The following is a 224,031-nucleotide window of genomic DNA, read 5'->3' on the forward strand; positions in this document are numbered from 1 at the left end:
GGCGGTGACGAGCAGCTCCTTCTTGCGGCCGGTGATCTTGAGGTAACCGTCCTCGTCGAGCTCGCCGATGTCGCCGGTGTGGAACCAGCCGTCGACGACCGCGCCCGACGTCGCCTCGGCGTTGTTGTGGTAGGCCGCGAAGACGTTGTTGCCCTGGATGAGGATCTCGCCGTCGTCGGCGATCCGGATGCCCACGCCGGGCAGCGGGGCGCCGACGGTGCCGATCTTGACCCGGTCCGGCACGTTGACCGTGGCGGGGGCGGTGGTCTCGGTGAGGCCGTAGCCCTCGAGGACGGTGACGCCGATGCCGCGGAAGAAGTGCCCCAGGCGGGTGCCGAGCGGCGCCCCGCCGGACACGGCATACATGACCTGTCCCCCCATGGCGGCGCGCAGCTTGGAGTAGACCAGCTTGTCGAAGATGCCGTGGCGCACCTTGAGACCCAGGCCGGCGCCTCCGGTGTCCTGCGCGGTCGACCAAGAGATCGCGGTGTCGGCGGCGGTCGCGAAGATCTTGCCCTTGCCCTCGGCGGTCGCCTTGGCCTCGGCGGAGTTGTAGATCTTCTCGAAGACCCGGGGGACCGACAGGATGAAGGTCGGCTTGAACTCCGCGAAGTCCGCGAGGAGGTTCTTGATGTCGGCGCTGTGCCCCATCTTGGCCTCGCCGGTGACGCAGAGGACCTGGATGAACCGGGCGAAGACGTGCGCGAGCGGCAGGAAGAGCAGCGTCGACGCGCCGTCGGCCTTGACGACCGACGTGAGCTTGGTGATGGCGTTCTCGGACAGCGCCAGGAAGTTGTCGTGGGTGAGCTGCACGCCCTTGGGCCGCCCGGTCGTGCCCGACGTGTAGATGATGGTCGCGAGGCTGGCGCGGTCGAGGCTGCCCTTGGCGGCCTCGAGATCGGCGTCGGACACCTCGGAGCCGGCGGCCTTGAGCTCGGCGATCGCCCCGGCGTCGACCTGCCAGGCGTGGGCCAGTCCGGGCACCTGGGTGCGGACCTCCTCGAGGGTTGCTGCGTGGGCCGCGGTCTCGAGCATGATGCCCTTGGCGCCCGAGTCGGTGAGGATCCAGCTGACCTGCTCCGCGGAGGAGGTCTCGTAGATCGGGACCGTGACCGCACCGGCTGCCCAGATCGCGAAGTCCGTGAGGGTCCACTCGTAGCGGGTCTTGCACATGATCGCCACGCGGTCGCCGGGGGAGATCCCCGAGGCGATCAGGCCCTTGGCGACCCCCCGGACATCCTCGTCGAACTCGGCCGCAGTCACGTCGATCCAGTGGGTGCCCTCCTTGCGCGAGAACGCGACCCGCGAGGGGTTCGATGCGGCGTTGCGACCCGGAAGATCGGCAAGACTCCCCTCGGTGGTCGGCGGCACGAGGGGCGGTGCGACGTGTTCCTGCACAGAGTCTCCTTTGACGACGGCATCACTGCCTCAGTGCTGCACAGACTACCCGTGGGTAGGTGCACCGGGGGAGGGCGTTCTTTGAAGGCTCCGTCACATCGCGGCGTGAGGTGCGAAAGACTGTCCGGGTGAGGGACCGCAGGATCGACATCGTCGACGAGACCTTCATCCGGGCTGCGCCCCAGGTCGTGCGTGCAAGCCTCGACGAGGAGGCCTGGACCGACCAGATCTGGCCACACGTGACCCGGGCCGTCCTCAGGGACCGCGGGCTGAAGGGCGTGCGCTGGAGCGTGACCGGACAGGTCGTCGGCGAGATGGAGGTCTGGCTCGAGCCGTTCCGCGACGGCGTGGTGGTGCACCACTACGTCAGAGGCACGCGCGGGCCCCGCGCGCCGCGCGATGTGGCCACCCGGCACACCCTGCGGTGGAAGCGCGCCGTGCACGAGCTCAAGGACCGCCTCGAGGGCGCCCCTCAGTGACCGTGTGGCCGTCGGGAACGACGGGTCGCCGTCAGGAGCCGCGGTCGTCGTCGAAAGGCTCGGCGCTGTAACCTTCCGCGCATGGCCGACCGCACCGAATCCAGCATCGACATCGACGCCAAGCCGGGTGAGGTCCTGGACGTCATCGCCGACTTCGAGAGCTATCCGCAGTGGGCGACCGAGGTCAAGAAGGTCACCATCCTCACCGAGGAGGGAGACGGGTGGGCCGACCAGGTGCAGTTCACCCTCGACGCAGGGGCGATCAAGGACACCTACACCCTCGACTACGAGTGGGACGTCGCCAAGAACGGCACCGGCGTCGTGTCCTGGAGCCTGGTCGAGGCGACCGTCCTCAAGGCCATGAACGGCTCGTACACGTTGGCTGCCAAGGGCAAGGACGCCACGACGGTGACCTACCGCCTGGCGGTCGACGTCAAGATCCCGATGCTCGGCATGCTCAAGCGCAAGGCCGAGAAGGTCATCATCGACACCGCGCTGAAGTCGTTGAAGAAGCGGGTGGAGGCTTGAGGCAGGCCGTCGCCCCAGGGCGCCGGTAGCCATGCGGGTCATCCTCTTCACCGGCAAGGGTGGTGTCGGCAAGACCACCACAGCTGCCGCCACTGCGGTCCGCGCGGCTCGCGCCGGCGTCAAGACGCTGGTCATGTCGACCGACGCGGCGCACTCGCTGGGTGACGCGCTGGGTGTCGACCTCGGCGTGGACCCCCGCTCGGGCCGCGACGGCGGCGGGGCGCCGGTGGACGTCGAACCCGGCCTCTCCGCCTTGCAGATCTCCCCACCGCACCTGCTCGGCGAGTCCTGGCGGGTGGTGCAGGACTACCTGCTCTCGGTCCTGGACACGGTCGGCATCGACGCGGTGGTCGCCGAGGAGCTGACCCGTCTGCCAGGTGCCGAGGAGATCGCGGCCCTGCTCGAGCTGCGCGCGCAGGTGGAGTCGGGTCCGTGGGACCTCGTTGTCGTCGACTGCGCGCCGACCGCTGAGACGTTGCGGCTGCTCGCGCTGCCTGAAGCCCTCGCCTGGCACCTCGAACGCCTGCTGCCCGCCCAGCGTGGGCTGATCCGGACGCTGCGCCCGGCCGCGGCGGCTGCCGCCGGGGTGCCCCTGCCCGACGTGGCGGTGGTCGAGGCGGTCACCGGGTGGCACCGCCAGATGCGCGCCGTGCACCGCATCCTGACGGGCGACCAGACCTCGGTGCGCCTGGTCCTCACTCCCGAGCGCGTCGTCATCGCCGAGTCCCGGCGGACCTGGACGTCGCTGTCCCTCTACGGGTTCGTCGTCGACGCGGTCGTGGTCAACCGGGTCTTCCCGGACGCCGCCGCCGAGGCGGGGCGCCACGCACCCGATGCCTGGCGCGCCTCCTGGAACGCGGCGCAGCAGGAGGGCCTGGTCGAGGTCCGTGAGTCCTTCGCCGGGCTGCCGGTCGTCGTGACTCCCTATCTGTCGTCCGAGCCGATCGGGGCCGATGCGCTCGCCGACCTCGCCGAGGCGCAGGAGGGCGCCACCGACGTCCTGTCGCCGGTCACCCATCGCGGCCTGACGGTCGATCGGACGCCGGAGGGTTTCGTGATGACGCTGCCGCTGCCGCTCGCGCACGCAGCCGACCTCGGCCTCCAGCGCCGCGACGACGAGCTGGTGGTGACGGTGGGCGAGCACCGCCGGGTGCTGACCCTCCCCGCGGCTCTGCAACGATGTGTGGTCGAAGGTGCCTCTGTGCGCGATGGTCTGCTGCGGGTGCGCTTCGTCCCCGACGAGGAGGTCTGGCCGCGTGGCTGACGACGAACGCCCTGCCGTGGGCACGGTGGCCCAGGAGGCAGCCCGTCTGCTGGACGCCCTCGGCGGGTGGGCGAGCACCACCCAGGCCGGGTATGCCGCGGCGGCGGGTCGTGGGCGGACGTCACCGGACGATGCCGGTCCTGACCGCGACCACGACGCCGGCGGCGGCCAGGCGCCTCGGTGTGACTCCTGCGGTGCCGCGAACGGCGTGGGGCAGGCCGTCACCTGTCAGCTGTGCCCGGTCTGCCAGGGCATCGGCTTGCTGCGCTCGGTGCGACCGGAGACCGTGGACCGGCTGGCCGACCTCGCGGGGGCGCTCGCAGCCACCCTGCGCGACATGGCGGGACAACGCCGTACGGACGACGCAACCGCGCAGGGCAGGGCCTCGGGAACGGCAGGCGGAAAGGCTGCGGGGAAGTCGTCCGGCGCGGCACGGGGCCGGGTGCAGGACATCGTCGTGGACGACGAGGACGAGCACCACACGGGGAGCGCCAGCTCATGAGCGTCACCATCGGGGTGGACATCGGGGGCACCAAGATCGCGGCCGGGGTCGTCTCCGCGACCGGGGAGATCCTGGCGCGCGCCCGCAGGGACACCCCCGCCCACGACCCGGACCAGATCGCCCACGACGTCGCTGCCGTCGTTGCCGAGCTGGGCGCGGACCGTACGGACGTCCGGGGCGTGGGTGTTGCCTGCGCCGGCTTCATCGACCGGACCGGCTCGACCGTGCTCTTCGCCCCCAACCTCGCGTGGCGCGACGAACCACTCAAGATGCGGCTCGAGGCCCTCGTCGACCAGCCCGTCACGATCGAGAACGATGCCAACGCCGCGGCGTGGGGGGAGTTCCGGTACGGGGCGGCCACCGAGGCCGACGACATGGTGCTCATCACCGTCGGCACCGGCATCGGTGGTGGCGTCGTGGTCGACTCGCGGTTGCTACGCGGCGCCTTCGGCATCGGTGGCGAGCTCGGGCACATGCGGGTCGTCCCCGACGGCATCCGTTGCGGCTGCGGCAACCGTGGCTGCTGGGAGGTCTACGCGTCGGGCAACGCCCTGGTCCGTGAGGCACGCGAGCTCGTGGCGTCGGGCGCCCTGAGCGCCGCGGCGTTGGCGCAGGCCTGTGAAGGCGACCCGAGCCTCCTCAGGGGGCACCACGTCACCAGCGCCGCGCAGGCAGGGGACTCGGCGTCCGTCGAGCTCCTCGCCGACCTGGGCCGCTGGGTGGGGGAGGGCGCCGCTTCGGTCTCCGCCATCCTCGACCCCGAGCTCATCGTCATCGGCGGCGGTGTCGTCGCCGCCGGCGACCTGTTGATCGGGCCTGCCCACGCGGCATACGCACGCAACCTGACGGGGCGCGGCCACCGGCCGGTCGCCGACATGGTGGCCGCTCGCCTCGGCAACGACGCCGGGCTGATCGGCGCGGCAGCGCTTGCCGCCGAGGGCGTCGGGTCGTGAGCTCGGGGCTGGCCGTCGGCATCGACATCGGCGGCACCAAGGTGGCCGGGGGAGTCGTCGACGCCGATGGCTCCGTCGTGGCCAGGGCGAGACGGGACACGCCTCACCGGTCCATGAGTCCGGGCGTGGTCGAGGACACCATCGTCGAGGTGGTCAGGGAGCTCATCGACGTCGCCGGGGACGACGTGGTCGCGGTCGGCATCGGAGCGGCCGGGTTCGTGGCCGCCGACCGGGCCACCGTGGTCTTCGCCCCCCACCTGTCCTGGCGCGACGAACCGCTCGAAGCCAACCTGCAGCGCCGCGTCCCGGTGCCGATCTCGGTCGACAACGACGCCAACGCTGCTGTCTGGGCGGAGTGGAGATTCGGTGCGGCACAAGGGGACTCACACGTCGTCATGGTGAACCTCGGCACCGGCATCGGTGGCGCGCTGATCATGGACGGCCAGATCATGCGCGGCCGTTTCGGGATCGCGGGGGAGTTCGGGCACATGCAGGTGGTGCCGGGCGGTCAGCGTTGCGAGTGCGGCAACAAGGGCTGTTGGGAGCAGTACGCCTCGGGCAACGCCCTCGTCCGTGAGGCCCGCTCCCTGATGACGGCGAACAGCCCCATGGCCAGTGACCTGCTCGCGCGCGCCGGTGGTGACGTCTCAGCGCTCACCGGGCCGATGATCACCGAGGCGGCACGCGAGGGTGACTCGACGGCGACCGAGCTGCTCGGTGAGATCGGGCAGTGGCTGGGCCTGGGCATCGCCAACCTCGCGGCGGCCTTCGATCCCGGCATCTTCGTCGTCGGCGGTGGGGTGAGCGCGGCCGGCGACCTGCTGCTGGAGCCGGCTCGCGCCGCGTTCCGGCGTCACCTCACCGGTCGGGGCTACCGCCCCGAAGCGCGGATCGTGGCCGCGGCCCTGGGCAACGAGGCCGGACTGATCGGCGCCGCGGACCTGGCCCGACGAGACGCCCTGGGACGCGCCGGCGCCGAGGGCGCATGAGCACGATGCGCGTGGCGTCCTACAACGTCAAGGACTTCACGCTCGACCGTCGCGCCGCCGCCCGGGTCGTCCGCGCGATCGATCCCGATGTGCTGTGTCTCCAGGAGGTCCCACGGCGGCTCTTCTCCACGTGGCGGGTCTCGGCCTTCGCCGCGGAGTGCGGGATGTTCTGGTCGGGGCGGCACCGCGGCAGCGGCGGCACGACCATCTTCACGTCATTGCGCGTGCAGGTGCCCGAGTCGCGCCACTACCGGCTGCGCGTCGCAGCCCTCCAACGCACCCGCGGGTATGCCGTGCTGCGCGTCGGGCCCGCCGGTCACCAGCCGCTCGTGGTGGCTTCGGTGCACCTGAGCCTCGATGCCGACGAACGTGAGCGGCACGCGGGACAGATCCTCAGGACGGTCTCCAGCGGCGGGCCGGTGCTGCTCGCAGGCGACCTCAACGAGGGAGAGACGGGCCGGGCCTGGCGGTTGTTCGCCTCCCCGCTGCGCCTGATCTCGCCGACCGCCCCGACCTACCCGGCCACGGCACCACGCAAGCTGCTCGACGTCATCTTCGCCTCGCCCGACCTGGGCGTCCTCCCGCACCAGGAGGTCCCTCTCGAGGTCGCCGACCTGGTGGCAGCCAGTGACCACCGCCCGACGTGGGTCGACGTCGACCTCGACCCTCAGGTGGTCCCGACGGCACAGACCGAGGCCGGACCACCGGTGGCCGAGTCCACGGTCGAGCAGGCGGAAGCGGGCAGCCCCTCCGGGTGACGCCCCGAGAAGGGGCACGGCACCCGCCTGGCCGCAGCTCTCAGACGCGGGCTCCGTTGTCGGGGTCGTCCTCGTCGCGGGCCTGCGGCTGCCGCATCACGAGCAGGACGAACCCCATGACCGTGAGTCCGAGGGCTCCGAGCGTCCACCAGCTGCTGACGTTCGGCCGGAACAGCACCAGCCACAGCAGGAGCAGCGGACCAGCCACGAGACCGACGATGATGCCCCAGAACTGAAGGTCCTCCTGGGGCGGCAGGGGCGCCGTCGGGCCGGGCTCGAAGTGCTCGTCGTCGTCGAGGTCGCGCTGGTCGCGCAGCTCGACCGGATCCGGGGCGTCCTCGGCGGCTCCCGGCTGCTCGGCTCCGCGCCACACGACGAACGGCCTGGTCGGGGGTGGGTTCACGGTCGGCCGCAGCGGCGGGTTGACCCCCGTTGCGGGCTGACCCGAAGCCGGGCCTGAGGCGCCCTCGGTCGACGGGTCGCTGGTGTCGCCATCCTGGGAGCCGGAGCCTCGGTCGGCGGAGTCGGCGGAGGTGGGGGACTCGGCGGAGGCGGGGCTGTCGGGGTTGTCGGGCAGGGACTGGACCTCGTCCCAGCGCGCGATGATGTCCGCGAACTCGGCGTCGACGTCGCGGTCGCTCATGGGATGCCCCTTGGTCTGGATCGAGCCGGATGGCTGGACGAACTCGGCCTAGCTCAGCCGCTCGATGAACTGCACCGACTCCTCAAAGATACGTGGCGCGTCGTTGTCGAGGGTAGCCACGTGGTAGCTGTCGTGGAGGAGGATCTCGGTGGAGTCTTCGCTGGAGATCCGGGCCAGGATCAGTTCCGAGCTCGACGCGGGCACGACGTGGTCCTGCGGCGAGTGCAGCAGGAGCACCGGCTGGGTCACCTCCGGCAGGTCGCGGATGACGTTCTTCCAGGCCGTGAACTGCGAGTGCGCCGCGTGCACCGGCGAGCGGTCGTAGGCCAGCTCGACCACCCCGGGCTTCTTGATGTCGCTGGCGATGGCAGCAGCGCTGGGCATGACGTGCTTGAGGAGTGGGACGAGCCGGATCCGCCAGTCCTCGAACTTCACCGCGGGGTTGACCAGGACCAGCCCCGAGACCCGCGGGCCGTGCTCTGCGGCCAGGGCGAGGGCCAGCGCCCCGCCCATCGACAGCCCGCCGACGAAGACGCGGCCACAGCGTTCGTGGAGCTCGCGGAACGTGGTGTCGACGACGGCATACCAGTCCTCCCACCTGGTGCGGTTCAGCTCCTGCCACGTCGTCCCGTGCCCGGGCAGCCGCGGAACCCGGACCGTGTAGCCGCGTTCGGCGAGGTACTCGCCCCAGGGACGCACGCCTTGTGGGGTCCCCGTGAAGCCGTGGACCAAGAGCACACCGGTGTCGGATCCATCGTGGGAGTAGGGCTCTGCGCCGGGAAGCAGGGACACGGTCACTCCTGGGGCAGGGGCAGAAACGGAGCTGGGGTGGCGCGCATTCTCGCACGGGCCGCGACGACGCCTTGAGTACCGTAGAGTTCACGGCGTCACTTCGGGAGGTGTGCTGGTGTTCTACTGGGTGCTCAAGACGGTCGTTCTTGGCCCGATCCTCAAGTTGCTCTTTCGCCCGTGGGTCGAGGGCGAGGAGAACATTCCCGACGACGGCCCAGCCATCTTCGCGAGCAACCACCTGTCGTTCTCGGACTCCATCTTCCTCCCGCTGGTCATCCCGCGCCGGATGACCTTCCTGGCCAAGTCCGACTACTTCACCGGACGAGGCCTCAAGGGCCGCCTGACCGCCGCGTTCTTCCGCGGCGTCGGTCAGCTGCCCGTGGATCGTTCCGGCGGTCGCGCGGGTGAGGCGGCCCTGCGCTCTGGCTTGAAGGTGCTGCGCCGCGACGAGCTGCTCGGCATCTATCCCGAGGGGACGCGCAGCCCCGACGGCCGGCTCTACCGTGGACGCACCGGTGTCGCCCGGATGGCCCTCGAGGGCAAGGTCAAGGTGCTCCCTGTCGCGATGATCGGCACCGACAAGGCCCAGCCGACCGGCACCAAGATCCCCAAGCTGATCCGCATCGGTGTGAAGATCGGAAAGCCGCTCGACTTCTCGCGCTACGAGGGCATGGAGGACGACCGCTTCGTCCTGCGCTCCATCACCGACGAGATCATGTACGAGCTGATGCTGCTGTCCGGCCAGGAGTACGTCGACATGTACGCCACGTCCATGAAGGACCGCATCCTCGCCGCTGCGAAGACCAAGGCGCGCGAGCTCCAGGAGGCAGCCCTGCCGGGCTCGGCCGCCAAGGAGCTCGAGGAGGCCCTCGACGCCGGGGACGACCAGACCTCGCGCAAGGGGCAGCGCCCGAGCGTCGACGACGCCGTCGGTGACATCGACGAGCGGACCGGCGCTGACGACGACCGCACCGAGGACGAGGCGGCCGCTGACCGCGACGATGTCCCGCGCGACGCCGAGTCGGTCTCGGACGAGGTGCCCCCCGGCGCCCGCGCGGCGAGCTGAGGACCCCTTCGCCGTGGCGCGGCACCTGAGCCTGTCCGCGCGCCGCGCCATCGCGGCCCCGGACTCCCAGCCCGAGGTCGTGTCTGCCTTCTGGAAGGGCATCGACGTCTTCCGGCCCATCGCCCTGGCGTATGCCGCGTACTCCCTGGCGGACCGGCCGCACGACCTCGCGCGGCCAGCCCTGGGCTGGACGGTCCTCGCGGTGCTCGGCCTCTGGACCGTCTTCCTCGTCCTCTACCGTCGCCGTCGGCTGTGGCTGGTCGTCGTCGAGTTGCTGCTCGGGGCTGCCGCGATCATGGCAACCCTGGTGGTCGACACCTCCGCGGCCATCGAGCAGGGCTCGCGCACCCTGCCGACGATCTGGCCTGCGGCCGGCGTCGTGTCGGCGGCCGTGCTGCTGGGCCGCAAGGGCGGCATACCGGCGGCGGTCTTCATCGGCATCGTCGACGTGGTCGAGGTGGGGAAACCCACGCCCAACACCGTCAACAACATCGTCCTGCTGCTCCTCATCGGCGCCCTCATCGGCTATGCCTGCGACCTCGCCCGAGAGGGGCACGCCAAGCTGCGCGAGGCGTTGGCCCTCGAGGCCCAGGTGCGCGAGCGGGAGCGGCTCGCCCGCACCGTGCACGACGGGGTCCTGCAGACCTTGGCCTTCATCAACCGACGCGGCACCCAGCTCGGCGGCGAGGCCGCGCAGCTGGGGGGCATGGCCGCCGACCAGGAACGCCTGCTGCGCGCCCTGGTGAGTGGGACCTCGTCGGCCGACACCGAAGCCACCGTGACCGGCGACCTGGACCTGCGCCAGCAGCTCGGACGGTTCGCTGGGGGACAGGTCCACCTCGTCGCGCCGGCCGACCCGGTGCTCGTGCCACCGCGCGTGGCCGGCGAGCTCGTCGCAGCCGTCGGAGCCGCTCTCGACAACGTGCGCGTGCACGCCGGGGACGGGGCCCAGGCCTGGGTCCTCGTCGAGGACGACGGCAGCGAGGTCGCCCTGACCGTGCGTGACAACGGCGTGGGTATGCCGGCTGGTCGCCTCGACGAGGCGGCCGCGGCGGGCCGGATGGGCGCTTCCTCGAGCATCCGCGGGCGGTTGACCGATCTGGGTGGGACGGCGGACTACACGGTGCGAGAGGGTGCCGGGGTGACCGTCCGGATGCGTGCCCCGAAGGATGGCGGACGCGATGCCGGACGCAGCGAGGGAATCAGCAAGCGAATCCGCAAGGGACGCGACAAGGGACGCGACAGCGGACGCGACAACCAAGGAGTGCGATGACCGACCAGCAACCCGAGCCCGCGGCGGCTGCGCCGGTGAGCGTGGTCGTCGCGGACGACCACCCGATGTGGCGGGACGCGGTCGCGCGCGACCTCGCCGAGGCGGGGATGACCGTGCTGGCCACGGCGGATGATGGACCCGCCGCGGTCAACCGGACCAAGGCGACTCGGCCCGACGTGCTCGTCCTCGACCTCAACCTGCCAGGCATGCGCGGGCACGAGGTGTGCGCGGCGCTGGGCTCGCTGGCCACCCGGGTGCTGGTGCTGTCGGCGTCCGGTGAGCAGCAGGACGTCCTCGAGGCGGTCAAGGCCGGGGCGACCGGCTATCTCGTGAAGTCCGCCTCGCGGGAGGAGATCGTGGCGGCCGTCCGGGCGACTGCCCGCGGCGAGGCCGTGTTCACGCCGGGGCTGGCCGGGTTGGTGCTGGGGGAGTTCCGCAGGATGTCGACCCAGCCGCAGGCCGATCCGTCGCGGCCGATCCCCGAGCTGACCGAACGCGAGACCGAGGTGCTCAAGCTGGTCGCGACGGGGATGTCCTACAAGGAGATCGCGTCCGACCTGTTCATCTCGCACCGCACCGTGCAGAACCACGTGCAGAACACGCTCGGGAAGCTGCAGCTGCACAACCGCATCGAACTGGTCCGGTTCGCCATCGCGAAGGGCCTGGACACCCTCGAGGCGTGAGCGTCCTCCGTCGCCCGGCTGCTGGAGCGCACCCGTGCGCCGTGGGGGTTTGTACGCCATTTGCGCGATGACGCATGTGGTTGTGCCGATGCACCCTCGGTAGCGAAGGGTAGGAGGCACTGAAGTGGGCGACATCAACCGGAAGTTCTTCTTCGACCACGTTCGGGTCGCACTGTTCGACGGACACCTCAGGCAGAGCCAGGTCGACGGGCTCGACGGCTTCCTCGACCGGTGGGAGAAGTTCCACAAGACCGACGACCTGCGCTGGCTGGCCTACATGCTGGGCACCACGCACCACGAGACCGACCACAAGATCCAACCCATCGAGGAGTACGGCAAGGGAAAGGGCCACGCCTACGGCAAGCCCGATCCGGTCACCCACCAGAGGTACTACGGTCGCGGGTTCGTCCAGATCACCCACAAGGGCAACTACCAGCGGATGGGCGACATCCTCCAGGTCGACCTGGTCCACCACCCCGAGCTCGCCCTCAACTTCGACGTCGCCCTGCGGATCATCTTCTTCGGGATGACCAACGGAACCTTCACGGGCAAGCAGCTGTCGGACTACTTCAACCCCCACAAGGCGGACTGGGTGAACGCCCGCAGGATCGTCAACGGCACCGACAAGGCCCAGTCCATCGCCACCCTGTCGCGCAGGTACTACGCAGCGATCTCCTTCACGACGCCCTGACCGTCCACACCCCTGACCGTCGACACCCCTGACCACATTGCCTGGACGCCGGGCTCACGAGGGTCAGGGCAGTCGCCGTCAGTCGTCCATCGCCTCGATCCCGAGCTCGGCCAGTTCGGCCATGCGCGCTCGCATGTGCTGGATCATCTCCGGCGCAGGACGCTCCCAGCCCGTGATCTCCTCGACCACCCGCAGGGGCTCGGTGGTCCGGTAGGACCGGGTCGGGTTTCCCGGGAAGCGCTTGTCGGTGACGTTCGGGTCGTCCTCGATCGTCCCGGTGGGCTCGACCCGGTAGACCCGGCCCGGCCCCGTGCCCCGCGCGAGCTCGGCCGCCAGTGGCGCGCCCTGGCGGGTGGCCGTCAGGTAGATGTGTCTGGACTGACGCCCCGAGCCGTAGTTCGAGCGCCAGCCGGGCGTGAGCAGCTCACCCGGGCGCAGGTCGGCTTTCGTCCCGTGGAAGAAGGGTCCGGGGTCGTCGACCACCCGCGGCGCCGGAGGGGGATCCCGCAGCAGGCTCTCGAGTCGCTTCATGAGTACCGCGACCCGGCTGCGCGCCCCAGGCACCCGCGGGTAGCGCGACAGGACGTCAAGGACGACCGGCGTGGCTCGCTTCGCGGCGGCCGTGACGGCGTACTCGGCGACCACCGGGTCATCGCCGCGTGCGAGCTCGGCCGCCCGGGCGGCGTGGGCGGCCGGCCCGAGGATGTGGCGCACCTGCCTCGCCTTCGCCAGCGGATGCAGGTATGCCGCGGCGGCGGCATCTCCTGCAGCGCTCGCCGCGTGCCGTGCGGCGTCCGTCGTCGCGTCCGCGGCTGCCCGATGGGCGTCGGCCGCGGCAGTCCGTTGGAGTCGTGACCGCGGCGCGCCCTCGGCGAAGACTCGCGCGGCCTGGACAGCTGCGGCCGGTCGGGGGTCGTCCGGACGGGACCTGAGGAAGATGACGAGTGCAGGTTCGGCGCACGCCGCGGCATACCCGGCCACCGCCCGCAGCTCGTCCATCGTCAGCTCGAAGTCGCCCGCCCCTGTCTGCATCTCCGGCCGCTTCGCAGGTCTCACCGTGTCTTGCGCGTGAACGTGAGGTGGGTAACGCCGCTGGGGGACGAGATCGCCTCGATGCCGTAGGTGTCCTCCAGGGAGTCGAGACCGTCCCAGAGACGGACGCCGCGACCGAGCACGATGGGGACCTGGACGACGTGCATGTGGTCGACGAGCCCGGCGGCGAGGAAGTCGCGGATGACGGTGGCGCCACCGCCGATCCGGACGTCCTGCCCGTCGGCTGCGTCGCGAGCACGTTCGAGCGCCTCGGCCGGGGCGACATCGAGGAAGTGGAAGGTGGTGCCGCCCTCCATCTCCATCGAGGGACGCGGCCGATGGGTGAGCACGAAGGTCGGTGTGTGGAACGGCGGGTTCGGACCCCACCAGCCCTTCCAGTCCGGGTCGTCGCGCCATCCGGGCGGGCCGAACTTGTTGGCGCCCATGATCTCGGCGCCGATGCCGGGGGTGTGGCGCTCGGCGAACGCGTTGTCGACGCCGGCGGCCCCGCTCGCGTCCCAGAACCGGGTGGCGAACATCCACTCGTGCAGGCGCTGGCCGGCGTGACCGAAGGGCGCCTCGGCGCTCTGCGGTTCGCCGGTGGCGAAGCCGTCGAGGGAGATGGAGAAGTTGTGGATCCGTGCGAGTGACATCGGCGCCTTTCCTCGGGGCGGTCAATCGGTGATGCGCTGACCCAACCAGATCGGTCGGGACGGGTCGCACGATTCGAGGGCGACCCAGACCCCGTCGCCAGGGGCAGGGACCTGGTGGGTTTCACCGAAGGGCAGGCAGGCCGCGGCCCACACACCGTCGTCTCCGCCGAGGTCCGGGACCCGGACGAACAGGCGCGCCTGCATGAGCGGGTCCGCGTTGTCGAGCACGGTCGCACGGTGGACCCCGCACGTGGCGACGGACGGTCGACGACGGGTGCCGAGATAGCTCTCGCCGGCGAGCTGCTCCGAGTGGAAGCTGAGCAGCTCCGCGACGAAGCCGAACAGCTCCAGCAGGGCCACGCCCGGATCATGGTCGGTCGTGTCCGTCCAGTCCCTCAGCCGAGTGCGCGCCCGCTCGACGAGATCCTCGAGCTGCGGCCGCTCATCGCGGCCACCATCCCCGCTCATGGGCTCAGGTGTCTGCTCATGGGCACCATTATTCGCACGTCGACCGCCACGGGCCATCACGTTGCGTTCTCCGCCAGGTCGGCGGGTCGGTTGCCGCCGCCCACCCCATTGAACGCTCACCACGGCATACCGTCGGGGTGTGGCACTTGCTCGCCCGCCGCGGGACGGTATCGGCGGGCGGTGTCGTATTCGTGGGTTGCCGTTCGTGGTGTGGGTGGAAGGTGGTCACCCGGACCACCGACAACGAAGGAGAACAGTCATGACGCACTACCTGCTGGCCGTGCACGGCCCGGCCGAGATGGACGAGTTCGGCAACTACGGCTCCAAGGAGGAGATGGAGGAGTCGTTCGCTGCGACCGGTGTCTTCAACGACAAGCTGCAGGCCGAGGGCTACTGGGTCTTCGCCGGCGGGCTCGAGCCGGTCTCGACGGCAACGGTCGTCGACGGCCAGGGAGACACACCGGTCCTGACCGACGGCCCCTACCTGGAGTCGAAGGAGGTCCTCGGTGGCTTCTGGGTGATCGACGCGCCGGACCTCGACGTGGCCCTGCGCCTTGCCGCCGAGGGGTCCAAGGCCTGCCGGGGCAAGGTCGAGGTGCGTCCGTTCGCCGGGCTCGCCTGAGCCGCTCGTTGCCGAGGCGGCACTCGCCGGATGGGTCAGGAATCGAGAAGCGTCGGATGCTCACCGACTCGTAGCCTCAACACATCGATGAGAGGCGGTCCGCAAAGGTGACCGTCCTGACCCGGAGGTGACGAAGATGAGTGCCACGATCCGCAGTCTGGTGATCCCGGTGTCCGATCTGGACGCCACCAAGGCCGTGTACACCGCGTTGCTCGGGGCACCGCACACCGACGAGCCCTACTACGTCGGGTACAACGTCGACGGCTTCGAGGTCGCCCTGAACCCGGCCGGCGCGGGTGGGGGACCGGTGGCCTTTGCCGATGTCGATGACCTCGACGCGACCCGCGCGACCCTGCTGGAGGCCGGAGCCACCGAGCGCGATGCGCCGCGTCAGGTCGCACCGGGTGCGAGGGTGTGCGTGCTCGTGGACGCGGACGGCAACCCGATCGGCCTGCGCGGGGCGTAGGAGTCGCACGGCGCGGTCACCACGCGGTCAGGCGGTCACCACCGTCCGCGGTGCACGACCTCGTCGAAGGGCCGCCGGTTGAGCTGGCGGATGACGGCCAACGGCTTGTCCGACGGATAGCCGACGGAGAGCAGGTAGGCCAGGAATCGTCCTTCGGGGAAGCCGAGGACGGACCTGGCCCGGTCCTGGTCGGAGGCGGCGGCATGGCCGGTGCCGACGCCCAGGTCGGCCGCGGCAACCGTCATCGCATACGTGGCCTGGCCGAGGTCGTACTGGAGCAGCTCGGACTGCCGGTCGTCCTGTGGTTCGGGCGCGACGATGGCGATCGCGGCCCCCGCTCCGGCGACGTGCCTGGCGCCCTGCCAGACCTTCGCCAGCTCGACCAGCTGTGCCCTGTCGGTGACGAGCACGAAGTCCCACGGCTGCCAGTTGCCCGCCGACGGGGCGCGTCGCCCAGCCTCGAGAATCCGGTCGAGCGCCTCGCCGGGTACCGGCTGATCGGTGAACTGCCGAACATTGCGGCGCGCCCGCATGGCGTCCCACGTCTCCACTGTCCCATCGTGCGCCTCGAAGGCGGGTTGTGGAAGGAAAGGGTGGGGCGTTGACCCGTCCACGACGTCCGGGGACCCGCGCCGCCGGGTCTGTGGCTCGTCCTCAGAGCGTATGGCGTGGGCCGGTGGCTCGGCGTAGCGTCGTTGTCCGAACACGTCACAGTCTGATGGGGTGGATGAGATGGCAGATCGGCAGGACGGCGTAATGCTCGTGCAGCTGGCCCAGTGGGGCTCGACCATGGGCCTCGAAGACGCCATGCAGGCCGTGTTGGCCGACGGTTTCGACCCCGAGACCGCCTCCATCGATGACGTCCTGGTGTCCCGTGTTCTCAACTGGGGCGAGACTATCGGCACGCTCACCAAGAACGGGCTGATCGACACTGACCTCGTGCTCGACTGGTGGTGGGCTGCGGGTGTCTGGACGCGCGTCGGCCCTGCTGCGCTCAGGGCGCGCGACAAGCACGGCGTTCCCCAGCTGTACGAGAACTTCGAGGCGCTGGCGGCGAAGCAGGGCAGCTGAGGTCGGCGTCACGCGAGTCCGAACCTCCGGACGACCGCGACACGCGGAAAGGGGGTGGGTCGATGGATCGGGAGACCGCTCAGGAGTGGCTCGACCGGTACGTCGACGCATGGCTGTCCTACGACCGGGACGCTGTCTCCGGGCTGTTCAGCGAGGACATCGTCTACCGCTACCACCCGTCTGACGAGCCGACGGTCGGTCGAGACCCTGTCGTCGCGTCCTGGCTCGGCGAGGGGGCCTCTGGTGGCGCCTCGACCCGCGACACGCCGGGCACCTACGAGGCGAAGTACTCTCCGGTCGCGGTGGACGGCGACATCGTGGTGGCCACCGGCACATCGTCGTACCGAGAGGTGCCGGGCGGGCCATTCGTCCGCATCTACGACAACTGCTTCGTCATCCGTTTCGACGGCGAAGGACGGTGCCGCGAGTTCACCGAGTACTACAACCGCCGTCCGTGACTGGCGCGGCCCCGAGGGCTCTGGACCGGTGGCCGGGTGGTCAGACGGGGGCCGCGGGACCCACGCCGGGCGCGGTGGGGCTCGAGGTGACCAGATCGGCTGGAGCGTTCTGGCGACGTGAGAGGAGGATCGCGGGCAACGCGAGGGCGGATATCGCGGAACCGACAACGTACGACGGTCCGTACCCCCACAGGTCGGCTGACTTGCCGAGAACCGGCTGGCCCCAGACCCCACCGCTGGAACCCATGAGGGAGTCGAACGACAGGATCGTGGCACGCTGCTTGGAGGGGATGAGGCCGTTCAGGTAGGTCTGGCGGATCGGCATCGACGCCGCAAAGAGCAGACCCCACACGCTCACCAGGGTGATGACGACCCAGAAGCTGTGCACCAGCCCCATCAGGGCGAGCGCCAGCGTCCCCAGGGCCGAGATCGCGGCCAGGGCGCTGGTCCGGCGGTGGACGAAGTGACGGAGCCGGGGGGCGAGCAGCCCTCCGAGGATCTGGGCCCCTGCGACGATCGCCGCTGCGAGACCGGCGATCTGGTACGCGTGGGGGTCGCCGTAGAGCTCCAGGAGGTACGGCTGCAGCGCGTAGAACGCGTAGATGGCGACGCCACCGGTGAAGAGCGACTCGACCATCAACCACTTGACGGCAGGCACCCGCCACCCGAGGTCCACCGAGGTCGCGACGATGTGTCGCATCTCGGCGAGGGGGCGGCCACGCGGGTCGGGTGTGAAGCCGATGTCGTGCATCACGACGGACGCGAACAGGAACATCGCGGCCAGGATCGCCGAGCGCAGGACGAACGGGACACCGACCGACGAATGCTGGGCGATGACACCCCCGCCGAGCGAGCCGACGAGCATCGCGGCTCCGCCCACCACCTGCCCGCGCCCGAACACCGACTCCACGGTGCCGGTGAAGTTGACCGCAGCCAGGGCGTCGATCAGCCAGGCCTCGACGGCGCCCGAGAAGAAGGTGAAGCCGAGTCCGAGTCCGATGGACACCAGGGCCCAGAGCCAGAACGCCGAGTGCCAGTGCCAGAGCCCCACGTAGGCCAGCGTGGCCACGCTGAGCGTGATCGTGCCGAGCAGGTAGGACGCGCGGCGACCGATCGTGTCGGCGACCACCCCGGTGGGCACCTCGAAGATCACCATGCCTGCGGTGAAGAAGGCGTTCGCCGCGAACGCCTCCAGGTTGGACAGGCCGGCGTCGAGCAGGAAGATCGTGTTGATGCCCCAGATGAGGGCCTGGGCAAGGGTGTTGCCGAGGAGCAGCATCAGGTAGGTCCGCACGACCCCGCGTGCCGTGGTGACCGGAGAGGCAGTCGACACGGAACTACCTAACCGCGTCAGGGGGTGGACGTCGATAGCCGTCGGCAGCCTCACCCGGGCAGTCGGCCTCCCGGGTGCATAGAGTGCCCGGTCATGAGCGAGCGAGCGTCGACCTCGGCGGCAGCCCTGAGCAGGGCGTTGGTCTTGGGTGGGGGCGGATCGGCAGGCAATGCGTGGCTCATCGGCGTCAGCGCCGGCCTGGTGGATGCCGGGTTGGATGTGACCGAGGCCGACCTGGTCATCGGGACGTCGGCCGGTGCGACGGCCGCGGCCCAGATCACCAGCGCGAGTCCGACCACCCTGCTTGCCGACATCGTCGGCCCTGCGGCCCCGCCGCGGACTGCTCCGGTGGCAACCAGTGGTCGACGCGTTCGCACCGGGCCGGTGGTCGACCACCTGGAGAGAACGAACCGAATCATCGCCGCCGCTGAGGACGCGGCCGACATGCGCCGCAGAATGGGTGCGGCGGCGCTCGACCTGGAGGCGGCGTCGGATGGGTCCGGGCACACGCGGTGGCGCGCCACCGTCGCCGCCCGGCTGCCCAGCCAGCAATGGCCGGAACGCAGGATGCTGATCACCGCGGTCGATGCCCACACGGGTGAACCGGTCGTGTTCGACCGCCACAGTGCGGTGCCGCTGGCGGACGCCGTCGCCGCCAGCACAGCGAGCGGCGTCGCCTACCGCATCGGCAGCGCTCGATACATCGACGGCGGTTACCGTCGCAACGAGAACGCCGATCTCGCGGCCGGCTACGGGCGGGTGCTGGTGCTTTCTCCACTCGGAGGCCGAACGCGGCACCCGCTGCTCTGGGGGATGCACCTTGCAGCGCAGGTCGACGAGCTGCGCGCGGGCGGCAGCAGGGTCGCGACGATCCTGCCGGATGGCAACTCCCTCAAGGCATTCGGCACGAATCTGATGGACCCGTCGACGCGTCCGCCCGCTGCTCGAGCCGGTTACGAGCAGGGCAGGTCCCTGGCCGAGCAGCTGATCGAGTTCCTAGACTTCGGCGGGTGAGCAGGACGCCCAGCCACCAGGGGAGATCGCTCCCCGCCCTCGCCCTCGCCCTTGCCGTTGCGGCGTTGTCGACGCTGCCAGCCGCCATCGGTTTCGGTTGGCAGGACACTCCGCTGGGCTTCGGCGAAGTGGCCTTCAGCATCGAGGACTTCGGCATCGCGGGAGCTGCCATGGGCGCCTTGGCGATGGCTGTGGCCGTGTCAGCGCTGCGCGCCAACCGGCGCGATCACGAGCCGGTGTGGGTGGCGGGATCGGCGATAGCCGTTTCCGTGGCAGCCATGGTGGCAGGCCTCGTGCTGCCCGTCAGCCTCCTGTGCTATTTCGAGAACACCGGTACCTGCTGATCCGCACCGCACGGTGACACAACGGACGTGACCCGTGCCACGAGCCATCAGCGCATCCATGGGGTATGCCGCGCTGCGCCGCCTCAGCGTGCGAGGTCGGCGCTGCCCCGAGGCACCCGGTGCCGTCCCTGCTCGGGGCGCGGTTGCGGCGGGGCCGTGCGTCCCGACGTGAGCGGCGAGGGCAGGAGGGCGCCGACGGTGAGCCCCGCGAGACCGGCCAGGTACTCGTCCACCTGCTGGCCACTGACGGACAGGTAGATCACCGCGCCCAGGCTCGAGAGGGCTGCTACCACCATCGCCAGGCTCGAGACCCGGGACGTGAATTCGTCACGCATGACGATCCTCCAACCTCGGCTGGGCAGGTTACCCAACCTCTTGTCCTCAAAGAGGGGTCAGGCGCGCTGTTGATACCGAAGCGACGGCGTTATGTGTGGGGCCGCGGGGCCAGGGACAGCTGACGTCATTCTCGTGCAATTGCCGGAGTTGGGTCGCGTCGAATGGTCCTATCGTTCGATTGCGTCACAGGTTCTGGCGGGCAGCCTCGCCCTGCGGTGGAGGGTTGGCCAAGGCGGAAGGAACGACACGATGCCGAGTCGGCAATGGACTTCTGGTGCGCTGACAGTGACCTACCCCGACTCGTACTCAGTCGGGACGGCCACGACCACGACCGGCAGCCCACCGAGTCCCGGTCGACGGCGCCGGAGCCCAACAGCCGGCCGGACCGCAGCCGGCCAGGAGAACGTGACCGGTGCTCTCCTGGACGCCCTCGCCGACCAAGACCTCGAGCTGGTCGAGCCCGTGGAGCTGGTGCCGCCCCGCCCGGCCCCGGGAAGGCGTGCCCCCAGCCGGGCGGCCACCGTCAGCCTGGACCTCGATGTCGCGCCAGAGGAGTCAGCCGTGATCCTGCTGGAGCAGGACGGCTTCTACTCCTGGCAGCTGCCCACCGACAACGGAACCCCGACCGTGAGGGCGCGACGCGGCCGCGGCCCGGCGCGGCGGCAGGTGCACTTCGAGCTCGACGTCCGTGCGTCCGAGCCGGCCACGGCGGCGCCGGCTCCGTCTCGGACGGTCCGGGGCCCCTTGGGCGACTTCGTCGTGGGCCGCGCCAAGGCCTACGTCCTCAAGTTCGTGGCAGGGCTGGTCCCCGGACCGCTCATGGGCTTCCTGGAGCGACACGTGACGCCCGGCCTTGTCATCATGCAGGGCAAGGACGTCAGCAAGTGGTCGCGGGTGAGCACGCTCGGGGACGTGAAGCTGCCCCAGGACCGGCCGGCCCGCATCCTGCTCTTCGTGCACGGGACCTTCTCCTCCACGGTGGGCAGCTACGGCGCACTGACCTCCACCGACCACGGCCGAGCGTTCCTGGATGCTGCGGGCACGGCATACGACGCCATCCTCGGATTCGACCACCCGACGCTGAGCAAGGACCCACTGGAGAACGCCACAGAGCTCCTGGCGCGACTCGAGAAGAACGCGCTGAAGGCGCCGCCGACCATCGACATCGTGTGCTACAGCCGCGGAGGTCTGGTTGCGCGGAGTCTCGTGGAGTACCTGCTGCCGTCCTCGCCCTGGCGCGCCACCGTGCAGCGGATGATCTTCGTGGGGGCCACCAATGCCGGGACGCGGCTGGCCGAGCCGGCGAACTGGAACACCTTCGTCGACCTGTACACGAACCTGGTCGCCGCCTCCGCGCGCGCGATCGGGCTCCTGACGGGCAGCGCCCCCGCGGCGGAGATCGTGCGCGGCGTGGTCAAGAGCGTCGGCGCGTTCGTGAAGTACCTCGTGGCGGCCGCGGTCACCGACCGGAAGGTGCCCGGCCTTGCCGCGATGGAGCCGGACGGGAAGTTCGTGAAGATGCTCAACGAGGTCCAGCCCGGTCAGCCCGGCGCCGGGACACCCTGGTATGCCGTGTCCTCCGACTTCGAGCCGAAGCTCTTCGCTCACGGGGCCGGGACGCCCGAGCTGCCGCGACGACTCCTGGATGCGCTGGCAGACGGTCTGGTGGACCAGTTGATGGGGGTCCAGAACGACCTCGTGGTCCACACGTCCTCCATGGCGGCGATCGACCTCGGATCCGGCGGTGGCTTCGTCATGGAGACGCTCGACTTCGGCGCCAACGGTGTGGTCTACCACCTCAACTACTTCATCCAGCCACAGGTCACCGCCGCCCTCGCCGCCTGGCTGGGGGTCGGGGGACCGGCGCAGCCGGCGGTGGCCCCCGGCTCGATGGTGGGGCCGAGCCTGCCGCACCGCGCGATCCGCAACATCCGGGTGGTCCCCGTCGACGCGACACCACGAGAGGGACGTGCGGCAGCCCGGGACGCCGACTTCGTCGTGGTCACCCGCGAGCACCAGGGGCAGACGCTGCACTACGCCATCGACCCTGCGACGCTCACCCGCGCACTGCGGGGGGCCAAGGCAGACACGGCCATCGGTGACGCGCTGGGTCTACAGGAGGTGATGCGCAGCCCCACCGTCGAGGTCGGGCGGGTGCCGGGCCCGCTGCCGCGCGAGACGGGACCCCAGGGTCGCCCCCTGCCGAGGACGCGGCGGACCCGCGTCGTCCTGGACCGTGGGGCTCCCGTCGGCGTCGTCGAGGAGGTCGCACCCACGGCCGGCGCCCGCCGTGGCACCAGGAGCCCCGAGTTCGAGTCCGCTGCCAAGCCGCCCCAGCCGACGTCCGGGGCACCCTCAAGACGAGCCCGAAGCCGCGATGTTTCGGTGTTCATGGCGGCCGACCTGCCGTCGGACCTCGTGGTCGGCCGCACGGTCAGCCTCAGCTGCCGCCTCTCACGGGAGGAGCTGAAGGCGGCGCCGACCGGCGCGAGTGGCGCGGGTGGTGGCAAGGTCGACTCGACCAGAGAGCTCATCGTGCAGGTCCTGCCGAAGCAGAACGTCGAGACGGTGGGGGATGACCGGGTCACGACCGAGGTCCCGGCCCCGGGTGAGGTCGCCGAGTTCCTCTTCGACGTGCAACCCACGCACGCGGGCGACGGCGAGGTCTGGGTCGTGCTGCGCCAGGGCCCGGCTGCCCTGGTGACCCTGCGGCTCACGGCGACGGTCTCGGGCACGTCGACAGTCGCCCGAGCGGGTCGTGTCTCTGCCGAGGCCCGGGTCCAGACGGATCCCGGGCTGGTCACGGGTGTTGACGGCGTCCAGTGGCTGCGGATCAACGAGCGTCAGAACGGCGGGGACACGTACTACGACTACGACGTCCAGTCGCAGGAGCTCGGGATCCTGCGGCAGTTCACGTCGCCACCCCTGCAGAACCGTGAGGCGTTCGTCAACGGCCTCTACACGAAGATCGAGGAACGCTGGCTGAGCAGCAAGGGCGACGAACAGACCTTCCAGCGGGAGCTGCGGGTCTTCGGGGGTCAGCTGTTCGACCAGCTGTTCCCTGCGGAGCTGCAGGACGTGTTGTGGGAGAACAGGAGTCGGCTGGGCCAGCTCATGGTGATGTCCCAGGAACCCTTCATCCCCTGGGAGCTCGTGCACCTCAAGGAACGCGGGAAGAAGCTCGGCACGGAGACCCTGTTCCTCGGGCAGTTCGGCATGGTCCGGTGGCTGTGGGGGACCTTCCCGCGGCCGGTGAGATTCCGCACCCGCAAGGGCAAGGTGCTTTCCCTGTGCCCGGCCTACGCCAACCCGGACTGGGTGCTCACCGAAGTGACCCAGGAGGAGGAGTTCCTCAAGCGGCGGCTCGGCGCCAAACCAGTCGCGGCGGAGCAGGGCGCAGTCCTCGACATCATCCAGAACGGTGGTTTCGACCTCCTGCACTTCGCCGGCCACGGCGCCGCCTCCAACACCGCTGCGTCCGACGCCAGGATCCTGCTGGCCGGTCGCGCGGAGAACGGCAGCTATGTCGAGGAGTCGCTGAGCGCGAGCGCTGTCGAGCAGCTGGCCGACCTCGCCGATGCCAAGGGCAATGGTCCGCTCGTCGTGCTCAACGCCTGTCAGGCGGGGCGGGTCGCCCGCCAGCTGTCGAGCCTCGGCGGCTTCGCGCAGGCCTTCCTGGGAGGTGGGGCGGGAGCCTTCATCAGCTCCTTGTGGTCGGTCGGCGACGAGCCGGCGCGCACCTTCGTCGAGACCCTCTACACCGAGCTCCTCGGGGGAGCCACCATGGCCAAGGCCGTGGTGACGGCGCGGGACAAGGCTCGTGCCGACGGTGATGCGACGTGGCTGGCCTACGTCGTGTACTCGCACCCCGGGGCGACCCTGCAGCCACCCGGCGGGTCGTGAGCGGAGTCTCTCGGCTCGGCTCCCTCACCACCGCACGTGACGCACGAGCTCGATGAGCGTGAGCAGATAGAGGGTGAACTTGAGGACCGCCACGACCGCCAGGATGCCTGTGCCCGGCGCCGAGCCACGTCGGGTCAAGAGACCGATGAGGAGGTTCTCCATCAGGTCCATCCCTGCGGCACCCAGTGGGAGCCCCCACCTCGCGTCGGCTGCGCGGAGGAGCAGGGTCGCCGAGAGCCCGAATGCCGCGATGAAGATCAGGTCGAGCCACAGACCGGCGCGCACGGACGACGCGCCTCCTGCCCGGTCGACAGCCGCCGCGAATCGTGGGGGAGTTCCCGCCAGGGCCACGCCCGGCTGCTTCGCGAAGCCGCGGTGCAGCAGGCCTGTTACCACCAGGAAGACGACAGCAGCGAGGAGAAGCACCAGCTCTGCCCACATGGCAGCCCCCATCCGTGGGTGTCCGAGGTCTTGGTGCCCGAGGGCTCCGCTGCCATAGTGCCATCGCGGCGGTGAGGCTGCAGCGTGTCAGTACTGGGCCAGGATCAGCTCGAGGACGGCGGCCTCGACCTCACGGTCGAGTTCGAGACCACGCAGGCGCGCAGCCGCGTCTGTGGGCCCGTCCGCCGACTCGACCAGGTCGAAGGCGGTGCTCTTCAGGTTGTAGTCGATCCGCGCCCGGTCGAGCACCTGGCCCACCGCCTCGACGGTCCGCGACCAGTCGAAGGGCCGGACGTCGCCGAGGGTGACCGTCAGGCCGCCCCCGATGGCGACGTCGCCGAGGGCGAACCGCGTGCCGCTGGTCGTGGGTTGGGGGGAGAGAGTCGTCTCGACCCCGCCCTGGCTGGTCATGCTGGCGCCGGCTTCGACGCCGAGGACGAGCAGCGTCCAGCTGCGTGAGGCAGGGAGGACGTCGACGGCTCCCGTCGGCGCCGCGATCACCAGGGTGCCGCTGGACTCGTCCCAGGTGGTCGTCGTGACCGCGGTGTGCGCCGCGGTGCTCCCGTCGTCCGGGCCCCTGCTCCCGTCGTCGGCACCGCTGCTCCCGTCGTCCTCGACGAGGTCGAACCGGCCGTCCGCCCCGACGGCCAGGACGAGCTCGATGTGCTCGGGGACTGCCGTACCCACGGCGGCGTCGTCCGAGCCAGCCAGCGGAAGGAGGCCGCCCGCGCGCACCAACACCGGGAGGGTCTCCAGCGGCCGGTGCAGTCGCACCTGCCTCCCGCCGCGGTACCGCGTGCCGGTGAACAGGTCGGTCCACACGCCGTCGGGCAGCCAGGCCTGCGCGCTGCCCAGCCCGATGACCTCCTGCTGTCGGCTGGTGATCGGGGCCACCACGAGCTCGGTCCCGAAGCGGAACTGGTTCGGCACGGCATACGCCTCGATGGCTCCTGGGTCGGCCCAGTACATCGGCTCGACGAGCGGCGCACCCTCGCGCGCGGCGCGGGCGTTCATGGTGTGCAGGTAGGGGACGAGCCGGTGCCGCAGCCGCAGGAAGGTGTCGATCGTGGTGCGGGCCTGGGCGGGGAAGGTCCACGGCTCCTTGCGGATGAAAGGGTGCAGCGTCGAGTGCAGGCGCATGATCGGTGAGAAGACACCGAGCTGCACCCAGCGGACGGTCAGGTCGTCGTCACGGCTGCCGTACCAGTGGCCACCGATGTCGTGGCTCCACCAGCCGTAGCCGATGTTGGACGAGCTCGCGGTGAAGTAGGGCTGGAAGGCGAGGGAGTCCCACGTGATGTGCGTGTCGCCCGAGAAGCCGACGGGATAGCGATGGCTGCCCGGACCGGCATACCGGGAGAAGGTGATGGGGAGCTGACCTCGTCTGGCTGAGTCGTTGAAGTGCTCGATGTTCAACAGCCACAACGGATCCACGCCGGGTGTGCGGCTGAACGAGCCCTGCTGCCAGTCCAGCCACCAGAAGTCGACGCCCTCGTCCTCGAGCGGGTGGTGGAGCCGCCGGAAGTAGGAGTCCATGAAGCGGGGGTCGGTCGGGTCGAAGGCCACTGAGCGCTCGCTGGCCGGGTCGACGCCCATGTCCTCGGCGACCTGTGGGTAGGCGTCCTCGAACGCGCGGACCCCGTCGGCGGGATGGACGTTGAGCGTCACGGCGAGGCCGCGGCGGTGCAGCTCGGCGAGGAAGGTGGGCGGATCGGGGAAGAGGTCACGGTTCCACGAGTAGCCGGTCCACCCGGTGCCGAACCGTGAGTCGATGTCGACCCAGTGCCAGTCCATGTCGAGGACCGCGACCGACAGCGGCACCCCCTCTGCCTCGAACCTGTCGAGCAGCTCGAGGTACTCGTCCCCGGAGTAGGGGTGGTAGCGGCTCCACCAGTTGCCGAGGGCCCAGCGGGGGAGCATAGGCACGGCCCCGGACACTGCGTAGAGGTCGGCGACGGCGGCGCGATAGTCGTGGCCGCGGACGAAAACGTAGAGGTCCCGGGTGCCCGGGCGACGCACGGCAGGGCGACCGTCCTCGATGAGGAACGAGTCGGAGTCGTCGATGACCGCGATGCCGGTCCGGGAGACCACACCCGGGCCGAGCGGGACGGCGCCGTCGACGTCATCGAGGGTGCGGGCCGTGCCGCCGAGCCCGTCGGCAGGCTGGCCGAAGCGCCACTCGCTGGTGTGGGCATCGGGCATCGCTGACGTCGCCGTGACGACCAGACCACTCGGGCTGAAGGGCTCGCCGTCGTAGTCGAGGTGCAGGCAGTCCGTCGACAGCTCGATCCGCTGACCCTGGCGGTGCACCTGCATGTCCGGCGCCGGCAGCGCGCGGTTGACCGCGAAGGTGCTGGCCCGGTCCTCGAACCCGCCCGACTCCGACCACTCGAGCCGCAGGAGCCCGGGGGTGAGGACGGTGATCCGCCAGCACTCGCCTGCAACCACCGCGTCGGGGTGCGCCACCGGGTTGCCGGGGACCGTCAGTCGAGAGGCCATGGGTACCCTCCTTCGCGTCGAAGGGTATCGGGATCTGGGCCATGGGACGGGGTGCGCGCGGTCCCGCCTATCCTTGAGCGGTGAGCACCACGCAGCACCACGACGCCCTCGCCAGCCTCGCGGCCGGCGCCCACCTCCCGGCTGCCCAGCAGCCGGAGTGGCCCGACGCCGCCCGCCTCTCCAGCGCCGTCGCCGAGCTCGCGTCGTATCCGCCACTGGTGTTCGCGGGGGAGTGCGACGTCCTGAAGTCCCGGATGGCCGCAGCGGCACGTGGCGACGCCTTCGTCCTGCAGGGCGGGGACTGCGCGGAGACGTTCGCGTCCGCGACCGCCGACAACATCCGCGACCGCGTGAAGACCATCCTGCAGATGGCCGCCGTCCTCACCTATGGCGCCTCCGTCCCGGTCGTCAAGGTCGGCCGGATGGCCGGCCAGTACGCCAAGCCGCGCAGCAGCGGCGCCGAGACGCGCGAGGGAGTCACCCTCCCGGCATACCGCGGCGACATGGTCAACGACTTCGACTTCACCCTCGAGTCACGCACGCCCAACCCGCAGCGACTGGTGCAGGCCTACCATGCGAGCACGGCCACCCTGAACCTCGTGCGGGCCTTCACCCAGGGTGGCTTCGCCGACCTGCGCCACGTTCATGACTGGAACCGTGGCTTCGTCGCCAACGCGGCCAACAACCGCTACGAGCGGCTGGCCAAGGACATCGACAAGGCAATGAAGTTCATGCAGGCCTGTGGCGCCGACTTCGACGCCATGCGCACCACAGAGTTCTTCTCGTCCCACGAGGCGCTGCTGCTCGACTACGAGCGACCGCTGACCCGCGTCGACAGCCGCACTGGCGAGCTCTACGACACCAGCGGTCACTTCATCTGGGTCGGCGAGCGCACCCGCGACATCGACGGCGCGCACATCGACTTCGTCTCCAAGGTGCTCAACCCGATCGGCATCAAGCTGTCGGCCAAGGCCGAGATCGACGACGTGCTGCGCCTGATCGACAAGGTCGACCCCGACCGTGAGCCGGGTCGCCTGACCTTCATCACCCGCATGGGGGCCAAGACCGTCCGTGACGCCCTCCCGACCCTGGTCGAGAAGATCACCGGTTCGGGCGCGCAGGTCACCTGGATCTGCGACCCGATGCACGGCAACACCTTCGAGTCGGCCAGCGGATACAAGACACGGGACTTCGAGGACGTCGTCGAGGAGGTGCGCGGCTTCTTCGAGGTGCACCAAGGGCTGGGCACGGTCCCCGGCGGCATCCACGTCGAGCTCACCGGCAACGACGTCACCGAGTGCATCGGCGGTGCGGAGAAGATCCTCGACGCCGACCTCAACAAGCGCTACGAGACGGTCTGCGACCCGCGGCTGAACCACCAGCAGAGCCTCGAGCTGGCCTTCCTCGTCGCCGAGATGCTGGCCAAGGACTGACGTCCGCGACGGGTCCGGCCCGGCCCGCCACCTGGCGAGCTTCGAGCAGGTATGCCGCCGGGTCGCCGGCCGTCCACGGTGGTCCACCTCCTAGGCTGGCTCGCATGCCTGCTGCGCCCCTGGTCGACCTGCTGTCCGACACCCTCACCCAGCCCACGGAGGCGATGCGCCGGGCGATGGCCGACGCCCCCGTCGGCGACGACGTCTTCGGCGAGGACCCGACGGTCCGACGGCTCGAGGAGCGGGTGGCCGAGCTGCTCGGGCACGAGGACGCGTTGTTCGCACCGACCGGCTCGATGGCCAACCAGCTGTGCCTGCGCCTGCACGTCGCCCACGGTGAGGAGCTCATCGCGGACTCGCTGGCCCACGTCCTGCGCGCGGAGATGGGTGCCGCCGCGGTGCTGTCCGGCATCTCGTCGCGGTCCTGGGTCGCCGACCACGGGCTGCTCGACGCCGCGCAGCCGCTCGCGCTGATGATCCCCGACGGCGGCACCTACCAGGTCAACACGCGCCTGGTCGTCGTCGAGAACACCCACAACTTCGGAGGTGGAACGGTCCAGCCGCTCGACCAGATCGAAGCCCTGCGCGCGGGCACGCGGTCGCGGAACGTGGCGATGCACCTCGACGGCGCCCGCCTGTGGAACGCCCACGTCGCCACCGGCGTCCCGCTCGCAACCTATGGCGCGTTGTTCGACACCGTGAGCGTGTGCCTGTCCAAGGGGCTCGGCGCCCCGGTGGGTTCGGTCCTCGTCGGGTCGCGGGACCTCATGGCGCAGGCGCGGATCTGGCGCAAGCGGTTCGGGGGCGGCATGCGACAGGTCGGGATCCTTGCCGCGGCCGGCCTGCATGCGCTCGACCACCACCTGTTGCGGCTCGCCGACGACCACGCGCGCGCCCGGCGTTTCGCCGAGGCAGCGGCAGCAGCGGTCCCCGCCTCGATCGACCCCCGGCGGGTGGAGACCAACATCGTCGTGCTCGACGTGGCGGGGGCGGGGTGGACCCCTGCGGCCTTCGTCGAGGAGGCGGGCAGACGCGGCATACGCCTCTATCCGGTGAGCGCCACGGCGGTGCGCCTCGTCTGGCACCTCGACGTCGACGACGCCGGCACCGAATGCGCCATCGCCGAGCTGGTGCCACTGCTGGAACAAGGCCCCGACGCCAACCCTCAGACCTCGTGATGCAGCAGCTCGGCGGGCCGGTCCTCCTCCGCCGAAGCGCCGGCGCTGCGACCGAGCAGCTCGACGACGTACATCGCGGTGAGCACCAGCGCGCCCCCGAGCAGCATGCGCAGCGTGAGTGACTCGCCCCCGAACAGCACCGCGAAGAACGCCGCGAAGACCGGTTCCATCGTCATCACGATGGCCGCTCGGGTGGCGGGAAGGTGCGACTGCGCCCACGTCTGGGCCCAGAGAGCGACGGCTCCGGCGACCAGGGCCATGTAGAGCAGCGAGGTCCACTGGCCGCCGGTGGAGGGCAGGGTCACGCCTCCGGGGAGCGCGCCGACCAGCGCCACCACCGTGATGACCCCGACCTGCACGGTCGCCAGGCCGGTGGCGGAAGCAGCGGTCGAGAACCGGCCGAGCCCGATGATGTGCAACGCGTAGAGCACCGCCGCGGCCAGCGTGAGGGCCTCGCCGTAGCCCACCGAGATGCCGCGCAGCGAGAGCACCGCGAGCCCGGCGGTGGCGAGCAGGACGGCCAACCACGTCGTCCCCGGGATCCGGTCGCGGAGCAGGATCGCGGCGAGCACCGGTGTCAGCACGATGTAGGTGCCGGTGACGAACCCGGACACCGATGCGTCGGTGTGCTCGAGCCCGACCGTCTGCAGCAGCTGGGCGAGGCCGTAGAGGATCCCGAGGACGACACCGATCAGGACCTCACGCCGGGTCAGGGCGAGCAGCTGGCGCCGGAACAGCACGGCCATGACGACCGCTGCGATGGCGAAGCGCACGGTCAGGAAATCGGCCGACGGCACGTGCTCGACGAGGTCACGGATGAGGAAGAACGTCGAGCCCCAGACCGCGGTGACCGACACGAGCAGCAGCGTCGCCAGCCGCGACGGGGACAGGGTCAGACGATCACCATCGTGACGACCGAGCCCTTGGGCGCCTCGGTGTTGGCCGCCGGGTTGGTGTGGTGGACAGTGCCGAAGATGCCACCCAAGGCGTTCTCACGCTTGACGTCGAAGCCGGCGGCTCGCAGGATCGCCTCGGCCTCGTCGGCCTGCTTGCCGGAGACGTCGGGCACCTTCACCAGGACCGGGCCCTTGGAGACGACCAGCTTGACCGTCTCGCCCTTGAACAGGGTGCCACCGGCCGGAGACTGCGAGATCACGTTGCCCTTGGCGATGGTGTCGCTGTTGGCCTGCTCGGTCGCGTCGACGGTGAGCCCGGCCTTGGACAGGGCGTCGACCGCCGCTGCGGCCGGCTTGTTGGTGAAGTCGGTGACCGGGATCGGCTGCCTGCCCTTGGACACGACGACGTTGACCTTGGTGCCGCGCTTGAGCGGGGTGCCGACCTTGGGGTCGACGCCCACCACGAGACCCGCGGCGACGGTCTCGTCGAAGGCCTCCTTGCTGGTCCCCACCGTCAGCTTGGCCGCCGTGATCTGGTCGCGCGCCTCGGCCGCGGACTTGTTGAGCACGTTGGGCACGGCATACCGCTCCGGTCCCTTGGAGACGGTGACCTTGACGTCGGTGCCGCGTCGCACCTCGGCGCCGGCGCCGGGGTCGGTGGACATGACCACGCCCTTGGGCACCGACTCGTCGAAGCTGTCGACCCGGTCGGCGCCGAGGTGGGCGACGTCCAGCTTGTCCTGGGCCTGGGCGAAGGTGAGGTTGGTGGTCGCCGGCACGACGGTGGGGGAGCCGGGACCCGCGAGGAACCACCAGGCGGCGATGCCCGCGACGAGGGCGACGCCGAGGGCGATCCAGATCCAGCGCCAGGGCCCTCCGCGACGGTCGTAGTCGTCGTCGCTGTCCATGGTGTCGACGCCCCGCCCGGGCAGCACGGGGGGACTCGTGGGGGTGCGGTCGATGGGCAGCGACAGCCGCGGCACGGGACGACCGGGGACGGCGGCATGGCGTGGTTCGTGACCGGCAGGCTCGTGACCGGTGGACGCCGGGAGCGCGCTGGTCCGCTCGACGGCCACGGTGCTCGCTCCACCGGCCAGGGCAGCGGGGCCCTCGGGTCGGCGGTCCAGCTCGGTCGGGGTCAGCATCGCCCGCGACTTGCGCACCTCGGTGAGGAAGTCCTCGGCGTCGTAGGGCCGGTGGTCGGGGTCGCGCGAAGTCGCCAGCGCCACGAGCGCGTCGAGCTCGGCAGGCACGGAGGTCACCCTCGACGACGGTGCCGGGATGGAACCGTGGACGTGCTGGTAGGCGATGTGGATCGGGGTGTCGCCGGTGAACGCCTTGGTGCCGGTGAGCATCTCGAACAGGATGAGCCCGGCGGCATAGACGTCACTGCGGGCGTCGGCGATGCCGCGCTCGACCTGCTCCGGGGAGAGGTAGGCAACCGTCCCGAGCAGGACACCGGTCTGGGAGGCGGTGGTCTGGGTCGAGACGGCTCGGGCGAGGCCGAAGTCGGCGACCTTCACGGTGCCGTCGTCCTCGCGCAGGATGATGTTCTCGGGCTTGACGTCGCGGTGGATGATGCCGCCGCGGTGGGCCGCGCCGAGTGCTTGCAGTACCGGACCCATGATGTCGAGGGCGGCGCGCGGGGTCAGCGGACCCTCGGCCTTCATCACCTCGCGCAGGGTCTGGCCCGGCACGTACTCCATCGCCAGGAACATGTGGCCGTCGTCCTCGCCCTGGTCGAAGACCGACACGACGTTGGGGTGGGACAGTCGCGCAGCCGAGCGCGCCTCACGCTTGAACCGGCTCACGAAGGCCTCGTCCTGCGCGAGGTCGTGGCGCATCACCTTCAGCGCGACGTCGCGGTCCAGCCGGGTGTCCAGGGCGAGGTAGACGGACGCCATTCCGCCGTCGGCAATGTGCGACAGGACGCGGTAGCGCCCGTCGAACACACGCCCGAGCAACGACTCGGTGACACCGGAAGACACCCGCAAAGTGTAGGAGGTCTCGCTGGTCATCTCGTGCAGGCGGGTCCGTGGGCGCTGTCCCGACCGCATTCGTCAGGCTGGCTCACATCCGGGTGCGGTGCGCCTTGATGGCGGCCACGTAGCCCTTGGTGTCGGCGTACATGCCGTTCTTCTGCACCGAGTAGAGACCTTGGTAGTAGCCGGCGATGGCCTGGTCGACCGTGCTGGCGGACCGCGTCAGTGAGCGCAGGATCACCACCCCCGCCGTGATGTTGTCCTGGGTGTTGAGCAGGTTGAGCTGTCGTCCGGCCATCTCGGAGGCCCACTGCCCGGACGAAGGGATGACCTGCATGACACCGATGGCGTTGGCCACCGACACCTGGCGCTGGTTCCAGCCCGACTCCTGCCAGCCGACGGCCAGGGCCAGCTTGGGGTCCACGCCGTGGCGTCGCGCCGTCGCGACGATCATCGCCTGGGTCTGGCTGCGGCTGGGAACGGCGTGCCGGGCCAGGGCGGCGCGGTTGCGGTTGGCCGCGTTGACGATCGAGCTGGGGTAGGTGCGGCCCGCGAACGAGTTGGCGCTCGCGGCAGACTTGGCCGGCTTGGCCGGCACCTTGAGCCGCTGGCCCGGGTAGATGACCGAGGCCGCGGACAGCCGGTTGGTCTTGAGCAGGGCGGCGAGGGTGACGCTGTGCTTCGTGGCGATACCGCTGAGCGTGTCGCCGACGCGCACCGCGTATGCCGCGGTGCCGGCGGGGCGGGTGGCCGCCGGCGTGGCCCCGTGGACCCTGAGGACCTGGCCGGGGTGGATGACGCTGCGGGCGTTCAGCCGGTTCAGCGAGTACACCGTCGGGAGGGCAGTCTTGGTGCGGGCGGCGACGACGCTGAGCGTGTCGCCGCTGCGCACCCGGTAGGTGGTGATGGACGGCGCTGCGTCCGCCGGGCGGCGGGCGCTCGCGGCTCCGGCGCCGGGGATGCGGACCTTCTGGCCGACCTGCAGCACCGAGCGGGGGGAGAGCCGATTGGCCTTGAGGAGGGCGGCGAGGGACACACCCTTGCGCGCGGCGATGTGGCTCAGCGTGTCACCGGAACGGACGACGTAGGTCGCGCGCTTGATCGCCGCAGCCCTCGCCGCGGCCGCGGCTCGTGCCCTGGCCGCCTCGGCGCGGGCCTGCGCGGCGGTCTTGGGCACCGACAGCCGCTGTCCGATGGACAGGTGGTTCCCCCCGTGACTCAGGTGGTTGCGTGTCGCCAGGGTCCCCGTCGTGGTCCCCGTGCGGGCGGCGATGTCGGCCAGGGTGTCTCCGGTCCGGACCGTGTAGGCCACCCAGCCATAGGGGGCAGGCTTGGCTTTCTGGACGACGGCGACGGCCGCCTGGAGGGTGGCCGAAGGGAGCGCTGCCGGAGCGATCACTGGGGACATCGGGGGCTGCCTTTCGGGCTGTGGTGGAGCACGTGGTGGAGAGCCTCAGGTGGAGCAGGTGGTGGAACAGGTGATGGAACGGGTGGCTGGAGTGAACAGTGGGGCAAGTGTGACGATTGTGAAAGGTACACCATCGAAGGCCCCCATATCGACTTACATCGATGTAATTCACTCCCGGAGGCACTCCGGGACGCAATTTGCTTTGCAAGCGTTCGCTGGCACTCTTGTCCCGTGACCGATCAGCCTGCGGACCCCGCGGAGACCCCCCTCGAAGACCTCGTCGGCTCCTGGCTGACCGTGCCCGACATCGCCGAGCGGCTGGGCATTCCACTGTCGTCGGTGCGCAAGCTGATCGAGGACCGCGAGCTGCTCAGCGCCAGGGTCGGTGAGCGCAACGTCGTCGCGGTACCGGCGCAGTTCCTCGAGGAGGACGTGTTCCGTCACCTGCGGGGCACCTTCACCGTGCTCGCCGACGGAGGCCTGAACGACGCGGAGATCCTCCGCTGGCTGTTCACCCGCGACGAGACGCTGCGCGTCGCCGGGACCCCGGTCGACAACCTGGCGGCCGGGTTCAAGACCGAGGTGCGGCGCCGCGCGATGGAGCAGGCCTTCTAGCGGCGACTGCCCAGAACGGGCGGCCTGAGCACGACTAGTGGGCCCGGGTCGTCGAGCTGTCGATCAGCTGGTCGAGCACCCCTGCCGCCTCGGGTGCGAGCTCACGCGTCGACTTGAGAGCCATCCGTGCCGAGCCGGCGAGGCGGGCGATGTCGGCCTCGACCGCGTCGACCGCACCTGCGGCTGTGATCGCCTCGCGCAGCCGGTGCACCGTCTGGTCGTCGAGCGCGGGGTCGCCCAGTCGAGCCTCGATGAGTTCGACCCCGGCCGGGTCGGCCCCGGCGAGGGCGTGCGCGATCAGCACGGTGCGCTTGCCCTCTCGCAGGTCGTCGCCCGCGGGCTTGCCCGTCGCGGCCGGGTCGCCGAACACGCCCAGCAGGTCGTCGCGCAGCTGGAACGCCTGGCCGAGGTCGAGGCCGTAGCGGGACAGGGCCGAGAGGTCCTCGTCGGACGCGCCACCGGCAGTGGCCCCGATGAGAAGAGGGTGCTCGACGGTGTACTTGGCGCTCTTGAACCGGATGACGTGCTCTGCCCGGTCGATCCGCTCCTGGGTGGACACGCCGTCCCACGACCGCGCGGACTCCACGACGTCGAGGAACTGGCCGCCCATGAGCTGGGTTCGCATCACGTCGAAGACGCCTCGCCCGCGCGAGAGGTGGTCGGGGTCGAGACCGGACGTCGCGTAGATCTCCTCGGTCCAGTTGAGGCACAGGTTGCCGGCGAGGATCGCGCCGGCCACCCCGAACCGGTCGGCGTCGCCGGACCACGACTCACGCTCGTGGCGAGCTGCGAGCGAACGGTGCGCAGCCGGCATACCCCGCCGGGTGTCACTGTCGTCCATGACGTCGTCGTGGATCAGCGCAGCCGCCTGGAAGAACTCCATGGCGGTGGCCACGCGGACGAGGGCGTCCGAGTCGGGCTGTCCGGTGGCGCGGTAGCCCCAGTAGAGGAAGGCGGCCCGCAGCCGCTTGCCGCCGGTGAGGAGGCGGGCGACGGCGCCGAGCAGCTCTTGGGCGTCGGGGCCCACCTCGGCGAGGACCCCGGCCTGGTGGGTGAGGACGTCGTCGACGGTGCGCTGTACGCGCTCACGAAGGGACGCGGCGTCGAGCGGGCTGGTCACCACGCGTTCCTCCCGGCGTCTGTCGATCCGCGGAATGTCTCATCCTGTGCTGGCACTGAGCCTACGGCGTGGGCCCTCGACTAGTCTCACCGCCATGGCTTTGGGGCACACCTCGGGAGTGGATCGACCGACGCAGCAGCCGTTGTCGATCCCCGGAATGCTGGCGGCGCCGCATCCCTCGATCAGCTTCGAGTTCTTCCCGCCCAAGGACGACGCCGGGGAGTCCATGCTCTGGGACGCCATCCGCCGCCTGGAGTCCGTGCGACCCGACTTCGTCTCGGTCACCTACGGCGCGGGCGGCTCCAACCAGGACCGCACGGTGCGCGTCACCGAGCGGATCGCCCGTGAGACGACGTTGACGCCGTTGGCGCACCTGACCTGTGTCGGCGCGTCCGTGGCCGCGCTGCGCCAGGTCGTGGGCCTGTATGCCGCGAGCGGCGTCCGCAACATCCTCGCCCTCCGGGGCGACCCGCCGGGCAACGTCGGCGGCGAGTGGGTGGCTCACCCCGAGGGCCTCAACCACGCGACCGACCTCGTGGCGCTGGTGCGGACCCTGGGCGACTTCACGATCGGGGTCGCGGCGTTCCCTGACGTGCACCCAGCGTCACCGAGCTTCGAGCACGACGTCGAGGTCATGGTCCGCAAGGCCGATGCCGGCGCGAGCTTCGCCATCACCCAGATGGTCTTCGACGCCGACAGCTACCTGCGGCTGCGCGACGCCGTGGCGGCTCGTCGCGACCTGCCGATCACCCCCGGACTGATGCCGGTGACGAACTTCAAGCAGGTGGCGAGGATGTCCGAGCTGATGGGCACCCCGTTGCCGCCGGCCGTCGTGGGCCGGCTCGAGGCGGTCTCGCACGACCCCGCCGCGACCCGTGAGGTGGGCGTGCAGATCGCCACCGAGCTCGCCGACCGGATGCTCCGTGAAGGCGCACCGGGGCTGCACTTCATCACGATGAACCGCTCGACGGCGACCCTCGAGGTCTACCGCAACCTCGACCTCACCACGCGCAGCGCCGCAGGCCTGGCCTGAGCGCTGTCCCCGTGGTCGGTTCGGTCAGTCCCGGGTGGTGAACGCCCTGGCCAGGGCGGCGGCTGCAGACAGCGCGACCACGGTCAGCCCGTAGACGGTTGCCGTCGTCTCGAGGCCGAACCGCGGGACCGCGAACCCGGCGGCGACCGCCGGCAGCCCGAAGGCGAGGTAGCTGACGACGAACACGCTGGAGAAGAGCTCGCCGCGCTGGGCCGGCCCGACGGTCGGGGTGATCGAGCGCATGATCCCGAGGAAGGACGTGCCGAAGCCCGACCCCGCGACCACCGCGGCCAGGAGGAAGGCGACGAGCGACCCCGCGTGCAGCGCGACCAGCGTCAGCACCGTGCCGACGGCGAGCATGGTCGTGCCGTAGAGCGTGATCCGGCGGGGTGTGCGCTGTCGGCCGAGGTAGGAGCTGAGGGCGCCGACCCCGGTGAGCACCGTGACGACCGCACCCTGTTCGACGTGGCTGCGACCCCCGAGCAGCTGGCCGACGATGGGCGCGCCCAGCGAGAGGTAGAGGCCACCGGTGGCCCAGCCGGCGAACAGGGCCGGTGCGCTGCGCCGGAACGCAGGTCGGGCAGCAGCAGGTATGCCGACCCGTGGACGCAGCGAGCGCAGCCACCCCTGGTGACGTGGCGAGGTCTCGGGAAGAGCGAGGACGCCCACCGCCAGTGCGAGGTAGGCCGCGGTGAGCGTCGCGAAGACGAGCGGGAGGGCGTGCGGGCTGGAGTCCAGCACGGCACCGGCCGCGAGCGCGCCTGCGGCGAGACCCAACAGCGGGGTGACGCTGTTGAGCGTCGCGGCGAGTCCTGGGCGGGTGCCTGGCTCGAGGTCCACGACGGCTGCCGACATGGTCGACATCAGCAGGCCTGCGGCGACACCTTGCACTGCGCGCGAGACCAGCAGGGTGCCGACGCCGTCGGCGTGCCAGAAGCCGACCATGCTCACCGCGAGGACCAGGAAGCCGACGGCCAGCACCGGTCGGCGTCCGATGTGGTCGGACAGGGAGCCGGTCACGAGCAGGGTGACCAGGAGCGTGACGGCATACACCCCGAAGATGGTGGTCATCGTCCCCGCCGAGAAGCCGATCTGGGTCTGGAGCACCGGGTAGAAGGGTGATGGTGCGCTCGCGCCGACCATCAGCGCCACGACCGACGCGAGGGCGAGCACGAAGGCGGGGCGACGGGGGAGCCGGCGTCCGCGTCCCTCACCGTCGGCGGTGGAGCTCTTGGTGGTCGAGCTGGTGGTGGTCGAGCTGGTCGTTCCGGTCGGGATGCTGCTGGTCGCACTCATGACGGGCCTCTCGGACGAAAACAACGGTTCGAAACTTATCGAACTGTCAATCTGCCCTGGACATTCCCGATCTTGCCAGATTGGTTCGAGTATTATCGAACCATGCTTGCAAACCAAGAGCTGCCACACCCGGCCATGGCGGACGTGGCGCTCACCGACGTGCTCTTCGCGCTGAGCGACCCGGCCCGGCTGCAGATCGTCCGGGACCTCGCCGCGGGCCCGCTCGAGATGGCCCAGTGCGGTGCGACGAACCCGGCACTGCCCAAGTCGACAAAGTCCCACCTGATGAAGGTGCTCCGCGAGGCGGGCGTCATCCGCAACGAGCCTCGTGGCCGTGAACGGCTGGTGTCGCTGCGCCGCGAGGAGCTCGACGTGGCCTTCCCGGGGCTGCTCGCCAGCGTGCTGGGCGACTCGCGCGGCTGACCCGGCCGGGCGGCATACCTCGGGGTCAGCCGCTCGAGTCGCTCGAGGCTCCTGTCAGCGGACGCAGCTCGGTGACGAGCGGCACGACGTCGGCGATCGAGTCGACGACGCGGGTCGGCTGGTAGGGAAAGCGTTGCACCTGCTCGCGCCTGGTCGACCCGGTCAGCACGAGGATGGTCCGCAGCCCCGCTTCCAGTCCGCTGATGACGTCGGTGTCCATCCGGTCGCCGATCATCACGGTCGACTCGGAGTGGGCGTCGATCCGGTTGAGCGCGCTGCGCATCATCAGGGGGTTGGGCTTGCCGACGAAGTAGGGCCGGTGGCTGGTGGCCGCGCTGATCAGGGCTGCGACGGAGCCGGTGGCCGGCAGCATGCCGTGCGGGCTGGGCCCGCTGACGTCGGGGTTGGTGGCGATGAAGCGGGCTCCGGCCTCGATGAGCCGGATCGCCTTGGTGATCGACTCGAACGAGTAGGTGCGGGTCTCGCCGAGCACGACGTAGTCGGGGTCGCGCTCGGTCATCGTGTAGCCCACCTCGTGGAGCGCCGTCGTCAGGCCTGCCTCGCCGACGACGAACGCGCTCCCGCCCGGCCGCTGGTCGGCGAGGAACTGCGCTGTGGCGAGGGCGGAGGTCCAGATCGACTCCTCCGGCACGTCGAGACCGCTGGCGAGCAGCCGGGCCCGCAGGTCGCGCGGGGTGAAGATCGAGTTGTTGGTCAGGACGAGGAACCGCCGCCCTGACTCCTGCAGTGTGGCAATGAAGTCGGCGGCTCCGGGGATCGCGCTCTCCTCGTGGACGAGGACGCCGTCCATGTCGGTGAGCCAGCACTCGACGGGCTTCGGTGTGGTCATGGGCCCATTGTGTCCGAGTTGCGTGCGGGGTCTGGGGGAGTGCCGGGTGGCGGACGTCGCGGAGGATGGAGTGCCTGAAGGAGGTGGCGCCCTGCCATTGGCCACGAGCGCAGTAGCGGCGCCTCAGGCGACCTCGATCGCGTGGCCTCCGGTGACGCGGAGCAACTCTTCGTAGGTCGTGCGGAAGACGGTGTGGCTGTGGCCGGCAGCCGCCCAGACGTGGCGGTAGCGGCTGAGTGAGACGTCGACGAGAGTGCGGACCTGGCTGCGGTGGCCGACTGGCGCCACGCCCCCGATGGTGAAACCGGTCGCCTCGAGGACGAAGTCGGCGTCTGCCCGGTCGAGGTGGTCGACGTCGTCGACGAGGTCGGCGACCTTGACCAGGTCAACCCTGTGTGCGCCCGAGGTGAGGATGAGCATCGGGCTGATCGTGCCGTCCGGTGCGTGGGCCCGGAAGACGAGCGAGTTGGCGATCTCGGCGGGGGTGATGCCCAGCGCGGCGGCCGCGGCGGCCGCGGTGCGCACGGCGTCCGGGAGGGTGACCACCTCGGGGACGACGTGGTGGATCGCAAGGTTCTCCAGGACCCTGCGGACGGCAGGGTGCCCGGTCAGGTCGGGGGCCGACGTCGGCACGTCGGACGCTGTCATGGCCGAAGACTAGGGCCGTGCGGTCACGCCTGTCACCAGTCGTCTGGAGGGGGTTGACGGACTGTCCGTGGCGGGGTGTACCGTTCTTCTTATCGAACACCTGTTCGAACTCGTGGTTCACGACGACGACCGATCCACCGGTCACGGCCCCACACCGTGGTGGGCGGTCATCCCGCGGACCACTGCGGCTCTGGCCCTGTGAGCAGGCGCCTCGACCCCGCCTCTCACAGGGCCCAGAGCGCATCACCCGGTGACGCGGCAGCGCTGTGTCTGGTGGCGCTGCGCCATGCCCGCAACCCGAAAACCAGATCCCCGAAGGAGCGCCCTGTGGTCCGCCGCTACGAAGAGCCCATCGAGGTCCGCGAGGGCGCTCGCGAGGACCTGACCCCTGGTCTGGGAGAGGTGGCGGGGCGCGGTCCGAACGCCTTCGTCTGGCGTGGCCGGCTCTATGTCGTCCGGGCCGTGCTCGACCGCTGGCAGGAGCGGCGGCCGTGGTGGCGCGACGCCCGCGAGCGCGAGGGCAGCGACGTGCTCACCGATGCGCGGGAACGACAGGTCTGGCGGGTCGAGGCGAGCGCCGGCCGACTCGCCGGGATCGGGGTCTACGACCTGTGCGCCGACCCCGCCAGTCACGCAGGCAGCCAGTGGCGGCTGCTGAGGGTGGCGGACTGATGGGCGCCCGAAGTGCACACGGGACTGCCCAGGGGGCGGCCAGCGGAGCTGCTGCCACGCTCGACCTGCTGGACCGGGCACGGCACTCGCTGCTCGAGGCCTGCCAGAGCGAGGAGGTCGCCCGACGCTATGACCAGGCCCAGCTCGGTGCCCTGCGCGCGGCTGCCGCCGTGGTCGCCACCCGCATCACGTCCACCCACCAGTCCGCGGGCCAGTCCGGTCCTCGCAGCCTGTGGGAGCTGCTGCCCACGGTCGCGCCCGAGCTCTCCGAGTGGGCCGGGTTCTTCGACGTCGTGGGAGCTCGCCGCCACCACGACCACAGTGCGCGCGAGGCCGACGACCTGCTGCGCCAGTCCGAGCTCTTCCTCGACCTCGTCTGCCGGACCCTGGGTCTGCCAGTGCCCAGGTCGCCGTACGACCACCTGCTGGTGCCCACCGCAGTGACCAGCACTCCGGGGGCCGGCCCGTGAGCACCGAGTTCGCCCACCTGCACGTCGCGTCGGGGTTCTCGATGCGCTACGGCACCGCGACGCCCCAGGCGCTGGTCGAACGCGCTGCCCAGCACCGTCAGCCGATCCTCGCGCTCACCGACCGTGATGGTCTCTACGGTGCGGTCCGCTTCGTCCAGGCCGCCACCGCGGCCGGCATCGCACCCGTTCTGGGAGTCGACCTCGCGGTGGGCCCAGATGCGATGGGTTCAGATGCGGTCGGTCCGGGTCCGGTGGGTCTGGATGCGGTCGGTCCAGCGGTGAGGGGGCGGACCCCTGTCCGGGGTGGCGCCGAGCGCGATGCCCGCCATCCACGGGTCACCGTGCTCGCGCGGGGACGAGCGGCTGGGGTGCCCGCAGGGGTGGGGTGGGCGGCACTGTGCCGGCTAGTCACCCAGACCCACCTGCGCGGTGAGCGGGGAGTGCCCGTGAGCTCCGCCGCCGTGGTCGCAGCAGCGTGCGGCGGCGCAGGTGAAGGGGAGCCCAGTCCGCTCGTGGTGCTGCTCGGCCCCGACTCCGACGTGGGACGGGCGCTGCTGGCCAAGCGCACCGACCGGGCCCGTGAGCTGCTGGATTCCTGGCGGCGCCGACTGCCACCTGACGCCGTCGTCATCGAGGTGGTCTGCCACGGGGGACCCGAGGGCACCCCGGCATCGCGCAGTCATGCCCGACGGCTGCTGGGGCTCGCCGACGAGCAGGGCGTCACCGCGGTGCTCACCGCGGCGGTGCGCCACGTCGATCCCGGGGAGTCGGCCGTCGTCGACGTGCTCGACGCCGCGCGGCGGCTGGTCGCCCTCGACACCCGGCACCTCGACCGGGTCACCGACGCCGCCCACCTGGCCACGACCGACACGATGCACGCCATCGCCCGTGAGATCACCGGTGGCGACCTCGGCCGGGCTGACGACCTGGTCGGGCGGACCCTGGCTCTGGGGCTCGGCTGCGCCCAGAGCGCCCGCCATGACCTCGGCATCGGGTCGGTCCACCTGCCCGAACCCGACCGGGTGGGGGTCGATCCCGGCATGAGTGCCCAGGTGGTGCTCGAGCAACGGTGCCGCGCGGCGGTGGCCGGGCGCTACCCCGGGGCCGGCGAGCGCGACCTGATGGCGGTGGAGAGCCGGCTCACCGACGAGCTCAAGGTCATCGCGGAGCTGGGCTACCCGACCTACTTCCTCACCGTCGCCGAGGTCGTCGACCTGATCCACGACATGGGGGTCAGAGTCGCGGCTCGCGGCTCGGGAGCCGGGTCGCTGGTCAACTACCTGCTCGGGATCAGCGGGGTCGACCCGATCCGCTACGGCCTGCTGATGGAGCGGTTCTGCTCGCCGCTGCGGGCCGAGCTGCCCGACATCGACATCGACGTGGAGTCGGCCCGCCGCACCGAGGTCTACGAGCGGGTCCTCGACCGGTTCGGCGGTGAGCGGGTCACCTGCGTGTCGATGATGGACACCTACAAGGTGCGGCACGCCATCCGGGACGTCGGGGCGGCGCTCGGGCTGCCGCCGGTGGAGATCGACGAGATCGCCAAGGCGTTCCCGCACATCCGGGCCCGGGACGCCCGCAACGCCATCGCCGAGCTGCCCGAGCTGCGTTCGCGAGGCCTGGACAGTCCTCGGCTGCGAGCCCTGTTCGACCTCGTCGAGCGGCTCGACGGGTTGCCCCGCCACATCGCGCTGCACCCGTGCGGCGTGATCCTGTCCGACGGCAGCCTGCTCGACCGGACGCCGGTGGAGGCGAGCTGGCTGGGTTTCCCGATGAGCCAGTTCGACAAGGACGACGTCGAGACGCTCGGGCTGCTCAAGCTCGACGTCCTCGGCATCCGGATGCAGTCGGCGATGGCCCACGCCGTGCAGGAGGTCCAGCGGGTCGACGGAGTGCAGGTCGACCTCGACGACCAGGCCCAGGTGCCGCTCGACGACGAGGCGACATTCCGCCTGATCCGCACCAGCCACACCCTCGGCTGCTTCCAGATCGAGAGCCCCGGACAGCGTGAGCTGATCGGCAAGTTCGGTCCGGAGCGGTTCGAGGACCTTGTCATCGACATCTCGCTGTTCCGGCCAGGCCCGGTGAAGTCCGACATGATCACGCCGTTCCTCGAGGCCCGGCACGGCTGGAAGGAGGTCAGCTACCTGCACCCCACGCTCATCGAGGCACTGCAGGAGACCGAGGGAGTCGTCGTCTTCCACGAGCAGGTGCTGATGATCGTCGCCGAGACGACCGGGGTGTCGCTCGCCCAGGCCGACGAGGTGCGCCGTGCCCTCGGCACCCCCAAGGGACAGCTCGAGATCGAGGCCTGGTGGCGACCGGCCGCCTCGGCCCGCGGCTATGCCCCCGCCGATGTCGACCGGATCTGGGAGGTGCTCAAGGCGTTCGCGTCGTTCGGGTTCTGCAAGGCCCACGCCGCGGCCTTCGCCCTGCCGACCTATCACTCCGCGTGGCTCAAGACCCACCACGCCGCAGCGTTCCTCGCCGGCGTGCTCACCCACGACCCGGGCATGTATCCCAAGCGGCTGATCCTCGACGACGCCCGGAGCCTGGGCATCGCGGTGCTCGGCCTCGACGTCAACGTCTCGACCGGCAGCTACCGCATCGAACGCCTGGACTGCGACGACCCGTCCGGGTTCGTCCCGCCGCACCCCGACCTGCCCGATGCCAGCGACTACGGCATCCGGCTGTCGCTGGCCGACGTCCGCGGCATCAACGACGCAGAGGTGGCCCGCATCGTCGCCGGGCAGCCCTACGCCGGGCTGGCCGACTTCTGGCACCGCGCCCACGTCTCGCGTCCGATCGCCGAACGCCTCGTCCTCGCGGGGGGTTTCGACAGTCTCTACGGCATGCGGGTGGCCTCCGCGGGCATCGACGCCGGGGGACTGGGTCGTCGGGGCCGGACCACCCGTCGTGACCTGCTGCTGCACGTCGCCGAGCTCGACCGCTACGGCCGGGCACTGGACCGTTCGGCGCGTCGGGCGGCGCCACGCCGGGCCAGGGGGAGCCGTGCCCTGCCGGTGTCGGACCAGCACCTCGAGGGTGGGCAGGTGCGGGCCCGGGCGGCAGCGCAGTCGCAGGCAGCGCTGCCGGTACGCGCAGCCGACCAGCAGGCGACCCAGCTCGCGCTCGACCTCGGTGACCGACCCGAGCTCACCAGTGGCACCGGCCTGCCCGAGCTGAGCGGTCCCGAACGCGTCCGCGCCGAGCTCGACATCCTCGGCCTCGACGCGAGTGCCCACGTGGTCGACTTCTACGCTCCGATGCTCGATGCGCTCGGAGTCACCCGCAGTCGCGACCTGTTGCGGGCGCGCAGCCGGTCCACCGTGTGGGCGTGCGGGGTCAAGGTCGCCACCCAGACGCCGCCGATCCGGTCAGGGCGACGGGTCGTCTTCCTCACCCTCGACGACTCCACCGGACCGATCGACGCGACCTTCTTCGAGGATGTCCAAGGTCCTTATGCCGCCACGGTCTTCCACTCGTGGATGCTGCTCGTCCGTGGTGTGGTGCGTCGCACCGGTCCGCGGGGCATCTCGCTGCGGGCGACGGGTGCGTGGGAGCTCACCCCGTTGTGGGACGCGTGGCGAGGTGGTGGCCTCGAGGCGGTGTATGCCGCGATGGATGCCAGCGAGCGCGCCGCCACCGAGCAGGCTGAGGCGTTGGAGGCTGCCCACCAGCAGCAGGTGGGCGCAGGACGGCGAGTCCTGGTGCATGCCTCGGGCTTCCGGCAGTCGCCCTATGCCGACACCCGGCCGCCGGGCGAGGACGTGCGGGGGTCCCACCGCCTCGGTCAAGGGGCGGCGGTGCCCGACGCGGGAGGGGCGGATCAGTTCACGCCGCCGCGCAAGCTCTGGCACTCGAGCCCTGGCAGCTCCGGTCACTGACCACAGTGGTGGGGGGGGGGGGGGGGGGGGGCGGGGCACCCTCATCGAGCGCCAGCAGGCCGAGCTGGGTCGCCCCCTGCGGGTCCTGGACCTCGGGGGCGGCACCGGCGGCCTCGCGGTGCCACTGGCCGAGCTCGGCCACGACGTCACCGTCGTCGACCCGAGTCCGGACGCCCTCGCCTCCCTGTCGAGGCGCAGCGCCGAGCGTGGCGTCGCCGACCGGGTGACCGCACTGCAGGGGGACGCCGACTCCCTGGCCGACTTCGTGGGCGACCAACCGGTCGACCTGGTCTGCTGCCACGGCACCCTCGAGGTCGTCGACGACCCCCAGGCCACCCTCGCGGCGCTGGCCGCAGTGCTGGCTCCCGGTGGTTACCTCAGCCTGGTGGCCGCGGGGCGGCTCGCCGTCGTCCTGGCCCGGGCGCTGGCCGGGCAGTTCGCCCAGGCCCACACCGCCCTGACCTCCGCAGACGGCCGTTGGGGCGGCGCCGATCCGCTGCCGCGCCGGTTCGACGCCGCCGCGCTGCAGGCCCTGGTCGAGCAGACCGGGCTCGTCGTCGAGGACGTCCACGGCGTGCGGTTGTTCAGCGACCTCGTGCCGTCGGCGCTGATCGACTCCGAGGCCGACCGCATGGCCCTGCTCGAGCTCGAACAGGTGGCCAGCCGCCACCCCGACTTCGGGTTCCTCGGACAGTTGGGCGCGGCCGTGCACGTCCTCGCCCGACGCTGAGGGCGAACCGGGGCCACCGATGAGCCGGCGCCAGTACGCGCTCCCGCAGCGCGGGGGGGAGCACCCACCCGATGACACGGGGTGCACCGTCCTGCACGTCGACATGGACGCGTTCTACGCCTCCGCGTCGCTGCTGAGCCGCCCCGAGCTCGTGGGCACTCCCGTCATCATCGGCGGCGGGGGCAACCGCGGCGTCGTCCTCTCGGCGACCTACGAAGCCCGCAAGTTCGGTGTGGCCTCGGCGATGCCGATGTCCCGCGCGCGACGGTTGTGTCCCACGGCGACCGTCGTCGCCCCCGACCACCGCCTCTACAGCCAGATCTCGGCCGCGGTCATGGCGACCTTCGAGACGATCACCCCGGTGGTCGAGCCGCTCTCGCTCGACGAGGCCTTCCTCGACGTGTCCGGCTCACTGCGCCGGCTGGGCAACCCCGCGAGGATCGGCCAGCTCATCCGCGACACCATCCACGACGAACAGGGGATCACCTGCTCGGTTGGAGTCGCCCCCACGAAGTTCGTCGCAAAGCTCGCCTCAGGACTGGCCAAGCCGGACGGCATGGTCGTCGTGCCGCGCGACGAGGTGGTCACCTTCGTCCAGCAGCTCCCGGTCGGGGCGCTCTGGGGAGTGGGGGACAGGACCGAGGAGACGCTGCTGCGCCTCGGCCTGCACACGGTCGCCGACATCGCCCACACCCCCGTCGACACGCTGCGACGGGCCCTGGGAGAGAGTGCCGGGCCGCACCTGCACGACCTGTCCTGGGGGCGCGACTCGCGCCAGGTCGAAACCCAGCGTCGCGAGCGCAGCATCGGCTCGGACGAGACGTTCGAGTTCGACGTCGACGACCCGGCATACATCCACCGTCAGCTGCTCAAGCTGAGCGACCGCACCGCGGCACGCGTTCGTTCGGCCGGGGTGCTCGGGCGCACGGTCTCGATCAAGGTGCGGTTCTCCGACTTCACGACCATCACCCGCAGCAAGACGCTGCGCGACCCCACCGACGTGAGCCGGGAGATCTTCGACACCGCCAAGGGCCTTTACGACGCCCTCGGGCTCCAGCGCGCCCGGATCCGGCTGGTCGGGGTGCGGATGGAGGGCTTGGTCGAGAGTGTCGGGGCTCCCATCCAGGGCACCCTGGACGAGCCCGACCACGGCTGGCGCGACGCCGACCGCGCCGTCGACCGGGCCAGCGCGCGGTTCGGTGCCGGAAGCGTCCGACCGGCCAGCCTGATCCCCGACGGGGATCGCGACAAGCCGCGCGACAGGCCGTGACCAGCATCGAGGTCAGCCCACACCGGGCTCGGAGAACGGGTAGTGCAACCACGCCGGGGGACATATCCTGAAGACGTCAGCGGACGGCCACTGACCGGCAACGATGCTCCCGGCGGGCAACGATTCTGTGGCCTGATGCGTTTAGTGGGTGCACGCCGAACGTCCAGGAGGTCACCGTGCCGCTCTCCGAGCACGAACAGCAGCTGCTTGAGCAGATGGAGCAGGCGCTGTATGCCGAGGACCCCAAGTTCGCCTCGCAGATGCAGGGCGCTGGGGCGCGAGCGTCGGCGCGTCGTCGGATGGCCGTTGGTGTGGTGGGTGTCGTCGCAGGGCTGGCCCTCGTGCTGGTCGGGGTGAACACCACCATGTGGATCGGCGCGATCGGATTCGCCCTGATGGTCGGGGCAGTCGCCTTCGCCGTCACACCGCCGCGGCGCAAGGCCGCCCTGGGCACCGTCCAGCCCGATGGCAGCGTGCGCCGGGCCACCCCCACCAAGTCGAAGGCACCGAGGTCCGGCGGCTCGTTCATGCACCGCATCGAGGAACGCTGGGACCGTCGCCGCGACGACGGCTACTGACCCCACAACCACTGACCCCCACGACCACTGAGACCAGACGGCTACTGGGCCAGGCCGGCGCTCAGCCCCTGCTGAAGAGCACCCCGACGACCCAGGTCGTGGCGATGGCGAGCGCAGCGAGCAGCTCGATCCCCATCGACAGGAACACCGCCTTCAGCGCGGACCTCGTCGAGGCCCAGGCGGCGGTCCTGTCCTGCGAGTGTCCGAGCTCCACGAGGTAGATCCCGAGCACGAACCCGATGGGCGCACCGACCACGGGGATGACGAAGAAACCGACGGCGGCCAGTAGCACCGCGATGACCAGGGTGGACCGGCGGACGCCGGCTTCGCGCAGCCGCCGCCCGGGCACGGCATACTGCAGCGCCACTCCCGCGAGGTAGAGCAGGGCACAGACCGCGAACACCGACCAGCCGAGCGTGCTCTGGGCGTCCAGGGCCCACACGAACACCGCGGCCAGGCACAGCAGCAGCCCGGGGATGACGGGAATGACGATCCCCACCATCCCGATCAGGATCAGGACGGCGGGGACCCAGAGGGTGGCCTCCACGGTGGGAGGTCCGGTGTGGCTTTCCTACCGCTCCTCGAGGGGAGCGACGGGAGGGGTCTCGTGGAGCCGCTCGGTCTCGTCCTGGATGTCGGCGTGCTCGCGCAGCTTGGGCAGGTGCTCGCGTCCGTGGTGAGCGCAGAACAGCAGCTCGCCACCAGCGTGAAGGCGAGCGCGCACGTAGGCCTGGGCGCCGCAGCGGTCGCAGCGGTCGGCCGCGTTCAATGAGGGTGCCAGTGCAGTGGTCACGTCAGCCTTCCTTTCGTTGCGCCCGGAGGCGCGTTGTCTCCTAGAGACGTCCTACCCCGGACTTTGGTTGCTCCACCGTGGGGATTACTTCCCTGGGTGGCCCATCCGGTGCCGTGGTCAACAGTCAAGCACGCCTGGTTCTTCCCTGCGGGTATTGGGTCTCCATGTGTGTCATCTCATGTCGCAATGGGTGATTCGTAGGTCGGGCGTCCGGTGGATGGGAATTGGGGCTTCGCGGGGCATGGAGGGCGGTATGCCGCGTGCCTGCGCTGGGGGCGTGGGTCACCGAGATAGCGTGGGGCCCACCTCCGTGAGCACGGGGGGCCATGACCCACCACAGGAGCACCAGACCGTTGGCCACCGCCACCACTGCCAAGAAGGCTGCGACCACCAAGTCGACGTCGGACTACAGCGCGCACCACCTTCAGGTCCTCGAGGGCCTCGAAGCGGTCCGCAAGCGACCTGGCATGTACATCGGCTCGACTGACGGCCGCGGACTCATGCACTGCCTCTGGGAGATCATCGACAACGCGGTGGACGAGGCGCTGGCGGGTGTCTGTGACCGGATCGAGGTGATCCTCTACCGCGATGGCTCGGTGGAGGTGCGCGACAACGGCCGCGGCATCCCCGTCGACATCGAGCCACGGACCGGCCTCACCGGTGTCGAGGTGGTCTTCACGAAGCTGCACGCAGGCGGCAAGTTCGGCGGTGGCTCCTACACCGCCTCCGGTGGCCTGCACGGCGTCGGCGCGTCGGTGGTCAACGCGGTCTCTGCGCGGCTCGACGTCGAGGTCGACCGCGGCGGCAACACCTACGCCATGAGCTTTCGGCGTGGTGAGCCCGGCTACTTCCCGGACGTCGCGACCGACGACAAGGCGCCTGACCACGAGTTCACCCCCTACGAGCGGACCAGCGAGCTGGCTGTCGTCGGCAGGACCAAGCGGGGTGTGACCGGCAGCCGGATCCGTTACTGGGCAGACGAGCAGATCTTCCTCAAGGACGCCGAGTTCGACTACGACGGGCTGATCGCGCGAGCGCGCCAGACGTCCTTCCTCATCCCCGGGCTGACGCTGGTCATCCGGGACGAGCGTCGACGCCCCGGCACAGCCGGGGAGTCGGCGACCCACGTCGAGACGCTCGTGCACGACGGCGGCATCTCCGAGTTCGTGGAGTTCCTGGCTCCGGACGCGGCGGTCACCGACGTGTGGCGGCTCCAGGGCAGCGGCACGTTCACCGAGACGGTGCCGGTCCTCGACTCCAAGGGCCACATGTCGCCCACGGAGGTCGAGCGTGAGTGCGGGGTGGACATCGCGGTGCGCTGGGGCACCGGCTACGACGCCAAGGTCAGCTCCTTCGTCAACATCATCTCCACACCCAAGGGCGGCACCCACCTGGCCGGCTTCGAGCAGTCCCTGCTCAAGGTCTTCCGCAAGCAGCTCGAGGTCAACAGTCGCCGGCTCAAGGTCGGCAGCGACAAGCCGGAGAAGGACGACGTGCTGGCCGGCCTGACGGCGGTCGTGACGGTGCGTCTGGCCGAGCCGCAGTTCGAGGGCCAGACCAAGGAGGTGCTCGGCACCAACGCGGTGCGCGCCATCGTTGCCAAGGTCGTCGAGCAGGAGCTCACCGCCCGGATCACCTCGACCAAGCGGGGTGAGAAGGCCCAGGCGGCGCTGCTGCTCGAGAAGGTCGTCTCGGAGATGAAGTCGCGGATCAGTGCGCGGCTGCACAAGGAGACCCAACGTCGCAAGAACGCCCTGGAGACCAGCAGCTTGCCCGCCAAGCTCGCCGACTGTCGCTCGACCGACGTCGAGAGGTCCGAGCTGTTCATCGTCGAGGGCGACAGCGCCCTGGGCACCGCCAAGCTGGCCCGCTCGAGTGACTACCAGGCGCTGCTGCCGATCCGCGGCAAGATCCTCAACGTCCAGAAGGCCTCGGTCTCGGACATGCTCAAGAACGCCGAGTGCGCCGCCATCATCCAGGTGATCGGTGCGGGTTCTGGCCGCTCGTTCGACCTCGACGTGGCCCGCTACGGCAAGGTCATCATCATGACCGACGCCGACGTCGACGGCGCCCACATCCGCACCCTCCTGCTCACCCTGTTCTTCCGCTACATGCGTCCCCTCGTGGAGGCGGGGAGGGTGTATGCCGCCGTACCCCCGTTGCACCGCATCGAGGTGGTCAACATGGGGTCCAAGAAGAACGAGCTGATCTACACCTACTCCGAGAAGGAGATGCGCACGACGGTGGCGTCCCTGGGCAAGCGGGGCAAGAACATCAAGCAGCCCCTGCAGCGTTACAAGGGACTCGGCGAGATGGATGCCGACCAGCTGGCCGAGACCACGATGGACCCGCGGCACCGCACCCTGCGCAAGGTGACCCTGCGTGACGCCGAGGCGGCCGAGCGGGTCTTCGAGCTGCTCATGGGCAACGACGTGGCGCCCCGCAAGGACTTCATCGTCGACTCTGCCGCGGGGCTGGACCGGGAGCGGATCGACGCCTGAGCCCGGCGGGCGACGCCACGCGGGTCGCCGAGTCGAGGTCAGGCCACTGCCGCACTCAGCCAGGCTGGGGGAGCGCAGCGGACTTGCGTGACAGCCGCTGTGAAGGGTGCCGTGACGGCTGGTGTGACGGTGCCGCGGTCGAGCCACGGACGACGAGCTCGACCTCGAGCACGTCGTCGATGATCGTGTCGCCTGCCCGCCCGTGCAGCGCGTCGAGCATCAGGCGTCCCGCTCGCCGCCCCTGGGACTCGACGTCCTGGCGCACTGTGGTGAGGTCGAAGATCTCGGCGTGGATGTGGTCGTCGATGCCGATGACGGACACGTCACCAGGCACGTCCAGACCATGGCGTCGGGCAGCGCTCAGGACCCCGAAAGCCATCTCGTCGGACGCGGCGATCACGCAGGTCGGCACGTGCGGGAGTGAGAACAGCTGGTCGGCGTGCGCCGCGGCCCCCGCGGCGGTCCAGTCGCATTCCAGGGTCCACTCCGGCGGACACACGAGGCCGTGGTCGGACATCACCTTGGCGAAGGCTTCTCGCCGGTCGAAGGGCGTCTGCAGATGGGTGATCGAGGAGGGGACGGTGCCGGCATAGCCGATCTCGCGGTGTCCGAGCTCGATCGCGTAGCGTGTCGCGAGGGCCATCGCGGCACGGTCGTCGATCCGCACCGAAGGCCATCCGGGCTGCCGGTTGCCCACCGTCACCACCGGCATACCCAGGCGGTCCAGCAGGGACCGTTCAGAGGGCACGGGTGGGACGTTGAGGATGATGGCGCCGTCGGCGCGTTTCCAGAGCATGTTCTGGGTGATGGGCAGCCGCGTGTTGAAGGTGTGCCCCTCGAGGTCGCAGAGCAGGACGTGGAAGCCGTCCTCACGCAGCGCCTTCTCGATGCCGCTGACCACGGTCGCGAAGAACCACCGGTTGAAATAGGGGGTGATGACGCCGACTCCGCGCGTCCGGCCGGAGACCAGGCTGGTCGCGGCGGGCGAGGCGACGTAGTGGAGCTCGGTGGCCGCCGCCAGGACCCGGTCTCGGGTGCGGGGGCTCACCCTGTCGACGCCGCGGAGGGCGCGGGACACAGTGGCCACCGACACGCCCGCCGCCTTGGCCACGTCGCCGATGGTGGTCATCTCGCACCTCCAGTCGAGGTCTAGACGCCGGTGTTGCGCCTCAGCCGCCAGACGAACCAGAGGGCCGCCAGGAGGACCGCGAGGAGCGCGGCGGATGCTGCCGCCGGCTCCCCGCGCACCTCGAGCAGGACAGTCTGGATCACAGCCATGAACGCGAAGAACCCGAGGATCCCGAGGAGCATGTCCAGCCGTTGGGCTCTCGCCCGCGCGCCGCCGGTGCCGCTCCCGGGGTTGAAGATTCCCATGGGTGGTGAGGGGTAGGCCTCGTGCCTAGCCCTTCACACCTCCCGCCGTCAGGCCGGACACGATGGCCCGCTGGAAGATCAGGACCATGATGATGAGCGGGACGGTGACGATGGTTCCCGCCGCCATGACCGCCGTGTAGGGCTCCTGGTGTGGTTGTGCACCAGTGAAGTTCGCGATGGCAACCGTGACCGTCTGGGTCGACTTGGTCGAGAACTGGGCTGCCAGCAGGAACTCGTTCCAGCTGGAGATGAAGGCCAGGATCGCCGTGGTGAACAGGCCCGGCGCCGCGAGGGGAAGCATGATCTTGCGGAAGGCCTGGCCGGGCGTGCAGCCGTCGATGCGGGCGGATTCCTCGAGCTCCCAAGGCATCTCGGCCAGGAATGCCGTCAAGGTGTAGATGGTGAGCGGCAAGGCGAACGAGATGTTCGGGATGATCAGCGCCTGGTAGTTGGCACCGGTCAGCCAGCCGAAGTTGGAGAACATCTGGAACAACGGCGACACCAGCGCCACGCCGGGGAACATCGACGCTCCGAGGATCACCCCGAGCACGGCGTACTTGAACGGGAAGTCGAGCCGGGCGAGTGCGTACGACGCGAACACCCCGACGAGCAGCGCCACTGCCGTCGTCAGGACCCCGATGATGACTGAGTGCACGAGCGCGGCGCCGAAGTGGTTGCCACGGTCCGTGGAGAACGCGGTCGCGAAGTTGTCCAGCGTCACGTGGGTCGGCCACGGCGTGGTGTCGAAGGTGTAGCCGACATCGCGGAACGCGGTGACGACCATCCAGTAGAAGGGGGCGAGGCCCCAGACGACGAGGGCGGCAAGACCGATGTACATCCGGATCTTGGCGGCGCGATCGCTCTTGAAGTGGATCTCCTGCGCCTCGGTACGTCCCGAGGTGGGGGGCGCGGCGGTCGTGGTGGTCATCTCAGGCTCCCGGGGTTGGTGCGTTGGCGGCGACCGGGTTGCCGACCGCGGCAGCCGGTTCCTTCTTCTTCTTTGGTGGCCGTTGCACGACGTCTGCGCCACCGAACTTGATGAAGAGGAAGGCGGTGAACGCGATGAGCAGGAAGACGATGGTCGAGAGGGCCGAGGCGCTGTGGAAGCCACCACGGATCTGTTTGATGACCAGCATCGACAGAGAGGTCGTGCCACCGCCGCCGTTGGTCAGGATCGCGGGCAGGTCGTAGATGCGCAGCACGTCAAGGGTGCGGAACAGGACGGCCACCATGAGCGGCACCTTGACCAGCGGCAGCGTGATCCGCGTGAACGTCTGCCACTTGGTGGCGCCGTCGATCTGGGCGGCCTCGTAGACGTCGCCGGGGACCAGCTGCAGGCCCGCGAGGATGAGCAGCGCCATGAAGGGCGTCGTCTTCCAGACATCGGCGATGACGATCGCGAACTTGGCGGCCCAGGGGTCGCTGACCCACAGCTGGGGCGCGATCCCTACCGTCTTGATCAACCTGTTGGCGATGCCGTCGTAGGCGAAGATGAAGAGCCACAGCTTGGCGGTGACTGCGGTCGGGATGGCCCACGGGACGAGGATGGCGGCGCGGACCAGACCGCGGCCCTTGAAGTCGCGGTTCATGATCATGGCGAACCACATGCCGAGGAGGATCTCGATGACGACACTGACGACGGTGAAGAACAGCGTCACCCACAGCGCGTCGTAGAACTGGGCGCCGAGGGTGCCGGGCGGGCAGTCGACCTCGCCACATTTCTGGAGCAGCCAGTGCGTGTAGTTGGACAGGCCCGCGCTGCCGCCCTCGACGAACAGTCCGGTGGCGGGGTCAAGCCCGGCGTCCTTCTGGAAGGACAGCTGGATGGCCTTCAACAGTGGGTAGATGATGATGACGGCCAGGAAGACCATGGTGGGGGCAACAAGCATCAGCCCCAAGCGTCCCTGTCCTGCGTTCAGCCCCTTCGACTTCTTCGGCTTCGTGCCGGTCGATCGGGGTGCTGTTGATGTGGCTGCGCTCATGCCTGCTCCTAGCCCGGGAGGTGCGTCTCAGGTGGGTCGAGATGGTTGGTCGAGTCGAGCGTCGACCAGGGGATGCGATAGGCAGGGGTCCTGCAGGTGTGGGGGGGACCCCTGGGGGTCACCCCCCCCCCCTGGGATGTTAAGAAGTTGTCCTGGATGGCCTGGGTGACCTGCGGGTAGAACGGCGTCACCGGACGGGACACCGCGTTGGAGATGGACTCCTTCAGCACCGGCAGGTACGGGTACTTCTTGACCAGTGCCTCGTCGGTGTAGATCGACTCGATGACCGGAGCCAGCGAACCCTTCTCCATGTTGGTCTTCTGCTCCTCAGGGCTGGTGAGGAACTTCAGGAAGTCCAGGGCCGTGGCCTTGTTCTTCGAGTAGGCGCTGATGGCAGCCATGTGGCCACCCAGCGTCGAGGTGCCGGGGCCGGTGACTCCCGGGAGGGGTGCGACCGCGAACTTTCCCTTGACCTTGGACGAGGCGTCCGTGCTGGCCAGGTTGTAGACGTAGGGCCAGTTGCGCAGGAACAGCAGCTTGCCGTCCTGGAACGCTGCTCGGCTCTGCTCCTCCTGGTAGGTGATCGCCTGCTTGGGGATGTCGCCGCTCTTGTAGTGGTCGGCGAGCTCCTTCAGACCCTTGGCCGCCTCGGGGGAGTCGACGGTCGGCTTGCCCGCGTCGTCGACGACCTTGGCGCCGTAGGCGTTCATCCACTCGGTGGCGTTACAGGTGCCACCCTCGTACTTGGCGAACTGGCCGGCGAAGCAGTCCATGCCGTTCTGCTTGGCGATGGAGCACATGCCCCACATCTCGTCGATGGTCTTCGGCGGGGTCTTCACCAGGTCGGACCGGTAGTACAGCATCGCGCCGTCCGAGGACGTCGGAGCGGCGAACAGCGTCTTGTTGTAGGTCGCCGCCTTGATGGTGGGCTCGAGGAAGCCGGTGGTCGGCAGGGCCAACGAGTCCTTGAGCGGGGTCAGCCAGCCCTTGGCCGCGAACTCGGCCGTCCAGACGACGTCGACGGAGACGACGTCGTAGCTGGGGTCCTTGGCCTGGAAGTGCTGGACCAGGTCGTCGTGCTGCTGGTCGGCCTGGTCGGACTGCTCTTTGACCGTGACCTTCTCGGTGGGGTGCTTGGCATTCCAGCGCTCCGCCTGAGGGGCGACCAGGTTGCTGTTGTCCTTGCCCTGGACATAGGTGATCGGGCCTCGCGTGGCAGCGCCGGCCGAGGAACCACCCGTGGTGCCGCCGCCGTCATCGCCGCCGCAGGCCGAGGCGACGAGCGCCACGGCTACAGCTCCGGTCATCACCGTGAGGGTGCGCCGCTTGAGCATTCGAAGGGCCATACGCCCGCCTCCCATATTTCTCGCGTAGCGCCGAGGCGGACTGCCTCTGCGCTGAGGTGAACCGGTCTCATGTAAACGTTTACGCTCCGTCGCCGCAATCCGAAGATGCACGGGTCGCGGTAACGATTGGGTAACTCGCAGGAGACCTTGGTGTGACGCGTCGGACTTGTCCCGATCCTCAGCCGAGCAACCGGCCCACCCAGTCCACGACGTGGACAGGGCCCTTTCCGCACGATTCGGGCAGATCGTCGTGGGGGCGGCGTTCGAGGGCGACCTGCCACGTGCGCCCGTCCCGGTGCCGCACGGCATACACGTCGGCACCCGGGTGCGCGCCGCCCGGCCGGGCGTCCACTCCGAGGTCCGCGGGGGCGGCGCGGGACACCGTGAGAGCGGTGAGGTCGGTGATGCCGGACTCGAGCCTGACGTGCGACTCAGCGGCCTGCTCCGCAGCGGTCAACGCACTGCGTCCCCGGTCGTGCCGGGGCCCCAGGACTCCCTCCGGCAGGTGGTCGGAGGCGGCCAGCTCGAGCAGCTGGCCGCTCAGGTCGCCGTCGAGTCGGGCCAGCGTCGCTCCGTGGGGGAGCAGGACGCCCGTGGGGGCGAATCGGTGGCCACCGGTGTGCGACGCCTCCCACACACGCCCCGGGTGGCCGTCTGCCGCCTCGAGGGCGACGGGGCGCCCTCGGACGGCGCAGCAGACGTCGCGACGTCCGTTGGTGCAGATCAGCAGGATCGGCTCGGCGGGCTCGGCCCCGGGCGCGGTGGCAAGGACGGCGTCACGGTCACCTCTCGCGAGGGCGTCGAGGTCCAGCTCGAGCAGCGCGACGGGGTCGGTGACCGTCACGCGCAACAGCCAGGGCATGCTGCCCGACCAAGCGAGGTATGCCGTGTGCGCGCCGCCGTGCGGGTCGTCGGCGTGCCGTCCGGGGCGCCGGATGAGGGACAGTCGACCACCCCGGTCGGCGCAGGCCTTGGACAGCGAACTGCCCACTCCTGCAGGCAGATGTGACTGTGTTGCGGCATCCCGACCCCAGGGTCCGGGCTGTTCCAGTGCGACGAAGAAGGTCGCCCGGGCTGCCGTGCCGTAGGCGCTGATGTCTGCCTGGTCGAAGCCGACCGAGCAGGCGTCCGGCGCGGGGGTGGCATGGGTGGGGTGGCTGGAGGTCACGACAGTGGCGGCCCGGCGATGCGGGCGATGGCTGTCGTCGCAGGGACGCCGGAGCCGTCTCGTCGACCCGTCGCGTCCGGCAGGTCCAGCGCCACGCCGTTGGCTGCTGCGGCCCGTGCGGGCAGGGCGCCCGCCCAGGCCAGGACGAGCGTGTCCTCACCCTTGAGGAAGCGGTGGCAGCGCACGCCACCGGTGGCGCGGCCCTTGGCCGGGTACTCGGTGTAGGGGGTCACCTTGATGGAACCGGGTTCGGTGCCGGGCAGCGCCCCGGACGAACCCGACGACGTGACCACGATGGCGTCGGTGCCCTCGGGGACGGCGCCGAAGAACGCGACGCGCTGACCGGCGGCGAGCTTGATGCCGGCCATGCCTCCAGCCGGACGCCCCTGGGGTCGCACGACGGCGGCACCGAACCTCAACAGCTGGGCGTCCGAGGTGATGAACACGAGATCCTCTGTCCCGGAGGACAGCTCGACTGCGCCGACGACCTCGTCACCGTCCTTGAGCGAGATCAACTCGAAGTCAGCCCGCGCCGGATAGTCCGTCGTCACCCGCTTGACGACGCCCTGAGCCGTGCCGAGGGCGATCCCGGCGGAGTCGGGCGACACCGAGACGAGGGCGAGGGGCTCCTCGCCTGCCGGGAGGTCGACGTAGGCAGCGAGTGGCGCGCCCCCTGACAGGCTGGGGGCGCCGTTGGTCGGCGGCAGGGTGGGCAGCTCCAGGGCCGAGAGTCGCACGAGCCGGCCACGGGAGGTGACCAGCCCGACCTCGCCGCGGGCCGTCGTGCGGACCGCACCGACGAGCGCGTCGTGCTTGCTGCGCGAGGCGTCGACGGGCAGGGGGTCGGCAGAGCCGGTGCGCGCCAACAGGCCGGTGGACGACAGCAGCACCCAACAGGGGTCGTCAGCGACCTCGAGGGGCGTGCTGGTGGCGGCCGGCACACCCGCCGACTCCAGCAGCACCGTGCGGCGCGGGGTCCCGTGCGTCTTCGCGACGTCCGCGAGCTCGTTCGACACCGTCTTGAGCAGGAGCTTCTCGTCGCCGAGGATCAGCTCGAGCTCCTCGATGAGCCGCTCGAGCTCGGTCTTCTCCTTGTCGAGCTCGAGGCGGCTGAACTTGGTGAGCCGGCGTAGCTGGAGCTCGAGGATGTAGTTGGCCTGGGCCTCCGACAGGTCGAAGACGTCCATCAGCCGGGCGCGCGCGGCCGCCGCGTCGTCCGACGTGCGGATCACCTGGATGACCTCGTCGATGTCGAGGATCGCGATGAGCAGCCCCTCGACGAGGTGCAGCCGGTCCTTGTACTTGTTCAGTCGGTACTCGGTCCGGCGGCGCACGACGTCGGTGCGGAAGTCGACGTAGACCCGCAGCAAGTCCTTGAGCCCCAACGTCTTTGGCTGCCCGTTGACCAGAGCGACGTTGTTGATGGAGAAGGAGTCCTCCATCGGAGTGAGCTTGTAGAGCTGCTCGAGGACCGCGTCGGGGTTGAAGCCGTTCTTGACCTCGATGACCAGCCGCAGGCCGTGCTTGCGGTCGGTGAGGTCCTTGACGTCCGAGATGCCCTGGAGCTTCTTGGACTGGACTGCGTCCTTGATCTTCTCGATGACCTTCTCGGGGCCGACGAGGTAGGGCAGCTCGGTGACGACGATGCCCATCCGGCGCGGCGAGGTCTTCTCGACCCGGGTCGTCGCGCGGGTGCGGAAGCTGCCGCGCCCGCCGAGGTAAGCGTCACGGATGCCGTCGAGCCCGATGATGCGGCCACCCTGCGGCAGGTCCGGACCGGGGACGAACCGCATCAGGTCGTCGAGGGAGCAGGTGGGGTTCGCGATGAGGTGGCGAGCCGCACCGATGACCTCGACGAGGTTGTGCGGCGCCATGTTGGTCGCCATGCCGACGGCGATTCCGCTGGCCCCGTTGACGAGCAGGTTGGGGAACGCGGCGGGGAGCACCTCGGGCTGGAGCAGCTGGTCGTCGTAGTTGGGGATGAACTCGACGGTCTCCTCGTCGAGGCCGGTGGACATCAGCATCGCGGCCGGCGCGAGCCGTGCCTCCGTGTAGCGCGACGCGGCCGGGCCGTCGTCGAGTGAGCCGAAGTTTCCGTGCCCGTCGACCAGCGGGAGGCGCATCGTGAACGGCTGGGCCATCCGGACGAGGGCGTCGTAGATCGCCGTGTCGCCGTGGGGGTGGTACTTGCCCATCACGTCGCCGACGACGCGAGAGGACTTCACGTGGCCGCGCTCGGGGCGCAGCCCCATCTCGGACATGGAGTAGAGGATGCGGCGCTGCACCGGCTTGAGGCCGTCGCGTGCATCGGGCAGGGCGCGGGAGTAGATGACCGAGTAGGCGTACTCGAGGAACGCCCCCTGCATCTCCTCCTCGACGTCGATGTCGACGATCCGCTCGACAAAGCTCTCGTCGGCGGGCGCTGGCGGGGTCTTGCGGGCCATGCGTGTGTGCATCTCCTTGCGATCGTCCCCGCACGGCGCGGGGAACCCCCCAATCTTGTCCCACGCCTAGACGGGGCCTGCCCCCGACTCGCCGCCGAAGTGCCCCCAGTGCACGACCTCGGCCACCTCGCGGCGCGGCCGGGTCCGGCTGGAGCCCTCGGTGCGGCGCAGCTCGTGGCCGAGGGCCACGACGCCCACCAGCCGCCGGTTCTCCGGTATGCCGTGGGCCCGCCGGACCGCTTCGTGCCGCGCCGGAGGGATGCCGAAGAACAGGGCCCCGAGGCCCTGGTCGACGGCGGCGAGCAACATGAGCATGGCCGCCATGCCCGTGTCGACATCCCAGTAGGGCACCGGCCACCTGGTCGGGTCCCGGTCGGTCCAGCCCTTGTCGGGCTCGGCATACCGGTCGAGGTAGGTGTCGGGGTCGGAGAGGCACAGCACGAGGATCGGAGCGGACGACACCCCTGCCAACCAGCCGTCCGGGGGCGCGCCGGGCGGCAGGTCCGGGTCACGGGTGGCGTCCCAGAACCGGCGCCGGTCCTGGTCCTCGGCGAGGACGACGAAGTCCCAGCCCTGGCTGAAACCGGCGCTGGGAGCCCGCTGCGCGGCATACAGGACCGCCTCCAGGGCGGTGGGCGTGACCGGTCGGTCCGGGTCGAACCGCCGGACCATGCGGCGCCGCCGGATCACCTCTGCGAACTCCATGGGCCCATCCTGTCGTGGGGATCCGCCGTGGCGGTCGGGGGACCCGCACAGGCGGCTGCAAGACTGGCCGACGAACCCACCGCCCGAGCACTGCCAACCCGGGGCCGTCCTGCGGCGTCCACGAGGCATGACGACCATGGCCGCGGTGGCACTCACGGGAGGGGTGGCAGTGCCGGCGCGAGACCGCGTGGACGTGGAAGCGTCCGTTCGTGAGATCTACGACGTGCACTACGCACGCCTCGCCGGGTGGACCGCCAAGCTGGTCGGCGACACCGACCTGGCCCACGACCTGGCGACCGAGGCCTTCCTCAAGCTGTTCCGTGAGTTCGACCGGGTGGACGACCCGAGGCCCTGGCTCTACACCGTCACTGCCAACCTGGTGCGCGACCACTGGCGCAAGCGGGGGCGCGAGGCCGTCGCCTACCAACGTCACGAGGCTGGTCGCGACGACTTCACGACCGACGCCGACCACGCCACCAGGCTGACCGTCCGGGATGCCGTCGAGGCACTGCCGGACCGGCTGCGGGTGGCCGTGATGCTGCACTACTTCGCCGACCTGCCCGTGGCCACCGTGGCCCGGCAGCTCGACAAGTCCGAGGGAACGATCAAGCGAGACCTGTTCGACGCGCGCCAGCGGATGGCGAAGATGCTGGGAGAGATTCGATGAGCCCCGACCTGTCCGACCTGCCCGGCGCCGGGGAGCAGCGCGACCCCGTCGCGGACTTCTTCGCACGGGAGCGCGCCGACATCCGGGAGCTGCCTGCGGGGACCGACCGCTGGGAGGCGATCGTCGTCGAGGCCTCCCGGCCCCGCCGTCGCCACCTGATGCCCTACCTCGCGGGTGCCGCCGCAGTCGTCCTGGTCGGTGGTGTCGTCTGGGGCACGGGACGAGGACCGGGCACCGACCAGGCAGCCGACACCGCCAGCAGCACCTCGCCCGTGTCGACCGTCACGGTCTCCGAGACCGTGCGGCCGTCGGTCGTGGTGCCGCCGCCGTCGCAGGGGTCGTCCGGCGCCCCCAGCACGCCGGTCGGCCCGACCTCCCAGCCTGCCCCGAAGTCGTTCGGCATCGTGTCGATGTCCAATGCCGGCGGCAAGCACCTCTACGCCCTGGGATCGGCGACCTGTCCCAAGGGTGAGTGCACCGCCGTCATCGCTTCCGACGACGACGGGGCCACGTGGACGACCCGGGCCTCCTTCGAGACGCTCACGACACCCGGTGCGCGGACCACCCCCGATCGCGCCAACCAGCTGGTCGGGATCCGGTTCGCCAACGACAGGGTGGGCTACGTCTACGGCAGCAAGACCCTGCGCACCGCTGACGGTGGCCGCAGCTGGACCGACGTCGACGTCCGCGGCCGCACTGTCCTCTCGCTGGAGACGGACGGCACGCAGGTCTGGATGGTCACCGCCCGATCCTGTCAGCACGGCGCCGTCACCGACCCGCGTGGCTGCGTGGGCCTCCAGCCGCGCACCGGGTCCATCGGGACGACCGGCACGGTGCCGGTGCAGTTCTCCGGGATGCCGGTGGCCGGGGAGAACGCATGGATCACGATGGACGGGTCCGACGCCTACTACAACGTCACCACGACCACCCCGACGGTGACCGGTCGGGCGATGCGTCTCACCGGGAACCTCGGAGTGCTGCCGTTGCCGAAGGGGTGTGCCGACGCCCAAGGACTGTGGGTCTTCGCAACGGCCAACACCCCGGGCACGCTCCTCGGCGTCTGCCCTTCGGCCATGAAGCCGGCGGAGGAGTATGCCCTCGCTGTCTCCGGCGACCACGGTGCCACCTGGAGCACCCGCCCGGCCCCCGGTCTGGGGCGACCGTCCATGGCCGGCATCTGGCTGACCGCGACCGATGCCACGCACCTCGTGGCGGTTCGCCAGGGACTGCCCTCCAGCGCCGGAGTGGCGGACGAGTCCACCTCCCTGCTCACCAGCGGAGACGGCGGCGTGACCTGGACTCCTGTCAGGCTCGGCACAGTGGGGTCACCCACGTGGGCCGGAGCGGCAGGTGGTGGCCTGGTCTACGCCATCACGGGCGGGCTGGAGTACTGGAAGAGCGGCAACTCGGGCGCGACCTTCGAGACCGTCTCCCTGCGCAGGTAACCGCGAGTTCGGTCCGCCCCGTCATGGCCCATCCACGGCATGACATGCTTTCGCCATGAGTGAGGCCTCGGCGCTTCCAGCCGGCTATCCGGCAGAGTGGGAGGCCGACGTCGTCCTGCGGGACGGGTCCGTGGCCCACCTGCGGCCGATCACCCCGAGCGACGTCGACGCCGTCCACCGGTTCCACGCCGGCCAGTCCGACGAGTCGATCTACATGCGCTTCTTCGCGCCGCTGCGCCAGCTCAGTGACCGCGACGTCACCCGGTTCACCAACGTCGACTACCACGACCGCGTGGCCCTGGTGGCCACCGTCCGTGGCGAGATCATCGGCATCGGCCGCTACGACCGGATCACCCCGACAAGCGCCGAGGTGGCCTTCAACATCTCCGATCTCTACCAGGGCAAGGGGATCGGCTCGGTGCTGCTCGAGCACCTCGCAGTCATCGCCTGGGAGGCAGGGGTTGAGGAGTTCACCGCCGAGGTGCTGCCGCAGAACCGCAAGATGATCTCGGTGTTCTCGGATGCCGGCTACGAGGTCAGCCGCCACTTCGCGGACGGTGTCGTCTCCCTGACCTTCAAGATCCAGCCCACCGAACGCTCCGAGGCCGTCCGGCTCTCGCGCGAGCACCGGGCCGAGTCGGTGAGCATGCGCTCGGCGCTGTTCCCCGACTCCATCGCCGTGGTCGGGGCCAGCCGCCGGTCCGACTCGATCGGTCACCACATCCTCACCAACCTGATGTCGGCCGGCTTCAACGGCGTCGTCCACGCCGTCAACCGCGAGGCGATGGAGGTCCTCGGGCTCCCCGCCCACGCGCGGGTGTCCGACATCCCGGACGAGGTCGACCTCGCGATCGTCGCCGTTCCTGCCGGGGAGGTGCTCGACGTCGTCGCCGACTGCGCCGAGGCGGGGGTCAAGACCCTGCTGGTCGTCAGTGCCGGGTTCGCCGAGTCCGGCCCGCAGGGGGAGGAGCTGCAGTCCCAGCTCCTGGCCGCTGCCCGGGAGTCGGGCATGCGGGTGCTGGGACCCAACTCGTTCGGCGTGATCAACAACGACCCGGCGGTCCGGCTCAACGCCTCGCTGGCTCCCGAGCTGCCGCCATCCGGTCGGTTGGGACTGTTCGCCCAGAGCGGTGCCCTCGGGATCGCGGTCCTCGCCTCCGCCGCCCGCCGAGGGCTCGGCATCTCGGTGTTCGCCTCCGCCGGCAACCGGGTCGACGTCTCGGGCAACGACTTCATGCAGTACTGGATCGACGACCAGAGCACGGACGTGGTGGGCCTGTACCTCGAGTCGATGGGCAACCCGCGCAAGTTCTCCCGCATCGCCCGGCGGCTGGCCTCGACCAAGCCGGTCATCGTGGTGAAGTCCGGCGTCTCGTCCTACGGCGTCCCGCCCGGGCATCGGGCCGGCTCGACGAGGGTCCGCCCCGAGGCCTTCGACGCGATGCTGCGCCAAGCGGGGGTGATCCGGGTGGAGAACGTCCACCAGATGTTCGACGTGGCCCAGCTCGTCGCCCACCAACCGCTGCCGCGAGGCAACCGGGTGGCCATCGTCGGCAACTCCGATGCCCTCGGGGCGCTGACCGCAGAGGCCTGCATCAGCTGGGGGCTCGACGTCGCCCACGGCCCGGTGTCGTTGCCGAGCGAGGCCCGTGGCGAGCAGTTCGCGGAGGCTCTCGCCGATGCGTTCGCCGACCCGGAGGTCGACAGCGTCCTCACCTGCTTCATCCCACCGCTGGTGACTCCCGACGAGGACGTTGCCACGGCGGTTCGCGACGCATCAATGAAGAACGAAAAGCCCTGTCTGGCAACGTTTCTCGGCATGCGCGGTGTTCTCGAGAGACTGTCCGGCAACGCCATTGACGGGCGGCCCACAGTCGTACCCGCCTACGCGATGCCCGAGGACGCCGTCCGCGCCCTCGCCGCCGCGACGAGGTATGCCGAGTGGCGGGCACGCGACCGCGGCGTAGCGGTCAGTCCGGCGGGTATCGACCGCGAGGCCGCAGAGCTCCTCGTCGAACGCATCCTCGAAGAGTCACCCGAAGGCCGACGGCTCACCCTCCAGGAGGTCACCGAGCTCCTGGCCGCCTACGGGATCGAGGTGTGGGGCAGCGTGCCCGCTCGCACGGTCGACGATGCCGTCGCCGCGGCGGGGTTGATCGGCTATCCGGTCGTCATCAAGTCGGTCGCACCGCTCATGCGCCACTCGCCGGGACTGAGCGGTATCCGGGTCGACCTTCGCACCGAGGCGCAGCTGCGCGAGGCCTTCGACGGGCTCAACGAGCGGCTGGCCCCGATGTCGGCCAACTCCTTCGTCGTGCAACGGATGGCCACGCCTGGCGTGTCGTGCGTGGTTCGGACCGACGAGGACCCGTTGTTCGGTCCGGTCGTCTCGTTCAGCATCGCCGGTCCGCCGACCGAGCTGCTAGGGGACATCGGTCATCGCATCCCGCCGCTGACCGACGTGGACGTGTCCGACCTGATCTCGTCGGTCAAGGCCTCACCGATGCTGCACGGCCACCGCGGTGCCGCCCCCGTGCACCGCGCCGCCCTGGCCGACCTCATCGCTCGCGTGTCGGTGCTCGCTGACAACCTGCCCGAGGTGTCCAGCCTCGTCCTGAACCCCGTCAATGCGCAGGTCGGGGGCGTCGACGTGCTCGACGCCGAGGTCACCGTGGCACCGACCCCGCGCCGCAAGGACCCGGGGCGTCGCACCCTCACCTAGACAGGCTGACTCGCGACCTGGCCGGAGCGCGGTGCGCCTCCCTAGGGCAAGATGGCACCCATGGGCTCCACCTCACCCCAGAATGCCGGCTCACAGAGCGCCGCCTCACCGGGTGCCGCTGCACAGGGCGCCGCCTCCAACGGCGCTTCCGTACCGCCGGCACCGCTACCCGTCGACCTCACGCGGGCGATCGAGCGGGCCGGCTACTACCCGGCCCTGGTGGCGGACGTCGTCCACGCTGCCCTGGGTGGCGAGGAGGTGGTGTCCCACCTGGTCCACCAGGAGACGACGTTCGACCACGACGTGGTTCGTCGCCACATCACCGTGCTCGCCCTCACCACCTCGAGGCTGGTGATCGCGCACGCAGACGACCACACCGACGAACGCCCGGGCCACGAGGACGTCGCCACGGCCACGACCGAGAGTGTCCCGTTGTCGGCCGTGCGCGGGGTGATGATCACCCACGTGGTGGCCCGCCCCCAGGAGTACCAGCCCGGATCCCTGGGCCGTGAGATCACGCTCACGCTGGGTTGGGGCGCCGTGAGCCGCATCGACCTGATGCCGGCCACCTGCGCCGACCCGGACTGCGAGGCCGACCACGGCTATGAGGGCAGCGTCGCCTCCGACGACATCTCGCTGCGGATCAGCGCCGACGCCGAGGGCGAGCCGGCCCTGCAGCAGGCCCTCAGCTTCGCCCGGGAGCTGTCGGCGAGCATCGGCAGCTGACGTGCCCCTCCCTCCCGAGGTCCGGCCCAAGGCGATGCCCTAGCCGATGCCACACGCGGGACTGCTCCCACCCCACTACGACGAGTCCGGGCTGGCCGGTGTGCTGCCCGCCGTTGCCGCGAGCCTCGGTGTCCGCAGGTATGCCGACCAGGCCCACCTCGCGCTGCCGGAGGCGCGTCGCGCAATCGTCGTCCTCGTCGACGGCCTCGGCTACGAGCTGATCAGGCGACGCGGCGGACACGCTCCCTTCCTGCGCTCGCTGCTGCCCGCGGCATACCGCATCACGGCCGGCTTCCCGGCCACGACGGCGACGTCGATGGGGACGTTCGGCACCGGCCTGCCCCCGGGGTCGCACGGGCTGCTCGGGTACGAAGTCCTGGTGCCCGGTGAGGACCGGCTGGTCAACGAGCTCTCCTGGGAGGACGGTCCCGACCCGCTCACGTGGCAGCCACAGGAGACCGTGTTCGAGGTCGCCGAGGCGGCCGGGGTGTCGGTCACCCGGGTCGGGCCGGGCTTCTTCGACGGTTCGGGCCTGACGCGAGCGGCGTTGCGCGGCGGGAGGTTTCGAGCGGCTGACACGCTCGCGGACCGTGTGGACGCCTCGCTCGAAGCCGTGCGCTCCAGCGCCCGTGGGCTGGTGTACCTCTACTGGGGCGAGCTCGACAAGGTCGGCCACGTGTTCGGCTGCCAGTCCTGGGAATGGGGTGACGAGCTGGAGGCCATCGACGCCGAGCTCGGTCGGCTGGTGCGATCGGTGCCCAGCGACACGGCCGTGTACATCACCGCGGACCACGGCATGGTGGACGCCCCCCACGCCCTCCGGATCGACCTGGCGCACGACGAAGAGCTGGCCGCCGGCATCCGGCACGTGGGTGGCGAGCCACGCGCCCTCCAGCTCTACTGCGAGGACGGGGCGGCCGCTGACGTCGCCCAGACCTGGGCGGCCCGGGTGGGGGAGCGCGCCTGGATCCGGACGCGCGAGGAGGCAACCCGAGAGGGCTGGTTCGGGCCGGTCAGCGACGTGAACCGGCCACGCATCGGCGACCTGGTCGTGGCGATGCGGGACAACTTCGCCATCGTCGACTCGCGTCGCGCCAGGCCACAGCTCCTGGCGCTGCTCGGGCTGCACGGCTCGCTGACGCCCGAGGAGTCCGCCGTGCCGTTGTTCCATGTCGCAGCGCGCGACAACGCCTAAGGTGTCCTCTCGTGGCTGAGCTCGTCTTCTTCTCCGGGACCATGGACTGCGGCAAGTCGACCCTTGCCCTCCAGATGGACCACAACCACCAGGCCCGCGGCAGGTCCGGCCTGATCTACACCAAGCTCGACCGCGCCGGGACGGACGTGCTGTCCTCGCGGCTCGGGCTGTCCACGGCCGCCCACGAGGTCAGTGACGACCTCGACTTCTGGGATGCGGTGGTCGAGCAGGCCACGAGCGGGCTGCGCGTCGACTACCTCATCTGCGACGAGGTGCAGTTCTACACCCCTGCGCAGGTCGAGCAGCTCGCGAAGCTCGTCGACGAGATGGGCATCGACGTGTTCGCCTTCGGCATCACGGCCGACTTCCGCACCCAGCTGTTCCCGGGGTCGCGCAGGATGATCGAGCTCGCCGACCAGGTCCAGGTGCTCCAGGTGCAGGCCCTGTGCTGGTGCGGCCGTCGTGCCACCCACAACGCCCGCGTGGTGGACGGCGTGATGGTGGTCGAGGGCGAGCAGGTCGTCGTCGGCGACACCAAGCCCGGCAGCGAGACCCTCGTCGAGTACGAGGTGCTCTGCCGCCGCCACTTCATGCGCCGGATGAACTCGGCCGCCGCCCGTGCGGCTGCGGCCTCACCCGACGTCCTGCCGTTCGACCTCGACGTCTGCCCGGTCCCGCAGGGCTGAGTGCCGCTCCCGCAGGGCTGAACGCTGTTCCCGGACCACGCCCTCAGTCGCGCGGCTTGGCCCCGAACATGACGTCGTCCCAGCTGGGGACGCTGCGGCGAGCGGGCCTCTTGGAGGCCCCGGCAGCCCCGGCGGCTGCCTTGCGGGGTGCCCGGTCCTCCCGCGCTTCGTCCTGGTCCTGGTCGTGGTCATGGTCATGGTGTGCCTCGGCGCGCTCACGCGGTGCCTCGACCTCGGGCTCGGCGTCGACGTCCAGGTCGCCGCGCGCGTTCGCTTCGGGCCCCTCGCCCAGCTCGGGCCCCCTGTCCGCCTCCGACGGGACGACAGCCGGCAGCACGTCGTCGCCGATCGCGCTGTCCGGGTCGTCGAGGGGGTGCGGACCCTTGGCTCCCGGCGGCGGCGGCATCGACTCCGGGTCGTAGGCGAGGTCCTCGAGGGGGAGGGCGTCGTGGCGGGGTGCATCGTCGACGGGGGTGTGGGTCGGGGGGTTCTTCCGTCGACGGGGCCGGCCACGGTGCGAGGCACGCTCACGCATGGCCGACATCAGGTCCAGCGGTTCGTCGGTGGAGGAGGACGACCCACCGCGGGGGGCCGGGTGGCGGGCCGACCCGACGCCGCCTTCGGCCTCGACGTCGTAGACGGTCGTCGTGCGGACCGGTGCGGACACGAGGTGGGGAGCCGGGAGCGGGGAGGTGGTCCCGGAGGCGTCCTCCTCGCTGAGCCAACGGGCCTCGTCGTCAACGGCCGCGACGGTACGCGCCGGCACGTCGAAGGACCAGCGGGCCTGCCGCTCGCGGCCACCGGCGGGAAAGGTGAGGATGACGGTCCAGTCGCCTTCGGTGCTGCGAGCCGCGTCCCACTCCGCCGCGCCGGGGTCGACCCCTCGTCCGGACAGCCGCTGGCTCACCCGGGCGGACAGGGTCGGTGCACTGGCACCGCTCGCGCTGCGCCCGCGCAGTCGCACGGCGCGGGCCAAGCCGGCGACGTACTCACGTTCGGCCAGGATCGGGCCCTCGTAGCGGCGCACCTTCTCGACCGGCCAGCCGGACCGTCCCGCGACCTCCTCGGCCGACAGGCCACCTCGGATCAGTGCCTGGACCTCGCGGGGACGCATGCCTCCGTCGATCTCGATCTGCAGCTGACCCAGCCGAGGCCGGTCGCGACGAGCAGCTGCGCGCAGTGGTTCGTCGAGCTGGACACGGAAGTGTTCCCCCTCGGAGTCGGACAGCAACAGGTGCTGGCCGTCATCCTGCACTCCGATCAGCCGCAAATCCCGCATTGCCATCGTCTCCAGTATCGGCGTGGTCTCCCGTATCGCCCTCGCTCGTGGATCGGGCACCGTGCTGCTGACTCTGCCATCCCCGAGGTCGAGGCGAAAGCGCCCACGCCGCAACGGTAGTTTTGACCTCGCGATGCTGACCTTCGACGCACACCTCCAACTGGCACTCGACCTCGTCGGGGTGTTCGCCTTCGCGCTGTCCGGCGGCCTGGTGGCGGTGAAGAAGCGCCTCGACCTCTTCGGCGTGCTCGTCCTGGCCGGTGCCGCAGCCCTCGGGGGCGGCGTCATGCGCGACATCCTCATCGGCGCGCTGCCGCCGGTGGGCATCTCTGACTGGCGACTCCTCACGTCCGCGCTGGTCGCCGGGCTCGTGACGTTCCTCTACCACCCGGGCGTGGAACGGATCTCGCGCTTCGTCCGGGTGCTCGACGCAGCCGGACTGGCGGTGTTCGCCATCGGCGGCTCGCTCAAGGCGCTGGGTGCGGGAATGGACCCGCTCACCTCCGTCTTCGTCGGAGGCATCACCGCGGTGGGCGGGGGCATCGTCCGCGACGTGCTGGCCGGCCAGGTGCCGGAGGTGCTGCGTCGCGAGATGTACGCGCTGCCGGCCCTGCTCGGCTCGGTCCTCATCGTCACGGCCCACCACTTCGACGCCATCAACCCGTTCGTCATCTGGGGGTGTGTCGCCCTCGTCTTCGGTATGCGGATGGTGGCGGTCGTCCTCGACGTCCACGCCCCCAAGCCCCTTCGCACTGGAGACCACACATGAACGGCTGCCTGACGTGACCACTGACCCAGGACCCCTCGAGCCCTACGACGGCATCCTCCTGCTGTCCTTCGGTGGACCGGAGAAGCCCGAGGACGTGCTGCCGTTCCTGCGAACGGTGACCGCAGGCAAGAACATCCCGGACGAGCGGCTCGAGGAGGTCGGGGAGCACTACTACGGCTTCGGCGGCCGCAGCCCCATCAACGACCAGAACCGAGCGCTGCTGGCCGCGTTGCGCGCCGAGCTGGACCGGCGCGAGATCGACACCCCGATCGTCTGGGGCAACCGCAACTTCACCCCCTTCACGGCAGAGGCACTGGCGCAGGCGCACGACCAGGGCCTGCGGCGCCTGGTCACCGTCGTCACCAGTGCCTACTCGTCCTACTCGTCCTGCCGGCAGTACCGCGAGGACCTGGCTGCCGCGCAGCAGACGGTGGCCGACCTAGGCATGACGATCGAGCTGGACAAGGTCCGCCCCTACTCCAACCACCCGGGCTTCGCCCGCGCGAACACCCGGCTGGTCACCGAGGCAGTGCGCGCTGTCCTGCGCGACGGAACGCCGGCTGCCGGGATCCGGTTGCTGTTCGTCACCCACTCGATCCCAACTGCGATGGACGACACCTCCGGACCAGGTGACTCCGAGGGCAACGCCTACAGCCGACAGCACCTCGCCCTCGGGGCCGCCATCGCCGACGAGGTCAACGCGACCCTCGACACCGACCTCACCGGGGAGCTCGTCTTCTGCTCCCGATCAGGCCCCCCGACGCAGCCCTGGCTCGAGCCGGACGTCAACGACCGCCTCGAGGAGCTGGCACAGGACGGGGCCACCGTGGTGGTGGTGGCGCCCATCGGCTTCGTCTCCGACCACATGGAGGTCGTCTACGACCTCGACACCGAGGCTGCCGCCACGGCGCAGCGGCTCGGGCTGCGCCTCGTGCGTGTGCCCACGGTGGGTGTCGATGCGGAGTTCGTGTCAGGACTGGTCGACCTCGTCCTGGAGAGAGCCGCCCAGGCGCGCGGCGAGGAGCCGGCGACACCCGTGTGGCCCGGTCGCGAGGCGATGCCGTCCACCTGTGCCCCGGGGTGCTGCCCCAACCTGCGCGACCCCAGGCCGGCCCTGTGCGGGCGGGACTGACCATGGGCCTCCACGCACCGGACGCCGCGATCCTCGAGGCCCTCGAGCGCCTTGCCGTCGAGGTGTGCCTGGAGGCGGGGCGACTCGTCGTCGACGAACGTCCCGCCAACCTCAGCGTCGCCAAGACCAAGAGCACAGCCACCGACGTCGTCACGATCATGGACCAGCGGGCTCAGGACCTGTTGCGCTCCCGGCTGCACGACGCCCGGCCCCAGGACGGTTTCCTCGGCGAGGAGGAGGGCGGCACCGATGGCCGCTCGGAGATCACCTGGGTGGTCGACCCCATCGACGGCACGGTCAACTACCTCTACGGCATTCCTTCGTATGCCGTGTCCGTGGCCGCCGTCGTCGGTGACCCGACCACGCCGGGGGCGTGGCGACCGGTGGCCGGGGCTGTCGTCAACCCGGTGACAAATGAGCTGTTCCACGCCCGGGTCGGCGCGGGGTCGTGGCTGCGCGTCGGGGACTCGACGGGGACCCGGCTGGAGATCGGGAACCCGCCCCAGCTCGGTCACGCCCTCGTCGGCACGGGTTTCGGCTACGACCCGTTGCGTCGCGACTGGCAGGCCCGCGTGCTGCTCGAGGTCCTGCCGCAGATCCGCGACATCCGCCGGATCGGGAGTGCCGCGCTCGACATCTGCTCGGTCGCCGCGGGGGGCCTGGACGGCTACTACGAGCGGGGGCTCAACCCGTGGGACATGGCCGCGGCGTGGCTGGTGCTCACCGAGGCCGGAGGCGTGTTCTCCGGCCTCGGCTCCGAACCACCCAGCGAGGGGATGGTGGTCGCGGCGGCGGCCACGCTGCATACCGAGCTGCACGAGGTGGTGCTGCGCGCGACCGAGCTGGCCGGCTCCGAGGTCACCGGCGGCTAGCCCCCGGAGTGCCCTGGAGGGCCTGACAGCTGGTCAGGCTGCGCTGTAGTTGGTGAGCTCGGGGATGCGCAGGCCGTGCTCGTCCGCGAGGCGGGCCAGGCTCTCGAGCTCGGCTTCACGGACGGTGGCGAGGTAGTCGTCGCCGGACTCCTGGGCTGTGCGCAGGGACTGTGCTGCGCGGGCGGCGCGCTGGGTGATCTCGGTGTGGAACTCGGTCATCGTGCACCCCTCTCTTCGTCATTTCACGAGTCGGGTCGGCCGGGCCGGAGGTGAGGACTCTACGGGTACACCCGGCATTCGTGGGAGTTGGGGCTGCCCGATCTAGGTGAATCTTGGGTGAACCCAGACCTGCGCTTGGCCGCGGCTTGGCACGTCCCGCAGGGGTCGCGAGAGGCACTGGAGGGCCGAATCTGGACCCGATGGTGACGTGGCGCCCCGGATAGGGCACAATCCCCGCCTGCGGTGGGCACAAAACCGCAGGCACCAGCGTTAACACCGGCGACTCGTCTTTCCGATGCACGGCGAGACACAGATCACCGACACAACAGGGAGAGCGACAGCGACCATGGCGACTGACTACGACGCGCCGCGCAAGACCGACGACGAGCTGTCCGAGGACTCGATCGAGGAGTTGAAGTCCCGCCGCGTCGACAAGAGCGCGTCCAGCGTGGACGTCGACGAGACCGAGCAGGCCGAGGGCTTCGAGCTGCCTGGTGCGGACCTGTCCGGTGAAGAGCTCTCGGTGCGGGTCATTCCGCGCCAGTACGACGAGTTCACCTGCTCACGGTGCTTCCTCGTGCACCACCGCAGCCAGCTCGCTTCCGAGTCCGGCGGCCAGATGGTGTGCCGGGAGTGCGCCGCGTAGGTGAGCGGTGACACCGTGAGCCGCCCCCCGGGTGACACGATCCGTGACACGGGGGCGATCGGTGCCGAGATAGGGTCAGTCCACGTGACTGGCCCTTCTCTCGTTCCCCCGTCGACGGTCCCGGTCGGCGTGCGCCGCCTCGACGCCGGGCTCCCACTTCCGTCCTACGCCCACCCCGGCGATGCAGGAGCGGACCTGTGCGCCGCCGCCGACCTCACCCTCGAGCCGGGGGAGCGCAGCCTGGTCCCCACCGGGGTGGCACTGGCGATCCCGGACGGCTGGGTCGGCCTCGTCCACCCCCGCTCCGGCCTGGCGGCCAAGCACGGGATCAGCATCGTGAACGCCCCGGGCACGGTCGATGCGGGCTACCGGGGCGAGATTCTCGTCAACCTGATCAACCTCGACCCGCGTGACGCCTTCACGGTCCGTCGTGGCGACCGCATCGCCCAGCTGGTGGTCCAGCAGGTCGCGCGGGTGGAGTTCCTCGAGGTTGATTCGCTCGAAGCCACCTCACGGGGCGACACTGGACACGGTGCCAGTGGCGGCTTCGGCGACCACACCCAGACAACGAAGGACTGACACACCAGTGGGCATTTTCCGACGAGGCAAGAACACCGACGCGGCTGACGTGGAGGACCTTGACCAGCCCGTCGACGAGACGGTGGAGGAACCGGTCGACGCGACCGTTGACGACTCCGTCGACACGGTCGAGCGGCCCGGGGCCCAGGGGCCGTTCGACTCCACGGAGGTCGACGTCGACGGCGACGGACGGCTGGACCTCGGTGCCCTGCGCATCCAGGGGGTCCCGGGCATGGAACTGCGGCTGGAGGTCGACGAGGCTGCCAACCAGGTGGTCGGCGCCACTGCCGTCATCGGTGACTCCGCGGTCCAGATCCAGGCCTTCGCCGCGCCCAAGACGTTGGGCATCTGGGACGACATCCGCGCCGAGATCGCCGAGTCGATCCTGGCCCAGGGCGGCACCGCAGACGAGGCCCGCGGTCCGTTCGGCACGGAGCTGCGCACGAGAATGCCCTCTGCCGGGCCTGACGGGCGCACCGTCTTCGCCCCCGCCCGTTTCGCCGGGGTGGATGGACCCCGATGGTTCCTGCGGGCGGTCTTCTCCGGCCGTGCCGCCATCGAGGACGAGGCGGCGGCGCCCCTGCTGGAGGTCGTGCGGAGCACCGTCGTCGTCCGTGGCGACGCCGCGATGGCGCCCCGCGAGATGCTGTTGCTCAAGCTTCCTGAGCAGATCGAGGTGCCTGAGGTCGACGGTGCCCAGGCCGGTGGTTCGCCGGCCGACGTCGACAGTGCCGACGCGCAGCGGGCATCCGGACACGTCGACGACCTCAAGCCCTTCGAACGGGGTCCCGAGATCACCGAGGTCAGGTAGGACACATCATGGCCACCAAGCAGCCCAGCACCGTCGCCCAGCATCCTGCGCACGGCCGCAAGTCGGCGTTGTCCCGGCTCGGGGAGCGGCTCACCAAGTCGGTCACCCAGATCGAGGCCGACGAGCTCAAGGAGGATGCCGCCCGGATGGGCTGCACCCCCATGTCCGACCTGTTGGACCGCCAGGAGGCGACCGTGTCGGGCACGGTACGTGCGGTGACCCTGCGCCCCCGCGTCAACGTCCCTGCGCTGGTGATCGACCTCTACGACGGCAGCCGCACCATCAACCTCATCTGGCTGGGGCGGCGGACCATCGGTGGCATCCAGCCGGGCACTTACCTGCGCGCCCACGGACGAGTGACCTACAGCCGCGGCATCCCCACGATCTTCAACCCCTCCTACGAGATCGTCCCGCTGCGTGCCCACTGAACTGAGCTCCGGCGCCACCGTCGAGGAGCTCATCCGCCATCGCCTGTCGACCGCCCTGGGTGGTTGGCGCGGCTCCGTGGAGACGGCCCTGCCCACCGTGGCCTTCGTCGTCCTGTGGGTGTGGCGCCAGGACCTGACGACGGCCATCGTCGCCTCGGTGGTGGTGACAGTGGTCCTTGCCGTGGTGCGGATCGTGCAGCGGCAGAGCCTCCAGTACGTCCTCTCGGCCGTGTTCCCCACGGCCATCGCGGCCTTCTTCGCCCTGCGCAGCGGTCGCGCCCAGGATGCCTTCCTGCCCGGCATCATCTGGAATGCCGTGATGCTCGCGGTGGCGACCGTGTCCGTCGCGGTCCGGTGGCCGCTGGTCGGCTTCATGGTCGGCGCCGGTGACCCGCGGATGGCCGACGACCCCGTCGGCTGGCACCGCGACCGCGGGCTGGTCCGGGTCTGTCAGCGGCTGACCCTGGTCCTGGTCGGCCTGTTCGTCCTGCGGTTGCTCATCATGGTGCCGCTCTACCTGGCGGAGCAGGTGGCCCTCCTGGGCGTCGCGAAGGTCGTCCTCGGGTGGCCCCTGTGGCTGGCAGGCGTCGGCGTGATGGGCCTGTTGCTGGTCAAGGGACACACGCCGCCAGAGCTCGACGACGGGACGATGGACGACTCCGAGACGCAGGAGCCCGTCGCGTCGGACGAGTCAGAGCTGCGAGCCTGAGCCGGCCGAGCACCCAGGCGACCGAGCGCGAGGGCTCAGGTCACTCCTCGCCGCTCACTCCTCGCCGCGCGGGACCCTCTGACCCGGGCTGAGCATCGCCTCGAGCTCGTCCTCGAACTCGGGCGTCGAGATGAACAGCAGCTCGTCGTGCGGCTCGAGCGAGTCGTCCCTGCTGGGGGCGATGGGATGGTCCTCGCGGATGATCCCGACCAGCACGGTCTCTCCCGGGAACGCCACGTCACCGACGCGCTTGCCCGCATATGGGCTCTCGGGGGGCAGGGTCAGCTCGACCATCGTGGCCTTGCCCTGCTGGAACTGGAAGATGCGGACGAGGTCACCGACACTGACGGCCTCCTCGACGAGCGCGGTCATGAGGCGTGGGGTGGACACCGCGACGTCGACCCCCCAGGCCTCGTCGAACATCCACTCGTTCTTGGGGTTGTTGACGCGGGCGACCGTACGCGGCACGCCGAACTCGGTCTTGGCCAGCAAGGAGACCACGAGGTTGACCTTGTCGTCACCGGTCGCCGCGACGACCACGTCGCACTCGGCCAGGCCGGCCTCGTGCAGGGCCGTGATCTCACAGGCGTCGGCGAGGAGCCAGTTGGCATCCGGGATCTTGCTTGCCTGGACGTCCTTGCGCTCCCGGTCCATGAGGAGCACCTGGTGGCCGTTGTGGAGGAGCTCGCGGGCGATCGAGCGGCCCACGCTGCCTGCCCCGGCGATGACGACGCGCATGCTTCTTCCTTACGGCTCGGTCTGGCTCAGTGCTCGGTCACAAGAGGCGGTGAGTCAAGGGTGCGCTCGACGGAGGCGAGCTCGCTCGCGAGGCTCGCGAGGTGGAGCAGGTCTCCCTCCTGGAAGACGCTGTCGGTCCCCGGCAGGATCGCGGCACCCAGCCGCGTCAGGTAGGCCGCTCGGCTGCCGGTGGCCTCCTCGAGCTCACTGATGCGGTGGCCCACCCAGGCGGGGTTGACCGTCACCTCTGCGATGACGACGTTGCCGGAGGGGTCGACGAGCTCGGGGACGTGTCCCTGGGGAAGCAGCCGGCGCAGCATCTGGTCGGCCGTCCACTTCACCGTGGCCACGGTGGGTATGCCGAGCCGCTGGTAGACCTCGGCGCGACCGGGGTCGTAGATGCGCGCAACCACGTGCTCGACACCGAAGGTCTCGCGGGCCACGCGGGCCGCGAGGATGTTGGAGTTGTCACCACTCGAGACAGCCGCGAACGCGTAGGCGTCAGCGATCCCGGCTTCGTGGAGGGTGTCCCGGTCGAACCCCACGCCGGTGACCCTGCGACCCTCGAAGGCGGACCCCAGCCGACGAAAGGCCGACTCCTCCTGGTCGATGATCGCGACGTCGTGGCCCTGGCTCTCGAGGCTGAGCGCGAGGGAGGAGCCCACTCGGCCGCAGCCCATGATGACGAAGTGCACGACGCCGACGCTACACCGCGGCCTCCGGCGTCCGCAGGGCGCCGCGCAGCCGTGGATGGCGCGCCCTAGAGTGTTGGCCGTGCCCACCTCTGGACGTGTCGTCAAGCGCGTGCTCGTCGGACGCGCGATGCGCAGTGACCGTCTGGGCGAGACGCTGCTCCCCAAGAGGCTCGCCCTCCCGATCTTCGCGAGCGACGCGCTGTCGTCGGTCGCCTATGCGCCGGACGAGATCTTCCTGACCCTGGGACTCGCAGGCGGCTTCCTCGCCCTGACCCACTCGTGGCAGATCGGGCTGTGCGTGGTCGGCGTCATGCTGGTCGTGGTCGCGTCCTACCGACAGAACGTCCACGCCTACCCCTCGGGTGGTGGCGACTACGAGGTGGCCACCACCAACCTCGGGCCGAAGGCTGGTCTGACCGTGGCCGCGGCGCTGCTGGTCGACTACGTGCTGACGGTGGCGGTGTCGATCTCCTCGGGCGTCCAGAACGCCGCGGCCGCGCTGCCGTTCATCCGCGGCCACGAGGTGATCGTGGCGGTCGGTCTGGTCGCGTTGCTGACGGCCATGAACCTGCGTGGGGTTCGCGAGTCGGGCAAGGCGTTCGCCATCCCCGTCTACGCCTTCATGGCGAGCGTCCTCGGAATGGGCGTCGTCGGGCTGGTCCGGGAGGTCGGCGGGACGCTGCCCCAGGCCGAGAGCGCCAGCCTGACCCTCGCCCCGGAGAAGGGCTTCGCGTCGCTGGGCAGCTTCGCCATGATGTTCCTGCTCCTGAGGGCCTTCTCCTCGGGCTGTGCGGCGCTCACGGGTGTCGAGGCGATCTCCAACGGCGTTCCGGCCTTCAAGAAGCCCAAGTCCCGGAACGCCGCGACCACGCTGCTGCTGATGGGGCTGGTCTCGATCACCATGTTGATGTCGATGCTCGTCCTGGCGAAGTGGACCGGCATCAAGTTCGCCGAGGACCCCCACACGCAGCTGCTGAAGCCGGACGGTCGGCCAGTCCCCGCCGACTACGTCCAGGACACGATCATGGGGCAGGTGTCCAAGGCGGTGTTCTCCGGCTTCCACCCCGGCGTGATCATCGTCTCGATCGTCGCGGGGCTGATCCTCATCCTGGCCGCCAACACGGCCTTCAACGGCTTCCCGGTGCTGGGCTCGATCCTCGCCAAGGACGGCTACCTGCCCCGCCAGCTGCACACCCGCGGCGACCGGCTGGCCTTCTCCAACGGCATCCTCATCCTGGCTGGTGCCGCCGCGCTGCTCATCGTCATCTACCACGCCGAGGTCACCAAGCTCATCCAGCTCTACATCGTCGGTGTCTTCGTGTCGTTCACCCTCAGCCAGACGGGCATGATCCGGCACTGGAACCGGCACCTGCGGCTGGAGCGCGACGGCGCGGAGCGGCGCAAGATGATGCGGAGCAGGGTGATCAACGCGATCGGCGCCACGATGTCCGGGGTGGTCCTCGTCGTGGTGCTGCTCACCAAGTTCGTCCACGGCGCGGGCTACGCCATCGCCGCGATGATCGTGATCTTCTTCATCATGCTGCGCATCCGCAAGCACTACGAGCGGGTTCGCGACGAGCTTCGCCTCAGCGAGGACGACCTCGACGCCCAGCTGCTGCCGAGCCGCGTGCACGCGATCGTCCTCGTCTCCAAGATCCACAAGCCCACCCTGCGCGCGCTCGCCTACGCCCGCGCCACCAGGCCGTCCAAGCTCGAGGCCATCACGGTCAACGTGGAGCCGGATGAGACCAAGGCGCTGCAGGAGGAGTGGGACCGCCGCGACATCCCTGTGCCACTCAAGGCACTGGACTCGCCCTATCGCGAGATCACCCGTCCTGTCGTCGAGTACGTCAAGTCCCTGCGGTCCGGCCATCCGCGGGACGTGGTCGTCGTCTACATCCCGGAGTACGTCCTGGGCAAGTGGTACGAGCAGGTGCTGCACAACCAGAGCGCCCTGCGGCTCAAGGGCCGGCTGCTCTTCACACCCGGTGTCATGGTGGCCAGCGTCCCGTGGCAGCTGGCCTCCTCCCAGGGGGCGGAGGAGCGGTTCGACGGCCCGACCGCGGGCTCGGTCCGACTCGGCCAGTGAGCGCTCCTCCGACCACACCAGCTGCCCTCGCCGTCGGCGACGTCGTGGTGCTCGACATCGGCCCTGTTGCCCATGGCGGCTTCTGCGTGGCCAGGCACGAGGGCCGGGTCGTGTTCGTCCGTCACGCGTTGCCGGGGGAGCGCGTCCACGCGCAGGTCACCGAGGCGCGCGAGGGTCAGCGCTTCGTGCGGGCCGACTGCGTCGAGGTGCTCGAGGCCAGCCCGCACCGGGTCGTCCCGCCCTGTCGGTATGCCGCGCCGGGACTGTGCGGCGGCTGCGACTTCCAGCACGCAGAGCTTTCCTACCAGCGCGAGCTCAAGACCGCTGTCGTCCGAGAGCAGTTTTCCCGGCTCGCCAAGCGAGACGTCGACGTGGCCGTCGATCCGCTGCCGGGCGACGATGCCGGACTCGGGTGGCGCACCCGGGTGGAGTTCGCCGTCGACGACGCCGGTCGGGCCGGGCTGAGGGGTAGCCGTTCCCACGATGTCATTCCCGTCGAGTCCTGCCTCATCGCGGACCCCCGCGTCCTGGCGACCGGCGTGCTGGCCAAGGACTGGTCCGGCGAGGTGGCCGTCGACGTCGCGGCACCGTCCGAGGGCGAGGCCGTCGTCGTCCCCGTCCCCTCCGGTGAGGCGGATGCTCCAGTCGTCACGGAGCGCGTTGCAGCACAAAGCTTCTCGGGCAGCTTCGAGGTGTCGGCTCGCGGTTTCTGGCAGGTCCACCCAGGGGCGGCAGCGACTTTCGTCGACACCGTGACCGACATGCTCGCCCCCCAGCCGGGTGAGACCGCACTCGACCTGTATGCCGGGGTGGGACTCTTCGCGGCGGCCCTGGCCGAGCGCGTGGGGGAGTCGGGCAAGGTCGTCGCCGTGGAGTCCGACACCGAAGCCGTGGCCTCGGCGGCGGGCAACCTCGCGGCATACCCGTCGGTGGTCGTGGTGCGGGCGCGAGTGGACGACGCGTTCGGTGTGCCACGGGCGCACCGGTCGGGCCCCGCGCGCAACCGCGCACAGCGTTCGCGCAAGCTGCGGCGGCACCCCTTGCTGCCTCTGCGCGCAGACCTCGTCGTGCTCGACCCGCCACGCACCGGAGCCGGCCGCGCCGTCGCCGCCCAGGTGGCGGCTCTGGGGCCCCGGGCGATCGCCTACGTCGCCTGCGACCCCTCGGCGCTGGCGCGGGACACGGCATTCCTCGCGGAGGAGGGGTACCGGCTGGGCGGGCTCCGGGCCTTCGACGCCTTCCCGATGACCCACCACGTCGAGTGCATCGCCCTGTTCGAGAGGACCGGTGCGTGATGCCGGGAAGCCGGCCGGCACGGGCTTGCACTTTCGCTGCGCTCGCCCGTGGAGCAGGATCAGGCACAGGCCTGACCGACGTGATATCTTGACGTCAAGATAAATCGGGTGCGCATCGAGCACGACCTGGTGCAGCCTCACAGCAACGATCCCAGAGCATCGAAGGAGCAGGCAGTGGCCAGCACGAACAGCTTCAACGCCCACGGTGAGCTGAAGGTCGGTGACAACTCCTACGAGGTCTACCGACTGAGCGCGGTCGAGGGCAGCGAGACCCTCCCGTACAGCCTGAAGGTGCTGCTGGAGAACCTCCTGCGCACCGAGGACGGTGCCAACATCACCGCGGACCACATCCGGGCCCTCGGCGCCTGGGACGAGAGCGCCGAACCCGACACCGAGATCCAGTTCACCCCCGCCCGCGTCCTCATGCAGGACTTCACGGGGGTGCCCTGCATCGTCGACCTGGCCACCATGCGCGAGGCAGTGGCCGACCTCGGCGGCGACCCGGCCAAGATCAACCCCCTGAGCCCGGCCGAGATGGTCATCGACCACTCGGTCATCATCGACGTCTTCGGCCGCGCCGACGCCTTCGAGCGCAACGTGGAGATCGAGTACCAGCGCAACGGCGAGCGGTACCAGTTCCTGCGCTGGGGCCAGACGGCGTTCGAGGACTTCAAGGTCGTGCCGCCCGGCACCGGCATCGTCCACCAGGTCAACATCGAGCACCTCGCGCGCACGGTGATGGTCCGCGACGGTGTGGCCTACCCCGACACCTGCGTCGGCACCGACTCGCACACCACCATGGTCAACGGGCTCGGGGTGCTCGGCTGGGGCGTCGGTGGGATCGAGGCCGAGGCGGCCATGCTCGGCCAGCCCGTCTCGATGCTCATCCCGCGCGTCGTCGGCTTCAAGCTGTCCGGGTCCATCCCCGCCGGTGCGACCGCGACCGACGTGGTCCTGACCATCACCGAGCAGCTGCGCGCGCACGGCGTCGTCGGCAAGTTCGTCGAGTTCTACGGCGAAGGCGTTTCGGCCGTGCCACTGGCCAACCGCGCCACGATCGGCAACATGAGCCCCGAGTTCGGCTCGACGTGTGCGATCTTCCCGATCGACGACGTGACCCTGGAGTACCTGCGCCTCACCGGCCGTTCCGACGAGTCGGTGGCGCTCGTGGAGGCCTACGCCAAGGAGCAGGGCATGTGGCTGCACGCCGGGCCCGACCAGCCCGAGGCGCGCTACTCCGAGCGGCTCGAGCTCGACCTCTCGACGGTGGTCCCCTCGATCGCCGGCCCGAAGCGCCCGCAGGACCGCATCGCGCTCACCGACGCCAAGGACGCCTTCCGCAAGGTGCTTCCCACCTACGTCGCGCACCACGAGGGCGACGCCGGTGCGGCCACCAGCTTCCCCGCGAGCGACCCCTCGCCGCAGGGCAGCACCGACGGCACCAACGGTGGCGACAAGCCGGCCTACGAAGGTGACGGCGCGGGTCGACCCACCAAGAGGGTGAGCGTCACCTCGGCAGAGGGAGCCACGTTCGAGATCGACCACGGCATCGTCTCGATCGCCTCGATCACGAGCTGCACCAACACCTCCAACCCGTCGGTCATGATGGCTGCGGCAATGCTCGCCAAGAACGCCGTGGACCGCGGGCTGACCGTGGCGCCGTGGGTCAAGACGTCGATGGCACCGGGCTCCAAGGTCGTCTCGGACTACTACGAGAAGGCCGGCATGTGGCCCTACCTCGAGAAGCTCGGCTTCCACCTCGTCGGCTACGGCTGCACCACCTGCATCGGAAACTCCGGGCCCCTCTCGGACGAGATCTCCGCGGCCATCAACGAGAACGACCTGGCCGTGGTCTCGGTGCTCTCGGGCAACCGCAACTTCGAGGGCCGGATCAACCCGGACGTGAAGATGAACTATCTCGCGTCGCCGCCGCTGGTCATCGCCTACGCCCTCGCCGGGACGATGGACTTCGACTTCGACGCCGAGCCGCTGGGCCAGGACACCGACGGCACCGATGTCTTCCTCAAGGACCTGTGGCCGACACCGGACGACGTGGAGCGGACCATCACCGAGAGCATCAACAAGGAGATGTTCACCAGCGACTACGCCGACGTGTTCGCCGGCGACGAGCGCTGGACGTCGCTGCCGACGCCCGAGGGCAAGACCTTCGACTGGGCCGACGACTCGACCTACGTGCGCAAGCCCCCGTACTTCGACGGCATGACCATGGAGACCACGCCGGTCTCGGACATCTCGGATGCACGGGTGCTGGCGAAGCTGGGCGACTCGGTCACGACCGACCACATCAGCCCGGCCGGTTCGATCAAGGCCGACAGTCCCGCCGGGACCTACCTCGCCGAGCACGGCGTCGACCGCAAGGACTTCAACTCCTACGGCTCACGACGCGGCAACCACGAGGTGATGATCCGCGGCACGTTCGCCAACATCCGGCTCAAGAACCTCCTGCTGGACGGCGTCGAGGGCGGCTTCACGAAGACCTTCGTCGACACTGCCTCCGCGAAGGCGGGCGAGCAGACGACGATCTACGACGCCTCGGCCGCCTACCAGGCAGCGGGTGTGCCGCTGGTCATCCTGTCGGGGAAGGAGTACGGCTCGGGCTCGTCACGGGACTGGGCTGCCAAGGGCACCCGCCTGCTGGGCGTGCGCGCTGTCATCGCCGAGTCCTACGAGCGCATCCACCGCTCCAACCTGATCGGCATGGGCGTGATCCCGCTGCAGTACCCGGCGGGGCAGTCCGCGGACTCGCTCGGCCTGGACGGCACGGAGACGATCTCGATCTCGGGCATCACCGAGCTCAACGAGGGCCGGACACCCAAGACCGTGAAGGTCTCCGCCGTCCGCGAAGGCGCCGACCCGGTGGAGTTCGACGCGGTCGTTCGCATCGACACCCCCGGTGAGGCCGACTACTACCGCAACGGTGGCATCCTGCAGTACGTCCTGCGGTCGCTCGTCAACAGCTGAGTCCCGCTGCGCTGCAACCGTTTTCGGTATGCCGCGTGAGCGCCGTCGAGGGACTCACGGATGATGTCTGCGTGGCCGGCATGCTGCGACGTCTCGGCCAGGATGTGCAGCACGGTCCGGCGAACCGACCAGGTCGCCCCCGGCTCGAACCACGGGGCCTTGGGCAGCTCGTGGACCGTGTCCAGGTCGAGCGTCAGGACGAGCTCGTCGGTGTGACGGGCAACCTCCTCGTACCGGGCGAGCTCACCGGCGAGCGTCTCACCGTCGAGCATTCGGTGGGAGTCCGCGAAGGCGGCCACCTCGGCCGGCGGGTTCGCCCAGTCGATCGACGCCCAGTCGATCTCCGGCGCCGAGCCGCTGCCCTCGACCATGAAGGTCGCCCACTGCGCCTCGACGTCGGCGACGTGCTTGACGAGCCCGCCCAGGGTGAGCTCGCTGACGGTCGTCCGGGTGCGCGCCTGGTCGTCGGTGAGCTCCTTGACGGCGAAGCGGAGGAAGCCACGATGCTTGCGCAGCGCCTCCAGCAGGTCGGCGCGTTCTCCCGAACCTGCGTTCGACGAGGGGGCGGTGGGAAGGGTCTCTGTTGTCTGGCTCATGAGTTCAGGCTAGGGCGGGATGCGGTCAGTTCCTGACCTCAATTCCGGCGTCACGAGGGTGCCCCTGGTTGCGGAGCCCGGTGAGCCATGATCCACTGAAATCAGGTAGACACCTTGAGCCGGGGAGCTTGGGGACGACTACATGCGGGGGACGGGGCGCATCAGCAGCCTGTTGAGGCTGTTCGTCTGCGCTGCCTTCTTGTGCCTCGCCTGGGTCCTGTTCTCCTCCGTGCGGGCCGACGCTGCTGAGCGTCCCGCACCCGCCTCGGCAGCTGCGCTCATCGCCTCGGTGGAGAAGCCGGTGAGCACGACCTCGGACAGGGTGGACGCCGCCGCACAGTCGCTGAAAGCCGTTGGCGCAGCCGTCCCGGCGCTCGAGGCACCTGTGGTGGTCGTCGCCGACGCTGTGGTGACGGTGTCGGACACGGTTCCCGTCGTGGGGCGAGATCCACTCGTGGACGTGCCACTGCCCGACCTGTCGAAGGCTCCGTTGCCCAAGAAGCTACCTGTGTTTCACGTCCCGGATCCAGAAGTGGCGATCCAGGCTGCGGATTCGCCTGCAACGCAAGGGAATCGACCGTCTCCCACCCGTCCCGCAACCGTTCCTCGCGGGCTGGCCCTGGCTTCGTTCGACTCGAAGACGACAGGCACGGGAGTGCGGTCCGCCATCGTGGCCATAGGCGCGACGCCACTGTCCACCGGTCCCGAACCATCTGGACCGCCCGGGCCATTCCCCGCACCGCAGTCTCCGATGCCCCCGACCAGCTCGGCACCCAACCCGGGCGGCGGAACCTCGTCGGAGCTTGCCTCGATCGACTCCGCCATCGTTCTTCCTGCGTTCACCCCGAGAGGATCCAGCGCGTCCGACTGGCGGGTCCCTCGGGGACTGTCGGCTCAGCCCGGCTCTCGACCTGATTGATGCTGCTCCGGCGCCTCCCAGCAGGCGCTCACGAGCCATGCCCGCCTCGCGGGCGACACAGCACGATCAGGAAGGAATGACCATGCATGCATATCTGCGTCGAGGGCTCGAAGTAGCCCTCGTGGTCGGGGGCGGCATCCTGTTCTTCGCAGGACAAGCCTCGGCCGATGACAGCACCACGGGCGCTGACAGCGCTCTGGGTGGCAACCAAGCGGCAACGTCCGTCGTCGCCCCCGTCACACCGACGGGCAACTCGATCTCGGTGGTCGGCGACTCGGCAAGCTCCGGTTCGGCGTCGTCAGCGACGTCGGCTCCTGCCGGCTCGGGATCTGACACCACGTCGGGTCAGGGCGCGACCGGTGGTGGTAACCAGATCACCGCTCCGGCGGCGGCTCCGGTATCCGCGAGTGGCAATGCCGTGTCGGTGCTGGGGGACTCCTCGTCCTCGGGCTCGACGGCGTCGGCTCCGGCCGGTTCGTGGGCCGGTTCGTCCGGTGGCACCGCGGCCGGTGACTCGACCTCGGGTCAGAGCGCGACCGGTGGTGGCAACCAGGTGACTGCTCCGGCGGCGGCTCCGGCGTCCGCGAGCGGCAATGCCGTGTCGGTGCTGGGGGACTCCTCGTCCTCGGGCTCGACGGCATCGGCTCCGGCCGGTTCGTCCGGTGGCACCGCGGCGGGTGACTCGACCTCGGGTCAGGGGGCGACCGGTGGTGGTAACCAGGTCACTGCTCCGGCGGCGGCTCCGGTATCCGCGAGTGGCAATGCCGTGTCGGTGCTGGGGGACTCCTCGTCCTCGGGGTCGGCGTCGGCTCCGGCCGGTTCGTCGGCCGGTTCATCCGGTGGCACCGCGGCGGGTGACTCGACCTCGGGTCAGGACGCGACCGGTGGTGGTAACCAGGTGACTGCTCCGGCGGCGGCTCCGGTATCCGCGAGCGGCAATGCCGTGTCGGTGCTGGGGGACTCCTCGTCCTCGGGCTCGACGGCGTCGGCTCCGGCCGGTTCGTCGGCCGGTTCCTCCGGTGGCACCGCGGCGGGTGACTCGACCTCGGGTCAGGACGCGACCGGTGGTGGTAACCAGGTCACCGCTCCGGCGGCGGCTCCGGTATCCGCGAGCGGCAATGCCGTGTCGGTGCTGGGTAACGCCAGCACGACCGGGAGCACCAGCACGAGCCCGGTGACTCCCGGTGGGTCGGGTCCCGGCGCCCCGGGCGACCCCGGCACCTCCACCGGTGGTGAGCTCCCGCCCGGTGGTGCCACCGGCGCCGGCGACAGCGGGGGCGCCGCCTCCGTAGACCCTCCGGCCGCGTCGGCGCTGCCCTCGCTGTTCTCGGCCGCGAAGGCGGCGCCCTCCCTGGCTATGACTGGTGGTGACAGCTGGGCACTGCTGTTGCTTGCCCTGCTGCTGCTCCTCGTCGGAACTGCCTCGCGGATCACCAGTCGGCGTCTCGTCGCCCTGACGTGACGTCGGCGGGAACGGACGGACCGCGCGCGCGTCGCGGTCCGTCCCTTCCCCCTGCCGGGGGTCGCGCTCCAGACTGGCGAGGTGATGCCTCAACGCCTGCGCGACCTGCCCAACCTCGGGCCGGCGAGTGAGGCGATGCTGCTCGCGGCGGGCATCGAGACGCCCGACGAGCTCGATCGGCTGGGTCCCGTCGAGGCCTACCTCAGGGCGGTCCACGCGGGCGCTCCGCGGCACACGATGCTGTTGTGGTCGTTGGACGCGGCCCTGCTCGGTGTCGACTGGCGTGATGTCCCGCTCGAGCGGCGCCGTGAGGTCAGCGCGCAGGCTGACCGTGCGTTCGCCGCCCCGCCTCGCGCCGAGCGCGGCTGAGCCGGACCGCGTTGCCAGGGCGGCCAACGGCGCACGTCCCGCGGCGCTGTTCGGTGAGATGCCTGTCTCTCGCCTCGGCCATCGCCTATACTCGAACACATGTTCGAATCATGTGCGGTCGTGGATGCCCACGTCAGCCCGCCGCGCTCCTGACCCGGGCCGCCGACTCAGCCCGGGTCCGCAGGTCCAGAAGGGGCCCAGTGCGGCGGTGCCGCCGGGTTGGCCCCCGCTGGTTCCGCCGCCGGAGTCGACTGGCTGGCAGGTGCCGGCGGTGTCGTGGCTGTTGGACTTCTGCCCGTCCGAATACCGCCTGTATGCCGGGTGGCGTCGTCAGCCCGTCGCCCTGGCCTGGGTGACGACCCGGCACATCGATGCGCAGCTGGTGGCGATGCGTCAGGCCTATCGGGAGGTGCGGGTCGAGCTCGGGGACCACCTGACGACCGATGGTCTGGCGCAGGTGCTGGCCGACCTCGAGGCGGAGGGCGTCCGCCTCCTCGCGGCTCGACGCAGCGCCGGACTGGTCTACGACGCCTTGCAGGGAAAGCGCTACGTGCCGCGGCTGTGAGGTGAGCCGAACGCGACGCCGGGACGCCGGCATACCCGTGCTGGTTCAGTCAGGCCGACTGGGCGCGCGGGACGGGGGTGCACGCGCGCCCAGCCGGGGTACTGGGGATTGGAGCCCGTCCGGGTCCGTGCGACTGGCTCCACTCGTGGGCCTCAGCCCTTGACGCCCCCCTCGTTCGCGCCACGCACGAAGTAGCGCTGCAAGGAGAAGAACAGGATAGCCACCGGGATGGTGGTGAGCAGGGCTGCCGCCAATTTCAGTGGGTACTGCGTCCCGGCCCCGAGCTGGCCGCTCGTGAGGCTGGCCAGGCCCGTGACCAGAGTCATGTGATCCGGTGTCCCACGGGTGACCACGAGGAAGTGCGAGAACTCGTTCCACGAGCCCTGGAACGACAGGATGGTCAGGGTGATCAGGGCCGGACGCGCCATGGGGAGCACCACCGACCAGAACGTCCGGAAGATGCTGGCGCCATCCATCCGGGCGGCCTCCTCGATCGAGATGGGGACCGAGTCGAAGAACTGCTTCATGATGAAGACGCCGGCGCCATCCACTATGAGGGGCAGGATCATGGCGGTGTAGGTGTCGTAGATGCCCAGGTAGTTCACCATGAGGAACTTGGGGATGAGCAGGGCCACGCCCGGAACCGCCATCACGGCCAGCAGCGCGGCGAAGACGAAGCCGCGACCGCGAAACTGCAGTCGTGACAGGGCATATCCGGCCAAGCTGTCGAGGAAGACGCGGGCGCCCGTCACCACGACCGCGATGAGGACCGAGTTCTTGATCCACGTGGTCGCGGGGACGTGTGCCGCGCCCTGGCCGAAGATGTTCTTCCAGGCATGCAGGTCGAACGGGTTGGGGATGAGGGACAACGGGTTGGCTGCCGCGTCGGGGTCGGACTTGAACGACGTCGCGATCTGGATGAAGAACGGGTAGATGAAGAACACCGCGAACAAGACCACGGCGGCGTACAGGAGCGCCTGCTTGGCGGGGCTGGTGCGGGAGCTCATCGACCGACCTTCTTCCGTCGCCCGAGGAGGGGTCTGCGCTCGTCCTTGTCGGTCAGTGCCCGGCGCTGCAGCGAGGTGAGGACGACGATGATCACGAAGACCACGAACGCCATCGCGGCACCCGAGCCGTACTTGAAGTTCTTGAAGCTCTGCTGGTAGCTCAGGAAGGCCGGCGTCAGGGTCGTGCCGTTGGGTGCGCCAGCGCCCATGACGTAGATCTGGTCGAACACCTGCCAGGTGCCGATGAGACCCAGGGTGAGCACCAGGAACAGTGCCGGCTTGATCATGGGGATGGTGACGTGCCTGAGCTTCTGCCAGCCCGTGGCGCCGTCGAGCGCCGCTGCCTCGTCGACCTCGACCGGCAGGTCTTGCAGGGCGGCGATGAACATCAGCATGAACGTCCCGGACGTGGTCCACACGACCAGGATGATGATCACGGTGAGGGCCACGGACGGCCCGGACACCCAGTCCCAGATGGAGCGGCCGAGGACCTCGTGCTGTCCCCAGCCGGGGTTGTCCACCCCGACCGTGTTGAACAGCAGGCGGACGAGGCCCCGGTCGTCGGTGAACCAGTTCGGCTGGCCCAGGCCCAGCGCGCCAAGGAGCGAGTTGACCGCGCCCGTGCTCGAGAACAGGAAGAGGAAGACCGTCGAGATCGCGATCGAGCTCGTGACTGACGGGAAGTAGAACGCGGTCCGGAAGAAGCTCCTGGCCTTGAGCAGCCGGTTGTTGACCAGCAGCGCCAGCCCGAGGGCGAGCACCGTCTGCAGCGGGACCACGAACAGGACGTACCAGAAGGTGTTGCCGATCGACTGCATGAAGTTGGACCGGGTCAGGCCGTCCTTGGCGATCAGGTCTGTGTAGTTCTTGGCGCCGACGAACTCGGCTCCGGGGCCGGTGTGGAACGGGTCCACCGAGCCGTTCCAGTTGGTGAGGCTGACCCAGAGCGCCATCACGATGGGGATCACCAGGAACAGCCCGAGGATGAGGATCATCGGGCTGACGAACAACCACCCGGCGATCCCCTCGCGTCCGCGCAGCCCGCTGCTGCCGCGGCGAGTGCGCTTCGGGGGCTTCGTGGTGACCGCAGCCGTCGGCGCGGCCAGGGCCTGCTGGCCGGCCGCAGCGCGTGGTTCGCCGATCAGGGACATGGGTCCTCCTTGTCCGTGGTGCATGGGGTGCGCGTGATGGGGGAGGGGGTGGCGTGCGAAGACGGGGCTTCGCACGCCACCCCTGGACGTGGGTGCTCAGCCTCCGAGCGCTGAGCTGCCGTTCTTCTGGAGGTCGCTCAGCCAGGCCTTCGGGTCGCCGGAGGTACCGGTCATGGTCCCCAGCTGGCTGTTGAACTTCGACATGACGTCATCGAGTCCAGCCAGGTTGACCGGGCCCTGACCGTATGCCGCGCCGTCGACGAACGCCTTGCTGTCCGGGTACTTCGTGGCGAACTGCTGCAGGCCCTGCGTCGTCGACGGCATGACGCCGAAGGCGTCCGCGAACTTCATCTGCTGGTCGGGCGTGATGAGACTCTTGACCAGGTCGACGGCGGCGGTCTGGTTGGGGGACTTGGCTGCGACGCCCCAGCAGTTGGTGAACGTCAGCGTGCCCTTGCCAGCCGGGCCCGCCGGCAGCTCGACGGTCGTGTACTTGATCTTCGGGTAGTCCTTCATGCCACCCGCGATCCAGTTGCCCTCCATCGTCATGGCAGCAAGGCCCTTGCCGAAGGCCTCCCCGCCCCAGCCGGCGGCGGGCTTGGTCTGCGTGTTGAACTTGAGGACGCCCGCCTTCATCATCTTCTGGACCTCTTGGAGGCCCTGGAGGTTGCCAGCCGCGTCGGCGCTCATCTTGCCGTCGGTCACGACCCAGCCCCCGGCCTGCTTCATGAAGGCGCCGGAGCGGTTGATGTCGTTGCCGATGACCAGACCGGTGACGTTGCCCTTGGTCAGCTTCGTGGCAACGGACTCCAGGCCCGCCCAGTCCTTGGGGTAGTCGGCGTCGGTGAGCCCAGCGGCCTTCCACATGTCGGTGTTGATCTCCAGCGCCAGGGTCGAGGAGTCCTTGGGGGCGCAGTAGAACTTGTTGTCGTAGGTGAATGACTTCACCAGCGAGTCGACGAAGCCGGCATCCTTGACCTGGTCGCCGTAGGGGAAGAGGTTGCCGGCCTTGGCGTAGGTGCCGATCTTGGACGCGTCGGTGTAGAAGACGTCGGGCGGACTCGAGCTGGCGAACGCCTGACCGAGCTGCTGGCCGAGGTCGGAGGCGGCGATGACCTCGACGGTGTTGCCGGACTTGGACGCCCACGCTGCTGTCGCCGCCTTGACCGCGGTCGTCTCGGCGTCACCGGAGCTGCCGATCATCACGGTCAGGTGCACCGGGCCCTTCTTGGTGTTCTGCGTGGCCGAGCCGCTGCTGAAGCCGCCGCCTCCGCCGCAGGCGCTCATCGCCAGCATGGTGGTGGCCGTCGCGGCGACGGCAAGAAATGGGGTGCGCCTCATTGCTGCTCCTCAGGGATACGTGTGCCGTCCACCCGGGTGGGGGACGGTGTGGGGGGKGGGAAACCGGTAGGGGTGGTGCTCGCCCGGACGGTGAGGGTCGGTGCGAGCAGCGCGGTCAGGGAGAGGTCGGTGCCCTTGGCCTGGACGATCCGCCACGCATGGGCGGCCGCGTCCTGCAGCGGCTGGCGCAGGCTGGTCAGCTGCAGGGCTTCGGCGACGTCGCTGTCGTCGAAGCCGACGACACCGATGTCGCGGCCCGGCTCGAGCCCGTGGTTGCGGACGGCGCGCAGCGCCCCGAGGGCGAGGAGGTCGGAGGCGCAGAGGATGGCGCCTCCCGAGGGCAGGCGGTCGAGGAGCCGCTCCGCTGCGACGGTCGCCGCGGTGAGCTCCTGCACGGCCTCCTCGGCGATGGCGCTGCCCGCGAGCCCGGCGTCGGCCAACCCGGAGAGCCACCCTCGGCGCCGGTCGTCGCCGACCGGGGACCCGTCGGGCCACCCCAGGTAGGCGATGGAGGTGTAGCCCTGGGCGACGAGGTGCTCGACCGCCAGCTCCATGCCGGCTCGGCCGTCGACGTCCACCCAGCGGCCCATCTCGGGGTCGTCCCAGATCCTGCCGAAGGTCACGAAGGGCACGTCGTTCGCGAGGAGCCAGGCCGGCCGTGGGTCACCGTGCCGGGTGTCACCGAGGACGAAGCCGTCGACGAGGCCGGTGGACAGGATCTGGTCGTAGCCGTCCAGGAGGTCCGACAGGTCGGGGGCGAAGGTCACGAGGTGGCTGCTGTGACCCGGCGCCGCGACGGTGAGCTCGACCAGGAAGCCGTCGAGGATGTGCCCCATTCGGCCGACACCCGAGGGGTTGACCTCGAAGCCGTAGGCAGACGCCTTGCGTCGGCGCAGCTGCTGGGCCGCAGCGTTGGGCGAGAACCCGAGTCGCTCGATCTCGCGGTGCACCCTGCGCAATGTGTCGGGGGCCACCCGGTCCGGGTTGTTGAGGGTGTTGCTGACGGTCTGGCGCGAGACCCCGGCGGCAGCGGCGACGTCGATGATCGTCGCTCGCTCGCGGGACTGCCCGGAACCACCTGCCACATCCGCTCCCTTGCGCGTGTTCGCTCTGCGCCACGTTGTGGTGAGGTGGCCCGATTTGAACGTTCAAACTAGTCTGAGAATGGCCCACGACGGGATCGTCGTCAAGGGACCCCGGCGAAAGGACCAGAGATCATGGCGGCATGATCGTGGCGACCCACGCACGGCTCGTCCGGAGAGTGAGGACCGCTTGAACACCGAGCAGACGCCACGCCAACCGTGGCTGCACGACGTGTCGATCATCGTCCACGGCAACGCGACGGCGCTGTCGGCGGCGGATGGCGACCTGCGTCCCGACTCGGGCCACGGCCTGTTCGTCGACGACGTCCGGGTGCTCTCGCGCCTCGAGCTGACCGTGTCCGGCGAAGCCCCCAGCGCGGTGGCCGCAGGGGCAGGCGGAGCCGTCGCTGAGTTCTTCGGCGCCGCCCGGGGGCTCGGCGACGTGGGCGCGGACCCCACCGTCGAGGTCCGCCGTGTGCGCACCCTCGCCGACGGCGCCATGCGTGAAGACATCACCGTCACTTCGCGTGCCGCCCAGACAGTCCGAGCGGCGCTGCGGCTCGAGCTCGGGTCCGACGGGGTTTCCATCGCCCAGGTGAAGTACGGCGCCGTCGACGCCCCCGCGGTCCGTCCCGTCGCGCCCCCGGGCGCGGGAAACGGTGTCGTCACCTTCACCACCCCGCGTCACCTCACGACGGTCGACTTCCACCCCGCGCCCGACTCACTCGAGCTCGCTCCCGACCGGGCTGTCGTCGAACACCAGGTCGTGGTGGAGCCGGGCGAGAGCCAGCTGTTCCGTGTCACCATCACCCCGAGCCGGACGGCCGCCTCGGAGTTCGACGCCGACCCCGGCAGTGATGGGGTGCACTGGGACGCCATCCGTGTCGTTGCCGACGACCCGCGCCTCGGCCCGCTCGTCACCCAGTCGGTCGACGACCTCAGGCACCTCCTGCTGCGGGACCCGCTCGACCCGACCGATGTCTTCGCTGCTGCCGGATCGCCCTGGTACCTCACGCTTTTCGGCCGCGACTCGATCTGGACCGCGCGGATGATGCTTCCGTTCGGCACCGAGCTCGCGGCCGGCACCTTGCGTGCCCTGGCCCGCCGTCAGGGGAAGGGCTACGACGCCGACTCCGCCGAGCAGCCCGGCAAGATCGCGCACGAGGTGCGGCGCACGGCATACGTGGGGTCACCGCGCAAGGGTGACCTGTCCCTCCCGCCCCTCTACTACGGCACCGTCGACGCGACCGCGCTCTGGGTGACCCTCCTCGTCGAGGCCTGGCGTTGGGGCCTGCCGGAGACGCAGGTGCGGGCGCTCCTGCCGAACCTCCGGGCAGCCCTGACCTGGCTGACCGGAGACGGACAGCCCGACGACGACGGCTTCCTCAAGTACCTCGACACCACGGGCCACGGCCTGGCCAACCAGGGGTGGAAGGACTCCGGCGACTCGATGCGGATGCGTGACGGTCGCGTGGCCGAGGCCCCGATCGCCCTCGTCGAGGCGCAGGCGTATGCCGTGGAGGCCCTCGTCGGCGCCGCCGACCTCCTCGACGCGCTGGCTGAGACGGGTGGCGACCGGGCCCGCGCCGAGGCACAGGCCCTGCGCGACCGGGTCCGGGCGGCCTTCTGGGTGGACGGCGACGCCGGGCGATACCTGGCCATGGCGCTGGACGGCTCGGGAAAACCCGTCGACGGGCTCGGCTCCAACATGGGCCACGCGCTGGGCACCGGTGCGCTCGACCGGGCCGAAGCCACCGCCGTGGGCGCGACCGTCACGGGCCCTGAGCTGCTCGACACCTTCGGGGTGCGCACCTTGGGCACCGGGAACGGCGGGTTCAACCCGATCGGCTACCACACGGGCTCGGTGTGGACCCACGACTCCGCGATCGTCGCGCTCGGACTGGCCCGCGAGGGCCTCCAAGCAGAGGCCGCTCGCGTCGTCCACGCACTCGTGGCCTCGGGCGAGGCCTTCGACTACCGCTGGCCCGAGCTCTACTCCGGGCTGCCCATGCTGGGCCGGCCGTCGCCCTACCCTGCTTCATGCCGTCCGCAGGCGTGGTCGGCGGCCTCGGCGGGCGCCGTCCTCACCGTGGCCCTGGGACTTCGCGCAGACCTGCCCGCCGGTGTCCTGCACGTCGACCCGATCCGGCCCACCGCGTTCGGCGCGCTGCACGTCGAGGGACTGCGGCTGGGCGGGGCCGGGTTCACGGTCACGGTGACGCGTGACGGCGAGGTCCAGGTGACCGGGGTGCCGCAGGAGGTCGAGATCAGGCAGGGCGCATAGACTCGGGCGGTTCCCCTGCAGACAGAGGACCCCCTGTGTCGACCGCAAACAGAAAGGACGGTGCGCGTGGGACTGCTCGAGACCATCAACGGCCCGGCCGATCTCAAGGCGTTGAAGCCTGCCCAGCTCCCCGGCCTCGCCCAGGAGATCCGGGACTTCCTGGTCGAGTCGGTCTCGAAGACCGGTGGCCACCTCGGTCCCAACCTCGGTGTCGTCGAGCTGACGATCGCACTGCACCGGGTCTTCGACAGCCCCCGGGACGCCATCGTCTTCGACACGGGCCACCAGTCCTACGTCCACAAGCTGCTCACGGGTCGTCATGACTTCAGCAAGCTCAAGAAGCAGGGCGGCCTGTCCGGCTACCCCAGTCGCGCCGAGTCCGAGCACGATGTCGTCGAGAACTCGCACGCCTCCACCGCACTGTCCTGGGCCGACGGCATCGCGAAGGCGAGACGGCTGCGCGGCGAGCACGGGCGGCATACCGTCGCGGTGATCGGCGACGGGGCGCTCACGGGAGGGATGGCCTGGGAGGCGATCAACAACATCGCCGCAGACAAGGACCTGCCACTCACCATCGTCGTCAACGACAACGAGCGGTCCTACGCTCCGACGATCGGCGGACTCGCCGACCACCTCGCCACCCTGCGCACGACCCGCGGCTACGAGCGCTTCCTCGACTGGGGCAAGAACACGCTGAGCCGCACGCCGGTCGTCGGGGGAGCGATGTACGAGACCCTCCACGGCGTGAAGAAGGGAATCAAGGACATCGTCGCCCCGCAGGGGATGTTCGAGGACCTCGGCCTCAAGTACCTCGGTCCCGTCGACGGCCACGACGAGCAGGCCGTCGAGTCCGCCCTGCGGAGGGCGCGGGCCTTCGGTGGCCCGGTGCTCGTCCACGTCATCACCGAGAAGGGCCGCGGCTACGACCCGGCGCGTCAGCACGAGGGCGACCAGTGGCACGCCATCGGCAAGTTCAACCCCGAGACGGGACTGCCGTTCGAGGTGAGCGGGAGGATCTGGACCGACGAGTTCAACGACGAGATGGTAGCCATCGGGAGCGAGCGCAAGGACGTCGTCGCGCTCACCGCCGCGATGCTCATCCCCGTCGGCCTCGACGGCTTCGCCGCCGCCTACCCCGATCGCGTCTTCGACGTCGGCATCGCCGAGCAGCACGCCGTCACCATGGCGAGCGGCCTCGCGTATGCCGGCCTGCATCCGGTTGTCGCGGTCTACGCCACCTTCCTCAACCGGGCCTTCGACCAGCTGCTCATGGACTGCGCCCTGCACCGGGCGGGCGTCACGTTCGTCCTCGACCGCGCCGGGATCACCGGCAGCGACGGCGCCTCCCACAACGGCATGTGGGACATGACCATCGCCTCGGTGGTCCCTGGCCTTCGACTGGCTGCTCCTCGTGACGGTGACCAGGTCAAGCGCCAGCTCCGCGAGGCGATCGACGTCACGGATGGTCCGACGGTGATCCGTTTCCCCAAGGGCGACGTGGGCCCCGCCGTGGCGGCCGTGCGTCAGGAAGGGGTGGTCGACGTGCTCCACGAGACCTCGGCCCAGGCGTGCGACCTCCTGCTCGTCGGTGTGGGTGCGTTTGCCGCCATGGCGGTCGAGATCGCGGGAAAGCTCGAGGCGCAGGGACATTCGGTCACCGCAGTGGACCCGCGTTGGGTGTTGCCCGTCAGTGACGACCTCGTGGCCATGGCTCGCCGGGCTGGAGCTGTCGCCGTCGTGGAGGACAACCTCGTCAGCGGTGGAGTGGGCGCTGCGGTGACGCTGGCGCTGCGTGACGCGGGCATCGACGTCCCGGTGCACGTGCACGGCATACCCAAGCGCTTCCTCGACCACGCCTCACGCGGGCAGCTGCTGGAAGAGGTCGGGCTCACCGCGGACGCGGTGGCTACGTCCTTGGCGTCGCGCCTGCGCTGAGCCGCATCAGGCGCAGTGCCAGCTGGAGCTCGAGTGCGTCGTCGGGGCGCTGCCAGTGCGGTCCGAGGAGCGCGGAGATGCGTTCCAGCCGCTGGCTGACGGTGTTGACGTGCACGTGCAGGTCGGTGGCTGCGTGTCGAGGGCTGCCGCCGGCGTCGAAGTAGGCCTGCAGGGTCTTCACGAGCTCGGACCCGCGACGGGCGTCGTAGTCGAGCAGCGGCCCCAGGTGCTGGCGGACGTAGCCGCCGATGTCCGGGGCCGAACCCACGACGAGTCCGGCGAAGCCCAGGTGGTCGGCACTGGCACCGGTGCCCGCGAGCCCGAGGGAGACCAGCGCCGAGACGGTGCGGACCGCCTCGCGCCAGATGGCCGGGACGTCCTCGGTCAGCGTCGTCGGTCCCGCTGCGCCGACGGTCACGGTCGCCAGGCGGCTGAGCCGGCGGGCGAGCTCGGCGGCGGACTGGTGCGGGTCGTCCGACGGGAGCAGCGCGACCACGTGTCCATCGTGCTCGCCGACCACTGATCCGTGCCCCGCCGCCGCGTGGGCGGCCAGCAGGAGAGTGCGACGGGAGGTGTCTGCGTCCGCGTGTGCCACCAGCACGGCGTGGGCGGCGTGCGGGTCGACTCCCTGGGCACGGGCGCGACTCGCCAGCGAGGTGGGATCGCCACGACCACTGAGTAGGTCGGCCACGAGGTCGGTGCGAACTCGTTGCTCGGCCTCGGCAGCGGTGCGCTCGAACAGCAGGACCAGCGCGCTGACGACCGAGGCCCGCTCGACCGTCCGCCGGTCTGCGTCGTCGAGCACCCCGACCCCGCCGAGGACGAGGATGCCCAACGGGGTCTGTGGAGCCTTGACGACGATCGCCCACTGGTCGCTGAGGGCGTCGTGCGCCAGCCGACCCGAGGCCTCCGTCTCACGGACGACCGACGAGCGCGCGAGCGCCGCGCCAGCACCGTCCTCGGGCAACGGGGCAGGGCCATGGCTGCTCAGGGTCTCGCCCTCGGAGTTGAGCAGCACCACCCAGCCGCCGAGCAGGTCGCCCAGCGCCTTCGTGATGTCGTCGACACCTCCTCCGGCCAGCACCAGCTCGGCGAACCGGTCGTGCGCCGCGGCGGCCCGCTCGACACCTGCGGTGTGCCGGCGGACTTCCTCGGCGCTACGGGTCTGCACGATCGAGACGGCGGCCAGAGCCGCCAAGGACCCGAGGAGGGCGACCTGGTCGGGCGAGAACGGGCGGGGCGAGCGGTTCGCGGCGAACAGCACGCCCACGAACTCGTCCTCCACCACCAGCGGTGTGCCACAGATCGACACCAGGCCCTCGTCGCCGACGGCGCTGTCGATGGTGCCCGTGTGCTGGAACCTGTGGTCGTGCAGGTAGTCCGCGCTCCAGTAGGGCTTGCGCGTCGAGGCGACGAGTCCGCCGAGGCCGTCGCCCAGCGACAGGCGGACCTCCTGGAACTCCGCGCTCACCGACCCGTCGGTCGCGCGCATGAAGGTGTCACCGGCCTCGGGGTCAAACAGCGTGAGGTACGCGACGTCGGTGCCCAGCAACGCACGTGCCCGGCGCACGATCGCCTCGAGGATGCCGCTGGGGTCGCGCAGGGCCGCGAGGTCGCGAGCGGTTTCCACGAGGCCGGTCAGCTCGGCCTCCCGACGACGGCGGGAGTCGAACGCGGCGCGCACTCGAAGGGCCAGCTCACGTGCCTCCCCCGACTCGCCTGACTCTCCGGCCTCGTCCGCGTCCTGGCCGAGGGCCTCGAGCTCCGACGCGGGCGCCCCCTCCGCGAGCAGGCGCAGCAGCCTCATCGCGGGGGAGTGGTCGTGGGCGTCCATCGTCACGGATCCTAGGCGCCGGACCCCCTCAGTGGGCGGTCCAGCCGCCGTCCATCGAGAACGACGAACCGGACACCGAGTCCGCGGCCGGGCCACAGAGGAAGGCGACGAGCTCGGCTACCTCGTCCGCCTCGACGAGCCGCTTGACGGCCACGGGCTCGAGCATCACCCTGCCGATCACGTCGTCTTCGGTGATGCCGTGCGAGCGAGCCTGGTCGGCGATCTGCTTCTCGACCAGCGGGGTCCGCACATAGGCCGGGTTCACGCAGTTGCTCGTGACTCCGTGCTCGGCGCCCTCGAGCGCCGTGACCTTGGACAGCCCCTCGAGCCCGTGCTTGGCACTCACGTAGGCCGCCTTGTAGGGGCTGGCGCGAAGCCCGTGCACGCTCGACACGTTGACGACCCGGCCCCAGCCCTGCGCGTACATGTGCGGGAGCACGCGCCGGGTCAGCCGGAACGGCGAGGTCAGCATCAGCCGGATGATCAGGTCCCACGTGTCGACGGGGAACTCCTGGATCGGAGCGACATGCTGGATGCCGGCGTTGTTGACGAGGATGTCGATCGTGCCGGGCAGCCCCTCGACCACATCGAGGTCGGCGAGGTCGACGGGAATGGTCTCCACAGCCCCGACACCGGCGAACCTCGTCAGGCCCTCGGCGTCGAGGTCCACGGCATACACGCTCGCCTTGGCGGCAACGAGCCGCTCCACGCAGGCCGCCCCGATACCGCTCGCGGCGCCGGTCACCAACGCAGTGCGTCCGGACAGGTCGAGCAGCGCTGGCGTCGTCGGCATCAGGCGAGACTAGGTCGGCCGTCAGCACGCGAGCATGTGGTGGCAGGCCACAGTTCCGCCTGATCCTGTGTGGGCGAGCACACAGGGACCTGCGCGTTCCACCACCGCCCGTGGTCGGGGACACGAGTGCGGAATGTGAAATGAGCCTGACGAAACCGTCAGGCTCATTTCACATTCCGGAGATCAACCCGCGAGGGTCGGCACGCTCGCAGCGCCCGGTGGCAGGAAGCGCTGGCCGGTCACCTTCTCCGACACGCCCTCACGGTCGAGCAGGGGAGTCAGGCCACCGTTCCAGAACTGGAACCCGGCGCCCGTGATCATGGCCAGGTCGAGGTCCATCGGAGCCGCGACGATGCCCTCGTCGAGCATGCGACGCGACTCGTCCGCGAGCACGCCGAGCACCCGCTCACGGACCTCCTCGGTGGACAGCACGACCGGGTCGGCCGGCTTGTCGAAGAGCGCCTCGACCTCGGGGTCGACGACCGGCTTGCCCTCGGGCCAGAGGTAGATGGCCGGCTTCTTGGCCGCCACGACCTTGCGCAGGTTCTCCGAGACGTAGAAGCGGTCAGGGAAGGCCTTGGCCAGGGTCTCGTTGTTGTGCAGGGCGATGGCCGGACCGACCAGGCCGAGCAGGATGAACGGCGGCATCGGGGCAAGCCCGGCGAAGGCTCGATCGGCGACCTCGATGGGGGTGCCCTCGTCGACGACCCTGGCCACCTCGCCCATGAAGCGACCGAGGAGGCGGTTGACGATGAAGGACGGGCTGTCCTTGACCAGGATGGTCGTCTTCCTGAGCGTCTTGCCGGTGGCGAACGCCGTCGCCAGGGTTGCGTCGTCGGTCTGCTCGCCCTTGATGATCTCGAGCAGGGGCATGACGGCGACCGGGTTGAAGAAGTGGAAGCCGACGACCCGCTCGGGGTGGGCCAGCTCCGCGGCCATCTCGGTGATCGAGAGCGACGACGTGTTGGTCGCCAGGACACACTCGGGGGTGACGATCGCCTCCACCTCGGCCCAGACGGTCTTCTTCACGGACATCTCCTCGAACACCGCCTCGATCACGAAGTCGGCGTCGGCGAAGCCGTCCTTGGAGGTCGCGCCGCTGACCAGGCCCTTGAGGCGGTTGGCCTTGTCGGGGCTGACCCGCCGCTTGCCCAGCAGCTTGTCGACCTCGGCGTGGACGTAACCGACTCCCTTGGCCACCCGCTCCTCGTCGAGGTCGGTCATCACGACCGGCACCTCGAGACGTTGGGCGAACAGCAGGGCCAGCTGGCTGGCCATGAGACCGGCGCCGACGATGCCCACCTTGGTGACCTTGCGGGCCAATGCCTTGTCAGGGGCGCCTGCGGGACGCTTGGCCCGCCGCTGCACCAGGTCGAAGGAGTAGAGCCCCGCGCGCAGCTCGTCACCCATGACGAGGTCGGCGAGCGCCTCGTCCTCGGCAGCGAAGGCCTCGTCGCGGGTGGCGGTGCGAGCTGCTTCGACGAGGGTCAGGGCGCGGTAGGGCGCCGGTGCCTTGCCGCCGGTCTTGAGGTCGACCAGGCCCTTGGCGGCCTTGATGGCGCCTGCCCACTCCGCCTCGTCGCGGGAGATCCCGTTGCCCTGCTTGGTCGTCCGCTCGACGACGGTGTCGCCCGTGAGGACCCCAGCCGCCCACAGCAGCGACTCCTCGAGGAAGTCGGCCGGTGCGAACATCGCGTCGGCGATTCCCAGCTCGAAGGCCTGCGGACCCTTGAGCATGCGGTTGGTGTTCATCGGGTTCTCGATGATGACCTTGAGGGCGTTGGCCGGACCGACCAGGTTGGGCAGCAGGTAGCAGCCGCCCCAGCCAGGGACGAGCCCGAGGAAGGTCTCCGGAAGCGCCAGCGCAGGCACCCCTGCGGAGATCGTGCGGTAGTCGGCCGACAGTGCGATCTCCACACCGCCACCCATGGCCGCACCGTTGACGAACGCGAAGGTCGGGACGGGCAGGTCCATGATCGCCGCGAAGGCCGCGTGACCGGCGCGGGCGACCTCGATCGCCTGCTCGCGGTCGCTCGCCTGCGACACGGCCTTGAGGTCCGCGCCGACGGCGAAGATGAACGGCTTGCCGGTGATCCCGACCGCCTGGATCTCACCGGCGTCGGCGCGGGCGCGCAGGGCGTCGATGGTGGCCTTCAGCCCGGCGATGGTCTGCGGGCCGAAGGTGTTCGGCTTGGTGTGGTCAAAGCCGTTGTCCAGCGTGACCAGCGCCAGGGTTCCCGCCTTGCCGGGGAGGACGACGTCGCGCACGGGGGTGTGGGTGACGACCTCCTCGAACCCGGGGGTCTGCGTCACTGTCTGCGTCCCTGTCTGCGTCGGTGTCTGCTCGCTCATGCCGCAACCTCCTGGCCGTACTCGGCGTGGTGGGGGTTCTCCCAGATGACGCTGGCGCCCATGCCGATCCCGATGCACATGGCTGTCAGCCCGTAGCGCACCTCCGGGTGCTCCTCGAACTGTCGGGCCAGCTGGGTCATCAGCCTCACCCCCGACGAGGCCAGCGGGTGACCGATCGCGATGGCGCCGCCGTACTGGTTGACACGCGGGTCGTCGTCGGCGATGTCGAAGTGCTCGAGGAACGCCAGCACCTGCACGGCGAAGGCCTCGTTGAGCTCGAACAGGCCGATGTCCTCGATCGACAAGCCCGCCTTGGCGAGAGCCTTCTCGGTCGCCGGGACCGGGCCGATGCCCATGACCTCGGGTTCGACCCCCACGAAGGCAAAGTCCACGAGGCGCATCTTCACGGGCAGGCCCAGCTCCTGGGCAGCCTGCTCCGAAGCGAGGATGCACGCGGTGGCACCGTCGTTGAGCCCGGCCGAGTTGCCGGCGCTGACATTGCCGTGCGGGCGGAACGGCGTCTTGAGCGAGGCCAGGTCCTCGACCGTGGTGCCTGGACGCGGCGGCTCGTCCCGGGTGGCCAGGCCGTAGCCCAGATCCTGGTGGCGCGTGGCGACCGGCACGAGGTCGGGCTGGATCTGCTCGTTCGCGTAGGCCTTGGCGAGCTTGTCCTGGGACCCGACGGCAAAGGCGTCGCTGCGGTCCTTGGTGATCGAGGGATACCGGTCGTGCAGGTTCTCGGCGGTCGAACCCATGACCAGGGCGGAGGGGTCGACGAGCTTCTCCGCGACGATCCGCGGGTTGGGGTCGACGCCCTCACCCATGGGGTGGCGGCCCATGTGTTCGACGCCCCCGGCGATGGCGATGTCGATGGAGCCGAACGCGATCGAGCTCGCCGCAGTCGTCACGGCCGTCATGGCACCGGCGCACATGCGGTCGATCGAGTAGCCGGGCGTGGTGTTGGGCAGGCCGGACAGGAGGGCAGCCATTCGCCCGAGCGTGAGGCCCTGGTCGCCGATCTGCGTGGTGGCGGCGATGGCGACCTCTTCCACGCGCTCCGGAGGGAGCTCGGGATGACGGCGCATCAGCTCGCGGATGCAGCGGATGACGAGGTCGTCGGCGCGCGTCTGGGCATACATGCCCTTGTCGCCGGCCTTGCCGAACGGCGTGCGAACTCCGTCGACGAACACGACCTCATGAAGGGTGCGGGGCACGGGTGGCCTCCCTTGATTGGAGTCTCGGGTGATTGAGTCTTGGGGTGCGGGATCGGTGCGATCCACCGGGTATGCCGGTGGGTACAGGACCGATGCTACTTCCCGGTAACAACGAGGTCACCAGAACCCGCGAGTGAGAGCCGTCACCCATGCAGGTTTGCCTCCCATTGGAACGAAACCTGCAGCGCGAGGAACCGGGTCAGGCGTCGGGGTTGGCCTCGAAGGCCGCCTCGATCATCGGCGCGACCACGCCGGCCTGCCAGTGCCTGGCTCCGAGAGCCGTGAGCGCGGCGGCGAACCCGGCGGCGGTCTGGTCGGCCGGGGGAGTCCAGATCACCCGGCGAAGGGGCTCCGGAGACAGGACGTTCTCGATCGGGATCACGTGTTCGGTGGCGAACGCGGTCAGCGCCTCGCGCGTGGCGCTCAGTCGGGCGGCCGCGATGGGGTTGCGTTCGGCCCAGGCACGCTGGGGCGGCGGGCCGTCCGAGCGCAGGGTCATCGGCGGCAGGTCGCCTTCGGGGATCGCGTTCGCCCGGGTGACGGCGTCGAGCCACTGGCGCTGGTAGCGCCGGACGGACCGGTGCCCACCGGGGAGCGTGCCGGGGTTGGTCGGTGACTCCATGGCCACCTCGACCAGCACCGCGTCCGGCAGCACCCGCCCGGGGGCGACATCCCGGTCCTGGGCTATCTGGTCGCGGGTCTCCCACAGCTCTCGCACGACCGCCGCGATCCTGCGGTGTCGGACGCGGTGCATGCCGCTCGTCCGCCGCCACGGGTCGACGCGCTGCGCCGGTCCCATGAAGTCGAGCAGTGCCTCGAACTCCTCGCGCGCCCAGCTGTCCTTGCCCTGCTTGGCGAGGTCGACGCCCATCAGGTTGCGCACGTCGACCAGCACCTCGACGTCGAGGGCGGCGTAGCGCAACCACGGCTCGGGCAGGGGCCTGGTGGACCAGTCGACCGCGGAGTGCTCCTTGGCCAGGGACAGGCCCAGGTAGTGCTCGACCACCGCGGCCAGCCCGACGCGGGGCAGGCCCAGAAGTCGCCCGGCGAGCTCGGTGTCGAACAGCTGCTGAGGCCGCAGTCCCACCTCCGCGAGACAGGCGAGGTCCTGGGTGGCCGCGTGCAGGATCCACTCGGCACTGCCGATGGCGTCGTTGACGGGCGACAGGTCGGGGCACGCGATCGGGTCGATCAACCAGGTGCCCGAGCCCTCGCGTCGCAGCTGCACGAGGTAGGCGCGCTGGCCGTAGCGGTAGCCGCTCGCCCGCTCGGCGTCGAGGGCGACCGGCCCCTCGCCGGCAGCGATGGCGCGGGCGGCCTCCATCAGTGCCCGCTCGGACTCGACGACCGGGGGCACGCCGTCGACAGGCATGTCGAGAGGGGTCAGCTCGACGGCTGGTTGCTGCTCGGGCTGCACCGCCTGAACGGCCTCCGTCTGCCCGGCCTCCGTCCGCCCGGCCTCGGCCTGGTCGGCCGTAGTCTGCTCGGCCTCGGTGTCGGTCACCGGATCAACCTACCCGGCCGATGCCACGGAACACGTCCCGGAAGTCAGCACTCCACTGTTAACGGCGTGGTCCAGGCAGGGCGATGACGCCCTCCGGCAGGGGCGGCAGACCCGCGATGGTGCACAACAGGTCGGACCACGCGACGAGGTGGGCGCCGACGTTGCCGGCCACGGGGGTCCACGAAGCGCGGACCTCCATCTCGACGCTGGCGGGCCGGTCGGACAGACCGGCGAAGCTCTCCGAGACCACTCTCGTGACCGTGCCGGCCTCTGCGGTGTAGCCCAGGTGGTGATGGGCCAGGGCGTCGGTCAGCCAGGACCACCCGACCGCACCCAGCATCGGGTCGTTGGCCAGCTCGGGCTCGAGCTCGGCCCGGGCGAACGTCACCGCACGCCAGGCCCCGTCCCACGGGTCCGGGACCGACGGGTCGTGCAGCAGCACGAAGCGTCCCGACGCCAACTCGTCCTCGTCGTTGGCGGCGCCCACCACCTCGGCGGTGAGGGCCACGGCATACGGCGCGATGCGCTGGGGAGCGGGCACCTCGGTGAGGCGGACCTCGGGGCGCAAGCGCGCTCCGCGCAGGTCACTGAGCGCCTGCGTGAACTCGGGGGATTGGTCGCCAGGGACCGTTCGGCTGCCCACCATCAGAGGGTATGCCGCGATCTCGGATATCACAGGGAGGTTGCCGTCCGCGTCGTGTCGCGCCACCGGTAGCGTGCGGCCATGCTCTCGCTGCTCGCGCTGGCGTCCAGCGCCAGCTGGGGGACCGCGGACTTCTTCGCCGGGCTGTACTCGCGGCGCCGCCCCGCCGTCGCCGTCGTGGGGTGGACGCAGTCACTGGCGTTCCTCGTCCTGTGCGTTGCCGTCGCCCTCCGCTGGGACAGCCTCACGTGGACGGGTTGGCCCCTGTGGTCGGTCGGTGCCGCCGTCTCCGGGGTGGCGGGACTGCTCTGCTTCTACACCGCCCTGGCGAGTGGCACGATCGGCGTCGTCGCCCCGATCGCAGCCCTGGGGGTGGCCGTTCCCGTGCTCCTCGGCGTGGCCACCGGCGACGAGCCGTCCTCCTGGACCTGGGTGGGGATCGTGGTCGCCATCGTCGGCGTGACCCTGGCGTCGGGGCCCGAGCTGAGTGGCGGGGTCTCTCCGAGGCCGGTGGTGCTGGCTGGGGTGGCGGCGGTCGGGTTCGGGTTCGCCCTGTTCTGCATCGACCGCGGCGCCCGGACATCGACCCTCATGACCCTGTGGGGGATGCGCGGGGTGTCCTTCGTCGTGTTCCTCACGCTGGCACTGGCGTTGCGGTCCAGGGGAGGGGTGCAGGCCCGCGAGCTGCCTGCCCTGCTGGCCATCGGCTGCGGTGACATGGGCGCCAACCTCCTGTTCGGGATCGCATCTTCGCGCGGACAGGTGAGCGTGGCGAGCGTGCTCGCCTCGCTCTACCCCGTCGTGACGATCGTGCTGGCACGCGTCCTGCTGCGGGAGCGGCTGCGCAGGATCCAGCAGGTGGGCGCGGTGCTGTCCCTGGCGGGCGCGGCGATCATCGCCCTCTGAGCGACCTAGAATCACCCGGTGACCTCCCCCCACGACTCCGCCCTGGTCCGTGCTGCCCGCCGTCAGCCGGTGAGCCACACGCCTGTCTGGTTCATGCGTCAGGCAGGGCGCTCGCTGCCGGAGTACCGCAAGGTCCGTGAAGGCGTCGGGATGCTCGAGTCGTGCCGTCGCCCCGACCTGGTCACCGAGATCACCCTCCAGCCGGTGCGCCGCCACGGCGTCGACGCCGCGATCTTCTTCTCCGACATCGTCGTGCCCCTGGCTGCCGTCGGCGTCGACCTCGACATCGTCCCCGGCGTCGGGCCGGTCGTCGCCAAGCCGATCCGCACCCGCGGCGACCTCGACCGCCTGCCCGAGCTGACGCCCGACCACGTCCCCTACATCACCGAAGCCGTCCGGCTCCTGACCGCGGAGCTGGGTGACACGCCCCTCATCGGCTTCGCGGGCGCACCGTTCACGCTGGCGAGCTACCTGGTCGAAGGCGGCCCGAGCAAGAACCACGAACACACCAAGGCACTGATGTACGGCGACCCGCAGCTGTGGCACGACCTGTGCGCCCGCCTGGCCCAGATCTCGGGCACCTTCCTCGACGTGCAGGCCGCCGCAGGGGCCTCCGCGGTCCAGCTCTTCGACTCGTGGGTGGGGGCCCTCCCACGAGCCGACTACGAGCGCTTCGTCGCCCCGCACTCGACCGCGGCGCTGGAAGCCGTGTCGGCACGCGGCATCCCGAAGATCCACTTCGGGGTCGGCACCGGTGAGCTGCTGCCGGCCATGGGCGCCGTGGGCGCCGACGTGGTCGGCGTCGACTACCGCGTGTCCCTCACCGATGCCCTCGCCCGTCTCGACGGTTCGTACGCAGTGCAGGGCAACCTCGACCCCGCCCTCCTCTTCGCGCCCTGGGAGGCGCTGGAGGCCAAGGTCCGTTCGATCGTGGAGGAGGGACGGGCCGCACCCGGTCACATCTTCAACCTGGGCCACGGCGTGCTGCCCGACACCGATCCCGATGTGCTGACCCGTGTGGTCGAGCTGGTGCACGAGGTCGGCCAGCGCTGAGTCGCCGACCGACCTCGCCCCTGCCGTAGTGGGGGCTACTGCGGCAGGACGGCGGGGGGCGGCGTCACCGGACGACGGCGTCGCACGTACCACCACACCGGCAGTCCCAGGAGGCCGAGCAGGACGAGGAACGGCAACATCGCTCCGACGACCGTGAGCAGCACGGTCGCGGACCCGGTGAAGGCGTCCCAGCCACCCTTGAGCCCGACGAGGAAGCCGGCCTGGTCGGGCTCCTCCACGATCGCGTTCGGCTCTGTGGTCAGGCTGATCTGGATGGGGGAGCGCGCGACGCTCCCCTTGAGGGAGGCGAGCTGCGCCTCGAGGGACTCGAGGTCGGACTGGCGCCGGGTCAGCTCGGCCTCCATGGCGACGATCTGGTTGAGGTCCTTGGCGTCCTTGAGGAAGGCCCGGACCCGCTCGACGCTGACCCGCATCGTCTCCAGCCGTGAGGCGGTGTCGACGATCTGTCCGCCGACGTTCTCGCTCGAGCTCGTCGAGCGGATCACCGTGCCGACCGACCCGAGCTCGGCGATGACCCGGTCGAGCTCTGCGGAGGGCACCGAGAGGGTGATCTCGGCGTACGTCGTGGCGGTCACCTTCGCGGAGTCCGTGAGGGGGGCGTCGCTGTTCGCCGTCCCGATGTTCTCCGACAGGACGATGCCCTCGGCGGTCGCCGTGGTGGCCCGCACCTTCGCCACTGCCTGGCCGATGTTCTTGACTTGGAGCGCGATGGTCGCGCGACGGGCGAGGGAGTCCTGGTTGGCCGCGAGGTTGGCTGCCGTGACTCCCTTGGGAGCGGTGCCTGATCCCGGCTTGGCCGAGTCACCTCCCGACGCGGAACTGTCGCCGGCGGACGGGGCCACGGCCCGGCCGGACGACTCGTTGGAGCTGCCTCCGGCCACCGAGGCGGCGCTGGAGGTGTCGGAGCCGCCGCCGCCGCAGGCAGCGAGGGCGAGCGTTGCGAGGAGAGCTGCGCCGACGACGGCGATGCTGCGGTGCGGACGAACGCTGAACATGGCGACCCCCTGGTCGAGTCGAGCTGGTCGTATCGGGCGGTGCGGAATACCGGTGCGACTCGCGTCGTGGGCTCGACGTTCCCACCCGGTGGTGTCGAAACAGTCACGATCTTGAAAGGGTGTGGGCATGGTCGGATCACGAATCCTCATCGTCGGGGGAGGTATCGCTGGACTTGCCTGCGCTTGGGAGCTGACGCGTGCGGTTCCTGACGCGACCATCACGATCCTCGACGCGGCAGACCGACCCGGCGGCAAGCTCCGACGCGAACCCGTGGCAGGGGTGGCGCTGGACGTGGGGGCCGAGTCGATGCTGGCCAGACGACCCGAGGCGCTGGACCTGATGTCCGAGCTGGGCCTCGATGGCGAGGTCGTCCACCCCGACACGACGTCGGCGTCCATCTGGTCGCGAGGTGACCTTCACCCCATGCCCAAGGGCACGCTGATGGGGATCCCTTCGCCGGCCGCCTCCGCGCTCGGCGTCCTGTCCCCTGACGAGGTCGCTCGAGCCGAGGGCGAAACACCATGGGACAGAGGCGATTTCGAGGACGTTTCGGTGGGCGACTACGTCGCGGCCCGCTTGGGCGACGCGGTCGTCGACCGTCTCGTCGAGCCGCTCCTCGGGGGCGTGTATGCCGGGCAGGCTCGGTCGTTGTCGCTGCGCGCCTGCCTGCCTTCCGTGTTCGCGGCGGCCCGGCGAGGCGAGTCCCTCACGCAGACAGCAGCTGCGGGCCAGGCCGGTGAGGCGGGCCGGGCGGGCCGGGCCGACCGCGCGGGCCAGGCGGGCCAGACCGACCAGCTGGCCGCGCCGGTCTTCGCCGGGCTGGTGGGTGGGGTGGGCCGGCTCGCCGAGTCGCTGACCGAGTCGCTGCGGGCTCGCGGCGTGACGATTCGCAGCAGCACCATCGTCCGTGAGCTGCACCGGGAGCCGGACACCGCGGGTGGCGGCTGGTCGGTGGTGGTCGGACCGCACCCGCGGCCCGAACGGCTGGTCGCGGAAGCGGTGGTTCTCGCCGTCCCCGCCGCCCCTGCGAGCCGGCTCCTGGCTCGACACCTGCCCGACGCGTCCCGGGCGCTGCGTGAGGTCGAGTACGCCTCGATGGCGATCATCACCCTGGCCGTCGGGGCCGAGGGCCCCGGCACCGTGCCGCTTCCCGGCTCCGGTTTCCTCGTGCCGGCGGTCGAGGGCAGGACCATCAAGGCCAGCACCTTCTCCTCGACCAAGTGGCGATGGACCGCCGAGGCTGCCGGGGACCTTTCCTTCCTGCGAGCCTCTGTGGGGCGGTTCGGCGAGACGACCGACCTGCAGCGCCCGGACGAGGAGCTCGTGGCGATCGCCGTCGCCGAGGTCAGCGAGGCCCTCGGCCACCAGCTGCCCCGGATCGTCGACACCCACGTCCAACGCTGGGGCGGTGCGCTGCCGCAGTACACCGTCGGGCACCTCGACCGGGTGGCCCGCATCCGGGCCGCAGCGGCGGCCGCGCCGGGGCTGGCCCTCGCCGGCGCGGCATACGAAGGTGTGGGGATCCCGGCGTGCATCGCGACTGGGCGGTCGGCGGCACTGGCGGTGACCACCCACCTGCGGACGCGAACGATCGGCGCGGGAGGATAGGGGCATGAGCGAGCCGCACCCCTCCAACCCGAACGCTGCCCGGATCCGCGAGATCAACGACTCGATCCGTTATGCCATGTGGTCGGTGTTCTCCGTCACCGGGCCCTTGGGCGACAACCGGGACGTGATGGCCAAGGAGGTCGAGGACCTCTTCGCGCAGCTCGAGGCAGAGGGTGTGGTGACCCGCGGCGTCTACGACATCGGGGGGCTGCGCGCCGACGCCGACTTCATGGTCTGGTGGCACGCCGAACGGATCGAGGACGTACAGCGGGCCTACCGCTCCCTGCTGCGCACCGAGCTGGGCCACCTGCTCGAGCCGACCTGGTCGGCGGCAGCGCTGCACCGACCGGCGGAGTTCAACAAGAGCCACATCCCGGCGTTCCTCGGCGACGAGCCGCCCAAGGACTTCATCTGCGTCTACCCGTTCGTCCGGTCCTACGAGTGGTACCTGCTGCCGGACGCCGAGCGCCGCGACATGCTGCGCGAGCACGGGCAGCAGGCACGTGACTACCCCGACGTGCGGGCCAACACGATCGCCTCGTTCGCGCTGAACGACTACGAGTGGGTGCTGGCCTTCGAGGCCGACGAGCTGCACCGCATCGTCGACCTGATGCGTGAGCTGCGCGCCTCGCGGGCCCGCATGCACGTCCGCGAGGAGCTGCCGTTCCACACCGGTCGCCGCGTCCAGGTCGACGAGCTCCTCGCCTCCCTGCGCTGACCCCGCCCCACCTTTATCGGGTCTAGGGACTTGGGTCGGCTGCACCCCGAAACCGTTCTCGGGTCATGCCGTCCTTGCCCGGGTGTGGCGACGGCCATCCACAAGCGACCTGTCCGCACCCAGCCCTCCACAGGTCCACGTCCGTGGGTCGATGGAGCGCCTCGACGGCGGACATCCTCGGGCCATGGACCCTGCGCTTCTCGACATCGCCAACTCGCAGGCCGGCGTGTTCATCACCCGTCAGGCGAGATTGCTCGGCCACAGCCGCGAGTCGCTGGCGGCACTGGTTCGCGACGGCGGCGTGGTGCGCCTGACGCGCGGTGTGTATGCCGTGGGCGCGCCGCCCGACGGCCCGACGGCTTCGGCGGAAAGGCATCGCCTGCTCGGCCGCGGCGCGCAGCTGCTCTATCCGGACGGCGCGCTCTCTGGGCACACGGCGCTGGTGGCACTCGGGCTCCCCGTCTGGGGTGCCTCCCTGCAGCGTGCGCACCTCGAGCGACCGATCCACCGTGAGGTGTTGACGCGAGACCTCGTGATCCGGCCGCCGTTCGCTGGGCTGGAAGCGCCCGGTGGTGTGGTTTCCACTCCGGTGGCCGTGGTCCAGCACTGCCTCGAGCACGGCGCCACCCCCGGAGTGGTGGCGGCCGACGCGGCGCTTCACGAGGGCATGATCTCGCGCGACGAGCTCGAGGCCGTCGCCGCGCGCGTGCACGGCTGGCCGCGGTCGAGCCGGGTCAGGACCATGCTGGCCTTCGTCGACCCGAAGTCCGAGTCGGTGGGGGAGTCGCGCCTTCGCGTCGGCCTCGCCGCGGTGGGGATCGAGGTCGAGGCGCAGGTCGCCATCCGCGACGAGCGAGGCAGAGTCGTGGCGAGGGTCGACTTCCTCGTCAAGGGCACCAACGTCGTGATCGAGTTCGACGGCCTCGTGAAGTATCGCGACGGTGGCTCGGAGGCGCTCATCGCTGAGAAACGCCGAGAGGACGAGCTGAGGCGGCTGGGATACCGGGTCGTCCGCGTCGTCTGGTCGGATCTCGAGCGCCTTGGACCGCTCATCGCGCGGCTGCGGGCGCTCGGTGTCCTCAGCCACGCGGCATACCCATCCAGCGCTGGGCTCAAGCCAGCCGCGCCCGACAAAGGTCGGCTTCACCCCGAAACCGTTCCGGGGTGAAGCCAACCTTTGTCCCATGACCCGATAAAGGCGGGGCAGTGGGGTCGATCAGGTGGCGTCGGGCTTGGGGCGCAGGGTCATGGAGAGCGAGTTGATGCAGTAGCGCTGGTCCGTGGGGGTGCCGTAGCCCTCGCCCTCGAAGACGTGGCCGAGGTGGCTGCCACAGTTGGCGCACCTGACCTCGACGCGCTTCATGCCCATGTCATAGTCCTCGAGGTACTCGACCGAGTCGCCGGCGAGGGGTGAGTAGAACGACGGCCACCCGCAGTGGCTGTCGAACTTGGTGTCGGAGGTGAACAGCTCGGCACCACAGGCTCGGCAGGCATAGACGCCCTCGTCCTTGGTGTCGGTGTACTCCCCGACGAACGGCCGCTCGGTGCCTGCCTGACGGAGCACCTGGTACTCCGCCGGGCTCAGCTCCTCACGCCACTGCTCGTCCGTCTTGGTGACGGCATAGGTGCGGTCGGTCTGGTCCATGCTCACGTTTCGGCTCCTTCGCCCGGTGATCCCACTTCGTCCAAACAGCTTCACGTCCATCACAACGCAATCAAGGCCCATTCTGGTCCCGCAGATCCTTACGGTCCGCTGACGGGCTCCCCAGATAGGCTCGCGCCATGGCGGCCAAAGCAACCGAGCTGGAAGTCCCCGGGGGACCTGAGGGATCGCGACGTGTTCGGATTTCGAGCCCCGAGCGCCTGATCTGGCCCGACGACGGGATCACCAAGCTCGACCTCGCGCAGTACGCCGTCGACGTCTCTGACGGCTTCATGCGCGCACTGGGCAACCGCCCGGTGACCCTGCAGCGGTTCCCCGAGGGCATCACGGGCGAGGAGTTCTGGACCAAGAACCCGCCCAAGGGCATGCCCGACTTCATCGACCCCGTCATGTGCACCTACCCCTCGGGTCGCAAGCACCTCCAGGTGGTCGTCGACGAGCCGGCAGCCGTGGTGTGGGCGATGCAGATGAACACGGTGACGTTCCACCCCTGGCCGGTGCGCACAAGCAACGTCGACAACCCCGACGAGCTGCGGATCGACCTCGACCCGCAGCCGGGCCGCGACTTCAAGGACTCCGTCGAAGCCGCCCTCGTGCTCCGCGAGCTGCTCACCGAGCTCGGGCTGACCGGCTGGGCCAAGACCTCCGGCAACCGAGGTGTCCACGTCTTCGTCCGGGTCGCGCCGACCCACGAGTTCCTCGACGTGCGGCACGGGGTGATCGGGATCGCGCGCGAGCTCGAGCGCCGCCTGCCCGACCTCGTGACGACCTCGTGGTGGAAGGAGGAGCGCGGCGAGCGCGTCTTCGTCGACTTCAACCAGGCGTGTCGCGACCGCACCATCGCTTCGGCCTACAGCCCGCGCCCGCTCCCCGGAGCGCCGGTGAGTATGCCGGTCAGCTGGGACACGCTGCCCGGCGTCAGTCCCGGCGACTTCACCGTGCTGACAGTGCCGGGGATCGTCGCCGCGGATGGTGACGCATGGGCGGGGATGGACGATGCTGTCGGTGACGTCTCCTCGGCAATTGCGTTGTGGGACAAGGACATCAGCGAGCGTGGCCTCGGCGAGCTGAACTTCCCGCCGGACTACCCCAAGATGCCGGGAGAGCCACCCAGGGTGCAGCCGAGCAAGCGCCGCAAGGACAAGTCCGACGAGGACTACATGCCCCCCAAGGCCGAACGCGATGCGGACCTGCGCTCCGTGTGGGGTCCGGTCGTGCCGCCCGTCGCCCCGATGCTGGCCAAGCCGGTCAAGGGGATCCCCACGGGCGACTACCTGTTCGAGCCCAAGTGGGACGGATTCCGCTCGATCATCTTCCGGTCGGGCGACCAGGTGGAGATCGGCAGCCGCAACGAGAAGCCGATGACTCGCTACTTCCCCGAGGTGGTCGAGGCCGTGCTGGCCAACTTCCCCGAGAAGTGCGTCGTGGACGGCGAGATCGTCCTCATCGGCGCGACCGGCGACCGGCTCGACTTCGACGCCCTGCAGCAGCGGATCCACCCCGCCGCCAGCCGGGTGAAGAAGCTCGCCGCCGAGACCCCCGCCAGCTTCGTCGCGTTCGACCTGCTCGCGATCGGCGAGGACGACCTCACCGGACACCCGTTCTCGGAGCGCCGTGTCCGGCTCGAGGAGGCCCTCGCAGCGGCGCAGCCGCCGATCCACCTCACGCGGGCCACCGACGACCCGAGTGTTGCGCAGGAGTGGTTCGAGCAGTTCGAGGGGGCCGGGCTCGACGGCGTCATCGCCAAGCCCCTCGACATCGGCTACGTGCCCGACAAGCGGCTGATGCTGAAGATCAAGCACGAGCGGACCGCTGACTGCGTGGTTGCGGGCTATCGCACCCACAAGAGCGGCGACGACCTGATCGGTTCACTGCTGCTGGGCCTGTACAACGACGAGGGGTCCCTGATGAGCGTGGGCGTGATCGGGGCGTTCCCGATGGCGCGACGCAAGGAGCTGTTCGACGAGCTGCAGCCGCTGGTCACCGACTTCGACGACCACCCGTGGTCCTGGGCCAAGGAGGAGATGGGCAACCGCACCCCGACGGGCGGGGCGACGTCGCGCTGGAACGCGGGCAAGGACCTGTCGTTCACGCCGCTTCGGCCCGACCGCGTGGTCGAGGTGAGGTACGACCACATGGAGGGCGCCCGGTTCCGCCACACAGCCCAGTTCGTCCGGTGGCGCGAGGACCGAACCCCGCAGTCGTGCACCTACGACCAGCTCGAGGAGCCGGTCAGCTTCGACCTCGCCGACGTGCTGGGGGAGAGGTAGTGGCCACCGGGGCGACCTCGACCCCGATGTCTGCCGGCCGCAAGGCGGCCATCGCGGGAGCAGTGACCGCAGGGTCGGTGCTGACCGCAGGTGCCCTGACCACCATGGGCGCCGCGACCTACTTCGCACGCCGGGTCCTCACCCCGGACCGCCAGCGACCGGATGACACCCAGATCCTTGCGGTCACGGACGACTCGGTGACCTTGGGGGTGAGCCCGGAGACAGTCTCGCCCGGGCGGTACGGCCTCTGGCTGGACGGCGAGAGCGGCCACGCGCGCGTCGGCGACGTCCTGGAGCTCGACCAGGGTTCGGGCCGCGTGCGTCGAGAGCTGCTGGGGGTCGACTTCGGGCACCTCACCGGCGGGTTCGGCCGGTGGAACCAGTACTACTTCGCCAGCCCCCCGGACCGCTCACTGGGACTGCGCACCGAGTACGTCGACGTGCTCACCGAGCTGGGCACCATGCCCGCCTGGGTGGTGCCGGCCGCCACGACGTCGCACCGGTGGGCAATCCTCGTCCACGGCCGTGGGGCCAGGCGCCATGAGGGGCTGAGGGCGGTGAAGCCGTTGCACGACAACGGGATCAACGTGATCATCCCCAGCTACCGCAACGACCTCGGAGCCCGCAGCGGACCGGACGGGCGCTACAACCTGGGCCTCTCGGAGTGGCGCGACATCGAGGACGCCGGCCTGCACGCGGTGCAGCGTGGGGCGCGGGAGCTGCTGCTCGTCGGGTGGTCGATGGGAGGCGCCATCGTCCTACAGACCCTCAGCCGCTCCTGGCTGGCCGACCACGTCACCCACGTGGTGCTCGACGCGCCGGTCATCGACTGGGGTGACGTGCTGGCCCACCACGCGCGGGCCAACGGCATCCCGGCCCCGATCGGCGGTCTCGGCCGGGCCCTGATGGGTCGCCGCTCGGCGCGCCGACTCGTCGGCGTGCACGACCCGGTGGACGTGGCCAAGACCAACTGGGTGGCACGTGCGGGCGAGCTGGCGCACCCGATCCTGCTCATCCACTCGGTCGACGACGAGTTCGTCCCCGTGGGCCCGTCCCAGGCGTTGGCGCAGGCGCGGCCAGACCTGGTGACGATGGAGCTGTGGGACACCGCGCGGCACACCAAGGAGTGGAACGTCGACCCCGCACGCTGGGAGCGGTCGGTCGCGGAGTTCGTGGCCACCTGAGCCATCGGCGCCCGGTGCTGCGCGGACCTGTCGGTCAGCGGTTGACGAACCAGCGTCCCAGGATGCTGCCGTCCTCCTCGAGCAGGACCGCGGGGGAGGCGGGGACGTTCAGCTCCGGTCCGTTGACGATCGCCGGATGCTGGCCGCCGACGATGACGGGCGACCAGGTGAGGTCGAGCTCGTCGACGACCCCGGCCTTCAACAGGCTGGCGAGCAGGGTGGGGCCGCCCTCACACAGGATCTGTCGGAAGCCCTTGTCCTCCAACATGTTTCTCATCCGCACCAAGTTCACCGAGTCGGTGCCGGACATGAGGACGAACTCCTCACCGATCAGCTCACGCGAGGCGTCCAGGGCGCGTGCGTCGGCTCCGCTGCGGGTGACGAGCAGGACGGATCCGGGAGGTCCGTCGGCCACGCTCACAGGCAGCTGTCCTGAGTGGCTGACGACCACGAGCGTCGGTGCCGCTGCGTTCTCGGCCTTCAGCGAGGGGTAACCCTCGGCCCTGACCGTGCCGGCCCCGACCACGACGACGTCCGTCATCCGGCGCAGCAGGTCGAAGACCACATGGTCGGCCTCGGTGTTGATGCTGCCCGACTTCTGGTCGGGACCATTGGCCGCGCCGTCCAGGGTCGCCACGAAGTTGGCGCGCAGCCAGCGACGGGCGGGCGGGGCGTACAGGTCCGCGAGGTCGGCGGCGTCGACGAGGTCACCGGGGGCATGGGTGCCGGAGGAGTCAAGCAGCAGGCGCATGCGCACAGTCTTGCATTTCCCTCGATCTTCGTTCACTAGGCTCGACATCGTGCCCGGCTCCCTTCTCGACCGCTCTCCTCGGCTGGACCGTGCGCGGTTGGTGCGGGAGCTCGTGCCCCCTCCCCGTTTCGACACCGAGCGGTTCACGACCTACCGGCCAGATCCGTCCGAACCCTCGCAGGCGGCCGCCGTGGAGCGACTCGAGCGGTATGCCGCGTCGCTGGGCCACCGCGCGAGTGGCCGATGGTTCGCGCGGCGAAAGGCCGCCGCAGGGGACGGCCGCGGGGTCTATCTCGACGGCGGCTTCGGAGTCGGCAAGACCCACCTGCTGGCGTCCTTGTGGCACGAAGCCACCGGGGCCAAGGCCTTTGGCACCTTCGTCGAGTACACGAATCTCGTCGGAGCGCTGGGCTTCCAACCCACCGTGGAGGCGCTCAGCGGTCACGAGCTGGTCTGCATCGACGAGTTCGAGCTCGACGACCCGGGCGACACCGTGTTGATGGCGACGCTGCTCGGGCGGCTGGCCACAGCAGGGGTCTCGCTGGCCGCCACGTCGAACACCCTGCCCGACGCGCTGGGGGCAGGGCGGTTCGCGGCCGAGGACTTCCTGCGCGAGATCCAGGCGCTGTCGGCACGGTTCGAGGTCCTGACCGTGAACGGCCCCGACTACCGGCACCGCGACAGCGTCGACAGCCCCCCGCCCTCCTCAGAGGACGAGGTGCGCGCCGGCGTGGATGTCGACGGTGGGGTGCTCGACCACTTCGTCGACGTGACGCGTCACCTCGCCACCGTGCACCCGAGCCGCTATCGCGCGATGCTCGACGGGGTCACCGCCGTCGGGTGGACCCACGTGCGCCCCGTGACGGACCAGGCCGTCGCCCTGCGGCTGGTCGTCCTCGCGGACCGGCTCTACGACGCCGACATCCCTGTGTTCGCCGGCGGGCTGCCGCTGGGCGACCTGTTCTCCCAGGAGATGCTGGCGGGCGGCTACCGCAAGAAGTACTTTCGCGCGATCTCGCGACTCACTTCCCTCGCGCGCCACGCCGACTGAGCAACTGCCCCATCTGCTGGGCTGTGGACAGCCATCCTCGACATGAGGACACTCGGGCTGAGGACATCGGAAGTGGCCGCCGCTGGGTGCGGCATGGAGGGAGCGACCATGTGGTGGATCTGGCTTCTGGTCGTTGTCGCGGTGATCGCTGCGCTCTTCCTCGTCCTCAGGCGGCGCGGCTCGACCGGCGACCCGAGCTATCGCCCGGACGACCCGCGGTCCGGGTCGGGTCTGGGTGGGCCTCCGGGACAGTGGGGGCCGGGCGACGGCGGGGGTGCCGGCTGACGCACGGGCACTTGCTCGGCTGGAATCCCTCGCGCGCCGTGCCCCGCGATGACAGGATGCGTCAATGGGCAAGGGGAAGAACGACGCAAAGGCCAGCAAGAAGTCCAAGGGCGACAAGAAGTCCAAGGGGGGGCCGAAGTCCAAGGTCGCAGGCCTGGACGCCACGGCGGCATCCGACAAGGGTGTCCCCGAGCCGACGGCCTTCGCCGACGCGTTGAGGGTCACGGATGGTTTCATCCTCGCCGAGTGCGACCCACGCTCCACCCCGGGCTTCGACGGTGACAAGGCAGCGGGCGAGGAAGCCCTCGCGGCACGCGCAGGGGAGATCAGCCAGCTCCAGGAGCGGCTCTATGCCGAGTCCAAGGGTGACGTGAAGCGCTCTCTCCTGTTGGTGGTGCAGGGCATGGACACCTCCGGCAAGGGGGGCATCATGCGTCACGTCGTCGGGCAGATGGACCCGCAGGGCGTCAAGTACACCGCCTTCAAGGCGCCCACCGCCGAGGAGCGCAAGCACCCCTTCCTCTGGCGCATCCGCAACGCCCTGCCTGGCCCCGGTCAGGTCGGTGTCTTCGACAGGTCGCAGTACGAGGACGTGCTCATCGTCCGCGTCCACGAGCTCGTGCCGCGGGCGACGTGGTCGCGGCGCTACGCCCAGATCAACGACTTCGAGGCCAAGGCCGTCGCTGACGGCACGACGATCGTCAAGGTGATGCTGAACATCTCGGTGGACGAGCAGAAGGCCCGCCTCACCGAGCGGCTCGAGCGCGAGGACAAGCACTGGAAGTACAACCCCGGGGACGTCGACGAGCGCCTGCGGTGGCCGCAGTACCAAGAGGCGTACCAGGCGGTGCTCGAGAAGACCTCGACCGAGGCAGCCCCGTGGTACGTCGTTCCCGCCGACCGCAAGTGGTACGCCCGGCTGGCTGTCCAGAACCTGGTGCTCGAGCACCTGGAGGCGATGGACCCCCAGTGGCCGGCCGCCGACTTCGACGTCGAGGCCGAGAAGCAGCGACTGGCGAAGTCCTGAGCCCGACCGTCCGACCGATGAGTTTGCCGGGCCGTCTGGGTCGGTACCGGTAGCCGACACTGGGTCGTCAACGGAAGGAATCAGCCATGCTCAAGGACTCCCAGGCGTTCAGCGGCTTCTCGGTGCCGGACACCGAAGCCGCCCGCAGGTTCTATGCCGAGACTCTGGGGCTGGAGGTGAGCGAGGCCAACGGCATCCTGCGCATCCAGCTCGGCGGGGGACACCACGCCATCGCCTACCCGAAGCCGAACCACGAGCCGGCAGGTTTCACGATCCTGAACTTCCCGGTGAGCGATATCGAGGCGACGGTTGACGAACTAACGGGTCGGGGAGTGGCCTTCGAGAGGTACGAGGGCACCCCGATGGAGACCGACGCCAAGGGCATCTTCCGCAAGGGCGGCCCGCTCATCGCCTGGTTCACCGACCCCGCAGGCAACGTCCTCTCCGTGATCCAGGACTAGCCGATCCAGAGCACCGGTGTGCTGATCGCCCCAGTGCCCCACAGGAGGAGCCAGACAGCGAGGAGGGCGCCCACGCACAGACACCCGATCCAGACCTGCCGGGCACCCTTGGAGGTGTGCGCCGCTCTGCCAGCCCCGGATCCGCGGGGACTTGCCACGACGACGGCGCCGACGATGGCGCTGAGGACGATGATCGGAACACCCATGACGAGCAGCGCGTCGCCAATCTCGTAGAAGTCGCCCTGGAGGGCCGCCGGGAGCAGGATCAGTGCGCCCGTGACGAGCATGCCGAGGGCGGCGCCGATCAAGAGCCCGCGCGCGCGACCGCCTCGCATCAGCCGGCGAACGCGCGGTCGATGATTGTGCGGGCATGCTGGGTCGACAGACCCGCGTCGAGGGTGCCGAAGGTGGCGCCGTGCTGCCCTCCGAGGCGGCTGGCAACGAACGCGTCGGCGACCACGGTCGGCGCGTAGCGGGCCAGCAGGGACGCCTGCAGGGTCACCGCGAGGCGTTCCACGGCGTGTCGGGCGCCCGCCTGCGCGCCGGGCTCCGCGGCATACGCGATCACGTCGTCGACGCGGGTGATGGCTTCGTCGAGGACGGTGCTGTGGCCGTTGGCGAGGGCGAGCTCCTTGCGGAACGCCTCGACGGACAGGGGCTCGCGGGTGATTGCGCGCAGGACGTCGAGGGCGTTGACGTTGCCCGAGCCCTCCCAGATCGAGTTGAGCGGTGCCTCCCTGTAGAGCCGGGCGAGGCCGTTCTCCTCGACGTAGCCGTTGCCGCCCAGGCACTCGAGCGCCTCCGCGACCATCGGTGAGGTGCGCTTGCAGACCCAGTACTTGCCGACGGCCACACCGAGTCGCGACAGCGCGGTGTCGCCTTCGTCGACCGCGTGCGCCAGACGCAGCGCGAGGGTGGTGGCGGCTTCGACCTCGAGGGCGAGGTCGGCCAGGACGTTCTGCATGAGCGGCTGGTCGACGAGCAGGGCACCGAACGCGGAGCGGTGTCGGGTGTGGTGGATCGCCCGCACGAGGGCGGCTCGCATCGTCGACGCCGAACCGAGGATGCAGTCGAGCCTGGTGGCCGCGACCATGTCGAGGATGGTGCGGATCCCGCGACCGTCATCGCCGACGCGCACGCCCCATGTGCCGTCGAGCTCGACCTCGGAAGAGGCGTTGGACCGGTTGCCCAGCTTGTCCTTGAGTCGTTGCAGCGCAAAGGGGTTGCGTGCGCCGTCGTCGAGCGCGCGCGGCACGAGGAAGCAACCGACGCCGGCATCGGTCTGCGCCAGGACGAGGAACGCATCACTCATCGGGGCCGAGCAGAACCACTTGTGGCCGGTCAGCCGGTAGGTCTCGCCGCCCTCGACCGGACCGTCCGGCGTCGCGACTGCACGCGTCGTGTTGGCACGGACGTCCGAACCGCCCTGCTTCTCGGTCATGCCCATCCCGACCAGCGCCCCGCGCTTGTCGGCCAGGGGCCTCAGCCCGAAGTCGTAGCTGCGCGAGGCGAGCTGGGGCAGCCAACGCGCCGCGAGAGGTGCGTTGGCCGCGAGGGCCGGCGCCGCGGCATACGTCATGGAGATGGGGCACAGGTGACCCTGCTCGTTCTCGGACCACGCGACGAAGCCCGCTGCCCGCCGCACGTGGGCGCCGCTCCCGGCGGGCTGGGTCCACGGCTCGGCTGTGAGCCCGGCGCCGACGGCGACGTCCATCAGGGAGTGCCAGGCTGGATGGAAGGCGACCTCGTCGATGCGCTCGCCGGTGGGGGAGTGGGTGCGCAGCACGGGCTCGTTCTCGTTGGCTTGGACGGCCCATTCGCGCGCCTCGGCACTGCCCGCACGGGCCCCCAGCGCACTGACTTCGTCGTATGCCGCGGAGCCGGCCCAGCGCCTCAGCCCCTCGTCCAGCGCCGGCTGGGACGTGACCGTGTTGTAGTCGGGCAGTGGGGGCACCTGGTTGGTGACGGCGTGGGTGGGCACGAGGGCACACTATGCCGGGATACCGTGACGGGGTGACACCTAAGGCCCGGGTACGCCGCGCGCTGCTACGCGTGCCCGGCGCCATGCCCGCGGCCAAGCTGACCGTGGAGACGATCCGGGTGTGCCTGCGGTACCGGGTGACCGGCCTGGCGTCGGAGGCAGGCTTCTTCATGCTGCTGTCTCTGCCGCCGTTGGTGCTGGGGCTGTTCGGTGGCGTGGGTTACATCAGCGGGTGGCTCGGCAAGGACATCGTCAACCAGCTGATCAAGGGGATCCAGAACTTCGCGTCCGACTTCCTGGTCGCCAACGTCGTCGAACAGATCATCCTGCCCACGGCGAACGACGTGCTGCAGAACGGTCGCGGAGACCTGATCTCGCTCGGCTTCCTGCTGTCGATCTGGTCGGGGTCGCGAGCGCTCAACGTCTTCGTCGACACGATCTCGATCATGTACGGACAGTCGGGCGAGCGGGGGATCGTCCGGACCCGTGCGCTGTCGTTGACCCTGTACTTCCTGTCTCTGGTCGTCGGGATCGTGGTCGTCCCGCTCGTCGTGATCGGCCCGACGTGGCTCAAGGATCTGTTGCCGCCGGGGGCAGAGTTCCTGGCGTACCTCTACTGGCCCGTGGTGACCATTGCCGCTGTGGCAAGCATCGCGACCCTGTTCCACATCTCCACGCCGCGTCGGTCGCCGTGGCTGAGGGACGTGCCCGGCGCAGTACTCACCTTGCTGATCTGGGTGCTTGCGTCCTTCGTCCTTCGCGGCACGATCACGGCCTCGGTCAGCGGTGGAACTTCGATCTACGGCCCGCTGTCCGCCCCGATCGTGCTGCTGATCTTCCTGTACGCGCTGGCCATCGCCGTCCTCATCGGTGCCGCCCTCAACGCAGCGATCCGCACGATGTGGCCGGTGGCGGATCGGCTTTCCCTGCGGGCACAGATGGTGAAGTGGGTGAAGGCCCGCGTGTCTGCGCGCAGGACTGGCTCGCTGCCCCTCAACGCGCCGGCCAGCGATGATCGGCTGCGTGTCGACGGGGCGCGCGAGGAGCTGACGTCCTCGGTCGAGGGACTGCGGGACGAGGCGCGAAAGCCGCTGACCCCCATGCCTCGTGGGTCGGAAAACGCCGCGGACGACACCCAATTTGGAGACGACGCTGATGATCGGATAATGTCTGCACGCACGCGCAGCGGGTGAAAAACCCCGTTCAACACCAATAGCGCGTGTATGCGGATGTAGCTCAGTTGGTAGAGCGCAACCTTGCCAAGGTTGAGGTCGCCGGTTCGAGCCCGGTCATCCGCTCGGAGGGTTTGACCGCCTTCACGGTGGAGTGGCCGAGAGGCGAGGCAGCGGCCTGCAAAGCCGCGTACACGGGTTCAAATCCCGTCTCCACCTCAGACGACTTGAACTCTGAGTCGAACCCAGCACCACCCAGCACGACCCACCACCCAGCAGGACCCGGGGCGATTGGCGCAGTGGTAGCGCGCTTCCTTGACACGGAAGAGGTCACTGGTTCAAACCCAGTATCGCCCACCAGTACGAAAAGGCCCCTGACCTGCGGCAACGCAGATCCGGGGCTTTTTTTGTGCCACAAACATGCCACAGTGAGGACAGACCCTGCCGCGCGCGGCCCAGTCCATGCCACACCTGTGCAACAGACTTCCCCCGCGCCTGTGGACAACGATTTGCACGGATGGGCAGCGGCGGGCAACCATGACCCTCATGACCCCGACGGCCTACATGGCCACCAGCGACAGGCAGCGTCTCACGGCGCTCGTGCTGGGTGATGTCGAGAGGCTTTCGCGGATGATGGATGTTCGTGATGAGCGCGAGGCCGCGGGAGAGCCTTGCGACGACCTAGATGCCGCGCTGGACGCCGCCCTCGGGCTGGAGCCTCTGCGGATTCGAGAGCAGTGGACGTCGATCCTCAGCGACTACATGGTGGCCCGTAGCCGCGGACCCTTCCTCTCCGCCCTCGCCATCGAGGCTGACATGCAGGCGCTCTCGGATCAGGTGTCGTGGCCCACGGGGTCTGCCCTGACGGCCGAGGATGACTGCGGGCAGCCGATGTCCGCCCAACCCTGCATGTCTGCAATCACCACCAACGCGCCGCCGGTCCTGTCGATCCATTCGGGGGCACCGGCGTAGTTCACAGCCGTGCTCCCGGTCTGACCGACCGACAGGAGCACGGAAGTGCGCAAGACCCGTAAGAAAGCTGCGTCCAGCGCAGCACCAAGGTTCATGTCGAAGCCCGCCATCTGGGTGAGCGTGAAGGATCTGGCCGAGGAACTTGGCCTCGACCGCAGCACCATCTACCGCTGGATCGACCGGGGCTGGCTGACCGCGTACCACGTGGGTGGCGGCCTTCGGATCGACCGCGAGGACCTCGACGGAGTGATCGCGCGCCGGGTGCAGCCCGGCGATCTGCCGGGGGTGCGCGGATGACCCCGGACATGGGGAGGGCCGCCCCGGACGAGCGGTCCCGACACCCAGATGACGTAGTGGTCGTTCGCGAGCCTACGGCGCCCCGGGGACAGCGGCCAGACGAAAACTACATCGCCGAGGTGGCTGGCCAACTGCGGCGGCGACGCGAGGCGTCGTGGCGGTGCGAACCTCTGGTGGATGGTCGCCGCGACCCGTACGACCGTGGGTCCCGTGACGGTCGGCGCACCTGATGGTCGACGCGAGGTTCCCCGAGAGGTGGCTGCTCGACCGCCGTCTTCGACGACTCCCCGACCGGGTGTACCGAACGTTCACCCAGACGTTGGTGTGGAGCGCGTCGAGCCGGACGGACGGCTTCCTCGACACCGACGACATCGAGTCCGTGCCTGGTGCCCAGATGAGCGATGCGTCGACGCTGGTGGAGGCGGGGCTGTGGGAGGTGGTGGTTCCGGGCACGTGGCACATCGTCGAGTTCGACGCGACCCAGACAACCCGTTCTGAGCATCAGGTTCTGGAGAACGCGCGGCGACGCGAGCGGGAGAAGAAGCAGCGGCAACGAGCGAGGACATCGTCCGGAGCTGCTGTCCCGGGGGATGTCCCCGATGGGGACGGTCCCGAGGGAATGCACAGGAAGGAAGGAAGGCAGGAAGGAAGGCAGGCTTTTGAGGAGCCGGGGTTCGCTCGCATGGGTGACTCGGTGTGGCAGGGGTACGAACGATGAGTGCCCAACGACTGCCGGCGATGACCGACCTCGACGTCTACCTCACCAAGTACGCGAGGTTCGCCCTGGTCGTGGTGGATCGCCCCTTTGGCTACGGCTGGCTACGGGCTCGGGGCTTCCCCGCCTTCTGGTGCCGCAAGCGTGGGGGCTTCCTCGCCCGGCCCGAGGCGGTGCCTGACCTCGTAGCCATGGCCCGCTACGAGCGAAGGCACGTGACCCAGTACAACGCCGCTGGCCCACGACAGGCCCGGCTCCGACGACTGCACGCAACCAACCCATCAAGGAGAACCGCATGACGACCGACGACAGCACGTGGACCGACTGGCTGCTCACGGATCGCAGGGTGCCGCTGCACCTGCGGGTGGTTGTCCTGGCCTACCGGGACGCGGACCACACCGACGTGCTCTACCTCGACCCGGGACAACTGGCACCACTGGTCGGGGCCACGGACAGGCGCGCCCTCGGCAAGGCTGTCGGCCGTGCCGTCGAACAGGGGTTCCTCACAGCCCCATCGGGGACGACGGCGCTCCGACTGGCCCCGATGGGTGACGACTGTGAGTGAGCGGCTGGAGCGCCCCGAGCGCGGCACCGAGTTCACCCTCATGGTGGCGTCCGGGCCGGTGGTGCCGGGTATGCCGGTGTCGGTGCTCGGGACGACGGTGACGGGCACCGACGTGGAGCAGTGGACCGGGTGCCTCGTGGTGCCCGTCGAGGACGAGGAGGAGACCCATGCCTGACCAGACAAACACCGAGGAGACCAGCGACAGTGCCGAGGCGGAATCGCAAGAAGCGCAAGCCATCCCGGACGAACCCGACGCAGCGCCCGATGCCGAGCCGACTGGCGATCAACTGGAGTCGGATCTAACCGATCGTCAGGCGCGGCGCTCTGCTCACTGGCGAGACCGGGCCACCAGTGCCGAGGCGCGGGCCGAGCGGCTGGCGCACCGGGAGGTGCTGCGGCTGTTGGGAGAACGCGTCAGCGACCCGGAGGCCGCGATGGTGCTCGACGGCGGCAACCTCGCGGACCTGCTGGACGAGGACGGGGACGTGGACCCTGAGGCCGTTGCCGAGCTGGCCGGCCGGGTTACTGATTCGAGGCCATACCTGCGAATTCCGGCCCACCACATGGATCTTGGTCCGAAACAGACGTCGCCGTCATGGGGACATGGGGCTGACTGGGCTTCCCTTCTCCGAGGTAGGTAGGTCATTCTCAGGGGCAGGTCCACTCGAGTCCCCTTACTCGTGGACCTGCCCCTCCCGACCGGGAGGTTCGACTCGCAGGCATCGCGCCGCGAGCGCTAGGAATCGCAGCGCTCGGAGCCTCCAATGCCTACCACCTCGACCAACCTGTTCTCCCTCGAAACGGTCAACACCCTTGTCGTTGACCCAACCTTCCGCCTTTCGGTCGCCCTGTCCTCCGGGCTGACGAGGATCAACACCAGCGCCACCCGCTACTACCTTCCCGTCGTCGCTGGCGGGTCTGCCTCATGGCCCGCCGCCGAACTCACGGAACTGACCGACGCCGGGGTGACCGCCGCCGAACTGGAGATCACCCCCAAGCGTCTGGCCACATTGCAGGTGGTCAGCAACCAAGCCGTCGAGGACGCTGATGCCTCGGCCATGCTGGGCCGGGCGCTGGTCTCGGCGCTGGCCGATGAGGTGGACCGCGCGTTCTTCGCCGGGGCCGGACCCTCCGGACCGCTCGGTCTGCCGGGTGTGGTCGGGGTCGAGACGGTGGACGCGGTGCCCTCAGCCGGGCTTGACGCGTTCGTGGACGCCGCCGCAGCTGTGGAGGAGAACGGCGGGCAGGTCGGCGCGATCTACGTCAGCCCCACCACCTGGGCGGCATTGTCGAAGATCAAGACGCAGAGCGGCAGCAACGCCCCCGTGCTGTCGCCGCAGGCTGGCCCGACGCAGCAGACCACGCGGAGTTTGTTCGGAATCCCGGTCTACACCAGCCGCCACATCGGCAACGCCGCCGCATGGGTCGTGGACATCTCCCGGCTCGCGGTCGTGGTCCGCAACGACGCCCGCGTGGACGTGGACAAGTCGGCCCGGTTCACCGCTGATGGCACCGCTGTCCGAGCGACCCTGCGGCTCGACTTTGCGGCCCCCTACCCCCAGACCATCGCGAAGGTTTCTTTGTCCGAATAGCGCGCCATGTGAGGCGCGGTGCGGCAGTATTTGCCCCATGGCTGAAGTGTCGTTCGGGGTGGGATGTTTCATGTTCGAGGTGCCCGACGCGGACCACCTGACGATGGACAACCGGGAGGGCACCTACCGGACAACAGACTGGGCCAAGGACGTGAAGGCGGCGCTGGAACGCATACCCAGCATTGACAACATAAAGATGCGTGAGCCCCACTCCACCGCCGGGAACACGACGGACGCGCTGCTCATTGAGATGGGACTCGACGAGATTCCGAGTCGGGAGGAAGGACACGACTACGGGACTTTCAGTCCACATCCGATAGACGGTGAACTTGAGTTTCGCGTCTCCATACCGAAGCACGTGCAGGACCGAGTGTCGTTCCGTCCAGTGCACCTCCATAGCACGGTCTTCACGGTCAATATCATGTTCGAAGGGGGCTTCCCCGTTGCATTCATAAAGCCCCACGATGCTGAGGAATATCCCTCCATGGCCGTCGTTGTGGTGCGCGAATTTCTTCGCGAAGAATTCCGCCAGCGTGAGGACAAGATGGGAGGCGTCCGGTTTGTCTGCATGGGCCCCAGCCCCATGTGGGTGGATGGATGCGTCATGGAGAGCGCTGAAGTAACAGGAAAGACCATCGGCGTTCATGTCGAGCCAAAGCGCGGCTACGACCGACTCACTTTCGTAGTGGCAAAGGGTGAATTGGAAGACAGTTACGAAGCCATGCGATTCGCGGTGGTCGAGGAACTGGGCCTCTTCTACGGGCTCGTCGCAGACCGAAACAGGCGAAATCTCTTACGTCGCTTCGTCGATGTTCGATTGGACGACATTCTGCGCGCCAACCGGCAGCGTGGGATGAAGGCTTGGTTCAAGCGCACCTTTAGAACGGGTCGAGACATCCTTGGCCTTCGTCTCGATATTCTCCATATCGAGCGCAATCTGGAAGAGGGGGCGAGAGGCTTCGCAAGCACCCTGACGGAACTTCGATCCAGGCAGACTGTGTCCGCGTTCGAACCGTGGATTCAACGCGAACTCGACGGCACGAAGTCGGACGACGCCCCTGGCGTTGCAGATATGGCGGCAATACTGGATGCGAGCAATGCCCGCCGGACCGAGTTTCTTGTCGTGGCTGCATCCTCGCTGGGTGGTGGCTTGGCCGGTGCTGCCATCACGGCTTTGGCCTCGGGTGGCGGCAGCTAGGCCGAACGAGAGCCCTGCGCAGTGACCTGCTTTCGGCTTCTTTCAGCACGTAGGCATCGAGCCCTGTAAACCAGCGCGCGCGGGAATTTCCTTGACCGAGGGTCTCTCAGGCGGGTTGTCCTGGCATGGGGTCCCCACCCCCGGCGGCCTCCAACCGTCGGATGCATTCGAGGGTGAGGGGCCCCCGCCTGCACAGGTCGCCCGACAAAAGCATCGCGAGTCCATGGCTGCTCAAGGTCTGGAGGATCGCATAGGCCAGTTCATCTGAGCCGGTGATGTCCAACAGTTCCGGGCGACGAACAAAGATGCCTTCATCCGGGCTGCCGGGCTGATCTGGCTGCAGGCGGAGCATGACGCGAAGATGTGCAGGTTCAATGTCGGAGAGGATGCGGATCCAGATTGCTTCTGGATCGACCAGTGCGGGGTCCGATGCCAGTGCCCCGAGGGATCGGCCCAGCGCTGCGACCTTGGTCTCCAGCCCCGTACGGCTTGCAGCGCTGAGGGCATTGGCAAGCAGGACCAGATTTTGGTCGTTAGCGGTGAGGCGCTGGATCAGCTCGTCCACCGTGACGCCGGCAGTTTCGGCAGCCACCTCGACGACGCGCATGTGACGTCGTGCCTGAAGCCCCTGAAGGTGCTGCACTGCAGCAACGAGGGCGGGTTCGGCGGCGGCGGCTGCGATTCCCCAGGTCGGGCTCGCCACCTGTATGGACGCAACGATGGCTGCGACACTGGCAGTGCCCAGAAGCGCTGCGGAATCTTCATCCTGCACGTGCCCATCCTCTGCCATTGAAACCTCTGTGCGGGGCTACTTCTGCTCCGGTGCGGCGACCCTGTGATTGCAGTGGGTGCAGACCATGAGAGTTCGCCCTCGGAGGTCGCGCTCGAGAGGCAGCATCTTGAAGTTCTGGCCCTTGCGGCAGATTGGGCAGCGGCGGTGGGTGTACTTGCCGGGCATGTGCCGAGGGTAGGGGAGCCCCATGGTCCTGCGGCGGCCTTACGCGGACACGCACCAAGCCAGTAGGAGGCGACAGGGGAGGAGCGGGCGATGGACGGTCCGCGCGCGGTCTACGCGGGTTTGGCCTCGCTGGTGGGCTTGCGCAGGGGCAGCACAGTCGCGCCGGTGTACAACTCGGACAGGGCATCGGCAATGACGCGGTCGCGGTCCTGTGCCGCATGCTGGTAGCGCATGGCAGCCTGTGGGGTGCTGTGGCCTAGGCGGGCCATGAGTTCGGCGAGGGTGGCACCTGTGGCAGCGGCCAGGACGGCACCTGTGTGGCGCAGGTCGTGGAAGCGAAGGTCATCGCGTCCGGCCTTCTCGCGGGCCGGGTAGAACACCTTGTAGAGGGTGCTCGGGGCCATGTGTCCGCCATGGCGCGCGGGGAACAACAGGTCGTCCTTGCCCGTGCCGGTGTGCTTCGAGAGGTGTTGTTCCACAATCGGGATGAGCGCGCTGGGGATGTTCACGTCCCGAGTGCCCTCGTCCGACTTGGGGGTGCCGACATGCAGCTTGCCATCGGCTCGCGTGACGCCGCGCCCGACATGGACGACACCGCGCGCGAGATCCACATCCTTGCGCCGCAGTTCGAACAGTTCGCCCTGCCGCAGCGCGCACCATGCCGCCAGCAGCACCATGGCCCGGTAGCGCTCGGGCATCGCCTGCGCGATGGCGGACAGTTCGGGAAGGGTCGCGGGCCTGACCTTCTTCACGCGCTTGGTGCTGCCCGCGCCACGGATGCGGCAGGGGTTGGCCGCGAGGATGTCCTCAGTCACGGCGGAGCCGAGGATGGTCCGCAGCAGCGCGTACGCGTGCGAGCGCATGGTCGGTCCCGTCTGCTTACCGAGGTCGCTGTGCCAGTCGCGCACGATGGTCGGGGTGATGTTCCGCAGCGGCATGCCCCCGAGCGCGGGGAGGACGTGGTGGTCGAGGATGCTCCGGTAGTCCGCGCTGGTGCGCGGTTTGAGGTCTCGGGCTCCTAGCCACTGGTCCGCATAGGTCCGCAGCCGAAGGGACTGAGTGCGCGGGTCGCGCCATGTCTGCCGGTCCATGTCGGCCTGCATCGCGGACAGGCACGCGGTCGCCTTGCCCTTGGTGTCGAAGGTCGTCTCGGCCGACCGCATGTTGCCGTCCGGGCCTCGGTAGCGGGCCTGCCAACGTCCTGAGGGGAGTTTTCGCACGGACCCAAATGCTCTGCGCTGGGTCATCTTGCCACCTGTCCAGTGTCGCCTCTGTGCCACTGTTGTGCCACAGTGGACACCTTACAGGGCCTATCGGTGCCTATCGACGCGACACGCTCAACAAGACATAACCGCAGGTCAGAGGGTGTTGCTGCAGGTCCAGCTCACACCATGAAACCATGGCGACACTGATTCAAACCCAGTATCGCCCACCCGTTCGGAACAGCCCCTGACAGGCGGAAACGCCAGTCAGGGGCTGCTCTCGTTCGATCGGGAAGGGGCTGATTCTGACCTCTTCCCTGCTGAGTGACTACCTGAGTGACCAAGTCGCCTCCGCTCAGTCAGGAGCCACCAGGCGATGCGTGATGGGCACGCCGGAGCCAAGACCCGGGATGCAGAGTGAAGTCCTCGCACCTAGCCTTGGGGGCAGCTTCGGCTGAGGCGGCTTGGGGTGTTGCGAAGAGGAGCCGTAAGACGCGCGTTCCCGACGCGGCCAGCCCAGCTCGCGAGACCTTTGTCAGTGGCGGGTGTCAAGATGTCAGGGTGGCTTCGGATAGTCGGATGGTCGCCCTGGGCTTCGGCAAGTTCGCGCGTGCAGACCGCATATACGCGCTTGAGCGAATCACTGGCGGGGAGCGCGGAGATGGCCGCCGAACCCGGGTCTGGATCGACGGAGTCGCCGATCCTTTGATCGCGTCCAGGGCCGAGGGCACCATCCTTCGAGACATGGGCCAAGAGGTCGCCGCTGCCGGACCTGAGATCGAAGAGGCGTTGGATCTGGCGGCTCGTCTGGCGGCCGCAGACGAGGCAGGCCGAGTTGATCTGCACGACCTAGGTCGTCGAGCCCGCAAAATTCTCGAATCGACGACGCGGCCTGCGCTTGATCAGGACGCGCGAGAACTCTCATCGGCACTTGCGCCGAAGGGGGAACCGTCTTGAGCCGTCCTCAGGACAGGTGTTCGGGCTCCGGGGTCTTCTTGTGGTCCCAGTCCGAACCCGTGGGGTTCTGGGCCGTGCCTCCGGTCTGCCCCGGCGTGGTGCCGTTCGCCGCGCCGGGGCCGGCGGCCAGCGTCAGCGACACCACCACGGACTTGGAGGTCGGGGTGTTGCTCCCGATGGCGGTCGAGTCCAGCGGCACCAGCGGGTTGGTCTCGGGGTAGTAGGCGGCGGCCGATCCGCGCGGGGTGTCATAGCTGACTACACGGAACCCGTGAACGCGGCGGACGAGGTCGTCGCCGGTCCATCGGGTTGTGATGTCGACGAGGTCGCCGTCCTTGAGCCCGAACGCCGTGATGTCGTCTGGGTGCACAAAGACCACCTTGCGGCCTCCTTCGATGCCGCGGTAGCGGTCGCTGAGGCCGTAGATCGTGGTGTTGTACTGGTCGTGGCTGCGCAGGGTCTGGAGCAGCACGTGACCCTCGGGGACGTGGACGATCTCGATGGGCGAGGCGACGAACTCAGCCTTGCCGGACTTGGTGTCGAAGGTCCGGGTGTCGCGCGGCGGGTGCGGCATGATCATGCCGCCAGGCTTGCGGACGTTGACCTCGTAGTCCTCGCACCCGGGGACGACCTTGGCGATGTGGTGACGGATGACGCGGTAGTCGTCCCGCATCGCCTTCCACTGCAGGCCGTACCGGTCTCCCAGCGTCGCCTCGGCGATGCCGGTGACGATGTCGACCTCGGATCTGAGCTGGGGGCTGGCCGGCTCCAGCGGGCCGCGGGAGGCGTGCACGGAGCACGTGGAGTCCTCGACGGAGATCCACTGGGCACCACTGGCCTGGATGTCCTTCTCGGTGCGGCCCTTGGTCGGCAGGATCAGCGCGGTCTCCCCGCAGACGAGGTGCGAGCGGTTGATCTTGGTGGACACCTGCACCGTCATGCGGACCTTGCGCATCGCCGGGATGGCTATGTCGGTGTCGGACACGGCCTGCACGAAGTTGCCACCGAGCCCCATGAAGAAGTGGACCTTCCCGTCACGCATGGCGCGCAGGGAGTCGACGACGTCCAGGCCGTGCTCACGCGGCGGGTCGAAGCCGAACTCCTTCTGGAGGGCATCGAGGAAGGCGGCGGGCGGTCGCTCCCAGATGCCCATGGTGCGGTCGCCCTGGACGTTCGAGTGACCGCGCACCGGCAGCAGGCCGGCGCCCTCGCGGCCGATGTTGCCCTGCGCCAGGGCGAGGTTGACGACCTCCTTGATGGTCGCGACCCCGTTGCGGTGCTGCGTCAGGCCCATCGCCCAGCAGTAGACGGTGCGCGTGGAGCCGCGCAGCATCTCGGCGGCCTGCGTGATCAGCTCGCGGGACAGCCCGGTCACCTCGACGACCTGTTCCCAGTCGACGGCGCGGACGTGGTCGCGCCACTGCTCGAAGCCCGTGGCGTGGGTGGCGATGAAGTCGTGGTCGAGTGCGTCCCACTCGACGAGGAGTGAGCCGATCGCCTGGAAGAGGGCGAGGTCGCCGTTGACCTTCACGGGGAGGTGCAGGTCGGCCATGGCTGTGCCGTGCCCGATGACGCCCTTGGGCTTCTGCGGGTTCTTGAACCTGACCAGCCCGGCCTCGCGGAGGGGGTTGATCGAGATGATCTTCGCGCCGTTCTGCTTGGCGATCTCGAGGGCCGAGAGCATGCGCGGGTGGTTGGTCCCGGGGTTCTGGCCGGCGATGACGATGACGGAGGCGGTGTGGACGTCATCGAGCGTGACGCTGGCCTTGCCGATGCCAATGGACTCCTGCAGGGCGATGCTCGTGGACTCGTGGCACATGTTCGAGCAGTCCGGCAGGTTGTTGGTGCCGAACGCACGGACGAACAGCTGGTAGGCGAACGCGGACTCGTTGGAGGCCCGCCCGGAGGTGTAGAAGGTCGCCTCGTCGGGGCTGGCCAGCGAGCGCAGCTCGGCGCCGATGAGCTCGAAGGCCTCCTCCCACTCGATCGGCTCGTAGTGCGTGCCGCCGGGCCGCTTGACCATGGGGTGGGTGATGCGGCCCTGCTGGCCGAGCCAGTGCTCCGTGTGGGCGTCGAGCGCGGCGATGCTGTGCTGAGCGAAGAACTCCGGCGTGGCACGGTCGCGGGTCGCCTCCTCCGCGACGGCCTTGGCGCCGTTCTCGCAGAACTCTGCAGTGTGGCGGTGGCCCGGGTCGGGGTCCGGCCATGCGCAGCTCATGCAGTCGAAGCCCTCGGCCTGGTTGAGCTTGAGGAGGGTCTGCGCGGTACGCCTCACACCCATGTGGTCGAGGGACCGCTTCATCGACACCGCGACCGCGGTGGGGCCGGCTGCGTGGTCCTCCTGGCCCTTGACCACCAGGTCGGCCTCGGAGTAGTCACCCTCGTCGTGCTTGGACATCCTGAGCCTCGTTCTGCCGGTGCGTGAGCAGCCCCTGGTGGGACGTGCGCAGGTCACCTCGAACCTACCCATCACGTCCGGGTACAAACCACTCGGAGGGCTGTCACGGGTGTCGATCCGTGGCGGCCCCGAGGGAGATCGGGGGAGGTGAGTCCCGTGGGTGTCGGGGAGAATCGGTCGGAGCGGCGGAAATTCGCTCGGGTCCAGCCTCAATAGGCTGGCTACGCTGACACGGTGCAGGACGTCATCCATCTGCCGCTGGTCGAACTGGCCAGCGAGTGGGCCGAGCGCGCGCAGACGACGACCGACGAAAATGGCCCGCAGGACACGCCAGCGGGCGTGCGGCCCCACAACGAAGAACGCTACGCCGCTCTCTCAGCAGAGATGCGCCGGAGAGACTTCCTCACCGGACCGGAAGGCACTACGCGACTGGAGCTTCCGTGCTTCCACCTTCGCGGAAAGCTGCCAGTCGTTCGCGTGCCTCTCTGTGGCGCGGGTGCTCTCGTCAGCCCGCTCGTCGGACTTGGTGCATTCGAGGACCCGTATACGGCGGGCTGGCTCGGCACCTCGCTGCTGGTCGTCAGCGTCGCGATCGCCGGCCTGTTGGGTTGGCTCGCAATCCGGCTCCCATTCTTGGGACTCCGAGTCGACCGCCGTGGAATTCTGTTGAGCAACACGTACTCTCGCACTCTGGTCGAGTGGGCAGACCTCCTCGGCATCTCGTACAAGCCGATCGTCGACGCCAACGACCCGGACGCCGTTCCTGGGTGGATCTATGTCTTCCTTACCTCCGACGGGGAGGTCCTGGCATCGCAGCCAGAAGCTAGTGACACGGGGGCACACAGCCCCATGGAGCGGCGACGCCTGCTGCTGTTGGCCCTTCGCGACGCCTATGCCGTCTGAGCGATCACCCGGGGGGAAAGATTTCGGCACGCAATGTCGGCCACCAGCGACTCAAACAGGTCGCGCGGCCGGAACAGCCCTCACCGGCGGAAACGCCAGTCGAAGCTGTTCCGTTGGGCCGTCCCGAGGGCCTAGCTGGCGTTTGAAGGCCGGCCCCATGGTCCGGTGATTGCCAGCGTGTAGCCCGGCGCCTGGATGTTCGCGAACAGCGTGCTGCCAGATGCGTTGAACACCGGGCCAGCGAACTCGCTCTCGTTCGCGAGGTTCAGGGCGAGCGGGTAGGCCTTGCCCTGTTCCGTCACGCCGACGAGGTGCGAGCGGCCCTCGCCGTCCTCGGCGAGGATCAGGCCGCCGTGTGGTGAGACGGTGATGTTGTCGGGCCCGTCAAAGCTGGAGTCGCCGGTGGCCGGGTCCGTGTTGACCCCGAAGATCGTCTTGAGCACGATCCGCGACTTCGCGGGGTCGTAAAACCAGACCTGGCCGTCGTGCTCGTTGGTCGAGCCGTCCGAGTGACGGGCGAAGCTGGCGACGAAGTAGGCGCCGCCGTCGCCCCACCACTGGCCCTCGAGCTTGCGCGACCGGGTGATCTGGTTGTTGGTGAACTGCTTGCGGACCGAGGTGCTCCGGGCGTCGCGATCCGGCACAGTCACCCATGTGACGGTGTAGACCGTGTTGACCGTGGTGGCGATCGACAGGTCGGGCACGTGGTTGCCGTCCTCGTCGAAGCACTTCATTGCCTCGAGCGTGCCGACCTCGACGGCGCCGTCTGCGGCGAGGGCGTGAAGGGCGCCCTTCCCTGGCGTGAAGCCGGTAGGTGGGGTCCAGCGGAAGTACAGTCCGTTCGGTCCGCCGGCATCCTCCGTGAGGTAGATGCTGCTTGTCGCTGGGTCGACCGCTGCTGCCTCGTGGGCGAACCTGCCGAGGAACTTCAGGGGGAGCGGGGACCTGTGGATGTTGGCGGCTTGGCTGGTCGGGTCGACTTCGAAGACGTAGCCGTGGTCCTTGGTGAGGGTGCCGCCGGTCCTGGCTTCCGTCTCCTCGCAGGTGAGCCAGGTGCCCCACGGTGTGACGCCGCCAGCACAGTTGTTCCAGGTGCCGGACACGGATGTGTACTGCTCGATCACGTTGTTGTCGGCGTCGAGCACGATCGTGGAGGTTCCACCGATGCCACCGTCGTCGTAGACGAGGCCGTCGACGTGTGGGACCGCGTGCCGGTCCGAGCCGGCCAGTTCGTGGTTCGACACGACTACCGAGCCGCCATCCGGGCGGGCGAAACAGCCCATGGCGTCAGGATCTCCGGGGTGGACGAACCCGCTGGCGCCGGCGACACCAGACTGCCCGATCACCTTGTAGGAGAAGCCCTTGGGGAGGGAGAGCAGGGGGCCTGCCGCGTACAGGGGGCCGTAGCCGGCGCTGGTTCGGGTGGCTGCCGCGGCCGAGCTGAGGAAGGGGTCGAGGCTGCCAGCGCCGGCAAATGCGAAGCCGAGCGTCGCGGCGGAACCGCCGAGGAAGGTACGCCTGGATAAGGAGTTGGGCACGGCTGCTCCTCAGGGAGGGATCCTGACGGGTAGATCCTTCCCATCAGACCGCCGGGGAAGGGTGTCCGCAACTGGAACACCGGTGAGTTGAGCCCCTTTCCGAGCCGCGTCGACCTGGGCGGTCATGCGCCGTGCCTGCAGCGCCTTCTCGCGACCGTGACGTAACCGACGGTCTGTCGGCTCGATATTTGAGCAGTAGCGAAGTCCTAGGGGGAAGGTTGGGGCCCATGGTTGAGCATGAGTCGCCAGTACGGCCGGGTGTGGCTGTGTGGAGCTGGGGCGGGGGATTCGCTGTCAAACACCCGTAAATGACGGCAACTGTCCGTTCTTTGGGCTCAACGCAGGTGGGACCGCATCTGGGACCCGGTCACGTTTCTGCCCTTTACCGCTTGGGTAGGTACCCGTGGTCGAGGCGCTGGGTCCAGCAGGGGGCCCCACGAGGCGTCGGCGACACCACGGCCCGGACGCAGGGGATGCACGACGCCCGGGTCGTGGTCCATCTCTGGGGCGGGGTTGAGGCTTGTGACGTCATCCCCCCTGCCCACGGGTGATCAGGAACAGGCCGGCGGAGATCAGGACAGCGAGGCCGACGCAGCGGAGCGCGAACTTCGCTTGCGCCTTCGAGGTCGGCGCGAGATCAGACACCTGCAGGGCAATCAGTGCCAAGCCGGAGGCCACTGCCGCCATGCCCACCGTGAGGGCGATCGCCAGTCCCAGGTGGTTGGTGAACAGCCACTCCGAGAATGCGGTGTGAACGTCCATGATGGCGACGGACCAGAACGCAATGGTGGCAACCGTGGCGATCGCGGCTATTGCCGCCGCCGATCGAGCGACACTCGGGCTGAGCGAGAATCCACTTCTGGTCATGAGCTGAACCAACCTCCGACTATCCCGGTGGGTGCGGGTGGTCGCTGGTCTGCGGGCCGGTTCTCCCGCTGTGAGTAGGACATGATGGATCCTTCTTCAGGGCCGCCGGGTGGTAACCGATATGTAGAGCTTCAGCTCCGCGAACTTGCCAGCGGGATAGGGGCCGTCGATGAAGCCGTAACCGAACGCCTCGTCGGGAAAGTCACTTCCGGCGTCGGCGTACACCAGGCGCCGTGAGGTGAAATCGCGAACTGTGATGGTGCTCTTGGCTGCTCGACCGCCCCAGGTGCCGGACGGATCGTGCCAGGAAGACACCTCGGCCTTCGCTGGTGCAGGGCCCCAGAGCCGCATGGTGACACTGATGTTGGCAGTACTCCGTGCAGCCCCGGCCTGCACGCTCCGCACGCAGGCGACGGTCTGCTGTGGCAGTGGCGGGTTGTCGACCTGAGCCATCGGCCCGGTCTGGCGCCACCGCGTGACCATGCCGCGAGGCCACAGCTCGCGGCTCAACAGGCGGTAGCCAGGAGGTGTTCGGGCAATCAGCGACTTCGTCTTCGGACGGTCGAGGTCAGACCCGAGAGGGCACACATGGACGATGCTGACGATGGCCCCGGCCGCCTGCGACACGGCGACCTGTGTGCGGACGACCGATCGGACCCGGACGGTGGTCGCGGCATCTGCTGGTGTGGCGCCGACGCCCATTGCGGCACTGAGCGTCAGCGCTGTGGCGAACGCGCCTTTCGCCGAACGCCGATGGATCCGACTGGGCACCTGCTTCATGGCATCTCCTTCGGGTCTTCAGGGCCCTGCAATGGTGTTGGCCTCTCACCATCTCGCCATCCCTCAGCAGGTGTCGTCAGCCTCAGGGCCCGTGGTCGTCGTGCGCTGGGCCACGGCTGTGGACTGGAGGACGACGTCGGCATCCGGGCCATCGCCGCCGCCATGGCCTTAGTTCAGGATGACCAGTCCGACGGCCAGAAGCGCGGTGGCGATGGTGACAAGGACCGACAGGAGAAACGCGACCGACGACATCGGAGAAGCGACGCTTCCGGTCGGGCGAGCATTCATGGCGGCGAGCGAAGAGCGCCAGGCGGCAATGGCCAGACCAAGTGTGACGCAGATCCCGAGCAGCATGAAGTCGCTGTCAAACATCCGGCGGGTCACAGGCGACTCGGGGACCAAGCCACGCTCTATGGCTGTTGCCAAGACATACGGAAAGATCGCCAGTGCAAGGAGGAGAGCTGCACGTCGGACGTGACGTGTGGAGTTTCTCGGCGGCGTACCGGTCATGTCACCTTTTCCCGTCCGGGCCGGCAGGTGCGAGTGCAGGAGCCATTCCATCGCCGATGGATCTTGTCCGGCGGCGGACGGGACGGGGCTGGCACCCGGCCCGGGTTCAGCATCGCCACGCCCAGCTAACGCTACGCGCGAGGAGGACCCCGCGCATGTCCCCGACCGACCCGGCAGGGATCATGAGCCAGGCGCCCTCACTTCGAAGTCGGCCCGGTGAATGCTCACCAGGGACGCACTTCCTTTGTCCGCTAGCGGGGTGGGATCGTCGCTGGTGTGAAACCTTTGCGGCCGCTCGTGGGTCGTTTGGTCATGAGAGGCATGATCCAGCGGGGGGTGAATGTCCCGGCACCTCACCGGGTCGTGGCGGCTGGGCTGATGGTGGTGGGGGCTTTGGCAGGGTGCGCGGGGGATGCCACTGACGGGGCCCCGCAGCCCGTGATTCCGACGTGGGCCAGCGACACCACGACGAGCGGCCGGTCCTCCGTTGCGCACCTGGCCATCGAGCCAGGCACCTACCGAATTCCGGCCTCGCCGTGGTCGGTTGCGGACTACACGGTGACGTTCCGGGACGGCTGGGCGGTGCAGTACGGCCACATCTTCAGCAAGCACGCCGACCAGGACAACGAGTTCGGGTTCTATGCCGTCGTGGTCGACGAGATCTTCACCGACCCGTGTCAGGGCGAAGGTGTGCCCCTGGCCGTCGGCTCCGGCGTAGGGGACCTCGTCACGGCGCTGATGGAGCAGCCCGGCCCGACCAAGAAGGGCCCTGTGACCGACACCTTGGCGGGCTACCCCGCAACGCGGATCGAGCTGGAGATCCCACAGAGCCTTGACCTGGCGAAGTGTCGCTTGGCCCAGGACGACGTCATGGGTCTTCAGGTCTGGAACAGCAGGCGTGCGGACAAGTACTTCGTGCTCCTTCCCGACCATCTCATGAGCGTGTACGTCCTCGAGGTGCACGACAGGCGCCAGGTGTTCCTGGTCGAGACGGGCCCCGGCATGTCCGACACCGACCAGGCCGACCTGAAGGCCGCCCTCGACTCGATCCGCATCGAGGGGTAGATCCAGCATGAATGCGGGGACTGGAGAACCACTCGTGGCCCACGAGGTCCACAGTGAGTCCGACCTCGTGCGCGTGGTGTTCGAAGCGTCGTACCGGCGCCTGGTGGGTCAGCTGTATGGCGTTTGCCGCGACCTCACCGAGGCGGAGGAAGTCGTCGCGGAGGCCTTTGCACGCGCGGTGCAGCACCGACGCACCTTCGCCCGTCTGGACAACCCGGAGGCGTGGCTGCGCACGGTCGCCGTCAACGTCAGCCGCACCCGTGCGCGCCGACGCAGGCTGCTCGGCGACCGCGAGCGAGCGCAGGTCGCGCGACACCCAGTGATGGAGGACGACCGGTTGGCGCTCATGGCTGCCCTCCGGACGCTGCCCGACATCCAGAGGGAGGCCATCGCGCTGCACTACCTGGCCGACCTCCCTGTCCAGGCGGTCGCCGAGGCCACCGGCGTCCCCGTCAGCACCGTGAAGACCCGGCTGCGCCGGGGACGCGCCGCACTCGCCCTGCTGCTCGCCGACCTTCCCGACCCCCGTCAGGAGGAGGCGCCCCATGCCTGACCTCGACCGGCTCCTGCGCTCTGACATGTCCCGCGCTGCGGCCCAGGCTGCGCAGTCGCCCGACTTCTCGGCCATCGAGCAGCGCGGAGCCCAGCGACACCGGACCCGCATCGTGATCACCGCTGCCGCTGCCTGCGCGCTCATCGTCCTGGCAATGCTCGGAACGTCTTTCGTGGGCGGGTTCGATCGCACCGCTCCGCAGCCGGCCAAGGACCCGATGCCCCGGCCCACCGGGGATGCGCTGGCGAAGCACTGGACCCCGCTTCGCCCGGACACCTCGAGGCGGGTCACTGCGAGGCAGTCCCAGATCGATGAAGCAGATTCCAGCTACGGTGGGATTGACATCCGCGAGGTCAACTCGGGAGACCCTTCGCATTCATTGTCCTGGGGGATCCAGCTCCGGGAGACACCGCCCTTGGCGTCAACCCTTGACCCCGCGAGCCGCGTGGTCGAACACGGCTTCGTCTTCGACACCGATCGCGATGGAGCCGCTGACTGCCAGATCGGCATCAATACCGACGCCCCGAAACCCGGGCAGCTGCGGGTGTGGGTCAAGAACCTGACGACTGGCGTCACCGACGAGCGGGTCGGCGGGCCGTACGGCTTTCCGTTCGACTTCTTCCATCCCAGCGAGACGGCGAACGAGTCCCGGCGAGACGTGAGCATCTTCTTCTTGACAGGTGCAGACAAAGCCTGTGTCTTCCCCAACGCAACGGGTTTCTACGCCTACGCGTCCGTGACCGAGAACGGGCTCGTCACGGAGTGGGACTACGCACCGAACGACGCCTGGCTCGAATTGACCGACTGACCGCCCCGTTCCTCGAACACGGTGATCTGCAGGTCGATCATGTCCACCTGCCGGGGGTTGGAGATCTCCAGGGTGGCTCGGCCAACGTCCAGGATGGTCACCTTCTCGCCCTCGTCTCCGTGGACCTGGAGCTCCACCGTGCCGCCCAGTGCGTCGTCGGGGCCTGGTGCCGGGGCTTGGTGTTGGGGCTTGGTGTTGGGGCTTGGTGTTGGGGTCTGGGCCGCAGGGGGTTGCCGAGACCATCCTCCCGCGGGACCCTTGAGCCGGTCCTGAGGTGGCTTGAAGGGTGCGCTGGACCACGCCCTTTCGGGCGGTCGCCGCCTGCGTGACGGAGCAGACTGGGGAGCGGGGTGGAGCGCGGGACGACGGTGCGACTCCGAGTGCTCGGCGAGCTCGCGGCCACGCGCGACGGCGTGGTCGTGGACCTCGGTGGGCGGCGCCAGCGCGCCGTCCTCGCCGCGCTGGTGATCTGGCGAGACCAGGTCGTCTCAGCCGAGCGACTCACGCGTTGCGTCTGGGGGGACAACCCACCTTCGAACCCGGCTGGAGCACTCCAGTCCTACGTCAGTCACCTCCGGCGCTGCCTCCAGCCCGAGGCCGTGGCCCGGCAGCGCGACGGCGTCATCGCCAGTGAAGCGGCCGGCTACGTCCTGCGGCTCGCGCCCGGCTCCGTCGACGCGTGGTGCTTCGAACGAGCCCTGGACTCCGCGGCAGGGCTCGCGCCGGCCGAGGCGATGCGCTCGCTGGACGACGCCCTCCGGCTGTGGCGCGGTCCGGCGTATGCCGAGTACCTGGGCGAGCCCTGGGTCGAAGCCGAAGCCCTGCGACTCACCGAGTTGTATGCCGTGGCGCGCGAGCGGCGGCTCGAGACGAGACTGCAGCTGGGAGACGCCGCCGTCGTCATCGGTGAGCTCGAGGCACTGGTCGCCGAGGACCCCCTGAGGGAGGAGCGCTGGCGACTCCTGGCGCTTGCGCTCTACCGCGCCCAGCGTCAGGCGGGGGCCTTGGCGGCGTTGCGCAGGGCACGCCAGACCCTGGCCGAGGAGCTGGGCGTGGACCCGGGGCCCGCGCTTCGAGCGCTCGAGGCCGAGGTGCTCGCCCAGTCTCCGGCCCTTGACGGACCGGTGCCGAGGATCGGGGTCGAGCTCCATGGGAGGGAGCAGCCCCCAGAGGAGCAGCGCCCGGGGGACCGGAGTGTCAGAGAGCAGCCCGCGGGGGAGCTGGGCGTGCGGGAGACGTCCCCTGACACGGGTTCAACGTCCGACCTCGTCGACAGAGCACGGGAGCTCGCGTCCTTGCGGCGGATGGTGGACGAGGTGGCCGACGCCAGACCCGGTTGCGTGCTCGTCGAGGGCCCGGCCGGCATCGGCAAGTCACGGCTCCTCGTTGAGGCAGTGCGTGTCGCGACGTCGGCGGGCCTCCGCGTGCTCTCGGCCCGGGGCAGCCAGCTCGAGCGATCCTTTGGCTTCGGTGCGGTGCGCCAGCTGTTCGATCCCTGCACCGGCGACCCCGGGGCACGCGACCGGCTGCTCGCCGGCGCCGCCTCGGTTGCGAAGCCGGTCTTCGACGAGGTGGCAGGAGACGAGACTGCGAACAACGGCAGCTTCGCCGTCCTCCACGGCCTCTACTGGCTCACCGTGAACCTTGCCAACGAAGGGCCGGTGGTGATCTGCATCGATGACATCCAGTGGTGCGACAGCGCTTCGCTCCGCTACCTCGCGTACCTCGTCAAGCGGCTCGAAGGGCTCCCTGTCCTCGTCGTCCTGGCCATGCGCACGGGCGAACAGCATCCTGATGACGCGCTCTTGGCGGACCTCGCCCTGGACTCGTCGGTCACCGTGCTCCGGCCCGCACCGCTTTCGCCGGAAGCGGCTGCCACCCTCGTCCGGGCGCGGCTGGGCGAAGGCGCCGACCCCTTCGTCGAGGCATGCCACCGCATGACCTCGGGCAACCCACTGCTGCTGCGCCAGCTGCTGCGCGCCCTGGCGGACGAGGGGGTCCGGCCCGATGTCTCCCACGTCGACACGGTCCGGGCAGTCGGCTCTCGTGCGGTCTCCGCTCTGGTGACCTTGCGGCTGCGCAGGATGCCTCCCACGGTGACGGCCTCTGCGCGTGCCGTTGCCGTGCTGGGCGAGGCCGCCGGCCTGCCGACCGTGGCCGCGTTGGCCCAGCTGCCCGAGGACGAGGTAGCGGCTGCCCTGGACACCCTGAGCCGGAGCGAGATCCTCACCGATGACGGGCACCTGACCTTCGTCCATCCGTTGGTGCGTGACGCGATCTACGACGACCTCCCAGCCGGCGAGCGTGCGTTGCACCACGACCGTGCCGCGCAAGTCCTCCGGACGCTGGGCGCGACACCCGAGCAGGTGGCGGTCCACCTGCTGCGGGCACCGCACCGAGGCAGCGTCGCCACCGTGCAGCTGTTGCGGAGCGCGGCCGGCACGGCGATCTCGCGGGGTGCCGCCGATGCAGCTGTCGGGCTGCTGAGGCGGGCGCTGGAAGAGCCGGTGTCCGGACCCGATCGTGCCGCCGTTCTCGTCGAGCTCGGACGCGTCGAAACCCAGGTCGACGGTCCCGCCGGTGTGTCGCACCTGTGCGATGCGTACACCGCCCTGGACGAGCCGCACGAGCGCGCGCTCCTGGCAATGGACATCGCCCGTACCCACGTGTTCGTCTCCCCACCCGGGGTCGCCACCTCGTTCGCGCGCGCAGCGAGCGCAGCCCTTCCTGACCGGCTCGACGACGAGCGGCAGGGACTGCTCGCGCTGCAGCGCATCACCGGCTTCATGCACGGGCTCCCCGCTGACGCCTACCGAGCAGGACCTGTCCCTGAGGTGTCAGGGGAGGGCGACGGTGCCCGGATGCTTGCCGCGACCCTGTCCTACGAGCTGCTGCGTGAGGGCGAGGACAGGGCGGGTGCGGTCCGGCTGGCCCGCTTCGCCCTCGAGGAGGACCGCCTCCTGGCGGTGGACAACGGACTGCTCTGGATCGTGGCCGCCAACGTCCTGATGCTGGCAGACGACGAGCTGGGGGACTTCTGGGACCGTGCCCTCGCCCGAGCTCACGCGACGGGCGGACTGTTCGCCGCACTCTCGGTGAACCTGTGGCGAGGCTTCGCCCAGTGGCGTCGCGGCCAGCTCGACGACGCGGTGCAGTCGCTGACCGATGCCGTCGAGCAGCAGCGCGTCTGGGGGATCTCCGAGGCCACGTCGACGTATGCCGCGGCCTTCACCCTGGGGGTCCTGACCGACCTCGGCGACCTGGACGCGGCCGCGTCGAGTCTGGAAGACGCACGCCGACTCCCCTGGGTAGGTGAGGGCGGCAGGCTGATGCGAGAAGCCGCGGCCCGACTGCTCCTCGAGCAGGGCCGACCATCCGATGCCCTTGGCGAGCTGGCCGCCTCGGCCGACAGCCCTCCGGTCGCCAACCCGGCCTGGGGTCCGTGGCGTGGGCTCGCGGCACGGGCCCTCCATGCCCTCGGGCGCAGCGACGAGGCGATGGTCCTGGCTCAGGAGGAGGTCGACCTCCTGCGCCGCTGGGGTGCGCCGACAGCCCTCGGCCCGTCCCTGCGACTCCTGGGTGAGCTGCGAGGGGCTGACGGCGCCGAGCACCTCCGAGAGGCAGTTGAGGTGCTGTCGGGGACCTCCTCGGTCTTGGAAGAGGCTCGCGCACGACTCGCTCTCGGACGATGTCAGGCGGTCGCCCACCAGGAGGCGGTGCCCCTCCTGAAGGCCGCACTCGCAACTGCCCGCGCCTGTGGGGCCGCACGGGTTGTCCATGACGCTCTCTCGGCTCTCGTCGAGAGGGGAGAGAGCGCCGCCGAGGTGGATGACGTCCCCGTGGGGATCACGAGCCGCCAGCGGCGTGTCACGGACCTGGTCGCGTCGGGGCTCGACGTCAACGAGGTCGCCCAGCGGCTGTTCCTGACACCCGGGACGGTGCGAGCCGTGCTCGAGTCAGTGCAGGGAGCCCGGCGATGATCCGTCGAAGAGCCTCAGGGTCCCGGCTCAAGTTGCCCTCAAGTCGTCCTTGTCATGCTGGTACGCCCCGATCGTGAGGAATCCCGTGGTGCCCGAGTCCGCGTCCCCCGCACCGTCCCGCTCTCCGTCCGGAGCGGAGCTCCTGCGAGGTCTGTGCGGTGGCGCGGTGCACCTGCCCGGGGACGCGGCATACGACGAGGCACGTATGCCGTGGAACCTCCAGGCTGACTCCCACCCTGCTGCCGTTGCCTATCCGGCGTTTCCCCAAGAGGTGGCAACGGTGCTGCGCGCGGCCGCGTCGGCGGGCCTCAAGGTCGCACCCCAGGGCACCGGCCATGGCGCACCTCCACTCGCCGGCCATCTCGGTGACGCCGTTCTCTTGCGAACCACCGCCATGACCGAGCTCCGCGTCGACGCCGGCCGACGCACCGCGCGGGTCGGTGCCGGCGTGCTCTGGGGCGACGTCGTGGAGCGAGCCGGCCGCGTCGACCTCGCAGCACTGCACACGTCGAGCCCAGGCGTCGGTGTCGTCGGGTCGTCGCTCGGGGGCGGCCTGAGCTGGTACGCCCGCCAGCACGGGCTCCAGTGCAGCGCGATCACAGCTGTCGAGCTGGTGACGGCCGACGGCACGTTCGTGCGAGCGACGGACGAGGTCGACAGTGACCTCCTGTGGGCGGCACGCGGCGGAGGTGGCGGCTTCGGTGTCGTCACCGCGCTCGAGTTCGACCTGCTTCCCGTGAGCACGGTGTATGCCGGCCTGCTCGCCTGGGACTGGACCCACGCCCAGCGCGTGCTCACGGCGTGGGGCTCGTGGGCCGCGGAGGCGCCGGACACCGTGACCAGTGTCGCGCGGCTCTTCCAGGCGCCCGACCTGCCGTGGCTTCCCGCCGACGTCCGCGGACGCACGCTCGTGATGATCGACGCCGTCGTCCTTGAGGGGCGCGAAGCAGCCACGCAGGTGCTCGCGCCGCTGCGCGCCCTCGACGCGGAGATCGACACCTTCAGCGAGTGTCCAGCAGCCTCGGTGGCACAGCTCCAGCTCGATCCGCTTGCGCCGACTGCCGTCTACGCCAACAGCGTCCTGCTCGACGCGCTGCCCGAGCGAGCCGTCGAGGCGCTGGTTGCGACGGCGGGCCACGGGTCGGGGTCGGACCTGCTCTTCGTCGAGCTGCGCCAGCTCGGGGGAGCGGTGGGTCGGACGGCGTCGCGTGCGGGGGCGCTGGACCGCATGGACGGCTCGGTCCTGGTCCTCTGTGTCGGCCTCGACCAGGGAGCGGGGTGGGCGGCGGTGCGCGAGGACGCGAGCCGCGTGACGGAGGCCCTCCAGCCGTGGGCGACGGGCTCGGCATACCTGCTGATGGCTGACGCGGACGTCGACGAACAGCGCGGCTGGCCGGCCAACTCGTGGCAGCGACTCGTCGACATCAGGGGGGCGGCGGACCCCGAGGGGCTGTTCGTCTCGCCTCGCCCAGGCTCCCAGCCCGGCTGAGGGACGCCGCCTCAAGCGGACGCCAAGTTCGTCTCAAGGCACCGGGTTCACGGTGGTGCTCCACCACCACACCGAAAGACCCGGAGGAATCATGACCATCGCCGAATCGCCCGCCGCGCTCGAACGCCCTGTGCCCTTCGCAGAGCTGAGCGCACGGACGCAGGGAATCGTCGCCGTCCCCGGAGACGAGGAGTACGACGCGCTCGTCTCGCCGTGGAACGTGGCGGTCCCTGTCAGGCCAGCAGCCGTCCTGGCCGCGGAGACCGACCAGGACGTCGTCGAGGCGGTCCGCTTCGCGGCACGCAACGGCCTGCGCGTGACACCACAGGCCACCGGACACGGCCCGATGGCCGAGCTCGTCACCGAGCTGCTCGTCACGACCAAGCGACTGGACGAGGTCGTCGTCCACCCCGAGGGCTGGGCGCGGGCCGGCGCCGGCGTGAAGTGGCTCCGCGTCGTCGAAGCCGCCGCGCCCCATGGACTTGCGCCGCTGTCCGGCTCCATCACCGACGTGGGCATCGTCGGCTACACCACGGGCGGTGGCCTCGGGCCGATGGCGCGGACCTACGGGCTGGCGATCGACAAGGTTCGCGCCATCGAGGTCGTGACTGGCGACGGCGTCCTGCGCCGGGTCACGCCCACGGACCACCCTGAGCTGTTCTTTGCCCTTCGAGGCGGCAAGGGGATGCTGGGCATCGTCACGGCGATCGAGTTCGACCTCGTGCACCAGCCGATGTTCTACGGCGGCTCGCTGTGGTTCGACGGCGGGGATGCTCCGTCAGTGATCGAGCGGTGGCGGGACTGGTCTGACGGCCTCCCTGAGCTGGGCACCACCTCCTTCGCGTTGTTCCAGCTGCCGGACATGCCAGGCGTCCCCCCGCAGCTCGCCGACCGCCTCTCCTTGTCCGTGCGCTACGTGTGGACCGGCGATGCCGAGGAGGGAGAGCGCCGCTTCGCTGCGATGCGTGATGCGGCTCCGGTGATCCTCGACGATGTGGCCCACAAGCCATACACCGCAATCGACTCCGTGCACACGGACCCACTGGAACCCACACCGGCGTACGAGGCGGCGGCCGTCCTCACGGAGTTCCCTCAAGATGCCGTCGACGCTCTGCTTGAACTGACGGGAACTGGTGCGGCCTCGCCGCAGGTGCTCGTCGAGGTGCGCCAGATGGGCGGTGCGATCGCCCGGGGTGGCGAGCACCCCAGTGCCTTCGCGTCGCGTGAGGTTGCCTACTCGCTCCTGATCGTCGGGATCGCTGAGATCCCCGGAGTGCAGGACCACGCGGCGGCGATCCTGGCGGCGATGCGTCCGTGGACCGGCGGGTACCGGCTGCCGAACTTCACCTTCACCCCCGAGGAGTACGCCGACGCCTACGACGAGGTGACGATCGCGCGGCTGCGAAGGGCGATCCGGTCCTACGACCCAGCCGGGGTGATGGCCATCGGTGGTGTGCTGAGCTGACAGGTGTCGTCGTGGGACGAGTCTGTCCTGTCGCTGCGCTCAGCTGGAGGCGGTCGACGTGATGGTGGTGCGCTGACGCAGGATGGCGACGCCCATGCTGGCCATGAACACGAAGAATGCGATGAATCCGATGCTGGAGATGCCTTCGAAGACGCTCGACACGGGCGCGAGGAGCCCCAGCCATCCGGCGAGCACCCCGACCAGGATGCCCAGCCATCCGATCCATCGGGGCAGGGCGCGCGTCGTCAGGATCGCCGCGGAGAACAGTGGCACCACCACTCCCCAGCCCAGGAAGTTTCCTGCGCTGTTGGTGACGAGGGCGGTCGCCGCGAAGGTGTCGAAAGTGGCTGCCAGCGTTGCCTGCGACGCCGCGTCGGCGTCGGAGTAGGCCGGAACCAGCTCGTACGCCATCGAGATGGGCAGAAGGTGCGACACGGTGACCAACGTCAGCCAACGGCTCCGAGGACGGGTCCGAGCAGCATGACCCTGCCGGCGTCCCGCAGGACGTCGTAGAACCCCACCCAGGCAACGATGCCGAGGAAGCCCATGAGGATGATGAGCCAGGCTCCGACGTAGAAGAGTCCGCCGGCCGCGTCGACGTCCGCGATCCACTGGAGGCCAGGCTCTCCGGTCTCGGGAATCAGGACCTCGACCCCGCTGGAGGCCATGGAGACGCCGCCCACGAGGAAGCAGGCCACCAGCGCGAGGGCGCACACGCCCCCGACCCTTGACAGACGCAACACCTTGATCATGACGGTGCCCCCGATCGGCCCCTCAGCTCTGAGGGTCCTCCCGGGCCGGCCGACCGTCAATGACCCCATTGGACCCTCATCATGCGGTGACTACCGGGGTGTCGCCATGGCCCGCTTGTGGCCGGAACCAGCGCTGCAGCGCACCCGACGACGAATGGGCTGCTCGGGCTGGGTCCCAGGAGGTGATTCGGGCGTAACCTCAGGTGAGACGTTGCATACGCTTGTCTGCTGCGGTCAGCGGCGGGCCCTTTCGAAGGGAGCGGCTACGTCGCCGCAGGGAACAGACCAAGTCGACACCCCGGTCGAGGGTGCGGGTGCTGAACGCAGCGCGGATGGCTTGCGTCGGACCCACAACGGGTACCGGCACGAGGCGTTCTTCTGGTCGGGTGACGACCAGTTCCTGGCTGGGACGGTCCCCTTCGTCACGCAGGGCATCGACGCGTGCCAGCCGGTCATGGTCGCGGTCGTCCGCTCTCACATCGAGCTTCTGCGCGACGCCCTCGGTGTCCAGGCGGACCAGGTCGAGTTCTACGACATGGTTCAGCTCGGGGCGAACCCGGCGCGCATCATTCCGGCGTGGCAGCGCTTCACCGACGCGCACCCGGGGCAACCGGTGCGGGGCATCGGTGAGCCGATCTGGCACGGCCGCAGGCTCGCCGAGCTCGCCGAGTGCCAGATGCACGAGGCGCTGCTCAACATGGCCGTCGACACGGACACCCCGTTGTGGCTGATGTGCCCCTATGACATGGGCACGCTTCCGGATGAGGTGCTGGCAGAGGCTCACCGCTCCCACCCGGTCGTCGTCGACATCGAGACGCATCGTGGGAGCACCACCTACGGCGGAGCCCACCACGTCGTGACGATGTTCGAGACCGACCTCCGAGCCGTCGAGGTCGCGGTTTCCCACCGAGTCTTCGGGAGCGATGACCTCGCTGCGGTCCGCGCCGACGTCCGGGCGTGTGCCTCCTCGGTGGGCCTGACGGACGAGCGCATCGACGACCTTGCCCTCGCTGTGCACGAAGTCGCCCTCAACAGTGCCTTGTACGGCCATGGTGCGAGCGAGCTGCGCATCTGGGAGGAGGACGAGGCACTGGTCTGCGAGGTGCGCGGCCCTGGCCACATCGCCGACCCGATGATCGGACGACGCCTGCCGCCGTGGGGGGAGCAGCACGGACGCGGTCTGTGGATCGCCAACCAGCTGTGCGACCTCGTCCAGGTCCGCTCCGGCGAGGGCGGCACGACGGTCCGGATCCACACCTGGCTCTGAGGGCGTTCGTCCGTCAAGAGGGAGCGGTGGGCAGCGTCGCCGTGACGACGGTCCCGGCCCCTTCGGACCGCGGGCTGATGGTGGTCGTGCCCCCGTGTGCCGTGACGATGGCGTCGACGATGGCCAGGCCAAGGCCATGCCCTCGGCCTGGCCGCGACGTGGAGTCCCTGCTGAACGGATCAAAGGCACGCATCCGCAGGTCCTCGGCAATGCCGGGACCACTGTCGCTCACCTTGATGGTCACCCGGTGCGGCTCGCCCGAGGCATCGAGGCACACGTCCGTGCCGCCGTGCCTGAGCGCGTTGTCGACGAGGTTGCCCAATGCCTGCTCGAGTCGGACAGCATCTCCACAGATCGTCAGCGACCCATCGGCATGCACCTCAATACGTCGTCCCTCTGCGGCTGCCCGCGTCGAGAAGCGTTGCGCCACGTCGCGCACCAGCTGGCCGAGGTCCACGTCGGCCACCTCGAGCGACAGCGGCGAGCTGTCCGTCGCGGCTACGGTGAGCAGACCCTCGGAGAGTGCGGTGAGCCGCGACACCTCTTCGTTCGCTGAGGTGAGGGCTGTGACGAGCTCGTCGCGAGAGCGTGGCCGCGACAGCGCAAGGTCGAGTTCGACGCGCAGGAGCGACAGTGGTGTGCGCAGTTCGTGGCTGGCCTCCGCGACGAAGTGGCGCTGCTGCCGCACTGCGGCGTCGAGCCGGTCGAGCATGCCGTTCAGGGTCGAGCCGAGTCGGTGGATCTCGTCGTGGGCGGCCGGCAGCGGCAGCCTCGAGCCTGCGGAGGTCGAGGAGATCTCGGCCGCCCTGCGTCGCATGCGCTCGACGGGACGCAGGGCCGAACCCGCCACCAGGTATCCCAGGCCCGACGCGAGGATGAGCGCCAATGGTCCACCGACCAGGAGCTGTGACTGGATCCCGCCCAGGGCGTCCTCGGTCTGGGCCTGCGAGGTGCCGACCACGAGAACCTGGTCCGAGACCCGGCGCACGAGAAGCAGGCTCCCCTCCGGGTCCTCCTCGCCGACGAGTCGGACAGGGCGGTCGATTTCCCGGTCGATACTGGTCGAGTGCGCAGCATCGCCTGCGCTCAACACAGCACCCGATACTTGCGGTGAGGAGGCCACCAACCGTCCTTCCGGCGTCGCGATCTGCGCGAAGAACTCACCCGTCATGGAAGTGGCGGCGTCGGCGCGACCAGGCCACGGGACGCGAGCGAGCGCGTCCAGCTGGGTGGCCATCGCCCCACGGCTCTGCTGCGTCAGGGTGTCGTCCACGCGAACGTAGACGAACGTGCCGAGAGCCGCGAGGGCGAACGCGGTCGCGACGGCGAAGGAGGCCGCCACCCGGATGCGGATGGGCAGGCGGCTCACGGCCTTCATCGTCCCGAGCGGTCCAGCCGGTATCCCACGCCTCGGACCGTTTGCAGCGACGCGTGGCCGAACGGGCGGTCGATCTTCTGGCGCAGGTACCGGACGTAGACATCGACGACGTTGGAGTGACCGTCGTGGGCGACATCCCAGACGAGGTCACGAAGCTGGTCACGGGTGAGCACGCGCCCCGGTCGGCGCATGAAGGCCTCGAGGAGGGCGAACTCGCGCGAGGAGAGTAGGACGGACTCGCCTCCACGGCATACCTGTCGCGTCGCCGGGTCGAGCGTGAGGTCACCCACGACGAGCTGGGTGGGGCGCGGCACTGGTCCTCGCCGCGCGAGCGCGCGCAAGCGCGCCAGCAGTTCCACCAGGGCGAAAGGCTTGGTCAGGTAGTCGTCGGCGCCCACGTCCAGGCCGCGGATGCGATCACGCACCGCGGTCCGCGCGGTCAGCATCAGGACCGGTGCCCAGTTGTTGGCGCGGCGCAGTCGACGGCACACCTCGAAGCCGTCGATGTCGGGCAGCATCACGTCCAGGAGCACGGCGTCGAACTCACCGGAGACGGCTGCGTCGACCGCCGCCTCGCCCGTCCGCGTCACCTCGACGACGTGGCCGTTCTCGCCCAGCCCCCGCCGGAGCAGCTGGGCCATCTTCGGCTCGTCCTCCACGAGCAGCAGGTGCACTCCTCCATGGTAGGCAGCCACGTGAGACCCCGATGAGAGCTCATCGCCACCTCATCTCGCCGACCTAGCCTGGGAGAACCGGAAGGAGACCCGACATGGATGTTCGGATGACGAAGCGGCGGGCGATTGCCCTCGTCGGAACCCTTGGCCTGGTGGCCATTCTCGGTGGCGGCGCCGCCGTCGCAACCGGCGGGGACGACAAGGCTGCGGACCGGCCCATCACTGGTGGGGCCCTCCGGCAGGCGAGCCAGGCCGCTCTCGCCGAGACCGGTGGTGGCCGCGTGACCGAGACGGAGGTGGGCGATGAGGAGAGCCTGTATGAGGTGGAGGTCACCTTGGGCGATGGCACCCAGGTGGATGTCCAGCTCGACGAGCAGTTCCACGTCGTGGGTAGCAGGACAGACCGCGAGAACGGGTAACCAGCGCACACTCCCGACCATCCGGGCGCGGTCCGTGGCGGTTGCAGTCGCCACCGTCGCTGCATTGTCTCTCGCCGCGGGAGGATGCTCCGGATCCACAGGGTCCGGCCGGTCCACAGGGTCCACGGGATCGACCGGGTCCACGGGTTCCGCCGGGCCCGCGTCGGTCACGCTGCCTCAGGGTGGCCAGATCGTCTCGATGCAGCCGTCAGACTTCACGACAGTGATCGACAACCCCTACTGGCCGATGGAACCAGGCACTCGGTGGACCTACGACGAGGTCGACGACGAGGGTCGCGCCCTCACGGTCGCCGTGACCGTCACCAGCCTCACGCGCACCGTGGCGAACGGTGTCACCGCGCGGGTGGTGCGCGACACGGTCACCGCCAAGGAGGGGCTGGTGGAGGACACGTTCGACTACTACGCACAGCATCGGGACGGCACCATCTGGTACCTGGGGGAGGACACTGCGGAGTTCGAGGACGGCAAGGTCGCATCCAGGGAGGGGTCCTTCGAAGCAGGGGTCGACGGTGCGCTGGCTGGGGTGGTGATGCCCGGCAGGCCCGAGGTCGGGATGAAGTACCGCCAGGAGTTCTTCAAGGGGCAGGCCGAGGACAACGGCCAGGTCCTCAGCGTCAGCGAGTTCGCCGAGGTGCCGGCGGGCAAGTTCGGTGCCGTGCTGCTGACCCGCGACACCATCCCCATTCAACCCGACGTCCTCGAGTACAAGTTCTACGCGAAAGGCGTCGGGCCGGTCATGACGCTGGGGGTTTCCGGTGGGGGAGGTCGGGAAGTACTCAGGCAGAGGTCGACGGTGTCGGCGCAAGTGGCCAAGGCCGCCGGAACCGTCCCGCTCGGACAGGCCTACGGCTGACCGGCGGGAAGGCTGACGCGGGGACCTGCCGTTCGGCCCGCCCCCGCGTCCCGGTCACATGCCGGGGATCTCCATGAACTTCTGGGTCGAGATCGTCCCGCCTGCTGCGGAGTGCGGGTGTCCTTCGAGGAGCCCGTCCAGCTGCTCTTGCGAGTCGGCGTCGATGACCGAGTAGCCCGACACCTGCACGTCGGCGTCGCCCTCGTTCACCAAGGGCGACCCCATGTCGACGAGCTTGTCCCCGACGCGCTCGCCCCAGCTCATCCATTCCTGCATCCCGGCTGCTGCCTGGTCGGGTGGGATGTCAGCCATCTGAGCGCGCATGGCACTGGTGGTGTTGTAGAAGACCATGTACTTGGACACGACTACTCCTTCGAGGGTTTCAGGCCGGCACCGGTCGGCGGCCGCCCAACCTCGATCCTCCATCGTCGAAGCATCGTCCGCAGCAGAATTCGGCGGGAGTTTCGCCGACGGACGCGCGTCCGAAGGCGTGGTCCTCACCAAGTGCGGCCGACTGGGCCTCAGGGTCTGCTCAGGGGGCCACTGGCACGGTTCACCCCATGACGACGCTTGCAACAGACCAACGCCGTGCCATGCTCAACAAGGTCCCCGAGGTCACGGTGTACTTCTGGATCATCAAGATCCTGTGCACCACGGTCGGGGAGAGCTTCGCGGACTACATCAACGAGACCCTCGGCTTCGGCCTGGGCAAGACGACCCTGGTCTTCTCCGTCGCGCTCATCGCCGTACTCGTCGCGCAGTTCCGGCTCCGCCAGTACGTGCCTTCGGTCTACTGGCTGGCAGTGGTGCTCATCAGCGTCGTGGGAACACTCCTGACGGACAACCTCACCGACGGGGTCGGCGTCCCACTGTGGATCAGCACGACGGTGTTCGCCGTGGTCCTCGGGGTGGTCTTCGCGATCTGGTACGCCCGGGAGCGCACCCTCTCCATCCACTCCATCGTCACGACCCCCCGTGAGGCCTTCTACTGGCTCACCGTTCTCGTGACCTTCGCGCTGGGCACCGCCGCCGGCGACTGGACGCTGGAGCTGACCGGCTGGTCGGCCGGACCCTCGGTCCTGCTGCCGCTGGGGCTGATCGCGGCTGTGTTCGGGGCGTGGAAGCTCGGAGCCGGGCCGGTGCTGTGCTTCTGGCTGGCCTACATCCTGACCCGTCCGCTGGGCGCGAACATCGGTGACTTCCTGGCCTCTGGCCGAGATGAGGGCGGCGCGGGGCTGGGCACCCTGGGCACGAGCGTCCTGTTCCTTGGAACCATCCTCGCCGTCGTGGTCTACCTCAGCGTCACCCACAAGGACCGCATCGAGCGGACGGCCGTTCGCGCCGAGCTCGAAGCCGCCGCGGTGGGCGACCGACGGGGCTGAACCGACAGGGCTGGTTGACAGGGCTGGTTGACAGGAATGACCGTGGAGCGACGGCGGGCGAGGGTCTTGGTGGTCACTGACAGTGCCAAACCCTCGCCCGCGGTGCTGCGCGCCGTTGCCGCGCGGGCGGCCAGGGGCGACGTCCAGTTTCGGCTCGTGGTGCTGAACCCGGCACGCGCGGAGGTCAACCTGCTGCACCCGGAGCGTCACGACAAGGCGTTCGAGGCCGAGTGCGTCCTGCTGGAGTCGTTGCCGGCGCTCGAGGCTGTCGCGGGCGCCAGGGTCATCGGTTCGGTGTCCGTCCGTCACGATCCCGTCGAGGCCATCGAGGAGACCGTCCTCAGCGAACCCGTCGACGAGATCGTGCTCGCGCTGCCTGCACACGGGTCAAGGTCGTGGAGGCACTCAGACCTGGCACGACGCCTGAGGCGCTTCGGCATTCCGGTGACGGAGCTGTCATGACCGGACTGCCCCCGGGCACAGAACGGCTGCGGTGAGGGCGACAACCCGTTGCCTCCGTCGTTCGTCTTCAGGGTATGGGACGCGGGCGACTGACCAGAAGGACTTCGGTGGTGGGCGCGCTGACGCTGGCGCTGGCGAGCGCCCTGACGGCCACGACGACGACAGGGGCCACCGCAGGCGCCGCCGCGACGCCCGCCAGCCTCGCGCAGGCGGCCTTCACCAGGATGACCGAGGCGCAACGGATCGGGCAGCTCTTCATGGTCGGCACCCCGGCGACCGGGTTGTCTGCCGCCGCGGCTTCAGCGATCTCCGCACGGCACGTGGGCAACCTCATCCTCACCGGACGCACGTATGCCGGTGCGGCACCGGTGCGGTACCTCGCGGCCAGCGCGGACCGGCTGACGACCGCCGCGGCAACGGCGGGGGTTCCGCTCTACGTGTCCGCAGACCAGGAGGGCGGTCAGGTCCAGGTGCTCCAGGGCCCCGGCTTCACGCGCATCCCGACCGCGCTGACGCAGGGCACGTGGGCAGATTCGACCCTCACGGCTGACGCGAGATCGTGGGGGCGGCAGCTGTCCCGCGCAGGCGTGAACCTGAACCTGGCCCCGGTCATGGACACGGTCCCGGCAAGCCTTGGCACGCGGAACATCCCCATCGGCAGCTACTTCCGCGAATTCGGTTACACACCAGGGGTGGTCGCCGCCAAGGGCAGCGACGTCGTCCGGGGCGAACGGAGTGTCGGCCTGGCCGTCACTGCCAAGCACTTTCCCGGCCTCGGTCACGTGACTGAGAACACCGACACCACAGCCGGGGTGACCGACAGGGTCACCACCCGAACCTCGGGCGACCTGGCTCCGTTTCGCTCGGCCATCGCCGCCGGTGCGCGCATGGTCATGGTGTCCCTCGCCGTGTACTCCAGGATCGACTCGGCCCACCCCGCAGCCTTCTCGCCCACGGTCATCGGGGGGATGGTCCGAGGAGACCTCGGCTTCACGGGGGTCGTCATGAGCGACGACCTGGGCAACGCCAAGCAGGTCGCGGGCTGGTCTCCCGGCACGCGCGCCACGAGCTTCATCGCGGCGGGCGGCGACATCGTCCTCACCGTCAACTCCACCGTCCTGCCGGCGATGGTCTCTGCCGTGAGCGCCAAGGCGGCGAGCGATCCGGTGTTCCGTGCCAAGGTCAACGCGGCGGCATACCGGGTCCTGCTGGCGAAGGCCAACGACGGGCTGCTCGGGACGCGCCTCGTCGTGGACGGCAGCCTCAGGCCGGCGACACTCTCCGCCCTTCAGCGATGGCTCGGAGTGACGGTCACCGGCACGCTCGGCTCCGCGACCGTCAGGGCTCTCCAGGCCCGGATCGGAACGGCGGTCGACGGCCAGTGGGGTCCGAAGTCGATGGCTGCGTTGCAGTCCTACCTCGGGATCGCGCGGGACGGTGCCAGGACCTGGAACGCCCGGACCGTGAACGGCCTGCAGGCGTACCTCAACACCCAGCTCTGACCGCCCGTGGGCACCGCCCGGGGCCCAGCGCGTTAGCGTTGGCCGGGCAACGCCACGGACCTGTGGCGCACCGTTGAACGGGGATGCGTGTGGCACGTCCGCTGATCGGGACCAAGCTGTACGTTCCCAGGCCGCGACAGGGCCTGGTGGGCCGCGCACGGCTGCACGAGCTCCTCGACGCGGGAGGGCAGGCGAGGCTCACCCTGGTCTCCGCCCCGGCCGGCTTTGGCAAGACGACGCTGGTGTCGGAGTGGGTCCGTCAGAGAGGAAGCGCAGGGCACGCAGTCGCGTGGGTCTCCCTCGACAGCGCAGACAACGAGGCCGCCTCGTTCTGGACCTATGTGGTGACGGCGTTGCAGGCGGCGGTGACCGGCGTCGGTGCTGGCGCGCTGGAACGCATCGCGTCCGCGCCCGTGTCGGTGGGAGCCGTGCTGACCCCGCTGGTGAACGAGCTGGCCGCGGCACCCGGGGAGGTGTGGCTGGTCCTGGACGACTACCACGTCGTCGTCGACCCGGACGTGCGCGAGGGGATGAGGTTCTTCCTGGAGCACCTGCCGACGAACGTCCACGTCCTGCTGAGCACCCGCGCCGACCCGGACCTGCCGCTGCCACGCTGGCGGGTGCGGGGAGAGCTGGTCGAGATCCGTGCCGCAGACCTTCGCTTCACGCCGGAGGAGGCCACGGCATACCTCAACTCTTCCGCGGGCCTGGACCTCACGGCAGGGGAAGTCGCAGCGCTCGAGGAGCGGACCGAGGGATGGATCGCCGCCCTCCAGCTCGCGGCCCTGTCTCTGCGGGGCCGGTCCGATGTCGGCGGGTTCATCGCCCGGTTCGCGGGCAATGACCGCTACCTCGTCGACTACCTGGTCGAAGAGGTGTTGGCGCACCAACCCGAGCAGGTCCGCGGTTTCCTCCTGCAGACCGCCGTCCTCGACCGGCTCACCGGCCCGCTGTGCGACGCCCTCACCGGTCGTGACGACGGCAACGGGACCTTGGAGGCGCTCGAGCGGGGGAACCTGTTCCTCGTTCCGCTGGACGACCGGCGGGAGTGGTACCGCTACCACCACCTGTTCGCGGACGTGCTGAGGGCGCGACTGCTTGCCGAGCAACCCCAGCTCGTCCCGATGCTGCACCAGCGCGCCAGCGGCTGGTTCGAGCACCAGGGCCTCATCGAGGACGCGGTCAGGCACGCCCTCGAGGCCCGGGACTTCGACCACGCGGCACACCTCATGGAGCTGGCGGTTCCCTCGATCCGACGCCATCGTCGCGAAGCCGTGCTGCTCGGCTGGCTCAGGGCGCTGCCCGACTCGGCCGTCCGGAGCAGCCCGGTGCTGAGTGTCTTCTATGCCTACATGCTGATGGTCTCCGGTGACCTCGGCGCCGTCGAGGAGCGATTCGACGACGCGGAACGGGCGCTCGCCACCGGTCAGGACGGGTCCACCCGGCCGTGGGCTGACACGGACGAGCTGCGCACCCTGCCGGCCACCATCGCCGTCCACCGGGCCTCCCTGGCGCAGGCGCTGGGAGACGTCACCGGCACGGTGGCCCACGCACGGCGCGCCCTCGAGCTGGCAGGCCCCGACGACCACCTTGCCCGCGGCGGTGCAGCCGGGTTCCTCGGGCTTGCCGCGTGGGCGAACGGTGACGTGGTGGGTGCGTTGGAGACCTTCACCGACGCAGTGGCCAGTCTGCACGCGGCGGGCAACCTGGTCGACGAGCTCAGCAGCACGGTGGTGCTCGCCGACCTGTGCCTCGCCGCCGGTCGACCACATGAGGCGCGACGGCTCTACGAGCAGGCAATGCAGGTCACGGAGGCGCATGGAGAGAACGTGGCGCGGGCAGCCGCGGACCTGCACGTCGGCCTCAGCGAGATCGACTACGAGGCGGGGGACCTCGACGGCGCCGCCCGACACCTCGAGGCCGCCGCCGCCCTCGGCGAACGTGTACCCGTGAACGAGAGCCGCTTCCGGTGGTTCGTGGCCCGGAGCCGGGTTGCCGCGGCCGAGGGGGACTCGCACGAGGCCCTTGCCCTGCTCGACCGGGCCGCGGACCTCTACCGGCCGGGGTTCTTCCCCGAGGTGCGGCCCATCGCGGCGATGAAGGCCCGGGTCTGGGTCAGTCAGGGCACCCTGTCACCGGCGGTCGAGTGGGCGGCCCGACGAGGTGTCACCATCGACGACGAAGCCCGGTACCTGAGCGAGTTCGACCACCTCACGTTGGTGCGCTTGGTGATCGCGCAGCACAGGGAGCATCCGCATGCGGATGCGCTGGAGGGGGCGTTGAGCCTTGTGACGCGACTGGGCGACGCTGCCCAGACCTCTGGTCGGCACGGAAGCCTGCTCGAGATCCGGATGCTGACAGCCCTGGCACGGGACGCCCTGGGGCGTCGCGACGACGCAGTGAAGTCGCTGGCCCAGGCATGGGCCCAAGCCCCCGAACCCGAGGTCTGGGTCAGCCTCTTCCTCGACGAGGGCCCAGCGATGACGGAGCTGCTGCGCGCAGCCGAGCTGGACGTCGACGCGGGTCACCAGGCACGTCGGCTGCTCGCGCACCGGATCTCCCGGGGGGCTGGAGGACTCGAGGACGCAGGGCCGCAGGCGGGTGGGTCGGTCGCGCTGAGCGACCGCGAGCTGCAGGTGCTGCGACTGCTGGAGAGCGAGCTGACCGGACCTGAGATCGCCCGCGAGCTCTTCGTGTCCCACAACACGCTGCGCACCCACACGAAGCACATCTTCACCAAGCTCGACGTGACCAGTCGCCGCGCTGCGGTGCGCACCGCCCGCGAGCGCGGCCTGTTGTAGCGCCCGGCAAATCACCCCGTCGGTCACATCGTTGGGTGACGCCCGCTCACCGTCCGGCTACCTACCTTCGAACTACCCCCACGGCGCCTCGCCGAGGACCTCGAACCAGGAGTCGGTCATGACCATCACCACCACCAAGCTCACCCGCGCGGCCGGCCTGTGCGCCGTGGTCGCCGGTCTGCTCTTCATCGCCGTCCAGATCAAGCACCCTCCCTTGGACGTCGCCTTCGTCACCACCACCGAATGGAAGGTCCGGCAGGGGATGAAGGTGGTGATGGCCGTCCTCTCACTGGCCGGCATCACCGGCATGTACCTGCGCCAAGTGAAGCAGACGCGAGTGCTTGGGCTGGTCGGGTACCTCCTCTTCGCAGTCGGCTACCTCATCATGCTGAGCATCGAAGTGGTCGGTCTGGTCGTCTTCCCGTCGATCGCCGTCACCTCACCTGGCTACGTCACCGACGTCCTCGCGGTGGCGACGGCCGGCCACGCGACCGGCGACATCGGCCTCATGCAGCCCCTCAACCTGGTGAACGCCCTGACCTACCTGGGTGGTGGCTTCCTGTTCGGCGTCGCTCTCTTCCGGGCCAACGTCCTCGCCCGATGGGCGGCAGTGGTGCTCGCTGCCGGAGCCGTCGCCACGGTCGCGATCCCCCTGGTGCCGGACGTCAACTTCAGGCTCTTCGCGCTTCCGATCGGCGTCGCCATGGTCGGCCTCGGCTACTCCCTGTGGAGTGAGGGACGCACCCGCACCGCGCAGTTCGCGCCCGGCTCGGCCACCGCGCAGCACGACCTGGCCGGTGCCAAGTGAGCGTCCACCTGGCTGCGGCACCCACCCGGTCGGCCAGGTCGACCGGGTGGGTGCCGTTCGCCCTCGTCGCGTTGGTGGTCGTCCCGGCCGTCGCGGGCTCGCTGCGGCTGCTCGAGCTCGCAGGCGGCCCTCACGTCCTGCCCGCGAACCCACGCCTCAGTGCGTCGCCGGTGCCGGTCGTCGTGCACATCACCTGTGCCCTGACGTATGCCGTGCTCGGCGCCTTCCAGTTCTCCGCGGCCCTGCGGCGCCGGCGACCCGGCTGGCACCGCAGGGCTGGACGAGCCCTGGTGGGCTTGGGTTTGGCGGTGGCGGGCTCGGCTCTGTGGATGACGCAGTTCTATCCGCGCCAGCCCGGCACGGGCGAGCTCGCGTACGTGTTCCGGCTGGCGTTCGGGTCAGGGATGGCCGCCTGCATCGTCCTCGGCTTTGCGGCAGTCCGCCGTGGCGACATCGTGCGTCATCGGGCCTGGATGACCCGCGCCTACGCCCTGGCGCTCGGTGCGGGGACCCAGGTCTTCACCCTCGGCATCGGGGAAGGGGTCTTCGGGACCAGCGTCCTCACGAAGGACCTGAGCCTCGGTGCGGGCTGGGTCATCAACCTTGCGGTGGCGGAGTACGTCATCGGGCGCGATGGCCGCCGGAGGCCCCAGCGGCCGGCCACAAGGCTGACCACCCAGGTCGGTGCGCCATGACACGGTCCGGCAGTCGACCCGCGCCCACGAGCTACCGGCTCCGGGTGGACGGGCACCTCGAAGAGCGCTGGTCGGCCTGGCTGGCCGGCCTCACCCTGACGCGCGAGGTCGACGGCACCACCACGCTCACGGGCGAGATCGCGGACCAGGCGCAGCTCCACGGACTGCTGGCCAGGATCCGGGACCTCGGCGTCACGCTGCTCGCCGTGCAGGTCGATGACGACGGCCCGGGGGAAGGGACGGTCGTTCAGAGGTAGAAGGCGCGGACGGAGTCGCGGACGTCCTCCTCGACCAGGTCCGCATTCAGGGCGATGGCTGCTGCTGATCCTTCGCCTGCCGCCGTGATGACCTGCGCTCGCGGATTGCTCACGTTGCCCGCCATCCACACCCCTCGAACGCTGGTCGATCCGTGCGCTCCAGTGACGACCCAGCCCTGGCTGTCGAGGTCGGCACCCAGCGTGGTGAGCAGGCTGTGGTTGGGGACGAACCGCGGCGGGACGAACACTGCGTCGCGGGCGATGGTTCGACCGTCGGCCATCTGCACCCCGCTCAGGTGGTCGTCCCGGACGAGGAGCTCCGCCACGTCGCCTTCGACGATGCCGATCGCGCGCGCCACGAGCTGCGGACGATGGGCCTGGGTCAGCGTGTCAGCCGGCACGAACAGGACGACGTCGTCGGCCCACTGCCGCACGATCTGCGTGTAGCCGATCGTCTCCGGACCGTTCCACAGGACCCCGAGCCGTTGGTTCCGTACCTCCCAGCCGTGGCAGTAGGGGCAGTGCAGCACGTCGCGTGCCCAGCGGTCGGCCAGACCCGGGATGTCGGGGAGCTCATCCCTGAGACCGGTGGTGACGAGCAACCGCCGTGCTGACACGCGCGTGCCGTCGTCGACCAGCACCCAGAAGCCCTTGGTGCCGTCCCGCACGACGTCGGTGACCATGCCGGTGCGGAGCTCTGCGCCGTACCCCGTCACTTCGGTGCGCCCGAGGGTCAAGAGGTCGGCAGGCGGCATACCGTCTCGGGAGAGGTAGCCCTGCATGTGGGCGGCAGGGGCGTTGCGTGGTGACCCGGCGTCGACCACGAGGACCCTTCGCCGCGCCCGGGACAGGACAAGGGCGGCTGACAGGCCGGCGGCGCCGCCACCGATCACCACCACGTCGAACTCGCTCATGCCGCAAGGGTGGACCCGTGGAGGCGGTCCTTTGAGGGGAGTGAACGCCGGAGCAGGTGCACGCTGAGCGCGACGACCAGAGCCAGGAAGGCAACCGGGGCGACAACCTCGAGAAGGGACCCTCCGAAGGCAATCTCCAGCGAGCGCAGCGCGCACAGGCCAGCCACTGCCAACGACATCCAACGGAGCCATCCCGGTCCCCGCCAGAGCCGCCAGCACGTCGTGGCGAACCATGCGATGGTCAGGAACAGCAGCACGTCGACCAGGTCGGAGAGGCGAGCGAGGTTGTGCACGAGTGACGACGTCGCAGTGGGCGCGACAACGCACAGCCACAGTGGAGGTACGACCGTCAGCACGGCGGCAGCCGACATCCCACCACCGGCCACCACAACGGGTCTGCTGGCTTCGACGGAGGTCGATCGAGCGAGCCCCACCACGAACACGAGCAAGGGCGCGGTCGCCACCAGCTCGACGAGCTGGGCGACGGCGACGACCCCAGCGTGCTGCTCGTAGTACGTCCGCACTGCGGCCGTTGCGTCGTGCCCGCCAGGGACGCTGGCCATGCCAGCCCCGATGAGGAGCAGGAGCACGAAGGCGAGCCCTGAGGCACCTGCCGTCCGGGCGCCCTTGTCACGACGTTCGGAGCTGCGTGTCGGTCCCATAGGACCATCGTCGCGACGGCTGCCCTGAAGTCCACTGACGAATGGGTGACAAATGGGCCGGGCGGTGTAGCGTTCCCGACGTCCCGGTTCGCCCGTTCCTGCGTGGCCCACGAGGCTGGAGAATGCCGATGGCATCGATCGACGACGTGAATCGCGACACGAACATGTTGTTGGACGCGCTCGTGCGCACCTCGCCCACCGAGATGACCGGCGGCATGGGACAGGTTGGATCGTTCCCGGGACTGGTGCCCCAGACGTATCACGCAGCTTTGAGGGCACGTGACGCCGCGGCGGAGATCCTGACTATCGTCAGGGAGACCGGTGGACTCCTCAAGGCGGTCAACGTGGAGACACTCGGCAGGATCGAGGCCCTGGGCGCGGGCGGCCAAGCGACGCTGGGTCGGGTGGAAACCGCGGTCAACGACGGTCGCGCGGCCAGCGACCAGACCCTGGGTCGCATCGAGGCCGATCTCAAGCAGGTCATGGAGTTCCTGCCCACGGTCCGTGCCGACCTGTCCGACCTGAACGCCAAGCTCGACTCGACCCTCGTGGAGCTCCGCCAGGGCATGTCCGACCTCGCCGACAAGGTCGCTGCGCTCCAGAGCGACGTCAGCGCACTGCCTCACTGACGTCCAGGGAACAGGGCCAAAGGCCCTGAGCGGCGGGGACATTTCGGCTACGAGGGGCATTTGGGATCGTGGCCGTGTCGGTCGAAGAGTTCCCGGCGTAGGGTGGGGCGAGAGGCTACCCCGGACCCGGTGGCGAACCCCGCGATGTCCGGAGTCCTCAGGTGCCACCGTCAGCCCAGCACGGCCACCCCGAACTGCAGCTGGTCCCTGCCCGTGGTGACGAAGCGGCCGTGCCCACGCAGGGGACGACGATGACCGGACTGCGGGACCTCGGCCCCGGAGGACGCACGTGCAAGCCGTCGCACACCCTGGCAGCGGTCCACTACGACTGCGGCGCAGTGTGGGTCGTCGAGCTCTTCGGCGAAGCCGACATCGGCACCCGGCACACCTTGGAGGGCGCCCTGAGCGCGGGGCTGTCCAAGGGCCGCAGCGCGGTGATCCTGGACGTCTCCAACCTGACCTTCTGCGAGTCTTCGTGCGTGGAGGCGGTGCTCTCAGCCAATGAGGACGGCCGCCTCGTGGTCGCGGGTGCGAGCGGAACCGTGAGCCGTGTCTTCGAGATCCTCGACCCAGACCGGACCGTCGCCCGTTACCGCACGCCCCGGCCACCCTTTCCTTCGTGACCCTCTGGACGAGCGCGCGCCACAGTCCGCTGGGCAGGGGAGGGCCGCGCGCTGGCTTGTCACGCTTCACGGTGCTTTAGTAGTACTAGCGTTGCGGGACGTCTGACGGGGACGCCGTGGCGACGCCCGTCACACCGCCGAGGCCGGCGCAGCTCGGCGAGGAGCGCAGATGCCGAGCGGACCCGCACCGAAGGACCCCAGGCATCTCAACGCGCTTCCGCCACCGTCCGACCCCCAGCCGCGCGGGGGCTTCAGACATGACGCTTCACTGCATCGAGGGCGCAGGCGACTCGTCGCAGCTGCCGCCGACTTCGTACGGAGCGGGCTCGAGGCCGGTGAGCAGGTCATGGTCTGCGCCCCCGACGACGTGCTCGCCCGGCTGTCCGGCGAGCTCGCCACGGGTGGAAGCCAGCCGACGCTCGTGGAACACGGCAGATATCCCTCGAAAAGCGTGGCGCACTGGATCGCCTTCGCCGACCGGTGCGAGGCCACCGGGCAGCCGGCAAGGCTGCTCATCAGTCCCGCCTACGGCCATCGCCCGGTCGCGGTGCGCCGCCAGGAGCAGTTCGCCGACGCCCTGGTCAACATGGCCGTTGGAGCCGACACCGATCTCTGGGTTCGTTGCAGCTTCGACACCGATCATCTGGACGCCGACCGCACGGACGAGATCGAGGCGTGCCACTCGTTGCTCGAGCACGAAGGCGCGTACGAGGGCAGTACGGGCTATGCCGGGCTCGCGCACGTCCGCCACCTGTTTGCCGAACGACTGGTCGACCCTGCCGGGCCGGCCCGGACCTTCGTCGTCTCGCGTCACTCCGACCTGGCCGCGGCTCGGACGACGATTCGCGAGGAGACCGCCAGGGCGAAGCTGCCCGCCGAGGACGCCGAAGCCGTCGTCCTGGCCGTCCACGAGGCAGCCCTCAACGCCCTCAACCACGGTGGTGGGACGTGTCACCTGTGCGTATGGCGGACCGCCGCCCGCCTGGTCTGCGAGGTCCGCAGCGTCCACCGGCTGAGGGACCCGATGGCCGGGCACCGCCTCGCATTGCTGGACGACGACCATGGTCGCGGGCTGTGGCTTGCCAACCAGCTCTGCGACCTCGTCGAGATCAGGTCTGGACGCTGGGGGACAGCCGTGCGCATCAGCACCTGGATCTCGGCGACACGGCGAACGAGGCTCGCCTAGAGGAACCCAGGACCGTGGGCGTCAGCACCTCAGCCCAGCGAACGAGCCCACTCCGTCACCTGGGCGTCCGGCATGGATGGTGGGGCGAACCGCACCACAGCGCCGGTCGAGTCCACGAACGCCACGATCCCGGAGTCCCAGGCAGACGTGTCACCGGTGTTGGCGGCGGCGTCGAGGAACCACACCGCGGACAGGGGCACGGCGGCATACCCGACGGGCGCGGGCAGGTCTCCCGCCTCGTGCTCGATCACGGCCACGGGGCGCGGGTTCAACTTGTCCGCCTTCGGGTCGGTGACGAGCCCGAGCAGAGTGGGACGGGAGGGAGTCTTCGCCAGAAGCGGCTGCAACCGCCCCAGCGCGGCCGACACCTGCGCGACGGTCCCCACGGTGATCACGACGGGCTTGCCGCGGTAGTCCGCCCACTTCAGCTCTCCGCCACCGAGGCGTTCAACCGTGAAGTCAGGGACGTGGGAGTTGTCGAGGGGATCCTTCTCGCCCTCGAAGGGGTGTGAGACCTCCAGACCCGGGGTGCTGCCGCAGACGTCGTCCATCCAGGCAGCCACAGCGGGATCCGGTGCGGGGAGGGTGCCGACCGGCTGTGTTGCGCCCACGGCCCTCAGTTGCGACAGGAGGCGCACGGCCGGCTGGACGTCGTCACTGTCATCTCGGCCACGGAAGTCGGACACCGTGACGACCACGCCGTCCGTCACCAGGGTCAGCTCGCCCATGAGCACCCCAGCCGGAACGCCGAGCTGTGGGTCGAGCCGCCGACAGCTCATGCCAGCGACATCGGGATGCCAGTCGTTGGTCGAGACGACCACCGGAGCGGAGCACCCGCCGTCGGCGGCGATGCAGGTGCCGTAGTCGGCCTCGACCTGGAACGCCGGCGCGTTCTCCTCGACCAGGTCCAGCAACGTCAAGGGGAGATCGCCGACGCTGGAACCCAGGTAGTAGGCCGGCTTGCCCGCTGTCTTGACCTGGGTCTCGACGGCGTGCAACTCGTTGGCGCCCAGGGGTGTTCCCTGCGCAAACGCGCCGGCCCCGCAGGCGGAGACCGTCAGGACGAGCGCGGCGGCGCCGATCGTCGTCGGCAGGAGCTGGGTCGATCGCATCGGCATTTTCCTTGTCGCGGGCGGGGTGCAGGCGGGGTGGTGGACCCCTGGAGGGTGCGCCTCGGGGTGACCCGACCGCGTCCGCGCCGAGGTCCGACCGTGTCGTCCTGCACGCTGACGGCGATGTGGACCTGAGGACGACGTCCTCCCACTCCGACCCGCGTAGCCTTGGGCCATGTCAGGGCTGTCGCACCGTCTGACGTGGCGGGACTGGGCGGTCCCCGCAGCCCTCTGGGCTGTGGGGCAGGTGGAGCTGTGGGTCACGGGTCCCCAGACCGTCGCGGTCCACGGTGCGAGGTGGCCCTTCGCCCTGGCACTCACTGCCAGCGCGCTCGCCCTGTGCCTGAGGCGGACCCATCCGGTTGCGGCGCTCGTGGTGGTGGTCGGCTCGATCGTCGTGACCACCACGGCGCAGCTGCACGCGTTCCTGCTGGCCGGCCTCTATCTGCTGGTGGTCGCCGTCTTCGCCTGCGGACGCTATGGCACCGGGGTGACGAAGTACGCCGCCCTCGTCCTGCCCGAGCTCCCGGTGCTTCTGTGGACGGGCGTCATCCCTGAGATCAACGTCGACAACGCGTGGGCGTGGGGGTTGAACTCGTGGTGGATCTTCGCACTGGGGGCCGCGTTTCGCCACGAGCGCACGCTCCGGGAGCAGGTGGCCCAGGCGGTCGCCGCCCAGGCCCAGGCCCAGGTTGCGGACCAGCGGGTGGGCCTCGCCCGCGAGGTCCACGACGTGGTGTCACACAGCCTCAGCGTCATCGTCGTGCAGTCGGAGCTGGCGCGGTTGTTCATGACATCGGACCCGGCTCGGGCAGATGAGGCGATGCTCCGGGTGCAGGACACGGGGCGCGACGCGCTGGGCGAGACCCGACGCCTGCTGGAGGCGTTGCGGGATCCGACGCAGGGCAACAGCGCCGCCCACCCGCCCACCTGGCCCGACGTCCCCGAGCTGGTCCGGCGGATGCGGGAGTCCGGGCTGCAGATCACCCTTGATGCCCCCGACAGCGAACCCACGCTCACTCCCGAAGCCTCGGCCACGGCATACCGAGTGGTGCAGGAAGCCCTCACCAATGCCCTGCGGCACGCGCACACGTCGCCCACCTCGGTGGCCGTCCGACAGCAGGCCGACCTGCTCGTGATCGACGTGCAGAACGACAGCGAGGCGCCCAGCGGGGTGAACGGCAGTTCGGCCGCACCCGGGTTCGGACTGTCAGGAATGCACGAACGGGTGGCTGCCTGTGGCGGCATGCTGACGACCGGACCGCGGCCCGGCGGCGGCTACCGCGTGCGTGCCGTCCTGCCCCTCGGGGATGCCCCGTGACCACCCTCGTCGTGGTCGATGACCAGTTCCTCATCCGTGACGGCGTCGCGGCCATCCTCGATGCCGAAGAGGACTTCACCGTGCTGGGGACGGCCGCCGACGGAGCGGAGGCGATCGGCCTGATCACGACCCTCGCACCAGACGTCGCCCTGATGGACATCCGGATGCCTGAGGTCGACGGCATCGAGGCCACCCGCAGGATTGTCGAATCAGGTTCTGCCACAAAGATTCTCATCCTCACGACTTTCGGTGCGGACGACTACGTGCTCGCCGCGCTGCGGGCCGGTGCCAGCGGGTACCTCCTCAAGGATGCGCCGCGAGAGTCGCTGGTCGCGGCGATTCGAGCCGTGGCCGCTGGTGACGTCGCCGTCGAGAAGCAGGTGCTCGCTCAGCTGGTCCGGGGCCAACCGAGGCGGGAGCATCCGGAGGCGGTGGCAGCCCTGGGGCGGCTTTCGCCGCGGGAGTCCGAGGTGCTGCACCTCGTGGCCCAGGGAGCCAGCAACCCCGAGATCGCGCGAAGCCTCTTCATCGGCGAGACCACCGTCAAGACCCACGTCTCGCGGATCCAGACCAAGCTCGACGCTCGCGACCGTGTGCAGCTTGTCGTCATCGCGCACCGCGCCGGCGTCGCCTGAGGCGTCACGGCGAGCCATTTCGCGGGCAGGACGGCCATCAGCGCTATCCTCGATGCAGGCCTAGCAGCCAGCCCCCGGACGCCGACGACAGCGCCCAGACCGGGTCGGAGTCGATGACGGGTGAGCACATGAGCAGGTGGACCGTGGGTGCCGTGGGCGCATGTCGGGCCGCCACGGCAACAGCCCCAGCTCGGGCCGGGGGGCCGTTGTGACTGAGGTCCACGGTCGCCTTGCCCGCGCCAACCGGCTCATCGACGACGAGCCATCCCCTCCGGGTGGACACCCGGGAACGATCGGTCGGCTCGAACGACTCTGCTCCGCGCTGACCCGCGCGCTCCCGGCCACGGGGGTCGGCGTCAGCCTCCTGACCGACGACAACCGCGGAGGCGGGACCATCGCCGCGTCGAGTGCTGCCAGTCGGGAGCTCGAGGAGCTCCAGTTCACCCTCGGCGAAGGCCCCTGCATCGACGCCTACAGCTCGCGGCGCCCGGTCATGGAACCGGACCTGCCGACGCGCGGGATGCGACGCTGGCCGGGCTACGCCCCGGCCGCCCACGGGCGCGGCATCAATGCAGTCTTCGCCTTTCCCCTACAGGTCGGGGCTGCTCGAGCCGGTGCGCTCGACGTCTACCGCGACGAGCGGGGGTCGCTGACCGCCGACGGGCTCACGCAGGCGGTCACGTTCGCCGAGGTGGCGATGGGTCTGCTGGTGGACGGACAGGACGGTGCCCAGGACGGCAAGACCACCGAGGACCTCGATGACGCGCTGGCCTACCGACTCGAGGTCTACCAGGCGCAGGGGATGGTGATGGTGGATCTCGGGGTGGGTATCGACGAGGCGATGGCGCGACTTCGGGCTCACGCGTACGCCCACGGGCGTTACATCAGCGATGTCGCAAGGGACGTCGTCGCCGGTAAACTCAGACTGAACCGAGACACGAAATGACCGGGCAGAGGACGGGCCGCCTGCGCAGGACGCGACGGGGAAGGGGAGCCCACGATGATTGCCGCTGATGTGCTCGCCGAGGTCTTCGTAGAGGTGGCGGACACCCTCGTCGACGACTTCGACGTCATCGAGTTCCTGGAGACCGTGACCAGGCACACCGCTGCGGTGAGCAGCGCGGACTCCGCCGGGTTGCTGCTGGCGGACCCCCACGGCCAGCTGCAGTACATGGCCGCCTCGGCCGAGTCGGTCAAGCTGCTCGAGCTCTTCCAGCTGCAGTACGAGGAGGGGCCTTGCCTGGACTGTTTCCGCACCGGCACCGCGGTCGTCAACACCAACCTGCACGAGGCCACCGAGCGGTGGCCCCTGTTCGCCCCGCGCGCGGTCGCTGCAGGTTTCCGCTCCGTCCACGCCTTCCCCCTGCGCCATCGCCAGAGGGTCATCGGGGCACTGAACATGTTCAGCAGCCAGACCGGTCGGCTCGAGTCGGCGGACGCCCGCATCCTGCAGTCCATGGCGGACATCGCCACCATCGGCCTCCTGCAGGAGCGCAGCATCCGGAGCGCGGAGATCCTCACCGAGCAGCTCCAGGGTGCGCTCAACAGCCGGATCGCGATCGAGCAGGCCAAGGGCGTCCTCGCCAGGACCCACGGCATCGATGTCAACACGGCCTTCGACCGCCTGCGCCAGTACGCTCGCCGCAACCACCACCGGCTGACCGACATCGCCCAGGCGATCGTCGCCGACCCCACCAGCCATCCAGACCTCACCACGGCCAGGACCACCCCCACGCCACCACCTGCCCGGTGACCCGACCTCACCCGAGAGGCACACCATGAGGAGTCGCCTCGCCAGCCTGGTGCTGCGGTCCGCAGGCTGGACCGCCGTGGGCGAGGTGCCCCGCACCGGGGTGCTCGTCGGCGCTCCACACACGTCCAACTGGGACTTCGTGATGATGCTGCTGATCATGTGGCGGGGCGGGGTGACACCGCGCGTGCTCATCAAGAAGGAGCTGTTCCGTGGGCCGGTCGGCTGGCTCCTGCACCGGCTGGGCGGCCTGCCGCTCGACCGTCAGAACCCGGGTGCGGTCGTGCGCGAGCTCGTGCGCGAGGCGCGCAGCGGAGAGCCGTTCCTGCTGATCCTGGCGGCAGAGGGCACCCGGCAGAAGGGCGAGTACTGGAAGTCCGGATTCTGGCGCCTGGCACGATCCGCCAAGCTGCCGATCGCTCTTGCCTTCATCGACGGGCCCACTCGCACAGCGGGTTTCGGTCCGACGATCTCGGCCACGCCGGATGTTGTCGCAGACATGGACAAGGTGCGGGAGTTCTACGCGGACAAGCACGGCATACACCCGGAGCTGCGCACCGAGCCTCGCCTTCGCGAGGAGCTGCGAGCCATCTCACCGGAGGGGGACTGAGGTGGCTGCCACGGGCGACTCGGGGGGCGCCGGGGCGGTGGGGCGAAATGTCCTCGGTGGCGAGCTGGAGGTCTGCGGCACGGAGCCGATGACCGGGTTCTTCCGCGACGGCTGCTGCAGCACGGGTCCTCAGGACCTCGGCAGCCACACCATCTGCGCGGTGGTGACCGCCGAGTTCCTCGAGCACCAGCGCGGAATCGGGAACGACCTGTCGACCCCGATTCCCGAGTACCGCTTCCCCGGACTGGTGCCGGGGGACCGCTGGTGCGTCACGGCGCTCAACTGGGCGCGGGCCCACCGTGACGGGGCAGCCGCCCACGTCGTCCTGGCGGCGACCAACGAGGTGGTGCTGCAGGTTGTCCCGCTGGAGGTCCTGAGGGAGCACTCCGTCGACGTCCCGCCGGACCTCAGCTCGATGGGGGTCTAGGCGAGCGCCTCGCGTGACGGACCTCAGGACTTCTTGAGTCGCCGCCAGCCACCTGCCCGGTTGTTGGCAATGACCTGGCGCAGGAACTCCAGCAGCGCTGCCTCGTTGACGGGGTCGCCCTCCCAGAACGCGATCGTGCGGGCGGTGGCGTTGTCGTGGCCGCCGGTCACGAGGCCGTGGGGGTCGTCCACGATGGCCCCGTCGTAGACGAACAGGTTGACGTGGTCCTTCGTGGCAAGCAGCGCACAGACGTTGCCCTCGAGCACGAAGTAGGGCTGCACTCGCCGCTTGATCGTCTCCTCGACCTCGGGGTCGGCGGCGTGCACGACCTCTCGGAGACGTTGGCACAGCTCGTGCTGCCAAGCCGGCAATGACTGGATGTAGGCGTCCACCAGGGGATTGGTGTCCATGCCAGATAGACCGCCGCCGACCCGGCAACTCATCGGCGACTCCTCAGCCGGCCATCCCGTTGGACCTGGCGGCTCGGGCCAACGGCAGCAGGACGGTGAAGGCCGAACCCTCGCCGACGCTGGAGGTCACGTGCACCGTGCCGTGGTGGCCGTCCACGATGGCACGCACGATGCTCAGCCCGAGGCCGGTGCCCTGGACGGCCCGCTCGGTGGCGTCCGAGGAGCGGAAGAAACGGCGGAAGACCTGACCCTGGTCGCTCTCGGAGATGCCGAAGCCCGTGTCAGCCACGATCAGCCTCGCCCTGCCGTCACCGAAGCGGTCATAGGTGGTGTCGAGCCTGAGCACGATGCTGCCGCCGTCGGGCGTGAACTTCACGGCGTTGGACAGGAGGTTCGTGACGACCCGCTCGAGGGCGGCCGGGTCGCCGTGCAACGGGACCGGGCGGTCTGTGACGTCACGCGACAGCTCCAGGTCTCGCCGTTGGGTCAGAGCGCCCACGGACTCCCAGGCGTGGTCGACGACCTCCACGAGGTCACAACGCTGGCGGGCGAGGTGGAGCTGCCCTGACTCGATGCGCGAGTTGAGCAGCAGGTCCTCGATGAGGGCGAGCAGCCGCCGTCCGTTGCGGTCGATCCGCGAGATCAGGTCGAGCTGCTTCGGGGCCAGCTCACCCACCGCGCCGTCCTCCAACATCTCGGTGTAGCCGAGCACGCTGGCCAGCGGCGTCCGCAGCTCGTGGCTGACGGACGACAGGAAGTCGTTCTTGGTCCGGTCCAGGGCGGTGAGCTGCTCGACCGCGCGGCGCTCGCGCAGCAGCGCTGCCTGCACCGCGTCGGCGGACACGCGTCGTTCGGTGACGTCCTCGGCCACGCCGAGGTAGCCCGTAGCGGTGCCGGCCTGGTCGACGATGGCACTCGTCGTCAGGTCGACCACGATGCGGCGCCCGTCCTTGGTGATCCAGGTCCAGTCACGCGTCTCCGTGCGGTCCGTACCCTCGAGCGCGTGGACGAGGACGGCCGGACCGGCCGGGAGGCGGAGCTCGGCCGCACGCCTCGCCACTTCTGCCGGGTCGTGCAGGTCGACCCAGTTGAGCGAACCGACGACCTCGTCCGCTTGGTAGCCGAGCAAGTTGGTCGCACCACGGTTGAACAACGTGATGGTGCCCGAGGGGTCGGTCCCGATGATGGCCGTCGCGACGGCGGAGTTGAGCACGGTCTGGGTGAACGTCGCCTCGCTGTGCAGGTCTGCGAGGGCGTCACGGCGCTGGGTCGAGGCCACGGCGAGCGCGAGACCGGTGATGGCGGCGGTGATCAGGAAGGCCTGCGTCAGGGCGCCCACCGTCTCTGGCTCGACGATCCCGGAACGCGCCGCAGCGGCGAAGGGTCCGCCCCCCTCGCTGGTGAGCAGGACGACCAGGACGCCGAGGGCGAACAGCTGGACGGCGAGGCTGCGCAGGTGGAGTCTGGTCGCCCCCCAGACCAGTACCGGGAGTGGGAGGAAGGCGAGCGGAAGCCCGTCCTTGGAGGCGAACACCCACAGGACGACAGCGAGCAGCGTGACCGCCTGGAGCAGGTCCTCCAGCCGGCGGGGTTGGGACCTGCTGGTGGAGACGGCCACACCGAGTGGCGCCATGATGAGGACGGCCGCGGAGTGGGAGGCCGCAACGGCGTAGGCCGTGGGCAGGAAGGTGCCGTCGAGCGTGTACGTCACGATGAGGCCGGCCAGGACGCCGAAGAGGACGGCTCCTGTCAGGGTGGCGATCAACAGTCGGCCCAGGTCGTCGAGTGAGGCGAGGCGAGGGCGGCGCCCTCCGCGCGTCATCACCCACCAGACCACCGCGGCCTCGGTGGCGTTGGCCACGCCGAAGCACGTGGCGGCGAGGAGTGGCCGCCCGCCGTAGAGGTTCGCCGCACCGCTCATCACCACCATGCCGCCGACGACGATGCCTGCACGTCGCCAGTTCGGGCCCGTCGCCAGCAGGAAGGCGACGGCGAGCCCGGCCGCCGGCCACCACACAGCGACGGAGGACCCCGGCGGGGCGAACCGGACGGCGGTCGCCCCCAGCACGAAGACGGCGACCAGCATGACGGCAACCGCGAACGGCCACCGTCGCAGGAACGAGGACGAGGGGATCACCTAGCTCCGCAGAGCTCGGGCGCGGCAGGCCGACGACAGGAGGTGCTCGTGGCGCCGGTCTTCCGGCTGGAGGGCATGGCCCATTGTTGCGCAGTCGGCGTGCTCAGGTGGGGAACCGCGCCCGGCCCGTGACCCGCAACACGTCGGGGGTTCCACCCAGACCTCCCCGCGCGTCCGTCCTCAAGAGTGTGGACTGCGGAGCACAGGCGGGGTCGGGTGGCAGGGTGGACTCGGGCGGCGACGGCGGGGGAGGCGGAACAGGTGGACGCACGTGAGGACTTCGAGGCGTTCGTGCGAGCCCGTTGGGTGCCGCTGCTGCGCACGGCCACGCTGCTCACGGGCGACCCCCACGCGGCTGAGGACCTGGTTCAGGAGACGTTGGCCAGGGCGGCGCAGCGCTGGTCCGTCGTGTCGGCTGCCGGATCGCCGGAGGCCTATGTCCGACGGATCCTGTACACCCGGTCGGTGGACGCCTGGCGGTGGCGGCGCCACCAGCCCGACCCGGCGGAGGCCAACGAGCGGCTCGCCTCGTCCTCACGCGACTGGGTCGCAGGCGCCGACGCCCGCCTCACGCTCGCGGAGGCGCTGACTCGCCTGACCGCGAGGCAGCGTGCCGTCCTGGTTCTGCGCTTCTACGAAGACCGGACCGAGCGCGAGGCGGCCGAGGTGCTCGGCTGTTCGGTCAACACCGTGAAGTCCCAGACGCGCCACGCGCTGGAACGCCTCCGCATCCTCGCTCCGGAGCTCGCACTCACCTTTGGCAGGACGGAGGTTCGTCGATGAACACCCCACTCGGCACCGCCATGGCGGATCTGGTTCGTGACGTCGGGTCGGCCGGAGGTCCTCCCGTCGACGCGCTCTGGACCCGGGGCGCCCGCCGCAGGACCAGGATGCGTGTCGCCAGCGCCGCCGCCTTTGCAGCCCTCGTCGCGCTGCTGAGCTTCGTCGCCTGGCCGTCGCTGTCCGCCCCACCCGTGCCGGCCTCACCCCGACCGGTGCAGACGAACGCCCCGAACACCTACCCCTCGATCCTCGCCCACCCCTACTTCGCCCCGAACGTCCTCAGCGCCCATCGTCCGATGACCGCGGTCGTCCTCGACGGGACCACGGCCTTCGGCATCGACTCCCTCGGTGAGGCGTGGAAGGTGCCCGGTGCCGGACCGAGCCGGATGTACGCGGCGTTGTCACCCAGCGGTCGCTGGATGGTCGACGGCCTCGACGTCTACGACTTCGTGGCGGGCTCGAGTCGCCCCGTTCCCCAGCCGGGTGCCCCTGACGACTATCAGCTGTGGGCGGCCTGGTCGCCGGACTCGGGTCACTACGCGCGGGCCTACGGCTCGTCGTCGACCATCGTCGTCGCCACCCCCGAGGGGCCCCAGGTCCCGGTGCCCGCGCACACGCCGCTGGAGCAGGTCACGAGCGGCTTCCCCTTGGCTGGTGGCTGGCTGGACGACCGCACGCTCATGGTGACCTACAGCTCGCAGACCGACTCGACCCTCGACGTGTACACGTGGACCCTCGGCGACTCCTCGTGGCGGGCCGTCGGGCGCCTGACCTACCCGTCCGAGGCGACCGTCGAGCCCCAGGCGATGGCGGTGTCGCCGGACGGCCGCACCCTGGCGATCGGTGCGTCGCTGATGAACGCCTCCTACGACTCCTCGGTCATCACCTGGAACCTCACCGGAGTGCGGGAGACGGGTTTCGCCGCGAGTGGCACTGTCGTGCCGCTGCACTCCCGCTACTCCGTGGACGGGGTCACCTGGCAACGCGGCGTCCTCTTCGTCACCTCGAGAGGGCGCACGGGTCCGGTCGGGGGACCGGCCGCCGTCGAGAGCACGGCGGGCTTTGCCGGGCTGACGAGCTGGAGGGCCGATGCCTTCAGCGGCAAGCCCCACGTCAACCAGGCTGCGGTGTGGCGAGCCAGGCTGGTCGTGTGGATCACGATCCCGCTGGCCCTGCTGGGGGTCTGGCTGCTGTGGCGCCTGGGCGTCTGGACGGCTCGGCGCCTCGGCATCCTCGACGGGCCGCTGCCGCTCCGGTTCGACCCGACGTGGTGGCGCCGCTGAGACCGGGCCGGCCACCGGCGGGACCGCTCGGGCTGGGTTAGTCTCCGGACAAGGAAGGGAGACGCCAGTGCCAGTGCATCCCCGCACCACTCCGCAGTTCCGCTTCACCCTCAACGGAACGCCGACCGAGGTCGAGGTGGATGCGGGGGTCAGCCTGCTGGACCTCCTGCGCGAGCGCCTCGACCTCCCCGGGACCAAGAAGGGCTGCAACCAGGGCGCCTGCGGGGTCTGCACCGTGCTCGTCGACGGCCGCCGCGTGCTGGCCTGCCTCACCCTCGCGGTCCAGGTCGAGGGCCGGGAGGTCACCAGCATCGAGGGCGTCGGGTCACCCGAGACTCCGCACGACCTCCAGCGTGCGTTCGTCGGGGCAGACGGATTCCAGTGTGGCTACTGCACTTCAGGTCAGATCTGCTCGGCTCTGGGCATGCTGCGCGAGCTCGACGAAGGGGTGCCGAGCGCGGTCTCCGAGCACCTCGCCTCACCGCCCGACCGCTCGAACCTCGAGGTGCGAGAACGCATGAGCGGCAACTTGTGCCGGTGCGGCGCCTACAACGGCATCGTGGAGGCCATCGAGTCCTATGCGAACACGGAGGGTGGTCACCGATGAAGCCGGTCTCGTATGCCGTGCCGGCAAGCATCGACGAGGCGCTGGCGGCCATCGTCGACCTGCCTGGTGCGAAGTTCCTCGGCGGTGGCACCAACCTGGTGGACCTCATGCGTGAGGGCATCGAGACGCCGGACGTCCTCGTCGACGTGTCCCGTCTCCCGTTCGCCGAGATCAAGGAGACCGCGGACGGTGGCCTGCGGATCGGTGCCGGAGTCAGGAACACCGATCTCGCCGCCGACCTGGCTGTGCGCCAACGCTTCCCAGTCCTCGCACAGGCGATTCTCATGGGGGCCTCCGGCCAGATCCGCAACATGGCGACTGTCGGGGGCAACCTCCTGCAACGCACGCGATGCCTCTATTTCTACGACCACGCCGCCGCGTGCAACAAGCGTGAGCGCGGTGCCGGTTGCGATGCTGCCGGGGGTCACAACCGGATGGGTGCGGTCCTCGGGGCCAGCGAGCACTGCGTGGCGGTGCATCCCTCCGACCTGGCTGTGGCTCTCGTGATGCTCGACGCGGAGGTCGAGGTCGCCAGCCGCGCCGGCGTCCGGACGATCCCGATCCAGGACTTCCACCGACTCCCGGGCGAGACGCCGGACGTGGACACCACCCTTGCGGCAGACGAGCTGATCACGGCGGTCACCGTCCCGGCGCAGCCACTGGCGGCCCGCTCCCGCTACCGCAAGGTCCGCGACCGTGCCTCGTACGCGTTCGCGCTGGTCTCCGTGGCCGCCGCCCTCGAGGTCACCGACGGCACGGTCTCGCAGGTGCGCGTCGCGCTCGGGGGAGTGGCCCACAAGCCTTGGCGGGCAACGACTCTCGAGCAGCATTTGACCGGGCAACCCGCCACGGACGAGGACTTCACGGCCGCGGCCCGTGCCGAGCTGGCGCAGGCCGTGGGCACGCCCAGCACCGAGTTCAAGATCGACCTCGCGGTCCGTACGATCACCGCCACCCTCCGGCGACTGCGCGACGAAGGAGGTGCGTCATGACCCTGGCGCCCGAGCGGACGACCCAAGCCGTAGCGCCGACGGAGAGCGACGAACGGACCGGTCCAGCCATCGGGAGGCCGGTCGACCGGGTGGACGGGCTCGCGAAAGCAACTGGCACAGCTCGGTTCTCGGCGGAGTACCCCTTGCCGGGCCTGACCCATGCCGTCCTCGTCCACGCGCCCATCGCCCGCGGTCGCATCACGTCACTCGACACTGCCCGGGCCGAGGCCCATCCGGGCGTGGTGCTTGTCCTGACCCACCACAACGCCCCGCGCCTCACCCCGCCACCGAGCCGGATGAACCCGATGGACCTCTCCACCATGGCCGCTGGGAGCTCCATCGCCTTCCTCAACACCGACGAGGTGCACGTCGACGGGCAGCCCGTCGCCGCCGTGGTGGCCGAGACCCTCGAAGCAGCCCAGTACGCCGCGTCCCTCGTCCAGGTGGAGTACCAGACCATCACACCCACGGCCGACTTCGACGCAGAGCTGCCCACCGCGACGCGGGTCCGCTCGATGCCGGTGATGCCCGCGACGGGAGGCAAGCGCGGTGACGCCCGCGCGGCATACGCGACGTCGCCGGTGAAGGTGGACCTGACCTTCACCACCCCACAGCACAACCACAACGCCCTCGAACCCCACGCGACCACGGCCGTCTGGGACGGCGGACGGCTCACCGTCTACGAGGGCTGCCAGAACATCGACTGGACCCAGAAGTTCCTGGCCAAGTGGTTCGACATTCCGGCCGGCGACGTCCACGTCGTGTCGAAGTACGTCGGCGGGGGTTTCGGCGGCAAGTCCAAGGTGTGGGCCGCGACGTTGATCGCCTGCATGGCCGCCAAGGTCGCGGAACGGCCGGTGCGGCTGGCCCTCACCCGCGAGGGCGTCTATCGCACCGTGGGTGGTCGGACCCCCACCCGTCAGCGCGTGGCGATCGGGGCCTCGCGAGCCGGTCAGATGGAGGCCCTCATCCACTCGGCCACGTCACGCAAGGGTCGTGTCGGCGGTGAAGCAGACCAGATCGTCGCGTGCAGCCTCGACCTCTACGACGCCTCGACGATCCTGGCCGAGCAGAAGGTCGTCGAGCTCGACCTCATGACGAACACCGCCATGCGTGCCCCCGGTGAGGCGCAGGGCAGCTTTGCCGTGGAGTCCGCCGTGGACGAGCTCGCCATCGAGCTCGGAATGGACCCGGTCGACCTGCGCCTGCTCAACCAGCCCGGCGAGAAGAGCCCGGTCCACGGAACGCGCTACTCCCACCGCAGGCTCGCGCAGACGCTCGAGCAGGGACGGGACCTGTTCGGGTGGGCCGATCGGCCGGCGCCGGGCACGCGCGACGGCAAGGACCTCGTCGGCTGGGGGGTGGCCGCCGCCATCCACCCGTCGTGGGAGTTCGTGGCCAACGTCCAGCTCACCGTTGATGCGACCGGCAGCGCCACGCTCGCCTGCGCCTTCCACGAGATGGGCATGGGCACGGCCACTGTCGTGGGCCAGATGGTCGCCGACTGCCTGGGGGTGCCGTTGGAGCGGGTGAACGCGCTCTACGGCGACTCCGACCTCCCCATGGGGCCGGGAGCGGGGGGCTCGGGCCAGACCGCGAGCCTGGCCGGCTCCATCGAGAAGGCGTGCCACGCCATGCGCAAGAGGCTGGACGCCCTGGCGTCCAAGGCAGGTATGCCGGACGGTTCCGACCCTGCCGAGGTCCTGACCCGCGCGGGCGAGCGTTCGCTCACAGTGCAGGTGGGTGCTGACTCCGGACCGAAAGCCATGTGGGGCCAAGTGCGGTTCCTCTCCAAGCTGGTGATGGACAGCAGGCGGTGGATGAAGGCCGCCACGGGGGCGCACTTCTGCGAGGTCAGGGTGGACGCCGACACCGGTGAGCTGCGAATCCGTCGGTGGGTCAGCGTCTTCGACGTGGGTCGGGTGGTCAACCCCAAGACGACCCACAGCCAGCTGCGCGGCGGGATCGTCATGGGTCTGGGCCTCGCGATGGGGGAGGAGACACTGATCGACACGCGGAGCGCGCGGATCATGAACCCGAGCCTCGCCGAGTACCACGTGCCTGTGCACGCGGATGTCCCCTTCCTGGACGTGCACACCCTCGACGACCCGGACCCCCAGATGCCCTTGGGCATCCTCGGGGCGGGCGAGGTGGGCATCGTCGGGGTCGGTGCAGCCGTCGCCAACGCCGTCCGCCACGCCACGGGGCGGCGCGTCACCGACCTGCCCCTGACGCTGGATCGCATCGTCGGCTGACTGCCCGTGGCGGGGCGCTCAACGGGACGAGGAGGAGGGCGGCCTGGACAGCTCCTCGACCGCCGCCTCGATGTCCTGGTCAGTGCGGTCCACCGGCTCCATGTACAACCTGGCGCCGGCGATCAGGTCGTCGCGCACCGTCACGATGATGACCCCGCGCATGGCAAAGGGCGAGCCGTCGGGGTGCTGACCCTGCCAGTCGAACTCACCCCACTCGGTGTCCCCGTCCACTGACGAGGCAAGCAGCTCGGCGTGGAAGTCGGGGACGCCCTCGAACACCGCGGTCCAGTTGGCCAGGACCTGGGCGCTTCCCTTGAAGGCACGGCCGGGGTGGACGGGCTGGGAGCTGTCGTAGTCGGCGGAGAAGTGGGACGCCATGCGCTGTGCGTCGTGGGCGTTCTGTGCCTCCGTGAGGCGCTCCAGGATCCTCATGACGCTGACGTTAGCCCTGTCATCCGCGCACCGACAGCACCTGCCAGCGACGGCGCCCCCTCGCGAGCTGCGGACACACAGGCATGCCTAGTCCCCGGGCGTGACCCAACCGGGCCATTGCCGTCCACCAGCCCTCGGCGCCAGCATCGACTCACGCACAATTCGCTGCGACGGAAGGGAATCCACATGAATCGTGCAACTCGCTCGATAGCGGCCAGTCTGATCCTCGCGGCCACCTGCGCAGTCCTCACTCCGGTCGCCGCATCGGCCGCGAGTGGACCGCTGGCTGGCAGGTGGACCTCGATCGACGCCGACGGCAGCACCCAGACGCTGGACATCAGGGGCTCAGGGCGCACTGTCTACGCGATGACCTACGTCGACGATGCCGCCACCAACGCCTGCGGCGGCAACCCAGCCCGGCTGTCCGGCCCCGGCTACACGGACGGCAGCGATGTGGTGATGGTCGCCTCCCTCGTCTGCCTACCGGGAGGCAACGTGGTGAGGGAACGTCTGACCATCGAGTTCCACTACGACGGAGGCGCGGGCACCCTCACCGACGCCTTCGGGATCGTCTGGCATCGCGCCCCCTGATCAGGGGGACAGACGGCCTTCAGCGGCTCTCTGCCTTGCGCAGGACCGACTCGAACTGCTTCCCCAGCGCTCGTGGCCCGGCGATGGGGATCAGGGCGGCGACGAGCTTGCCCCTGAACGAGTTGGGCAGCCGCGTGAGCGAGACGTGCAGGTCGGTGCCCCCGGCCGAGGGCACCAGCTCGTACCGCCAACCGCTGCCCGGTCCCCACAGGTTCGACTCCAGGGTGTCGATGGTGACGACGCCGGAGGAGGCGTTCCACGAGTAGCGTTCGCGCTCCCAGCCCATGCCGGTGCCCTCGGTCACCTCAGCCCAGTCCGGACCCTGTGCGTGGACCGTGAAGTGGGCCTCGTCGACGTTCGGCCACCACCGGGACCGGTCCGGGCCGAAGTCGGTGATCACGGCCATGACCGCGGTCGGCGACAAGCTGGTGTGGACGGTGAACCTGGTGGTCGCCATGCGCAGTGCTCTCCTTTTCTCGTGGGAACTTGCGGGCCTCGGTGAACCATCATCCGCCATCCGAGCACGAAGCTCCGCCGCCCTACCGACCGGTTGACCCGGTGGTGGGGCGGCGGAGCCCTGCTCCGATGCGCCTGACGTCACTTGACCTCGGCGCGGCGGACGATCAGCAGCCCGATGACCATGGGCAGGAGCAACCACAGGCCACCGGAGACTGCGAGGTGCTGCCACTGCTGGCTGGAGAGGTTGCCGTCGAAGAGGGGCATCTGCGAGTAGTTGAAGTCGGCCCACGGTTGCAGGTCGGCGAACCACTTCTGGTTCGCCGCCAGCAGACCGAGCAGCGGCGGCAGGACGAGGGTGTAGACGAAGTACGTGACGATCGCGCCAGGGGAGTTGCGGATGAGCAGGCCGAGCATGAAGCCGAAGACCATTCCGAGGACGCTGCCCAGGACGATCGTCGCGAAGTGGCCCACGGAGACGTTCCAGACCGGGTCCACGCCGGCGATGGCACTCCCGACGACCGTGCCGAGCACGCCGACGACGAGGGCGACGAACATCGACGCGACACCCACCGTGATGGCTGCGAGGAACTTGGCCCTGAGCACCCGACCGCGGTGCGGCACGAGGGTGAAGGTCGTCAGCCCGCTGCGCTGGCTCCACTCGCTCGTCACCGCGAGGATCCCGATCATGGGCAGGATCACGGTCATCGGCGCTCCGATCGCTGCCGCGAAGTTGTCGTAGGTGAGCTGGTCGTCGGGAGCGAACACGATGATGGCGGCCGTGGCGAGCACGCTGGTGATGACGATGCTGGCCATCAGCCAGAAGCCCGAGCGGGTGTCGAACATCTTGCGCAGCTCGACCCCGACGATGCGGGTCAGCGGGATCCGCGCGGCTGCTGTGCGCGTGCGGGGGGCGGGGGCGGCCGACTGGGAGGTCGGGGTCCGCAGGACGGTGGTGGTCATGCTGCTGCTCCTTCGCGCTGGGTGTCTGTCGTGAGCTCGAGGAACATCTCCTCGAGCCCGGCCCCGTCGGCGGTACGGAGCTCGGTGAGGACCAGGCGTGCGGCGAGCGCGATCTCGCCGACCTGGTCGGGTGCGGCGTCGGTGTGCACGCTGCCGTCTGGGTGGGGCGTGACGGCCAGGCCGGCATCCGCCATGGCCCGCGCCAGCGCGGCGGCGTCGCGTGCCCGGACCACGGTGCCGGCCGATGCGAGCAGGTCGGACTTGGTGCCCTGGGCCACGATCCGTCCGTTGCCGATGACCACGAGGTCGTCGGCGATGACCTCGATCTCGTGGAGGAGGTGGGAGGAGAGCAGGACGGTGCCGCCCTGGTCGGCGAACCCTCGCAGCAGGTCACGCATCCATCGGATCCCGGCCGGGTCGAGGCCGTTGGCGGGCTCGTCGAGGATGAGGACGTGCGGGTCGCCCAGGAGGGCGGTCCCGATGCCGAGGCGCTGGCGCATCCCCAGGGAGTAGTCGCGGACGCGCCGGTCGGCCTCGTTGTCGGTGAGGCTGACGAGCTCGAGCATCTCCTGGACCCGCGCCCGGGGCAGGCCCATCGTCCGCTGGGCGAGCGTGAGGATCTCGCGTCCGGTGCGGCCGGCGTGCTGTGCGGAGGCGTCCAGCAGGACTCCCACCTCGCGGCCCGGGTTGGGCAGGTCGGTGAACCGCTGTCCATCGACGGTGGCGGTACCGGAGGTGGCCGGGGTGAGGCCGACGATGATTCGCATGGTGGTCGACTTGCCTGCGCCGTTGGGGCCGAGGAAGCCGGTGACGCGGCCCGTGGCCGCGGAGAACGAGACGTCGTTGACGGCGGTCAGTCCACGTCCGTAGGTCTTCGTGAGTGATTCGACAGTGATCATGCCGAGAATCGTGGCGCTGACAGCCACGTGGACACATCGGGGACAGACCCCATGCTCACCCTGAGGCGACCCTGATTCCTCCTCAGGGGCGGTCGATCTCGGCGAACACCGGCCGTCCGAGGGTCGGGTCCTCGAGCAGCCGGCCGAAGTCGGTGGTGTTGCGCGAGATCGAGATGAGCAGTCGTCCGTCGGCCAGCGCGATCCCGGGGTGGGCGAGCGGCGCGTACTTGAGCTGTCCCGACGGGTCCTGGAACTCCGCCCTCGTCCCACGCTGAGCGGCCCAGGGGCCGACGGGCGACTCCGACGACCACGCGTAGACCGTGTTGCCGAGGTCGCCGTCCCGCTTGGAGACGATGACGAAGTGGCCGTCGACGGCGTCGACCGACAAGGTCTGGGAGACCCCGCCCTCGGCCGCGAGGACCACCGCAGCGCGATCCTGTTCCGACACCCAGGCCGCGCCGTCCCAGAACTGCCACGTGGAGCGGTCACGCGCGGCAGCCACCGGTGCGCGGGCGGCATACAGCGCTCGTCCGAAGGAGTGGCGAGTGGGGAGCCGGGTGCCGTAGACGTAGAGCCAGTCACCACTCACGGTCATCGCCGAGCCCCAGTTGACCTGGTCGGGCGCGGGGCTGTCGGGGGTGATGTCCAGCTGGTGCCGCAGCTGCGGGGCCCCACCGGTGGGCACCTCGAAAACCGTTGCGCTGCTGCCGAGGTACGTGAAGTCGAAGCTTCCCGCAACGCCACGACGGATGCGTGCGGTGGTGACGACGAGGAAGTCACCGTCCGGCCTCGACAGCGACACCACCGACATCGGCCAGTGGACGACGCCATCGGCGCGGTCGGGGATCGCCGGTCCCCGCGCTGAGGTCTCGACCTGGGACGTGCACAGTCCGCTCGTGACCAGCATGGAGTTGGCCACGATCCGCGGGGAGATCCCTTCGCGGCGCACTGTGTCGCCGAAGACCCACACGATCCGCTCATCGGGAAGTCGGGCACTGGCGCCGATGTCGCCGGCCTGCCACAACGGCAGGTCGAGGCCCGCGACGATCCGGTTGAGCTGGCCGACCGTCACCGTGGGCGGCCTCCCTGTGGAGGTCGCCACCGGGCAGGTCGGGGTGAGTCGGGGGTATGCCGGGGTGCCGGCAGGCGGTGCCGGCGCACCGCTTGGTGAAGGGGCGGAGCACCCCACCAGGGCAAGGAGGACGATTGCCGCGCTGGCCGCGAAGGGGATGGCGCGCCGCATGCAGGCAATCCTAGGGAAGCGACACGCCGACCCAACATGTGGTGCCGCGCTTTGGGCCAACCACCCGCATATGGTGTCTCTCGCTGGTCCGAAGGCCGCGCAATCGGTCTTCGGGGCAAGAGGGAACCCGGTGAGATTCCGGGACTGCCCCGCAGCGGTAAGCGGAAACGACCGCCGTCATCAAGCACTGCTCGCACACGCGGGTGGGAAGCGACGGCCAGTAGGAACCGAGTCGGCGACCCACCAGATCCGGGTCGCCGGCACGACACGTCCGCGAGTCCGAAGACCTGCCAGCGACCGTGCACACCGTGCGCGGTGAGTCGTGGCCTCGAGGGCGGGTCACACGACATGCGCAGCACCGCACCCCGTCGCCCTCGGCGACGCGCGTGGCTGCGTTGTCGTCTCCTCCTCGCGTCCGCGGCACCGATTCGCTCGCGAGGAGAGAGCAGTGACCGACACCAGCACCGACGTGGTCGACAGTGACGTCGTCCACCCCCCTGAGGCCGCCGAAGCGACGACCGCCCGACGCGCGACGATGGCCGTGCGCAAGCGCAACGGCGACGCCGAACCCGTCGACGTGATGAAGATCGTCCGCGCCGTGGAGCGGTGGTGCGACGACCTCGCCGAGGTCGACCCCATGGCGATCGCCACCCGGACCATCAGCGGCCTCTACGACGGAGCCACCACCGCCGAGCTCGACCGACTGTCCATCCAGACGGCGGCAGAGATGACCGCGGCCGAGCCGGAGTACTCCCGGCTCGCAGCCCGGTTGTTGTCGAACTACATCGACAAGGAGGTCCGCGGGCAGCAGATCGCGTCGTTCAGCCAGGCCGTCCGCCTCGGGCACCTCGAGGGACTGATCGGTGACGAGACCGCTGCCTTCGTCGAGGCCAACGCGCGCAAGCTCGACCACGCCGTCGACGTGTCCAACGACCGGCGGTTCGAGTACTTCGGGCTGCGCACCGTCTACGACCGCTACCTGCTGCGCCACCCCGACACCCGGTTGGTCATCGAGACCCCCCAGTACTTCCTGCTCCGGGTGGCCTGCGGCCTGTCGCACACACCTCAGGAAGCGATCGCCTTCTACCAGCTGATGGCCTCGCTGGCCTACCTGCCCAGCTCTCCCACCCTGTTCAACTCCGGCACGCGGCACACCCAGATGTCCTCCTGCTACCTCGTCGACTCGCCCCAGGACGAGCTGGAGTCGATCTACGACCGTTACACCCAGGTCGCCAAGCTGTCCAAGTTCGCTGGTGGCATTGGGATCTCGTGGTCGCGGGTGCGGTCCCGTGGGGCGCTGATCCGTGGCACCAACGGTCACTCCAACGGCATCGTCCCGTGGCTGCGCACCCTCGACTCGTCGGTCTCCGCGGTCAACCAGGGCGGTCGCCGCAAGGGAGCCGCGTGCGTCTACCTCGAGCCGTGGCACCCCGACATCGAGGAGTTCCTCGAGCTGCGCGACAACACCGGCGAGGACGCCCGCCGAGCGCACAACCTCAACCTGGCCAACTGGGTCCCGGACGAGTTCATGCGCCGCGTCGAGGCCGACGAGCAGTGGAGCCTGATCGACCCGAACGAGGTGCCCGAACTCCCGGACCTGTGGGGTCCGGCCTTCGAGGCTGTGTATGCCGCGGCGGAGCGCGACGGACGCTTCGTGCGCCAGGTCAGCGCTCGCGAGCTCTACGGCAAGATGATGCGGACCCTGGCCCAGACCGGTAACGGCTGGATGACCTTCAAGGACGCCAGCAACCGGACGTGCAACCAGACCAGCGACGACCAGGTGCCCGGCGCGCCGGTCGTCCACCTCTCCAACCTGTGCACCGAGATCATCGAGGTCTCCAGCAACGACGAGACGGCCGTGTGCAACCTGGGTTCGGTCAACCTGGCCCAGCACCTGACCGGTGGTCGCGACGCAATGGACTGGGACAAGCTGCGGGCGACCGTGCGGACGGCCGTGACCTACCTGGACCGCGTCATCGACATCAACTACTACCCGTCCGCCGAGTCCGCGGCGTCCAACCCGAGATGGCGGCCCGTGGGCCTGGGCGTCATGGGCCTGCAGGACGTGCTGTTCGCGTTGCGGCTGCCGTTCGACTCGTCCGAGGCGCAGGAGCTGTCCACCCGCATAGCGGAGGAGGTCTACCTGTCGGCACTGGAGCAGTCCGCGGAGCTGGCGGGCGAGCACGGCCCGCACCCGGCATACCAGCAGACGCGCGCGGCGCGCGGTGATCTGCAACCCGACCTCTGGGGTGTCACGCCGACTCAGACCCGGCGCTGGGAGTCGGTGCGGAACGCCATCAAGGAGAATGGACTTCGCAACTCGCTGCTCATCGCCATCGCGCCCACGGCAACCATCGCCTCGATCGCGGGCGCCTACGAGTGCATCGAGCCACAGGTGTCCAACCTGTTCAAGCGCGAGACACTCTCGGGGGAGTTCCTCCAGGTCAACACCGCCCTCGTGCGCGAGCTCAAGGCACGCGGGCTCTGGACCCCCGAGGTGCGCGAGGCGATCAAGCGCAGTGACGGCTCGGTCCAGGGCATCACGTCGATCCCTGCAGACGTACGGCTGTTGTTCCGCACCGCGTGGGAGCTGCCTCAGAAGTCCCTCATCGACATCGCGGCTGCCCGCCAGCCCTACATCGACCAGAGCCAGTCGCTCAACCTGTTCCTCGCCTCGCCGACGATCGGGAAGCTGAGCTCGATGTACCTCTACGCGTGGAAGGCCGGCCTGAAGACGACCTACTACCTGCGGTCCCGCCCAGCCACCCGCATCCAGCAGGCGACCATCTCCGTCGCCGCGCCCATCCCGACCGTCCCCGACGAGGAAGCCGTCGCGTGCTCCCTCGAGAACCCCGAGAGCTGCGAGGCCTGCCAGTGAGCATCGACCAGACCACCACCGACACGACCGTCGCGACCGACCACTCGGCCACGCGGATGCTCCTCGACCCGGGGATGAACCTGACGTTGCGGCCGATGCGCTACCCGCACTTCTACGAGCGCTACCGCGACGCCATCAAGAACACCTGGACCGTCGAGGAGGTCGACCTGCACACGGACCTCAAGGACCTCCAGCGCCTCACCGACGCCGAGCGACACCTCGTAGGGCGGCTGGTGGCGTTCTTCGCCACCGGCGACACGATCGTGGCCAACAACCTGGTGCTCAACCTCTACCAGCACATCAACTCCCCCGAGGGGCGGCTCTACCTCAGCCGCCAGCTGTTCGAGGAAGCCGTGCACGTGCAGTTCTACCTGACCCTGCTCGACACCTACGTGCCCGACGAGCAGCAGCGCCAGGAGGCCTTCGCCGCGGTCGACAACATCCCGTCCATCAAGGACAAGGCCGACTTCTGCTTCCGCTGGATCGACTCGGTGTTCGACCTCGACAAGCTGGAGACCAGGGAGCACCGACGGGCCTTCCTGCTCAACGTGATCTGCTTCGCCGCCTGCATCGAGGGGCTGTTCTTCTACGGCGCCTTCGCCTACGTCTACTTCCTGCGGTCGCGCGGCCTGCTCAACGGGCTGGCGAGCGGCACCAACTGGGTGTTCCGCGACGAGTCGATGCACATGGCGTTCGCGTTCGACGTCGTCGAGACGGTGCGGCGCGAGGAGCCGGACCTCTTCGACGACGACCTCGCCGCACAGGTGCGGGCGATGATGCGCGACGCCGTCGACGCCGAGGCGCAGTTCGCCGAGGACCTGCTCGGTGGAGGCGTGGCCGGCCTGTCCGTCACCGACATGCGCACCTACCTCGAGTCGGTCGCCGACCGGCGGCTCGAACAGCTCGGGCTCGACCCGGAGTACGGCTCGAAGAACCCGCTGGCGTTCATGGAGCTGCAGGACGTCCAGGAGCTGTCGAACTTCTTCGAGCGTCGCGTCTCGGCCTACCAGGTCGGGGTGTCCGGCTCGGTCGCCTTCAACGAGGAGTTCTAGGAGGGGGCCGCCAGGGCTGGCTCACCACCAGCCCTGACGATGACGTTCATGCCGTAGACCGACGCGATGGCGGTGACGGGCAAGGTGATCGCCGCGATGACCGCGAGGCGTTCCATCGCGACGGTCATCTTGGTCGTGACCCGGGTCTGGTAGAGCTCGATCACGCCGAACAGGAACTGGCTCTCACCGTCAGCGAGGCTGCGGACCCGGTCGAACTGCTCGGACAGGTCGCGGGCGTGCCGCCGTGACTCGTCGCTGGCGAACCGCTCGAGCGAGGCCAGCCGCCCGTAGACCTCGTGGGCCTGCCCAGCCTGGGTTCGGGAGATGAGCAGCTCGTGGCGCAGCAGGAACAGCTCCTCGAGCAGCTCCTCGGGCTGGTGGAAGTCCGAACCCATCACCCGCATCTCCAGGGCCGGGAGCCGGCCTGCGACAGACTTGACCGCCGCGCTCTGCCGACGGGCCACCGCAGACCCGATTGCATAGGACAGCTCGCTCGGGGTCCTGGGGCGGAACCGTCCGGCCTCGATGCGTTCCCGGACGGTCCTGGTCTCCTCGGTGGCGTCGAACAGGGAGACCGCGGGATTGCGCGGACCGTGCACGGTCACGAGGTAGCGGGTGCCGACCAGCTGGTCGAGCTCGAGCATGTGCACGTGCCCGCCCTCGCCGGCCAGGGGCGTGTGCACGATGACGAAGGTGTGCTCCTCGTAGCCGTGCACGGAGGGGACGAAGTTCCGCTCACGACAGGCCTTCACGACCATGGGGTGCGCATGGAACCGCTCGCGCAGCACCGCCTCCGCGGCGTCGTCGAACTCGGGGACGTCCACCCAGACGAACCCGTCGTCGCGCTGCAGCAGGGCGTCGACCTGGGCGACGTCGTGCTCCTCGAGCCCGGCCTCCGACACCCAGCAGGTGCCGATCATGGTGGTGTGTCTCGACCCGTGGCTGGCGAGCGTCCGGCCTCAGCCGGTGAAGCTCGTCTCCAGGGTGATCGGGATCTTGAGGGCCTGGCTCACCGGGCAGTTGGCCTTGGCGTCCTGGGCCGCCTCCTCGAACTGCTCGGCGGTGATGCCGGGGACGTTCCCGACGACCGACAGCGCGCTCCCGGTGATGCCGGTGCCCGGCTGGAACGTCACGGTGGCCGTGGTGTCCAGCGACGTCGGGGGGTTGCCACCCTTGGCGAGCACGTTGGACAGGGCCATCGAGAAGCACGTCGAGTGCGCGGCGGCGATGAGCTCCTCGGGGCTCGTCTTGCCGTTCGCCTCCTCGGCGCGGGAGGGCCATGACACGGCATACGTCCCGATCCCGGAGGACTGGAGCTCGACCTGGCCCGAGCCCTCCATGAGTGAGCCTTCCCAGTGGGCGGACGCGGTGCGGGTGGTGGCCATGGGCACTCCTTGCTGAGCGGACGTGGGACGACTACCTGCCCAATCTAGGCGCTCGACCCACAACCGCAACGGGCAGGGACGAAGGACCCTGTGGCGTCGACCGTCCGGGAGCCACTCTGGAGTACCAAGCAGTAGACCCCTGACATCCATCGAAAGAGGCAAACATGCTGGTCCGTGAGCTGGTGACCCGAGACGTGGTCTCGGTGCTGGACGGCTCGGCGCTCGACGCGGCTGTGCGCGTCCTGGCCGAGCACCACGTCTCCGCCCTGCCCGTCGTGGACGCCGCAGGCCGGGTCGTCGGCATCCTCAGCGAGGCCGACATCCTGCGGCTCCACGTCGCGACCGACCCGCGGGCGCACCTCCGGCCCGTCGATGACGGCCGGCCCGAGCCGTGGCCATCCGCCGTCCACGAGGTGATGAGCGCCGACCCCCTGGTTGCCCACGAGGCGAGCGACGTGTCGGAGGTTGCGCGGATCCTGGCAGACACCGGGTGGAAGAGCCTTCCGGTGGTGGGTGAGCACGGCGAGCTCACGGGCATGGTCAGCCGCAGCGATGTCATCCGGGCCCTGGCCACGCGTGACGCCGACATCTGGTTGCGGGTCGTCCGCGACGTGGCGGAGCTGGACCGGCCTGCCTGGGAGGTGTCGGTGGCTCGTGGGGTGGTGACTGTCACCGGGGTGCTGGGCCGGAGCGACGCGCGACTCGCAGCGTCCGTCGTGGCGACAGGTCCGGGGGTCCGGGACGTGGTCGTGGAGGTCGAGACGGACCCAGGGGATCGACGGGCCGACGAACACCGGTCGGGGTAACGCCTGCCACCCTACGATGGGGCGTGTGGCAGACCAGGAGACGCAACCGGCGCAGGGGCCTGGCACCATCGCGCGGCTCTCCGGGCTCGACCTCGACGACCTGATCGCCGAGCTGAGGTCCCGGGCCGGCAGCGCGCGGACGGCGCAGCAGCGGCTCGAGGCCCTGCTCGATGCCGTGGTGGCGGTGACCTCGGACCTGGAGCTTGCAGCGGTCCTGCGGCGGATCGTGGAGTCTGCCTGCCAGCTGGTCGACGCCACCTATGGCGCCATGGGGGTGCTCGGCCCCAACGGGGAAGAGCTCATCGAGTTCGTCACCCACGGCATCTCGGACGAGGACAGGGCGGCCATCGGTCCACTTCCGCACGGCCGGGGCCTGCTCGGGATGATCATCACGAGCCCCCACCCCCAGCGGGTCGACCGCATCAGCGACCACCCGGACTCCTACGGCTTCCCCGCCAACCATCCCGAGATGACGAGCTTCCTCGGGGCGCCGGTGCGGATCCGCAAGGAGGTCTTCGGCAACCTGTACCTCACCGACAAGCGCAACGCGGAGCGCTTCAGCGAGGACGACGAGACGATCCTCACCGCCCTCGCCGCAGCAGCCGGGGTGGCGATCGACAACGCACGGCTCTACCACCGCAGCGTCACGCAGCAACACTGGGGCGAGGCCACCCGCGACCTCGTGTCAGCCCTGCTGGCAGGCGGGTCGGAGGCCGATGTCCTCGCGGACGCCGTCGATCGCGTCCTCGTCCTCACTGGTGCCGAGGGCGCGCTGATCGCCCAGCCCACCGGTCGCGACCTGGTTGTCGTGGCGTCGGCGGGACCCAAGGCGGCCGGGGTCGGCACGATCCTGGATGACGCGGAGACCCGCGCCACCCTGACCGCGGCGCCCAGCGAACCCGACCCGGCGGCGGACCACGTCGTCGTGCCCCTCTCGACGGGCGGACCGCAGGCCTTGGGGGTGATGGTCGTCCACGGGCTGCCTGTCGAGCTCGGTGGCATCTCGGCACCCCTCCTCGACTTCGCCCAGCGACTGGCAGTGGGCCTCACCGCAGCCAGTGCGCAACGCGAGAAGTCGCGCATTGACCTCCTCGAGGACCGCGACCGGATCGCCCGGGACATGCACGACCACGTCATCCAACGGCTGTTCGCCACAGGCATGTCGTTGCAGTCCGCGAGTCGCCTGACCAGCGAACCGACTGCCCGCGAACGCATCGAGACGGCAGTGGACGAGGTCGACGCCGTCATCAAGGACATCAGGCACACGATCTTTGCGCTCAACCGCGCCCCTGACGCCCGCAGTCTTGCGGCCGAGGTCACCACCATCTGCGAGGGCGCGGCCGTGAGCCTGGGCTTCGCGCCGTCCTTCACCATGCGTGGGAGCGTCGCCGACGTTCCTGAGCACATCGCGGCCGACCTGTTGGCGGTTGTGAGGGAGGGGCTCAGCAACGTCGCGCGGCACGCCCGGGCCAGCCAGGCCGAGGTCGTCATCGAGGTGTCCGACACAGTGCTGGTGCGGGTCCGGGATGACGGCGTCGGGCTGCCGTCGGACGCCAACCGGTCCGGGCTCGACAACCTCGCGCGCCGGGCGCACGGCCGCGGGGGCCGCTTCGAGCTCGCTCCGGTCGCCACCGGCGGCACGGTGCTCGACTGGGAGGTCCCACTCCTGTCGGAGGGCTGAACCGACGCAGGGACCTTCGCCCCTGTCTTCACCGGTGCGCCGGGCGCATTCTCGGTGCATGACGTCTCACCTCGACAGCCCACCCAGGACCGGTCGCGCCCTTCCGTCCACCGGACTCGTCGGTGCCCCGGTCATCGTCGGGTTCGACGAGAGCGCCGCGTCCGTGGCGGCGGTTCAATGGGCTGCGACGGAAGCCGCACGGCTCGGGTCGGAGCTCATCGTCCTCAGCGCCTCCGATCCACCAGTCCAGACGCCAGTGGGCGCCGGTGTGATCCGCCCGGTGCCCGACCTGTGGAGCCTCAGTCGGGCGGCGGCCGCACGGGGCGTGGACCTTGCCCGGTCGTGCAACCCCGACGGTGCCATCGGGGCCGTGGGGGTCGTCGGCGGTCCTGCCGGCGAGCTGGTCGCACGGTCCAGCGAGGCCGGGCTCGTGGTGGTCGGGCGAAACCGGCGAAGCGCCCTCCAGGCAGCCGTCCTCGGGTCCGTCTCCTTCGCCGTGGCCCTGCACGCCCGGTGCCCCGTGGTCGTGGTGGGCGAGGGCGCGGAGAGACACCCGGGCACATCGTGGCCGGTTGTCGTCGGTATCGACGGGTCCCGTCCGGCACTGGCCGCGGTGGCCCTCGCCGTCGAGTTCGCCCGCAGGTGGCAGGCACCGCTGCACGTCGTGAGCGCTTGGCGCGCGCCATCGGTCACGGCGTGGCCCGACGGACCGGACGACGTGTCCTTCTCGTCATCGGCGCAGCCGTGGGTGTCGGTGGCGCACGCAGCCGTCGACGAGGCCATCGCGCAGGTACGCTCCGTCGACCCCGACCTGACGGTCACGGGGTCCGTCATCGAGGGGCGCGCCGACGACGTCCTCGTCGAGCAGTCCCGTCGTGCGGGCCTGGTGGTCATCGGGAGTCGCGGGAAGGGCGGTTTCGCGGGCCTCATGGTGGGCTCGGTGAGCCACGGCGTGATGCGTCGCTCGGCCAGCCCCGTGGTGGTCGTGCGTCGGGGTTCCCTGTGATCCGGCCCGATGGCCTGAGCGCCGCTACCGTGTGGACGTGGCGTCCCCCTCCGTCGACTGCGCGCATCGGTAGGCTCGTGGACGAGAGGGAGTGATCAGTGGTGGGCATCACCGTGTTCTTGCTCGACGACCACGAAGTCGTGCGACGTGGCCTGCGCGAGCTGATCGAGGTGGAGGACGACCTGGAGATCGTGGGTGAGTCGGGGTCGGCGCACGAGGCCAGCCGCCGCATCCCCGCCCTCCGACCCGATGTCATGGTCCTTGACGGGCGGCTCCCAGACGGCTCGGGGATCGACGTGTGCCGCGACGTCAGGTCCGTCGACCCGAGCATCCGCGCGATCATCCTCACGTCCTACGACGACGAGCAGGCGCTGACCGCCGCAGTGGCGGCCGGAGCGGCCGGCTACGTGCTCAAGGACGTCCGCGGTGCCGACCTGGTCACGTCCATCCGGCGGGTCGCCGCGGGGGAGTCCCTCCTGGCCCCCGACGTCGTTGAGCGGCTCCGTCAGGCCTGGGGACACGAGCAGCCGGCCGATCCGCGGCTGGCGGCCCTCACCCCGCAGGAACGCCGCATCCTCGACTGCATCGCGCAGGGCCTGACCAACCGGCAGATCGGTGACTCGCTGTCACTGGCCGAGAAGACGGTGAAGAACTACGTCACCTCGGTGCTCGCCAAGCTCGGGATGGAGCGCCGCACTCAGGCTGCGGTCTACATCGCCGGGCAGGGAGTCAGACCAGCTCGCGACCAGTGATGCTCTGGGTGCGCACCCTCACCCAGGTGCTGGGTCCCTCGTGGGATGGCACCCACGGCATGCGGGCCACCGAGTCCAGTCGTCGCACGTCCGCTTCGTCTTCGACGAGCATGGCCGTTCCCTGGACCAGGACGCTCCAACCCTTGTGGGTGGCTGCATCGAACCAGTCGACCTCGAAGGCCACGACGTCCCGGTCGATGGCGACCTGGAGCTTGGAGTCACCCGCGGTGCGGAAGCAGACGTCCACCCCGTCGAGGGTGTGCACGACTGGCAGGATGGCCAGCTCTCCGTCGAGGTGGAAGGCGAGGCGACCGACGGGGACCTGTGCCAGTCGTGAGAGGCACTGCTCGAGGTCGAGGACCTCGAGGCCCGTGTGGTCAGTGGGCCTGACGACGTCGGACATCACGGTGCGTCTGCTGGGGGTGGACGACATGGCTCCTCCTCGGCTCGGGCCGGCCGGCCGCTGGCCTCTGCCTTCAGGGTTGTCCGGCGAAGTGGCCGGCGACAGGGACCTTGGACCCTGACCACGGCATACCCGGGCGCGTCACTGTGGACCCATGGACACGCACCGCGACGACACGCACCGCACCTCGCTCCACACGTACGAGCAGCACGAGCAGCCCGGGGAGAGCCCGGCGGAGGTGCTCACGGTGGCCCAGTGCTGGGCCAGGCTCCGGCAGGGGGTGGTCGGGCGCGCGGCGGTCATCCACGACCGACGTCCCGACATCTTCCCGGTCAACTACGCCGTCGACCACGGGTCGCTGGTCTTCCGCACCGGGTCCGGCACTCTCTTCACCTCATCCGACGGCGCCTTCGTCGCCTTCGAGGTGGACGGCTACGACACGAGTGACGCGACGGCGTGGAGCGTCGTCGTGCGTGGAGTCGCCCATGAGGTCTACGACCTCGACGACGCGCTGGACGCGCTCCGCCTGCCGCTGTACCCGTGGCACGACGCTCCCAAGCCGCGGATCATGCGGATCCACCCGGACTCGGTGTCCGGACGTCGGTTCGCCGTGCGGGGTGGGCACGTCTCCGCCGACCCTCCGCACACGAGGCAAGACGAGTGACCCGCGGCCAACTCAAACCCGCCCCGAGATGACGGGACCTTAGGCCCTGATCCGACGCACTCAGCCACGCGAAAGTTGTTCTGTCAGAACCAATACCACGGTGCCAAGCACCACTGGAGGAATCACCACCATGCGACGACGCACACTCGACGCCTTGCTCACGACCGGCGGTCTCATCGTCGCCGCGGTCCTCCTGGTTGCCGGGGGACTGATGACGTGGGCGAGCAGCTTCGTGGACAACGAGGTCCACTCCCAGCTGGCGGCCCAGCACATCAACTTCCCCGCCAAGGGCAGCGAGCAGCTCAACGACCCGCTGGTCAAGCCCTACCTCGAGCAGTACGCCGGCCAGCAGCTCACCACGGGTGCGCAGGCAAAGGCCTATGCGGACCACTTCATCAAGGTCCACCTCAACGAGTCGACCGGTGGCAAGACCTACTCCGAGCTGAGCGCCGCGGCCCGCGCCAACCCTGACGACCCGAAAGCCAAGGCCATGGTCGACCTGGCCTTCAAGGGCGAGACCCTGCGCGGCCTGCTGCTCAATGCCTACGCCTTCGGCACCATGGGCAAGATCGCGATGTATGCCGCGTGGGCCGCCTTCCTCGGCGCGGCGGCGATGATCGCCCTGGCCCTCCTCGGCTTCATGCACCTGCGCCGGGTACCGGTCGAGGAAGAGGTCGGTGTCGGCTCGCGCCGCACCGCGCCGAAGCCCGCGATCGCCTAGCCCGACCGGTCAAGGACCAGAGCCCCCGTTCCCCCGGAACGGGGGCTCTGTCGTGCCCGGCCGTCTGACCCGGCTACACCGAGTCAGAACGCGGTGTAGCCGCCGTCGGCCACGAGTACGGACCCGGTGACGAACGAGGACGCGTCGCTGGCCAGGAAGATCACCGCCGGGGCGAGCTCATCGACGGTGCCGTAGCGCTGCATGGGGGCGTCGTCGATCCAGTGCTGACGGAACTGCGGGTCGTCGACGGGGGACATGTCCGTCTTGATGTAGCCGGGGGCCAGGGCGTTCACGCGCACCCCGTGTGGAGCCCACTCGGCGGCCAGGCTGCGCGTGAGGTGGTGCACGGCCGCCTTGGAGGCGTTGTAGGCCGGCTGCCACTGCGGCCGGTTGACGATGAACCCCGACATCGAGCCGATGTTGACGATCGACCCGGAGCGCTGCGAGACGAACTGTCGGCCAAAGATCTGCGAGCACGTCCACACCGCGTCGAGGTTGACGGCCATGACCGCACGCCAGTCCTCCGGCGTCACGTCGAGGGCCGGCGCGTGGACGCAGGCGCCGGCGTTGTTGACCAAGACGTCGACCCGGCCGTGGAGGGACAGGGTCGAGTCCAGGACGCGCTGCACGTCCTCGGCCACAGTCACGTCGGCCGCCACGAAGTCTGCCCGGATGTCGTTGCCTCGCAACGAGTCCAGCACATCTTCAGCCGCCGCGGTGTCTCGTCCGACCAGCATGACGGAGGCGCCTGCGTCGCCGAGGGCCTGGGCGAACCCGGCGCCCAGGCCTCGGGTCGCGCCGGTGACGACGGCGACCCGATCAGCCAGGGAGAAGCGGTCGAGTGCATTCATCCGACCAATCTAGATCTCGGGTAACACACGCGACACCGGTGGCCGCACGGCATACCCGCGCAGCGATCACCGCGGACCGGCGCTGGCTCACCGACCTGTCCTGCTAGGGCGCGAGGAACTGCACGCGGGTGTTGTCGGAGAACCGCACGACGAGGGTCGCGCTGCCCTGGTGGTACGGACATGGGGTGACTCGCTCGGTGCAGGGCACGAGGAACATCCGGTCGCCGTTCTGCACCAGCAGCCGCAGACCGCGGTACCGGTACCGGAAGGTCTGCCCCTCCTCCGTCTGCAGGGCCGCCTCGGAGACGTCGGCATTGCGCAGGTAGAGCCGTTCGCGGGTGTCGAGGACGACCCTCGGCAGCTCGTTGAGCCGACCGGCCTGCTCCTGGCCCAGCCCCGTGCCCGACCACTGCGCGAGCGTCGCGTTCGTCCAGAAGACCGCGGCGGCGACTGTGAGCCACAGGGCGACACGCAGGCGGACCGTGCCGTGCCGCTGCCCCATGGCGTATGCCGTGATGCCGGCTCCCAGCGCGAGGAGGACGGGGGCGACGAGCGGGTAGTAGGTCCACCGTCCGGAGACGGGGTACGAGAACAGCACCACCAGCCCGACGCCGAGGATGGTCGTGCCCACGATGAGAGTGGCCCGGGCGTGTCCGGTCAGTCGGGGCCCGAGCCAACGGTTGACGGCGACGCCACCCGCCACGAGGAGGAACAGGACGAGCACCGGCACCAGCAGCGGCTGAGGGCTGCGCATGACGAAGGCCTGCGTCGACAGGCCGATGGTGTCGACGTCCAGGCCGAAGTAGAGGTACTGCGCCCGCGTCGAGACGTATCCGAAGTAGAAGAGCAACGCACTGAGCGCGGTCGCGGGAGCCACGATGTTGCCCGCGAAGCTGTAGACCCGGTCCCACGACAGCCTGGAGGTGCTGGCGGAGGTGTCAGGACTGGCGACGGTGCTGGGGCTCCCGGGAGCGTCGTCGTCCTGCGCCCCCGGTCGGCTGGGCTCGGTTGCCATCCGTCAGGTCGTCTCGGGTTCTGGGGATGGTGGCACGGTGAGCTGGACGGAGATCTGCGGCTGGTCGCCGAGCGCTGCCACGAACTGCCGGCACGTGGGGGAGTCGTTGCGTGGGCAGTAGACGAGGCCCTTGAAGCCCACGGACGGACTGGTGTCCTGGGGGATCGTCCCGACCAGCCGGACGAGCAGGTCGCAGCGTTGGGCGGTCGACCGGAAGATGTAGCCGACGCAGTTGGGTTGCGAGGAACCACATCCTCCCCGTACGACCTTGAAGACGTTCGGGGTGAACAGGGGACTGGTGATCTCCACCGCGGTACCGCGCGGGATCTCTCCGTTGTTGTTGGCGATCCAGGACACCTCGGCGCACTGCAGCGTGGGGTCGTCCTCACGCAGCGCGGATCCGCCGCCGACCGGGAGGCGTGCGACGGAGATCGCCGGGTTGCTGTTGCTGCTCGACGAAGCCGGGGTGGTGGGGTCCGTGTCCTCTGGGGTGGGTGCCGGCTCGGGACCGGGCTCGGACGTCGACTGGTCCGACGTCGAGCTGTCGGTCGCCAACCCGCCACCGCCGGAACCGGCACAGGCGACCAGGATCGACGCCAGCAGCAGGGCGAGCAGTGCCTGCAGTGGTCGACGCCCGCTGAGGTCTATGCGGCTTCGCCCGTGGACCAACAGCGGTGCCCGGCTCATATGTTCCCGCCCAGTCCGAGCGCGTGGCTGACCAGTTCCGCTGCCTCGGTTCCGTTGCTCGCATCGATGGTTCGTGCGGACAGGTCCCTGACGATCGCGGAGATCCGGATGCCGCGGTTGGCGACCCAAATCCGTTTGTTCTCAGGGGTGTCGGCGTCGGCGAGGTTGCCGTCGAGGTCGACGAACTGGCCTTCGGTGTTGCGCTGCTGCTCGCTGGCGTGATGGAGGCCGATGAGCTCCCAGCTGTCACTGAGCAGGGGAGCCCCGGATGAGCCGGGTTCGGTGTCGGCGTCGTAGAGCAGGTACTTGGGGTTCTCCACCCCTTGACCGTCGACGAGGGGACCGCTGAAGGTGTTGTTGCGCAGGGTGACTTCGCGGTGCCGCCCCTGGGGGTGCTGGATGACGTTGACCGGCTGGCCCTTCACGATCTTGCCCACCCCGCCGTGCATGGCGATGTAGCCGAACGTCTCGCCCGGGGGCTTGCCCGCGACCGGGGCCACGGCGACCAGGGTGAAGTCCAGGTCGTCGGCGGGGCTGGTGACGAAGCACCGCTCGGGCTGGAGGGCCACCTTCGTGGGCTGGCTCGCGCCGTCCTCGTCCTCGACGTAGCGGAACCAGGCAATGGTGTCCGCCGCGGTCTCGGCCGAGTCGAGGACGTGGTGGTTGGTCATCAAGACCCATGGCGAGACGAGGAAACCGGTGCCCATCTCCATGGCGGTGGTGAGCTTCGCGACGGCTTCGGCACGCTTCGCGCCCGCGCCCAGCCACCACCCCGGCAGGAAGTCGGCGTTCTTGAAGATCCGCTCGAGGGTCTCGTCGACGACGGTCGGCGATGCGTTGCCGGCCACCGGTGCGCCCTGCCGCCTGGCATACGCGACCTTGCGGGCCAACGGCTCGGTCCGCCACGCATCCCGTTTCGCCGACCGCACTGCCTCGATCTGCTCGACCGTGGCCGGCCCGGGCGTGAACGTGGGTTCAGGCAGGGCAGCCGTAGGGTCTGCCCCTTGCGCTGGGTCGGGCAGGGCACTCATGATCGCCATCGCGGCACGCCTCCGTGGTCGTCCTTGCTGCTGGTCGGAGGGGCTTCCCTGCAGATGCCTCAGTATGGGCGCGATGTCGCCCGCTGGGCATCAGCAAGATGACGTAGGGGCGATCGGGCAACGCGCCGCACGAGTCGGACCGCGCGGAGGTCGTCAGCCCGCAGAGACGGCGTGCAGGTGGGTTCGTCGGGGCAGTTCGCGGTCGGGTGGGATCTCGATGTCAGCCCAGCGGGCGCGTTCCCCGGTGGGTGGTCGGTATGCCGGCTGCTCGCCGTCGCGGACCGCTCCGGGTGGAGCGCCGCCCTGCGGGGCGCCGCGTGGGGAGTTGTCGGGTGAGGCGGCAAGCTCAGTTGGAGTCGGTGGTCGGACGGGGAGTCCGTAGCGGTTGGTGACGACCAGGCCGTCGCGCCGGGTGGGGTCGCCGCTGATCGTGACGTCGCCACGGTCGATGGCGTCGTGGTGGAACGGGCAGAGACTGACCTGGTTGTCGACGTCGGTCGCGCCGCCCGATGCCCACTCCTCGAGGTGGTGGATCTCGACGAACCGGGTGGCCGTGCAGCCCGGGAAGCGGCAGCCGCGGTCGCGGTCCTCGATGAGCCGACGCGACCGACTCGGCAGGATCCGCATGGCGCGGCCCACGCTGACCGGCCGGCCATCGGTCTCCCAGACCGGCTGGACCATGCCGTCGGAGAGGAAGCGGCTCAGGAGTCGCTGCGGGATCGCTCCGCCGCCGTTGATCCAGGCGCCATCGGTCGACAGGTGCAGATAGACCCGGTAGTGACTGGACCGGCTGGTCGACGTCACGGTCGACAGCGCCCGGTGGGCGATCTCTTCGAGGGCATCGGCGTACGTGGGACGGTCCGCCCTGGAATCGTGCACCAGCGGGACGACGGACGCCCCCTCGCCACCACTGGAGCCCTGCCCGCTCTTCGTGTCTTCGGGCGGTGCCGCGCCAGTCTGGGCGATGAACAGCGCGTCCTTGGCTTCCTTGAGTGCCTGCTCGACCAATGCCCCGATCGGTGCCGGTGCGCTGTAGCGCAGCTGGAACCGGCCGTCGCGGTCGTAGTGCATGGACAGCTCAGGACGCGCGCAGGCTCGACGTTCCGCGTGGCCCTGTGCGACGGAGGCGTCTGTCGGCGAGCTCGGCTCGTTGGGCTCCGCCGGGTCACCGTCGCCAGGAGGAACGGTGAACGCGTGTCGCGAGACTGCTCGCCGCAGCTGCGGCACCGTCATGTGCACCGCCAGCTCACCGACCGACCGCTGGTGCGACGCGGGCACGTGGTGGGCGACGACAGCGGCCTGGTCCAGCGACAGGGCACCTGTCGCGACCGACCTGGCCATCGTCGGGAGCTCGGCTCGCCGCCGCGCCACCGCGACCACATCTCGCGCGTGCGCCGGCGACAGCCCTGCCCGGACGACGAAGTAGTGCTCGGGGGAGCGGAACCCGCCGTCGCCCCAGTGGTCGCCCTCGATGAGCTCGGCCGCGACGTCGACCAGCTCCGCGTGGGCGCGGTTCAACCGGCCGGCCACGGTCGCGGTGCGCGCCCAGAGGTCGCGCTGGACCTCGTCACGCTGCTCGGCAATCGGGCTGATCGACATGTCGCAATCGTACAGGTGTTCGAACTCCTTCGCAAGCGCCGTAACTGGGAAATTGGTTGCAGCGCAATGGAATTCATCGCAATGGGACTGTCGGTGCCACGTGCTAGGTGAGGTTGGTGCCGTGGTTCGGGAGTCTGCCGACGGAGGCGGTGATGACGTCAATGCCGTCCGCTCCTAGCGCGTCTCAGCGGGCGAGCAGCTCCTCGAACGGCACCGGATCGGCGAACTCGTCGACCCGAGCGGCCCTTGACGCCGACCCAGGCGCCGCGCCGCCGGTGACGAGGTCGGCGAGCTCGCCCGCGGCGACGGTGATGCGGCTCGACAAGCCGGCATCCACGGTGCCGCCCGTGCCCCAGTCCTCAGAGGCCGCGAAGACGCCTGTCGGCACCGTGACCGCCTTGAGGTAGGAGAACATCGGTCGCATGGCGTGCTCGAGCACCAGGGAGTGGCGCGCCGTGCCGGCGGTCGCCGCCATGAGCACCGGGGTGCCGCGCAGGGCCGAGTCGTCCAGGACATCCACGAACGTCTTGAACAGTCCGCTGTAGGACGCCTGGAACACCGGCGTCACGGCGATCACCGCATCAGCGTCGCGGACGGCGTCCAGGGCCAGGCGTAGGCCGCCGGTGGCGAAGCCGGTCAGCAGGGTGTTGGCGAGGTCGTGGGCGTGCTCGCGCAGGTCGACGAAGGTCACCTCCGCCTCGTCGCCGCGTTCGAGCAGGGCGTCCTGGGTGGCGGTGGCCAGCCGCTCGGCGAGCAGTCTCGTGGTGCTGGGCTGGCCCAGCCCGGCCTGCACGACGACGATCTGCCGGGCACTCGTCTGCTGGGAGCTCATCGGGTGACCTCCAGGTCCTGCGTGGCGGGAGTGGTGGCGGAAGTGGTGGCGTGCGTGGCGGGGCGCTCGGTGGCGTGCCTGGTCGCCGCGGCCAGTCGGCTGGCGTGAGTGGGGGCGTCCGGAACGTGGGCCGGCTTGCGCGCAGCCGCGATCTTCCGCAGCTCGGGCACGACCTGGGTGCCCAGGATCTCCACCTGCTCCATCACTGTCCGGTGCGGCAGCCCTGCGTGGTCGAGGAGGAACAGCTGGCGCTGGAAGTCGCCGACGGAGTCGGCCATCGCGGCATACCGCTCGATCACCTGGTCGGGCGAACCCACGGTGAGGGGCGTCTCCCGGCTGAAGTCCTCCAGCGACGGTCCGTGACCGTAGACGGGTGCGTTGTCGAAGTAGGGGCGGAACTCGCGCACCGCGTCCTGGCTGTTGGCTCGCATGAACACCTGCCCGCCGAGCCCGACGATGGCCTGGTCCGCGGAGCCGTGGCCGTAGTGCTCGAACCTGCGACGGTAGAGCGCCACCATCTGCCGGGTGTGGCTCATCGGCCAGAAGATGTTGTTGTGGAAGAAGCCGTCGCCGTAGTAGGCCGCCTGCTCCGCGATCTCAGTGCTGCGGATCGAGCCGTGCCACACGAACGGGGGTATGCCGTCGAGCGGGCGTGGCGTGGCGGTGAAGGACTGCAGGGGCGTGCGGTACTTGCCCTCCCCCGTCACGACCTCCTCGGTCCAGAGGCGGCGCAGCAACGCGTAGTTCTCGATGGCCAGCGGGATGCCGTCGCGGATGTCCTTGCCGAACCACGGGTAGACGGGGCCGGTGTTGCCGCGGCCCATCATCAGGTCCACGCGGCCGTCGGCGAGGTGCTGGAGGGTCGCGTAGTCCTCCGCGATCTTCACCGGGTCGTTCGTCGTGATGAGAGTCGTCGAGGTGGACAGCAGGAGCTTGTCGGTCTGCGCCGCGATGAAGCCGAGCGTGGTGGTGGGGGAGCTGGGCACGAACGGAGGGTTGTGGTGCTCACCGGTGGCAAAGACGTCCAGCCCGACCTGCTCGACCTGGCGTGCGAGCTCCACGGTGTTCTTGATCCGCTGGTGCTCGCTGATGGTCGTGCCGGTGGTCGGATCCATGGTCACGTCACCGACGGTGAAGATTCCGAACTGCATCGGGCTCGCGCTCCTCGTGAGTTGGGTGGATAAGTAGTTGCGAATTCAACTACATGAACCGCGAGCCGCCGGGTTTCATTCCGGGCGCAGGCGCCTGTGTCACTCCGGCGTGGCGTCCAGACGCGCGCACGCGCCGGCCTGCTGCCAGAGCCTGAGCAACCGGGCGCTGCTCGCAGCGTCGGGCTCGCGCGGTATGCCGTCCGCGCCGATCAGCATGGGGGTCCAGACGGCCTTGCGCACCGCACTCAACCTGCCGCGCTTGGTGCCGCGGGCGGCATCGACGTCGATCGACAGCGTCAGCACCCCCGAGCGGGCATCCGGCTCGCGGCTGCGCCACCAGACGAAGTTCCCGAACCCGTAGTCGACGTAGGCGCGCCCCAGCCAACCCGCCCCGTTGACGCGGTGCGAGTGTCCGCCCACGACGATGTCGGCCCCGGCGCCCTCGAGCGCCTCGGCGGTCTGGACGGACAGCCGGTCGGGGCACGCCTGGTAGTCCAGGCCCCAGTGCAGGAAGACGACGACGAGGTCGTACTTCGCGGCCGCGGCCGACACAGCCGACCGGAGCCGGTCCACCGGACTCGCACTGGCGATCCCGCCCTTGCCCGGACCCGCCGAGTAGCGCGCGAGCGTCATCTCGAAGACCTCGGAGGCACCGAACACCGCGACTCGGAGCCCCTTGGCCCGCAGGATCGCGGGGGCGAAGGCCTCCTCCTGGTCCTTGCCGATGCCGACGATCGGGACGGGACTCGACATCTTGGCCGCCAGGGTGTCCACGAGTCCCACGGGTCCGTAGTCGACGCCGTGGTTGTTGGCCATGCTCACCGCGTCGATCCCGGCGCTCTTGATCGTGTCGAGCGCCGACGCCGGAGCGCGGAAGTGGAACTCCTTGCCGATCTTGGTGCCGCGCTCGGTGATCGCCGTCTCGAGGTTGACCATGGCCAGGTCCGCTGCACCGAGCGAGGTCTGCAGCTCGTCCAATCCGTGGGGGTCGCGGGCGAGCGGGGCGAGGTAGTCCTCGAAGTGGACGTCCCCGGCGAACGCCATCGTCAGGGTGCCCGGGTCCGAGGCGCGCGCCGTCGTCGTGGGCGGTGCCGGTGTCGTCACCGGAGTCCCACCGGCCGTCATAGAGGCACTCGCGGGCGGCCGGGTGCTCGCAGGACGAGGGGGTGGCGCACCGTCGCAGGCGGCCGCGGCCAGCACCACGGCCAGGGCCGCGACGGGGGCGGCCACACCTGGGGCGAGAGGGCGCATGATCGGTGAGTCTAGGTCGGCCTAGGATCGCCATCGTGGAGGCGGCGACGGGGCACGCATTGTTCGGCGACCTGTACGCCACCCGCCCCGTTGAGGTGCGACACGACCTGGCGTCCCTGGAGTCGGGGTTCTGGGCCGTCGTCGCCGAGTTCGAGGGCGACGTCACCGCCGTCCGCTTCGCCGACGTCACCCGGTATGCCGCGCCCCCGACACCCGCGAGCTGGTCGCCCCTCGAAGGGGAGTGGGAGAGCAGCCTGGACCGGGCGGCATACCTCGACGGGGTCGCGGAGATCCGGGAGCGGATCGCTGCGGGCACGGTCTATCAGGTGAACCTCTGCCGGGTGCTGTCCCACGAGCTCCCCGAGGGCGCTGACCTCGACGGCCTGGCGCGGCTGCTGGAACGGGGCAACCCGGCACCCCACGCGGGACGGATCACGGTGCCGTCCCTCGGCCTGGACGTCGTCTGCGCGAGCCCCGAGGCGTTCCTCCTGCGCGGCGGGGACCGGCTCGAGTCCCGTCCGATCAAGGGAACGGCGACGACTCTCGAGGCGATGCTGCCCAAGGACTATGCCGAGAACGTCATGATCGTCGACCTCGTCCGCAACGACCTGTCGCACGTCTGTCGGGAGGGGACGGTGCGCGTCGACCACCTCTGCCGCCCCGAGGAGCACCCTGGCATGGTCCACCTGGTGTCCGCTGTGTCGGGAGAGCTGCGCCCGGGGGTGGGGTGGCCCGAGGTGATGGCGGCGACGTTCCCCCCGGGTTCGGTGTCTGGGGCGCCCAAACACACTGCGTTGCAGGCCATCTCGGATCTGGAGACCGTGGCTCGGGGGCCCTACTGCGGTGCCATCGGCTGGATCGATGCCGACCGGGGCACGGCGGAACTCGCTGTGGGTATCCGCTCGTTCTGGGCAGAGCGGGACGAGGACGGTCGGCGCTGGCTGCGGTTCGGCACGGGCGCGGGCATCACCTGGGGATCGGACCCCGTCGGTGAGTGGGAGGAGACACGGGTGAAAGCCGCGCGACTCATCGGGTTGGCATCTGGGAGGGTGGAGGCGTGAGCGAGTCATGAGCGACGTCAGGGTGTGGGTCAACGGTCGACTGACCGGAGTGGACGAGCCGTCCATCTCCGCCCTCGACCACGGCGTGACGGTCGGCGACGGGGCCTTCGAGACGGCCAAGGTCGACCATGGCCAGGTGTTCGCCGCGACCCGGCACGCACGTCGGCTGGACCGGACGCTGGCCGGCCTCGGCCTGCCTGCCGCCGACCACGACTACATCGCCCAGGGGGCCAAGGCGGTGCTCGAGGCCGGCGACCAGATCGAGTTCGGCCGGTTGCGCTACTCCGTCACCGGGGGAGCCGGGCCGCTCGGTTCGGACCGTGACGACAGCCCCCTCACCTACATCGTGACGGCGGGTCCGCAGCCGCGGCCGCCCGCCAGCGCCTCGGTCGCGGTGGTGCCCTGGACCCGCAACGAGCGCTCCGCCGTGGCCGGGCTCAAGACCACGTCCTATGCCGAGAACGTCGTCGCGCTCGCGTACGCCAAGGAGCGGGGCGGGATCGAGGCCGTCTTCGGCAACACGCGCGGCGAGCTGTGCGAGTGCACGGGCTCGAACATCTTCGTCGTGGTGGACGGGACGATCCTCACCCCACCGCTCGACTCGGGCTGCCTCGCGGGAATCACGCGGGAGGTCACCATCGAGTGGTGCCGCGAGGACGGCCTGGACGTGCGGGAGCAGACCCTGCCCCTGGATGTCCTGCGCGAAGCCGACGAGGTGTTCATCACCAGCAGCACCAAGGACGTGCTGGCGGTTCACGGAGTCGACGACCGTGCGCTCCAACCCGGTCCGGTCACGGCCAGGGCCGCCGCCGTGTTCGCGCGCCTGTGCGCCGAGCGGATGGACCCGTGAACGAGGGCAGCGACCCACCGTCAGCGGGGGAATCAGGGGCACCGGACCTGGCCGCACGGGAGGCCGTCGCCGAGGAGCTCGCCGCCGAGGAGGAGTCCGACTGGGAGTGGCGGCGCAAGATCCGGTCCAACCAGCACACGCACCGGATCTACAAGTGGGTCATCGGCATCATCGGCCTGCTGATCGTGGCGGGGGGTGTGGTCCTGCTCCCGTTGCCAGGTCCGGGTTGGGTGATCATCTTCGTCGGGCTGGCCGTCTGGGCGTCGGAGTTCGACTGGGCACAGCGCCTGCTGAAGTTCGCCCGGACCAAGGTGCGCGCGTGGGCCGACTGGCTCGAGCCCAAGCCGCTGTGGGTCAAGGCGCTCGTCGCCCTCGGGACTGCCGCGCTGGTCGGTCTGGTCTTCTACGCCATGTTCCTGGTGTCCGGGGTCCCCAGCCTCCTGCCTGACTTCGCGGAGGACTGGATCAACGGGCTGCCGGGGCTGTGACCCGGCGGGCGGGCCACCCGGCGGGCTGTGGGGCCCGAGAAGCGGCCGGTGACTCCCGGGACACCCCCGGATTTCACCTGATCCGCCCGATCCGGCTATTCTTCGGCAGGCCCGACCGTCACCGCGTGTGACGAGGGCACCTGGACGTGTAGCTCAGTTGGTTAGAGCGTTCGCTTCACACGCGAGAGGCCATGGGTTCGAGTCCCTTCACGTCCACCAGCACGAAGTCATGGCAGCACCCCCGCGGTTCTGGACCGGACGGGGGTGCTGCTTCGACGCTAGGGGAACGCAGGACCCGCGCCCACCGACCGGTGCATGAGCGCCTCTCGGACGCGGGTACTACAGCACTGGATGTAGGCATCCCGGGCATACCATCGCGAGGTGAGTGACTCCCTCAGCGCAACGACCGTCTCCCTGAACGGCGCAGACGGGGCGCAGGTCGAGGCCTATCTCGCCCGTCCGGACGGCCAGCACACCCGGGGCGGCGTGGTGGTCATCCACCACATGCCCGGTTACGACCGGGCCACCAAGGAGATGGTGCGCCGCTTCGCCGAGCTCGGCTACGACACCGTCTGTCCCAACCTGTACTCCCGCGAGGCGCCGGGAGCCGACCCAGCCGATGCGGCAGCCACGGCCAGGGCGCAAGGCGGCGTGCCCGACGAGCGGTTGGTCGGCGACGTCGGTGCGGCCGCGGCATACCTGCGCGCACTCTCGACGAGCGATGGCAGGGTGGGCGTCATCGGGCACTGTTCCGGTGGTCGTCAGGCCGTGCTCGCCGCGTGCCACCTCGACGTGGACGCTGCGGTCGACTGCTACGGCGCCTTCGTCACCGGGGAACCGCCGGCGGGCTACGCCCTGAAGATCACCAACCTGGTCGACCTGCTCCCGTCGTTGGAGGCGCCCCTGATGGGGCTGTTCGGTGTCGAGGACAAGACGCCGAGCCCGGCACACGTCGCCGAGCTGGACAGTCGCCTCACTAACCTGGACAAACCGCACGAGTTCCACTCCTACGAGGACGCGGGGCACGGGTTCTTCGCCGTCGACCGCCCGAGCTACCGGGTCGCCGCGGCCAACGACGGGTGGGAGCGGATCGCCCGCTTCTTCGCCACGCACCTGAGCCCACGGGAGAGCTGACATGTGCACGTACGCCACGGTTTCCGAACAGGTCGACGGCAGTGCAAAGGGGCCCGGTGGCGAGTGGTTCCACGTCACTGATGCCACGGTCTACTACGACCACCCGGTGCACGCGATGGCCGAACACACCCTCAACATCGACCTGGCCGACCCGTCGCGTGGCCCCGGGGCGCGCCTTGCGGTCGAGCTCACTCGTGACTCCGCTGGCCGGCTGGTCCGCGCGATCGAGGCTGCCCTTGCCTCCGCACCCCCGGAGGTCTGACGAATGTCCGCGCAGGTCAACGAGATCCACATCTTCCCCGTGCATGGCGAGCCCGGTCAGGACCTGCAGGGAGCGGTCGTCGAACCCGAGGGCCTGGCCGGTGACCGGCGCAAGAAGGCCGCCGTCCAGGTGGTCGCCGCCGAGGACGTCCGGTCCGACACCCGCGCCAACCTCGTCGTGACGCTGGGCTCGGCCGAGCTGGCCGCCAGCATCGGCAGGGTGCTGCGCGTGGGCGCTGTCGAGCTGGACGTCACCGGCACGGCACGCAACTGCCCGGGCGTGTATGCCGCGGTGCGGCGACCCGGCGAGCTCTTGGTGGGCGACGCGGTGGAGGTCGTGTCCTGAGCCTCGCGGGTGAACGCGAACGGGTAGGTACGTGACGCCGGTCGGTGTCGCGGCATAAGGTCGAATCGTGCTGGGGCTGCTGGATACGGGGACACACGAGCGCGCTGTCCAACGACTCGCGGCGAGCTATCGCGCCATCCCCGCGGATGCGCCGGTCAGGCTGGCCAAGAAGACGTCCAACCTGTTCCGGGCGAGGGACGCCTCGCAGGCACCAGGGCTGGACGTGTCGGGACTCGGGGGTGTGATCGCGGTCGACGTGCAGGCCCGCACGGCGGACGTGCAGGGCATGTGCACCTACGAGCACCTGGTCGACGCGACGCTGCCTCACGGTCTCGCGCCACTGGTCGTGCCACAGCTCAAGACGATCACGCTCGGCGGCGCGGTCACCGGGTTGGGCATCGAGTCGACCTCCTTCCGCAGCGGCCTGCCCCACGAGTCGGTGCTGGAGATGGACATCCTCACCGGCTCCGGCGAGATCGTCAGCGCGCGGCCCGAGGGGGAGCACGCCGACCTCTTCCACGGGTTCCCCAACTCCTACGGCACCCTCGGCTACGCCACCCGTCTGCGGATCGCCCTCGAGCCCGTGGAGCCCTTCGTGGCCCTGCGGCACCTGCGGTTCCACGACGTGGAGTCCATGGTCAGCGCGTTGGGCACGATCAGCGACACGGCTGAGCACCAAGGGGTTCGGGTGGACTACCTCGACGGCGTCGTGTTCTCCGCCACGGAGTCCTACCTCACGCTGGGCACCAGGACCGCCCAGCCCGGGCCGGTCAGCGACTACACCGGCCAGCAGATCTACTACCGCTCCATCCAGCACGACTCGCCCGAGCCCAAGGTCGACCGGCTGACCATCCACGACTACCTCTGGCGGTGGGACACCGACTGGTTCTGGTGCAGCCGGGCGTTCGGGGCCCAGAACCCCCGCCTGCGCCGACTCTGGCCGCGCCGCTATCGCCGCAGCTCGTTCTACTGGAAGCTCATCGCGCTCGACCACCGCCACGACATCGCGGACCGGCTGGAGGCGCGCAAGGGACAACCGCCACGCGAGCGGGTGGTCCAGGACATCGAAGTGCCCCTGGGCCGCACCGCCGAGTTCGTCCTCTGGTTCCTGCGCGAGATCCCGATCGAGCCGATCTGGCTGTGCCCGGTGCGCAGCAAGGGATCCTGGCCGCTCTACCCCCTCCGGCCGGGCGAGACCTATGTCAACGTCGGCTTCTGGTCCAGCGTCCCACGAGACGCCGACGGGGCGGAGGGTGCCGCCAACCGCCTCATCGAGGAGCAGGTCACCGCCCTCGATGGCCACAAGTCCCTGTATTCCGACGCCTACTACGAGGAGACTCAGTTCTGGAGGCTCTACGGGGGCGACACGTACGCCGCTCTCAAGCGACGCTACGACCCTGACGCACGACTGCTCGATCTCTACTCCAAGGCGGTGCAACGCAAGTGACGATCCTCAGGACGAACCGGTCCGACTCCCACCAGGGGTCTCAGCCTCCCCAGCGACTGTCGATGGCCCAGATCCTCGACGCGGTGTCCGCCGACGGGGTGCCGTTGCGCTTCACGGCCTTCGACGGGTCGGCCACCGGCCCGGCCGACGCGGCATACGGGCTCGACCTCAAGACCCCGCGGGGGGCGAGCTACCTCGCGACCGCGCCTGGCGACCTGGGCATGGCCCGGGCCTACGTCGCGGGCGACCTCGACCTGGTGGGCGTCCACCCGGGCGACCCCTACGAGCTGCTCAACGCGATGGGTGACCTCCACTTCAGGATGCCCCCGCCCAAGACCGCTGCGGCCATTGCCCGCTCGCTCGGCGTCGAGCTGCTCAAGCCTCCGCCGCCGCCCCCGCAGGAGGCGCTGCCACGCTGGCGCCGCGTGGCCGAGGGCCTGCGGCACAGCAAGACCCGCGACGCCGAGGCGATCCACCACCACTACGACGTGTCCAACACCTTCTACGAGTACGTCCTCGGCCCGTCGATGACCTACACGTGCGCCTGTTACCCCCATGACGGGGCCACCCTCGAGGAGGCGCAGGAGAACAAGTACCGCCTCGTCTTCGACAAGCTGCGGCTCGCCGAGGGTGACCGACTCCTCGACATCGGCTGCGGCTGGGGAGGCATGGTCCGGTATGCCGCGCGGCGGGGAGTGCGCGTCATCGGGGCGACCCTGTCGGCAGAGCAGGCGTCCTGGGCGCAGGAGGCGATTCGTCGTGAGGGTCTGCAGGACCTGGCCGAGGTGCGCCACAGCGACTACCGCGACGTGACCGAGACCGGGTTCGACGCCGTGTCGTCCATCGGGCTGACCGAGCACATCGGGGTGCGCAACTACCCGGCCTACTTCGACTTCATCAAGGGTCGGCTGCGCGACGGTGGCCTGCTGCTCAACCACAGCATCACCCGACCCCTGAACCGGCGGATGTCGACGGGAGCCTTCATCGACCGCTATGTCTTCCCCGACGGGGAGCTCACCGGTTCGGGGACCATCATCGCGGCAGCGCAGGACGCCGGTCTGGAGGTGCGCCACGAGGAGAACCTCCGGGAGCACTACGCGCGCACGCTGGCCGGCTGGTGCGCCAACCTCCGCGACAACTGGGACGCCTGCGTCGAGGAGGTCGGGGAGTCCACGGCGCGGGTCTGGGGTCTCTACATGGCTGGGTCGCGGGTGGGATTCGAGCGCAACATCGTCCAGCTCCACCAGGTCCTCGCCGTCAAGCTCGACGACCGTGGGGGAGCGGGACTGCCGCTGCGACCCTGGTGGAACGCCTAGTGGAGCAACGGCTCTCTCTCGTCACCCTCGGAGTCGAAGACCTCGAGCGGGCCGAGCGCTTCTACACAGACCTCGGGTGGGAGCGGGGCAACGACGACACTGAGGTGGTCTTCTTCCAGTGCGGCGGACTGGTCGTGGCCCTCTGGGACCGCGGCGCCCTCGCCGAGGACTCAGCGGTGGAGGACGGCGGTGGATGGGGCGGTGTGACGCTCGCGCTCAACGTCCGCAGCGCGGACGAGGTCGACGAGGTGCTCAGTGACGCAGCCGCGGCAGGCGCGGTCATCGGGCGTCCGGGCGCCGAGACGTTCTGGGGTGGCTACTCGGGAGTCTTCGTGGACCCCGACGGGCACCCGTGGGAGGTCGCGCACAACCCGTTCTGGACGGTCACCGACGACGGCCGCACCCTGCTGCGCGGCTGAAGGTCACGTGCTGCGCGTGACGCCGCACGTGCCGCATCGGCGTCGGCTGCGGGCTCTACGGTAGGAGCATGTACCTGGAGAACCTCGTCTTCGACGCCATCGATCCCCAACGGCTTGGGCAGTTCTGGGAGGCGGTCGTGGGCGGCGAGAGGCTGACCGACGAGCCTGAAGGTTACGAGACGCGACTCACCATCGAGGGTGGCCCGGTGCTCGACCTCTGCTTCCAACGCGTGCCCGAGCAACCCTCCGAACCGCTGAGACTCCACCTGGACCTCCTGGGTGGGACTCGCCAGGCCCAGCAGGTCGAGCGGTTGCTCGGGCTGGGCGCTCGACACCTCGACATCGGTCAGCGCGACGTGCCCTGGGTGGTGCTCGCCGACCCGGAGGGCAATCCCTGCTGCGTCATGGAGGAGCGGGCGGCCTACACCGACACCGGACCCATCGCGGCACTCCCGCTCGACTCCGCCGACCCCGACCGGGACGCGCAGTTCTGGTCCTGGCTGACCGGCTGGACCGAAGTGGTCGGTGTCGCGCCACGGTCCCTGCGCCACCCGTCGCTGCGCGGCCCCCTCCTGGAGCTGTGCCCTGAGGGTGCCCCCAAGGGGACGGCCAAGAACAGGCTTCACCTGGACGTCCGGCTGGAAGCGGGAGAGGACCCCGACGAGGTCGGGGCAGCCATCGCCGAGCGTGGCGGCGGCCTGCTCCACACGAACTGGGGCGAGCTCCCGTGGCGCTCCTACACCGACCCGTCCGGCAACGAGTTCTGCGTGCTTCCAGCGCGGTCGTGAGGACCGGCCACCCGTCAGCGGGGCTGTGGCGTCCTCGGACGGCTGGCCTGAGGATCAGCTGCCGACCTCCGCCGTCTGCACCGCCTCCGTCGCGGAGGGAGCCGTCGTCGGGGTCTGGTTCACGTCCTCGACCAGCGGTGACAGCAGCTCGGTGCCCAGCCACGCGCGCGGGATGCCGAACGCGTCCACGAGCTCCTGCGCGTGCGGTCGCAGGGCTGCGCAGAGGTCGTTGACGGCTGCCGTGACCTGCTTGCTGCGCGCCGGCGTGATGCGCCCGTGCTCGAGGAACCAGCCCTTGTCGGCCTCGATGGTGCTGAGGGCATAGAGGTCGCACACCCGATCCAGCGTCTGGGCGGCCGCGGGGTCGTCACAGGCGTCGATCGCCGCGACGAACGACTCGAGGATGGTCCGCTCGACGTGGGCGCGGGCCGCCTCGATGACGTGGTCCTGGGCCTGGTTGAAGACGTCGAACAGTTGCGCCCCCGGCTTGCCGGCCTTGCGCAGCCGCAGGGCCAGCGTCTCCAGCAGGTGCTTCTCCCGGTCCTCGAACAGGTCGAGCTGCCAGCCGCGGTCGGTCGGCCCCTTCTCGCTGTCGCGGCCGGGTGCGGTGGCGATGAGGCGCTGGATGAGGCCTCGGGCCGACGTCCGCTCGATGACGGCCCCGGCAAACTGCCGGGCGCCGAACCTGACCATGCCGAACGTGTCGAGGTCGCCGAAGGCGTCGCGGTAGTCGGTGAGCAGGCCCTTGGCCACCAGCTGGAGCAGCACCGTGTTGTCACCCTCGAACGTGGTGAACACGTCGGTGTCGGCCTTGAGCGCCGGGAGCCGGTTGACCGCAAGGTAGCCGGCGCCTCCGCACGCCTGTCTGCAGGTCTGGATCGTCGCTGTCGCGTGGGCCGTGGCGACGGCCTTGATGCCGGCCGCCCGGGCCTCGAGCTCGCGTTGCTGGTGCTCGTCGGGGGCCTCACCGGAGGTCAGCACGTCGTGCATGAGCGACACCAGGTCGTTCTGCGCGACAGCCAGGGCGTAGGACTTGGCCAGCGCCGGGAGCAGCTTGCGCTGGTGCACCCGGTAGTCGAGCAGGATCACCTCGCCGTCGCCGCCGGGAGGGGCGAACTGGCGCCGGTGACCGGCATACGTGATCGCCAGGGTGAGCGCACTGCGGGTCGCCGCACCCGCGCCGCCCGCCACGCTGATCCGCCCGCGCACCAGGGTGCCGAGCATCGTGAAGAACCTGCGAGTCTGGTTCTCGATGGGGGAGGTGTAGGTGCCGTGCTCGTCGATGTCGCCATAGCGGTTGAGCAGGTTGGTCCGAGGCACCCGGACCTGGTCGAAGGTGAGCCGGCCGTTGTCGACACCGGGGAGTCCCTCCTTGGCGCCGCAGTCGCCGATGGTCACCCCGGGCATCGCTGCTCCCGAGTCGTCCCGGATGGGCACGAGCACGCAGTGGACGCCGTGGCTCTCGCCACCGGTGACCAGCTGGGCGAAGACTGCGGCCATCCGTCCGTCGCGGGCGGCGCCGCCGATGTAGTCCTTGCGGGAGCGCAGGTCTGGGGTGTGCACCACCAGCTCGTCGGTGTCGGGGTCGTAGGTCGCGGTGGTGCCGAGTGACTGGACATCGGAGCCGTGTCCTGTCTCCGTCATCGCGAAGCAGCCCGGCAGCGTCGCGTCGATGATCGACGGCAGGTAGGCCGTGTGGTGCCGCTGCGTGCCGAGGTTCGCCACCGCGCCGCCGAACAGGCCCCAGTGCACGCCCGCCTTGACCATCAGCGACAGGTCGGCATGCCCCAGCAGCTCGAACGCCGTGACCGATCCGCCGAGGTCGCCGTTGCCGCCCATCGAGGTCGGGAAGCCGCGCTTGGCGTGCCCGGTGGCGGCCAGGGCCTGCACCTGCTCGGCGATCCTGGCGCGGTAGGACTCCAGGTCCAGGGGCTCGGTCGGTGGAGCGAAACGCTCGGGGTCGAGGTCCGTTCGGGCCTCCTCGCGGATCGCCGCCCACCGACCGTCGAGGGTCCTCTGCAGTGCATTGGCGAGCGTGGTCATGAGTCCTCCTGCGTGTCGGGCGCGGGGTCGGCTGGCCAGGCCGCGGACAAGCCGCCCCAGGCCAGGTCGGTGAGGTGTTCGGTGAGCTCCCGGCGGCTCATAGCCGAGTCGGTGAGCCAGCGGTCGGCGGCGGCACGCACCATGCCGACCAACCCGGCGCCCCAGACGGGAGCGGGTGCGCTGCTGCGCCCGGCGCGGTCCAGGGCCTCGCCGATGACCTCGGTCATCTGCGCGGCGATGTGGTCGGTCACCATCGCCGCCGGGTCGCCTGACGGCTTGTCCAGCAGGGGTGCGGTGACGACGAACCGGTAGACCTCGGGATCCTTCTCGACGAGCGTGAGGTAGGCATCGACCGCTCCAGCGACCAGGGCGCGTGGGGAGAGCTCCACGGTGGTGAGATCGCCACCGGTGACGTCGCCCTCGACGTTGCGAGCCAGAGCGAGGTTGCGCAGGATCAGCGCGTCGACGCTCTCGCAGACTGCGGCATACAGGCCCTGCCGGTCCGTGAAGTGGCGGTAGATCACGGTCTTGGAGGTGCCGGCGACAGCTGCGATGTCGTCCATCCCGACCCCGGCGCCGTGCTGGCGGATCGCGCGCAGCGTGGCGTCGACGAGCTCGCGCCGACGGATCGCCCGGTGCTGGTTCCACCGGGTGTTGCGGCCGTCGGGGCTCGGCGTCGAGGCGTCCGTGGTCGTGGTCACAGGTCGTGACAGTAGCAGGTACTGGGCGTACCTGCTACTGTCCGTATCAGTTACCTGTCCCACAGTCGGACCCACCTCAGGAGTACTCGTGGCCCCCTCGTCAAAGCCCGCCCGCTCGGTCGGCCAGCCCCGCCGCGCTGCCGTCATCGGCGGCAACCGCATCCCCTTCGCGCGGCAGAACGCCGCCTACGCCAAGGCCACCAACCAGGACATGCTGACCGCAGCCATCGAGGGTCTGGTGGCCAGGCATGGGCTTGCAGGGGAGCGGGTGGGCGAGGTCGCTGCCGGCGCCGTACTCAAGCACTCGCGCGACTTCAACCTCACCCGCGAGTCCGTCCTCGGGTCCAGCCTGTCGGCCCGGACGCCGGCCTACGACGTGCAGCAGGCCTGTGGCACCGGCCTCGAGGCGGCGATCCTGGTGGCCAACAAGATCGCCCTCGGCCAGATCGACTCGGGCATCGCGGGCGGCACCGACACGGCGTCCGATGCCCCCATCGCCGTCAACGAGGGGCTGCGCGAGACGCTGCTGACCCTCAACCGCGCCAAGACGCCCGGGCAGCGGGTCAAAGCCCTGACAGGCCTGCGCCCCGGCCAGCTGGTCCCCGAGATCCCGCGAAACGTCGAGCCGCGCACCGGGCTGTCCATGGGTGAGCACATGGCACAGACTGCCAAGCAGTGGGGGCTCACCCGCGAGGCGCAGGACGAGATCGCCGCGGCGTCGCACCAGAACCTTGCCGCGGCCTACGAACGCGGCTTCTTCGACGACCTCGTGACGCCGTTCCTCGGGCTGACGCGCGACCAGAACCTGCGCGCCGACTCCACCGTCGAGAAGCTCGCCAAGCTCACCCCGGTCTTCGGCAAGGGCGACGGCGCCACCATGACGGCGGGCAACTCGACGCCGCTCACGGACGGAGCCTCCGCCGTGCTGCTCGGTTCCGACGAGTGGGCTTCAGAGCACGGGCTCCCCGTCCTCGCGCACCTGTTGGACGCACAGACCGCAGCCGTCGACTACGTCACCGGCAACGAGGGACTGTTGATGGCCCCGGCCTACGCCCTGCCGCACCTGCTCGAGCGTCAGGGGATGAAGCTTCAGGACTTCGACCTGGTCGAGATCCATGAGGCCTTCGCCGCGACCGTGCTCACGACCCTGGCGGCCTGGGAGAGCGAGGAGTTCTGCCGCGACCGGCTGGGTCTGGACGCGCCGATCGGTGCACTGGACCGCACGAAGCTCAACGTCAACGGATCCTCGCTGGCCGCGGGTCACCCGTTCGCCGCGACCGGCGGGCGCATCGTCGCCTCGCTCGCGAAGATGTTGCACGAGAAGGGATCTGGGGCACGCGGCCTGATCTCGATCTGCGCCGCTGGTGGCCAGGGCGTCATGGCGATCCTCGAGGCCGCCTGATGGCCGGCACCTACGCCGGCATCGTCAACAGCCGACTTGGCACGAGGCTGGCGGCTCAGCTCGGCCTGCCCCGCCCCGCACGACTGCGCAGGTATGCCGTGGGAGCGCCACTCATCGACGGCCCCGTCCTCGTCGGCGGCCTGGGCGCCGCACCAGTGGCGGCGCGAGTCCGCGACCTGCTCAAGCTCGAGGGGGTCGACGCCGTGGACGAGCTGCCGTCCGGCGGCCGTGTCGCGGCTGTCGTCGCCGACCTGACCGAGGCCCGGGAGCCCGCCGACCTCGAGGTGCTGCGGGCTCTCGTGGGCCCGGCGCTCAAGGGTGTCCAGCCGAGCGGCCGGGTCATCGTCGTGGGTCGGGACCCCCACGGCGCCAGCACTTTCGCCGAGGCCGCCACGCGACGAGCGCTCGAAGGGATCACGCGGTCGATCGGCAAGGAGCTGCGGGCCGGAGCGACCGCCAACCTCGTCCTCGTCGACGAGGGATCGGACGTCAACGTCGACGCAGCGGTGCGGTTCCTGCTGTCCGGCCGCGCGGCATACGTCGACGGTCAGGTCGTTCGAGTCGGTGGCGGCGCGCCGAAGGAACCTGAGGACTGGGCGAAGCCGCTGGCGGGCAAGGTGGCCGTGGTCACCGGTGCGGCCCGGGGGATCGGTGCGTCCATCGCTGACGTGCTCGCGCGGGACGGCGCGACCGTGGTCTGCATCGACATCCCGGGTGCGGGGGACTCGCTGGCCAGGACCGCCAACCGGGTCGGGGGCACCGCCCTCCAGCTCGACGTGACCGCCGCTGACGCGGGGCACCGGATCCTTGACCACGCCACTCGCCGGCACGGCGGCCTCGACATCGTCGTGCACAACGCCGGCATCACCCGTGACAAGCTGCTCGCCAACATGGACGAGGCGCGCTGGGCCTCGGTGCTCGACGTCAACCTCGGTTCGATCCTGCGGATGAACGAGGTCCTCCTCGGGGTCGGCGGCGTACGCGATCGTGGCCATGTCGTGCTGGTGTCGTCCATCGCCGGCATCGCCGGGAACCGCGGGCAGACGAACTACGGAGCCTCGAAGGCAGGAGTGATCGGACTCGTCGACGCGATGTCTGCGGACGAGGCGCTTCGGGCGCGGGGCATCACGGTCAACGCGGTGGCGCCGGGCTTCATCGAGACGGAGATGACGGCCAAGGTGCCGTTCGCGACGCGCGAGGTGGGGCGGCTGCTCAACTCGCTCAGCCAGGGTGGGCTGCCGGTGGACGTCGCCGAGACGATCGCCTGGTTCAGCCAGGACGCCAACGCCGGGGTCACCGGCAACGTCGTCAGGGTCTGTGGCCAGAGCCTGCTGGGCGCCTGACATGACCGTCCGGACATTGACCGAAGCCCCTTCACTGGCACCACTGTTCGCCAAAGCGACGCTCACCCAACGAGGTCGGGGCGGTGAGCTGCCCGACACGGTCTGGCGCCGGGAGGGAGTGGTGGTGGACCGCGACCACCTCCTCGCCTACGACAAGGTGTGCGGGTTCACCGGAGGCGACGTCCTGCCGCACACCTATCCGCACGTGCTGGGCTTCCCGCTCCAGGTCGCGCTGATGGCAGATCGGTCCTTCCCCCTGCCACTGCCGGGTCTGGTGCACCTCGAGAACCAGATCACGCTCCACCGGCGCCTCACGGCAGACGACCCCCTGACCATCTCTGTGCACGCCGAACGCCTGCGACCGCACCCCAAGGGGCGCCTGGTGGACCTGGTCACCGAGGTGGACGTCGAGGGCGTGCGAGTCTGGGACGGTCGAAGCACCTACCTCCGGCGCGGCAGCGGCGACGTGTCCGCGCCGCGGGCACAGGACGCGCCGAGCCTGCCGCAGGGTGGGCCCGCTGGCCTCATCCGCGTCCCCGAGGGACAGGGCCGGGCGTATGCCGCGGTGTCCGGCGACGTGAACCCGATCCACCTGCACGCCTTGAGCGCCAAGGCGATGGGCTTTCCCCGAGCCATCGCGCACGGCATGTGGACAGCGGCCCGCACCCTGGCGGTCCTCGGGCAGCGGTCGACCGAACCCTCGACGACGCACGTCTGGTTCGCCAAGCCGGTGCTGCTGCCGAGCACGGTCGAGGTCGTCGTCGATGATGCGGGCGCCACCGTCGTCGCCGGGCTGCGCTCGACCCGCGACCCGTCGACCACACACCTGACGATGTCGTTCGCGTCGGGCCACCACGCGGGCTGAGGGGCGATCGGGCGGGAGCGGTCGGCCCGCTTCGTCATGCGTTGACGTCCCCTCTAGTGTCGGGGGATGGAGACTCCCGCCGACCGGCGGCCGCCGGCGTCGTGGCTGTACACGGTTCGCGAGGACGCGGCTGGGTGGGTCCGAGCCGGACGCGAGGCCGTGCGGCATGCCGGCCCTGAGCGGGACACGGCCCTGCTGATGGGCAAGGCCGCTCTGGCGACGGTGCTCGCCTGGCAGTTCGCGGTGCGAGTGCTTCACAGCCCGTCACCGTTCTACGCGCCCATGGCGGCGCTGCTCGTCGTCGACCGGACGATCTTCCGGTCCCTGTGGGCGAGTGGTCAGCGAGTCCTGGCGGTCGTCGTGGGGATGAGTGCCGCGTGGCTCGTGGGATCGCTGGTCGGCGTGCACTGGTGGACGATGCTGCCCGTCCTCTACCTGGGGCTGCTCATCGCTCGGTGGCGTCGCCTCGGGGACCACGGGATCCAGGTCCCGACGATGGTGCTGCTGTCCCTGCTGACCGTCGGCGGGACCGATGTGGAGTTCACGTACCTCACGATCGTCGAGACCCTGGCCGGTGGTGTCATCGGCGTGCTCACCAACGCGATCGTCCTGGCCCCCCTGCACATCAGGCAGCCGCGGGAGCAGATCCGCGCGCTCACCGGCCGGGTCTGCCAGCTGCTCAACGACATCGCCGCGGGACTGCGAGACGGCTGGGACAGCGACATGGCGCACCAGTGGTACGACACCAGCACCGACATCATCCAGCTGGCGCCCCGCATCCAGAGCGAGATCGAGACCGGGCGGGAGAGCACGAAGTTCAACCCCCGTGACAACCTGCACGGGCTGGAGGTCGACTGGGTCGGCTACTCCCACACCGTGGAAGCGATCCGGCGCAGTCAGTGGCAGCTGTCCGGGATCGCCCGGACGCTCGTGGACGCCGCGGACGAGGAGGAGAGCCAGCCAGCACCCAGCCAGCGCTTCCTCGAGAGCTATGCCGAGGCCCTGGACGAGATCGCCGGTGCGATCGGCCACTTCGGACTGCCCGAGGACGCGGAGCGGGAGGCTGTCGCCACCTACCTGCGCTCCGCGGAGGAGATCCTCGCCCGACTGGGCAACGAGGTCCGCACCAGCGAGCTCGAGAACCCCGAGGCGTGGCCCGCCTACGGCGCCATGCTCCTCGACGCGCAACGGCTCATCCGCGAGCTCGAGGTACGAAGCCACCAGGCCGTGATGCCGACCGACAGCGGACCCATCCGGAAGCCTCCACGCCGGATCGTCGGGCTGTGACCCAGACGCAGACCCGCCGGTGAGCACACGCTGACCCCAACGGTGACCTAGTCGGCCGGGGCCAGTCGCTTGGCGAAGTACCGGGCCAGGTCCGAGTCGGCGTAGTGCCCGAAGCGCACCGTCGGCTCGTAGCCACTGGCCTCGTAGAGCGCGATGGCGTCAGGCTGCATGGTCCCCGTCTCCAGGACGAGCACGTCCGTCCCGGACTGGCGAGCCGTGTCCTCGAGGAAGGCCAGCACCCGGCGAGCGAAGCCTCGACGCCGACCCGACGGAGCGACGTACATCCGCTTGATCTCCGCCACGGCGGCACCGTCGAACACGGTCGCGAGGTCCGGTCGGCGACGCCAGCCACCCATCGCGACGCCGTTTCCGTCCAGGGTGCCGAGCGCGAACAGCCCCTGTGGCGGTTCGAACTCGGAGGGGTCGACCGGTGAGTCGTCGGGTCCGCCGTAGATGACGATGTAGTGGGCCTGCACCTCGTCGACGAGGCGCTGGACCCGCAGGTCCGCGAACGGCACCGGGCCGACCAGCAGCGCCTCGGAACCAGGCTGTGGCCGAGGCGCTGCTGGCACTGTCATGGCCTCAGGCGACGTCGAACCGGTCGAGGTCCATGACCTTGGCCCAGGCCGCCACGAACTCCTGCACGAAGCGGTCTCCCGCGTCGTTGCTGGCGTAGACCTCGGCGAGGGCACGCAGCTCGGAGTTGGATCCGAACACAAGGTCTGCCCGGGTGCCCGTCCAGCGGACCTCGCCCGACGCGCCCCGACCCTCGAACGTCGAGGCGTCCTCGGACGTCGAGCTCCACTGGGTGCCGAGGTCCAGCAGGTTGACGAAGAAGTCGTTCGTCAGCGTGCCGGGGGCGTCGGTCAGGACGCCGTGCCGCGAGCCGTCGTAGTTCGCCCCGAGGACGCGCAGGCCGCCGACGAGGACGGTCATCTCCGGGGCGCTCAGGGTGAGCAGGTTGGCGCGGTCGACGAGCTGGTACTCGGCGCCCAGCCGTGAGCCCTTGCCGGCGTAGTTGCGGAAGCCGTCGGCCCGGGGCTCGAGGTAGGCGAAGGACTCGACGTCGGTCTGCTCCTGGGTCGCATCGACCCGACCCGGCGTGAACGGCACCTCGACCGTGTGACCCGCTGCCTGCGCAGCGTGCTCGACGCCGACGCCGCCCGCGAGCACGATGAGGTCGGCGAGCGAGACCTGGCGCCCGCCACGCGAGTTGAAAGACTCCTGGACACCCTCGAGCGTGCGCAGCACGGTCGCGAGCTGTGCGGGGTTGTTGACCTCCCAGCCGTTCTGCGGGGCGAGCCGGATGCGGGCACCGTTGGCGCCGCCGCGCTTGTCGCTGCCACGGAAGGATGACGCCGCAGCCCACGCCGTGGACACCAGCTGGGTCACGCTGAGTCCTGTCTCGGCCACGAGCCGCTTGAGCTCGGTCACGTCCTCAGCCGTCACCACCTCACCGGTCGGCGCCGGGAGCGGGTCCTGCCACAGCAGGACCTCGCTGGGCACCTCGGGACCGAGGTAGCGGGCCAGTGGGCCCATGTCGCGGTGCGTCAGCTTGAACCACGCACGGGCGAAGGCGTCGGCGAACTCCTGCGGGTTCTCGAGGAAGCGGCGCGAGATCTGCTCGTAGACGGGGTCGACGCGCAGGGCGAGGTCGGTGGTGAGCATGTTGGGCGCGATGCGCCTGGACGAGTCGTGGGCGTGGGGCGTCGTGCCCTCACCGGCGCCGTCCTTGGGCTTCCACTGGTTGGCGCCCGCGGGACTCTTGGTGAGCTCCCACTCGAAACCGAACAGGTTCTCGAAGAAGTTGTTGTCCCACTGCGTCGGGGTCATCGTCCAGGTGACCTCGATACCACTGGTGATGGCGTCGGGGCCCGCGCCGGTGCCGAAGCTGTTCTTCCAGCCCAGGCCCATCTGCTCGAGTCCTGCGCCCTCCGGCTCGTCGGAGACGTGTGCCTCGGGGTCGGCCGCACCGTGGGTCTTGCCGAAGGTGTGGCCGCCGGCGATGAGGGCGACGGTCTCCTCGTCGTTCATCGCCATCCGCTTGAACGTCTCGCGGATGTCGCGGGCCGACGCGAGGGGGTCGGGGTCCGCGTTCGGGCCCTCCGGGTTGACGTAGATCAGGCCCATCTGGACGGCGGCGAGCGGGCTCTCCAGCTCGCGGTCACCGGTGTAGCGCTCGTCCCCAAGCCACTCGGTCTCCGGACCCCAGTAGACGTCCTCGTCGGGCTCCCAGACGTCAGGGCGACCACCGGCGAAGCCGAAGGTCTGGAAGCCCATGGACTCGAGGCTGACGTTGCCGGCCAGCACCATGAGGTCGGCCCATGACAGGTTGCGGCCGTACTTCTTCTTCACCGGCCACAGCAGGCGGCGGGCCTTGTCGAGGTTGGCGTTGTCCGGCCAGCTGTTGAGGGGCGCGAACCGCTGCTGACCAGCACCGGCGCCGCCGCGGCCGTCCTGCACGCGGTAGGTGCCCGCGCTGTGCCAGGCCATCCGGATCATGAGCGGGCCGTAGTGGCCGAAGTCGGCCGGCCACCAGTCCTGGGAGGTGGTGAGGAGCTCGGCGATGTCGCGCTTGACCTCGGCGAGGTCGAGGGAGCTGAACGCCTGGGCGTAGTCGAAGTCCTCGCCGTAGGGGTTCGCGACGGCGGGGTTCTTGGCCAGGATCCGGAGGTTGAGGCGCTCGGGCCACCACCCCCGGTTGCCGCCGCCCTGGACGGGCTCGGGGGCCCGTCCGTGCACGACAGGGCACTTCTGCTCGCTCTCGTTCATCTCGGCGAGCTGGGTCTCGTGGTCCCCGGTCTGGCTTGCGCCATGGATTTCGTTGTCGGACATTGCTTCCTTCCGGACGTGGTGTCGAGGGTTCAGGCGGTTGGGTGGTCAGGCTGTGGGTTGCTCAGGCGCTGGGATTGCGCGGGCTGGAACAGGTGGCGCACAGGCCCCGGTAGACGACCTCGGCCTCGTCGATGGTGAAGCCGTGGTCGTCCGACGGGGCAAGGCAGGGGGCTGCGCCGACGGCGCAGTCGACGTCGGCGATGGCGCCGCAGGACCGGCAGACGACGTGGTGGTGGTTGTCGCCCACGCGGGACTCGTACCTCGCCACCGAGCCGGGCGGCTGGATGCGGCGCACGAGGCCGGAGCGGGTGAGGGCGTGCAGGCAGTCGTAGACCGCCTGGTGGGAGACCTCCGGCACGTCGCGTCGCGCCGCGGCGATGAGCGAGTCGGTGTCGGAGTGGGGGTGCGCGTGCACCGCACCGAGGACTGCCACCCGGGGCCGCGTCACCCGCAGGCCCACGTCCCGCAGCATCTGCGGGAGGTCGCCTGCGCGGACGACGGACGGTGGGGTCACGTCCCGGAGTCTGGCCCGGTTTCTGGAACGAGTCAAGAATTCTGGGACGGCTGTCCCAGCCTGCGGAACAACTCCCGCGCGGGTGCCCGCGCCCGGCCGATAGCATCGGTATGCCGCGTGCTGACGTCCGCACGCGGCATACCCAGTCATCCACCCCAGGAGTGAGCACCGTGTCTGCCGAGATCACCGTCACCGTCGCCGGAAGCGAGCGATCGGTGCCGGAGCAGACGACTGCCGCTGAGCTCTTCGAGGGTGACCGCGCCGTGCTCGTGGCCCGGGTCAACGGTGAGCTGCGCGACCTCGCCCACGCCCTCGCAGAGGGCGACGTCGTCGAGCCCGTGACCGCGCAGGAGCAGGACGGGCTGGACGTGCTGCGGCACAGCGCCGCCCACGTCCTGGCCCAGGCCGTCCAGGAGCTCAACCCCAAGGCCAGGCTCGGCATCGGACCGCCGGTGCGTGACGGGTTCTACTACGACTTCGACGTGGCCGAGCCGTTCCAGCCCGACGACCTCAAGGCGCTCGAGAAGGTCATGCAGCGCATCGTCAACGAGGGCCAGACCTTCGTGCGCCGCGAGATCAGCGACGCCGACGCTGCCGTCGAGCTCGCCGACGAGCCCTACAAGGTCGAGCTCATCGGTCTCAAGGGTGGCGCGGCCGGCGAGCAGGCAGAGGGTGCGGACGTCGAGGTGGGGGGCGCGCAGCTGACCATCTACGACAACCTCAAGCGCGACGGCTCACGCGCCTGGGGCGACCTGTGCCGCGGCCCGCACGTGCCCTCGACCAAGGTGCTCGGCAACGCCTTCAAGCTGATGCGCAGCGGTGGCGCCTACTGGCGGGGGAGCGAGAAGAACCCCCAGCTGCAGCGCGTCTACGGCACCGCCTGGCCCACCAAGGACGAGCTCAAGGCCTACCTCGACCGGCTCGCCGAGGCCGAGCGCCGTGACCACCGCAAGATCGGGGCGGAGCAGGACCTGTTCAGCTTCCCCGACGAGCTCGGGTCTGGCCTGGCCGTCTTCCACCCCAAGGGCGGGGTGATCAAGCGGGAGATGGAGGACTACGTCCGCCGCAGGCACATCGAGGAGGGTTTCCAGTACGTCGGCACCCCCCACATCAGCAAGGACGGGCTGTTCCACACCTCGGGGCACCTGCCCTACTACGCGGACACCATGTTCCCGCCGATGGAGTTCGAGGGCACCGAGTACCGCCTCAAGGCGATGAACTGCCCCATGCACAACCTCATCTTCCGCTCGCGCGGTCGCTCCTACCGCGAGCTGCCGTTGCGGCTGTTCGAGTTCGGGTCGGTCTACCGGTTCGAGAAGTCCGGCGTCGTGCACGGCCTGACCCGCGTGCGTGGCATGACCCAGGACGACTCGCACTCCTACGTCACCGCCGAGCAGGCACCGGGCGAGATCAAGCACCTGCTGAACTTCGTGCTCTCGCTGCTGCGCGACTTCGGCATGGACGACTACTACCTCGAGCTGTCCACCCGCGAGACCGAGGGCGACAAGAAGGACAAGTTCATCGGCTCGGACGAGCAGTGGGAGCACGCGACCGACGTCCTGCGCGACGTCGCCACCGAGTCCGGCCTCGAGCTCGTCCTCGACCCGGGTGGCGCGGCCTACTACGGCCCGAAGATCTCGGTGCAGGCACGCGACGCGATCGGCCGCACCTGGCAGATGTCGACCATCCAGTACGACTTCAACCAGCCGGAGCGTTTCGGGCTGGAGTACCAGGCGGCCGACGGCTCCCGGCAGCAGCCGGTGATGATCCACTCGGCGAAGTTCGGGTCGATCGAGCGCTTCCTCGGTGTGCTCGTGGAGCACTATGCGGGCGCGTTCCCGCCCTGGCTCTCACCCGTGCAGGTGCTCGGGGTGCCCGTGGCCGACGAGTTCTCGCCCTACCTGCACGACGTGGCGGACCAGCTGCGCCGCAAGGGGATCCGGGTCGAGATCGACGATTCCGACGACCGGTTCCCCAAGAAGATCCGCAACGCGTCGAAGTCCAAGGTCCCCTTCGTGCTGATCGCCGGGGACGAGGACCGCGGTGCCGGCGCGGTGTCGTTCCGCTACCGCAACGGCGAGCAGAAGAACGGGGTGCCCGTCGACGAGGCGATCGCCGAGATCGTCGCCGCGGTCGAGGCCCGCGTCCAGGTCTGACGGACGATGACCGACGCGCTCGAGCCCGACACCGACTTCGCCGGGGTGCAGGACGGCTTCGAACGGCTCTGGACACCGCACCGGCTCGCCTACATCACGGGGGAGCGGCCGAGCGAGGACGCGGGTGACGGCTGCCCGTTCTGTGTCGCCCCGGCCAAGGACGACCAGACCGGCCTCATCGTGCACCGCGGCGTGAGCTGCTACGTCGTCATGAACCTGTTCCCCTACAACCCCGGCCACGTGCTCGTGTGTCCTTACCGCCACGCCTCGCTCTACGTCGACCTGACCGACGAGGAGACCACGGAGTTCGCCTTGCTGACCAAGCAGGTCATTGCCGCCATCGACACTGCCTCCGGCCCGCACGGTTACAACATCGGCATGAACCAGGGGGCGGTCGCCGGTGCGGGTGTGCAGGCCCACCTGCACCAGCACATCGTGCCGAGGTGGGGTGGCGACTCGAACTTCCTGCCGGTCATCGGACAGACGAAGGCGCTGCCGATGCTGCTCGAGGACGTGCGCTCACGGCTCGTCGCAGCGTGGCCGGGTGCGGCAGGCGCTCCAGCGGCAGGAAGCTGAGCAGGCACACCACTAGCGGCAGGAAGTGGATCTTCAGCATGACGTAGGTGCTGAGGTGGAAGCCCGCCCAGAAGAGGAGCGCGGCGTACAGCGCCTTTCCCCTGAGCCACAACAGGACCGGTGAAGTGAACTCGGCCACGAGCACGATCCACTGCAGGGCGTGCGTGAGGGTCGGATGGGCGCCCACCCAGGGACCGATGCCGTTCGGCCGTCGGGTCAGCGCCCAGATCAGGGTGGCTCCGTTGGCCCAGCCCCTGCCGCCGAAACGCATCTTGGCGCTGGCCGACAGGAAGTAGATCGACACGGCCCCGATCTGCACCATGCGGATCGCCCAGCCAGCGGCCTGCGACCTCACGTCGACATCGCGCAGGCGGGCCCGCCCGACCGTCGGCAGCACGAACAGCGCGACGACCAGGGCGAAGTGGTCGTGGTCGACCTTGGAGTAGGAGAAGGCGTTGCTCACCCAGTCGAGCATCCCGACCGCGCAGACCCATCCCGCCAGCCGCGGCAGCCGGCCCGTGAAGGCGACCGCGGAGCTCACCAGGATCACCGCCAGGAGCACCCTGACGTAGGTGTGCGACGGCGCGGGCAGGAGCAGCAGCGAACGCACCTCGAGGCCGCGGTAGAGGCTCGGCGGGACGTCGCCGTGGGGGATGGGGTCGGTCACGATCCACAGCACGTCGAGCCACACGAAGGCGTAGACGGCGAGCCGCAGCCACGCCACGCGCGCGAGCGAGATCTCCGGCGCGAGGAACTTCTCGACGATGGAGCGTTCGACGGCAGGGCGTTCCATCGGGGAGTGTTCCAGGCGGCTCACGGCGCACCACCAGGTATGCCGCTCGGCTGGGGACGCAGCGGGTGGCGGACCTGCCACGTGGCCAGGGTGCGGACGGTGGCAGCCCCCGTGCCGATCTGGGTTGAGGTGTTGCGCAGGTAGAGGACCGCGTAGGCCGCCTCGCGCGGGAGCCGGCGCGCATGCAGCACGGCGATGTCCTGGAGGAGCTCGGGGCGCTCGATGATGCGGGGGGCCTGTCCTTCGATCTCGGCGCGCTCGATGCCGATCTTCTCCTTGGACAGCG

220 protein-coding genes, 4 tRNA genes, 1 pseudogene and 1 riboswitch (2 of these 226 cut by a window edge) are annotated in these 224,031 nt (G+C 69.8%); of the genes and pseudogenes, 134 read left to right on the top strand and 91 right to left on the bottom strand.

Annotated features, from left to right (window positions below; translation table 11 throughout):
• Window positions 1–1,398 carry the 5' portion of an AMP-dependent synthetase/ligase gene (locus tag AC1DS4_RS13010; RefSeq protein ID WP_477613220.1) on the bottom strand. 405 nt of this gene lie to the left of the window's left edge, so 1,398 of the gene's 1,803 nt are visible here — the first part of the coding sequence; it begins with the start codon at window positions 1,396–1,398; its stop codon lies off the left edge, out of view.
• Between the two features lie 128 nt (window positions 1,399–1,526).
• Here AC1DS4_RS13010 and AC1DS4_RS13015 point away from each other — a divergent pair, with 128 nt between their 5' ends.
• The 7 genes from AC1DS4_RS13015 (at window position 1,527) to AC1DS4_RS13045 (ending at window position 6,871) form a co-directional block, all read left to right on the top strand.
• On the top strand, window positions 1,527–1,877 hold the full coding sequence (locus tag AC1DS4_RS13015; RefSeq protein WP_477613219.1) for a hypothetical protein: 351 nt from the start codon (window positions 1,527–1,529) through the stop codon (window positions 1,875–1,877).
• A gap of 81 nt (window positions 1,878–1,958) precedes the next feature.
• The gene (locus tag AC1DS4_RS13020) at window positions 1,959–2,405 is read left to right on the top strand and encodes an SRPBCC family protein (RefSeq protein WP_477613218.1); all 447 of its coding nucleotides are present in this window, start codon (window positions 1,959–1,961) and stop codon (window positions 2,403–2,405) included.
• A 31-nt stretch (window positions 2,406–2,436) separates the two neighbouring features.
• A complete protein-coding gene (locus AC1DS4_RS13025) occupies window positions 2,437–3,669 on the top strand; it encodes an ArsA family ATPase (RefSeq protein ID WP_477613217.1) in 1,233 nt (410 codons plus the stop codon).
• Complete coding sequence (locus AC1DS4_RS13030) at window positions 3,662–4,171, top strand: hypothetical protein (protein WP_477613216.1); 510 nt, start codon at window positions 3,662–3,664, stop codon at window positions 4,169–4,171. Before AC1DS4_RS13025 ends, AC1DS4_RS13030 begins: the two co-directional genes overlap by 8 nt.
• Window positions 4,168–5,124, top strand: a complete 957-nt coding sequence (locus tag AC1DS4_RS13035) for an ROK family glucokinase (RefSeq protein WP_477613215.1) — start codon at window positions 4,168–4,170, stop codon at window positions 5,122–5,124. The genes AC1DS4_RS13030 and AC1DS4_RS13035 overlap by 4 nt, the downstream gene beginning before the upstream one ends.
• The gene (locus AC1DS4_RS13040; RefSeq protein ID WP_477613214.1) at window positions 5,121–6,113 is read left to right on the top strand and encodes an ROK family glucokinase; all 993 of its coding nucleotides are present in this window, start codon (window positions 5,121–5,123) and stop codon (window positions 6,111–6,113) included. The genes AC1DS4_RS13035 and AC1DS4_RS13040 overlap by 4 nt, the downstream gene beginning before the upstream one ends.
• Window positions 6,110–6,871, top strand: coding sequence for an endonuclease/exonuclease/phosphatase family protein (locus AC1DS4_RS13045; protein ID WP_477613213.1), 762 nt, complete (start codon window positions 6,110–6,112; stop codon window positions 6,869–6,871). Before AC1DS4_RS13040 ends, AC1DS4_RS13045 begins: the two co-directional genes overlap by 4 nt.
• A 40-nt stretch (window positions 6,872–6,911) precedes the next feature.
• Here the strand turns inward: AC1DS4_RS13045 and AC1DS4_RS13050 are convergent, their stop codons facing one another.
• On the bottom strand, window positions 6,912–7,514 hold the full coding sequence (locus AC1DS4_RS13050; protein WP_477613212.1) for a hypothetical protein: 603 nt from the start codon (window positions 7,512–7,514) through the stop codon (window positions 6,912–6,914).
• A 48-nt stretch (window positions 7,515–7,562) separates the two neighbouring features.
• Window positions 7,563–8,306: an alpha/beta hydrolase gene (locus tag AC1DS4_RS13055; protein WP_477613211.1), complete on the bottom strand. Its 744-nt coding sequence runs from the start codon at window positions 8,304–8,306 to the stop codon at window positions 7,563–7,565.
• Window positions 8,307–8,421: 115 nt separating this feature from the next.
• Here AC1DS4_RS13055 and AC1DS4_RS13060 point away from each other — a divergent pair, with 115 nt between their 5' ends.
• The 4 genes from AC1DS4_RS13060 (at window position 8,422) to AC1DS4_RS13075 (ending at window position 12,019) form a co-directional block, all read left to right on the top strand.
• Window positions 8,422–9,372, top strand: coding sequence for a lysophospholipid acyltransferase family protein (locus AC1DS4_RS13060; RefSeq protein WP_477613210.1), 951 nt, complete (start codon window positions 8,422–8,424; stop codon window positions 9,370–9,372).
• A gap of 13 nt (window positions 9,373–9,385) precedes the next feature.
• Complete coding sequence (gene macS, locus AC1DS4_RS13065) at window positions 9,386–10,645, top strand: MacS family sensor histidine kinase (RefSeq protein WP_477632283.1); 1,260 nt, start codon at window positions 9,386–9,388, stop codon at window positions 10,643–10,645.
• On the top strand, window positions 10,642–11,328 hold the full coding sequence (locus tag AC1DS4_RS13070) for a response regulator (RefSeq protein WP_477613208.1): 687 nt from the start codon (window positions 10,642–10,644) through the stop codon (window positions 11,326–11,328). Before macS ends, AC1DS4_RS13070 begins: the two co-directional genes overlap by 4 nt.
• 124 nt (window positions 11,329–11,452) lie before the next feature.
• A complete protein-coding gene (locus AC1DS4_RS13075; RefSeq protein ID WP_477613207.1) occupies window positions 11,453–12,019 on the top strand; it encodes a glycoside hydrolase family 19 protein in 567 nt (188 codons plus the stop codon).
• A 78-nt stretch (window positions 12,020–12,097) separates the two neighbouring features.
• Here AC1DS4_RS13075 and arr read toward each other — a convergent pair whose 3' ends face one another.
• The 4 genes and pseudogenes from arr to AC1DS4_RS13095 all read right to left on the bottom strand — a co-directional run bounded on the left by arr (window position 12,098) and on the right by AC1DS4_RS13095 (window position 14,172).
• Window positions 12,098–12,550, bottom strand: a complete 453-nt coding sequence (gene arr / locus AC1DS4_RS13080) for an NAD(+)--rifampin ADP-ribosyltransferase (RefSeq protein WP_477613434.1) — start codon at window positions 12,548–12,550, stop codon at window positions 12,098–12,100.
• A gap of 111 nt (window positions 12,551–12,661) precedes the next feature.
• Window positions 12,662–13,051 (bottom strand): annotated as a pseudogene (locus AC1DS4_RS13085) (putative immunity protein); the annotation flags it as partial.
• A gap of 20 nt (window positions 13,052–13,071) precedes the next feature.
• A complete protein-coding gene (locus AC1DS4_RS13090) occupies window positions 13,072–13,704 on the bottom strand; it encodes a dihydrofolate reductase family protein (protein WP_477613206.1) in 633 nt (210 codons plus the stop codon).
• A 21-nt stretch (window positions 13,705–13,725) separates the two neighbouring features.
• Entirely contained in the window at window positions 13,726–14,172 is a 447-nt protein-coding gene (locus AC1DS4_RS13095) for a phage baseplate assembly protein V (RefSeq protein WP_477613205.1), read from the bottom strand.
• 259 nt (window positions 14,173–14,431) lie between these two features.
• On the opposite strand from AC1DS4_RS13095, the gene AC1DS4_RS13100 reads away from it, so the two are divergent.
• Together AC1DS4_RS13100 and AC1DS4_RS13105 are read left to right on the top strand one after the other, a co-directional pair.
• Complete coding sequence (locus tag AC1DS4_RS13100; RefSeq protein ID WP_477613204.1) at window positions 14,432–14,794, top strand: YciI family protein; 363 nt, start codon at window positions 14,432–14,434, stop codon at window positions 14,792–14,794.
• Window positions 14,795–14,930: 136 nt separating this feature from the next.
• A complete protein-coding gene (locus tag AC1DS4_RS13105) occupies window positions 14,931–15,260 on the top strand; it encodes a VOC family protein (RefSeq protein WP_477632282.1) in 330 nt (109 codons plus the stop codon).
• A 35-nt stretch (window positions 15,261–15,295) separates the two neighbouring features.
• On the opposite strand, the gene AC1DS4_RS13110 is transcribed toward AC1DS4_RS13105, so the two are convergent.
• Window positions 15,296–15,811: a nitroreductase family protein gene (locus tag AC1DS4_RS13110; RefSeq protein WP_477613202.1), complete on the bottom strand. Its 516-nt coding sequence runs from the start codon at window positions 15,809–15,811 to the stop codon at window positions 15,296–15,298.
• Window positions 15,812–15,992: 181 nt separating this feature from the next.
• Between AC1DS4_RS13110 and AC1DS4_RS13115 the strand changes: the two genes are divergently transcribed.
• Window positions 15,993–16,331, top strand: coding sequence for a DUF4760 domain-containing protein (locus tag AC1DS4_RS13115; RefSeq protein WP_477613201.1), 339 nt, complete (start codon window positions 15,993–15,995; stop codon window positions 16,329–16,331).
• Window positions 16,332–16,393: 62 nt separating this feature from the next.
• A complete protein-coding gene (locus AC1DS4_RS13120; protein ID WP_477613200.1) occupies window positions 16,394–16,789 on the top strand; it encodes a nuclear transport factor 2 family protein in 396 nt (131 codons plus the stop codon).
• Between the two features lie 40 nt (window positions 16,790–16,829).
• Here the strand turns inward: AC1DS4_RS13120 and AC1DS4_RS13125 are convergent, their stop codons facing one another.
• Entirely contained in the window at window positions 16,830–18,068 is a 1,239-nt protein-coding gene (locus AC1DS4_RS13125) for an MFS transporter (RefSeq protein WP_477613433.1), read from the bottom strand.
• Between the two features lie 147 nt (window positions 18,069–18,215).
• On the opposite strand from AC1DS4_RS13125, the gene AC1DS4_RS13130 reads away from it, so the two are divergent.
• Window positions 18,216–19,136, top strand: a complete 921-nt coding sequence (locus AC1DS4_RS13130; protein ID WP_477613199.1) for a patatin-like phospholipase family protein — start codon at window positions 18,216–18,218, stop codon at window positions 19,134–19,136.
• The gene (locus AC1DS4_RS13135; RefSeq protein ID WP_477613198.1) at window positions 19,133–19,480 is read left to right on the top strand and encodes a hypothetical protein; all 348 of its coding nucleotides are present in this window, start codon (window positions 19,133–19,135) and stop codon (window positions 19,478–19,480) included. The genes AC1DS4_RS13130 and AC1DS4_RS13135 overlap by 4 nt, the downstream gene beginning before the upstream one ends.
• A gap of 83 nt (window positions 19,481–19,563) precedes the next feature.
• On the opposite strand, the gene AC1DS4_RS13140 is transcribed toward AC1DS4_RS13135, so the two are convergent.
• The gene (locus AC1DS4_RS13140; RefSeq protein ID WP_477613197.1) at window positions 19,564–19,815 is read right to left on the bottom strand and encodes a hypothetical protein; all 252 of its coding nucleotides are present in this window, start codon (window positions 19,813–19,815) and stop codon (window positions 19,564–19,566) included.
• Window positions 19,816–20,065: 250 nt separating this feature from the next.
• Here AC1DS4_RS13140 and AC1DS4_RS13145 point away from each other — a divergent pair, with 250 nt between their 5' ends.
• Window positions 20,066–23,719 (top strand): DUF7379 domain-containing protein, encoded by a 3,654-nt coding sequence (locus AC1DS4_RS13145; RefSeq protein ID WP_477646050.1) that lies wholly within the window; start codon window positions 20,066–20,068, stop codon window positions 23,717–23,719.
• 24 nt (window positions 23,720–23,743) lie between these two features.
• Here the strand turns inward: AC1DS4_RS13145 and AC1DS4_RS13150 are convergent, their stop codons facing one another.
• Window positions 23,744–24,160: a hypothetical protein gene (locus AC1DS4_RS13150; RefSeq protein WP_477613195.1), complete on the bottom strand. Its 417-nt coding sequence runs from the start codon at window positions 24,158–24,160 to the stop codon at window positions 23,744–23,746.
• Between the two features lie 87 nt (window positions 24,161–24,247).
• A complete protein-coding gene (locus tag AC1DS4_RS13155; RefSeq protein ID WP_477613194.1) occupies window positions 24,248–26,659 on the bottom strand; it encodes a glycoside hydrolase family 31 protein in 2,412 nt (803 codons plus the stop codon).
• An 80-nt stretch (window positions 26,660–26,739) separates the two neighbouring features.
• Between AC1DS4_RS13155 and AC1DS4_RS13160 the strand changes: the two genes are divergently transcribed.
• Window positions 26,740–28,092 (top strand): class II 3-deoxy-7-phosphoheptulonate synthase, encoded by a 1,353-nt coding sequence (locus AC1DS4_RS13160; protein ID WP_477613193.1) that lies wholly within the window; start codon window positions 26,740–26,742, stop codon window positions 28,090–28,092.
• A gap of 104 nt (window positions 28,093–28,196) precedes the next feature.
• Window positions 28,197–29,270 (top strand): threonine aldolase family protein, encoded by a 1,074-nt coding sequence (locus AC1DS4_RS13165; protein ID WP_477613192.1) that lies wholly within the window; start codon window positions 28,197–28,199, stop codon window positions 29,268–29,270.
• Here the strand turns inward: AC1DS4_RS13165 and AC1DS4_RS13170 are convergent.
• From AC1DS4_RS13170 to AC1DS4_RS13180, 3 genes are all read right to left on the bottom strand, one after another.
• Window positions 29,258–30,127 carry a DMT family transporter gene (locus AC1DS4_RS13170; protein ID WP_477613191.1) on the bottom strand — a complete coding sequence of 290 codons (870 nt, stop codon included), beginning with the start codon at window positions 30,125–30,127 and terminating at the stop codon, window positions 29,258–29,260. The genes AC1DS4_RS13165 and AC1DS4_RS13170 overlap by 13 nt on opposite strands.
• 35 nt (window positions 30,128–30,162) lie before the next feature.
• A complete protein-coding gene (pknB, locus tag AC1DS4_RS13175) occupies window positions 30,163–32,154 on the bottom strand; it encodes a Stk1 family PASTA domain-containing Ser/Thr kinase (protein ID WP_477613190.1) in 1,992 nt (663 codons plus the stop codon).
• Between the two features lie 82 nt (window positions 32,155–32,236).
• Window positions 32,237–33,556: a lytic transglycosylase gene (locus tag AC1DS4_RS13180; protein WP_477613189.1), complete on the bottom strand. Its 1,320-nt coding sequence runs from the start codon at window positions 33,554–33,556 to the stop codon at window positions 32,237–32,239.
• 231 nt (window positions 33,557–33,787) lie between these two features.
• Here AC1DS4_RS13180 and AC1DS4_RS13185 point away from each other — a divergent pair, with 231 nt between their 5' ends.
• On the top strand, window positions 33,788–34,171 hold the full coding sequence (locus AC1DS4_RS13185; RefSeq protein WP_477613188.1) for an Rv2175c family DNA-binding protein: 384 nt from the start codon (window positions 33,788–33,790) through the stop codon (window positions 34,169–34,171).
• Window positions 34,172–34,205: 34 nt separating this feature from the next.
• Here the strand turns inward: AC1DS4_RS13185 and AC1DS4_RS13190 are convergent, their stop codons facing one another.
• Complete coding sequence (locus AC1DS4_RS13190) at window positions 34,206–35,291, bottom strand: polyprenyl synthetase family protein (RefSeq protein ID WP_477613187.1); 1,086 nt, start codon at window positions 35,289–35,291, stop codon at window positions 34,206–34,208.
• A gap of 94 nt (window positions 35,292–35,385) precedes the next feature.
• Between AC1DS4_RS13190 and metF the strand changes: the two genes are divergently transcribed.
• Window positions 35,386–36,324: a methylenetetrahydrofolate reductase [NAD(P)H] gene (gene metF / locus AC1DS4_RS13195; protein WP_477613186.1), complete on the top strand. Its 939-nt coding sequence runs from the start codon at window positions 35,386–35,388 to the stop codon at window positions 36,322–36,324.
• A gap of 24 nt (window positions 36,325–36,348) precedes the next feature.
• Here the strand turns inward: metF and AC1DS4_RS13200 are convergent, their stop codons facing one another.
• Complete coding sequence (locus tag AC1DS4_RS13200; RefSeq protein ID WP_477613185.1) at window positions 36,349–37,620, bottom strand: MFS transporter; 1,272 nt, start codon at window positions 37,618–37,620, stop codon at window positions 36,349–36,351.
• Window positions 37,621–37,722: 102 nt separating this feature from the next.
• On the opposite strand from AC1DS4_RS13200, the gene AC1DS4_RS13205 reads away from it, so the two are divergent.
• Window positions 37,723–38,043: an ArsR/SmtB family transcription factor gene (locus tag AC1DS4_RS13205; RefSeq protein ID WP_477632280.1), complete on the top strand. Its 321-nt coding sequence runs from the start codon at window positions 37,723–37,725 to the stop codon at window positions 38,041–38,043.
• 25 nt (window positions 38,044–38,068) lie between these two features.
• Here AC1DS4_RS13205 and AC1DS4_RS13210 read toward each other — a convergent pair whose 3' ends face one another.
• On the bottom strand, window positions 38,069–38,893 hold the full coding sequence (locus AC1DS4_RS13210) for an HAD-IIA family hydrolase (RefSeq protein WP_477613183.1): 825 nt from the start codon (window positions 38,891–38,893) through the stop codon (window positions 38,069–38,071).
• Between the two features lie 123 nt (window positions 38,894–39,016).
• Window positions 39,017–39,541, bottom strand: coding sequence for a YbaK/EbsC family protein (locus tag AC1DS4_RS13215; RefSeq protein ID WP_477613182.1), 525 nt, complete (start codon window positions 39,539–39,541; stop codon window positions 39,017–39,019).
• A gap of 327 nt (window positions 39,542–39,868) precedes the next feature.
• Here AC1DS4_RS13215 and AC1DS4_RS13220 point away from each other — a divergent pair, with 327 nt between their 5' ends.
• From AC1DS4_RS13220 to AC1DS4_RS13245, 6 genes are all read left to right on the top strand, one after another.
• The gene (locus tag AC1DS4_RS13220) at window positions 39,869–40,213 is read left to right on the top strand and encodes a DUF6504 family protein (RefSeq protein WP_477613181.1); all 345 of its coding nucleotides are present in this window, start codon (window positions 39,869–39,871) and stop codon (window positions 40,211–40,213) included.
• Window positions 40,213–40,683 (top strand): SAV_6107 family HEPN domain-containing protein, encoded by a 471-nt coding sequence (locus AC1DS4_RS13225; protein ID WP_477613180.1) that lies wholly within the window; start codon window positions 40,213–40,215, stop codon window positions 40,681–40,683. The genes AC1DS4_RS13220 and AC1DS4_RS13225 overlap by 1 nt, the downstream gene beginning before the upstream one ends.
• Complete coding sequence (locus AC1DS4_RS13230; RefSeq protein ID WP_477623647.1) at window positions 40,680–44,570, top strand: DNA polymerase III subunit alpha; 3,891 nt, start codon at window positions 40,680–40,682, stop codon at window positions 44,568–44,570. The genes AC1DS4_RS13225 and AC1DS4_RS13230 overlap by 4 nt, the downstream gene beginning before the upstream one ends.
• 43 nt (window positions 44,571–44,613) lie before the next feature.
• Entirely contained in the window at window positions 44,614–45,300 is a 687-nt protein-coding gene (locus AC1DS4_RS13235; RefSeq protein WP_477646055.1) for a methyltransferase domain-containing protein, read from the top strand.
• A 19-nt stretch (window positions 45,301–45,319) separates the two neighbouring features.
• Entirely contained in the window at window positions 45,320–46,570 is a 1,251-nt protein-coding gene (gene dinB / locus AC1DS4_RS13240) for a DNA polymerase IV (RefSeq protein WP_477613178.1), read from the top strand.
• 176 nt (window positions 46,571–46,746) lie between these two features.
• Window positions 46,747–47,148 carry a DUF3040 domain-containing protein gene (locus AC1DS4_RS13245; protein ID WP_477613177.1) on the top strand — a complete coding sequence of 134 codons (402 nt, stop codon included), beginning with the start codon at window positions 46,747–46,749 and terminating at the stop codon, window positions 47,146–47,148.
• A gap of 61 nt (window positions 47,149–47,209) precedes the next feature.
• Here the strand turns inward: AC1DS4_RS13245 and AC1DS4_RS13250 are convergent, their stop codons facing one another.
• Window positions 47,210–47,695: a DUF456 domain-containing protein gene (locus AC1DS4_RS13250; RefSeq protein ID WP_477632277.1), complete on the bottom strand. Its 486-nt coding sequence runs from the start codon at window positions 47,693–47,695 to the stop codon at window positions 47,210–47,212.
• 24 nt (window positions 47,696–47,719) lie between these two features.
• Window positions 47,720–47,941, bottom strand: coding sequence for a DUF7455 domain-containing protein (locus AC1DS4_RS13255; RefSeq protein WP_477613175.1), 222 nt, complete (start codon window positions 47,939–47,941; stop codon window positions 47,720–47,722).
• Between the two features lie 326 nt (window positions 47,942–48,267).
• On the opposite strand from AC1DS4_RS13255, the gene AC1DS4_RS13260 reads away from it, so the two are divergent.
• Entirely contained in the window at window positions 48,268–50,442 is a 2,175-nt protein-coding gene (locus AC1DS4_RS13260) for a DNA gyrase/topoisomerase IV subunit B (protein WP_477613174.1), read from the top strand.
• A 55-nt stretch (window positions 50,443–50,497) separates the two neighbouring features.
• On the opposite strand, the gene AC1DS4_RS13265 is transcribed toward AC1DS4_RS13260, so the two are convergent.
• The 8 genes from AC1DS4_RS13265 to AC1DS4_RS13300 form a co-directional block, all read right to left on the bottom strand.
• The gene (locus AC1DS4_RS13265; protein ID WP_477632276.1) at window positions 50,498–51,571 is read right to left on the bottom strand and encodes a LacI family DNA-binding transcriptional regulator; all 1,074 of its coding nucleotides are present in this window, start codon (window positions 51,569–51,571) and stop codon (window positions 50,498–50,500) included.
• A 20-nt stretch (window positions 51,572–51,591) separates the two neighbouring features.
• Window positions 51,592–51,816 (bottom strand): hypothetical protein, encoded by a 225-nt coding sequence (locus AC1DS4_RS13270; protein ID WP_477613172.1) that lies wholly within the window; start codon window positions 51,814–51,816, stop codon window positions 51,592–51,594.
• A 25-nt stretch (window positions 51,817–51,841) separates the two neighbouring features.
• Window positions 51,842–52,744, bottom strand: coding sequence for a carbohydrate ABC transporter permease (locus AC1DS4_RS13275; RefSeq protein WP_477613171.1), 903 nt, complete (start codon window positions 52,742–52,744; stop codon window positions 51,842–51,844).
• Between the two features lies 1 nt (window position 52,745).
• Window positions 52,746–53,798 carry a carbohydrate ABC transporter permease gene (locus AC1DS4_RS13280; protein WP_477613170.1) on the bottom strand — a complete coding sequence of 351 codons (1,053 nt, stop codon included), beginning with the start codon at window positions 53,796–53,798 and terminating at the stop codon, window positions 52,746–52,748.
• Between the two features lie 8 nt (window positions 53,799–53,806).
• A complete protein-coding gene (locus AC1DS4_RS13285; protein ID WP_477646056.1) occupies window positions 53,807–55,132 on the bottom strand; it encodes an ABC transporter substrate-binding protein in 1,326 nt (441 codons plus the stop codon).
• Window positions 55,133–55,322: 190 nt separating this feature from the next.
• Window positions 55,323–56,312 carry a sucrase ferredoxin gene (locus tag AC1DS4_RS13290; RefSeq protein WP_477623649.1) on the bottom strand — a complete coding sequence of 330 codons (990 nt, stop codon included), beginning with the start codon at window positions 56,310–56,312 and terminating at the stop codon, window positions 55,323–55,325.
• A complete protein-coding gene (locus AC1DS4_RS13295; protein ID WP_477613432.1) occupies window positions 56,309–58,756 on the bottom strand; it encodes a DNA gyrase/topoisomerase IV subunit A in 2,448 nt (815 codons plus the stop codon). The genes AC1DS4_RS13290 and AC1DS4_RS13295 overlap by 4 nt, the downstream gene beginning before the upstream one ends.
• 66 nt (window positions 58,757–58,822) lie before the next feature.
• Complete coding sequence (locus AC1DS4_RS13300) at window positions 58,823–59,461, bottom strand: nitroreductase family protein (RefSeq protein ID WP_477613167.1); 639 nt, start codon at window positions 59,459–59,461, stop codon at window positions 58,823–58,825.
• 127 nt (window positions 59,462–59,588) lie between these two features.
• On the opposite strand from AC1DS4_RS13300, the gene AC1DS4_RS13305 reads away from it, so the two are divergent.
• From AC1DS4_RS13305 to AC1DS4_RS13330, 6 genes are read left to right on the top strand one after another with little or no spacing between them, the layout of a single operon-like run.
• A complete protein-coding gene (locus AC1DS4_RS13305; protein ID WP_477613166.1) occupies window positions 59,589–60,128 on the top strand; it encodes an RNA polymerase sigma factor in 540 nt (179 codons plus the stop codon).
• Window positions 60,125–61,573, top strand: a complete 1,449-nt coding sequence (locus AC1DS4_RS13310; RefSeq protein ID WP_477632274.1) for a beta propeller repeat protein — start codon at window positions 60,125–60,127, stop codon at window positions 61,571–61,573. Before AC1DS4_RS13305 ends, AC1DS4_RS13310 begins: the two co-directional genes overlap by 4 nt.
• Before the next feature lie 55 nt (window positions 61,574–61,628).
• Window positions 61,629–64,295 (top strand): bifunctional acetate--CoA ligase family protein/GNAT family N-acetyltransferase, encoded by a 2,667-nt coding sequence (locus AC1DS4_RS13315; protein WP_477613164.1) that lies wholly within the window; start codon window positions 61,629–61,631, stop codon window positions 64,293–64,295.
• Between the two features lie 60 nt (window positions 64,296–64,355).
• Window positions 64,356–65,021, top strand: coding sequence for a DUF5998 family protein (locus AC1DS4_RS13320; protein ID WP_477613163.1), 666 nt, complete (start codon window positions 64,356–64,358; stop codon window positions 65,019–65,021).
• 46 nt (window positions 65,022–65,067) lie between these two features.
• Complete coding sequence (locus tag AC1DS4_RS13325) at window positions 65,068–66,216, top strand: alkaline phosphatase family protein (protein ID WP_477613162.1); 1,149 nt, start codon at window positions 65,068–65,070, stop codon at window positions 66,214–66,216.
• A gap of 11 nt (window positions 66,217–66,227) precedes the next feature.
• On the top strand, window positions 66,228–66,902 hold the full coding sequence (locus AC1DS4_RS13330; protein WP_477613161.1) for a thymidine kinase: 675 nt from the start codon (window positions 66,228–66,230) through the stop codon (window positions 66,900–66,902).
• Window positions 66,903–66,945: 43 nt separating this feature from the next.
• On the opposite strand, the gene sepH is transcribed toward AC1DS4_RS13330, so the two are convergent.
• Window positions 66,946–68,187: a septation protein SepH gene (gene sepH / locus AC1DS4_RS13335; RefSeq protein ID WP_477613160.1), complete on the bottom strand. Its 1,242-nt coding sequence runs from the start codon at window positions 68,185–68,187 to the stop codon at window positions 66,946–66,948.
• Window positions 68,188–68,314: 127 nt separating this feature from the next.
• Here sepH and AC1DS4_RS13340 point away from each other — a divergent pair, with 127 nt between their 5' ends.
• Genes AC1DS4_RS13340 through AC1DS4_RS13350 form a run of 3 tightly spaced genes read left to right on the top strand, consistent with a single transcriptional unit; the run spans window position 68,315 to window position 70,954 of the window.
• Window positions 68,315–68,950, top strand: coding sequence for a trimeric intracellular cation channel family protein (locus AC1DS4_RS13340; protein ID WP_477613159.1), 636 nt, complete (start codon window positions 68,315–68,317; stop codon window positions 68,948–68,950).
• A 4-nt stretch (window positions 68,951–68,954) separates the two neighbouring features.
• A complete protein-coding gene (locus tag AC1DS4_RS13345; protein WP_477613431.1) occupies window positions 68,955–70,082 on the top strand; it encodes a ferrochelatase in 1,128 nt (375 codons plus the stop codon).
• Between the two features lie 2 nt (window positions 70,083–70,084).
• Window positions 70,085–70,954: an inositol monophosphatase family protein gene (locus AC1DS4_RS13350; RefSeq protein WP_477632273.1), complete on the top strand. Its 870-nt coding sequence runs from the start codon at window positions 70,085–70,087 to the stop codon at window positions 70,952–70,954.
• 33 nt (window positions 70,955–70,987) lie between these two features.
• Here AC1DS4_RS13350 and AC1DS4_RS13355 read toward each other — a convergent pair whose 3' ends face one another.
• Window positions 70,988–71,173 (bottom strand): hypothetical protein, encoded by a 186-nt coding sequence (locus AC1DS4_RS13355; RefSeq protein ID WP_477613157.1) that lies wholly within the window; start codon window positions 71,171–71,173, stop codon window positions 70,988–70,990.
• 346 nt (window positions 71,174–71,519) lie between these two features.
• Here AC1DS4_RS13355 and AC1DS4_RS13360 point away from each other — a divergent pair, with 346 nt between their 5' ends.
• From AC1DS4_RS13360 to AC1DS4_RS13380, 5 genes are all read left to right on the top strand, one after another.
• The gene (locus AC1DS4_RS13360; protein ID WP_056920802.1) at window positions 71,520–71,819 is read left to right on the top strand and encodes a DUF4193 domain-containing protein; all 300 of its coding nucleotides are present in this window, start codon (window positions 71,520–71,522) and stop codon (window positions 71,817–71,819) included.
• Between the two features lie 84 nt (window positions 71,820–71,903).
• Entirely contained in the window at window positions 71,904–72,398 is a 495-nt protein-coding gene (gene dut, locus AC1DS4_RS13365; protein WP_477613156.1) for a dUTP diphosphatase, read from the top strand.
• Between the two features lie 7 nt (window positions 72,399–72,405).
• Window positions 72,406–73,209, top strand: a complete 804-nt coding sequence (locus tag AC1DS4_RS13370; RefSeq protein ID WP_477623657.1) for a DUF3710 domain-containing protein — start codon at window positions 72,406–72,408, stop codon at window positions 73,207–73,209.
• A gap of 8 nt (window positions 73,210–73,217) precedes the next feature.
• Complete coding sequence (locus AC1DS4_RS13375; protein WP_477613154.1) at window positions 73,218–73,637, top strand: OB-fold nucleic acid binding domain-containing protein; 420 nt, start codon at window positions 73,218–73,220, stop codon at window positions 73,635–73,637.
• Window positions 73,627–74,346, top strand: a complete 720-nt coding sequence (locus AC1DS4_RS13380) for a DUF3159 domain-containing protein (protein ID WP_477613153.1) — start codon at window positions 73,627–73,629, stop codon at window positions 74,344–74,346. The genes AC1DS4_RS13375 and AC1DS4_RS13380 overlap by 11 nt, the downstream gene beginning before the upstream one ends.
• A gap of 54 nt (window positions 74,347–74,400) precedes the next feature.
• On the opposite strand, the gene AC1DS4_RS13385 is transcribed toward AC1DS4_RS13380, so the two are convergent.
• Window positions 74,401–75,084, bottom strand: coding sequence for a potassium channel family protein (locus tag AC1DS4_RS13385; RefSeq protein ID WP_477613152.1), 684 nt, complete (start codon window positions 75,082–75,084; stop codon window positions 74,401–74,403).
• Between the two features lie 26 nt (window positions 75,085–75,110).
• Entirely contained in the window at window positions 75,111–75,779 is a 669-nt protein-coding gene (locus AC1DS4_RS13390) for a potassium channel family protein (protein WP_477613151.1), read from the bottom strand.
• Window positions 75,780–75,834: 55 nt separating this feature from the next.
• Between AC1DS4_RS13390 and AC1DS4_RS13395 the strand changes: the two genes are divergently transcribed.
• The 3 genes from AC1DS4_RS13395 (at window position 75,835) to acnA (ending at window position 82,145) form a co-directional block, all read left to right on the top strand.
• Window positions 75,835–77,868 carry an APC family permease gene (locus tag AC1DS4_RS13395; protein WP_477613150.1) on the top strand — a complete coding sequence of 678 codons (2,034 nt, stop codon included), beginning with the start codon at window positions 75,835–75,837 and terminating at the stop codon, window positions 77,866–77,868.
• A complete protein-coding gene (locus AC1DS4_RS13400; RefSeq protein WP_477623658.1) occupies window positions 77,865–79,163 on the top strand; it encodes a class I SAM-dependent RNA methyltransferase in 1,299 nt (432 codons plus the stop codon). Before AC1DS4_RS13395 ends, AC1DS4_RS13400 begins: the two co-directional genes overlap by 4 nt.
• Window positions 79,164–79,337: 174 nt before the next feature.
• A complete protein-coding gene (acnA, locus tag AC1DS4_RS13405; protein WP_477623659.1) occupies window positions 79,338–82,145 on the top strand; it encodes an aconitate hydratase AcnA in 2,808 nt (935 codons plus the stop codon).
• Here acnA and AC1DS4_RS13410 read toward each other — a convergent pair.
• Window positions 82,091–82,741 (bottom strand): DinB family protein, encoded by a 651-nt coding sequence (locus tag AC1DS4_RS13410; protein WP_477646051.1) that lies wholly within the window; start codon window positions 82,739–82,741, stop codon window positions 82,091–82,093. The two genes, acnA and AC1DS4_RS13410, sit on opposite strands and share 55 nt — an antisense overlap.
• Before the next feature lie 138 nt (window positions 82,742–82,879).
• Window positions 82,880–83,167, bottom strand: coding sequence for a hypothetical protein (locus AC1DS4_RS13415; protein ID WP_477613146.1), 288 nt, complete (start codon window positions 83,165–83,167; stop codon window positions 82,880–82,882).
• A gap of 575 nt (window positions 83,168–83,742) precedes the next feature.
• Here AC1DS4_RS13415 and AC1DS4_RS13420 point away from each other — a divergent pair.
• The 3 genes from AC1DS4_RS13420 (at window position 83,743) to AC1DS4_RS13430 (ending at window position 86,056) form a co-directional block, all read left to right on the top strand.
• Window positions 83,743–85,122 carry a hypothetical protein gene (locus AC1DS4_RS13420; RefSeq protein ID WP_477632272.1) on the top strand — a complete coding sequence of 460 codons (1,380 nt, stop codon included), beginning with the start codon at window positions 83,743–83,745 and terminating at the stop codon, window positions 85,120–85,122.
• Between the two features lie 84 nt (window positions 85,123–85,206).
• Window positions 85,207–85,491 (top strand): TfoX/Sxy family protein, encoded by a 285-nt coding sequence (locus tag AC1DS4_RS13425; protein WP_477613430.1) that lies wholly within the window; start codon window positions 85,207–85,209, stop codon window positions 85,489–85,491.
• A gap of 271 nt (window positions 85,492–85,762) precedes the next feature.
• The gene (locus AC1DS4_RS13430) at window positions 85,763–86,056 is read left to right on the top strand and encodes a hypothetical protein (RefSeq protein ID WP_477613144.1); all 294 of its coding nucleotides are present in this window, start codon (window positions 85,763–85,765) and stop codon (window positions 86,054–86,056) included.
• A gap of 152 nt (window positions 86,057–86,208) precedes the next feature.
• Here AC1DS4_RS13430 and AC1DS4_RS13435 read toward each other — a convergent pair whose 3' ends face one another.
• The 4 genes from AC1DS4_RS13435 to AC1DS4_RS13450 form a co-directional block, all read right to left on the bottom strand.
• Window positions 86,209–87,063, bottom strand: coding sequence for a carbohydrate ABC transporter permease (locus tag AC1DS4_RS13435; protein WP_477613143.1), 855 nt, complete (start codon window positions 87,061–87,063; stop codon window positions 86,209–86,211).
• A complete protein-coding gene (locus AC1DS4_RS13440; RefSeq protein ID WP_477632271.1) occupies window positions 87,060–88,214 on the bottom strand; it encodes a carbohydrate ABC transporter permease in 1,155 nt (384 codons plus the stop codon). The genes AC1DS4_RS13435 and AC1DS4_RS13440 overlap by 4 nt, the downstream gene beginning before the upstream one ends.
• Window positions 88,215–88,310: 96 nt before the next feature.
• On the bottom strand, window positions 88,311–89,555 hold the full coding sequence (locus AC1DS4_RS13445; protein WP_477613141.1) for a sugar ABC transporter substrate-binding protein: 1,245 nt from the start codon (window positions 89,553–89,555) through the stop codon (window positions 88,311–88,313).
• Window positions 89,552–90,640 (bottom strand): LacI family DNA-binding transcriptional regulator, encoded by a 1,089-nt coding sequence (locus AC1DS4_RS13450; RefSeq protein WP_477623662.1) that lies wholly within the window; start codon window positions 90,638–90,640, stop codon window positions 89,552–89,554. Before AC1DS4_RS13450 ends, AC1DS4_RS13445 begins: the two co-directional genes overlap by 4 nt.
• A 187-nt stretch (window positions 90,641–90,827) precedes the next feature.
• Here AC1DS4_RS13450 and AC1DS4_RS13455 point away from each other — a divergent pair, with 187 nt between their 5' ends.
• Together AC1DS4_RS13455 and dxs are read left to right on the top strand one after the other, a co-directional pair.
• Entirely contained in the window at window positions 90,828–92,921 is a 2,094-nt protein-coding gene (locus tag AC1DS4_RS13455; RefSeq protein ID WP_477632270.1) for an amylo-alpha-1,6-glucosidase, read from the top strand.
• A 66-nt stretch (window positions 92,922–92,987) separates the two neighbouring features.
• Window positions 92,988–94,856 carry a 1-deoxy-D-xylulose-5-phosphate synthase gene (gene dxs, locus AC1DS4_RS13460; protein ID WP_477632269.1) on the top strand — a complete coding sequence of 623 codons (1,869 nt, stop codon included), beginning with the start codon at window positions 92,988–92,990 and terminating at the stop codon, window positions 94,854–94,856.
• Here dxs and AC1DS4_RS13465 read toward each other — a convergent pair.
• From AC1DS4_RS13465 to AC1DS4_RS13490, 6 genes are all read right to left on the bottom strand, one after another.
• Window positions 94,828–96,690, bottom strand: a complete 1,863-nt coding sequence (locus AC1DS4_RS13465) for a helix-turn-helix domain-containing protein (RefSeq protein ID WP_477632268.1) — start codon at window positions 96,688–96,690, stop codon at window positions 94,828–94,830. The two genes, dxs and AC1DS4_RS13465, sit on opposite strands and share 29 nt — an antisense overlap.
• Before the next feature lie 28 nt (window positions 96,691–96,718).
• On the bottom strand, window positions 96,719–97,483 hold the full coding sequence (locus AC1DS4_RS13470; protein WP_477613136.1) for a 3-hydroxybutyrate dehydrogenase: 765 nt from the start codon (window positions 97,481–97,483) through the stop codon (window positions 96,719–96,721).
• A 183-nt stretch (window positions 97,484–97,666) separates the two neighbouring features.
• Entirely contained in the window at window positions 97,667–99,835 is a 2,169-nt protein-coding gene (locus AC1DS4_RS13475) for a 3-hydroxyacyl-CoA dehydrogenase NAD-binding domain-containing protein (protein WP_477632267.1), read from the bottom strand.
• Window positions 99,832–101,049: a thiolase family protein gene (locus AC1DS4_RS13480; protein WP_477632266.1), complete on the bottom strand. Its 1,218-nt coding sequence runs from the start codon at window positions 101,047–101,049 to the stop codon at window positions 99,832–99,834. Before AC1DS4_RS13480 ends, AC1DS4_RS13475 begins: the two co-directional genes overlap by 4 nt.
• Before the next feature lie 199 nt (window positions 101,050–101,248).
• The gene (locus tag AC1DS4_RS13485) at window positions 101,249–102,421 is read right to left on the bottom strand and encodes an HRDC domain-containing protein (RefSeq protein WP_477613429.1); all 1,173 of its coding nucleotides are present in this window, start codon (window positions 102,419–102,421) and stop codon (window positions 101,249–101,251) included.
• Window positions 102,422–102,611: 190 nt separating this feature from the next.
• Window positions 102,612–103,199, bottom strand: a complete 588-nt coding sequence (locus AC1DS4_RS13490; protein WP_477613133.1) for a DUF3000 domain-containing protein — start codon at window positions 103,197–103,199, stop codon at window positions 102,612–102,614.
• A gap of 78 nt (window positions 103,200–103,277) precedes the next feature.
• Between AC1DS4_RS13490 and AC1DS4_RS13495 the strand changes: the two genes are divergently transcribed.
• Together AC1DS4_RS13495 and hemE are read left to right on the top strand one after the other, a co-directional pair.
• Window positions 103,278–104,102 (top strand): EamA family transporter, encoded by an 825-nt coding sequence (locus AC1DS4_RS13495; protein WP_477613132.1) that lies wholly within the window; start codon window positions 103,278–103,280, stop codon window positions 104,100–104,102.
• Window positions 104,103–104,120: 18 nt separating this feature from the next.
• A complete protein-coding gene (gene hemE, locus AC1DS4_RS13500) occupies window positions 104,121–105,155 on the top strand; it encodes a uroporphyrinogen decarboxylase (RefSeq protein WP_477613131.1) in 1,035 nt (344 codons plus the stop codon).
• Between the two features lie 35 nt (window positions 105,156–105,190).
• Here the strand turns inward: hemE and AC1DS4_RS13505 are convergent, their stop codons facing one another.
• Entirely contained in the window at window positions 105,191–106,171 is a 981-nt protein-coding gene (locus AC1DS4_RS13505) for a DUF4349 domain-containing protein (RefSeq protein ID WP_477613130.1), read from the bottom strand.
• A 127-nt stretch (window positions 106,172–106,298) separates the two neighbouring features.
• Here AC1DS4_RS13505 and hemG point away from each other — a divergent pair, with 127 nt between their 5' ends.
• The 3 genes from hemG to AC1DS4_RS13520 all read left to right on the top strand — a co-directional run bounded on the left by hemG (window position 106,299) and on the right by AC1DS4_RS13520 (window position 109,666).
• Complete coding sequence (gene hemG, locus AC1DS4_RS13510) at window positions 106,299–107,780, top strand: protoporphyrinogen oxidase (RefSeq protein ID WP_477613129.1); 1,482 nt, start codon at window positions 106,299–106,301, stop codon at window positions 107,778–107,780.
• Window positions 107,781–107,784: 4 nt separating this feature from the next.
• Complete coding sequence (hemQ, locus tag AC1DS4_RS13515) at window positions 107,785–108,498, top strand: hydrogen peroxide-dependent heme synthase (protein ID WP_477613128.1); 714 nt, start codon at window positions 107,785–107,787, stop codon at window positions 108,496–108,498.
• A 184-nt stretch (window positions 108,499–108,682) separates the two neighbouring features.
• Complete coding sequence (locus AC1DS4_RS13520) at window positions 108,683–109,666, top strand: type IV toxin-antitoxin system AbiEi family antitoxin domain-containing protein (RefSeq protein WP_477632265.1); 984 nt, start codon at window positions 108,683–108,685, stop codon at window positions 109,664–109,666.
• Window positions 109,667–109,714: 48 nt separating this feature from the next.
• On the opposite strand, the gene msrB is transcribed toward AC1DS4_RS13520, so the two are convergent.
• Entirely contained in the window at window positions 109,715–110,143 is a 429-nt protein-coding gene (msrB, locus tag AC1DS4_RS13525; RefSeq protein ID WP_477632297.1) for a peptide-methionine (R)-S-oxide reductase MsrB, read from the bottom strand.
• A gap of 137 nt (window positions 110,144–110,280) precedes the next feature.
• Here msrB and AC1DS4_RS13530 point away from each other — a divergent pair, with 137 nt between their 5' ends.
• Window positions 110,281–112,431, top strand: a complete 2,151-nt coding sequence (locus AC1DS4_RS13530; RefSeq protein WP_477632264.1) for an ATP-dependent DNA ligase — start codon at window positions 110,281–110,283, stop codon at window positions 112,429–112,431.
• Complete coding sequence (locus AC1DS4_RS13535) at window positions 112,431–113,615, top strand: alpha/beta hydrolase family protein (protein WP_477632263.1); 1,185 nt, start codon at window positions 112,431–112,433, stop codon at window positions 113,613–113,615. Before AC1DS4_RS13530 ends, AC1DS4_RS13535 begins: the two co-directional genes overlap by 1 nt.
• Window positions 113,616–113,649: 34 nt before the next feature.
• Here the strand turns inward: AC1DS4_RS13535 and AC1DS4_RS13540 are convergent, their stop codons facing one another.
• The gene (locus AC1DS4_RS13540; RefSeq protein WP_477623668.1) at window positions 113,650–114,366 is read right to left on the bottom strand and encodes a dihydrofolate reductase family protein; all 717 of its coding nucleotides are present in this window, start codon (window positions 114,364–114,366) and stop codon (window positions 113,650–113,652) included.
• Window positions 114,367–114,415: 49 nt separating this feature from the next.
• On the opposite strand from AC1DS4_RS13540, the gene zapE reads away from it, so the two are divergent.
• From zapE to AC1DS4_RS13560, 4 genes are all read left to right on the top strand, one after another.
• Entirely contained in the window at window positions 114,416–115,417 is a 1,002-nt protein-coding gene (gene zapE, locus AC1DS4_RS13545; protein ID WP_477623669.1) for a cell division protein ZapE, read from the top strand.
• A gap of 93 nt (window positions 115,418–115,510) precedes the next feature.
• Window positions 115,511–115,702 carry a hypothetical protein gene (locus AC1DS4_RS13550; protein ID WP_477613122.1) on the top strand — a complete coding sequence of 64 codons (192 nt, stop codon included), beginning with the start codon at window positions 115,511–115,513 and terminating at the stop codon, window positions 115,700–115,702.
• A gap of 64 nt (window positions 115,703–115,766) precedes the next feature.
• Window positions 115,767–116,729: a polyphosphate kinase 2 family protein gene (locus tag AC1DS4_RS13555; protein ID WP_477613121.1), complete on the top strand. Its 963-nt coding sequence runs from the start codon at window positions 115,767–115,769 to the stop codon at window positions 116,727–116,729.
• Between the two features lie 86 nt (window positions 116,730–116,815).
• The gene (locus AC1DS4_RS13560; protein WP_477613120.1) at window positions 116,816–117,190 is read left to right on the top strand and encodes a VOC family protein; all 375 of its coding nucleotides are present in this window, start codon (window positions 116,816–116,818) and stop codon (window positions 117,188–117,190) included.
• On the opposite strand, the gene AC1DS4_RS13565 is transcribed toward AC1DS4_RS13560, so the two are convergent.
• Window positions 117,187–117,525: a hypothetical protein gene (locus AC1DS4_RS13565; RefSeq protein ID WP_477613119.1), complete on the bottom strand. Its 339-nt coding sequence runs from the start codon at window positions 117,523–117,525 to the stop codon at window positions 117,187–117,189. The two genes, AC1DS4_RS13560 and AC1DS4_RS13565, sit on opposite strands and share 4 nt — an antisense overlap.
• Window positions 117,525–119,171, bottom strand: coding sequence for an acyl-CoA dehydrogenase family protein (locus AC1DS4_RS13570; protein ID WP_477613118.1), 1,647 nt, complete (start codon window positions 119,169–119,171; stop codon window positions 117,525–117,527). Before AC1DS4_RS13570 ends, AC1DS4_RS13565 begins: the two co-directional genes overlap by 1 nt.
• Window positions 119,172–119,203: 32 nt before the next feature.
• On the opposite strand from AC1DS4_RS13570, the gene AC1DS4_RS13575 reads away from it, so the two are divergent.
• The 13 genes from AC1DS4_RS13575 to AC1DS4_RS13635 all read left to right on the top strand — a co-directional run bounded on the left by AC1DS4_RS13575 (window position 119,204) and on the right by AC1DS4_RS13635 (window position 125,682).
• On the top strand, window positions 119,204–120,364 hold the full coding sequence (locus tag AC1DS4_RS13575) for a YihY/virulence factor BrkB family protein (protein ID WP_477613117.1): 1,161 nt from the start codon (window positions 119,204–119,206) through the stop codon (window positions 120,362–120,364).
• A gap of 32 nt (window positions 120,365–120,396) precedes the next feature.
• Window positions 120,397–120,469 (top strand) — tRNA-Gly (locus tag AC1DS4_RS13580).
• Window positions 120,470–120,491: 22 nt separating this feature from the next.
• Window positions 120,492–120,562: transfer RNA gene (locus tag AC1DS4_RS13585), tRNA-Cys, on the top strand.
• Between the two features lie 66 nt (window positions 120,563–120,628).
• Window positions 120,629–120,703, top strand: a tRNA-Val gene (locus tag AC1DS4_RS13590).
• Between the two features lie 186 nt (window positions 120,704–120,889).
• Complete coding sequence (locus tag AC1DS4_RS13595) at window positions 120,890–121,315, top strand: hypothetical protein (RefSeq protein ID WP_477632262.1); 426 nt, start codon at window positions 120,890–120,892, stop codon at window positions 121,313–121,315.
• A gap of 93 nt (window positions 121,316–121,408) precedes the next feature.
• Entirely contained in the window at window positions 121,409–121,612 is a 204-nt protein-coding gene (locus AC1DS4_RS13600) for a helix-turn-helix domain-containing protein (RefSeq protein ID WP_477632261.1), read from the top strand.
• Between the two features lie 229 nt (window positions 121,613–121,841).
• Window positions 121,842–122,330 carry a hypothetical protein gene (locus AC1DS4_RS13605; RefSeq protein WP_477632260.1) on the top strand — a complete coding sequence of 163 codons (489 nt, stop codon included), beginning with the start codon at window positions 121,842–121,844 and terminating at the stop codon, window positions 122,328–122,330.
• Entirely contained in the window at window positions 122,327–122,626 is a 300-nt protein-coding gene (locus tag AC1DS4_RS13610) for a hypothetical protein (protein WP_477632259.1), read from the top strand. The genes AC1DS4_RS13605 and AC1DS4_RS13610 overlap by 4 nt, the downstream gene beginning before the upstream one ends.
• Window positions 122,623–122,892: a hypothetical protein gene (locus AC1DS4_RS13615; RefSeq protein WP_477632258.1), complete on the top strand. Its 270-nt coding sequence runs from the start codon at window positions 122,623–122,625 to the stop codon at window positions 122,890–122,892. Before AC1DS4_RS13610 ends, AC1DS4_RS13615 begins: the two co-directional genes overlap by 4 nt.
• Window positions 122,885–123,067: a hypothetical protein gene (locus AC1DS4_RS13620; RefSeq protein WP_477632257.1), complete on the top strand. Its 183-nt coding sequence runs from the start codon at window positions 122,885–122,887 to the stop codon at window positions 123,065–123,067. Before AC1DS4_RS13615 ends, AC1DS4_RS13620 begins: the two co-directional genes overlap by 8 nt.
• Window positions 123,060–123,533, top strand: a complete 474-nt coding sequence (locus AC1DS4_RS13625; RefSeq protein WP_477632256.1) for a hypothetical protein — start codon at window positions 123,060–123,062, stop codon at window positions 123,531–123,533. The genes AC1DS4_RS13620 and AC1DS4_RS13625 overlap by 8 nt, the downstream gene beginning before the upstream one ends.
• A gap of 123 nt (window positions 123,534–123,656) precedes the next feature.
• A complete protein-coding gene (locus AC1DS4_RS13630; protein WP_477632255.1) occupies window positions 123,657–124,484 on the top strand; it encodes a phage major capsid protein in 828 nt (275 codons plus the stop codon).
• A gap of 37 nt (window positions 124,485–124,521) precedes the next feature.
• On the top strand, window positions 124,522–125,682 hold the full coding sequence (locus tag AC1DS4_RS13635) for a hypothetical protein (RefSeq protein ID WP_477632254.1): 1,161 nt from the start codon (window positions 124,522–124,524) through the stop codon (window positions 125,680–125,682).
• Window positions 125,683–125,788: 106 nt separating this feature from the next.
• On the opposite strand, the gene AC1DS4_RS13640 is transcribed toward AC1DS4_RS13635, so the two are convergent.
• Both AC1DS4_RS13640 and AC1DS4_RS13645 read right to left on the bottom strand, forming a co-directional pair.
• Entirely contained in the window at window positions 125,789–126,454 is a 666-nt protein-coding gene (locus AC1DS4_RS13640) for a hypothetical protein (protein WP_477632253.1), read from the bottom strand.
• 296 nt (window positions 126,455–126,750) lie between these two features.
• A complete protein-coding gene (locus tag AC1DS4_RS13645) occupies window positions 126,751–127,887 on the bottom strand; it encodes a tyrosine-type recombinase/integrase (RefSeq protein WP_477632252.1) in 1,137 nt (378 codons plus the stop codon).
• A gap of 534 nt (window positions 127,888–128,421) precedes the next feature.
• Between AC1DS4_RS13645 and AC1DS4_RS13650 the strand changes: the two genes are divergently transcribed.
• The gene (locus AC1DS4_RS13650; protein ID WP_477613116.1) at window positions 128,422–128,799 is read left to right on the top strand and encodes a hypothetical protein; all 378 of its coding nucleotides are present in this window, start codon (window positions 128,422–128,424) and stop codon (window positions 128,797–128,799) included.
• Window positions 128,800–128,806: 7 nt separating this feature from the next.
• Here AC1DS4_RS13650 and AC1DS4_RS13655 read toward each other — a convergent pair whose 3' ends face one another.
• A complete protein-coding gene (locus AC1DS4_RS13655; RefSeq protein ID WP_477632251.1) occupies window positions 128,807–131,197 on the bottom strand; it encodes an FdhF/YdeP family oxidoreductase in 2,391 nt (796 codons plus the stop codon).
• Window positions 131,198–131,431: 234 nt separating this feature from the next.
• On the opposite strand from AC1DS4_RS13655, the gene AC1DS4_RS13660 reads away from it, so the two are divergent.
• Window positions 131,432–132,100 (top strand): hypothetical protein, encoded by a 669-nt coding sequence (locus AC1DS4_RS13660; protein ID WP_477632250.1) that lies wholly within the window; start codon window positions 131,432–131,434, stop codon window positions 132,098–132,100.
• Window positions 132,101–132,231: 131 nt separating this feature from the next.
• Here the strand turns inward: AC1DS4_RS13660 and AC1DS4_RS13665 are convergent, their stop codons facing one another.
• From AC1DS4_RS13665 to AC1DS4_RS13680, 4 genes are all read right to left on the bottom strand, one after another.
• Window positions 132,232–133,638, bottom strand: a complete 1,407-nt coding sequence (locus tag AC1DS4_RS13665; protein WP_477632249.1) for an alkaline phosphatase PhoX — start codon at window positions 133,636–133,638, stop codon at window positions 132,232–132,234.
• Between the two features lie 528 nt (window positions 133,639–134,166).
• Complete coding sequence (locus AC1DS4_RS13670) at window positions 134,167–134,505, bottom strand: hypothetical protein (RefSeq protein ID WP_477613112.1); 339 nt, start codon at window positions 134,503–134,505, stop codon at window positions 134,167–134,169.
• A gap of 96 nt (window positions 134,506–134,601) precedes the next feature.
• Window positions 134,602–135,285 carry a hypothetical protein gene (locus AC1DS4_RS13675; RefSeq protein WP_477632248.1) on the bottom strand — a complete coding sequence of 228 codons (684 nt, stop codon included), beginning with the start codon at window positions 135,283–135,285 and terminating at the stop codon, window positions 134,602–134,604.
• 168 nt (window positions 135,286–135,453) lie between these two features.
• On the bottom strand, window positions 135,454–135,846 hold the full coding sequence (locus AC1DS4_RS13680) for a hypothetical protein (RefSeq protein ID WP_477613110.1): 393 nt from the start codon (window positions 135,844–135,846) through the stop codon (window positions 135,454–135,456).
• Between the two features lie 387 nt (window positions 135,847–136,233).
• Between AC1DS4_RS13680 and AC1DS4_RS13685 the strand changes: the two genes are divergently transcribed.
• The 3 genes from AC1DS4_RS13685 to AC1DS4_RS13695 are packed head-to-tail and all read left to right on the top strand — an operon-like array spanning window position 136,234 to window position 138,221.
• On the top strand, window positions 136,234–136,860 hold the full coding sequence (locus tag AC1DS4_RS13685; protein WP_477632247.1) for a hypothetical protein: 627 nt from the start codon (window positions 136,234–136,236) through the stop codon (window positions 136,858–136,860).
• A gap of 7 nt (window positions 136,861–136,867) precedes the next feature.
• Window positions 136,868–137,413 carry an RNA polymerase sigma factor gene (locus tag AC1DS4_RS13690; RefSeq protein WP_477632246.1) on the top strand — a complete coding sequence of 182 codons (546 nt, stop codon included), beginning with the start codon at window positions 136,868–136,870 and terminating at the stop codon, window positions 137,411–137,413.
• Window positions 137,406–138,221 carry a hypothetical protein gene (locus AC1DS4_RS13695; RefSeq protein WP_477632245.1) on the top strand — a complete coding sequence of 272 codons (816 nt, stop codon included), beginning with the start codon at window positions 137,406–137,408 and terminating at the stop codon, window positions 138,219–138,221. The genes AC1DS4_RS13690 and AC1DS4_RS13695 overlap by 8 nt, the downstream gene beginning before the upstream one ends.
• Here the strand turns inward: AC1DS4_RS13695 and AC1DS4_RS13700 are convergent.
• Complete coding sequence (locus AC1DS4_RS13700; RefSeq protein WP_477632244.1) at window positions 138,182–138,358, bottom strand: hypothetical protein; 177 nt, start codon at window positions 138,356–138,358, stop codon at window positions 138,182–138,184. The two genes, AC1DS4_RS13695 and AC1DS4_RS13700, sit on opposite strands and share 40 nt — an antisense overlap.
• Before the next feature lie 213 nt (window positions 138,359–138,571).
• On the opposite strand from AC1DS4_RS13700, the gene AC1DS4_RS13705 reads away from it, so the two are divergent.
• From AC1DS4_RS13705 to AC1DS4_RS13715, 3 genes are all read left to right on the top strand, one after another.
• Window positions 138,572–142,201, top strand: coding sequence for a BTAD domain-containing putative transcriptional regulator (locus AC1DS4_RS13705; RefSeq protein WP_477632243.1), 3,630 nt, complete (start codon window positions 138,572–138,574; stop codon window positions 142,199–142,201).
• Between the two features lie 73 nt (window positions 142,202–142,274).
• Window positions 142,275–143,690 (top strand): FAD-binding oxidoreductase, encoded by a 1,416-nt coding sequence (locus AC1DS4_RS13710; RefSeq protein WP_477632242.1) that lies wholly within the window; start codon window positions 142,275–142,277, stop codon window positions 143,688–143,690.
• Between the two features lie 91 nt (window positions 143,691–143,781).
• Window positions 143,782–145,155, top strand: coding sequence for an FAD-binding oxidoreductase (locus AC1DS4_RS13715; protein ID WP_477632241.1), 1,374 nt, complete (start codon window positions 143,782–143,784; stop codon window positions 145,153–145,155).
• Between the two features lie 39 nt (window positions 145,156–145,194).
• Here AC1DS4_RS13715 and AC1DS4_RS13720 read toward each other — a convergent pair whose 3' ends face one another.
• Both AC1DS4_RS13720 and AC1DS4_RS13725 read right to left on the bottom strand, forming a co-directional pair.
• Window positions 145,195–145,590 (bottom strand): hypothetical protein, encoded by a 396-nt coding sequence (locus AC1DS4_RS13720; RefSeq protein WP_477632240.1) that lies wholly within the window; start codon window positions 145,588–145,590, stop codon window positions 145,195–145,197.
• Window positions 145,591–145,601: 11 nt separating this feature from the next.
• Window positions 145,602–145,871, bottom strand: a complete 270-nt coding sequence (locus AC1DS4_RS13725) for a hypothetical protein (RefSeq protein WP_477632239.1) — start codon at window positions 145,869–145,871, stop codon at window positions 145,602–145,604.
• A gap of 373 nt (window positions 145,872–146,244) precedes the next feature.
• Between AC1DS4_RS13725 and AC1DS4_RS13730 the strand changes: the two genes are divergently transcribed.
• Window positions 146,245–147,174 carry an anti-sigma factor RsbA family regulatory protein gene (locus AC1DS4_RS13730; RefSeq protein ID WP_477613101.1) on the top strand — a complete coding sequence of 310 codons (930 nt, stop codon included), beginning with the start codon at window positions 146,245–146,247 and terminating at the stop codon, window positions 147,172–147,174.
• Between the two features lie 13 nt (window positions 147,175–147,187).
• On the opposite strand, the gene AC1DS4_RS13735 is transcribed toward AC1DS4_RS13730, so the two are convergent.
• Both AC1DS4_RS13735 and AC1DS4_RS13740 read right to left on the bottom strand, forming a co-directional pair.
• The gene (locus AC1DS4_RS13735) at window positions 147,188–148,543 is read right to left on the bottom strand and encodes a HAMP domain-containing sensor histidine kinase (RefSeq protein ID WP_477632238.1); all 1,356 of its coding nucleotides are present in this window, start codon (window positions 148,541–148,543) and stop codon (window positions 147,188–147,190) included.
• Window positions 148,544–148,548: 5 nt separating this feature from the next.
• Window positions 148,549–149,247 (bottom strand): response regulator transcription factor, encoded by a 699-nt coding sequence (locus AC1DS4_RS13740; RefSeq protein WP_477632237.1) that lies wholly within the window; start codon window positions 149,245–149,247, stop codon window positions 148,549–148,551.
• Between the two features lie 86 nt (window positions 149,248–149,333).
• Here AC1DS4_RS13740 and AC1DS4_RS13745 point away from each other — a divergent pair, with 86 nt between their 5' ends.
• On the top strand, window positions 149,334–149,645 hold the full coding sequence (locus AC1DS4_RS13745; protein WP_477632236.1) for a PepSY domain-containing protein: 312 nt from the start codon (window positions 149,334–149,336) through the stop codon (window positions 149,643–149,645).
• Window positions 149,646–149,868: 223 nt separating this feature from the next.
• Window positions 149,869–150,519, top strand: coding sequence for a hypothetical protein (locus AC1DS4_RS13750; protein ID WP_477632235.1), 651 nt, complete (start codon window positions 149,869–149,871; stop codon window positions 150,517–150,519).
• A gap of 54 nt (window positions 150,520–150,573) precedes the next feature.
• Here the strand turns inward: AC1DS4_RS13750 and AC1DS4_RS13755 are convergent, their stop codons facing one another.
• The gene (locus AC1DS4_RS13755; RefSeq protein WP_477613096.1) at window positions 150,574–150,882 is read right to left on the bottom strand and encodes a hypothetical protein; all 309 of its coding nucleotides are present in this window, start codon (window positions 150,880–150,882) and stop codon (window positions 150,574–150,576) included.
• A 197-nt stretch (window positions 150,883–151,079) separates the two neighbouring features.
• On the opposite strand from AC1DS4_RS13755, the gene AC1DS4_RS13760 reads away from it, so the two are divergent.
• The 7 genes from AC1DS4_RS13760 (at window position 151,080) to AC1DS4_RS13790 (ending at window position 158,426) form a co-directional block, all read left to right on the top strand.
• On the top strand, window positions 151,080–151,901 hold the full coding sequence (locus AC1DS4_RS13760) for a COG4705 family protein (RefSeq protein WP_477632234.1): 822 nt from the start codon (window positions 151,080–151,082) through the stop codon (window positions 151,899–151,901).
• A gap of 69 nt (window positions 151,902–151,970) precedes the next feature.
• The gene (locus AC1DS4_RS13765; RefSeq protein WP_477632233.1) at window positions 151,971–152,363 is read left to right on the top strand and encodes a hypothetical protein; all 393 of its coding nucleotides are present in this window, start codon (window positions 151,971–151,973) and stop codon (window positions 152,361–152,363) included.
• Between the two features lie 110 nt (window positions 152,364–152,473).
• Window positions 152,474–153,865, top strand: a complete 1,392-nt coding sequence (locus tag AC1DS4_RS13770) for a glycoside hydrolase family 3 N-terminal domain-containing protein (protein ID WP_477632232.1) — start codon at window positions 152,474–152,476, stop codon at window positions 153,863–153,865.
• An 89-nt stretch (window positions 153,866–153,954) separates the two neighbouring features.
• Entirely contained in the window at window positions 153,955–156,666 is a 2,712-nt protein-coding gene (locus AC1DS4_RS13775) for a winged helix-turn-helix domain-containing protein (RefSeq protein ID WP_477632231.1), read from the top strand.
• A gap of 118 nt (window positions 156,667–156,784) precedes the next feature.
• The gene (locus AC1DS4_RS13780) at window positions 156,785–157,474 is read left to right on the top strand and encodes a hypothetical protein (RefSeq protein WP_477632230.1); all 690 of its coding nucleotides are present in this window, start codon (window positions 156,785–156,787) and stop codon (window positions 157,472–157,474) included.
• A complete protein-coding gene (locus AC1DS4_RS13785; protein WP_477632229.1) occupies window positions 157,471–158,169 on the top strand; it encodes a DUF2306 domain-containing protein in 699 nt (232 codons plus the stop codon). Before AC1DS4_RS13780 ends, AC1DS4_RS13785 begins: the two co-directional genes overlap by 4 nt.
• The gene (locus tag AC1DS4_RS13790; RefSeq protein ID WP_477632228.1) at window positions 158,166–158,426 is read left to right on the top strand and encodes a hypothetical protein; all 261 of its coding nucleotides are present in this window, start codon (window positions 158,166–158,168) and stop codon (window positions 158,424–158,426) included. The genes AC1DS4_RS13785 and AC1DS4_RS13790 overlap by 4 nt, the downstream gene beginning before the upstream one ends.
• Here AC1DS4_RS13790 and AC1DS4_RS13795 read toward each other — a convergent pair.
• Window positions 158,417–159,340: an NAD(P)/FAD-dependent oxidoreductase gene (locus AC1DS4_RS13795; RefSeq protein ID WP_477632227.1), complete on the bottom strand. Its 924-nt coding sequence runs from the start codon at window positions 159,338–159,340 to the stop codon at window positions 158,417–158,419. The two genes, AC1DS4_RS13790 and AC1DS4_RS13795, sit on opposite strands and share 10 nt — an antisense overlap.
• Window positions 159,337–160,002 (bottom strand): hypothetical protein, encoded by a 666-nt coding sequence (locus AC1DS4_RS13800; protein WP_477632226.1) that lies wholly within the window; start codon window positions 160,000–160,002, stop codon window positions 159,337–159,339. Before AC1DS4_RS13800 ends, AC1DS4_RS13795 begins: the two co-directional genes overlap by 4 nt.
• A gap of 128 nt (window positions 160,003–160,130) precedes the next feature.
• Between AC1DS4_RS13800 and AC1DS4_RS13805 the strand changes: the two genes are divergently transcribed.
• From AC1DS4_RS13805 to AC1DS4_RS13815, 3 genes are all read left to right on the top strand, one after another.
• Complete coding sequence (locus AC1DS4_RS13805) at window positions 160,131–160,631, top strand: hypothetical protein (RefSeq protein WP_477632225.1); 501 nt, start codon at window positions 160,131–160,133, stop codon at window positions 160,629–160,631.
• Window positions 160,632–160,861: 230 nt separating this feature from the next.
• Complete coding sequence (locus AC1DS4_RS13810; protein WP_477632224.1) at window positions 160,862–161,254, top strand: STAS domain-containing protein; 393 nt, start codon at window positions 160,862–160,864, stop codon at window positions 161,252–161,254.
• 169 nt (window positions 161,255–161,423) lie between these two features.
• The gene (locus AC1DS4_RS13815; protein WP_477632223.1) at window positions 161,424–162,440 is read left to right on the top strand and encodes an ATP-binding protein; all 1,017 of its coding nucleotides are present in this window, start codon (window positions 161,424–161,426) and stop codon (window positions 162,438–162,440) included.
• Between the two features lie 29 nt (window positions 162,441–162,469).
• On the opposite strand, the gene AC1DS4_RS13820 is transcribed toward AC1DS4_RS13815, so the two are convergent.
• Entirely contained in the window at window positions 162,470–163,552 is a 1,083-nt protein-coding gene (locus AC1DS4_RS13820) for a hypothetical protein (RefSeq protein WP_477632222.1), read from the bottom strand.
• Window positions 163,553–163,727: 175 nt separating this feature from the next.
• On the opposite strand from AC1DS4_RS13820, the gene AC1DS4_RS13825 reads away from it, so the two are divergent.
• From AC1DS4_RS13825 to AC1DS4_RS13850, 6 genes are all read left to right on the top strand, one after another.
• The gene (locus AC1DS4_RS13825; RefSeq protein WP_477632221.1) at window positions 163,728–164,873 is read left to right on the top strand and encodes a sensor histidine kinase; all 1,146 of its coding nucleotides are present in this window, start codon (window positions 163,728–163,730) and stop codon (window positions 164,871–164,873) included.
• The gene (locus AC1DS4_RS13830) at window positions 164,870–165,508 is read left to right on the top strand and encodes a response regulator (RefSeq protein WP_477613081.1); all 639 of its coding nucleotides are present in this window, start codon (window positions 164,870–164,872) and stop codon (window positions 165,506–165,508) included. The genes AC1DS4_RS13825 and AC1DS4_RS13830 overlap by 4 nt, the downstream gene beginning before the upstream one ends.
• Window positions 165,509–165,716: 208 nt before the next feature.
• Complete coding sequence (locus AC1DS4_RS13835) at window positions 165,717–166,454, top strand: GAF and ANTAR domain-containing protein (RefSeq protein WP_477632220.1); 738 nt, start codon at window positions 165,717–165,719, stop codon at window positions 166,452–166,454.
• A gap of 54 nt (window positions 166,455–166,508) precedes the next feature.
• Window positions 166,509–167,261 carry an ANTAR domain-containing protein gene (locus AC1DS4_RS13840; protein WP_477632219.1) on the top strand — a complete coding sequence of 251 codons (753 nt, stop codon included), beginning with the start codon at window positions 166,509–166,511 and terminating at the stop codon, window positions 167,259–167,261.
• Between the two features lie 25 nt (window positions 167,262–167,286).
• Entirely contained in the window at window positions 167,287–167,868 is a 582-nt protein-coding gene (locus tag AC1DS4_RS13845; protein WP_477632218.1) for a 1-acyl-sn-glycerol-3-phosphate acyltransferase, read from the top strand.
• A gap of 1 nt (window position 167,869) precedes the next feature.
• Window positions 167,870–168,295 carry a DUF2237 family protein gene (locus AC1DS4_RS13850; protein WP_477613077.1) on the top strand — a complete coding sequence of 142 codons (426 nt, stop codon included), beginning with the start codon at window positions 167,870–167,872 and terminating at the stop codon, window positions 168,293–168,295.
• Between the two features lie 23 nt (window positions 168,296–168,318).
• Here AC1DS4_RS13850 and AC1DS4_RS13855 read toward each other — a convergent pair whose 3' ends face one another.
• A complete protein-coding gene (locus AC1DS4_RS13855; RefSeq protein WP_477613076.1) occupies window positions 168,319–168,705 on the bottom strand; it encodes a DUF1801 domain-containing protein in 387 nt (128 codons plus the stop codon).
• Between the two features lie 43 nt (window positions 168,706–168,748).
• Window positions 168,749–170,842 (bottom strand): ATP-binding protein, encoded by a 2,094-nt coding sequence (locus AC1DS4_RS13860; protein ID WP_477632217.1) that lies wholly within the window; start codon window positions 170,840–170,842, stop codon window positions 168,749–168,751.
• Window positions 170,843–171,103: 261 nt separating this feature from the next.
• Here AC1DS4_RS13860 and AC1DS4_RS13865 point away from each other — a divergent pair, with 261 nt between their 5' ends.
• The 5 genes from AC1DS4_RS13865 to AC1DS4_RS13885 all read left to right on the top strand — a co-directional run bounded on the left by AC1DS4_RS13865 (window position 171,104) and on the right by AC1DS4_RS13885 (window position 176,762).
• Window positions 171,104–171,625, top strand: a complete 522-nt coding sequence (locus AC1DS4_RS13865) for a SigE family RNA polymerase sigma factor (protein WP_477632216.1) — start codon at window positions 171,104–171,106, stop codon at window positions 171,623–171,625.
• Entirely contained in the window at window positions 171,622–172,908 is a 1,287-nt protein-coding gene (locus AC1DS4_RS13870; RefSeq protein ID WP_477632215.1) for an NHL repeat-containing protein, read from the top strand. Before AC1DS4_RS13865 ends, AC1DS4_RS13870 begins: the two co-directional genes overlap by 4 nt.
• A 67-nt stretch (window positions 172,909–172,975) precedes the next feature.
• The gene (locus AC1DS4_RS13875) at window positions 172,976–173,515 is read left to right on the top strand and encodes a 2Fe-2S iron-sulfur cluster-binding protein (RefSeq protein WP_477632214.1); all 540 of its coding nucleotides are present in this window, start codon (window positions 172,976–172,978) and stop codon (window positions 173,513–173,515) included.
• Window positions 173,512–174,507 carry an FAD binding domain-containing protein gene (locus AC1DS4_RS13880; protein WP_477632213.1) on the top strand — a complete coding sequence of 332 codons (996 nt, stop codon included), beginning with the start codon at window positions 173,512–173,514 and terminating at the stop codon, window positions 174,505–174,507. Before AC1DS4_RS13875 ends, AC1DS4_RS13880 begins: the two co-directional genes overlap by 4 nt.
• On the top strand, window positions 174,504–176,762 hold the full coding sequence (locus tag AC1DS4_RS13885) for a xanthine dehydrogenase family protein molybdopterin-binding subunit (protein ID WP_477632212.1): 2,259 nt from the start codon (window positions 174,504–174,506) through the stop codon (window positions 176,760–176,762). The genes AC1DS4_RS13880 and AC1DS4_RS13885 overlap by 4 nt, the downstream gene beginning before the upstream one ends.
• Before the next feature lie 18 nt (window positions 176,763–176,780).
• Here AC1DS4_RS13885 and AC1DS4_RS13890 read toward each other — a convergent pair whose 3' ends face one another.
• Window positions 176,781–177,194, bottom strand: a complete 414-nt coding sequence (locus AC1DS4_RS13890; RefSeq protein ID WP_477632211.1) for a nuclear transport factor 2 family protein — start codon at window positions 177,192–177,194, stop codon at window positions 176,781–176,783.
• A gap of 186 nt (window positions 177,195–177,380) precedes the next feature.
• Here AC1DS4_RS13890 and AC1DS4_RS13895 point away from each other — a divergent pair, with 186 nt between their 5' ends.
• Window positions 177,381–177,785: a hypothetical protein gene (locus AC1DS4_RS13895; RefSeq protein ID WP_477632210.1), complete on the top strand. Its 405-nt coding sequence runs from the start codon at window positions 177,381–177,383 to the stop codon at window positions 177,783–177,785.
• A 19-nt stretch (window positions 177,786–177,804) separates the two neighbouring features.
• On the opposite strand, the gene AC1DS4_RS13900 is transcribed toward AC1DS4_RS13895, so the two are convergent.
• The 4 genes from AC1DS4_RS13900 to AC1DS4_RS13915 form a co-directional block, all read right to left on the bottom strand.
• On the bottom strand, window positions 177,805–178,242 hold the full coding sequence (locus tag AC1DS4_RS13900; RefSeq protein ID WP_477632209.1) for an SRPBCC family protein: 438 nt from the start codon (window positions 178,240–178,242) through the stop codon (window positions 177,805–177,807).
• A gap of 140 nt (window positions 178,243–178,382) precedes the next feature.
• Window positions 178,383–179,204, bottom strand: coding sequence for an ABC transporter permease (locus AC1DS4_RS13905; RefSeq protein ID WP_477632208.1), 822 nt, complete (start codon window positions 179,202–179,204; stop codon window positions 178,383–178,385).
• Window positions 179,201–180,103 carry an ATP-binding cassette domain-containing protein gene (locus AC1DS4_RS13910; RefSeq protein ID WP_477632207.1) on the bottom strand — a complete coding sequence of 301 codons (903 nt, stop codon included), beginning with the start codon at window positions 180,101–180,103 and terminating at the stop codon, window positions 179,201–179,203. Before AC1DS4_RS13910 ends, AC1DS4_RS13905 begins: the two co-directional genes overlap by 4 nt.
• A gap of 82 nt (window positions 180,104–180,185) precedes the next feature.
• Window positions 180,186–181,346 carry a DUF4185 domain-containing protein gene (locus AC1DS4_RS13915; RefSeq protein ID WP_477632206.1) on the bottom strand — a complete coding sequence of 387 codons (1,161 nt, stop codon included), beginning with the start codon at window positions 181,344–181,346 and terminating at the stop codon, window positions 180,186–180,188.
• 67 nt (window positions 181,347–181,413) lie between these two features.
• Window positions 181,414–181,655, top strand: a riboswitch (cobalamin riboswitch).
• 139 nt (window positions 181,656–181,794) lie between these two features.
• Between AC1DS4_RS13915 and AC1DS4_RS13920 the strand changes: the two genes are divergently transcribed.
• On the top strand, window positions 181,795–184,224 hold the full coding sequence (locus AC1DS4_RS13920; protein WP_477632205.1) for a ribonucleoside-diphosphate reductase subunit alpha: 2,430 nt from the start codon (window positions 181,795–181,797) through the stop codon (window positions 184,222–184,224).
• On the top strand, window positions 184,221–185,276 hold the full coding sequence (locus AC1DS4_RS13925; protein ID WP_477613062.1) for a ribonucleotide-diphosphate reductase subunit beta: 1,056 nt from the start codon (window positions 184,221–184,223) through the stop codon (window positions 185,274–185,276). Before AC1DS4_RS13920 ends, AC1DS4_RS13925 begins: the two co-directional genes overlap by 4 nt.
• On the opposite strand, the gene AC1DS4_RS13930 is transcribed toward AC1DS4_RS13925, so the two are convergent.
• Complete coding sequence (locus AC1DS4_RS13930; protein ID WP_477646052.1) at window positions 185,273–186,196, bottom strand: CorA family divalent cation transporter; 924 nt, start codon at window positions 186,194–186,196, stop codon at window positions 185,273–185,275. The two genes, AC1DS4_RS13925 and AC1DS4_RS13930, sit on opposite strands and share 4 nt — an antisense overlap.
• Window positions 186,197–186,235: 39 nt before the next feature.
• A complete protein-coding gene (locus tag AC1DS4_RS13935; protein WP_477613060.1) occupies window positions 186,236–186,661 on the bottom strand; it encodes an OsmC family protein in 426 nt (141 codons plus the stop codon).
• A 164-nt stretch (window positions 186,662–186,825) separates the two neighbouring features.
• Here AC1DS4_RS13935 and AC1DS4_RS13940 point away from each other — a divergent pair, with 164 nt between their 5' ends.
• From AC1DS4_RS13940 to AC1DS4_RS13955, 4 genes are all read left to right on the top strand, one after another.
• A complete protein-coding gene (locus tag AC1DS4_RS13940) occupies window positions 186,826–187,467 on the top strand; it encodes a CBS domain-containing protein (RefSeq protein ID WP_477632203.1) in 642 nt (213 codons plus the stop codon).
• Between the two features lie 25 nt (window positions 187,468–187,492).
• Window positions 187,493–189,148, top strand: coding sequence for a GAF domain-containing sensor histidine kinase (locus AC1DS4_RS13945; RefSeq protein WP_477613058.1), 1,656 nt, complete (start codon window positions 187,493–187,495; stop codon window positions 189,146–189,148).
• A gap of 58 nt (window positions 189,149–189,206) precedes the next feature.
• Window positions 189,207–190,154 carry a universal stress protein gene (locus AC1DS4_RS13950; protein ID WP_477613057.1) on the top strand — a complete coding sequence of 316 codons (948 nt, stop codon included), beginning with the start codon at window positions 189,207–189,209 and terminating at the stop codon, window positions 190,152–190,154.
• A gap of 98 nt (window positions 190,155–190,252) precedes the next feature.
• Entirely contained in the window at window positions 190,253–190,906 is a 654-nt protein-coding gene (locus AC1DS4_RS13955; protein WP_477613056.1) for a response regulator, read from the top strand.
• Here AC1DS4_RS13955 and AC1DS4_RS13960 read toward each other — a convergent pair.
• The gene (locus AC1DS4_RS13960; RefSeq protein ID WP_477632202.1) at window positions 190,884–191,339 is read right to left on the bottom strand and encodes a pyridoxamine 5'-phosphate oxidase family protein; all 456 of its coding nucleotides are present in this window, start codon (window positions 191,337–191,339) and stop codon (window positions 190,884–190,886) included. The two genes, AC1DS4_RS13955 and AC1DS4_RS13960, sit on opposite strands and share 23 nt — an antisense overlap.
• 124 nt (window positions 191,340–191,463) lie before the next feature.
• Between AC1DS4_RS13960 and AC1DS4_RS13965 the strand changes: the two genes are divergently transcribed.
• Together AC1DS4_RS13965 and AC1DS4_RS13970 are read left to right on the top strand one after the other, a co-directional pair.
• Window positions 191,464–191,973 (top strand): pyridoxamine 5'-phosphate oxidase family protein, encoded by a 510-nt coding sequence (locus AC1DS4_RS13965; RefSeq protein ID WP_477632201.1) that lies wholly within the window; start codon window positions 191,464–191,466, stop codon window positions 191,971–191,973.
• Window positions 191,974–192,103: 130 nt separating this feature from the next.
• Window positions 192,104–192,694, top strand: coding sequence for a hypothetical protein (locus tag AC1DS4_RS13970; RefSeq protein WP_477632200.1), 591 nt, complete (start codon window positions 192,104–192,106; stop codon window positions 192,692–192,694).
• An 83-nt stretch (window positions 192,695–192,777) separates the two neighbouring features.
• Here AC1DS4_RS13970 and AC1DS4_RS13975 read toward each other — a convergent pair whose 3' ends face one another.
• The 8 genes from AC1DS4_RS13975 to AC1DS4_RS14010 all read right to left on the bottom strand — a co-directional run bounded on the left by AC1DS4_RS13975 (window position 192,778) and on the right by AC1DS4_RS14010 (window position 201,120).
• Complete coding sequence (locus AC1DS4_RS13975) at window positions 192,778–193,545, bottom strand: SDR family NAD(P)-dependent oxidoreductase (protein ID WP_477613052.1); 768 nt, start codon at window positions 193,543–193,545, stop codon at window positions 192,778–192,780.
• A gap of 103 nt (window positions 193,546–193,648) precedes the next feature.
• Window positions 193,649–194,560 carry a hypothetical protein gene (locus tag AC1DS4_RS13980; RefSeq protein ID WP_477632199.1) on the bottom strand — a complete coding sequence of 304 codons (912 nt, stop codon included), beginning with the start codon at window positions 194,558–194,560 and terminating at the stop codon, window positions 193,649–193,651.
• Window positions 194,561–194,563: 3 nt separating this feature from the next.
• Window positions 194,564–195,247, bottom strand: a complete 684-nt coding sequence (locus tag AC1DS4_RS13985) for a hypothetical protein (RefSeq protein WP_477613050.1) — start codon at window positions 195,245–195,247, stop codon at window positions 194,564–194,566.
• Complete coding sequence (locus AC1DS4_RS13990; protein ID WP_477632198.1) at window positions 195,244–196,287, bottom strand: trypsin-like serine peptidase; 1,044 nt, start codon at window positions 196,285–196,287, stop codon at window positions 195,244–195,246. The genes AC1DS4_RS13985 and AC1DS4_RS13990 overlap by 4 nt, the downstream gene beginning before the upstream one ends.
• A 153-nt stretch (window positions 196,288–196,440) precedes the next feature.
• Window positions 196,441–197,886, bottom strand: coding sequence for an HNH endonuclease signature motif containing protein (locus AC1DS4_RS13995; RefSeq protein WP_477632197.1), 1,446 nt, complete (start codon window positions 197,884–197,886; stop codon window positions 196,441–196,443).
• A gap of 184 nt (window positions 197,887–198,070) precedes the next feature.
• Window positions 198,071–198,718 (bottom strand): FMN reductase, encoded by a 648-nt coding sequence (locus AC1DS4_RS14000; RefSeq protein ID WP_477632196.1) that lies wholly within the window; start codon window positions 198,716–198,718, stop codon window positions 198,071–198,073.
• Entirely contained in the window at window positions 198,715–199,869 is a 1,155-nt protein-coding gene (locus tag AC1DS4_RS14005) for an LLM class flavin-dependent oxidoreductase (RefSeq protein WP_477632195.1), read from the bottom strand. The genes AC1DS4_RS14000 and AC1DS4_RS14005 overlap by 4 nt, the downstream gene beginning before the upstream one ends.
• Before the next feature lie 99 nt (window positions 199,870–199,968).
• Window positions 199,969–201,120 (bottom strand): CapA family protein, encoded by a 1,152-nt coding sequence (locus AC1DS4_RS14010; protein WP_477632194.1) that lies wholly within the window; start codon window positions 201,118–201,120, stop codon window positions 199,969–199,971.
• A 35-nt stretch (window positions 201,121–201,155) separates the two neighbouring features.
• Between AC1DS4_RS14010 and AC1DS4_RS14015 the strand changes: the two genes are divergently transcribed.
• The 11 genes from AC1DS4_RS14015 (at window position 201,156) to AC1DS4_RS14065 (ending at window position 209,230) form a co-directional block, all read left to right on the top strand.
• A complete protein-coding gene (locus AC1DS4_RS14015; protein WP_477632193.1) occupies window positions 201,156–202,181 on the top strand; it encodes a chorismate-binding protein in 1,026 nt (341 codons plus the stop codon).
• A 7-nt stretch (window positions 202,182–202,188) separates the two neighbouring features.
• Window positions 202,189–203,031 carry an aminotransferase class IV gene (locus AC1DS4_RS14020; RefSeq protein ID WP_477632192.1) on the top strand — a complete coding sequence of 281 codons (843 nt, stop codon included), beginning with the start codon at window positions 202,189–202,191 and terminating at the stop codon, window positions 203,029–203,031.
• Entirely contained in the window at window positions 203,028–203,519 is a 492-nt protein-coding gene (locus tag AC1DS4_RS14025; protein WP_477632191.1) for a TIGR02611 family protein, read from the top strand. Before AC1DS4_RS14020 ends, AC1DS4_RS14025 begins: the two co-directional genes overlap by 4 nt.
• 142 nt (window positions 203,520–203,661) lie before the next feature.
• Window positions 203,662–203,738: transfer RNA gene (locus AC1DS4_RS14030), tRNA-Val, on the top strand.
• A 162-nt stretch (window positions 203,739–203,900) separates the two neighbouring features.
• On the top strand, window positions 203,901–204,653 hold the full coding sequence (locus AC1DS4_RS14035) for a dienelactone hydrolase family protein (RefSeq protein WP_477632190.1): 753 nt from the start codon (window positions 203,901–203,903) through the stop codon (window positions 204,651–204,653).
• A 1-nt stretch (window position 204,654) separates the two neighbouring features.
• Window positions 204,655–204,915 carry a DUF6295 family protein gene (locus AC1DS4_RS14040; protein ID WP_477613040.1) on the top strand — a complete coding sequence of 87 codons (261 nt, stop codon included), beginning with the start codon at window positions 204,655–204,657 and terminating at the stop codon, window positions 204,913–204,915.
• Window positions 204,916–204,918: 3 nt separating this feature from the next.
• Window positions 204,919–205,260, top strand: a complete 342-nt coding sequence (locus AC1DS4_RS14045) for a hypothetical protein (protein ID WP_477613039.1) — start codon at window positions 204,919–204,921, stop codon at window positions 205,258–205,260.
• A 67-nt stretch (window positions 205,261–205,327) separates the two neighbouring features.
• Complete coding sequence (locus AC1DS4_RS14050; RefSeq protein ID WP_477632189.1) at window positions 205,328–206,707, top strand: FAD-binding oxidoreductase; 1,380 nt, start codon at window positions 205,328–205,330, stop codon at window positions 206,705–206,707.
• A 62-nt stretch (window positions 206,708–206,769) separates the two neighbouring features.
• Entirely contained in the window at window positions 206,770–208,023 is a 1,254-nt protein-coding gene (locus AC1DS4_RS14055) for a class I SAM-dependent methyltransferase (protein WP_477613037.1), read from the top strand.
• Window positions 208,023–208,442: a VOC family protein gene (locus AC1DS4_RS14060; protein WP_477613036.1), complete on the top strand. Its 420-nt coding sequence runs from the start codon at window positions 208,023–208,025 to the stop codon at window positions 208,440–208,442. The genes AC1DS4_RS14055 and AC1DS4_RS14060 overlap by 1 nt, the downstream gene beginning before the upstream one ends.
• Window positions 208,443–208,510: 68 nt before the next feature.
• Complete coding sequence (locus tag AC1DS4_RS14065) at window positions 208,511–209,230, top strand: VOC family protein (RefSeq protein WP_477613035.1); 720 nt, start codon at window positions 208,511–208,513, stop codon at window positions 209,228–209,230.
• Window positions 209,231–209,284: 54 nt separating this feature from the next.
• On the opposite strand, the gene AC1DS4_RS14070 is transcribed toward AC1DS4_RS14065, so the two are convergent.
• Together AC1DS4_RS14070 and AC1DS4_RS14075 are read right to left on the bottom strand one after the other, a co-directional pair.
• Complete coding sequence (locus AC1DS4_RS14070) at window positions 209,285–211,273, bottom strand: acyl-CoA dehydrogenase family protein (protein WP_477632188.1); 1,989 nt, start codon at window positions 211,271–211,273, stop codon at window positions 209,285–209,287.
• Window positions 211,270–211,974, bottom strand: a complete 705-nt coding sequence (locus tag AC1DS4_RS14075) for a TetR family transcriptional regulator (RefSeq protein WP_477613033.1) — start codon at window positions 211,972–211,974, stop codon at window positions 211,270–211,272. Before AC1DS4_RS14075 ends, AC1DS4_RS14070 begins: the two co-directional genes overlap by 4 nt.
• A gap of 88 nt (window positions 211,975–212,062) precedes the next feature.
• Here AC1DS4_RS14075 and AC1DS4_RS14080 point away from each other — a divergent pair, with 88 nt between their 5' ends.
• From AC1DS4_RS14080 to AC1DS4_RS14095, 4 genes are all read left to right on the top strand, one after another.
• On the top strand, window positions 212,063–213,376 hold the full coding sequence (locus AC1DS4_RS14080) for an acetyl-CoA C-acetyltransferase (RefSeq protein ID WP_477613032.1): 1,314 nt from the start codon (window positions 212,063–212,065) through the stop codon (window positions 213,374–213,376).
• A complete protein-coding gene (locus tag AC1DS4_RS14085; protein WP_477613031.1) occupies window positions 213,376–214,719 on the top strand; it encodes a 3-oxoacyl-ACP reductase in 1,344 nt (447 codons plus the stop codon). Before AC1DS4_RS14080 ends, AC1DS4_RS14085 begins: the two co-directional genes overlap by 1 nt.
• A 1-nt stretch (window position 214,720) precedes the next feature.
• Window positions 214,721–215,584 carry a MaoC family dehydratase gene (locus AC1DS4_RS14090; protein WP_477623740.1) on the top strand — a complete coding sequence of 288 codons (864 nt, stop codon included), beginning with the start codon at window positions 214,721–214,723 and terminating at the stop codon, window positions 215,582–215,584.
• Between the two features lie 66 nt (window positions 215,585–215,650).
• Entirely contained in the window at window positions 215,651–216,871 is a 1,221-nt protein-coding gene (locus tag AC1DS4_RS14095; protein WP_477613029.1) for an FUSC family protein, read from the top strand.
• A gap of 47 nt (window positions 216,872–216,918) precedes the next feature.
• Here the strand turns inward: AC1DS4_RS14095 and AC1DS4_RS14100 are convergent, their stop codons facing one another.
• The 3 genes from AC1DS4_RS14100 to AC1DS4_RS14110 all read right to left on the bottom strand — a co-directional run bounded on the left by AC1DS4_RS14100 (window position 216,919) and on the right by AC1DS4_RS14110 (window position 220,178).
• On the bottom strand, window positions 216,919–217,449 hold the full coding sequence (locus tag AC1DS4_RS14100; protein ID WP_477613028.1) for a GNAT family N-acetyltransferase: 531 nt from the start codon (window positions 217,447–217,449) through the stop codon (window positions 216,919–216,921).
• A gap of 4 nt (window positions 217,450–217,453) precedes the next feature.
• Window positions 217,454–219,643 carry a catalase/peroxidase HPI gene (gene katG, locus AC1DS4_RS14105; protein WP_477613426.1) on the bottom strand — a complete coding sequence of 730 codons (2,190 nt, stop codon included), beginning with the start codon at window positions 219,641–219,643 and terminating at the stop codon, window positions 217,454–217,456.
• A gap of 124 nt (window positions 219,644–219,767) precedes the next feature.
• Entirely contained in the window at window positions 219,768–220,178 is a 411-nt protein-coding gene (locus AC1DS4_RS14110) for a Fur family transcriptional regulator (protein ID WP_477613425.1), read from the bottom strand.
• 212 nt (window positions 220,179–220,390) lie between these two features.
• Between AC1DS4_RS14110 and thrS the strand changes: the two genes are divergently transcribed.
• Window positions 220,391–222,376: a threonine--tRNA ligase gene (gene thrS / locus AC1DS4_RS14115; RefSeq protein ID WP_477613027.1), complete on the top strand. Its 1,986-nt coding sequence runs from the start codon at window positions 220,391–220,393 to the stop codon at window positions 222,374–222,376.
• A gap of 6 nt (window positions 222,377–222,382) precedes the next feature.
• Window positions 222,383–222,952, top strand: a complete 570-nt coding sequence (locus AC1DS4_RS14120; RefSeq protein ID WP_477613026.1) for an HIT family protein — start codon at window positions 222,383–222,385, stop codon at window positions 222,950–222,952.
• Here the strand turns inward: AC1DS4_RS14120 and AC1DS4_RS14125 are convergent.
• Both AC1DS4_RS14125 and AC1DS4_RS14130 read right to left on the bottom strand, forming a co-directional pair.
• On the bottom strand, window positions 222,849–223,769 hold the full coding sequence (locus AC1DS4_RS14125; RefSeq protein WP_477623741.1) for a hypothetical protein: 921 nt from the start codon (window positions 223,767–223,769) through the stop codon (window positions 222,849–222,851). The two genes, AC1DS4_RS14120 and AC1DS4_RS14125, sit on opposite strands and share 104 nt — an antisense overlap.
• Window positions 223,766–224,031, bottom strand: the 3' portion of a protein-coding gene (locus AC1DS4_RS14130; RefSeq protein WP_477632186.1) for a hypothetical protein. 223 nt of this gene lie beyond the right edge of the window; only the last 266 of its 489 coding nucleotides appear in the window; its start codon lies off the right edge, out of view; the stop codon is at window positions 223,766–223,768. Before AC1DS4_RS14130 ends, AC1DS4_RS14125 begins: the two co-directional genes overlap by 4 nt.

The sequence above is a fragment of the Pedococcus sp. P3_C7 genome (assembly GCF_056402615.1).

What these genes read in the sequence shown, in the direction of transcription:
- AC1DS4_RS13490 (WP_477613133.1), bottom strand. Translation starts at nt 103,199, where the DNA reads ATGGTGGGCAGCCGAACGGTCCCTGGCGACCAATCCCCCGAGTTCACG.
- AC1DS4_RS13555 (WP_477613121.1), top strand. Translation starts at nt 115,767, where the DNA reads ATGGGCAAGGGGAAGAACGACGCAAAGGCCAGCAAGAAGTCCAAGGGC.
- AC1DS4_RS13950 (WP_477613057.1), top strand. Translation starts at nt 189,207, where the DNA reads ATGACGTCTCACCTCGACAGCCCACCCAGGACCGGTCGCGCCCTTCCG.
- AC1DS4_RS13375 (WP_477613154.1), top strand. Translation starts at nt 73,218, where the DNA reads ATGGCCACCAAGCAGCCCAGCACCGTCGCCCAGCATCCTGCGCACGGC.
- AC1DS4_RS13655 (WP_477632251.1), bottom strand. Translation starts at nt 131,197, where the DNA reads ATGTCCAAGCACGACGAGGGTGACTACTCCGAGGCCGACCTGGTGGTC.
- AC1DS4_RS13265 (WP_477632276.1), bottom strand. Translation starts at nt 51,571, where the DNA reads ATGACCACCATCGGCGACGTGGCCAAGGCGGCGGGCGTGTCGGTGGCC.
- AC1DS4_RS13890 (WP_477632211.1), bottom strand. Translation starts at nt 177,194, where the DNA reads ATGAGGATCCTGGAGCGCCTCACGGAGGCACAGAACGCCCACGACGCA.
- AC1DS4_RS14120 (WP_477613026.1), top strand. Translation starts at nt 222,383, where the DNA reads ATGACCGACGCGCTCGAGCCCGACACCGACTTCGCCGGGGTGCAGGAC.
- AC1DS4_RS13155 (WP_477613194.1), bottom strand. Translation starts at nt 26,659, where the DNA reads ATGGCCTCTCGACTGACGGTCCCCGGCAACCCGGTGGCGCACCCCGAC.
- AC1DS4_RS13320 (WP_477613163.1), top strand. Translation starts at nt 64,356, where the DNA reads ATGGGCTCCACCTCACCCCAGAATGCCGGCTCACAGAGCGCCGCCTCA.
- AC1DS4_RS13760 (WP_477632234.1), top strand. Translation starts at nt 151,080, where the DNA reads ATGACGACGCTTGCAACAGACCAACGCCGTGCCATGCTCAACAAGGTC.
- AC1DS4_RS13410 (WP_477646051.1), bottom strand. Translation starts at nt 82,741, where the DNA reads ATGAGCCAGACAACAGAGACCCTTCCCACCGCCCCCTCGTCGAACGCA.
- AC1DS4_RS13965 (WP_477632201.1), top strand. Translation starts at nt 191,464, where the DNA reads ATGGACACGCACCGCGACGACACGCACCGCACCTCGCTCCACACGTAC.
- AC1DS4_RS13050 (WP_477613212.1), bottom strand. Translation starts at nt 7,514, where the DNA reads ATGAGCGACCGCGACGTCGACGCCGAGTTCGCGGACATCATCGCGCGC.
- AC1DS4_RS13340 (WP_477613159.1), top strand. Translation starts at nt 68,315, where the DNA reads ATGCTGACCTTCGACGCACACCTCCAACTGGCACTCGACCTCGTCGGG.
- hemQ (WP_477613128.1), top strand. Translation starts at nt 107,785, where the DNA reads ATGAGCGAGCCGCACCCCTCCAACCCGAACGCTGCCCGGATCCGCGAG.
- AC1DS4_RS13210 (WP_477613183.1), bottom strand. Translation starts at nt 38,893, where the DNA reads ATGACCACACCGAAGCCCGTCGAGTGCTGGCTCACCGACATGGACGGC.
- AC1DS4_RS13215 (WP_477613182.1), bottom strand. Translation starts at nt 39,541, where the DNA reads ATGACAGCGTCCGACGTGCCGACGTCGGCCCCCGACCTGACCGGGCAC.
- AC1DS4_RS13745 (WP_477632236.1), top strand. Translation starts at nt 149,334, where the DNA reads ATGACGAAGCGGCGGGCGATTGCCCTCGTCGGAACCCTTGGCCTGGTG.
- AC1DS4_RS13980 (WP_477632199.1), bottom strand. Translation starts at nt 194,560, where the DNA reads ATGGCAACCGAGCCCAGCCGACCGGGGGCGCAGGACGACGACGCTCCC.
- AC1DS4_RS13610 (WP_477632259.1), top strand. Translation starts at nt 122,327, where the DNA reads ATGAGTGCCCAACGACTGCCGGCGATGACCGACCTCGACGTCTACCTC.
- AC1DS4_RS13805 (WP_477632225.1), top strand. Translation starts at nt 160,131, where the DNA reads ATGGCATCGATCGACGACGTGAATCGCGACACGAACATGTTGTTGGAC.
- AC1DS4_RS13300 (WP_477613167.1), bottom strand. Translation starts at nt 59,461, where the DNA reads ATGGAGTTCGCAGAGGTGATCCGGCGGCGCCGCATGGTCCGGCGGTTC.
- AC1DS4_RS13090 (WP_477613206.1), bottom strand. Translation starts at nt 13,704, where the DNA reads ATGTCACTCGCACGGATCCACAACTTCTCCATCTCCCTCGACGGCTTC.
- AC1DS4_RS13870 (WP_477632215.1), top strand. Translation starts at nt 171,622, where the DNA reads ATGAACACCCCACTCGGCACCGCCATGGCGGATCTGGTTCGTGACGTC.
- AC1DS4_RS13070 (WP_477613208.1), top strand. Translation starts at nt 10,642, where the DNA reads ATGACCGACCAGCAACCCGAGCCCGCGGCGGCTGCGCCGGTGAGCGTG.
- AC1DS4_RS13650 (WP_477613116.1), top strand. Translation starts at nt 128,422, where the DNA reads ATGGTCGCCCTGGGCTTCGGCAAGTTCGCGCGTGCAGACCGCATATAC.
- AC1DS4_RS13800 (WP_477632226.1), bottom strand. Translation starts at nt 160,002, where the DNA reads ATGGGACCGACACGCAGCTCCGAACGTCGTGACAAGGGCGCCCGGACG.
- AC1DS4_RS13180 (WP_477613189.1), bottom strand. Translation starts at nt 33,556, where the DNA reads ATGTCCCCAGTGATCGCTCCGGCAGCGCTCCCTTCGGCCACCCTCCAG.
- AC1DS4_RS13715 (WP_477632241.1), top strand. Translation starts at nt 143,782, where the DNA reads ATGACCATCGCCGAATCGCCCGCCGCGCTCGAACGCCCTGTGCCCTTC.
- AC1DS4_RS13505 (WP_477613130.1), bottom strand. Translation starts at nt 106,171, where the DNA reads ATGTTCAGCGTTCGTCCGCACCGCAGCATCGCCGTCGTCGGCGCAGCT.
- AC1DS4_RS13780 (WP_477632230.1), top strand. Translation starts at nt 156,785, where the DNA reads ATGACCATCACCACCACCAAGCTCACCCGCGCGGCCGGCCTGTGCGCC.
- AC1DS4_RS13900 (WP_477632209.1), bottom strand. Translation starts at nt 178,242, where the DNA reads ATGGCGACCACCAGGTTCACCGTCCACACCAGCTTGTCGCCGACCGCG.
- AC1DS4_RS13940 (WP_477632203.1), top strand. Translation starts at nt 186,826, where the DNA reads ATGCTGGTCCGTGAGCTGGTGACCCGAGACGTGGTCTCGGTGCTGGAC.
- AC1DS4_RS13495 (WP_477613132.1), top strand. Translation starts at nt 103,278, where the DNA reads ATGCTCTCGCTGCTCGCGCTGGCGTCCAGCGCCAGCTGGGGGACCGCG.
- AC1DS4_RS13820 (WP_477632222.1), bottom strand. Translation starts at nt 163,552, where the DNA reads ATGCGATCGACCCAGCTCCTGCCGACGACGATCGGCGCCGCCGCGCTC.
- AC1DS4_RS13790 (WP_477632228.1), top strand. Translation starts at nt 158,166, where the DNA reads ATGACACGGTCCGGCAGTCGACCCGCGCCCACGAGCTACCGGCTCCGG.
- AC1DS4_RS14090 (WP_477623740.1), top strand. Translation starts at nt 214,721, where the DNA reads ATGACCGTCCGGACATTGACCGAAGCCCCTTCACTGGCACCACTGTTC.
- AC1DS4_RS13025 (WP_477613217.1), top strand. Translation starts at nt 2,437, where the DNA reads ATGCGGGTCATCCTCTTCACCGGCAAGGGTGGTGTCGGCAAGACCACC.
- AC1DS4_RS13540 (WP_477623668.1), bottom strand. Translation starts at nt 114,366, where the DNA reads ATGCGCCTGCTGCTTGACTCCTCCGGCACCCATGCCCCCGGTGACCTC.
- AC1DS4_RS14020 (WP_477632192.1), top strand. Translation starts at nt 202,189, where the DNA reads ATGAGCGACGTCAGGGTGTGGGTCAACGGTCGACTGACCGGAGTGGAC.
- AC1DS4_RS13915 (WP_477632206.1), bottom strand. Translation starts at nt 181,346, where the DNA reads ATGCGGCGCGCCATCCCCTTCGCGGCCAGCGCGGCAATCGTCCTCCTT.
- AC1DS4_RS13120 (WP_477613200.1), top strand. Translation starts at nt 16,394, where the DNA reads ATGGATCGGGAGACCGCTCAGGAGTGGCTCGACCGGTACGTCGACGCA.
- AC1DS4_RS13420 (WP_477632272.1), top strand. Translation starts at nt 83,743, where the DNA reads ATGCATGCATATCTGCGTCGAGGGCTCGAAGTAGCCCTCGTGGTCGGG.
- AC1DS4_RS13615 (WP_477632258.1), top strand. Translation starts at nt 122,623, where the DNA reads ATGACGACCGACGACAGCACGTGGACCGACTGGCTGCTCACGGATCGC.
- AC1DS4_RS13605 (WP_477632260.1), top strand. Translation starts at nt 121,842, where the DNA reads ATGGTCGACGCGAGGTTCCCCGAGAGGTGGCTGCTCGACCGCCGTCTT.
- AC1DS4_RS13145 (WP_477646050.1), top strand. Translation starts at nt 20,066, where the DNA reads ATGCCGAGTCGGCAATGGACTTCTGGTGCGCTGACAGTGACCTACCCC.
- AC1DS4_RS13325 (WP_477613162.1), top strand. Translation starts at nt 65,068, where the DNA reads ATGCCACACGCGGGACTGCTCCCACCCCACTACGACGAGTCCGGGCTG.
- AC1DS4_RS13520 (WP_477632265.1), top strand. Translation starts at nt 108,683, where the DNA reads ATGGACCCTGCGCTTCTCGACATCGCCAACTCGCAGGCCGGCGTGTTC.
- AC1DS4_RS13975 (WP_477613052.1), bottom strand. Translation starts at nt 193,545, where the DNA reads ATGAATGCACTCGACCGCTTCTCCCTGGCTGATCGGGTCGCCGTCGTC.
- AC1DS4_RS13885 (WP_477632212.1), top strand. Translation starts at nt 174,504, where the DNA reads ATGACCCTGGCGCCCGAGCGGACGACCCAAGCCGTAGCGCCGACGGAG.
- AC1DS4_RS13485 (WP_477613429.1), bottom strand. Translation starts at nt 102,421, where the DNA reads ATGCCTGTCGACGGCGTGCCCCCGGTCGTCGAGTCCGAGCGGGCACTG.
- AC1DS4_RS13440 (WP_477632271.1), bottom strand. Translation starts at nt 88,214, where the DNA reads ATGTCCCTGATCGGCGAACCACGCGCTGCGGCCGGCCAGCAGGCCCTG.
- AC1DS4_RS13100 (WP_477613204.1), top strand. Translation starts at nt 14,432, where the DNA reads ATGACGCACTACCTGCTGGCCGTGCACGGCCCGGCCGAGATGGACGAG.
- AC1DS4_RS13880 (WP_477632213.1), top strand. Translation starts at nt 173,512, where the DNA reads ATGAAGCCGGTCTCGTATGCCGTGCCGGCAAGCATCGACGAGGCGCTG.
- AC1DS4_RS13825 (WP_477632221.1), top strand. Translation starts at nt 163,728, where the DNA reads ATGTCAGGGCTGTCGCACCGTCTGACGTGGCGGGACTGGGCGGTCCCC.
- AC1DS4_RS14045 (WP_477613039.1), top strand. Translation starts at nt 204,919, where the DNA reads ATGTCCGCGCAGGTCAACGAGATCCACATCTTCCCCGTGCATGGCGAG.
- AC1DS4_RS13315 (WP_477613164.1), top strand. Translation starts at nt 61,629, where the DNA reads ATGAGTGAGGCCTCGGCGCTTCCAGCCGGCTATCCGGCAGAGTGGGAG.
- AC1DS4_RS13425 (WP_477613430.1), top strand. Translation starts at nt 85,207, where the DNA reads ATGCCTCAACGCCTGCGCGACCTGCCCAACCTCGGGCCGGCGAGTGAG.
- AC1DS4_RS14005 (WP_477632195.1), bottom strand. Translation starts at nt 199,869, where the DNA reads ATGCAGTTCGGAATCTTCACCGTCGGTGACGTGACCATGGATCCGACC.
- AC1DS4_RS14110 (WP_477613425.1), bottom strand. Translation starts at nt 220,178, where the DNA reads ATGCTGCGGGACGTGGGCCTGCGGGTGACGCGGCCCCGGGTGGCAGTC.
- AC1DS4_RS13125 (WP_477613433.1), bottom strand. Translation starts at nt 18,068, where the DNA reads ATGCTGCTCCTCGGCAACACCCTTGCCCAGGCCCTCATCTGGGGCATC.
- AC1DS4_RS13645 (WP_477632252.1), bottom strand. Translation starts at nt 127,887, where the DNA reads ATGACCCAGCGCAGAGCATTTGGGTCCGTGCGAAAACTCCCCTCAGGA.
- AC1DS4_RS14085 (WP_477613031.1), top strand. Translation starts at nt 213,376, where the DNA reads ATGGCCGGCACCTACGCCGGCATCGTCAACAGCCGACTTGGCACGAGG.
- AC1DS4_RS13095 (WP_477613205.1), bottom strand. Translation starts at nt 14,172, where the DNA reads ATGAGCGGGGATGGTGGCCGCGATGAGCGGCCGCAGCTCGAGGATCTC.
- AC1DS4_RS13795 (WP_477632227.1), bottom strand. Translation starts at nt 159,340, where the DNA reads ATGAGCGAGTTCGACGTGGTGGTGATCGGTGGCGGCGCCGCCGGCCTG.
- AC1DS4_RS13115 (WP_477613201.1), top strand. Translation starts at nt 15,993, where the DNA reads ATGGCAGATCGGCAGGACGGCGTAATGCTCGTGCAGCTGGCCCAGTGG.
- AC1DS4_RS13385 (WP_477613152.1), bottom strand. Translation starts at nt 75,084, where the DNA reads ATGCGCGTCGTCATCGCCGGGGCAGGCAGCGTGGGCCGCTCGATCGCC.
- msrB (WP_477632297.1), bottom strand. Translation starts at nt 110,143, where the DNA reads ATGGACCAGACCGACCGCACCTATGCCGTCACCAAGACGGACGAGCAG.
- AC1DS4_RS13465 (WP_477632268.1), bottom strand. Translation starts at nt 96,690, where the DNA reads ATGGACGCCCACGACCACTCCCCCGCGATGAGGCTGCTGCGCCTGCTC.
- AC1DS4_RS14100 (WP_477613028.1), bottom strand. Translation starts at nt 217,449, where the DNA reads ATGACAGTGCCAGCAGCGCCTCGGCCACAGCCTGGTTCCGAGGCGCTG.
- AC1DS4_RS13310 (WP_477632274.1), top strand. Translation starts at nt 60,125, where the DNA reads ATGAGCCCCGACCTGTCCGACCTGCCCGGCGCCGGGGAGCAGCGCGAC.
- AC1DS4_RS13680 (WP_477613110.1), bottom strand. Translation starts at nt 135,846, where the DNA reads ATGGAATGGCTCCTGCACTCGCACCTGCCGGCCCGGACGGGAAAAGGT.
- AC1DS4_RS13895 (WP_477632210.1), top strand. Translation starts at nt 177,381, where the DNA reads ATGAATCGTGCAACTCGCTCGATAGCGGCCAGTCTGATCCTCGCGGCC.
- AC1DS4_RS13045 (WP_477613213.1), top strand. Translation starts at nt 6,110, where the DNA reads ATGAGCACGATGCGCGTGGCGTCCTACAACGTCAAGGACTTCACGCTC.
- AC1DS4_RS13990 (WP_477632198.1), bottom strand. Translation starts at nt 196,287, where the DNA reads ATGGCGATCATGAGTGCCCTGCCCGACCCAGCGCAAGGGGCAGACCCT.
- AC1DS4_RS13690 (WP_477632246.1), top strand. Translation starts at nt 136,868, where the DNA reads ATGAATGCGGGGACTGGAGAACCACTCGTGGCCCACGAGGTCCACAGT.
- AC1DS4_RS13260 (WP_477613174.1), top strand. Translation starts at nt 48,268, where the DNA reads ATGACCCACCACAGGAGCACCAGACCGTTGGCCACCGCCACCACTGCC.
- AC1DS4_RS13840 (WP_477632219.1), top strand. Translation starts at nt 166,509, where the DNA reads ATGATTGCCGCTGATGTGCTCGCCGAGGTCTTCGTAGAGGTGGCGGAC.
- sepH (WP_477613160.1), bottom strand. Translation starts at nt 68,187, where the DNA reads ATGGCAATGCGGGATTTGCGGCTGATCGGAGTGCAGGATGACGGCCAG.
- AC1DS4_RS13355 (WP_477613157.1), bottom strand. Translation starts at nt 71,173, where the DNA reads ATGACCGAGTTCCACACCGAGATCACCCAGCGCGCCGCCCGCGCAGCA.
- AC1DS4_RS13475 (WP_477632267.1), bottom strand. Translation starts at nt 99,835, where the DNA reads ATGAGCGAGCAGACACCGACGCAGACAGGGACGCAGACAGTGACGCAG.
- AC1DS4_RS14070 (WP_477632188.1), bottom strand. Translation starts at nt 211,273, where the DNA reads ATGACCACGCTCGCCAATGCACTGCAGAGGACCCTCGACGGTCGGTGG.
- AC1DS4_RS13595 (WP_477632262.1), top strand. Translation starts at nt 120,890, where the DNA reads ATGACCCCGACGGCCTACATGGCCACCAGCGACAGGCAGCGTCTCACG.
- AC1DS4_RS13435 (WP_477613143.1), bottom strand. Translation starts at nt 87,063, where the DNA reads ATGAGCTCCCGCACCAGCCCCGCCAAGCAGGCGCTCCTGTACGCCGCC.
- AC1DS4_RS13985 (WP_477613050.1), bottom strand. Translation starts at nt 195,247, where the DNA reads ATGAGCCGGGCACCGCTGTTGGTCCACGGGCGAAGCCGCATAGACCTC.
- hemG (WP_477613129.1), top strand. Translation starts at nt 106,299, where the DNA reads ATGGTCGGATCACGAATCCTCATCGTCGGGGGAGGTATCGCTGGACTT.
- AC1DS4_RS13205 (WP_477632280.1), top strand. Translation starts at nt 37,723, where the DNA reads ATGCTTGCAAACCAAGAGCTGCCACACCCGGCCATGGCGGACGTGGCG.
- AC1DS4_RS13035 (WP_477613215.1), top strand. Translation starts at nt 4,168, where the DNA reads ATGAGCGTCACCATCGGGGTGGACATCGGGGGCACCAAGATCGCGGCC.
- AC1DS4_RS14055 (WP_477613037.1), top strand. Translation starts at nt 206,770, where the DNA reads ATGGCCCAGATCCTCGACGCGGTGTCCGCCGACGGGGTGCCGTTGCGC.
- AC1DS4_RS13395 (WP_477613150.1), top strand. Translation starts at nt 75,835, where the DNA reads ATGGCGCGCCCTAGAGTGTTGGCCGTGCCCACCTCTGGACGTGTCGTC.
- AC1DS4_RS13280 (WP_477613170.1), bottom strand. Translation starts at nt 53,798, where the DNA reads ATGAGCGCAGCCACATCAACAGCACCCCGATCGACCGGCACGAAGCCG.
- AC1DS4_RS13350 (WP_477632273.1), top strand. Translation starts at nt 70,085, where the DNA reads ATGGGCCTCCACGCACCGGACGCCGCGATCCTCGAGGCCCTCGAGCGC.
- AC1DS4_RS13200 (WP_477613185.1), bottom strand. Translation starts at nt 37,620, where the DNA reads ATGAGTGCGACCAGCAGCATCCCGACCGGAACGACCAGCTCGACCACC.
- AC1DS4_RS14040 (WP_477613040.1), top strand. Translation starts at nt 204,655, where the DNA reads ATGTGCACGTACGCCACGGTTTCCGAACAGGTCGACGGCAGTGCAAAG.
- AC1DS4_RS13600 (WP_477632261.1), top strand. Translation starts at nt 121,409, where the DNA reads ATGTCGAAGCCCGCCATCTGGGTGAGCGTGAAGGATCTGGCCGAGGAA.
- AC1DS4_RS13020 (WP_477613218.1), top strand. Translation starts at nt 1,959, where the DNA reads ATGGCCGACCGCACCGAATCCAGCATCGACATCGACGCCAAGCCGGGT.
- AC1DS4_RS13910 (WP_477632207.1), bottom strand. Translation starts at nt 180,103, where the DNA reads ATGATCACTGTCGAATCACTCACGAAGACCTACGGACGTGGACTGACC.
- AC1DS4_RS13150 (WP_477613195.1), bottom strand. Translation starts at nt 24,160, where the DNA reads ATGTGGGCAGAGCTGGTGCTTCTCCTCGCTGCTGTCGTCTTCCTGGTG.
- AC1DS4_RS13670 (WP_477613112.1), bottom strand. Translation starts at nt 134,505, where the DNA reads ATGACCAGAAGTGGATTCTCGCTCAGCCCGAGTGTCGCTCGATCGGCG.
- AC1DS4_RS13935 (WP_477613060.1), bottom strand. Translation starts at nt 186,661, where the DNA reads ATGGCCACCACCCGCACCGCGTCCGCCCACTGGGAAGGCTCACTCATG.
- AC1DS4_RS13530 (WP_477632264.1), top strand. Translation starts at nt 110,281, where the DNA reads ATGGCGGCCAAAGCAACCGAGCTGGAAGTCCCCGGGGGACCTGAGGGA.
- AC1DS4_RS13360 (WP_056920802.1), top strand. Translation starts at nt 71,520, where the DNA reads ATGGCGACTGACTACGACGCGCCGCGCAAGACCGACGACGAGCTGTCC.
- AC1DS4_RS14000 (WP_477632196.1), bottom strand. Translation starts at nt 198,718, where the DNA reads ATGAGCTCCCAGCAGACGAGTGCCCGGCAGATCGTCGTCGTGCAGGCC.
- AC1DS4_RS13470 (WP_477613136.1), bottom strand. Translation starts at nt 97,483, where the DNA reads ATGCCGACGACGCCAGCGCTGCTCGACCTGTCCGGACGCACTGCGTTG.
- AC1DS4_RS13675 (WP_477632248.1), bottom strand. Translation starts at nt 135,285, where the DNA reads ATGAAGCAGGTGCCCAGTCGGATCCATCGGCGTTCGGCGAAAGGCGCG.
- AC1DS4_RS13995 (WP_477632197.1), bottom strand. Translation starts at nt 197,886, where the DNA reads ATGTCGATCAGCCCGATTGCCGAGCAGCGTGACGAGGTCCAGCGCGAC.
- AC1DS4_RS13305 (WP_477613166.1), top strand. Translation starts at nt 59,589, where the DNA reads ATGACGACCATGGCCGCGGTGGCACTCACGGGAGGGGTGGCAGTGCCG.
- AC1DS4_RS13695 (WP_477632245.1), top strand. Translation starts at nt 137,406, where the DNA reads ATGCCTGACCTCGACCGGCTCCTGCGCTCTGACATGTCCCGCGCTGCG.
- AC1DS4_RS13165 (WP_477613192.1), top strand. Translation starts at nt 28,197, where the DNA reads ATGCCTGCTGCGCCCCTGGTCGACCTGCTGTCCGACACCCTCACCCAG.
- AC1DS4_RS13845 (WP_477632218.1), top strand. Translation starts at nt 167,287, where the DNA reads ATGAGGAGTCGCCTCGCCAGCCTGGTGCTGCGGTCCGCAGGCTGGACC.
- AC1DS4_RS13565 (WP_477613119.1), bottom strand. Translation starts at nt 117,525, where the DNA reads ATGCGAGGCGGTCGCGCGCGCGGGCTCTTGATCGGCGCCGCCCTCGGC.
- AC1DS4_RS13445 (WP_477613141.1), bottom strand. Translation starts at nt 89,555, where the DNA reads ATGAGGCGCACCCCATTTCTTGCCGTCGCCGCGACGGCCACCACCATG.
- metF (WP_477613186.1), top strand. Translation starts at nt 35,386, where the DNA reads ATGGCTTTGGGGCACACCTCGGGAGTGGATCGACCGACGCAGCAGCCG.
- AC1DS4_RS13855 (WP_477613076.1), bottom strand. Translation starts at nt 168,705, where the DNA reads ATGGACACCAATCCCCTGGTGGACGCCTACATCCAGTCATTGCCGGCT.
- AC1DS4_RS14065 (WP_477613035.1), top strand. Translation starts at nt 208,511, where the DNA reads ATGTACCTGGAGAACCTCGTCTTCGACGCCATCGATCCCCAACGGCTT.
- AC1DS4_RS13140 (WP_477613197.1), bottom strand. Translation starts at nt 19,815, where the DNA reads ATGCGTGACGAATTCACGTCCCGGGTCTCGAGCCTGGCGATGGTGGTA.
- AC1DS4_RS14010 (WP_477632194.1), bottom strand. Translation starts at nt 201,120, where the DNA reads ATGCGCCCTCTCGCCCCAGGTGTGGCCGCCCCCGTCGCGGCCCTGGCC.
- AC1DS4_RS13130 (WP_477613199.1), top strand. Translation starts at nt 18,216, where the DNA reads ATGAGCGAGCGAGCGTCGACCTCGGCGGCAGCCCTGAGCAGGGCGTTG.
- AC1DS4_RS13960 (WP_477632202.1), bottom strand. Translation starts at nt 191,339, where the DNA reads ATGTCGTCCACCCCCAGCAGACGCACCGTGATGTCCGACGTCGTCAGG.
- AC1DS4_RS13815 (WP_477632223.1), top strand. Translation starts at nt 161,424, where the DNA reads ATGCCGAGCGGACCCGCACCGAAGGACCCCAGGCATCTCAACGCGCTT.
- AC1DS4_RS13550 (WP_477613122.1), top strand. Translation starts at nt 115,511, where the DNA reads ATGGAGGGAGCGACCATGTGGTGGATCTGGCTTCTGGTCGTTGTCGCG.
- AC1DS4_RS13560 (WP_477613120.1), top strand. Translation starts at nt 116,816, where the DNA reads ATGCTCAAGGACTCCCAGGCGTTCAGCGGCTTCTCGGTGCCGGACACC.
- AC1DS4_RS13635 (WP_477632254.1), top strand. Translation starts at nt 124,522, where the DNA reads ATGGCTGAAGTGTCGTTCGGGGTGGGATGTTTCATGTTCGAGGTGCCC.
- AC1DS4_RS13275 (WP_477613171.1), bottom strand. Translation starts at nt 52,744, where the DNA reads ATGACCACCACGACCGCCGCGCCCCCCACCTCGGGACGTACCGAGGCG.
- AC1DS4_RS14095 (WP_477613029.1), top strand. Translation starts at nt 215,651, where the DNA reads ATGGAGACTCCCGCCGACCGGCGGCCGCCGGCGTCGTGGCTGTACACG.
- AC1DS4_RS13930 (WP_477646052.1), bottom strand. Translation starts at nt 186,196, where the DNA reads ATGATCGGCACCTGCTGGGTGTCGGAGGCCGGGCTCGAGGAGCACGAC.
- AC1DS4_RS13105 (WP_477632282.1), top strand. Translation starts at nt 14,931, where the DNA reads ATGAGTGCCACGATCCGCAGTCTGGTGATCCCGGTGTCCGATCTGGAC.
- arr (WP_477613434.1), bottom strand. Translation starts at nt 12,550, where the DNA reads ATGAAGCGACTCGAGAGCCTGCTGCGGGATCCCCCTCCGGCGCCGCGG.
- AC1DS4_RS13285 (WP_477646056.1), bottom strand. Translation starts at nt 55,132, where the DNA reads ATGCTCAAGCGGCGCACCCTCACGGTGATGACCGGAGCTGTAGCCGTG.
- AC1DS4_RS13905 (WP_477632208.1), bottom strand. Translation starts at nt 179,204, where the DNA reads ATGACCACCACCGTCCTGCGGACCCCGACCTCCCAGTCGGCCGCCCCC.
- AC1DS4_RS13225 (WP_477613180.1), top strand. Translation starts at nt 40,213, where the DNA reads ATGGGCGCCCGAAGTGCACACGGGACTGCCCAGGGGGCGGCCAGCGGA.
- AC1DS4_RS13295 (WP_477613432.1), bottom strand. Translation starts at nt 58,756, where the DNA reads ATGGCCCGCAAGACCCCGCCAGCGCCCGCCGACGAGAGCTTTGTCGAG.
- AC1DS4_RS13970 (WP_477632200.1), top strand. Translation starts at nt 192,104, where the DNA reads ATGCGACGACGCACACTCGACGCCTTGCTCACGACCGGCGGTCTCATC.
- AC1DS4_RS13630 (WP_477632255.1), top strand. Translation starts at nt 123,657, where the DNA reads ATGCCTACCACCTCGACCAACCTGTTCTCCCTCGAAACGGTCAACACC.
- dinB (WP_477613178.1), top strand. Translation starts at nt 45,320, where the DNA reads ATGAGCCGGCGCCAGTACGCGCTCCCGCAGCGCGGGGGGGAGCACCCA.
- AC1DS4_RS13625 (WP_477632256.1), top strand. Translation starts at nt 123,060, where the DNA reads ATGCCTGACCAGACAAACACCGAGGAGACCAGCGACAGTGCCGAGGCG.
- AC1DS4_RS13270 (WP_477613172.1), bottom strand. Translation starts at nt 51,816, where the DNA reads ATGGGAATCTTCAACCCCGGGAGCGGCACCGGCGGCGCGCGGGCGAGA.
- katG (WP_477613426.1), bottom strand. Translation starts at nt 219,643, where the DNA reads ATGAACGAGAGCGAGCAGAAGTGCCCTGTCGTGCACGGACGGGCCCCC.